General features: G+C 66.5%; 207 protein-coding genes, 5 tRNA genes, 1 other RNA gene, 3 pseudogenes and 1 riboswitch (1 of these 217 cut by a window edge). Of the genes and pseudogenes, 72 read left to right on the top strand and 144 right to left on the bottom strand.

The window, feature by feature from the left end; translation table 11 throughout:
* From BN1263_RS06960 to BN1263_RS06975, 4 genes are all read right to left on the bottom strand, one after another.
* Positions 1 to 1,018, bottom strand: partial view of an SPOR domain-containing protein gene (locus BN1263_RS06960; RefSeq protein WP_058980337.1) — the 5' portion only. It extends 26 nt beyond the left edge of the window; the window shows 1,018 of its 1,044 coding nt (coding positions 1-1,018); it begins with the start codon at positions 1,016 to 1,018; its stop codon lies off the left edge, out of view.
* An 80-nt stretch (positions 1,019 to 1,098) separates the two neighbouring features.
* Positions 1,099 to 2,370, bottom strand: coding sequence for a bifunctional tetrahydrofolate synthase/dihydrofolate synthase (gene folC, locus BN1263_RS06965; RefSeq protein ID WP_058980338.1), 1,272 nt, complete (start codon positions 2,368 to 2,370; stop codon positions 1,099 to 1,101).
* A gap of 35 nt (positions 2,371 to 2,405) precedes the next feature.
* On the bottom strand, positions 2,406 to 3,050 hold the full coding sequence (locus BN1263_RS06970; protein ID WP_005408242.1) for a histidine phosphatase family protein: 645 nt from the start codon (positions 3,048 to 3,050) through the stop codon (positions 2,406 to 2,408).
* A gap of 200 nt (positions 3,051 to 3,250) precedes the next feature.
* Positions 3,251 to 5,413 (bottom strand): S46 family peptidase, encoded by a 2,163-nt coding sequence (locus BN1263_RS06975; RefSeq protein WP_058980339.1) that lies wholly within the window; start codon positions 5,411 to 5,413, stop codon positions 3,251 to 3,253.
* A gap of 477 nt (positions 5,414 to 5,890) precedes the next feature.
* Here BN1263_RS06975 and tdh point away from each other — a divergent pair, with 477 nt between their 5' ends.
* Positions 5,891 to 6,913, top strand: coding sequence for an L-threonine 3-dehydrogenase, zinc-binding type (gene tdh / locus BN1263_RS06980; protein ID WP_005415442.1), 1,023 nt, complete (start codon positions 5,891 to 5,893; stop codon positions 6,911 to 6,913).
* Positions 6,914 to 7,045: 132 nt separating this feature from the next.
* Here tdh and BN1263_RS06985 read toward each other — a convergent pair whose 3' ends face one another.
* A complete protein-coding gene (locus BN1263_RS06985; protein WP_021202258.1) occupies positions 7,046 to 7,741 on the bottom strand; it encodes a TorF family putative porin in 696 nt (231 codons plus the stop codon).
* Between the two features lie 199 nt (positions 7,742 to 7,940).
* Here BN1263_RS06985 and kbl point away from each other — a divergent pair, with 199 nt between their 5' ends.
* Positions 7,941 to 9,149 carry a glycine C-acetyltransferase gene (kbl, locus tag BN1263_RS06990; protein ID WP_021202257.1) on the top strand — a complete coding sequence of 403 codons (1,209 nt, stop codon included), beginning with the start codon at positions 7,941 to 7,943 and terminating at the stop codon, positions 9,147 to 9,149.
* Positions 9,150 to 9,267: 118 nt separating this feature from the next.
* On the opposite strand, the gene BN1263_RS06995 is transcribed toward kbl, so the two are convergent.
* The 4 genes from BN1263_RS06995 to BN1263_RS07010 all read right to left on the bottom strand — a co-directional run bounded on the left by BN1263_RS06995 (position 9,268) and on the right by BN1263_RS07010 (position 12,336).
* Positions 9,268 to 9,603 carry a hypothetical protein gene (locus tag BN1263_RS06995; RefSeq protein WP_019659556.1) on the bottom strand — a complete coding sequence of 112 codons (336 nt, stop codon included), beginning with the start codon at positions 9,601 to 9,603 and terminating at the stop codon, positions 9,268 to 9,270.
* Between the two features lie 84 nt (positions 9,604 to 9,687).
* Positions 9,688 to 10,497: a pseudouridine synthase gene (locus BN1263_RS07000; RefSeq protein ID WP_019659557.1), complete on the bottom strand. Its 810-nt coding sequence runs from the start codon at positions 10,495 to 10,497 to the stop codon at positions 9,688 to 9,690.
* Between the two features lie 20 nt (positions 10,498 to 10,517).
* Positions 10,518 to 11,024 carry a hypothetical protein gene (locus BN1263_RS07005; RefSeq protein WP_014646073.1) on the bottom strand — a complete coding sequence of 169 codons (507 nt, stop codon included), beginning with the start codon at positions 11,022 to 11,024 and terminating at the stop codon, positions 10,518 to 10,520.
* 220 nt (positions 11,025 to 11,244) lie between these two features.
* Entirely contained in the window at positions 11,245 to 12,336 is a 1,092-nt protein-coding gene (locus BN1263_RS07010) for an OmpA family protein (RefSeq protein ID WP_019659558.1), read from the bottom strand.
* Positions 12,337 to 12,693: 357 nt separating this feature from the next.
* On the opposite strand from BN1263_RS07010, the gene BN1263_RS07015 reads away from it, so the two are divergent.
* From BN1263_RS07015 to BN1263_RS07035, 5 genes are all read left to right on the top strand, one after another.
* The gene (locus tag BN1263_RS07015; protein ID WP_058980340.1) at positions 12,694 to 13,713 is read left to right on the top strand and encodes a zinc-binding alcohol dehydrogenase family protein; all 1,020 of its coding nucleotides are present in this window, start codon (positions 12,694 to 12,696) and stop codon (positions 13,711 to 13,713) included.
* Between the two features lie 173 nt (positions 13,714 to 13,886).
* On the top strand, positions 13,887 to 14,516 hold the full coding sequence (gene yczE / locus BN1263_RS07020; protein WP_021202254.1) for a membrane protein YczE: 630 nt from the start codon (positions 13,887 to 13,889) through the stop codon (positions 14,514 to 14,516).
* A 140-nt stretch (positions 14,517 to 14,656) separates the two neighbouring features.
* The gene (locus tag BN1263_RS07025) at positions 14,657 to 16,687 is read left to right on the top strand and encodes an NADPH-dependent 2,4-dienoyl-CoA reductase (RefSeq protein WP_058980341.1); all 2,031 of its coding nucleotides are present in this window, start codon (positions 14,657 to 14,659) and stop codon (positions 16,685 to 16,687) included.
* Positions 16,688 to 16,986: 299 nt separating this feature from the next.
* Positions 16,987 to 17,445, top strand: a complete 459-nt coding sequence (locus tag BN1263_RS07030; protein WP_004154513.1) for a cell wall hydrolase — start codon at positions 16,987 to 16,989, stop codon at positions 17,443 to 17,445.
* Positions 17,446 to 17,529: 84 nt separating this feature from the next.
* Positions 17,530 to 18,141, top strand: a complete 612-nt coding sequence (locus BN1263_RS07035) for a glutathione S-transferase N-terminal domain-containing protein (RefSeq protein WP_019659563.1) — start codon at positions 17,530 to 17,532, stop codon at positions 18,139 to 18,141.
* A 67-nt stretch (positions 18,142 to 18,208) separates the two neighbouring features.
* On the opposite strand, the pseudogene BN1263_RS07040 reads toward BN1263_RS07035, so the two are convergent.
* The 6 genes and pseudogenes from BN1263_RS07040 to BN1263_RS07065 form a co-directional block, all read right to left on the bottom strand.
* Positions 18,209 to 19,263 (bottom strand): annotated as a pseudogene (locus BN1263_RS07040) (suppressor of fused domain protein).
* Positions 19,264 to 19,309: 46 nt separating this feature from the next.
* Positions 19,310 to 19,813: a hypothetical protein gene (locus tag BN1263_RS07045; protein ID WP_058980342.1), complete on the bottom strand. Its 504-nt coding sequence runs from the start codon at positions 19,811 to 19,813 to the stop codon at positions 19,310 to 19,312.
* Between the two features lie 215 nt (positions 19,814 to 20,028).
* Entirely contained in the window at positions 20,029 to 21,909 is a 1,881-nt protein-coding gene (gene prpE, locus BN1263_RS07050) for a propionate--CoA ligase (RefSeq protein ID WP_058980343.1), read from the bottom strand.
* 820 nt (positions 21,910 to 22,729) lie between these two features.
* Positions 22,730 to 23,344, bottom strand: a complete 615-nt coding sequence (locus BN1263_RS07055; protein WP_058980344.1) for an RluA family pseudouridine synthase — start codon at positions 23,342 to 23,344, stop codon at positions 22,730 to 22,732.
* A gap of 122 nt (positions 23,345 to 23,466) precedes the next feature.
* The gene (locus BN1263_RS07060) at positions 23,467 to 24,453 is read right to left on the bottom strand and encodes a malate dehydrogenase (RefSeq protein ID WP_005415428.1); all 987 of its coding nucleotides are present in this window, start codon (positions 24,451 to 24,453) and stop codon (positions 23,467 to 23,469) included.
* A 118-nt stretch (positions 24,454 to 24,571) separates the two neighbouring features.
* On the bottom strand, positions 24,572 to 25,063 hold the full coding sequence (locus BN1263_RS07065) for a peptidylprolyl isomerase (protein ID WP_005408225.1): 492 nt from the start codon (positions 25,061 to 25,063) through the stop codon (positions 24,572 to 24,574).
* A 268-nt stretch (positions 25,064 to 25,331) separates the two neighbouring features.
* Here BN1263_RS07065 and typA point away from each other — a divergent pair, with 268 nt between their 5' ends.
* The 3 genes from typA to BN1263_RS07080 are packed head-to-tail and all read left to right on the top strand — an operon-like array spanning position 25,332 to position 29,322.
* The gene (gene typA / locus BN1263_RS07070) at positions 25,332 to 27,179 is read left to right on the top strand and encodes a translational GTPase TypA (protein WP_026346967.1); all 1,848 of its coding nucleotides are present in this window, start codon (positions 25,332 to 25,334) and stop codon (positions 27,177 to 27,179) included.
* Between the two features lie 11 nt (positions 27,180 to 27,190).
* Positions 27,191 to 27,658, top strand: a complete 468-nt coding sequence (locus BN1263_RS07075; protein ID WP_019659569.1) for a DUF2127 domain-containing protein — start codon at positions 27,191 to 27,193, stop codon at positions 27,656 to 27,658.
* Between the two features lie 41 nt (positions 27,659 to 27,699).
* Positions 27,700 to 29,322, top strand: coding sequence for an amidase (locus BN1263_RS07080; protein WP_058980345.1), 1,623 nt, complete (start codon positions 27,700 to 27,702; stop codon positions 29,320 to 29,322).
* 71 nt (positions 29,323 to 29,393) lie between these two features.
* On the opposite strand, the gene BN1263_RS07085 is transcribed toward BN1263_RS07080, so the two are convergent.
* Both BN1263_RS07085 and BN1263_RS07090 read right to left on the bottom strand, forming a co-directional pair.
* Entirely contained in the window at positions 29,394 to 30,581 is a 1,188-nt protein-coding gene (locus tag BN1263_RS07085) for a mechanosensitive ion channel family protein (RefSeq protein WP_448226379.1), read from the bottom strand.
* A 588-nt stretch (positions 30,582 to 31,169) separates the two neighbouring features.
* The gene (locus BN1263_RS07090; RefSeq protein WP_019659572.1) at positions 31,170 to 32,561 is read right to left on the bottom strand and encodes a class II 3-deoxy-7-phosphoheptulonate synthase; all 1,392 of its coding nucleotides are present in this window, start codon (positions 32,559 to 32,561) and stop codon (positions 31,170 to 31,172) included.
* A gap of 217 nt (positions 32,562 to 32,778) precedes the next feature.
* On the opposite strand from BN1263_RS07090, the gene BN1263_RS07095 reads away from it, so the two are divergent.
* Positions 32,779 to 34,902: a TonB-dependent receptor gene (locus BN1263_RS07095; RefSeq protein ID WP_058980347.1), complete on the top strand. Its 2,124-nt coding sequence runs from the start codon at positions 32,779 to 32,781 to the stop codon at positions 34,900 to 34,902.
* A 65-nt stretch (positions 34,903 to 34,967) separates the two neighbouring features.
* On the opposite strand, the gene BN1263_RS07100 is transcribed toward BN1263_RS07095, so the two are convergent.
* The 47 genes from BN1263_RS07100 to BN1263_RS07330 all read right to left on the bottom strand — a co-directional run bounded on the left by BN1263_RS07100 (position 34,968) and on the right by BN1263_RS07330 (position 71,548).
* Entirely contained in the window at positions 34,968 to 35,474 is a 507-nt protein-coding gene (locus BN1263_RS07100) for a disulfide bond formation protein B (protein WP_058980348.1), read from the bottom strand.
* A gap of 166 nt (positions 35,475 to 35,640) precedes the next feature.
* Positions 35,641 to 36,024 (bottom strand): 50S ribosomal protein L17, encoded by a 384-nt coding sequence (gene rplQ / locus BN1263_RS07105; RefSeq protein ID WP_005408217.1) that lies wholly within the window; start codon positions 36,022 to 36,024, stop codon positions 35,641 to 35,643.
* A gap of 190 nt (positions 36,025 to 36,214) precedes the next feature.
* Positions 36,215 to 37,213, bottom strand: coding sequence for a DNA-directed RNA polymerase subunit alpha (locus tag BN1263_RS07110; protein WP_005408216.1), 999 nt, complete (start codon positions 37,211 to 37,213; stop codon positions 36,215 to 36,217).
* A gap of 55 nt (positions 37,214 to 37,268) precedes the next feature.
* On the bottom strand, positions 37,269 to 37,898 hold the full coding sequence (gene rpsD / locus BN1263_RS07115) for a 30S ribosomal protein S4 (protein ID WP_004145446.1): 630 nt from the start codon (positions 37,896 to 37,898) through the stop codon (positions 37,269 to 37,271).
* 15 nt (positions 37,899 to 37,913) lie between these two features.
* Complete coding sequence (gene rpsK / locus BN1263_RS07120) at positions 37,914 to 38,303, bottom strand: 30S ribosomal protein S11 (protein ID WP_004145443.1); 390 nt, start codon at positions 38,301 to 38,303, stop codon at positions 37,914 to 37,916.
* A gap of 11 nt (positions 38,304 to 38,314) precedes the next feature.
* Positions 38,315 to 38,671: a 30S ribosomal protein S13 gene (gene rpsM / locus BN1263_RS07125; RefSeq protein WP_004154500.1), complete on the bottom strand. Its 357-nt coding sequence runs from the start codon at positions 38,669 to 38,671 to the stop codon at positions 38,315 to 38,317.
* 346 nt (positions 38,672 to 39,017) lie between these two features.
* The gene (secY, locus tag BN1263_RS07130; RefSeq protein WP_005408215.1) at positions 39,018 to 40,385 is read right to left on the bottom strand and encodes a preprotein translocase subunit SecY; all 1,368 of its coding nucleotides are present in this window, start codon (positions 40,383 to 40,385) and stop codon (positions 39,018 to 39,020) included.
* 7 nt (positions 40,386 to 40,392) lie between these two features.
* Complete coding sequence (gene rplO / locus BN1263_RS07135; protein WP_004154498.1) at positions 40,393 to 40,836, bottom strand: 50S ribosomal protein L15; 444 nt, start codon at positions 40,834 to 40,836, stop codon at positions 40,393 to 40,395.
* A 6-nt stretch (positions 40,837 to 40,842) separates the two neighbouring features.
* Positions 40,843 to 41,034 carry a 50S ribosomal protein L30 gene (gene rpmD, locus BN1263_RS07140; RefSeq protein WP_005408214.1) on the bottom strand — a complete coding sequence of 64 codons (192 nt, stop codon included), beginning with the start codon at positions 41,032 to 41,034 and terminating at the stop codon, positions 40,843 to 40,845.
* A complete protein-coding gene (gene rpsE / locus BN1263_RS07145) occupies positions 41,027 to 41,569 on the bottom strand; it encodes a 30S ribosomal protein S5 (RefSeq protein WP_004154496.1) in 543 nt (180 codons plus the stop codon). Before rpsE ends, rpmD begins: the two co-directional genes overlap by 8 nt.
* 161 nt (positions 41,570 to 41,730) lie before the next feature.
* The gene (rplR, locus tag BN1263_RS07150) at positions 41,731 to 42,090 is read right to left on the bottom strand and encodes a 50S ribosomal protein L18 (RefSeq protein ID WP_026346969.1); all 360 of its coding nucleotides are present in this window, start codon (positions 42,088 to 42,090) and stop codon (positions 41,731 to 41,733) included.
* A gap of 80 nt (positions 42,091 to 42,170) precedes the next feature.
* Positions 42,171 to 42,695, bottom strand: a complete 525-nt coding sequence (rplF, locus tag BN1263_RS07155) for a 50S ribosomal protein L6 (protein WP_019659576.1) — start codon at positions 42,693 to 42,695, stop codon at positions 42,171 to 42,173.
* Between the two features lie 18 nt (positions 42,696 to 42,713).
* The gene (gene rpsH, locus BN1263_RS07160; RefSeq protein WP_021204581.1) at positions 42,714 to 43,112 is read right to left on the bottom strand and encodes a 30S ribosomal protein S8; all 399 of its coding nucleotides are present in this window, start codon (positions 43,110 to 43,112) and stop codon (positions 42,714 to 42,716) included.
* A 258-nt stretch (positions 43,113 to 43,370) separates the two neighbouring features.
* The gene (gene rpsN / locus BN1263_RS07165) at positions 43,371 to 43,676 is read right to left on the bottom strand and encodes a 30S ribosomal protein S14 (RefSeq protein ID WP_019659577.1); all 306 of its coding nucleotides are present in this window, start codon (positions 43,674 to 43,676) and stop codon (positions 43,371 to 43,373) included.
* An 18-nt stretch (positions 43,677 to 43,694) separates the two neighbouring features.
* The gene (gene rplE / locus BN1263_RS07170) at positions 43,695 to 44,237 is read right to left on the bottom strand and encodes a 50S ribosomal protein L5 (protein WP_005415416.1); all 543 of its coding nucleotides are present in this window, start codon (positions 44,235 to 44,237) and stop codon (positions 43,695 to 43,697) included.
* A gap of 11 nt (positions 44,238 to 44,248) precedes the next feature.
* Positions 44,249 to 44,566, bottom strand: coding sequence for a 50S ribosomal protein L24 (rplX, locus tag BN1263_RS07175; RefSeq protein WP_004154490.1), 318 nt, complete (start codon positions 44,564 to 44,566; stop codon positions 44,249 to 44,251).
* Positions 44,567 to 44,582: 16 nt separating this feature from the next.
* Positions 44,583 to 44,951 carry a 50S ribosomal protein L14 gene (gene rplN, locus BN1263_RS07180; protein ID WP_010483978.1) on the bottom strand — a complete coding sequence of 123 codons (369 nt, stop codon included), beginning with the start codon at positions 44,949 to 44,951 and terminating at the stop codon, positions 44,583 to 44,585.
* 12 nt (positions 44,952 to 44,963) lie between these two features.
* Positions 44,964 to 45,233, bottom strand: a complete 270-nt coding sequence (gene rpsQ, locus BN1263_RS07185) for a 30S ribosomal protein S17 (RefSeq protein ID WP_004154489.1) — start codon at positions 45,231 to 45,233, stop codon at positions 44,964 to 44,966.
* 11 nt (positions 45,234 to 45,244) lie between these two features.
* Positions 45,245 to 45,430, bottom strand: coding sequence for a 50S ribosomal protein L29 (rpmC, locus tag BN1263_RS07190; protein WP_004154487.1), 186 nt, complete (start codon positions 45,428 to 45,430; stop codon positions 45,245 to 45,247).
* The gene (rplP, locus tag BN1263_RS07195; protein WP_004154486.1) at positions 45,430 to 45,843 is read right to left on the bottom strand and encodes a 50S ribosomal protein L16; all 414 of its coding nucleotides are present in this window, start codon (positions 45,841 to 45,843) and stop codon (positions 45,430 to 45,432) included. Before rplP ends, rpmC begins: the two co-directional genes overlap by 1 nt.
* Before the next feature lie 5 nt (positions 45,844 to 45,848).
* Positions 45,849 to 46,583, bottom strand: a complete 735-nt coding sequence (gene rpsC / locus BN1263_RS07200) for a 30S ribosomal protein S3 (protein ID WP_005415414.1) — start codon at positions 46,581 to 46,583, stop codon at positions 45,849 to 45,851.
* 18 nt (positions 46,584 to 46,601) lie between these two features.
* Complete coding sequence (rplV, locus tag BN1263_RS07205; RefSeq protein ID WP_004145348.1) at positions 46,602 to 46,937, bottom strand: 50S ribosomal protein L22; 336 nt, start codon at positions 46,935 to 46,937, stop codon at positions 46,602 to 46,604.
* A 12-nt stretch (positions 46,938 to 46,949) separates the two neighbouring features.
* Positions 46,950 to 47,219: a 30S ribosomal protein S19 gene (rpsS, locus tag BN1263_RS07210; protein WP_005415413.1), complete on the bottom strand. Its 270-nt coding sequence runs from the start codon at positions 47,217 to 47,219 to the stop codon at positions 46,950 to 46,952.
* A gap of 6 nt (positions 47,220 to 47,225) precedes the next feature.
* On the bottom strand, positions 47,226 to 48,053 hold the full coding sequence (rplB, locus tag BN1263_RS07215; RefSeq protein WP_004145339.1) for a 50S ribosomal protein L2: 828 nt from the start codon (positions 48,051 to 48,053) through the stop codon (positions 47,226 to 47,228).
* A gap of 10 nt (positions 48,054 to 48,063) precedes the next feature.
* Positions 48,064 to 48,363: a 50S ribosomal protein L23 gene (gene rplW, locus BN1263_RS07220; protein WP_004145338.1), complete on the bottom strand. Its 300-nt coding sequence runs from the start codon at positions 48,361 to 48,363 to the stop codon at positions 48,064 to 48,066.
* A complete protein-coding gene (rplD, locus tag BN1263_RS07225; RefSeq protein ID WP_019659578.1) occupies positions 48,360 to 48,965 on the bottom strand; it encodes a 50S ribosomal protein L4 in 606 nt (201 codons plus the stop codon). The genes rplW and rplD overlap by 4 nt, the downstream gene beginning before the upstream one ends.
* 12 nt (positions 48,966 to 48,977) lie before the next feature.
* A complete protein-coding gene (gene rplC / locus BN1263_RS07230) occupies positions 48,978 to 49,628 on the bottom strand; it encodes a 50S ribosomal protein L3 (protein WP_004145336.1) in 651 nt (216 codons plus the stop codon).
* An 11-nt stretch (positions 49,629 to 49,639) separates the two neighbouring features.
* A complete protein-coding gene (gene rpsJ, locus BN1263_RS07235; protein ID WP_005408208.1) occupies positions 49,640 to 49,951 on the bottom strand; it encodes a 30S ribosomal protein S10 in 312 nt (103 codons plus the stop codon).
* Positions 49,952 to 50,283: 332 nt separating this feature from the next.
* A complete protein-coding gene (tuf, locus tag BN1263_RS07240; RefSeq protein WP_033835886.1) occupies positions 50,284 to 51,474 on the bottom strand; it encodes an elongation factor Tu in 1,191 nt (396 codons plus the stop codon).
* Between the two features lie 52 nt (positions 51,475 to 51,526).
* The gene (gene fusA / locus BN1263_RS07245) at positions 51,527 to 53,668 is read right to left on the bottom strand and encodes an elongation factor G (protein WP_019662237.1); all 2,142 of its coding nucleotides are present in this window, start codon (positions 53,666 to 53,668) and stop codon (positions 51,527 to 51,529) included.
* A gap of 141 nt (positions 53,669 to 53,809) precedes the next feature.
* Positions 53,810 to 54,283, bottom strand: a complete 474-nt coding sequence (rpsG, locus tag BN1263_RS07250; protein WP_004145321.1) for a 30S ribosomal protein S7 — start codon at positions 54,281 to 54,283, stop codon at positions 53,810 to 53,812.
* Positions 54,284 to 54,295: 12 nt separating this feature from the next.
* The gene (gene rpsL / locus BN1263_RS07255) at positions 54,296 to 54,670 is read right to left on the bottom strand and encodes a 30S ribosomal protein S12 (protein ID WP_004145320.1); all 375 of its coding nucleotides are present in this window, start codon (positions 54,668 to 54,670) and stop codon (positions 54,296 to 54,298) included.
* A 269-nt stretch (positions 54,671 to 54,939) separates the two neighbouring features.
* Positions 54,940 to 59,163, bottom strand: a complete 4,224-nt coding sequence (gene rpoC, locus BN1263_RS07260) for a DNA-directed RNA polymerase subunit beta' (protein ID WP_019662236.1) — start codon at positions 59,161 to 59,163, stop codon at positions 54,940 to 54,942.
* Positions 59,164 to 59,252: 89 nt separating this feature from the next.
* Complete coding sequence (rpoB, locus tag BN1263_RS07265) at positions 59,253 to 63,407, bottom strand: DNA-directed RNA polymerase subunit beta (RefSeq protein ID WP_019662235.1); 4,155 nt, start codon at positions 63,405 to 63,407, stop codon at positions 59,253 to 59,255.
* A gap of 364 nt (positions 63,408 to 63,771) precedes the next feature.
* Positions 63,772 to 64,140 (bottom strand): 50S ribosomal protein L7/L12, encoded by a 369-nt coding sequence (rplL, locus tag BN1263_RS07270; RefSeq protein WP_005408204.1) that lies wholly within the window; start codon positions 64,138 to 64,140, stop codon positions 63,772 to 63,774.
* Positions 64,141 to 64,203: 63 nt separating this feature from the next.
* Entirely contained in the window at positions 64,204 to 64,740 is a 537-nt protein-coding gene (rplJ, locus tag BN1263_RS07275) for a 50S ribosomal protein L10 (protein WP_010480377.1), read from the bottom strand.
* Positions 64,741 to 65,127: 387 nt separating this feature from the next.
* Positions 65,128 to 65,826: a 50S ribosomal protein L1 gene (gene rplA, locus BN1263_RS07280; RefSeq protein WP_014646045.1), complete on the bottom strand. Its 699-nt coding sequence runs from the start codon at positions 65,824 to 65,826 to the stop codon at positions 65,128 to 65,130.
* Positions 65,827 to 65,830: 4 nt separating this feature from the next.
* A complete protein-coding gene (gene rplK, locus BN1263_RS07285; RefSeq protein WP_004145248.1) occupies positions 65,831 to 66,259 on the bottom strand; it encodes a 50S ribosomal protein L11 in 429 nt (142 codons plus the stop codon).
* A gap of 257 nt (positions 66,260 to 66,516) precedes the next feature.
* Entirely contained in the window at positions 66,517 to 67,077 is a 561-nt protein-coding gene (gene nusG / locus BN1263_RS07290) for a transcription termination/antitermination protein NusG (RefSeq protein WP_004154362.1), read from the bottom strand.
* 10 nt (positions 67,078 to 67,087) lie between these two features.
* A complete protein-coding gene (gene secE, locus BN1263_RS07295; protein ID WP_005408202.1) occupies positions 67,088 to 67,501 on the bottom strand; it encodes a preprotein translocase subunit SecE in 414 nt (137 codons plus the stop codon).
* Between the two features lie 49 nt (positions 67,502 to 67,550).
* Positions 67,551 to 67,626: transfer RNA gene (locus BN1263_RS07300), tRNA-Trp, on the bottom strand.
* A 103-nt stretch (positions 67,627 to 67,729) separates the two neighbouring features.
* The gene (gene tuf / locus BN1263_RS07305; protein ID WP_033835886.1) at positions 67,730 to 68,920 is read right to left on the bottom strand and encodes an elongation factor Tu; all 1,191 of its coding nucleotides are present in this window, start codon (positions 68,918 to 68,920) and stop codon (positions 67,730 to 67,732) included.
* 41 nt (positions 68,921 to 68,961) lie between these two features.
* A tRNA-Thr gene (locus BN1263_RS07310) sits at positions 68,962 to 69,037 on the bottom strand.
* A gap of 49 nt (positions 69,038 to 69,086) precedes the next feature.
* Positions 69,087 to 69,160: transfer RNA gene (locus BN1263_RS07315), tRNA-Gly, on the bottom strand.
* A 24-nt stretch (positions 69,161 to 69,184) separates the two neighbouring features.
* Positions 69,185 to 69,270: transfer RNA gene (locus BN1263_RS07320), tRNA-Tyr, on the bottom strand.
* Positions 69,271 to 69,407: 137 nt separating this feature from the next.
* The gene (locus BN1263_RS07325) at positions 69,408 to 70,424 is read right to left on the bottom strand and encodes an isoaspartyl peptidase/L-asparaginase family protein (protein ID WP_058980349.1); all 1,017 of its coding nucleotides are present in this window, start codon (positions 70,422 to 70,424) and stop codon (positions 69,408 to 69,410) included.
* A gap of 104 nt (positions 70,425 to 70,528) precedes the next feature.
* Complete coding sequence (locus BN1263_RS07330; RefSeq protein WP_058980478.1) at positions 70,529 to 71,548, bottom strand: cyanophycinase; 1,020 nt, start codon at positions 71,546 to 71,548, stop codon at positions 70,529 to 70,531.
* Positions 71,549 to 71,718: 170 nt separating this feature from the next.
* Between BN1263_RS07330 and BN1263_RS07335 the strand changes: the two genes are divergently transcribed.
* Positions 71,719 to 74,469, top strand: a complete 2,751-nt coding sequence (locus tag BN1263_RS07335; RefSeq protein ID WP_058980350.1) for a TonB-dependent receptor plug domain-containing protein — start codon at positions 71,719 to 71,721, stop codon at positions 74,467 to 74,469.
* A gap of 614 nt (positions 74,470 to 75,083) precedes the next feature.
* Here BN1263_RS07335 and ychF read toward each other — a convergent pair.
* The 8 genes from ychF to BN1263_RS07375 form a co-directional block, all read right to left on the bottom strand.
* Entirely contained in the window at positions 75,084 to 76,175 is a 1,092-nt protein-coding gene (gene ychF, locus BN1263_RS07340) for a redox-regulated ATPase YchF (protein WP_057502606.1), read from the bottom strand.
* 141 nt (positions 76,176 to 76,316) lie between these two features.
* Complete coding sequence (gene pth, locus BN1263_RS07345) at positions 76,317 to 76,895, bottom strand: aminoacyl-tRNA hydrolase (protein WP_058980351.1); 579 nt, start codon at positions 76,893 to 76,895, stop codon at positions 76,317 to 76,319.
* A 48-nt stretch (positions 76,896 to 76,943) separates the two neighbouring features.
* Positions 76,944 to 77,561: a 50S ribosomal protein L25/general stress protein Ctc gene (locus BN1263_RS07350; protein ID WP_005415401.1), complete on the bottom strand. Its 618-nt coding sequence runs from the start codon at positions 77,559 to 77,561 to the stop codon at positions 76,944 to 76,946.
* A 110-nt stretch (positions 77,562 to 77,671) separates the two neighbouring features.
* Entirely contained in the window at positions 77,672 to 78,631 is a 960-nt protein-coding gene (locus BN1263_RS07355; protein ID WP_005415400.1) for a ribose-phosphate diphosphokinase, read from the bottom strand.
* 140 nt (positions 78,632 to 78,771) lie between these two features.
* Positions 78,772 to 78,848 (bottom strand) — tRNA-Gln (locus tag BN1263_RS07360).
* A gap of 11 nt (positions 78,849 to 78,859) precedes the next feature.
* Positions 78,860 to 79,729: a 4-(cytidine 5'-diphospho)-2-C-methyl-D-erythritol kinase gene (gene ispE / locus BN1263_RS07365; RefSeq protein WP_058980352.1), complete on the bottom strand. Its 870-nt coding sequence runs from the start codon at positions 79,727 to 79,729 to the stop codon at positions 78,860 to 78,862.
* Entirely contained in the window at positions 79,726 to 80,385 is a 660-nt protein-coding gene (gene lolB, locus BN1263_RS07370) for a lipoprotein insertase outer membrane protein LolB (RefSeq protein ID WP_058980353.1), read from the bottom strand. The genes ispE and lolB overlap by 4 nt, the downstream gene beginning before the upstream one ends.
* Entirely contained in the window at positions 80,382 to 82,067 is a 1,686-nt protein-coding gene (locus tag BN1263_RS07375) for a tetratricopeptide repeat protein (RefSeq protein ID WP_186008953.1), read from the bottom strand. Before BN1263_RS07375 ends, lolB begins: the two co-directional genes overlap by 4 nt.
* Before the next feature lie 63 nt (positions 82,068 to 82,130).
* Between BN1263_RS07375 and hemA the strand changes: the two genes are divergently transcribed.
* The 4 genes from hemA (at position 82,131) to ppk2 (ending at position 87,041) form a co-directional block, all read left to right on the top strand.
* Entirely contained in the window at positions 82,131 to 83,414 is a 1,284-nt protein-coding gene (gene hemA / locus BN1263_RS07380; protein WP_058980355.1) for a glutamyl-tRNA reductase, read from the top strand.
* Positions 83,392 to 84,474: a peptide chain release factor 1 gene (gene prfA, locus BN1263_RS07385; protein WP_058980356.1), complete on the top strand. Its 1,083-nt coding sequence runs from the start codon at positions 83,392 to 83,394 to the stop codon at positions 84,472 to 84,474. The genes hemA and prfA overlap by 23 nt, the downstream gene beginning before the upstream one ends.
* A 5-nt stretch (positions 84,475 to 84,479) precedes the next feature.
* The gene (locus BN1263_RS07390) at positions 84,480 to 86,183 is read left to right on the top strand and encodes an O-linked N-acetylglucosamine transferase, SPINDLY family protein (protein WP_058980357.1); all 1,704 of its coding nucleotides are present in this window, start codon (positions 84,480 to 84,482) and stop codon (positions 86,181 to 86,183) included.
* A gap of 75 nt (positions 86,184 to 86,258) precedes the next feature.
* Positions 86,259 to 87,041 carry a polyphosphate kinase 2 gene (gene ppk2, locus BN1263_RS07395; protein ID WP_019661160.1) on the top strand — a complete coding sequence of 261 codons (783 nt, stop codon included), beginning with the start codon at positions 86,259 to 86,261 and terminating at the stop codon, positions 87,039 to 87,041.
* 558 nt (positions 87,042 to 87,599) lie between these two features.
* On the opposite strand, the gene BN1263_RS07400 is transcribed toward ppk2, so the two are convergent.
* Both BN1263_RS07400 and BN1263_RS07405 read right to left on the bottom strand, forming a co-directional pair.
* Positions 87,600 to 88,169, bottom strand: a complete 570-nt coding sequence (locus BN1263_RS07400; protein ID WP_019661158.1) for a TlpA family protein disulfide reductase — start codon at positions 88,167 to 88,169, stop codon at positions 87,600 to 87,602.
* Positions 88,166 to 89,440 carry a YihY family inner membrane protein gene (locus tag BN1263_RS07405; RefSeq protein WP_019661157.1) on the bottom strand — a complete coding sequence of 425 codons (1,275 nt, stop codon included), beginning with the start codon at positions 89,438 to 89,440 and terminating at the stop codon, positions 88,166 to 88,168. The genes BN1263_RS07400 and BN1263_RS07405 overlap by 4 nt, the downstream gene beginning before the upstream one ends.
* 77 nt (positions 89,441 to 89,517) lie before the next feature.
* On the opposite strand from BN1263_RS07405, the gene wrbA reads away from it, so the two are divergent.
* From wrbA to BN1263_RS07420, 3 genes are all read left to right on the top strand, one after another.
* Positions 89,518 to 90,111 (top strand): NAD(P)H:quinone oxidoreductase, encoded by a 594-nt coding sequence (gene wrbA / locus BN1263_RS07410; protein ID WP_058980358.1) that lies wholly within the window; start codon positions 89,518 to 89,520, stop codon positions 90,109 to 90,111.
* A complete protein-coding gene (locus BN1263_RS07415) occupies positions 90,108 to 90,443 on the top strand; it encodes a DUF2069 domain-containing protein (protein WP_019661155.1) in 336 nt (111 codons plus the stop codon). Before wrbA ends, BN1263_RS07415 begins: the two co-directional genes overlap by 4 nt.
* A gap of 79 nt (positions 90,444 to 90,522) precedes the next feature.
* Entirely contained in the window at positions 90,523 to 91,008 is a 486-nt protein-coding gene (locus BN1263_RS07420; RefSeq protein WP_010481766.1) for an asparaginase domain-containing protein, read from the top strand.
* 119 nt (positions 91,009 to 91,127) lie between these two features.
* Here the strand turns inward: BN1263_RS07420 and expR are convergent, their stop codons facing one another.
* The 6 genes from expR to sufT form a co-directional block, all read right to left on the bottom strand.
* The gene (expR, locus tag BN1263_RS07425; RefSeq protein WP_019661154.1) at positions 91,128 to 92,870 is read right to left on the bottom strand and encodes a serine protease ExpR; all 1,743 of its coding nucleotides are present in this window, start codon (positions 92,868 to 92,870) and stop codon (positions 91,128 to 91,130) included.
* A gap of 376 nt (positions 92,871 to 93,246) precedes the next feature.
* On the bottom strand, positions 93,247 to 94,269 hold the full coding sequence (locus tag BN1263_RS07430; protein WP_058980359.1) for a M23 family metallopeptidase: 1,023 nt from the start codon (positions 94,267 to 94,269) through the stop codon (positions 93,247 to 93,249).
* A gap of 1 nt (position 94,270) precedes the next feature.
* The gene (locus tag BN1263_RS07435; RefSeq protein ID WP_058980360.1) at positions 94,271 to 94,606 is read right to left on the bottom strand and encodes a transcriptional regulator; all 336 of its coding nucleotides are present in this window, start codon (positions 94,604 to 94,606) and stop codon (positions 94,271 to 94,273) included.
* A complete protein-coding gene (locus BN1263_RS07440) occupies positions 94,603 to 95,259 on the bottom strand; it encodes a hypothetical protein (protein ID WP_058980361.1) in 657 nt (218 codons plus the stop codon). The genes BN1263_RS07435 and BN1263_RS07440 overlap by 4 nt, the downstream gene beginning before the upstream one ends.
* A 174-nt stretch (positions 95,260 to 95,433) precedes the next feature.
* On the bottom strand, positions 95,434 to 96,528 hold the full coding sequence (locus BN1263_RS07445; RefSeq protein ID WP_058980362.1) for a branched-chain amino acid aminotransferase: 1,095 nt from the start codon (positions 96,526 to 96,528) through the stop codon (positions 95,434 to 95,436).
* Positions 96,529 to 96,587: 59 nt separating this feature from the next.
* Positions 96,588 to 97,139 (bottom strand): putative Fe-S cluster assembly protein SufT, encoded by a 552-nt coding sequence (gene sufT / locus BN1263_RS07450; RefSeq protein ID WP_005415385.1) that lies wholly within the window; start codon positions 97,137 to 97,139, stop codon positions 96,588 to 96,590.
* Positions 97,140 to 97,261: 122 nt separating this feature from the next.
* Here sufT and BN1263_RS07455 point away from each other — a divergent pair, with 122 nt between their 5' ends.
* Positions 97,262 to 97,681 carry a hypothetical protein gene (locus BN1263_RS07455; RefSeq protein WP_019661152.1) on the top strand — a complete coding sequence of 140 codons (420 nt, stop codon included), beginning with the start codon at positions 97,262 to 97,264 and terminating at the stop codon, positions 97,679 to 97,681.
* 131 nt (positions 97,682 to 97,812) lie between these two features.
* On the opposite strand, the gene BN1263_RS07460 is transcribed toward BN1263_RS07455, so the two are convergent.
* Both BN1263_RS07460 and BN1263_RS07465 read right to left on the bottom strand, forming a co-directional pair.
* Positions 97,813 to 99,273: an NAD(P)(+) transhydrogenase (Re/Si-specific) subunit beta gene (locus BN1263_RS07460; protein WP_058980363.1), complete on the bottom strand. Its 1,461-nt coding sequence runs from the start codon at positions 99,271 to 99,273 to the stop codon at positions 97,813 to 97,815.
* Complete coding sequence (locus tag BN1263_RS07465) at positions 99,270 to 99,590, bottom strand: NAD(P) transhydrogenase subunit alpha part 2 (RefSeq protein ID WP_005408173.1); 321 nt, start codon at positions 99,588 to 99,590, stop codon at positions 99,270 to 99,272. Before BN1263_RS07465 ends, BN1263_RS07460 begins: the two co-directional genes overlap by 4 nt.
* 98 nt (positions 99,591 to 99,688) lie before the next feature.
* Between BN1263_RS07465 and BN1263_RS07470 the strand changes: the two genes are divergently transcribed.
* Genes BN1263_RS07470 through BN1263_RS07480 form a run of 3 tightly spaced genes read left to right on the top strand, consistent with a single transcriptional unit; the run spans position 99,689 to position 101,061 of the window.
* A complete protein-coding gene (locus tag BN1263_RS07470; protein WP_019661149.1) occupies positions 99,689 to 100,273 on the top strand; it encodes an RNA polymerase sigma factor in 585 nt (194 codons plus the stop codon).
* Complete coding sequence (locus BN1263_RS07475; protein ID WP_058980364.1) at positions 100,270 to 100,596, top strand: hypothetical protein; 327 nt, start codon at positions 100,270 to 100,272, stop codon at positions 100,594 to 100,596. Before BN1263_RS07470 ends, BN1263_RS07475 begins: the two co-directional genes overlap by 4 nt.
* Before the next feature lie 3 nt (positions 100,597 to 100,599).
* On the top strand, positions 100,600 to 101,061 hold the full coding sequence (locus BN1263_RS07480) for a DUF3106 domain-containing protein (RefSeq protein WP_058980365.1): 462 nt from the start codon (positions 100,600 to 100,602) through the stop codon (positions 101,059 to 101,061).
* Positions 101,062 to 101,154: 93 nt separating this feature from the next.
* Here the strand turns inward: BN1263_RS07480 and BN1263_RS07485 are convergent, their stop codons facing one another.
* Together BN1263_RS07485 and pacR are read right to left on the bottom strand one after the other, a co-directional pair.
* Positions 101,155 to 102,234 (bottom strand): NAD(P) transhydrogenase subunit alpha, encoded by a 1,080-nt coding sequence (locus BN1263_RS07485; protein ID WP_058980366.1) that lies wholly within the window; start codon positions 102,232 to 102,234, stop codon positions 101,155 to 101,157.
* A 52-nt stretch (positions 102,235 to 102,286) separates the two neighbouring features.
* On the bottom strand, positions 102,287 to 104,608 hold the full coding sequence (pacR, locus tag BN1263_RS07490) for a PacR family protein (protein ID WP_058980367.1): 2,322 nt from the start codon (positions 104,606 to 104,608) through the stop codon (positions 102,287 to 102,289).
* Between the two features lie 331 nt (positions 104,609 to 104,939).
* Between pacR and BN1263_RS07495 the strand changes: the two genes are divergently transcribed.
* The 4 genes from BN1263_RS07495 to BN1263_RS07510 are packed head-to-tail and all read left to right on the top strand — an operon-like array spanning position 104,940 to position 107,800.
* Positions 104,940 to 105,527 carry a nitroreductase family protein gene (locus BN1263_RS07495; RefSeq protein ID WP_058980479.1) on the top strand — a complete coding sequence of 196 codons (588 nt, stop codon included), beginning with the start codon at positions 104,940 to 104,942 and terminating at the stop codon, positions 105,525 to 105,527.
* Positions 105,524 to 106,459, top strand: coding sequence for a 5'-3' exonuclease (locus BN1263_RS07500; RefSeq protein ID WP_058980368.1), 936 nt, complete (start codon positions 105,524 to 105,526; stop codon positions 106,457 to 106,459). The genes BN1263_RS07495 and BN1263_RS07500 overlap by 4 nt, the downstream gene beginning before the upstream one ends.
* Complete coding sequence (locus tag BN1263_RS07505) at positions 106,456 to 107,010, top strand: NUDIX hydrolase (protein ID WP_019661142.1); 555 nt, start codon at positions 106,456 to 106,458, stop codon at positions 107,008 to 107,010. Before BN1263_RS07500 ends, BN1263_RS07505 begins: the two co-directional genes overlap by 4 nt.
* Positions 107,003 to 107,800: an N-formylglutamate amidohydrolase gene (locus BN1263_RS07510; protein WP_058980369.1), complete on the top strand. Its 798-nt coding sequence runs from the start codon at positions 107,003 to 107,005 to the stop codon at positions 107,798 to 107,800. Before BN1263_RS07505 ends, BN1263_RS07510 begins: the two co-directional genes overlap by 8 nt.
* Before the next feature lie 136 nt (positions 107,801 to 107,936).
* Here BN1263_RS07510 and BN1263_RS07515 read toward each other — a convergent pair whose 3' ends face one another.
* Positions 107,937 to 109,349, bottom strand: a complete 1,413-nt coding sequence (locus tag BN1263_RS07515) for an MFS transporter (protein WP_058980370.1) — start codon at positions 109,347 to 109,349, stop codon at positions 107,937 to 107,939.
* Between the two features lie 105 nt (positions 109,350 to 109,454).
* Here BN1263_RS07515 and BN1263_RS07520 point away from each other — a divergent pair, with 105 nt between their 5' ends.
* A complete protein-coding gene (locus tag BN1263_RS07520; RefSeq protein WP_058980371.1) occupies positions 109,455 to 110,339 on the top strand; it encodes a LysR family transcriptional regulator in 885 nt (294 codons plus the stop codon).
* Positions 110,340 to 110,518: 179 nt separating this feature from the next.
* Here the strand turns inward: BN1263_RS07520 and pip are convergent, their stop codons facing one another.
* Both pip and prmC read right to left on the bottom strand, forming a co-directional pair.
* A complete protein-coding gene (gene pip, locus BN1263_RS07525) occupies positions 110,519 to 111,460 on the bottom strand; it encodes a prolyl aminopeptidase (protein ID WP_053462225.1) in 942 nt (313 codons plus the stop codon).
* 48 nt (positions 111,461 to 111,508) lie between these two features.
* Complete coding sequence (prmC, locus tag BN1263_RS07530) at positions 111,509 to 112,366, bottom strand: peptide chain release factor N(5)-glutamine methyltransferase (protein ID WP_058980372.1); 858 nt, start codon at positions 112,364 to 112,366, stop codon at positions 111,509 to 111,511.
* 322 nt (positions 112,367 to 112,688) lie between these two features.
* Here prmC and ahpC point away from each other — a divergent pair, with 322 nt between their 5' ends.
* The 5 genes from ahpC to BN1263_RS07555 all read left to right on the top strand — a co-directional run bounded on the left by ahpC (position 112,689) and on the right by BN1263_RS07555 (position 117,653).
* Positions 112,689 to 113,252, top strand: coding sequence for an alkyl hydroperoxide reductase subunit C (gene ahpC, locus BN1263_RS07535; RefSeq protein WP_005408159.1), 564 nt, complete (start codon positions 112,689 to 112,691; stop codon positions 113,250 to 113,252).
* Between the two features lie 225 nt (positions 113,253 to 113,477).
* Positions 113,478 to 115,070, top strand: coding sequence for an alkyl hydroperoxide reductase subunit F (gene ahpF, locus BN1263_RS07540; protein ID WP_058980373.1), 1,593 nt, complete (start codon positions 113,478 to 113,480; stop codon positions 115,068 to 115,070).
* 85 nt (positions 115,071 to 115,155) lie between these two features.
* On the top strand, positions 115,156 to 116,118 hold the full coding sequence (locus tag BN1263_RS07545) for a LysR substrate-binding domain-containing protein (RefSeq protein ID WP_058980374.1): 963 nt from the start codon (positions 115,156 to 115,158) through the stop codon (positions 116,116 to 116,118).
* Between the two features lie 123 nt (positions 116,119 to 116,241).
* The gene (gene rnk / locus BN1263_RS07550; RefSeq protein ID WP_019661134.1) at positions 116,242 to 116,646 is read left to right on the top strand and encodes a nucleoside diphosphate kinase regulator; all 405 of its coding nucleotides are present in this window, start codon (positions 116,242 to 116,244) and stop codon (positions 116,644 to 116,646) included.
* 50 nt (positions 116,647 to 116,696) lie between these two features.
* The gene (locus tag BN1263_RS07555) at positions 116,697 to 117,653 is read left to right on the top strand and encodes a transaldolase (RefSeq protein WP_058980375.1); all 957 of its coding nucleotides are present in this window, start codon (positions 116,697 to 116,699) and stop codon (positions 117,651 to 117,653) included.
* Positions 117,654 to 118,317: 664 nt separating this feature from the next.
* Here the strand turns inward: BN1263_RS07555 and msrA are convergent.
* Together msrA and BN1263_RS07565 are read right to left on the bottom strand one after the other, a co-directional pair.
* On the bottom strand, positions 118,318 to 118,983 hold the full coding sequence (gene msrA / locus BN1263_RS07560) for a peptide-methionine (S)-S-oxide reductase MsrA (protein WP_031270096.1): 666 nt from the start codon (positions 118,981 to 118,983) through the stop codon (positions 118,318 to 118,320).
* A 30-nt stretch (positions 118,984 to 119,013) separates the two neighbouring features.
* On the bottom strand, positions 119,014 to 119,277 hold the full coding sequence (locus BN1263_RS07565) for a putative signal transducing protein (protein WP_010481810.1): 264 nt from the start codon (positions 119,275 to 119,277) through the stop codon (positions 119,014 to 119,016).
* A gap of 183 nt (positions 119,278 to 119,460) precedes the next feature.
* Between BN1263_RS07565 and BN1263_RS07570 the strand changes: the two genes are divergently transcribed.
* From BN1263_RS07570 to BN1263_RS07595, 6 genes are all read left to right on the top strand, one after another.
* Positions 119,461 to 121,209, top strand: coding sequence for a glutamine--tRNA ligase/YqeY domain fusion protein (locus BN1263_RS07570; RefSeq protein WP_058980376.1), 1,749 nt, complete (start codon positions 119,461 to 119,463; stop codon positions 121,207 to 121,209).
* A 43-nt stretch (positions 121,210 to 121,252) separates the two neighbouring features.
* On the top strand, positions 121,253 to 121,906 hold the full coding sequence (locus tag BN1263_RS07575) for a hypothetical protein (protein ID WP_058980377.1): 654 nt from the start codon (positions 121,253 to 121,255) through the stop codon (positions 121,904 to 121,906).
* Positions 121,907 to 121,957: 51 nt separating this feature from the next.
* Complete coding sequence (locus BN1263_RS07580; RefSeq protein WP_058980378.1) at positions 121,958 to 122,680, top strand: DUF6348 family protein; 723 nt, start codon at positions 121,958 to 121,960, stop codon at positions 122,678 to 122,680.
* A 97-nt stretch (positions 122,681 to 122,777) separates the two neighbouring features.
* A complete protein-coding gene (locus BN1263_RS07585; RefSeq protein ID WP_005415358.1) occupies positions 122,778 to 123,338 on the top strand; it encodes a nucleoside deaminase in 561 nt (186 codons plus the stop codon).
* Positions 123,322 to 124,389: a 23S rRNA (cytidine(2498)-2'-O)-methyltransferase RlmM gene (rlmM, locus tag BN1263_RS07590; RefSeq protein ID WP_058980379.1), complete on the top strand. Its 1,068-nt coding sequence runs from the start codon at positions 123,322 to 123,324 to the stop codon at positions 124,387 to 124,389. Before BN1263_RS07585 ends, rlmM begins: the two co-directional genes overlap by 17 nt.
* A gap of 48 nt (positions 124,390 to 124,437) precedes the next feature.
* Positions 124,438 to 124,833, top strand: coding sequence for an EF-hand domain-containing protein (locus BN1263_RS07595; protein WP_058980380.1), 396 nt, complete (start codon positions 124,438 to 124,440; stop codon positions 124,831 to 124,833).
* A gap of 76 nt (positions 124,834 to 124,909) precedes the next feature.
* Here BN1263_RS07595 and BN1263_RS07600 read toward each other — a convergent pair whose 3' ends face one another.
* Together BN1263_RS07600 and ubiH are read right to left on the bottom strand one after the other, a co-directional pair.
* The gene (locus tag BN1263_RS07600; RefSeq protein ID WP_058980381.1) at positions 124,910 to 126,091 is read right to left on the bottom strand and encodes a UbiH/UbiF family hydroxylase; all 1,182 of its coding nucleotides are present in this window, start codon (positions 126,089 to 126,091) and stop codon (positions 124,910 to 124,912) included.
* Entirely contained in the window at positions 126,088 to 127,296 is a 1,209-nt protein-coding gene (gene ubiH / locus BN1263_RS07605) for a 2-octaprenyl-6-methoxyphenyl hydroxylase (protein ID WP_058980382.1), read from the bottom strand. Before ubiH ends, BN1263_RS07600 begins: the two co-directional genes overlap by 4 nt.
* A gap of 107 nt (positions 127,297 to 127,403) precedes the next feature.
* Between ubiH and BN1263_RS07610 the strand changes: the two genes are divergently transcribed.
* The 9 genes from BN1263_RS07610 to BN1263_RS07650 all read left to right on the top strand — a co-directional run bounded on the left by BN1263_RS07610 (position 127,404) and on the right by BN1263_RS07650 (position 136,654).
* Positions 127,404 to 127,988: a hypothetical protein gene (locus BN1263_RS07610; RefSeq protein ID WP_058980383.1), complete on the top strand. Its 585-nt coding sequence runs from the start codon at positions 127,404 to 127,406 to the stop codon at positions 127,986 to 127,988.
* 10 nt (positions 127,989 to 127,998) lie between these two features.
* A complete protein-coding gene (locus tag BN1263_RS07615) occupies positions 127,999 to 128,553 on the top strand; it encodes a cob(I)yrinic acid a,c-diamide adenosyltransferase (RefSeq protein WP_019661123.1) in 555 nt (184 codons plus the stop codon).
* Positions 128,554 to 128,562: 9 nt separating this feature from the next.
* Positions 128,563 to 129,501, top strand: a complete 939-nt coding sequence (locus BN1263_RS07620; protein WP_019661122.1) for a histone deacetylase family protein — start codon at positions 128,563 to 128,565, stop codon at positions 129,499 to 129,501.
* Positions 129,502 to 129,590: 89 nt separating this feature from the next.
* Positions 129,591 to 132,092, top strand: a complete 2,502-nt coding sequence (gene lptD, locus BN1263_RS07625) for an LPS-assembly protein LptD (protein WP_080398791.1) — start codon at positions 129,591 to 129,593, stop codon at positions 132,090 to 132,092.
* Complete coding sequence (locus tag BN1263_RS07630) at positions 132,089 to 133,435, top strand: peptidylprolyl isomerase (RefSeq protein WP_019338102.1); 1,347 nt, start codon at positions 132,089 to 132,091, stop codon at positions 133,433 to 133,435. Before lptD ends, BN1263_RS07630 begins: the two co-directional genes overlap by 4 nt.
* A gap of 3 nt (positions 133,436 to 133,438) precedes the next feature.
* Positions 133,439 to 134,419 carry a 4-hydroxythreonine-4-phosphate dehydrogenase PdxA gene (gene pdxA / locus BN1263_RS07635; RefSeq protein WP_019661120.1) on the top strand — a complete coding sequence of 327 codons (981 nt, stop codon included), beginning with the start codon at positions 133,439 to 133,441 and terminating at the stop codon, positions 134,417 to 134,419.
* A complete protein-coding gene (rsmA, locus tag BN1263_RS07640; protein ID WP_058980385.1) occupies positions 134,416 to 135,219 on the top strand; it encodes a 16S rRNA (adenine(1518)-N(6)/adenine(1519)-N(6))-dimethyltransferase RsmA in 804 nt (267 codons plus the stop codon). Before pdxA ends, rsmA begins: the two co-directional genes overlap by 4 nt.
* 13 nt (positions 135,220 to 135,232) lie before the next feature.
* Positions 135,233 to 135,616: a Co2+/Mg2+ efflux facilitator ApaG/CorD gene (gene apaG / locus BN1263_RS07645; protein WP_005412297.1), complete on the top strand. Its 384-nt coding sequence runs from the start codon at positions 135,233 to 135,235 to the stop codon at positions 135,614 to 135,616.
* A gap of 15 nt (positions 135,617 to 135,631) precedes the next feature.
* Positions 135,632 to 136,654: a symmetrical bis(5'-nucleosyl)-tetraphosphatase gene (locus BN1263_RS07650; protein ID WP_058980386.1), complete on the top strand. Its 1,023-nt coding sequence runs from the start codon at positions 135,632 to 135,634 to the stop codon at positions 136,652 to 136,654.
* Positions 136,655 to 136,989: 335 nt separating this feature from the next.
* Here the strand turns inward: BN1263_RS07650 and BN1263_RS07655 are convergent, their stop codons facing one another.
* The 9 genes from BN1263_RS07655 to BN1263_RS07695 all read right to left on the bottom strand — a co-directional run bounded on the left by BN1263_RS07655 (position 136,990) and on the right by BN1263_RS07695 (position 144,349).
* On the bottom strand, positions 136,990 to 137,481 hold the full coding sequence (locus tag BN1263_RS07655; RefSeq protein ID WP_058980387.1) for a dihydrofolate reductase: 492 nt from the start codon (positions 137,479 to 137,481) through the stop codon (positions 136,990 to 136,992).
* A gap of 5 nt (positions 137,482 to 137,486) precedes the next feature.
* Positions 137,487 to 138,281, bottom strand: a complete 795-nt coding sequence (locus BN1263_RS07660; protein WP_058980388.1) for a thymidylate synthase — start codon at positions 138,279 to 138,281, stop codon at positions 137,487 to 137,489.
* Positions 138,278 to 139,165 carry a prolipoprotein diacylglyceryl transferase gene (gene lgt / locus BN1263_RS07665; RefSeq protein ID WP_058980389.1) on the bottom strand — a complete coding sequence of 296 codons (888 nt, stop codon included), beginning with the start codon at positions 139,163 to 139,165 and terminating at the stop codon, positions 138,278 to 138,280. Before lgt ends, BN1263_RS07660 begins: the two co-directional genes overlap by 4 nt.
* Positions 139,166 to 139,216: 51 nt before the next feature.
* Positions 139,217 to 139,711: a TPM domain-containing protein gene (locus BN1263_RS07670; RefSeq protein WP_058980390.1), complete on the bottom strand. Its 495-nt coding sequence runs from the start codon at positions 139,709 to 139,711 to the stop codon at positions 139,217 to 139,219.
* Positions 139,711 to 140,598: a TPM domain-containing protein gene (locus tag BN1263_RS07675; RefSeq protein WP_058980391.1), complete on the bottom strand. Its 888-nt coding sequence runs from the start codon at positions 140,596 to 140,598 to the stop codon at positions 139,711 to 139,713. Before BN1263_RS07675 ends, BN1263_RS07670 begins: the two co-directional genes overlap by 1 nt.
* Before the next feature lie 3 nt (positions 140,599 to 140,601).
* Positions 140,602 to 141,222, bottom strand: a complete 621-nt coding sequence (locus tag BN1263_RS07680) for a LemA family protein (RefSeq protein WP_012479189.1) — start codon at positions 141,220 to 141,222, stop codon at positions 140,602 to 140,604.
* A 561-nt stretch (positions 141,223 to 141,783) separates the two neighbouring features.
* The gene (locus BN1263_RS07685; RefSeq protein WP_058980392.1) at positions 141,784 to 142,944 is read right to left on the bottom strand and encodes an MFS transporter; all 1,161 of its coding nucleotides are present in this window, start codon (positions 142,942 to 142,944) and stop codon (positions 141,784 to 141,786) included.
* Positions 142,945 to 143,170: 226 nt separating this feature from the next.
* The gene (locus tag BN1263_RS07690) at positions 143,171 to 143,920 is read right to left on the bottom strand and encodes a TerC family protein (RefSeq protein WP_019661110.1); all 750 of its coding nucleotides are present in this window, start codon (positions 143,918 to 143,920) and stop codon (positions 143,171 to 143,173) included.
* A gap of 33 nt (positions 143,921 to 143,953) precedes the next feature.
* Positions 143,954 to 144,349 carry a diacylglycerol kinase gene (locus BN1263_RS07695; protein ID WP_058980393.1) on the bottom strand — a complete coding sequence of 132 codons (396 nt, stop codon included), beginning with the start codon at positions 144,347 to 144,349 and terminating at the stop codon, positions 143,954 to 143,956.
* A 212-nt stretch (positions 144,350 to 144,561) separates the two neighbouring features.
* Between BN1263_RS07695 and BN1263_RS07700 the strand changes: the two genes are divergently transcribed.
* Complete coding sequence (locus BN1263_RS07700; RefSeq protein WP_058980394.1) at positions 144,562 to 145,263, top strand: SGNH/GDSL hydrolase family protein; 702 nt, start codon at positions 144,562 to 144,564, stop codon at positions 145,261 to 145,263.
* 132 nt (positions 145,264 to 145,395) lie between these two features.
* On the opposite strand, the gene BN1263_RS07705 is transcribed toward BN1263_RS07700, so the two are convergent.
* From BN1263_RS07705 to BN1263_RS07715, 3 genes are all read right to left on the bottom strand, one after another.
* Complete coding sequence (locus tag BN1263_RS07705; protein ID WP_058980395.1) at positions 145,396 to 146,667, bottom strand: sensor histidine kinase; 1,272 nt, start codon at positions 146,665 to 146,667, stop codon at positions 145,396 to 145,398.
* Between the two features lie 153 nt (positions 146,668 to 146,820).
* A complete protein-coding gene (locus tag BN1263_RS07710; RefSeq protein WP_002811889.1) occupies positions 146,821 to 147,534 on the bottom strand; it encodes a response regulator transcription factor in 714 nt (237 codons plus the stop codon).
* Positions 147,535 to 147,621: 87 nt separating this feature from the next.
* Positions 147,622 to 148,266 (bottom strand): arylesterase, encoded by a 645-nt coding sequence (locus BN1263_RS07715; protein WP_058980396.1) that lies wholly within the window; start codon positions 148,264 to 148,266, stop codon positions 147,622 to 147,624.
* Positions 148,267 to 148,341: 75 nt separating this feature from the next.
* On the opposite strand from BN1263_RS07715, the gene BN1263_RS07720 reads away from it, so the two are divergent.
* Positions 148,342 to 148,989: an ABC transporter ATP-binding protein gene (locus BN1263_RS07720; protein WP_014036021.1), complete on the top strand. Its 648-nt coding sequence runs from the start codon at positions 148,342 to 148,344 to the stop codon at positions 148,987 to 148,989.
* Positions 148,986 to 151,496: an ABC transporter permease gene (locus BN1263_RS07725; RefSeq protein WP_058980397.1), complete on the top strand. Its 2,511-nt coding sequence runs from the start codon at positions 148,986 to 148,988 to the stop codon at positions 151,494 to 151,496. Before BN1263_RS07720 ends, BN1263_RS07725 begins: the two co-directional genes overlap by 4 nt.
* Positions 151,497 to 151,603: 107 nt before the next feature.
* Here BN1263_RS07725 and BN1263_RS07730 read toward each other — a convergent pair whose 3' ends face one another.
* The 5 genes from BN1263_RS07730 to BN1263_RS07750 form a co-directional block, all read right to left on the bottom strand.
* Positions 151,604 to 152,530, bottom strand: coding sequence for a DUF6607 family protein (locus BN1263_RS07730; protein WP_058980398.1), 927 nt, complete (start codon positions 152,528 to 152,530; stop codon positions 151,604 to 151,606).
* Between the two features lie 73 nt (positions 152,531 to 152,603).
* Entirely contained in the window at positions 152,604 to 153,203 is a 600-nt protein-coding gene (locus tag BN1263_RS07735) for a ChuX/HutX family heme-like substrate-binding protein (RefSeq protein ID WP_019661101.1), read from the bottom strand.
* A 4-nt stretch (positions 153,204 to 153,207) separates the two neighbouring features.
* Positions 153,208 to 155,451, bottom strand: a complete 2,244-nt coding sequence (locus tag BN1263_RS07740) for a TonB-dependent hemoglobin/transferrin/lactoferrin family receptor (RefSeq protein ID WP_448226380.1) — start codon at positions 155,449 to 155,451, stop codon at positions 153,208 to 153,210.
* A 153-nt stretch (positions 155,452 to 155,604) separates the two neighbouring features.
* A complete protein-coding gene (hemP, locus tag BN1263_RS07745; RefSeq protein WP_005412278.1) occupies positions 155,605 to 155,799 on the bottom strand; it encodes a hemin uptake protein HemP in 195 nt (64 codons plus the stop codon).
* 251 nt (positions 155,800 to 156,050) lie between these two features.
* Positions 156,051 to 157,022, bottom strand: a complete 972-nt coding sequence (locus tag BN1263_RS07750) for an aldo/keto reductase (RefSeq protein ID WP_058980480.1) — start codon at positions 157,020 to 157,022, stop codon at positions 156,051 to 156,053.
* Between the two features lie 193 nt (positions 157,023 to 157,215).
* On the opposite strand from BN1263_RS07750, the gene BN1263_RS07755 reads away from it, so the two are divergent.
* The 5 genes from BN1263_RS07755 (at position 157,216) to BN1263_RS07775 (ending at position 162,120) form a co-directional block, all read left to right on the top strand.
* Positions 157,216 to 158,514 (top strand): NupC/NupG family nucleoside CNT transporter, encoded by a 1,299-nt coding sequence (locus BN1263_RS07755; protein ID WP_019661098.1) that lies wholly within the window; start codon positions 157,216 to 157,218, stop codon positions 158,512 to 158,514.
* A gap of 25 nt (positions 158,515 to 158,539) precedes the next feature.
* Positions 158,540 to 159,505, top strand: coding sequence for a ribokinase (locus BN1263_RS07760; protein WP_058980400.1), 966 nt, complete (start codon positions 158,540 to 158,542; stop codon positions 159,503 to 159,505).
* A gap of 149 nt (positions 159,506 to 159,654) precedes the next feature.
* Positions 159,655 to 160,086 (top strand): hypothetical protein, encoded by a 432-nt coding sequence (locus BN1263_RS07765; RefSeq protein ID WP_058980401.1) that lies wholly within the window; start codon positions 159,655 to 159,657, stop codon positions 160,084 to 160,086.
* Positions 160,087 to 160,233: 147 nt separating this feature from the next.
* Positions 160,234 to 161,229, top strand: coding sequence for a tRNA dihydrouridine synthase DusB (dusB, locus tag BN1263_RS07770; RefSeq protein WP_031270248.1), 996 nt, complete (start codon positions 160,234 to 160,236; stop codon positions 161,227 to 161,229).
* Between the two features lie 63 nt (positions 161,230 to 161,292).
* A complete protein-coding gene (locus BN1263_RS07775) occupies positions 161,293 to 162,120 on the top strand; it encodes a class I SAM-dependent methyltransferase (protein ID WP_046428854.1) in 828 nt (275 codons plus the stop codon).
* A 245-nt stretch (positions 162,121 to 162,365) separates the two neighbouring features.
* Here BN1263_RS07775 and BN1263_RS07780 read toward each other — a convergent pair whose 3' ends face one another.
* The 3 genes from BN1263_RS07780 to olsF form a co-directional block, all read right to left on the bottom strand.
* A complete protein-coding gene (locus BN1263_RS07780; protein ID WP_058980402.1) occupies positions 162,366 to 163,412 on the bottom strand; it encodes a metal-dependent hydrolase in 1,047 nt (348 codons plus the stop codon).
* Positions 163,413 to 163,531: 119 nt separating this feature from the next.
* Positions 163,532 to 164,332, bottom strand: coding sequence for a UDP-2,3-diacylglucosamine diphosphatase (locus BN1263_RS07785; protein WP_058980403.1), 801 nt, complete (start codon positions 164,330 to 164,332; stop codon positions 163,532 to 163,534).
* Entirely contained in the window at positions 164,329 to 166,044 is a 1,716-nt protein-coding gene (olsF, locus tag BN1263_RS07790; protein WP_058980404.1) for a bifunctional ornithine lipid synthase OlsF, read from the bottom strand. The genes BN1263_RS07785 and olsF overlap by 4 nt, the downstream gene beginning before the upstream one ends.
* 327 nt (positions 166,045 to 166,371) lie before the next feature.
* Between olsF and metK the strand changes: the two genes are divergently transcribed.
* Positions 166,372 to 167,583: a methionine adenosyltransferase gene (gene metK, locus BN1263_RS07795; RefSeq protein ID WP_005408103.1), complete on the top strand. Its 1,212-nt coding sequence runs from the start codon at positions 166,372 to 166,374 to the stop codon at positions 167,581 to 167,583.
* A gap of 187 nt (positions 167,584 to 167,770) precedes the next feature.
* Positions 167,771 to 168,277 (top strand): acyl-CoA thioesterase, encoded by a 507-nt coding sequence (locus BN1263_RS07800; protein WP_058980405.1) that lies wholly within the window; start codon positions 167,771 to 167,773, stop codon positions 168,275 to 168,277.
* A gap of 41 nt (positions 168,278 to 168,318) precedes the next feature.
* On the opposite strand, the gene ppc is transcribed toward BN1263_RS07800, so the two are convergent.
* Together ppc and BN1263_RS07810 are read right to left on the bottom strand one after the other, a co-directional pair.
* The gene (gene ppc / locus BN1263_RS07805; protein ID WP_058980406.1) at positions 168,319 to 171,030 is read right to left on the bottom strand and encodes a phosphoenolpyruvate carboxylase; all 2,712 of its coding nucleotides are present in this window, start codon (positions 171,028 to 171,030) and stop codon (positions 168,319 to 168,321) included.
* 172 nt (positions 171,031 to 171,202) lie between these two features.
* Positions 171,203 to 173,719: a S9 family peptidase gene (locus BN1263_RS07810; RefSeq protein ID WP_058980407.1), complete on the bottom strand. Its 2,517-nt coding sequence runs from the start codon at positions 173,717 to 173,719 to the stop codon at positions 171,203 to 171,205.
* A gap of 120 nt (positions 173,720 to 173,839) precedes the next feature.
* Positions 173,840 to 173,923, top strand: a riboswitch (S-adenosyl-L-homocysteine riboswitch).
* Positions 173,924 to 173,959: 36 nt separating this feature from the next.
* Here BN1263_RS07810 and ahcY point away from each other — a divergent pair.
* The 3 genes from ahcY to BN1263_RS07825 all read left to right on the top strand — a co-directional run bounded on the left by ahcY (position 173,960) and on the right by BN1263_RS07825 (position 176,565).
* Positions 173,960 to 175,405, top strand: coding sequence for an adenosylhomocysteinase (gene ahcY / locus BN1263_RS07815; protein ID WP_033834449.1), 1,446 nt, complete (start codon positions 173,960 to 173,962; stop codon positions 175,403 to 175,405).
* A 201-nt stretch (positions 175,406 to 175,606) separates the two neighbouring features.
* Entirely contained in the window at positions 175,607 to 176,080 is a 474-nt protein-coding gene (gene ybaK, locus BN1263_RS07820; RefSeq protein WP_058980481.1) for a Cys-tRNA(Pro) deacylase, read from the top strand.
* On the top strand, positions 176,080 to 176,565 hold the full coding sequence (locus BN1263_RS07825; RefSeq protein ID WP_058980408.1) for a hypothetical protein: 486 nt from the start codon (positions 176,080 to 176,082) through the stop codon (positions 176,563 to 176,565). The genes ybaK and BN1263_RS07825 overlap by 1 nt, the downstream gene beginning before the upstream one ends.
* A 75-nt stretch (positions 176,566 to 176,640) precedes the next feature.
* Here the strand turns inward: BN1263_RS07825 and BN1263_RS07830 are convergent, their stop codons facing one another.
* Genes BN1263_RS07830 through BN1263_RS07845 form a run of 4 tightly spaced genes read right to left on the bottom strand, consistent with a single transcriptional unit; the run spans position 176,641 to position 179,978 of the window.
* Positions 176,641 to 177,198 (bottom strand): DUF3228 family protein, encoded by a 558-nt coding sequence (locus BN1263_RS07830; RefSeq protein WP_058980409.1) that lies wholly within the window; start codon positions 177,196 to 177,198, stop codon positions 176,641 to 176,643.
* Positions 177,199 to 177,249: 51 nt separating this feature from the next.
* Entirely contained in the window at positions 177,250 to 177,981 is a 732-nt protein-coding gene (locus BN1263_RS07835; protein ID WP_058980410.1) for a LytR/AlgR family response regulator transcription factor, read from the bottom strand.
* Positions 177,978 to 179,027 carry a sensor histidine kinase gene (locus BN1263_RS07840; protein ID WP_058980411.1) on the bottom strand — a complete coding sequence of 350 codons (1,050 nt, stop codon included), beginning with the start codon at positions 179,025 to 179,027 and terminating at the stop codon, positions 177,978 to 177,980. The genes BN1263_RS07835 and BN1263_RS07840 overlap by 4 nt, the downstream gene beginning before the upstream one ends.
* A gap of 24 nt (positions 179,028 to 179,051) precedes the next feature.
* Positions 179,052 to 179,978: an alpha/beta fold hydrolase gene (locus tag BN1263_RS07845; RefSeq protein ID WP_058980412.1), complete on the bottom strand. Its 927-nt coding sequence runs from the start codon at positions 179,976 to 179,978 to the stop codon at positions 179,052 to 179,054.
* 203 nt (positions 179,979 to 180,181) lie between these two features.
* On the opposite strand from BN1263_RS07845, the gene metF reads away from it, so the two are divergent.
* Both metF and BN1263_RS07855 read left to right on the top strand, forming a co-directional pair.
* Positions 180,182 to 181,009: a methylenetetrahydrofolate reductase [NAD(P)H] gene (gene metF, locus BN1263_RS07850; RefSeq protein ID WP_058980413.1), complete on the top strand. Its 828-nt coding sequence runs from the start codon at positions 180,182 to 180,184 to the stop codon at positions 181,007 to 181,009.
* 40 nt (positions 181,010 to 181,049) lie between these two features.
* On the top strand, positions 181,050 to 181,634 hold the full coding sequence (locus tag BN1263_RS07855; protein ID WP_058980414.1) for a DUF4124 domain-containing protein: 585 nt from the start codon (positions 181,050 to 181,052) through the stop codon (positions 181,632 to 181,634).
* Between the two features lie 87 nt (positions 181,635 to 181,721).
* On the opposite strand, the gene BN1263_RS07860 is transcribed toward BN1263_RS07855, so the two are convergent.
* From BN1263_RS07860 to BN1263_RS07870, 3 genes are all read right to left on the bottom strand, one after another.
* Positions 181,722 to 182,678: a Nudix family hydrolase gene (locus BN1263_RS07860; protein ID WP_058980415.1), complete on the bottom strand. Its 957-nt coding sequence runs from the start codon at positions 182,676 to 182,678 to the stop codon at positions 181,722 to 181,724.
* 102 nt (positions 182,679 to 182,780) lie between these two features.
* Complete coding sequence (gene secA, locus BN1263_RS07865) at positions 182,781 to 185,513, bottom strand: preprotein translocase subunit SecA (protein WP_058980416.1); 2,733 nt, start codon at positions 185,511 to 185,513, stop codon at positions 182,781 to 182,783.
* A gap of 277 nt (positions 185,514 to 185,790) precedes the next feature.
* Positions 185,791 to 186,747, bottom strand: coding sequence for a M23 family metallopeptidase (locus BN1263_RS07870; RefSeq protein WP_019661077.1), 957 nt, complete (start codon positions 186,745 to 186,747; stop codon positions 185,791 to 185,793).
* 12 nt (positions 186,748 to 186,759) lie between these two features.
* Between BN1263_RS07870 and BN1263_RS07875 the strand changes: the two genes are divergently transcribed.
* Positions 186,760 to 187,209 (top strand): DciA family protein, encoded by a 450-nt coding sequence (locus BN1263_RS07875; protein WP_058980417.1) that lies wholly within the window; start codon positions 186,760 to 186,762, stop codon positions 187,207 to 187,209.
* A 282-nt stretch (positions 187,210 to 187,491) separates the two neighbouring features.
* Here BN1263_RS07875 and lpxC read toward each other — a convergent pair whose 3' ends face one another.
* From lpxC to mraZ, 15 genes and pseudogenes are all read right to left on the bottom strand, one after another.
* Positions 187,492 to 188,403, bottom strand: a complete 912-nt coding sequence (lpxC, locus tag BN1263_RS07880; protein ID WP_019661076.1) for a UDP-3-O-acyl-N-acetylglucosamine deacetylase — start codon at positions 188,401 to 188,403, stop codon at positions 187,492 to 187,494.
* A gap of 171 nt (positions 188,404 to 188,574) precedes the next feature.
* Positions 188,575 to 189,810: a cell division protein FtsZ gene (gene ftsZ, locus BN1263_RS07885; protein ID WP_058980418.1), complete on the bottom strand. Its 1,236-nt coding sequence runs from the start codon at positions 189,808 to 189,810 to the stop codon at positions 188,575 to 188,577.
* Positions 189,811 to 189,987: 177 nt separating this feature from the next.
* Positions 189,988 to 191,223 carry a cell division protein FtsA gene (gene ftsA / locus BN1263_RS07890; protein ID WP_005408083.1) on the bottom strand — a complete coding sequence of 412 codons (1,236 nt, stop codon included), beginning with the start codon at positions 191,221 to 191,223 and terminating at the stop codon, positions 189,988 to 189,990.
* Between the two features lie 68 nt (positions 191,224 to 191,291).
* Positions 191,292 to 191,969: pseudogene (locus BN1263_RS07895) on the bottom strand (cell division protein FtsQ/DivIB); the annotation flags it as partial.
* The gene (locus tag BN1263_RS07900) at positions 191,966 to 192,928 is read right to left on the bottom strand and encodes a D-alanine--D-alanine ligase (RefSeq protein ID WP_058980420.1); all 963 of its coding nucleotides are present in this window, start codon (positions 192,926 to 192,928) and stop codon (positions 191,966 to 191,968) included. The gene BN1263_RS07900 and the pseudogene BN1263_RS07895, both read right to left, overlap by 4 nt.
* A complete protein-coding gene (gene murC / locus BN1263_RS07905; RefSeq protein ID WP_058980421.1) occupies positions 192,925 to 194,361 on the bottom strand; it encodes a UDP-N-acetylmuramate--L-alanine ligase in 1,437 nt (478 codons plus the stop codon). The genes BN1263_RS07900 and murC overlap by 4 nt, the downstream gene beginning before the upstream one ends.
* Before the next feature lie 40 nt (positions 194,362 to 194,401).
* Entirely contained in the window at positions 194,402 to 195,490 is a 1,089-nt protein-coding gene (murG, locus tag BN1263_RS07910; RefSeq protein ID WP_058980422.1) for an undecaprenyldiphospho-muramoylpentapeptide beta-N-acetylglucosaminyltransferase, read from the bottom strand.
* A complete protein-coding gene (gene ftsW / locus BN1263_RS07915; protein WP_058980423.1) occupies positions 195,487 to 196,812 on the bottom strand; it encodes a putative lipid II flippase FtsW in 1,326 nt (441 codons plus the stop codon). The genes murG and ftsW overlap by 4 nt, the downstream gene beginning before the upstream one ends.
* 1 nt (position 196,813) lies before the next feature.
* Positions 196,814 to 197,899, bottom strand: coding sequence for a phospho-N-acetylmuramoyl-pentapeptide-transferase (gene mraY, locus BN1263_RS07920; RefSeq protein ID WP_019661070.1), 1,086 nt, complete (start codon positions 197,897 to 197,899; stop codon positions 196,814 to 196,816).
* Positions 197,889 to 199,283: a UDP-N-acetylmuramoyl-tripeptide--D-alanyl-D-alanine ligase gene (locus BN1263_RS07925; RefSeq protein WP_058980424.1), complete on the bottom strand. Its 1,395-nt coding sequence runs from the start codon at positions 199,281 to 199,283 to the stop codon at positions 197,889 to 197,891. The genes mraY and BN1263_RS07925 overlap by 11 nt, the downstream gene beginning before the upstream one ends.
* Positions 199,280 to 200,788, bottom strand: coding sequence for a UDP-N-acetylmuramoyl-L-alanyl-D-glutamate--2,6-diaminopimelate ligase (locus BN1263_RS07930; RefSeq protein WP_058980425.1), 1,509 nt, complete (start codon positions 200,786 to 200,788; stop codon positions 199,280 to 199,282). Before BN1263_RS07930 ends, BN1263_RS07925 begins: the two co-directional genes overlap by 4 nt.
* The gene (locus BN1263_RS07935) at positions 200,785 to 202,629 is read right to left on the bottom strand and encodes a peptidoglycan D,D-transpeptidase FtsI family protein (protein WP_019661067.1); all 1,845 of its coding nucleotides are present in this window, start codon (positions 202,627 to 202,629) and stop codon (positions 200,785 to 200,787) included. The genes BN1263_RS07930 and BN1263_RS07935 overlap by 4 nt, the downstream gene beginning before the upstream one ends.
* A complete protein-coding gene (ftsL, locus tag BN1263_RS07940) occupies positions 202,626 to 202,889 on the bottom strand; it encodes a cell division protein FtsL (protein ID WP_005412242.1) in 264 nt (87 codons plus the stop codon). Before ftsL ends, BN1263_RS07935 begins: the two co-directional genes overlap by 4 nt.
* Positions 202,886 to 203,854 (bottom strand): 16S rRNA (cytosine(1402)-N(4))-methyltransferase RsmH, encoded by a 969-nt coding sequence (rsmH, locus tag BN1263_RS07945; RefSeq protein WP_058980426.1) that lies wholly within the window; start codon positions 203,852 to 203,854, stop codon positions 202,886 to 202,888. Before rsmH ends, ftsL begins: the two co-directional genes overlap by 4 nt.
* 14 nt (positions 203,855 to 203,868) lie before the next feature.
* Positions 203,869 to 204,315: a division/cell wall cluster transcriptional repressor MraZ gene (gene mraZ, locus BN1263_RS07950; RefSeq protein ID WP_004143635.1), complete on the bottom strand. Its 447-nt coding sequence runs from the start codon at positions 204,313 to 204,315 to the stop codon at positions 203,869 to 203,871.
* Positions 204,316 to 204,638: 323 nt separating this feature from the next.
* On the opposite strand from mraZ, the gene BN1263_RS07955 reads away from it, so the two are divergent.
* Complete coding sequence (locus BN1263_RS07955; RefSeq protein WP_058980427.1) at positions 204,639 to 205,427, top strand: NRDE family protein; 789 nt, start codon at positions 204,639 to 204,641, stop codon at positions 205,425 to 205,427.
* Positions 205,428 to 205,612: 185 nt separating this feature from the next.
* Positions 205,613 to 206,092 carry a DM13 domain-containing protein gene (locus BN1263_RS07960; RefSeq protein ID WP_058980428.1) on the top strand — a complete coding sequence of 160 codons (480 nt, stop codon included), beginning with the start codon at positions 205,613 to 205,615 and terminating at the stop codon, positions 206,090 to 206,092.
* Positions 206,093 to 206,141: 49 nt separating this feature from the next.
* Here BN1263_RS07960 and rnpB read toward each other — a convergent pair.
* Both rnpB and rsmI read right to left on the bottom strand, forming a co-directional pair.
* Positions 206,142 to 206,493, bottom strand: an RNA gene (gene rnpB, locus BN1263_RS08350) — RNase P RNA component class A.
* 155 nt (positions 206,494 to 206,648) lie between these two features.
* On the bottom strand, positions 206,649 to 207,467 hold the full coding sequence (gene rsmI / locus BN1263_RS07965; protein ID WP_058980429.1) for a 16S rRNA (cytidine(1402)-2'-O)-methyltransferase: 819 nt from the start codon (positions 207,465 to 207,467) through the stop codon (positions 206,649 to 206,651).
* Between the two features lie 81 nt (positions 207,468 to 207,548).
* Here rsmI and BN1263_RS07970 point away from each other — a divergent pair, with 81 nt between their 5' ends.
* The 4 genes from BN1263_RS07970 to BN1263_RS07985 all read left to right on the top strand — a co-directional run bounded on the left by BN1263_RS07970 (position 207,549) and on the right by BN1263_RS07985 (position 211,702).
* Positions 207,549 to 209,270, top strand: coding sequence for a penicillin-binding protein activator (locus BN1263_RS07970; RefSeq protein ID WP_058980482.1), 1,722 nt, complete (start codon positions 207,549 to 207,551; stop codon positions 209,268 to 209,270).
* The gene (locus tag BN1263_RS07975) at positions 209,260 to 209,628 is read left to right on the top strand and encodes a YraN family protein (protein WP_186008954.1); all 369 of its coding nucleotides are present in this window, start codon (positions 209,260 to 209,262) and stop codon (positions 209,626 to 209,628) included. The genes BN1263_RS07970 and BN1263_RS07975 overlap by 11 nt, the downstream gene beginning before the upstream one ends.
* A 110-nt stretch (positions 209,629 to 209,738) precedes the next feature.
* Positions 209,739 to 210,320, top strand: a complete 582-nt coding sequence (locus tag BN1263_RS07980) for a metal-dependent hydrolase (RefSeq protein WP_058980431.1) — start codon at positions 209,739 to 209,741, stop codon at positions 210,318 to 210,320.
* The gene (locus BN1263_RS07985) at positions 210,317 to 211,702 is read left to right on the top strand and encodes an FAD-binding oxidoreductase (RefSeq protein WP_058980432.1); all 1,386 of its coding nucleotides are present in this window, start codon (positions 210,317 to 210,319) and stop codon (positions 211,700 to 211,702) included. Before BN1263_RS07980 ends, BN1263_RS07985 begins: the two co-directional genes overlap by 4 nt.
* A 100-nt stretch (positions 211,703 to 211,802) precedes the next feature.
* Here the strand turns inward: BN1263_RS07985 and BN1263_RS07990 are convergent, their stop codons facing one another.
* The 7 genes and pseudogenes from BN1263_RS07990 to BN1263_RS08020 form a co-directional block, all read right to left on the bottom strand.
* A complete protein-coding gene (locus BN1263_RS07990; protein WP_058980433.1) occupies positions 211,803 to 213,824 on the bottom strand; it encodes an acyltransferase family protein in 2,022 nt (673 codons plus the stop codon).
* A gap of 194 nt (positions 213,825 to 214,018) precedes the next feature.
* Positions 214,019 to 216,944, bottom strand: a pseudogene (locus BN1263_RS07995) (autotransporter family protein).
* Positions 216,945 to 217,232: 288 nt separating this feature from the next.
* The gene (locus BN1263_RS08000; protein WP_058980434.1) at positions 217,233 to 217,823 is read right to left on the bottom strand and encodes a hypothetical protein; all 591 of its coding nucleotides are present in this window, start codon (positions 217,821 to 217,823) and stop codon (positions 217,233 to 217,235) included.
* Positions 217,824 to 217,908: 85 nt separating this feature from the next.
* Positions 217,909 to 218,820, bottom strand: a complete 912-nt coding sequence (locus tag BN1263_RS20850; RefSeq protein ID WP_260832922.1) for a fimbrial protein — start codon at positions 218,818 to 218,820, stop codon at positions 217,909 to 217,911.
* A gap of 193 nt (positions 218,821 to 219,013) precedes the next feature.
* Positions 219,014 to 219,994 (bottom strand): fimbrial protein, encoded by a 981-nt coding sequence (locus BN1263_RS20855; protein WP_260832923.1) that lies wholly within the window; start codon positions 219,992 to 219,994, stop codon positions 219,014 to 219,016.
* Positions 219,995 to 220,025: 31 nt separating this feature from the next.
* Positions 220,026 to 220,535 carry a fimbrial protein gene (locus tag BN1263_RS08015; RefSeq protein WP_058980435.1) on the bottom strand — a complete coding sequence of 170 codons (510 nt, stop codon included), beginning with the start codon at positions 220,533 to 220,535 and terminating at the stop codon, positions 220,026 to 220,028.
* Positions 220,536 to 220,573: 38 nt separating this feature from the next.
* The gene (locus BN1263_RS08020; RefSeq protein WP_448226381.1) at positions 220,574 to 223,108 is read right to left on the bottom strand and encodes a fimbria/pilus outer membrane usher protein; all 2,535 of its coding nucleotides are present in this window, start codon (positions 223,106 to 223,108) and stop codon (positions 220,574 to 220,576) included.
* A 418-nt stretch (positions 223,109 to 223,526) separates the two neighbouring features.
* On the opposite strand from BN1263_RS08020, the gene BN1263_RS08025 reads away from it, so the two are divergent.
* Positions 223,527 to 224,042: a fimbrial protein gene (locus BN1263_RS08025; protein WP_058980437.1), complete on the top strand. Its 516-nt coding sequence runs from the start codon at positions 223,527 to 223,529 to the stop codon at positions 224,040 to 224,042.
* A gap of 54 nt (positions 224,043 to 224,096) precedes the next feature.
* On the top strand, positions 224,097 to 224,819 hold the full coding sequence (locus BN1263_RS08030) for a fimbrial biogenesis chaperone (protein ID WP_058980438.1): 723 nt from the start codon (positions 224,097 to 224,099) through the stop codon (positions 224,817 to 224,819).
* The last annotated feature ends 157 nt before the right edge of the window (positions 224,820 to 224,976 follow it).

Consider the following 224,976-nt stretch of genomic DNA (forward strand, 5'->3'; position numbering starts at 1 on the left):
CGACGCCGACCTTGGCGGCGACCTGCGCCTTCAGCTGCTCGGCATCGCCACGGTTGGCCACCGGCCCGACGCGGACGCGATGCAGGGTGCCCTTTTCGGTGCGCACCTGCTCGACAAAAGCACTGAAGCCGGCGGCGCGGACCTTGTCGCGCAGGGCGTTGGCATCGTTGGCCTGGCCGAACGCGCCCAGCTGCACGGCAAAGCCGACGCCGCTGGCGGCCGGTGCTGCCGGCGTGGCCGGGGCCGTTGCCGGCTTGCTCGCGGTGGCCTCCGGCTTCGGCTCGGGCTTCGGGGTTTCGGGCTTCGGCGCCGGCTTCGGCGGCTCGGGCTTGGCCGCCGGAGTGGTCGTTGCAGTCGGCGTACTCGGCGGCAGGCTTTCACTGCGCACCGGGTTGCTGCTGGCCGACGGCGCGGTGGCGGCGGATGGGGTACTGGCGCTCGGCGTAGCCGGTGCCGGGGTGGCTGCCACCGGGGCGCTGCTGTCCGCTGCGGCATCCAGGGTGATCACTTCGGCCTTCACATCGGCACGGATCTTCACCGCCTGCAGGCGGGCGGCCTCGGCCTGTGCACGGTCGGCGTACGGCCCCACGCGCACACGCCATGCCTGACGGCCGTTGATGATGGTCGCTTCTGCGAAGCCCGGCAGCTGCGAGCGCTGCAGGTAGGCAATCACGGCATCGGCGTCGGCCTTGCTGCCGTAGGCGCCGAAGGTGACGGCGTAGTTGCCGGCAGCAACCGCCGGGGAGGTGTCCACGGTCGGCGGCGTGGCCGGCGTGGCGGCGTCCTGCAGCGGCTTGGCCTGCCCGGTCTGCAGGCCGGTGGCACCACCGGCCGGAGCCACCAGCGGTAGTTCACGGGTTTCGAACTGGCCATCGGCCGGCGCGTCCGGCGCGGCGATCGGCACCGAGGCCACACCGCTGTCCGGTGCAGGTCCCTTGACCAGCATCGGCAGGAAAATCACGGCCAGTGCGACCAGCACGATGGCACCAATCAGACGCTGTTTCAGAGGCGTATCCACGTGAGGCGGCAACTGTCCGGAGGTTGCGGTCGATTATACGGGTGCCGGACCGGACGGCGTCGGGATTGGCTGAACGTGGCTCAGGCGTTGCGCTGCAGCCACTGCAACGCGGCGGCGGCGGTATGGAAGGAGCCAAACACCAGTACGCGGTCACCGCGCTCGGCCCGGTCCAGTACCTGCGCCAGCGCCTGCTCGACCGAAGCGGCCAGCTGCGCGCTGCCAGCATCGGTCTCGGCCAGGCGCGCCTGCAACTGGGCGGCACTCTGGCCGCGCGGGCCGTCCAGGCCGGCAAGGGTCCACTCGCCAACCACGCCCTGCAATGCCCGCACCACACCCACCGCGTCCTTGTCCTGCAATGCGGCATACACCGCCAAGGTGCGCCCGGCCGACGCTTCGGCCTTCAGCGCGCGGGCCAGCTGGCCCGCCGCCTGCGGGTTGTGCCCGACGTCGACGCGGATCTGCACGCCATCTCGCTCGAACGCCTGCAGCCGACCCGGGATACGCGCCGCCGCGATACCAGCGGCCCACGCCGCGCGCGGCACCGGCTTGTCCAGCGCGCGCAGCGCAGCAATGGCGGCACCCGCATTGGCCAGCTGGATCGGCCCGGCCAGCGCCGGGGTTGGCAGTTCCATGCGCAGGCCAACGTCCCGCCAGCGCCAGCGCTGGGCATCGATCGGCTCGTAGAAATAGTCGCTGCCGCCGCGGATCGCGTTGGCACCCACCAGGTAGGCCCGTGCGAGCACGCTCGACGGCGGGTCGGTCTCACCCAGGATCACCGGCTTCCAGCCACGGATGATGCCGGCCTTCTCGGTGCCGATTGCTTCGCGGTCTTCGCCCAGCCATTCGGCATGGTCGATGTCCACAGTGGTGATCACGGCCACATCGGCGTCGACGATGTTGACCGCATCCAGGCGACCGCCCAGACCCACTTCCAGAACCGCCAGGTCCAGCCCGGCGTCGGCGAACAGCTGCAGCGCGGCCAGCGTGCCGTACTCGAAATAGGTCAGCGTGGTCTCGCCGCGTGCGGCCTCGACGGCGTTGAACGCAGCAACCAGCGCCGCATCGTCCACGTCCTGGCCGTCGATGCGCACGCGCTCGTTGTAGCGCAGCAGATGCGGCGAGGTGTACGCGCCAACCTTCCAGCCGGCGGCACGTGCAATGGCTTCGATGAAGGTGACGGTCGAGCCCTTGCCGTTGGTGCCACCAACCACGATGGTGCGCTTGCCCGGCGCCCCCAGGCCCATCGCGGTGGCCACGGCGCGCACGCGCTCCAGGCCCATGTCGATGGTCGCCGGGTGCTGGCGTTCAATGTAGTCCAGCCAGTCGGCCAGGGTGGTCGGGGTGTTCGTCACGGCAGGGGTTCCAGCAGAAGCAGGTGGTTCGGGAATCAGAGGGCGCGGTGCTTGGCTTCGCCGAAGAACGGCGTGTGGTGGGCGCAGTCGTTCAGGCGCACCACTTCCAGGCTGTCCAGGTCGGCGCCTTCGAGCAGGTTGAGCGTGGTCGGTGCCTGGCGGAAGGTCCACAGCCGGGAAAGCGGCAGGCCCAGCACCTTGCACAGGATCACGCGGTTGACCGCATCGTGCGCAACCACCAGCAGGGTGTCGTGCTCGCCGAGGCCTTCGGTGGCGCGGGCCAGGCCACGCCAGCTGCGCTCCAGCACCAGGCGCAGCGATTCGCCGCCGGGCATCAACACCGTATCCGGCTCCTCGCGCCAGGCCTGCAGGCGCGACGGATCCTTCTCGTGGATCTCGCTGGCCAGCAACCCTTCCCATTCACCGTGGGCGATTTCCTGCAGCTCCGGCTCGGTCAGCAGCATGTCGGCGCGGGCGGCGCCAAGCGCCAGCTGCGCGGTCCGCTGCGCGCGCGACAGCGGCGAGGCGACGGCACGGGTGATGTCCACCGAGGCCAGGCGGGCACCCAGGGCCTGGGCCTGGGCTTCGCCGATCGGCGAAAGCGGGATGTCGATCTGGCCCTGGTAGCGGCCTTCGGCGTTCCACGGCGTTTCGCCGTGGCGGGCAAGCAGGATGCGCATGCGTGCAAGGGGTCCTGGGGGGAGGAGGTTTCCGCGTTTCGTTCACATCCTGTGAAGCACGCGGAACAGGGATGATACCTGTTCGGCGCACCGGGCCGGGCCGGGCATGAAAAAACCCCGCGACGTGGGTCGCGGGGTTTCGGGGTTTCCGGCCATCGGGTCGAGGTTGCCGGCCAGCGGCCGGCACTACCGCAACCGGTTTATTTCGCCAGGTTCAGTTCCTTCAGCAGCTGCGGCGCCGGCGCCACTTCCTGCATGATCCACTGCATGTAGCGGCTGTCGACGGCGATCATGCGGGTCATCACCGGGTCGAACACCCAGTTGGAGCTGACCGATTCCCAGTTGCCATCGAAGGCCAGGCCGACCAGCTTGCCGTTGGCGTCCAGCACCGGCGAACCCGAGTTGCCGCCGGTGATGTCCAGGTTGGACAGGAAGTTCACCGGCACCGAACCGATGCGCTTGTCTTCCAGGCCGCCGTAACGCTTGGCCTTGACCGCATCGAGCAGCGCCTTCGGCGAATCGAACGGATCTTCACCGGTCTCCTTCGCCGCCACGCCTTCCAGGGTGGTGAACGGGGTGTACGTCACGCCGTCCTTGCCATAGCCCATGACGTTGCCGAAGGTGATGCGCAGCGACAGGTTGGCGTCCGGGTAGACAAACTCACCCTGGCTCTTCTTGTAGTCGGCCACGGCCTGCAGGTACAGCGGGCGCGCGGTCAGCGATTCGCCTTCGCGGATCTTCTTCTGCTCTTCCTGCTTCAGCAGTGCCGGCATGACAGCCACGGCGTACTGGATGGCCGGATCGCTGCTGGCTTCAAACGCGGCACGGTCGGCCTTGAACCACTTCAGGCGTGCATCCAGGCTGCCCAGCTCGGTGCCCGACAGCTTGGCCACCACCGACTTCACCGCAGCGGCATCGCTGCCGGCCAGCCACTTGTTCAGCACGTCATTGTCGCGCTGCGCGGCCGGCAGGGCCACGTACTGCTCCAGCCAGTAGGCCTGCAGCTGCTGGTCCATCTTCGCCACGTAGCGACGATCCATCTGCTTCAGGCCACCTTCGATGGTGGTCAGGTCGCGTTCCTGGTAACCGGCTTCGCGTTCGGCATCCGGCTTGCTGCGCTCGATCGACAGGCGGTACAGGGTGATCGCCGCGCCAACGGCCGAGGTGTTGTTGAACTGGCCGACGAACAGGTCGCGTTCGCGGGTGGCCTTGCTGGTATCCAGATGCTTGAGCAGCTGCGCGTGTGCGGCCAGGGCCGGCTTGCCGGCAGCGCCCTGCTTCTTCAGCCACGCCAGCACGGCGGCTTCTTCAGCCTGCTTCTGGCCAGCGGCGTCGATGCGCTTGAAGCCTTCCAGCTGGCCCAGGTAGTTCTTGGCCACGTTGTTCATGCTGGCGGCGGTGGCGGCGTACTTCACCTTGACGTCGGCGTCGGCCTTGCCGGCGTCGGCGATCAGCTTCAGCACCGCGTTGTAGTGCTTGGCGATGGTCGGGTAGGTGAAGCTGGCGGTTTCGTTGAACTCACCGGCCAGCGCGTAGCGGTTGGTGCGGCCCGGGTAGCCGGCCACCATCACGAAGTCGTCGGCGCCCAGCGGCTGGTCGGCGAACTTCAGGAAGTGCTTGGGCTGGTACGGCACGTTGTCGGCGGCGAAGGCGGCCGGCTTGCCGTCCTTGCCGACGTAGGCGCGGTAGAACGAGAAATCGCCGGTGTGGCGTGGCCACATCCAGTTGTCGACGTCGCCGCCGAACTTGCCGACGCTGCCCGGGGGCGCGTAGACCAGGCGCACGTCCTTGATTTCCATGTTGCGGAACAGGCGGTAGGTGTTGCCGCCGGAGAAACTGTACAGGCGGCAGCGGAAACCGGCATCGGCCTCACAGGCGGCAACCTGGGCCTTGTCGAAGGCGTCCAGCGCGCGGCTGCGGGCCAACGGGTCGTTGCCGGCGGCGGCGATGGCGGCCTTGGCCTGGGCGGTGACGTCGGTGATCTGGTCGAGCACGAACACGCGGGCGTTCGGGCCGGCGCTCAGTTCGTCCTTCAGGGTCGGCGCGTTGAAGCCGTCCTTGATCAGGTTCTTCTGCGCGGTCGAATTCAGCTGGATGGCGCCATACGCGCAATGGTGGTTGGTGACCACCAGACCCTGCGGCGAGACGAAGCTGGCGGTGCAGCCGCCGAGGGCGACGACCGCGCCCATCGGGTCGCCGGTCAGGTTGGACAGCTGCTGCGGGGACAGCTTCAGGCCGGCCTTCTGCAGCGGGCCGGCGATTTCCGGCAGTTGCTGCGGCACCCACATGCCTTCAGCGGCATGGGCGATCTGGGCCAGGCCGAGGCTGGCGACGATGGAAAATGCAAGCAGGTTCGAGCGCATGGAGCAGCCCCTGGTAGTGGAACCCTCGATTGTAGCCCGCCGCCCTGCCCCGGCCGAACCCCGGAAGTCATGGGCCTGCTTCTTGCTCTGCCACGCGCACGTCGGCCGCGCACACGGAAATCGTCCAGAGGGGGCGTGGTCACCCTGGACGGGACCGTTGGCGCCATGGGCCGGGCGCATGCGACTGGCGGGTTGGGCAGGACGCCCAACCCCGGTCTTGCCGTGTGCGCAGGATAGCGCGCACGAGCAAGGCGCCATCGAGCACCATGGATGGGCTTTTGCGTGTCCCGGCCAGGGTGACCACGCCCCCTTTCCCGGATCAGGGAGGCGCCGCTGTTCGCAGTACGTTCGAAACGCCCACCGGCGCACGCCTTTCGTTCCACCACTGCACCCGCAGCGCAACATGGGAAATCCGCGCGGCACCCTATAATCCGCGCTTTCCCCCTGATGAGTTCCACCCCGATGGCGCAGCAAACGATGAAGGCCCTGGTCAAGCGCGAAGCAGCCAAGGGCATCTGGATGGAAGAGGTTCCGGTGCCGACTCCGGGCCCCAACCAGGTGTTGATCAAGCTCGAGAAGACCGCGATCTGCGGTACCGACCTGCACATCTACCTGTGGGACGAGTGGAGCCAGCGCACGATCAAGCCGGGCCTGACCATCGGCCATGAGTTCGTCGGCCGCATTGCCGAAATCGGCCCGGGCGTGACCGGCTACGAGATCGGCCAGCGCGTCTCGGCCGAAGGCCACATCGTCTGCGGTCATTGCCGCAACTGCCGGGGCGGCCGCCCGCACCTGTGTCCGAACACCGTCGGCATCGGCGTCAACGTCAACGGCGCGTTCGCCGAATACATGGTGATGCCGGCCAGCAACCTGTGGCCGATCCCGGACCAGATTCCGTCGGAGCTGGCCGCGTTCTTCGATCCTTACGGCAACGCCGCGCACTGTGCGCTCGAATTCGATGTGATCGGGGAGGACGTGCTGATCACCGGTGCCGGCCCGATCGGCATCATCGCCGCCGGCATCTGCAAGCACATCGGCGCGCGTAACGTAGTGGTGACCGACGTCAACGACTTCCGCCTGAAGCTGGCCGCCGACATGGGCGCTACCCGCGTGGTCAACGTGGCCAACCAGTCGCTGAAGGACGTGATGAAGGAACTGCACATGGAAGGCTTCGACGTGGGCCTGGAAATGAGCGGCAACCCGCGCGCTTTCAATGACATGCTCGACTGCATGTACCACGGCGGCAAGATCGCCATGCTCGGCATCATGCCCAAGGGCGCCGGCTGCGACTGGGACAAGATCATCTTCAAGGGCCTGACCGTGCAGGGCATCTACGGCCGCAAGATGTACGAGACCTGGTACAAGATGACCCAGCTGGTGCTGTCCGGTTTCCCGCTCGGCAAGGTGATGACCCACCAGCTGCCGATTGACGATTTCCAGAAGGGCTTCGACCTGATGGAAGAAGGCAAGGCCGGCAAGGTTGTTTTGAGCTGGAATTGACCCTTCGCCGTGCGCGATGGGTGGGTGCCGAGCTTGCTCGGCACACCTTGAAATTGAAAAAGGCGCCCGATGGGCGCCTTTTTCTTTGGTGTTGCCGGCCAGCGGCCGGCACTACCCGTAACGCCTTCGGCGTTACTTGCCGACGGCGACGCTCAGCATCACCCGGCTGTGGGCCAGCTTGCCGGAGTTGTCACGGCCGTTGCCGTCGGTGCCGTAGTAGCCCAGGCCGACGTTGAACAGGCCGAACTGGCGCGCGACGCCGACGTTCCAGTCGGTGTAGTCCTTGGCGATGCCGTCCTCGAAGGTGCTGCGACCGACGTTGGCATTCAGGGTGAAGTCTTTCGGCAGGCCCCAGCTGCCGCCCAGGCCGAAGTACCAGCCATCGGTGCTGCTGTTCCAGACATCGTTGGTGTAGGCGACCGTCAGCTTGTAGGTCTCATCCAGCGTGGTGGTGGTGATCAGCTCGTTGTAGTTCAGCTCGCTGGCACCGAGGTAGGTGTAGCGGTTCAGCAGGGCGTCGAAATTGACGCGGGGCGTGACGTCAACGCCATAGCCAATCTGGTAGTCGACCTCGGTGCTCGGGTCGCCCGGACCGAAGTCGACGCCCGAACCCCAGACACCGGCATACAGGCCGACCGGCGAGGTGTAGGTGAACCCCGCCTGCAGGGTCGGCTTTTCGTCGGTCTGTGAGACACCACGGAACAGGTAATCGGAAACGGCGGTGACGTTCCAGCTGTACGGCGATTCGTCTTCCTGGGCACTGGCGGTGAACGGGGCGGCCATGGACAGGGCAGCGGCAATGGCGAGGCAGGCACGGGCGTGCTTCATGAGCGTCTCCGGTGGGGGCGGTGGCGTGGCGCGGAAGGCGGGGCGGCCGGAGCGGGACAGCGCCGGTTCACGAATTTGAACCCGTTTGCTATTGCGATGCAACATGTGCCCGCTGTGGTGACGCCGCAACTGCGCCGGTTGGCAAGCGGCGATGCCCGGTAGAATCAGCGGTTTCCCCGCTCAGAACCGTGCCCACGCCATGACCGACCCCTCCTCCGCCCTGACCCGCCACTACGCCGAGGAACTGGACGCCATCCGCGCCCAGGGCCTGTTCAAGTCCGAGCGGATCATCACCAGCCCGCAGTCGGCCGAGATCACCCTCGACGACGGCCGCACGGTGCTGAATTTCTGTGCCAACAACTATCTGGGCCTGGCCGACCACCCGGACCTGATCCAGGCCGCCAAGGACGCGCTGGACAGCCACGGCTTCGGCATGGCGTCGGTGCGCTTCATCTGTGGCACCCAGGACCTGCACAAGCAGCTGGAGAAGCAGATCGCCGATTTCTTCGGCAAGCAGGACACCATCCTGTACGCGGCCTGCTTCGATGCCAATGGCGGCCTGTTCGAGCCACTGCTTGGCGAGAATGACGCGATCATTTCCGACGCACTGAACCATGCGTCGATCATCGACGGCGTGCGCCTGTGCAAGGCCAAGCGTTTCCGCTACGCCAACTGCGACATGGCCGACCTGGAAGCCCAGCTGCAGGCCGCCGATGCCGCCGGCTGCAAGACCAAGCTGATCACCACCGACGGCGTGTTCTCGATGGACGGCTTCATCGCGCCGCTGGACGAGATCACTGCGCTGGCGAAGAAGTACAACGCGCTGGTGCACATCGACGAATGCCACGCCACCGGTTTCCTTGGCGCCACCGGCCGCGGTTCGGCCGAGGTCAAGGGCGTGCTGGAGAAGATCGACATCATCACCGGCACCCTGGGCAAGGCCATGGGTGGCGCACTTGGCGGCTTCACCTGCGCCAGCGCCGAAGTGATCGAACTGCTGCGCCAGCGCTCGCGCCCGTACCTGTTCTCCAACTCGCTGCCGCCGCACGTGGTGGCCGCAGGCATCAAGGCATTCGAAATGCTGGCCGCCGCCGACGACCTGCGCAGCACGCTGGCCGAGAACACCGCCTACTTCCGCGAAAAAATGACCGCGGCCGGTTTCGACGTGAAGCCGGGCGTACATCCGATCAGCCCGGTGATGCTGTACGACGCGCCGCTGGCACAGAAGTTCGCCGAGCGCCTGCTCGAAGAAGGCATCTATGCGATCGGTTTCTTCTTCCCGGTGGTACCCAAGGGCCAGGCGCGCATCCGCACCCAGATCAGCGCCGCGCACAGCCGCGAGCATCTGGACCGCGCGATCGATGCATTCACGCGCATCGGCGTCGAACTGGGCGTGGTCAAGGGCTGACCGCACCGGGGTCGGATCCCCAGGGGTAGCGCCGGGCCATGCCCGGCGATTTCCCGAAAGCCGCGCCATGCGCTCGCCGGGCACGGCCCGGCGCTACCGAAATGACGCGCGACGCGCGTCACTTCTTTTTCTTCTTGCCCTTCGGCTCGTCCTTGCTGGCCACCACCACCGGCTTGGCGGCGGCATCCTGGCCATTGCCCTTGGCTACGCGGATACCGTTGGCCTTCATCCAGGCATCGAACTCATCGGCGGTCATCTTCTTGTCGCCGTTGCTCATCAGGAAGCGGTAACTGCCGCGACCATCCAGCTCCGGGGTCTTCACTTCCACCACCGGGGTCTCGGCCGGCGTTTCCGCCTTGGCCACCTTCTTGTGGCCACCACAGGCGCTCAGCAGCACCATCGGCAGAAGCAGGCCTGCGCAGCGCAGGGTTTGATTGAGGGTCAGGTGGTACATGGCAGGCTCCGTTCGGGATATTCGACAGCCAGGCGCCCCCTACGCCTGGAACGGCGGCCGGCAAACGCCGGCCACGGGCGATGATCAGCCCGGTGCAGCGGCCCCCAGCCGCTGCTGGTCGCTGACCTGCAGGACCCGCCACTGGCCCTTGCCGAGATCGCCGAGCTGCAGCCCGCCGATCGCGACCCGGACCAGGCGCAGCACCTGCAGGTCGAAGGCCGCCAACAGGCGGCGGATATGGCGATTGCGGCCCTCGTCGAGGACCACCTCCAGCCATGCGGTCTTGTCGCCACTGCGCAGTACGCGCACGGCACGGGCGGCGAGGAACTCGCCCTCGTCCTCCACGCCGGCCCGCAGTGCCGCCAGCGTGGCGTCATCGGGCAGGCCATCAACCTGCACGTGGTAGGTCTTGTCCGGCCCGGTCTGCGGGTCGGTCAGGCGCGCCGCCCACTGCGGATCGTTGCTGAACAGCAACAGCCCTTCACTGGCCTTGTCCAGGCGCCCGACCGGCGCGATCCACGGCAGCCCCGCGCCATCGAAACAGCGGTAGACGGTGTCGCGGCCGCGCTCGTCCTGCGCGGTGGTCACTACCCCGCGCGGTTTGTTGAGCATCAGGTACAGGCGCTGTGGCGCGCCCATGGGCTGGCCATCGACCTCGATCGGCGGCACCGGCTGGCCAATCGGAAATTCCGGGTCGCGCACGATCCGGCCGGACACGCGTACGCGGCCTTCGGCAATCCAGCGCGCGGCCTCGCTGCGCGAGCACACGCCGGCCTTGGACAGTACGCGCGCCAGGCCATGGCGGACACCGGCGGAAGCGGCAGCGGAAGTCGCACGCCCACGCGGTGCGTGGGAGCGGGCAGCGGGGGCAGCAGGTGGGCGGCGCGTGCGCAAGCCTCTGCTCCCCGCGGTGCTTATTTCTTGTCGACCGGCTTGGTCTCAGCCGGTGCTTCAGCCGCCGCCGGCGTGGCGGCCGGGGCCGGACGCGCCTTGACCACGCGCACACCGCGCGCCTTCATCCAGGCGTCGAACTCTTCGGCGGTCATGCGCTTGCCGTTCTGGCTCATGTCGAAGCGCCAGGGCGTGTTGTCGAATTCGGTCTGCGGCTTGTAGGCCGCCGGATCGTTCGGCTTCACCGCCGGTGCGCTAGGGATGGCCTTGGCGATGTTCTGGCAGCCGTCGATGCGCAGGCGCTGCAGCACCTGGTCCAGCGACTGCGACGGATCGTAGTTGCTGCTCAGCACACCGGCCGGCATGCCCAGCTGGTTGCCACGGATGTACAGCTCGTCGGCAACCGGCGCGATGGTCGTGGCCGGCAACGGCAGCGGCGAGGCGCTGGTGTTGACCGAGCAATCGACCGCAGCGTGGGCGGCGGGAACCAGGGCCAGCGCCAGGAAGGCGGCCGATGCAGAGCGCAGCATGAGGGGCATCCAGGAAAGGAAGGGACGCGGCGAGTTTAGCAATGCCGCGACAGCTTTCAAGCGCCACTTTCAATGAATACGGCAACTCATTGGTTTTAAGGATAAAAACCCGACGAACGGTTACTTGCAGACCACCAGATGCCTGGATTGAGTGCCGCAGAAACAACAAGACCCGGCCGAAGCCGGGTCCTGCTGTGTCCTACTGGCAGAGCGTCAGAACTTAGTTCTGGACGTTCAGCTCGGTACGACGGTTCTTGGCGCGACCTTCCGGGTTGTCCGAACCATCCGGGTTGGTGTTCGGAGCAATCGGACGGCTCTCGCCGTAGCCGATCGGGCCGACCAGGCGACCGGCGTCAACGCCGTTCTTGGTCAGGTAGTTGTACACGGCGGTGGCGCGACGCTCCGACAGCTTCTGGTTGTAAGCGTCGGTACCCTTCGAGTCGGTGTGACCGGCAACTTCAACGCGCAGATCCGGGTAACGCTTCAGGATCTCGGTGGCTTCGCTCAGGATCGCCACGGCGTCCGGACGCAGGTTCGACTTGTCGAAGTCGAAGTTGACGCCCTTCAGGTCGATGGAGACCGGCACCGGGCAACCGTCCGGACCGATGGTCTGACCCGGCTGCGAGTTCGGGCACTTGTCGTCGCAGTTGTTGACGCCGTCACCGTCGTCGTCCAGATCGGCGCAGCTCGGGGCAACCGGAGCCGGAGCCGGAGCAGCAGCGACCGGAGCCGGGCCCAGCGGGATCACGACGCCGACCGAAGCCAGCACGTCACCGAACCAGTCTTCGTTCGGAGCGGCAACGCTCTGGTCGTCGAAGTCAGCGCGGTAAGCCACTTCGGCGCGGACAGCAACGCGCTTTTCGAAGGTGGTCTGCAGGCCGACGCCCAGCTTGGCGGCAACGTTGCCGTCCTTACGCTGGCGCGGACCGTTGGCATTCAGCGCCGGGTACTCTTCTTCCGACTTCTGGTAGCCCAGGCCACCGACGATGTACGGGTTCCAGCCGCGGCCTTCCTTGATGAAGTGGCGACGCAGGTCCAGCGAGACGCCGTACTGCGACCAGTTCAGGTCCTTGTTCGAATCGAAGTTCGGGTTCTGATAGTTCAGCTCACCGTCCAGCGACCAGTTCGGGCTGATGAACTTGCCCAGGCCCAGGGTCACGAACGGAGCATCATTGGTCAGACGGTCGCTGTCCTGGAAGTTGAAGCCGGCCGAACCGGTCAGGTACCAGCGGTCATCGAACTCCTGCGCCGAAGCTGCCTGGGCGAAAGCCAGGCCGCCCAGCAGCGCGGCAGTAAGGATCTTCTTGTTCATTGAGTACAGCTCCTATTTCGGGGGTATGAAACCGGTAGAGGCATGGGCCAGCACAAGTGCGTCGATGTACGACAGCCGATTCAGCACGCCACCGCCGCGAACATTATGCTCAGGCGGGTGAAGGCCATGTTAACAGTCCCGTAACATGTGAAGTGTTGCGCCCGACCGTCCATCGGTCCGACGTTGAAACCCTATACAGGATGATGAAAATCCGCAAGACCCTCACGCTGCAAGGGTTTGACGGGGTTTAGGCGTTGGAAACGACACATTGCGCAGCGCGCTGCGATGAGCAGTTCAGCGTCTCTGCGAAAAGGTGAGGAACCTTATGATGGAACCACGAACCCAGCCGGAGCCGTGATGAAAGCCGTCGCCCTGAGTCGTGAGTCCGCCCCCGCGTTGTGCGATATCCGCCTTCCTCCGCCGCTGCCTCCACGGGGGCGCGACCTGCTGGTGCGGGTCGAGGCGATTTCGGTCAACCCGGTCGACGGCAAGCAGCGTGCCAGCACGGATCCAGCCACGCTCCAGGCACCTCGCATCCTTGGCTGGGACGCGGCCGGCGTAGTGGAGGCGATCGGCGACGAGGCCAGCCTGTTCGCGTCCGGTGATGAGGTCTATTACGCCGGTGATGTCACCCGCCCGGGGTGCAACGCGCAGTACCAATGGGTGGACGAACGGCTGGTCGCGCGCAAACCCACCACGCTGGATTTCGCCGAGGCCGCGGCACTGCCGCTGACCACGCTCACTGCCTGGGAACTGCTGTTCGAGCGCATGCCCCTGCGGCTGGATGATTGCCGCCACGCCGGCCAGAACCTGCTGGTGATCGGCGGTGCGGGCGGCGTCGGCTCGATGGCGATCCAGCTGGCCCGCCATGCGGGTTTCGAGGTGATCGCCACTGCGTCGCGCGAAGCCTCGGCCGACTGGTGCCGGCAGATGGGTGCCCGGCACGTGATCGATCACCGGCAGCCGCTCCAGGCCCAGCTGCATGCGCTCGGCATCGACGCGGTGCAGGTCGCACTCAACCTGGCCGACACCGACCAGTACTGGGATGAGCTGGGCCAGCTGCTGGCGCCGCAGGGACATGTCGGGCTGATCGTCGAGCCACGTGGCCCGCTGCACATCGGCGATCCCTACAAGGCCAAGTGCATCGGCATCCACTGGGAATTCATGTTCGCGCGCTCGCGCTTTGCCACCGCCGACCGCATCGAACAGCACCGCATCCTCAGCCGCGCCGCCAGCATGATCGATGCTGGCCAGCTGCGCGGCACGCTCAGTGAGTCACTGGGCACGATCAATGCGGCAAATCTGGACATTGCGCATCAGCGCCTGGCCAGCGGACGCACGGTGGGCAAGCTGGCACTGGTCGGCTGGGACGACTGAAGCGTCATGTAGAGCCGAGCCCATGCTCGGCTGGTGGTGCCAGGCAAAGCAGCCGAGCATGGGCTCGGCTCTACAGATTCCGCCTGTAGCGGCGGATTGGTCGGCATCTGTATCTATTGAAGTGACTGAATCGGGATTACGGTGGAAACAGATTCCTCTCCCCCGAGCCCACCGTGCCCACCGCCCTGCCCCTGCGCCTGCTGCAACTGATCACCGGCCTGTTCCTGTACGGCTTTGGTGCTTCGCTGATGATCCGTGCCGCCATCGGCGTGGCGCCGTGGGATGTGCTGTCACAGGGCATCGCCGCGCAGACCCCGCTCTCGTTTGGCCTGGCCACCAATGTGATTGGCGCACTGGTGCTGCTGCTGTGGTGGCCGCTGCGGCAGAAGCCGGGCGTCGGCACCGTGCTCAACGTGATGCTGATCGGTCCCTCCGCGCAGTTCGGGCTGTGGCTGCTGCCGCCGGCCGTCGGCCTTGGCTGGCAACTGACGATGTTCTGCGCGGGCATGCTGCTGGTGGCATTGGCCACCGGCCTGTACATCGGCGCCCGCCTCGGCCCGGGTCCACGCGATGGCCTCATGACCGGCCTGCATGCGCGCACCGGCTGGGCGATCTGGAAGGTGCGCAGCCTCATCGAAGGCAGCGTGCTGCTGCTGGGCTGGTGGCTGGGCGGCAACGTCGGCCTCGGCACCCTCGCCTTCGCCCTGCTGATCGGCCCGCTGTGCGGCGTCACCCTGGGCTGGTTCGGGATCGGCCGCCGCCCGGTCGTGCCGACCGCAGGCCGACAACCACAATCGCCCTGAGTTGACCCGAATGCCGGCCAGCGGCCGGCACTACCCCCCCCCCGAGTTCGGGGGCAGCGCTGCAGGCGCGATCCAGCGGCCCTTGCCCCGGCCGCCATTTCGCGGCACGCTTCGCGCTTCCGTACGCAAGCGTATCGACCATGTCGCCAGCCAACGAAAGCGCCTATCCCCATCTGTTCGCCCCGCTGGATCTGGGCTTCACCCAGGTGCGCAACCGCGTCCTGATGGGCTCGATGCACACCGGACTGGAAGATCGCGCCCGCGACTTCCCAAGGTTGGCGGCCTACTTCGCCGAACGCGCCGAGGGCGGCGTAGGCCTGATCGTCACCGGCGGCTTCGCACCGAACGTGGTGGGCTGGCTGAAGCCCTTTGGCGGCAAGTTGTCCTGGCCCTGGGAGGTACGCCCGCACCGGCAGCTCACCGCCGCCGCGCACCAGCACGGCGCGAAGATCTGCCTGCAGCTGCTGCACGCCGGCCGCTATGCCTATCACCCGCTGTCGGTGGCACCGTCGAAGCTGAAGGCGCCGATCAACCCGTTCACCCCGCGCGCGCTGTCGGCCAGTGGCGTCGAGCGGCATATCGCCGACTACGCGCGCAGCGCGAAGCTGGCCCGCGAGGCCGGCTACGACGGGGTGGAGGTGATGGGCTCGGAGGGCTACCTCATCAACGAGTTCATTGCCCCGCGCACCAACAAGCGCTCCGACCGCTGGGGTGGCGACGCCAACCAACGCATGCGCTTTGCAGTGGAGATCGTGCGCCGCATCCGCGAGGCCTGCGGCCCGGACTTCATCATCATCTACCGCCTGTCGCTGGTCGACCTGGTGGACGACGGCAGCAACTGGGACGAGATCGTGCAGCAGGCGCAGGCCATCGAGGCGGCTGGCGCGACGATCATCAATTCCGGCATCGGCTGGCACGAGGCGCGCATTCCGACCATCGCCACCTCGGTGCCGCGTGCGGCCTTCGCCGGTGTCACCGCCAAACTGAAACCGCATGTGACGCTGCCGCTGGTGGCGACCAACCGCATCAACATGCCCGACGTCGCCGAACGCATCCTCGCCGGCGGCGGCGCCGACATGGTGTCGCTGGCACGTCCGCTGCTGGCCGACCCGCAATGGCCCAACAAGGCCCGTGCAGGCCGCGCGGAAGCGATCAATACCTGCATCGCCTGCAACCAGGCCTGCCTGGACCACGTGTTCGAGAACAAGCTGGCCAGCTGCCTGGTCAATCCGCGCGCCGCGCACGAGACCGAACTGGTCTATCGCCCCACCCTCGCGCCGAAGAAGGTTGCCGTGGTCGGTGCCGGCCCGGCCGGCCTGGCCTGTGCCACTGTCGCGGCCCAGCGTGGCCACCAGGTCACCCTGTTCGATGCCCACGATGAGATCGGCGGCCAGTTCAACGTGGCCAAGCGCATCCCCGGCAAGGAAGAGTTCCACGAAACCCTGCGCTATTTCCGCCACAAGCTGGCCGAAACCGGCGTGCAGCTGCGCCTGAACACCCGCGCCGACGCGTCCAGCCTGGCCGGCTTCGACGAGGTGGTGCTGGCCACCGGCATCACCCCGCGCAAGGTCAGCTTCCCCGGCGCCGACCACGCCAAGGTGGTCAGTTATCTGGACGTACTGCTGGGCCGCGTCGAAGTGGGCGCCACTGCCGCGATCATCGGCGCCGGCGGCATCGGCTTCGACGTCGGCGAATTCCTCAGCCACGCTGGCGAGTCGCCATCGCTGGACCCGCAGCGCTGGATGGCCGAATGGGGCGTGGACGCCAGCTTCGAGGCACGCGGCTCGCTGGGCCGGCCCGAGGTCGAGCCGTCACCGCGGCGCTTGTGGCTGCTGCAGCGCAGCCCGGGCAAGCCGGGCGCGCGGCTGGGCAAGACCACCGGCTGGATCCATCGCGCCACGCTGAAGGCCAAGGGCGTGCGCATGCTCGGTGGCGTCGAGTATCTGGGGGTGGACGACGAGGGCCTGCGCATCCGCGTGGAAGGCAGCGAACAGTTGCTGCCGGTAGACCATGTGGTGATCTGCGCCGGGCAGGAACCGAACCGCGCATTGCAGGCCGAACTGCAGGCCGCCGGCATCAACGCGCAGCTGATCGGCGGTGCCGATGTAGCGGCCGAACTGGACGCCAAGCGGGCCATCGACCAGGGCAGCCGGGTGGCCGCCACGCTCTGATGAGCGCCTGAATGGGGGACGGAATGTGATTTCCGTCACCTCCGTGGAACCTGAATGTCAAGCCGGGCGGTTCACGATGGGTTCGGCTATGCCCCCCTACCTTGCGCCATCTTTCCGCTCACCAGCCAGTTTCCGGTGAGCTGGCGTGGCCCCACCGATCAGTACTGATCGATTCTTTTTGGGGCTGCCCACGGGGCGGCCCCGATGGCCGCCTCCCCATGACGCCAAGTCGTACCCCGCCTCCTGTCGCCCCCGCGGCCGGAACCGGAAGGTGCGGCCCATACGGAGCAAGGAGTTATATGAAACTGGCCTGGATTCTCTGGCTGTCGCAGTTGTTGCCGCAGCCGGCCGCTGATTCACTGTGTCTGAGCACCACCGTTTACCTGGAAGCCCGCGACCAGACCCTGCGCGGCCAGCAGGCCGTCGCCGAGGTCGCCCTGCGTCGCCTTGACAGCGGCCTGTGGGGCGACTCGATGTGCCAGGTCGTCACCGCGCGCAAGCAGTTCGCACCGACCATCGTCTCCCCCGGCACCCAGCTGGGCAATGACGCGGCGTGGAGCGAGGCGATGAACGTCGCTTTCGACGCCGAGCGCAACTGGGCGCTGCCGGCCGGCGAGCGCCGCGAGATCGTGCCCGGTGCCAGCCATTTCGCCGCGCTGTCCATCGCCAGCCCGAACTGGCGCAACGCCTACCAGGTGGCCACCATCGGCGATCACACCTTCTATAAGGTGCAGAACCTCAAGCCGCGGCAGTCGTAACGATCCGTGCCGGCGGCAGCGTTGCCGCCTGCCGGCAGGCTCTGGGATAGTGGGCGTTTCCCGCCCGCATCACCTGGAGTTCCCATGAAGCTGTACAGCAAGCCCGGTGCCTGTTCCACCGCCGACCACATCGCCCTGCAGTGGACCGGCCAGCCGTTCGAGGTTGAACTGCTGAACAAGGACACCCTGAAGGGTCCGGAATTCCTCAAGATCAATCCGGCCGGCGCGGTGCCCGCGCTGGTCGACGGCGACTTCGTGCTGCTGCAGAACGCCGCGATCATGGGCTATATCGCCGATCGCTTCCCGCAGGCCGGCCTCGGCGGTGACGGCAGCCCGCGCCAGCGCGCCGAAGCCACCCGCTGGCTGGCCTTCGTCAATTCCGACGTGCATCCGGCCTTCTCGCCGCTGTTCGCGCCGGGCAAGTTCATCGCCGACGAGAGCCAGTTCGATGCGATCCGCGCCGCCGCGCACAAGCGCCTGCGTGGCCTGTTCGAGACCGCCGACAGGCAGCTGGCCGACAAGCCGTGGCTGGCCGGCTTCCGCAGCTTCGCCGACCCGTACTTCTACATCACCCTGCGCTGGGCCGCCGGTACCAAGGTCGACCTGTCGGGCCTGGACAACCTGGCCGCCTACAAGGCGCGCATGGACGCCGATGCCGGCGTGCAGGCCGCACTGAAGGCCGAAGGGCTGGCCTGACCTTGGTCAGGGGTCGGATCCGCCTGCGCCGCAGGCGGCTCCGACCCCCTCGATTTCATTCGCGCGATCAGCCGATCTGGCGGATCACTTCCCCCTTGGCATCGCGCAGGTAGGTCGGCACCACTTCGATGCGCAGCGCCCCCGCCAGCGGGTAAACCCCGCGCTCGGCGCGCACCCCTGCCAGGGCCTGCAGGCCCGCCTCGTCCAGTGACCAGCGCGCGCTGTCGGCGGATACGTCCGCCGCTTCACCGCCCCCGTTCGCGACGAACTCCCACTGCCGCTCGCGGCTGACCAGTTCCAGCGATCTGCCGTGGCGCAGGCGCAAGGGCAGCAGCTCGCACACGCTGGCCACCTGGCCGGCGCCGAGCACCAGCGTGGTGACGCCCGCCTCCTGCCGCCAGTCCAACGTCTCGATGAACAGCATGCCGGTGCTGGAGCCCTCGCGCTCGCTGCCTTCCCGCACCTGCGCGGCAAGCGCCTGGTCCTCCAGCAGGTTGCCGCGGTGCAGGTCGCTGATCCACAGTGGCATTGCCGGCTGCAGTACCTGCAGCACGCCGCGCGTGGACCAGCGCTTGACCGCTTCCATCTCCTCATCGGTCAGCCCGACCAGCTGCAGGAACTGCAGGTGGCCATTGGCGGTGTCGCGTGCCGGCAACTGCGGGTCGGCAATGAACGCCAGATGGCACAGCCGCGTGTCGGTCTCCAGCGCGATCGGGCCGTTGGCATTCAGATGGTGGCCATCCTCGAACACGTTGCCGCTGGCGAACACATAACGCGCCAGGTTCTGCAGCAGGTTCATCGGCCACACCGGCGGCGTGCTGTCGGCGTTCTCAGCGGCTTCGGCGGCGAGACGGACGTCAGCTCGAAACCATAGCCGCTGGTGGCGGCATCACTGCTCTCCTTGGCATACAGCTCGGAGAAGCCGTAAGTCACGTAGTGCCAGTGGGGTACCGGCGCATCCGCCCAGTACACGCTGATGCCATCGAGCGGATCCTGGCCACCGAGCGTGTACGGAAGCGCGGTGCCGAAGTGACGTGGCTCCTGCCCGGCATACAGCGGCGCCAGCGCCGCATTGATCGCGTCCCAGCCGGGGGTATCGGTGTCGTCGTGGTCGTCCTGCACGCGGGACTCCTTGTGGGGAAGTGAACCGATCACTTTACGCGGTGGCTCAGGCCTGCACGACCTCACCACCACCCTTGACCACGGCGGCCTGAGTTTCCTGCCACCAGCGCTGTGCCAGCGCCGGGCTGCGCGCCTTGCCCACCGCTGCCAGCAGTTCCGGGCACAGGCGTTCCAGCGCCAGCGCATCGGTACAGCGTTCGATCTTCAACTGCATGAAGTAGCCCTTCAGGCCCAGATGGCGCCGCACCGCATCGCTCATCGCGTCGTACAGCTGCTGGTACAGCGCCGGGTCCTGTTCGCGACCGGTGCTGATGCCACGCGCCGGCACGACCTCTGCACTTCCGCCGATCACTTCGATCAGTCCCTGCGCGGCCAGCTGCTCCAGCGCATCGGCAGGCGCGCGCAGGCCTTCCAACAGGCCGCGCAGTTCAGTGTCGTCGCGTCGGCCATCGACCATCAGCAGGATCGAGCGCAGTGCCGCCGGCAGGCGCCGGCCACGGTCTTCGATTTCCTGACGGCCAGCAGCCGTCTTGGCGTGCAGCAGTGCCATTGCCTCCCCCTCCCTCGATGCGCAATACCGGCGGGCCCTCGCGGGCGCGCTCCCCTGTGTGCCATCCCCGGACGGCACGCGCCTTCCCCGGCGCGCGCCGCGTATTGCAGGTCGATGACAGGCCGAGCTTAGCGCAAGTGCCGCGGGTAGTGCCGGCCGCTGGCCGGCAACCTCGGGATTGATGGGGGTGCCGGCCAGCGGCCGGCACTACCGGATCAACGGCCCAGCGCCCGGCGGATCTCCTCCAGCGCGCCGGGGTCGTCCAGCGTCGACAGATCGCCCGGGTCGCGCTGCTCGGCCAACGCCTGCAACGAGCGCCGCAGCAGCTTGCCCGAACGGGTCTTGGGCAGCGCGTTGACCACGTGCACGTGCGCCGGGCGCGCCACCGCGCCGAGCGAGGTGGTCACCGTGGCCATCATCTCGGCCACCACTTCCGCCGGATCCTCGCCATCCAGGCCCTGCTTGAGGGTGACGAACACCAGCGGCACCTGCCCCTTCAATTCGTCCTTGACCCCGATCACGGCAGCCTCGGCCACGCGCGGGTGGCTCGAAATGGCCTCTTCGATCTCGCGCGTGCCCAGCCGGTGCCCGGCCACGTTGATCACATCATCGGTACGGCCGAGGATGAAGGTGTAGCCATCGTCGTCGCGGATCGCCCAGTCCAGCGAGCTGTACAGCAGTTCCTTGAAATGGCTGAAGTAGCTCTGCAGGAAACGGTTGTCGTCGTTCCACACGGTGCTCATGCAGCCAGGCGGCAACGGCGGCGACACCACCAGCACCCCCTTCTGCCCCGGTGCGACTTCCTCGCCGGTGTTCTCGTCGATCACCTTCATCCGGTAGCCAAGATTGGGGAAGCCCGGCGAACCGAAGCGCACCGGCTTCATCTCCAGGCCCGGCAGCAGGGTCAGAGCCGGCCAGCCGGTCTCGGTCTGCCAGTAGTTGTCGATGATCGGCTTGCCCAGCGCTTCGCTGATCCAGTGCGCGGTCGGTTCGTCCAGCGGCTCGCCGGCCAGGAACAGGTACTTCAGGGCGCGCAGGTCGTGGCGATGGATGAAGTCCGCATCGTGCTTCTTCAGTACGCGGATGGCGGTGGGCGACGAGAACATGGTGCGCACGTTGTACTGCTCGCACAGCGCCCACCAGATGCCCGGATCCGGATTCGTCGGCAGCCCTTCGTACAGCAGCGAGGTGCAGCCACCGATCAGCGGGCCGTACACGTTGTAGGAATGGCCCACCGCCCAGCCGACATCGGAGGTGGAGAACATTACCTGCCCCGGCTTGCAGTCGAATACGGTTTCCATCGACTGCGCCATCGCCACCGCGTAGCCGCCCACATCGCGCTGCACGCCCTTCGGCTTGCCGGTGGTGCCGGAGGTGTACAGCAGGTAGCTCGGCTCACTCGCTTCCAGCCACTGCACCGGCACATCCACTTCCCCGATCTGTGCACGCAGCGTGGCGTACTCCACATCACGGCCCGGCACGCGTGGTTCGGCGGCATCCAGCCCGCGCGACACGATCAGCACATGCGGTGGCGGCGAAGCCGCTTCGGCGCAGGCCGCGTCAACCATCGGCTTGTACGGAATCAGCTTGCCACCGCGCATGCCGGCATCGGCGGCGATGAGCAGCTTCGGCTTCGCATCGTCGATGCGCAGCGCCAGGTTGTGCGCGGCGAAGCCACCAAACACCACCGAGTGCACCGCACCGATGCGCGCACAGGCCAGCATCGCGAACACGGCTTCGGCCATGTTCGGCATGTAGATCACCACGCGGTCACCATGGCCGACGCCGAGGTGCCTGAGCACGGCGGCGAAGTCGTTCACTTCGCGATACAGCTGGCGATAGGTGATTTCGCGGGTGCTGTTGGTTTCGGTGGAGATGGCGACCAGTGCGAGCTGGTCGGCGCGCTCGGCCAGGTGGCGGTCGACGGCGTTGTAGCAGAGATTGGTTTCGCCGCCGACGAACCAGCGCCGGAACGGCGGATTGCTGTAGTCGAGCACCTGCTGCGGCGGTTTGTGCCAATGGATGCGCTTGGCTTCCTCGCCCCAGAAGGCCTCCGGCTCGTCGATCGAGCGACGGTAGGTTTCCTCGTAGTTCATGACGCAGCCCTCCCAGACGAAGTCATGGGTTCGAGGATAGTCCGGCGCTGGCGCGCGGGCCGCCCTACCTTGGTAGGGGGGTGGGGTTTGTTATGCAGGGCTTGCAGCCCTGCACCCGTGGTAGTGCCGGCCGCTGGCCGGCAACCTCAGAAGCAACAGCCGAAGCAACAGCGGGTTTCCCGTGGGATGGCGGGGTGGGTCCGGTTGCGGGGGACGCCGTGAATCCGTCCATGGAGGCTCGGTCGCCGCTTGCTCGTGTGCGCAGTCCTGCGCACACGGCAAGACCGGGGTTGGGCGTCCTGCCCAACCCGCCCGAGGCATGCCTCGGGCCCATGCGGCTCACGCCCCCGCAACCGGACCCACCCCGCCTTCGACAGTTTCCTGCCATCTGTCGGAACGGCGTATTGCTCTGGTGGGTGTCGACCTTGGTCGACACGGTAGATCCACGCCATGCGTGGATCCTTTTCGATCAATTGTCGAAATATTCGATTCCGATGGATTTGATCCACGCAAAGCGTGGATAGACCATCCGTCACCGGAGATCTGTCGAAGGCGGGGCGGTGTGGGTTGGCAGGACCGTTGGCGCCATGGATGGCGCCATCGAGCCCCCATGGGTAAGGGCGCTTTGCTTGCGAAGCACTGCTACGCAAGCGCCCGAACGCCCAGCCGCCAGCGGCTGGGCCGGACCGCGGAGCGGGGTTTACGGCGTGTCCTGCCAACCCACACCGCCCCGCCCAACAAGTAGAAAGCCAGAGCCGCCTTGGCCTTTCGCGTTGCTCCGGTTCGTAGCAGGTGCAGGGCTGCAAGCCCTGCCGAACCCCTAGAACGGAGCCGCAGACTCGAACGCGAGCACCTCGCCCGTCACCGGGTGGGTGAACTGCAGGCTGCACGCATGCAGATGCACGCGCTGCGCCGGTGCCGCGTCATACAGCACGTCGCCAACAATCGGATGGCCAATACTGGCCATGTGCAACCGCAGCTGATGGCTGCGGCCGGTGATCGGTTCCAACGCCACGCGCGTGCGCCGCGCTTCAACATCGCGCACCAGCACGCGCCAACGCGTCAGCGCCGGCTTGCCGCGCTCATGGTCGACCATCTGCTTCGGCCGGTTCGGCCAGTCCACGATCAGCGGCAGGTCCACTTCGCCGGTGTCGCGTTCGAGCAGCCCCTGCACCACCGCTTCATACCGCTTGCCAACCTGGCGCTGCTCGAACTGCATCGACAACGCCGCCTGCATGTCCTTGCCGCGCGCATGCAGCAGCAGGCCGGAAGTCACCTGGTCCAGGCGGTGCACGGTCAACGCATCCGGATACAGCGCCTGCAGGCACGCGACCACGCAGTCCTGGTTCTCGGCGCTGCGGCCGGGTACGGACAACAGGCCAGCCGGCTTCTCGGCCACCAGCAGTGCGTCATCGATGTAGTGCAGGTGGATCATGCGGTTCCAGGAATTCCAAATGAAAACGGGGAAGCCGAAGCCTCCCCGCTTTCTGCGTACCAACCAGCGGTCGGTACCTACCTTGATGGAAGACGTACCGTCCGGAGCCGGTACCGCCTGCATCAGCCCAGCAGGTGGGCGACGCCGGCGCGCTCTTCTTCCAGCTCGGCCAGGGTCTTGTCGATGTACTTCTGGCTGAAGTCGTCGATCGGCAGATCCTTGACCAGGGTGTACTTGCCGTTCTCGGTGGTCACGGCAAAACCGAAGATCACGCCTTCCGGAATGCCGTAGGAACCGTCGGACGGCACGCCCATGGTGACCCACTTGCCGTTGCTGCCCAGCACCCAGTCACGCACGTGGTCGATGGCGGCGTTGGCGGCCGAAGCAGCCGAGGACGAGCCGCGGGCTTCGATGATCGCCGCGCCGCGCTTGCCGACGGTCGGGATGAAGGTGTTGGCGTTCCACTCCTGGTCGTTGATCGCATCGGCGATCGACGCACCATCGGCGGTGGCGAAACGGTAGTCCGGGTACATGGTCGGGCTGTGGTTGCCCCACACCACCAGCTTCTCCATGCCACCGACCGGCTTGCCGAGCTTGGCCGACAGCTGGCTCAGCGCGCGGTTGTGGTCCAGGCGCAGCATGGCGGTGAAGTTTTCCGGCTTCAGGTCCGGGGCCGACTTCATGGCGATGTAGGCGTTGGTGTTGGCCGGGTTGCCGACCACCAGCACCTTCACGTCACGGCTGGCGACCTTGTTCAGCGCCGCGCCCTGGGCGGTGAAGATCTTGGCGTTTTCCAGCAGCAGGTCCTTGCGCTCCATGCCCGGGCCGCGCGGACGCGCGCCGACCAGCAGGGCGATGTCGGCGTCCTTGAACGCGACTTCGGCGTCATCGGTGCCGACCATGCCGGCCAGCAGCGGGAAGGCGCAGTCTTCCAGCTCCATCATCACGCCCTTCAGGGCGGCCTGGGCCTTGTCGACCGGCAGTTCCAGCAGCTGCAGGATGACCGGCTGGTCCTTGCCCAGCATTTCGCCGGAGGCGATGCGGAACAGCAGGGCATAACCGATCTGGCCGGCGGCGCCGGTCACGGCAACACGAACGGGTGCTTTCATGGGGGTTTCCTCTTGCTTGCAAGCGTTTGATGGGACGCCGCGGGCGGAGCCACGCAGGCCTGGCGGGCGGCGGGGAACAGGGAAACGGCCACCCGTGGGTGGCCGTTTCGAAGGGGGATCAGGCGGCGAGGTGCTTGTTCCACTCGGCGACGCGGTCGGCCTGGGCGGCCAGCACGGCGTCGACGTCGCCTTCCAGGGTGATCGAATGGATCACGTCGCCCTGCTTGACCGAATCGACGATGGCCTGGCCTTCCAGGACCTTGCCGAAGACGGTGTGGCGGCCGTCCAGCCAATCGGTCTTGATGTGGGTGATGAAGAACTGGCTGCCGTTGGTGTTCGGGCCGGCGTTGGCCATCGACAGCGAGCCGACCTCGTGCTTCACGCCATTCTTTTCGTCTTCGAACTTGTAGCCCGGGCCGCCGGTGCCACGGCCCTGCGGGCAGCCGCCCTGGATCATGAAGTCGGCGATCACGCGATGGAAGATCAGGCCGTCATAGAAGCCGTGCTTGACCAGGTTCACGAAGTTGGCCACGGTCAGCGGCGCCTTGTCGGCGAACAGCTCGACCTTGATCGGGCCCTGGGTGGTGTCGAAAGTGGCGATGAGGGACATGAAGATCCTTGATGCAGAGGGGAACGCGTCTAGCCACCTAGTTTACACCTGCCTTGCGGCGGCGGCGGCTTCGACCATGGGCGCAGACCCGGGCTTCAGCCGCCGGCGGGGCAGCCCGCGCGACGGTCCTGGCGGCCTCGGCCGTGTGGCGGCCCAGCTGAATGGGCCCCGTGACGGGCGTGAAATCCACCTTTTCGCGAATCGTCAAGTTCGACGTATAATGTTGGACTTCTTTTTCCAAATCCGGCGCCGACTGGCCCCCTTTCGTATGTCCATCGAAAATCTTCGCAACATCGCCATCGTCGCCCACGTCGACCATGGCAAGACCACCCTGGTCGACCAGCTGCTGAAGCAGTCCGGCACCCTGTCCGAGCGTACCGTCCTCGCCGAGCGCGTGATGGACAGCAACGACCAGGAAAAGGAACGCGGCATCACCATCCTGGCCAAGAACACCGCCATCACCTGGGAAGACAAGAAGACCGGCATCAAGAACCGGATCAACATCGTCGACACCCCCGGCCACGCCGACTTCGGCGGTGAGGTCGAGCGCGTGCTGTCGATGGTCGACACCGTGCTGATCCTGGTCGATGCGATGGACGGCCCGATGCCGCAGACCCGCTTCGTTACCCAGAAGGCCTTCGCGATGGGCTTCAAGCCGATCGTCGTGGTCAACAAGGTCGACCGTCCGGGCGCCCGTCCGGAGTGGGTGATCGACCAGGTCTTCGACCTGTTCGACAAGCTCGGTGCCACCAACGAGCAGCTGGACTTCCCGATCGTCTACGCCTCGGGCCTCAACGGCTACGCGGGCCTGGAAGACACCGTGCGCGACGGCGACATGACCCCGCTGTACGAAGCGATCATGAAGCACGCGCCGAAGCCGGAAGTGGACCCGGAAGGCCCGTTCCAGATGCGCATCAGCCAGCTGGACTACAACAACTTCGTGGGCGTGATCGGCATCGGCCGCATCCAGCGCGGCACCCTGAAGAAGAACATGCAGGTCGCGGTCATCGACCGTGAAGGCAAGAAGCGCAACGGCAAGGTGCTGCAGGTGCTGGGCTTCATGGGCCTGGAGCGCATCGAGCAGGATTCGGCCGAGGCCGGCGACATCGTGGCCATCTCCGGCATCCAGGAGCTGACCATCTCCGACACCATCTGCGCACCGGACTTCCCGGAAGCCCTGCCGGCGCTGACCGTCGACGAGCCGACCATCTCGATGACCTTCCAGGTGAACAACTCGCCGTTCGCCGGCAACAAGGACCTGTCCGGTGGCAAGTTCCTGACCAGCCGCCAGATCAAGGACCGCCTGGACCGTGAAAAGGTCCACAACGTGGCCCTGAAGGTCGAGCAGCTGGAAGACGCCGACAAGTTCCTGGTCTCCGGCCGTGGCGAACTGCACCTGTCGGTGCTGATCGAGAACATGCGCCGCGAAGGCTACGAGCTGGCCGTGTCGCGCCCGGAAGTGATCATCAAGGAAATCGACGGCCAGCTGATGGAGCCGATCGAGCAGCTGGTGGTGGACATCGAAGAAGTCCACCAGGGCGGCGTGATGGAAAAGCTGGGCACCCGCAAGGGCCAGTTGAAGAACATGGAATCGGACGGCAAGGGCCGCGTGCGCCTGGAATACCAGATCCCGGCCCGTGGCCTGATTGGTTTCCAGAACGAGTTCAAGACCCTGACCCAGGGTTCGGGCCTGCTGTTCCATGTGTTCGACCACTACGGCCCGAAGGAACAGGGCGCGATCGCCAAGCGCATCAACGGCGTGATGATCGCCAATGCGCCGGGCGTCACCCCGGCCTACTCGCTGGGCCCACTGCAGGAACGCGGCAAGCTCTTCGCCGCCGAAGGTGACAACGTGTATGAAGGCCAGCTGGTCGGCATCCACTCCAAGGACAACGACCTGACCGTCAACGCGATCAAGACCAAGCCGCTGACCAACATGCGCGCTTCGGGCAAGGATGATGCGATCCAGCTGACCCCGGCGATCAAGTACTCGCTGGAACAGGCCCTGGACTTCATCGAAGACGACGAGCTGGTCGAGATCACCCCGAAGGAGATCCGCCTGCGCAAGAAGTTCCTGACCGAGAGCGACCGCAAGAAGGCTTCGCGCGGCGGCTGAGCCAGCACCCCGTGAGCCAGAGCGGCTACAACCCGGATCCACACCGGCATCCGGGCCTGCACGTCATCGCCCTGCTCGAAGCGAGCAAGGCGATGCTGGCACTGTTGGCTGCCACCGGGCTGGAAGTGCTCGGACCGCAGCCGCTGCGGCACGGCATCATGGCCCTGATCCGGCGTTTCAGCCTGGATCCGGACCACGGCACCCTGCCCTCGCTGCTGCACATGATCAGCCCCGACGCGGTCCACCTGGCCGCGGCGGGGATGATCGGTTACGGACTGCTGCACCTGGTCGAAGCCTGGGGCCTGTGGCGGGCCAAGGCCTGGGCCTCCTGGCTGGGTTGCCTGACCGCTGCCCTGTACCTGCCCTTCGACATCTTCGCGATCATCCGCCATCCCGGCTGGCCGTCGTGGACGATCCTGGCGATTAACCTGATCGTGGTCTACGTACTCGCCCGCGACCTGCGCAAGCGCCACCGCTGAGCACTCGCTACACTGGGGATTGGAGCCGACCAAGCCGCCCCATGCGCCTGTCCTTGCCGCCTCTGCTGACCTGCCTGCTCGCCGCGCTGCCGGCGCTGCTTTCGGCTGGCTGCAGCCCGGCCACGCCCAGCGCGCATGCGGCCGAACCTGCGAGCCGCAACGTGCCGTTCCCGTACGCCGAAACCGATATTGCCGACCTGCAGGCGCGGATGACCGCCGGTGAACTGGACAGCACCACCCTGACCCAGGCCTACCTGCAGCGCATCGCCGCCCTCGACCGCGCCGGGCCGCGCCTGCGCGCGGTGATCGAGCTCAACTCCGATGCCCTGAAGGAAGCCGCCGCGCGCGACCGCGAGCGCCGTAGCGGCCACCTGCGCGGCCCGCTGCACGGCATCCCGCTGCTGTTGAAGGACAACATCAACGCCGCGCCGATGGCCACCAGTGCCGGCTCTCTGGCCCTGCAGAGCTTCCGTCCGGACGATGCCTACCTGGTGCGCCGGCTGCGCGATGCCGGCGCCATCGTGCTGGGCAAGACCAACCTCAGCGAATGGGCCAATTTCCGCGGCAATGATTCGATCTCCGGCTGGAGCGCGCGCGGCGGCCAGACCCGCAATCCCTACCGGCTGAGCCATTCGCCCTGTGGTTCCAGCAGCGGCAGCGCGGTAGCCGTGGCCGCCAACCTCGCCAGCGCAGCAATTGGTACCGAAACCGACGGCAGCATCGTCTGCCCGGCGGCGATCAATGGCATCGTCGGCCTCAAGCCGACCGTAGGCCTGGTCAGCCGCGACGGCATCATCCCGATTTCCTTCAGCCAGGACACCGCCGGTCCGATGGCGCGCAGTGTCGCCGACGCTGCCGCCGTGCTGACCGCGATCGCCGGCCGCGATGATGCCGACCCGGCCACCGCGACCATGCCCGGCCGCGCGGTCTACGACTACACCGCGCGACTGGACCCCCAGGGCCTGCGCGGCAAGCGCATCGGACTGCTGCAGACACCCTTGCTGAAGTACCGGGGCATGCCGCCACTGATCGAACAGGCGGCGACCGAGCTGCGTCGCGCCGGCGCCGTGGTGGTGCCGGTGGAGCTGCCCAACCGGGGCGCTTGGGCCGAGGCCGAGCGCACGCTGCTGCTGTACGAATTCAAGGCCGGGCTGGAGCGCTACTTCAGCGCCCATCGCGCCCCGCTGCGCAGCCTGGCCGAACTGATCGCCTTCAACCAGGCGCACAGCAAGCAGGAGCTGGGCCTGTTCGGCCAGGAACTGCTGGTGGCGGCCGACGCCACCGCCGGCCTGGCCGACCCGGCCTATATCCGCGCGCGCAGCGATGCACGCCGGTTGGCGGGCCCGGAAGGCATTGATGCTGCCCTCGCCGCCCACCAGCTTGATGCGCTGGTGGCCCCCACCACCGGCGTGGCGTGGCCAATCCGCAGCGAAGGCGACGATTTCCCCGGCGAGAGCTACAGCGCTGCCGCTGTGGCTGGCTATCCCAGCCTGACTGTGCCGATGGGCCAGATCAACGGCCTTCCCGTCGGCCTGCTGTTCATGGGCACCGCCTGGAGCGAGCCGAAGCTGATCGAGATGGCCTACGCCTACGAGCAGCGCACGCGCGCACGGCGCCCGCCGCACTTCGATACCGACGCGCTGATCGACGCTGGCGAGCCGTGATCGTGTTTCTGTAGAGCCGAGCCCAGCTCGGCTTCAACGGAAAATCGAAAGCAGCCGAGCATGGCTCGGCTCTACAGCGGCTGGTCGGTCTCCGCTGGCACGATCGCCGCCTCACCATCTTCAGCACCCGGCGAACGCACATCCGCAGTGCGCGCCCTCGGGCCACGCGGCATGTCCAGCTCGTCTGCATGCTGCAGCCGCGCACGCACCTGCGGCAGCGACTGCGGATGCTCACGCGCGAGGAAATCGAGCATGCGCTCGCGTACCAGGCAACGCAGGTCGAACGCGTCGCCGGAGCTGCGCGCACTGACCAGCAGGCGGACCTGGATTGCACGCTCACTGGTTTCAGTCACCTGGGTCACGCAGACTCGGCCATCCCACAACGCTTCGCCCCGGCAGATGCGCTCCAGTTCAGCACGGATCGCCGCAATCGGGGCACGATAATCCAGCCACAGGAAGGCTGTGCCGAGCAGGTCGGCACTACGCCGCGTCCAGTTCTGGAACGGGTTCTCGATGAACCAGGTCAACGGCACCACCATCCGCCGCTCATCCCAGATACGCACCACCACGTAACTGCTTCCGATCTCCTCGATGCGTCCCCACTCGCCTTCCACGATCACCACGTCATCCAGGCGGATCGGCTGCGTCAACGCGATCTGCAGGCCGGCGATCAGATTGCCGAACACCGGCTTGGCCGCGATACCGGCCACCAGGCCGATCAGGCCGGCCGAGGCCAGCAGCGCGGTACCGATCTTCTGCACCATCGGAAACGTCAGCAGCACCAGCGATGCGCCCAGCACGATGATGCCGCCCATCAGCACCCGGCTGAGCACGCGCGTCTGGGTCTGGATGCGGCGCGCCTCCAGATTGTCGGAGACATCAATGGGATGGCTGCGCAGGATTGCGCGCTCGCCCGCCGCCACCGCACGTACCAGCAACCAGATGAAGCAGGCAGTCAACGCGATGTGCAGCACATGCTGCAGATGGCCCAGCAACGGATCCTGCAGCGGCGTGGCCTGCAGGGCGGGAATCAACAGCAGCAGCGGCCATGCGGTGGCCATTGGCAGCCCGAGCACACGCCCGATGCGCGCGCGCCGCCGATCACGCCCTTTCAGCCGATGATAGATCCACAGGATCAGCCACGCGCCGATACCGCCCACCACCACGGCCAATCCCAACGGCCATGCGTAGGCCTGTGCGCTCTGCCAGTGCACCCTTGTCACCTCCAGTCGAACCGCCAAGTGGACAGCCTCGCGCATGGCGCATGAGCGTCACGTCAGTCGTTCGTAAGGAGGGTGTTGATCGGCAGGGCTTGCAGCCCTGCACCTGCTGCGAGCCGAAGCAACAGCAACAGCCGAAGCAGAAGCAGAAGCGGATTTCCTGTGGGATGGCGGGGTGGGTCCGGTTGCGGGAGACGCAGTAAACCCTTCCATGGGGCTTGGCCGCGGCATCCATGCCGCGGACACTCCCGCAACCGCCCCCCCCCGCCTTCGACAGTTTTCTGCGATCTGTCGGCATTTTTTGTAGCGCCGAGCCATGCTCGACTCAGATCGTTCCGATATCGAAATATTCGATGTCGATCGAGATTCATCCACGCATGGCGTGGATCTGTAGTGTCGACCAAGGTCGACACCTACCAACAGCCGCGAAGATCTGTCAGAGGTGGGGCGGTGTGGGCAGGCAGGACCGTTGGCGCCATGGATGGCGCCATCGAGCCCCCATGGATGGGTTCACGGCGTGTCCTGCCTGCCCACACCGCCCCGCCATCCCACGGAATGCCCGCTTCTGCCGTTGCAGTTGCTTCGGCTTCTGGCAGGTGCAGGGCTGCAAGCCCTGCCGAAAAACCCTTACCGCACTTGCTCCTGCTTGCGTACGATCGCCATCGCGATTTCCAGCGACTGCTCGTAGTTCAACCGCGGGTCCACCGTTGAACGATACGCGCGCTCCAGGTCGCGCTCGGTCAGTTCGCGCGCGCCGCCGATGCACTCGGTCACGTCCTCGCCGGTCAGTTCCAGATGCACACCGCCCAGGCGCGTACCGGCGGCCGCATGCAGGTCGAACGACATCTCCACCTCGCCACGCACGTTGTCGAAGCGACGTGTCTTGAAACCGTTGGCGGTGCTTTCGGTATTGCCATGCATCGCATCGCACACCCACAGCACGCGGCGACCATCACGCTTGACCGCGTCCAGCAGCGGCGGCAGTTTCTCGGCGATCTGCGCGGCACCCATGCGGTGGATGAAGCTCAGGCGGCCCGGCTCGTCATGCGGGTTGAGCACATCGATCAGGCGCAGCAGCTGGTCCGGCGTCACCGACGGGCCCACCTTGATCGCAATCGGATTGCGCACGCCACGCAGGTATTCCACGTGCGCGCCATCCAGCGCAGCCGTGCGCATGCCGATCCACGGGTAATGCGTGCTCAGGTTCAACCAGCCCTGCTGGCGGGGCACCTGGCGGGTCAGTGCCTGCTCGTACGGCAACAGCAGCGCTTCATGCGAGGTGTAGAAGTCGATGCGGTTGAGGTTGTGCACGCGGGCCCCGGCCAACGTCTCCATGAAATGCACGGCATCGCCGATCGAGGCCACCATCTTCTGGTACTCGGCGGCCAGCGGCGAATGGCTCACCCATTCCAGGTTCCAGTACTCGGGGTGGTGCAGGTCGGCGAAACCACCATCGATCAGCGCCCGTACGAAGTTCATCGTCATCGCCGAATGCGCGTGCGCCTGCAGCATCCGCTTCGGGTCCGGCAGGCGCGCTGCTTCAGTGAAGGCCGGCGCATTGATGACATCGCCGCGGTAGCTCGGCAGGGTCACACCGTCGCGCGTCTCGGTATCGGCCGAACGCGGCTTGGCGTACTGGCCGGCGAAACGACCCACGCGGATCACCGGCTGGCGCAGCCCATGCACCAGCACCAGGCTCATCTGCAGCAGCACCTTCAGGCGGTTGGAGATGGTGCCCGATTCGCAGTCGCTGAAGTTCTCGGCGCAGTCGCCGCCCTGCAGCAGGAAGCGCTTGCCCTCCTGGGCCTCCGCCAACTGCTGCTTCAGGGCCAGGATCTCCCACGAGGTGACCAGCGGCGGCAGCCGCTTCAGCTCGTGCAGGGCAGCGTCCAGCGCCACCGGGTCCGGGTAGGTCGGCATCTGCAGCGCGGTCTTGCCACGCCAGCTCTCCGGCGACCAGGCAGCGCCGGTGGCGGCTGCGACGGGATCGGGGACAGGCGAAACGGCGGACAGGCTCATTGCAGGCTTCCGGAGGTGGGGGACGTTCATGGTCGCAGAGCCGACCGCTGTCGCAAAGGGCCGAACGGCGTCTGCACATGACTGAACGCCGGGGAAAGGGCATCGCCATTGGCCAAAAGCGGCATGCCCACGGCCAGCCGGTCAGGCGCATGATTCGCCACGCACTGTTACGAAGTAACACTCAATCCCCAATGGCCCCTTCCACAGCCTATCCGCCATGAAGCCCTCCCTGCTTGCTACCGGCATCACCTTCGCCCTGACCCTGGCCAGCCTGCCTTCCCTCGCCGTGGCCGCCGATGCCGCCGCTCCCGTGAAGGACCTCGACGCGGTCACCGTCCACGCCCAGCTCGACCAGGCCCGCAACACGCTGTCGCCGGACATCGGCAGCAGCCAGTACCAGATCACCGCCGAGGACATCCAGAAGCAGCCGCTGGGCGCCTCCGCGCCGCTCAGCCAGGTGCTGCTGCAGGCGCCCGGCGTGGTCCAGGATTCCTACGGCGGCGTGCACGTGCGCGGCGACCACGCCAATCTGCAGTACCGCATCAACGGCGTGCTGCTGCCCGAATCGATCTCGGGCTTCGGCCAGACGCTGGATGCACGCACCATCAAGAGCATCCGCCTGATGGATGGCGCGCTGCCGGCGCAGTTCGGCGAGCGCACCGCTGCAGTGGTCGACATCACCACCCGCAGCGGCGCCGAGCTCGGCAACGGCGGCAGCGCCGGGCTGGCCGCAGGCTCGTTCGGCAAGATCAATCCCAACGCCTCGTGGTGGGGCAACCAGGGGCGCTGGAGCTGGTTCCTGACTGGCAACTACGACCAGAACGAGGTTGGCCTGGAGAACCCGGCCCGCTCGCGCAAGCCGCTGCACGACGACACCCACCAGGGCAAAGCGTTCGCTGACCTTACCTACCTCGTCAACGAGAACACCCGCCTGAGCGTGTTCGCCGGCTTTGCGAACAATCGCTTCCAGATCCCGGTCAACCCCGGGCAGACGCCGCAGTTCGGTTACCTCGATACCACCACCTTCGACTCCAGCCAGCTGGATGAAACCCAGCGCGAGGCCACCCGCTTCGGCATGCTGGTGCTGCAGGGCACGTTGGGCAGCACCGCATATCAGCTCTCGGCCGGGCAGCGCTACAGCGATGTGGCATTCCATCCGGATGTCGTCGGCGACCTGGTGTTCAGTGGCGTCGCCTCGCAGGTGCAACGCAGCAACCGCGCCAACACGCTGCAGGCCGATTTCTCCACCCCACTGGGCAACGATCACACGCTGCGCTATGGCCTGTACGGCAACTACGAGAATGCGCGGGCCAGCAACAGCAGCTGGGTGTTTCCGGTCGATGACGCCGGCCAGCAGTCCAGCACCACACCGCTGCTGATACCTGACCGCAGTGCCTTCCATGCCAGCACGCTGGCGCTGTACGTGCAGGATGAATGGAAGATCGGCGACGACTGGACCGTCAACTACGGCCTGCGCGGCGACCGCTACAAGGCCTTTGGCCACACCGAGGGCCAGCTCAGCCCCCGCATGGGAGTGGTCTGGAATGCCAGCGACAGCACCACCGTGCATGCCGGCTATTCGCGTTACTTCACGCCACCGGCCAGTGAGCTGATCGCCAGCAGCGATATCGCCCTATACGACGGCACCACCAACCAGCAGCCCAGCGGCGGCAACAACACGCCACTGGCCGAACGCAGCGACTACTACGACATCGGCGTGTCGCAGCAGGTGGGCGACCACCTCACCCTGGGCTTGGACGCCTACGATCGCCGCGTTGCGCGCCTGCAGGACGAAGGCCAGTTCGGCGCGGCCTACATCTACTCGACGTTCAACTATCGCCGTGGCCACATCCGTGGGCTGGAGTTCAGTGCCGACTACAGCAACGGCCCGTTCAGCGCCTACTTCAACGCGGCGTACAACAAGGCCATCGGCACCCAGGTGATCACCAGCCAGTACAACCTCGATCCGGACGCGCTGGCCTATGTGGCCGACCACTGGATCCACCTCGACCACGACCAGAAACTGACCTCATCGGGTGGCTTCAGCTACGCCTTTGCCGGACACAACCGGATCGGTGCCAACTACGTGTTCGGCAGCGGCCTGCGTTCGGACATCGAGGGCGTACCCAACGGCGGCGAGCTGCCGTCGTACCTGCAGGTGAACCTCAGCGCCGGGCACGACTTCAATGCCGACAGCGGCCATCCGTTGCACGTCCAACTGGCCGTGATCAACGCACTGGATCGCAGCTACCAGCTGCGCGACGGTGGCGGTGTCGGCGTCTTCGCCCCGCAGTGGGGACCGCGCCGAGGTGCTTACCTGAGCCTGCAGCAGGATTTCTGAGGTAGCGCCGGCCGCTGGCCGGTATTCCCACGGTGTGCCGGCCAGCGGCCGGCACTACCCTGCGTTCAGCGCTTGACCCTGCGCAGCGACACCACCAGCGCCCACAGCGCCAGCAGCACGAACCACACGCCCGACCACATCGGCATGGTCAGGCCCAAGAAGGTCCAGTCGATGTTGCCGCAGTTGCCGGTACCGGTGAGCACCGTGCGGAACACTTCCAGCGGCCCCATGGTCTCGCGCAGGAAGCTCAGCGGCGGGCCGCAGGTCGCGCCCATCTCCGGCGGCAGCATCTGCACGTAGACGTGGCGCGCGGCAATGCCGACGCCTACCGCGGCGGCAATGAAGGCGAGAATCCCGTAGGTCGCGCGTCCCGGGCGGTTGGACGGCCCGTGCAGCGCACCGATCAGGAACAGCAGGCCCAGCGCGGCGAAGGCCAGCCGCTGGAAGATGCACAGCGGACACGGCTCCAGGCCCATCTTCAGCTGCAGGAAGATCGCGTAGCCGAGCAGGCCCGCGCAGATCAGGAAGCCCAGGAAGAACTGGGCGCGGAAGGGCCAGCGCAGTGGATTCATCGTCAACGCTCGAATGGATCAGGGCGCCAAGCGTAACCGAGAGCGCGCGCCATTCGAACCGCCACAGGTGACGCCTGTCGGAACGGTGCGGGTCGGATCCGGCAGGCAGAAACGCAAAAGCCCGGCAGAGGCCGGGCTTTCGCTGTGTCGCGTTGGAGCGGTCCGATTACTCGGCCACTTCCTCGGCCACGACCGGACGGTCGACCAGCTCGACGTAGGCCATCGGCGCGTTGTCGCCGGCGCGGAAACCGCACTTCAGCAGGCGCAGGTAGCCGCCCGGACGGTTCGCGTAGCGCGGGCCCAGGATGGTGAACAGGTTGCCCACCGCTTCGTTGTCGCGCAGGCGGGCGAAGGCCAGACGGCGGTTGGCGACGGAGTCGACCTTGGCCAGGGTGATCAGCGGCTCGGCAACGCGGCGCAGTTCCTTGGCCTTCGGCAGGGTGGTCTTGATCAGCTCGTGCTTGAACAGCGAGGCGGCCATGTTCTTGAACATCGCTTCGCGGTGGGCGCTGGTGCGGCTGAACTTACGGCCAGACTTCTGGTGACGCATGGTGATATTCCTTGGTTAATGATGAGGCTGTGCGGATCGTTGTCGCCATCCTGGCGTTGCTGCGCGGACTGCGGTTGGTCCTGGCCCTCCGTCCTGGACGGCCTGCCCGCGAACCTGCGGTTCGTCGTGGCGTGTTGTGTTGCGTTGAAGGCTCCACCGCGAACGGTGGAGCCTTCAGGCATTACCGATATCAGCCCAGCATGCCGTGGCTGGCGACGCCGGCCGGCGGCCAGTTCTCCAGCTTCATGCCGAGCGACAGGCCGCGCTGAGCCAGCACTTCCTTGATCTCGGTGAGCGACTTCTTGCCCAGGTTCGGGGTCTTCAGCAGCTCCACTTCGGTCTTCTGGATCAGATCGCCGATGTAGTAGATGCTTTCAGCCTTCAGGCAGTTGGCCGAACGCACGGTCAGCTCCAGATCGTCGATCGGGCGCAGCAGCACCGGATCCACGCCGTTGTTGGCCGGCTTGGCCGCACCGCGGTCGCGGTGGGTGAAGTCACCGAACACCGACAGCTGGTCGCTGAGGATGTCGGCGGCGGTGCGCACGGCTTCCTCGGCATCGATGGTGCCGTTGGTCTCGATATCGATGACCAGCTTGTCCAGGTCGGTACGCTGTTCGACGCGGGCCGCTTCCACGGCATAGGCGACGCGGCGGACCGGCGAGAACGAGGCATCCAGGACCAGGCGGCCGATGGCACGGGTTTCTTCGTCCGGACGACGACGCGCGGCAGCCGGCTGGTAGCCGAAACCACGTTCGATCTTCAGACGCATGTTGATCGCCGTGTCCTTGGTCAGGTGGCAGATCACATGGTCGCCGTTCAGGATCTCCACATTGTGGTCGACCTTGATGTCGGCAGCGGTGACAACGCCCGGGCCCTGCTTGGACAGGGACAGGGTGGCGCTGTCGCCGGAGTGCATACGGATGGCCACGTCCTTCAGGTTCAGCAGGACTTCGAGCACGTCCTCCTGCAGACCTTCGACCGTGGTGTACTCATGCAACACGCCGTCGATTTCGACTTCCGTGATGGCGAAGCCCGGGATGGACGACAGCAGCACGCGACGCAGGGCGTTGCCCAGCGTATGCCCGTAACCCCGCTCCAAAGGTTCGATAACGACCTTTGCACGGGTGTCGGTAAGGCGTTCGATCTGCGGACCGCGAGGACGCAGAACCTGGTTGGCGGTAACCGTCATGTTGCGGGTTCTCCTAGTGAACCCCCGGCCGTCGCCGGGGGCTCTCCAATGTGAATTACTTCGAATACAGCTCGACGATCAGCGCTTCGTTGATGTCCGCAGGCAGATCCGAACGATCCGGAACGGCCTTGAAGATGCCGGTGAACTTGCCGGAATCCACTTCAACCCACGACGGGCTCAGGTCATGCTGGGCGGCGACGGTCAGGGCTTCCTGGACGCGCAGCTGCTTGGCAGCCTTTTCAGACAGGGCGATGGCGTCGCCAGCCTTGACCTGGTACGAAGCCAGGTTGACCGACTTGCCATTCACGGTGACGCCGCGGTGCGACACCAGCTGACGAGCAGCCGGACGGGTCACGGCGAAGCCCATGCGGTAGACGACGTTGTCCAGGCGGGTTTCCAGCAGCTGCAGCAGGTTCTCGCCGGTGTTGCCCTTCTTGGTCGAGGCCTTCTTGTAGTAGTTGCGGAACTGACGCTCCAGCAGGCCGTAGATACGCTTGACCTTCTGCTTTTCACGCAGCTGGGTGGCGTAGTCGGACAGCTTGCCCTTGCGGGCAGTGGCGCCGTGCTGGCCGGGCTTCTGCTCCAGCTTGCACTTGGAGTCCAGCGCACGCGCCGGGCTCTTCAGGGACAGGTCGGCGCCTTCGCGACGGGCGAGCTTACAGGTAGGACCGATATAACGAGCCATTTCTTATCGCTCCCTTTAGACGCGACGCTTCTTCGGCGGACGGCACCCGTTGTGCGGGATGGGCGTCACGTCGATGATGTTGGTGATCTTGTAGCCGACGTTGTTCAGCGAACGCACGGCCGACTCACGGCCCGGACCCGGGCCCTTGATGCGGACTTCCAGCGACTTCACGCCGTAGTCCAGCGCAGCACGACCGGCCTTTTCAGCAGCCACCTGGGCAGCGAACGGGGTCGACTTGCGCGAACCGCGGAAGCCAGCGCCACCGGAGGTCGCCCACGACAGAGCATTGCCCTGACGATCGGTGATGGTGACGATGGTGTTGTTGAACGAAGCGTGGACGTGGGCAACGCCGTCGGTGACGACGCGCTTGATCTTCTTCTTGGTCTTAGCAGCGGGCTTAGCCATTTCTCAGTCCCTTACTTCTTGATCGCCTTGCGCGGACCCTTGCGGGTGCGGGCGTTGGTACGGGTGCGCTGGCCACGCAGCGGGAGGCCACGACGGTGACGCAGGCCGCGGTAGCAGCCCAGGTCCATCAGGCGCTTGATCGCGATGCCGATCTCACGGCGCAGATCGCCTTCCACGATGTACTTGCCGACTTCGGCGCGCAGGCGCTCGATTTCCGGCTCCGACAGATCGCGGATCTTGGTGGTCGAAGCAACGCCTGCGACTTCGCAGACCTTCTTCGAACGGGTACGGCCGATGCCGTAAATGCTTTGCAACCCGACCCAGACGTGCTTCTGGGCTGGCAGGTTGACGCCTGCAATACGCGCCATGACGCGGTTCTCCAGCTGAGTGATGGCCGACAGCGCGCCTCGGGCACGCCAATCCGGCAGGATGGATCAAAAAAGTGAACTAGCGATACTAACAAGGTTCCGGTTTACATGGAAGCCCGTGAAACCACTGGTTTCATGAACCCGGCCTGGGGAGTGTGCCCAGGCTCCGGCGCCGGATGGGGTTGGACCCGGGGTATCCCCGGGGCCGCCCGCGCTACTCCAGCGCGGGACCACCTCATCACACCCCCACCCGGAACCGCTGCGGGGGCCGCCCTTCGTTTGTGTGGCCGGAGTCCGCGAAGCGGAGGGACCATCACGTCAGGAAGACGAAAGTATAACAGGCCAATCAGCCGCGGGCAAAACCGCCGCGGTTGCCGCCCTTCAGGTTGGCCTTTTTCAGCAGGCTCTCGTACTGGTGGGACATCAGGTGCGCCTGCACCTGGGCAATGAAGTCCATCACCACGACCACCACGATCAGCAGCGAAGTACCGCCGAAGTAGAACGAGGCGTTCAGCTGCGTGCGCATCAGTTCCGGCAGCAGGCAGACGATCACCAGATAGGCCGAGCCGGCTGCGGTCAGGCGGGTCAGTACACCGTCGATGTAATCGGCGGTGGCCTTGCCCGGACGGATGCCCGGAATCAGCGCGCCCGACTTCTTCAGGTTGTCAGCGGTTTCCTGGGAGTTGAACACCAGCGCGGTATAGAAGAACGCGAAACCGGTGATCAGCGCAGCGAACACGATCATGTGCAGCGGCTCGCCCGGGCCCAGGGCATTGGCGACCTTCTGCAGGACCTGGCCGAAGCTGCTCTGGTTGGCCGCCTGGCCGGACCACATGGCCAGGGTGGCCGGGAAGGCCAGCAGGCTCGAGGCGAAGATTGCCGGAATGACGCCGGCCATGTTGAGCTTCAGGGGCAGGAACGAGGTCTGGTTCATGTACGCGTTGCGACCGCCCTGGCGGCGTGCGTAGTTGACCGTGATCCGGCGCTGGCCACGCTCGACGAACACCACGAAGAAGGTGAACGCGAGCACGACAATGGCGATCAGCAGCAGCTGGATGAACTGGATGTTGCCGTCGCGGTAGGCGTCGAAGGTGTGGATGATCGCACCCGGCAGGCCAGCGACGATACCGGCGAAGATGATCAGCGACACGCCGTTGCCGATGCCGCGCTCGGTGACCTGCTCACCGACCCACATCAGGAACATGGTGCCGGCGGTCAGCGCGACCACGGCGGTGAGCACGAAGCCCATGCCCGGCGCATACACGACCGGAGCGCCCGACGGCGAGACCTGGCCCTGCAGGGCCAGTGCGATCGAACCGCCCTGCACCACTGCCAGCAGCACGGCGCCGATGCGCGAATACTGGGTGATCTTGCGGCGGCCGGACTCACCTTCCTTCTGCATCGCCTTCAGGGCGGGGAAGATGTGCACGGCCAGCTGCATCACGATCGATGCCGAGATGTACGGCATCACGTTCAGCGCGAAGATGCTGAAACGGTGCAGGGCGCCGCCCGAGAACATGTTGAACATGTCCACGATGCCGCCGCCCTGCTGTTGCATCATGGCAAGCATGGCATCGGGATTGACGCCCGGCACCGGCACGTAGCAGCCGATGCGATAGACGATCAAAGCCCCGACGACGAACAGCAAACGTTGGCGAAGTTCAGTGAACTTGCCCATTCCGCCCGCGAGGTTACCGATGCCAGCTTGCGCCATGATTTTCTTACTCCGTTACGCTGCCGCCGGCAGCTTCGATCGCGGCCTTGGCACCCGCCGTGGCAGCAATACCCTTCAGGGTGAACGCCTTGGTCACTTCGCCCTTGACGACGACCTTGGCCTTCTTGGCAGTGCTCGGAACCAGCTTGGCAGCACGCAGGGCGGCGAAGTCGATCTCACCGGCCGGCAGCTTGTCCAGTGCGTACAGCAGCACTTCAGCGGTGTCCTTGGCGATCGGCGAACGGAAGCCGATCTTCGGCAGACGACGCTGCATGGGGGTCTGGCCGCCTTCGAAGCCAGCCTTGATCTTGCCGCCACCCTTGCGGGCGAACGAACCCTTGTGGCCGCGGCCGGCAGTCTTGCCCAGGCCCGAGCCGATACCGCGACCGACGCGGGTACGCTCGGTGCGGGCGCCCGGTGCCGGGCTCAGTTCATTGAGACGCAGAGTCATGGTCGATTACTCCTCAACCTGGACGAGGTACTGAACCTTGTTGATCAGGCCGCGCACCTGCGGGCTGTCCTTCAGTTCACGCACGTCGTTGAGCTTGTTCAGGCCCAGCGCACGCACCGACAGGCGGTGACGCGACTGGGTGCCACGCAGGCCACGCACCAGGCGGACCTTGACAGTCTTGTTGGACTCATTAGCCATGGTTGAGTTCCTCCACCTTCTTGCCGCGCTTGGCCGCGATGCGAGCCGGCGACTGTGCAGCAGCCAGGCCCTTCACGGTGGCACGCACCAGGTTGATCGGGTTGCGCGAACCGGTGGCCTTGGCCAGCACGTTCTTCACGCCAACGGCTTCCAGTACGGCGCGCATGGCACCGCCGGCGATCACGCCGGTACCTTCCGAAGCCGGCTGCATGAACACGCGGGCTGCGCCGTGACCATCCTTGATGGTGTGCCACAGGGTGCCGTTGTTCAGGTCAACACTGACCAGGTTCTTGCGGGCCTGTTCCATCGACTTCTGGATGGCAACCGGCACTTCGCGGGCCTTGCCATAGCCGAAACCGACCTTGCCTTCGCCGTCGCCGACGACGGTCAGGGCGGTGAAGGTGAACTGGCGGCCACCCTTGACGGTCTTGCTGACGCGGTTGACCGCGACCAGCTTTTCGATCATGCCGTCGTCGATCTTCTCTTCGCGGTTACGGTCGCGATCGCGACCCCGCTGCTGACGCTCTTCTGCCATGTTGATTCCTTGGTTGTTTGGGTATGTACGGCTCGAAGCCGCTTATGGTTGTGGCGTGACGCGTTGTTCCGGTGGGCCGCTGCAGAAGAGCGGCGCCGTCCAGCCTCACTCAGGCTGGCGAGCAGGTGGGCAGGAGGCCAATGGCCCCCTGCCCTTGTCCCTTAGAACTGCAGGCCGGCTTCGCGGGCGGCTTCTGCCAGGGCCTTGATGCGGCCGTGGTAGCGGTAGCCCGAACGATCGAAGGCAACCTTCTCGATGCCGGCGGCCTTGGCGCGCTCGGCAACGATGCGGCCAACCTTGGCAGCAGCATCGGCGTTCTTGCCGTTCTTCAGGCCTTCGATGACGTCGGCCTGGGTGGTGTTGGCAGCAGCCAGCACCTTGGAGCCGTCGGCGGTGAAGACCTGGGCGTACAGGTGCTGGCCGGTGCGCAGCACCGACAGGCGGGCGACGCCGAGCTCACGGATGTGGGCACGGGTCGACTTGGCGCGACGCAGGCGGGCGATGTTCTTGTTCATTTTGATTATTCCTTGAAAGCTGAAGGAAGAGCTTTTCCCTGAGAAGTCCGCACAGGGATGTGCGGGCTCTTGCGAGGGACTCGCGCTTATGCCTTCTTGGCTTCCTTACGGATGATGACTTCGTCGGAGTACTTCACGCCCTTGCCCTTGTACGGTTCCGGCTTGCGGAACGCACGGATCTTGGCGGCAACTTCACCGACGACCTGCTTGTCAGCGCCCTGGACCAGGATCTCGGTCTGGGTCGGGGTCGACAGCGTGATGCCTTCCGGCGCCACGAACACGACCGGGTGCGAGAAGCCCAGCGACAGGTTCAGGTCCTTGCCCTGCATGGCAGCGCGGTAACCCACGCCCACCAGCTCCAGCTTGCGCTCGAAGCCTTCGGACACGCCCTTGACCATGTTGGACAGGATCGCACGCACGGTACCGGTCAGTGCGACCAGGTCGGCGCTTTCGGTGCTCAGGGTGGCAACGCCGTTGTCGACGTTGATGGCAATACCGGCCGGCTTGGCCAGCGACAGGGTGCCCTTCGGGCCCTTGGCGGTGACGCTGTCCGACTGGACGTTCAGTTCAACCTTACCCAGGGTAATCGGCTTCTTGGCTACGCGGGACATAGTTCTACTCCTTTCGCCTTAGGCCACGAAGCACAGGACTTCGCCGCCGACGCCCAGCTGGCGCGCCTGCGCATCAGTCATGATGCCCTTGGAGGTGGAAATGATGGAGATACCCAGGCCGTTCATGACCTTCGGCAGCTCGCTCTTGCCGCGGTACTGGCGCAGGCCCGAACGCGAGAAGCGCTTCAGGGTCGCGATGACCGGCTTGCCTTCGAAATACTTCAGCACGATTTCCAGCTCGGACTTGTTGTTTTCCAGCTGGGTCACGCGCAGGTCGGCGATGTAACCCTCGTCCTTCAGGACCTGGGCGATCGCAACCTTGATCTTGGACGACGGGGCTTTCACCGTCTGCTTGCCCACCGCGGCCGCATTCTTGATGCGGACCAGCAGGTCGGCGATGGGATCAGTCATGCTCATATGAGTACCTTTGAGTGCACCGATATCCGCTTTCGCGAAAATCTGTTGTCTCCTGGAAACGGGCCAGGTCCCTTGATGCAGCGGGCCGGAAGCCCACTCCTACGACCCCGTTTGCGCAGGGCAAGACGCGGGAGTATACGCCAAAAGAGCCCGGCTTGCGCCGGGCTCCTCGGTTTTTTTGCGTCGGGAAAGCTGAATGCCTCCCCTGCCCGGTTCAGGAACCCCCGAAGGGGCTCCTGATCGCAGGGCCGGCTGGGGTTACCAGCTGGCCTTGCGCAGACCCGGCACGTCGCCACGCATGGTGGCTTCACGCAGCTTGTTACGGCCCAGGCCGAACTTGCTGTAGACGCCACGCGGACGACCCGACAGCTCGCAACGATTACGCTGGCGGCTCGGCGACGAATCGCGCGGCAGCTTGGCCAGCTTGGTTGCGGCCTCGATCTTCTCTTCGTAGGTCGCGTCCACGGAGGACACGATCTTCTTCAGAGCCGCACGCTTTTCAGCGTACTTCTTGGCCAGCTTTTCCCGCTTGATGTCGCGGTTGACCATGGAGGTCTTTGCCATTTCGGTTTCCTCGACAGATCAGTTACGGAACGGGAACTTGAACGCTGCCAGCAGCGCCTTCGCTTCCGCATCGGTCTTCGCAGTGGTGGTGATGGCGATATCCATGCCGCGGATCGCGTCGACGGCGTCGAAGTCGATTTCCGGGAAGATGATCTGTTCCTTCACACCCATGTTGAAGTTGCCGCGGCCGTCGAAGGAACGGCCGGAAACACCACGGAAGTCGCGCACGCGCGGCAGCGAGATGTTGATCAGGCGGTCCAGGAACTCGTACATCTTGTGGCGACGCAGCGTGGTCTTGCAGCCGATCGGCCAACCATCACGGATCTTGAACGACGCGACCGAGATACGCGACTTGGTGACAACCGGCTTCTGGCCGGAAATCTTGGTCATGTCCGCGACGGCGTTTTCCAGGATCTTCTTGTTGGTGGCAGCCTCGCCGACACCCATGTTCAGGGTGACCTTGACGAGCTTCGGTACTTCCATCGGATTGGTGTAGCCGAACTGCTTCATCAGCGCCGGCACCACTTCTTCCTTGTAGATCTTTTCGAGACGGGAAGTCATCTTCACATTCCTCAGGCGTCGAGCGCCTCACCGCTGGAGCGGAACACACGCAGTTTGCGTCCATCCTCCAGCACCTTGAAGCCAACGCGTTCGCCCTTGCCCGAAGCCGGGTTCAGCACGTTCACGTTGGAGATATGGATCGAAGCTTCGCGCTCGACCACGCCGCCGGCAACACCTGCCTGCGGGTTCGGCTTGGTGTGGCGCTTGACGATGTTCACGTTGGCGACGACCACACGGTCGCCGTCGACGCGGACGACTTCGCCCTGCTTGCCCTTGTCCTTGCCAGCGTTGACGACAACCTGGTCGCCCTTCTTGATACGGTTAGCCATGATTATCTCCTGTCGCTCACAGCACTTCGGGAGCGAGCGAGACGATCTTCATGAACTTCTCCGAACGAAGTTCACGGGTCACCGGCCCGAAGATACGGGTACCGATCGGCTCCTGCTTGTTGTTCAGCAGGACGGCCGCGTTGCCGTCGAAGCGGATCAGCGAACCGTCGGCGCGACGCACACCCTTGCGGGTACGCACCACGACGGCGTCATACACTTCACCCTTCTTGACCTTGCCGCGCGGAATCGCATCCTTCACGGTGACCTTGATGATGTCGCCGATGCCGGCGTAACGGCGCTTGGAACCACCCAGCACCTTGAAGCACATCACCTGCTTGGCACCCGAATTGTCCGCGACGTCAAGGTAGCTCTGCATCTGGATCATGATTCAGACTCCTTATTCAGCCGCACGCGTGATGACTTCCACCACGCGCCAGTTCTTGGTCTTGGACATCGGAGCAATCTCGGTCACGCGGACGACATCGCCTTCCTTGCAGGCGTTGTCGGCATCGTGGGCGTGCAGCTTGGTCGAGCGCTTGATGTACTTGCCGTACAGCGCGTGCTTGACCTGACGCTCAACCAGGACGGTAACCGTCTTGTCCATCTTGTTGCTGACGACACGGCCTTCGACCGTGCGCAGCGTCTTCTTTTCAGTATTGTCGCTCATAGCGGCCATCCTTACTTCGTGCTGCCGAGCAGGGTCTTGACGCGAGCAATCTCGCGACGGACCCGGCGAATGTCGTGGGTCTTCGGCAGCTGGCCGGTGACCTGCTGCATACGGACAGAGAACTGTTCCTTACGCAGGTCGATCAGGTGGGCCTTGAGTTCGTCAGCCGACTTTTCACGGAGAGTTTTGATATCCATCAGCGCACCGTACGGGTCACGAAAGTGGTGGTGACCGAGAGCTTGGCGGCGGCCAGGCGGAACGCCTCGCGAGCCACTTCCTCGGAAACACCCTCGATTTCATAGATCATGCGGCCGGGCTGGATCTGGGCCACCCAGTATTCCACGTTACCCTTACCCGAACCCATTCGGACTTCGATGGGCTTCTTGGTGATGGGCTTGTCGGGGAACACGCGGATCCACATCTTGCCGCCGCGCTTGACGTAGCGGCTGATCGAGCGGCGGGCCGCTTCGATCTGGCGCGCGGTCAGCTGACCGTGTGCGGTTGCCTTCAGGCCGTATTCGCCGAAGCTGACAGCGTTGGCGCTCCAGCTCAGGCCATCGTTACGGCCCTTGTGTACCTTGCGGTACTTGGTTCGCTTGGGTTGCAACATTGTCGTTACCTCGCTTCACGGGCCGGGCGCTGACGGTCACCACGGTCGCCGCGATCGTGACGATCGTTGCGCGACGGGGTGTCGTCCTGCTTTTCCTGGCCAACCTGGGAGAAATCGAAGACCTCGCCCTTGTAGATCCAGACCTTGATGCCGATGATGCCGTAGGTCGTCTTGGCTTCAGCGAAGCCATAGTCGATGTCGGCACGCAGGGTGTGCAGCGGCACGCGGCCTTCGCGGTACCACTCCGAACGGGCGATTTCTGCACCGTTGAGGCGGCCACCGACGTTGACCTTGATGCCCAGGGCACCCAGGCGCATCGCGTTGCCGACCGAGCGCTTCATTGCACGGCGGAACATGATGCGACGCTCCAGCTGCTGGGCGATCGACTCGGCAACGAGCTGCGCGTCCAGTTCCGGCTTGCGCACTTCGGTGACGTTGATGTGCGCCGGGACGCCCATCATCTCGCTCACTTCCTTGCGCAGCTTCTCGATGTCCTCACCGCGCTTGCCGATCACCACGCCCGGACGGGCGGTGTGGATCGTCACGCGAGCGGTCTTGGCCGGACGCTCGATCAGGATCTTGCTGATGCCGGCCTGGGCCAGCTTCTTGCGCAGCATGTCGCGCACTTTCAGGTCGGCTGCCAGGTAACCGGCGAACTCGGCCTTGTTGGCGTACCACTTGGAGTTCCAGTCCTTGGAAATGCCGAGGCGGATACCAATCGGATGAACTTTATGACCCATGGTCTTTTCCTTATCCGCTTACTTGGCGGCGCCCACAACCACAGTGATGTGGCTGGTGCGCTTGAGGATGCGGGTACCGCGGCCTTTCGCCCGCGCCATGAAACGCTTCAGGGTCGGACCTTCATCAACCATGATGGTCTGAACCTTCAGCTCGTCGACGTCGGCGCCCTGGTTGTTCTCGGCATTGGCAATAGCCGACTCCACCACCTTCTTGATCAGGTGGGCAGCCTTCTTGTCCGAGAACTTCAGCAGGTTGACCGCACGTTCGGCCGGCAGACCGCGCACCTGGTCAGCGACCAGACGAGCCTTCTGCGGGGAGATGCGCGCAGTGCGCAGGATGGCTTTCGCTTCCATTGTCATCTCTCCTTACTTGCCCGACTTCTTGTCACCACCGTGACCCTTGAAGGTCCGGGTGATGGCAAATTCGCCGAGCTTGTGGCCGACCATGTTCTCGTTGACGAGAACCGGGATGTGGTTCTTGCCGTTATGCACGGCAATGGTGATGCCTACCATGTCAGGCAGGATCATCGAACGGCGCGACCAGGTCTTGATCGGCTTCTTGCTGCCCGCAGCGGCCTCCACCTTCTTGACGAGGTGGTGATCGACGAACGGGCCCTTCTTGAGTGAACGTGCCATGGTCGATTAGCCCCTACGATCGCGGACGATGAACTGCTGAGTGCGCTTGTTATGGCGCGTCTTGTAACCCTTGGTCGGGACACCCCACGGGGTGACCGGATGCGGGTTACCCTGGCCGGCCTTGGCCTCACCACCACCGTGCGGGTGGTCAACCGGGTTCATGGCAGCACCACGAACGGTCGGGCGGACGCCGCGCCAACGCTTGGCACCGGCCTTGCCCAGCTTTTCCAGGCTGTGCTCGTCGTTGCCGACTTCGCCGATGGTGGCGCAGCACTCGACCGGCACCTTGCGCATTTCACCCGAGCGCAGGCGCAGGGTGGCGTAGATGCCTTCGCGGGCCACCAGCTGCACGGCCGCACCGGCGGCGCGGGCGATCTGAGCGCCCTTGCCGGGCTTCAGTTCGATGCAGTGGATGGTGGTACCGACCGGGATGTTGCGCAGCGGCAGGGTGTTGCCAGCCTTGATCGGGGCATCCGAACCAGCGATCACCTGATCACCGGCCTTCAGACCCTTCGGGGCGATGATGTAGCGGCGCTCACCGTCGACGTAGCACAGCAGGGCGATGTGGGCGGTGCGGTTCGGATCGTATTCGATGCGTTCCACGCGCGCCGGGATGCCCAGCTTGTTGCGCTTGAAGTCGATGATGCGGTAGTGCTGCTTGGCACCACCACCGACGTGACGCACGGTGATGCGGCCATGGTGGTTACGACCACCCGAGCGGCTCTGCGACTCGACCAGGGCAGCGTGCGGAGCACCCTTGTGCAGGTCGGGAGTGACCACGCGCACGGCCGAACGGCGGCCGGGGGAAGTGGGCTTGAATTTCATCAATGGCATGGGATGTACCTCAGGCCTTGGCCGTTACATCGATCGACTGGCCATCGGCCAGGCGAACGTACGCCTTGCGCCAATCGCCGCGGCGGCCAGCACGGTTACGGAAGGACTTGTTCTTGCCCTTGACGTTGACCACGTTGACAGCTTCGACCTTGACGTCGAACAGCTGCTCAACCGCGGCCTTTACATCGGCCTTGGTGGCTTCGTTCGAAACTTCGAAGACATACTGGTTGGAGAGTTCCTGCAGGCGCGCGGTCTTTTCGGAGACACGCGGGGCACGCAGCACGCTGAAGATTTTTTCGTTGCTGTTCATGCCAGCCACTCCTCGACCTTCTTGACCGCGTCAGCGGTGATGACGACCGTGTCGGCACCCACCAGCGAGACCGGATCCAGGCCCTGGACGTCACGCACCTGCACGTACGGCAGATTGCGGGCGGACAGGTACAGGTGCTCGGACGCTTCTTCGGTGACGATCAGCGGGCGCTTGCCCACTTCCAGGCCGGCCAGCTTGGCGACCAGACCCTTCGTGTTGGTCACTTCGACGTCGAAGGACTCCACGATGGTCAGACGGCCCTGACGGTTCAGCTCGGACAGGATCGCGCACATGGCGGCACGGTACTGCTTACGATTGACCTTCTGCTCGAAGCTGCGCGGCTTGGCCGCGAAGGTGACACCGCCGCCGACGAAGATCGGAGCCGTCAGTGCGCCATGACGCGCGCCGCCGCCCTTCTGCTTCTTCGACTTCTTGGTGGTACCAGCCACTTCGGAGCGAGTCTTCTGTGCCTTGGTGCCGGCGCGACCGGCGTTGCGGTAAGCAACGACGACCTGGTGGACCAGATCTTCGCTGAAATCGCGACCGAACACGGCTTCGGAGACCGAGACCTTGTTGTTGCTACCCGTGATAACGAGTTCCATCGTCATCTCTCCTTATGCCTTGCTCGCCGGACGGACGATCACATCGCCACCGGCCGCGCCCGGAACGGCGCCGCGAACGGCGATCAGACCGCGCTCGACGTCGACCTTGACCACTTCCAGGTTCTGGGTGCTCTGCTGCACCGCGCCCATGTGGCCCGACATCTTCTTGCCCGGGAAAACGCGACCCGGGGTCTGGCGCTGACCCAGCGAACCCGGCGCGCGATGCGACAGCGAGTTACCGTGGGTTGCATCGCCCATACGGAAGTTGTGGCGCTTGATGGTGCCCTGGAAGCCCTTACCCTTGGTGACACCCTGGACGTCGACGATCTGGCCGACTTCGAAGATGTCCGCCTTGACTTCGCCGCCAACGGCGAAATCGCCGAGCTGCGCGTCTTCAACGCGGAATTCCCACAGGCCACGACCCGCTTCCACCTTCGCCTTGGCGAAGTGGCCGGCTTCCGGCTTGTTGACCAGGGCAGCGCGACGCGCGCCGACGGTCACCTGCACGGCGCTGTAGCCGTCGGTTTCGACGGTCTTGATCTGCGCGATGCGGTTCGGGGTTGCTTCGATCAGGGTCACCGGGATGGAGCGGCCATCTTCAGTGAACACGCGGCTCATGCCGGCCTTGCGGCCCACGAAGCCCAACGAATACTTCTTCGTCATGGTCGTAGTCCTCAGGTCAGCTTGATCTGAACGTCGACGCCGGCAGCCAGTTCGAGCTTCATCAGCGCGTCCACGGTCTTGTCATTCGGGTCAACGATATCGAGCACGCGCTTGTGCGTGCGGGTCTCGTACTGGTCACGCGCGTCCTTGTCGACGTGCGGGGAGACGAGAACGGTGTAGCGCTCGATCTTGGTCGGCAGCGGGATCGGGCCACGCACTTGCGCGCCGGTCCGCTTTGCCGTTTCAACGATCTCGCTGGCCGAACGGTCGATCAGACGATGATCGAACGCTTTCAGCCGGATCCGGATCTTTTGGTCCGCCATGGCGGTAGGTTCCTTCGTTAAAAGAGCGACAGACAAAGCCTCTGGGTTGCTTTGCCCCATGAAATTCCTGAATACGGACGGCCCACACTCCTGCAGGCCGACAAGGTCACTCCATAGACCTCAAAAACGTAGGCAGACCAGTTTCCCGGCCTGCCCAGACGTAGAAGCATAATGGCACACAAGGCAGCTGTCAACAGTCGCCTGTTGACGCCGCCTGAATGGCATTGACCCTTCCTGGTCCGGGGAACACAAGGCACATCCTGTGCCTGCTTTCCCATTTGATACGCCCCGATGCCCTACCCAGGCAACATCGGGGCGCAGATACTACCAGATTACTCGATGATCTTCGAGACCACGCCGGCGCCGACGGTGCGGCCGCCTTCGCGGATGGCGAAGCGCAGGCCTTCGTCCATCGCCACCGGGTTGATCAGGGTGACGACCATCTTGACGTTGTCACCCGGCATCACCATTTCGACGCCTTCCGGCAGTGCAGCTGCGCCGGTGATGTCGGTGGTGCGGAAGTAGAACTGCGGACGGTAGCCGTTGAAGAACGGGGTGTGACGGCCGCCTTCGTCCTTCGACAGGACGTAGACTTCACCCTCGAACTTGGTGTGCGGCTTGATCGTGCCCGGCTTGGCCAGCACCTGGCCACGCTCGACGTCGTCACGCTTGGTGCCGCGCAGCAGCAGGCCAGCGTTGTCGCCTGCCTGACCCTGGTCCAGCAGCTTGCGGAACATTTCAACGCCGGTCACGGTGGTCTTCTGCACCGGACGGATGCCGACGATTTCGATTTCGTCGCCGACCTTGATCACGCCGCGCTCGATACGGCCGGTCACCACGGTGCCGCGGCCCGAGATCGAGAACACGTCTTCCACCGGCATCAGGAACGGCTTGTCGATCGCACGCTCCGGCTCCGGAATCCAGCTGTCCAGGGCATCGACCAGCTTCAGGATGGCGGGCACGCCGATGTCGCTCTGGTCACCTTCCAGCGCCAGGCGGGCCGAACCAGCGATGATCGGGGTGTCATCACCCGGGAAGTCGTACTTGCTCAGCAGCTCACGCACTTCCATCTCGACCAGCTCGAGCAGCTCGGCGTCGTCAACCATGTCGGCCTTGTTCAGGAACACGACGATGTACGGCACGCCGACCTGACGCGACAGCAGGATGTGCTCGCGGGTCTGCGGCATCGGGCCGTCAGCGGCCGAGCACACCAGGATCGCGCCGTCCATCTGGGCGGCACCGGTGATCATGTTCTTGACGTAGTCAGCGTGGCCCGGGCAGTCAACGTGGGCGTAGTGACGGATCGGGGATTCGTATTCGACGTGCGCGGTCGAGATCGTGATGCCACGTGCCTTTTCTTCCGGAGCGGCGTCGATCGAGGAGTAATCCTTGAACTCGCCACCGAAGCGCTCGGCACCGATCTTGGTCAGTGCAGCGGTCAGCGTGGTCTTGCCGTGGTCGACGTGACCGATGGTGCCGACGTTGACGTGCGGCTTGGTGCGCTCGAACTTACCCTTTGCCATTGTTCTATACCTTGATTGTTCGTAAATGGTTTCAAGAGAGGCTGAGCGAGGCTCAGCCCTTCTTCATGACGGCTTCGGCGATGTTGGTCGGAGCCGGCTCGTAGTGATCGAATTCCATGGTGAAGGTGGCGCGGCCCTGGGTCTGCGAACGCAGCGCAGTGGCGTAGCCGAACATTTCACCCAGCGGGATCATCGCGTTGATGATGCTGGCCGAACCGTCACCGGTGGTGTCGGAACCCTGCAGCACGCCGCGACGACGGCTGACGTCGCCCATCACGTCACCCTGGTAATCCTCCGGGGTCACGATCTCGACCTTCATGATCGGCTCCAGCAGCACCGGCTTGGCCTTGGCGAAGCCCTGCTTGAAGGCCATCGACGAAGCCAGCTTGAACGCCATTTCCGAGGAGTCGACGTCGTGGTACGAACCGAACACCAGCTTCACCTTGACGTCCACGACCGGGAAGCCAGCCAGCGGGCCGCTGGTGATGGTTTCGCGCAGGCCCTTTTCAACCGACGGAATGAATTCCTTCGGGATCACGCCGCCGGTGATGTCGTTGATGAACAGGAAATCGTCCTTGATCATCGGAGCGATCTTCGGATCGGCACGATCTTCAGCGGTGATCGGCGACAGCTCGATCACGACGTGACCGTACTGACCCTTACCACCGGACTGCTTGGCGTGCTTGTAGTCCGACTTGACGTCAGCCAGGGTGATGGTTTCGCGGTAGGCCACCTGCGGCGCGCCGACGTTGGCTTCAACGTTGAACTCGCGCTTCAGGCGGTCGACGATGATGTCCAGGTGCAGCTCGCCCATGCCCGAGATGATGGTCTGGCCGGATTCTTCGTCGGTCTTGACGCGGAACGACGGATCTTCCTGCGCCAGGCGACCCAGCGCCAGACCCATTTTTTCCTGGTCCGACTTGGTCTTCGGCTCGACGGCCATCGAGATCACCGGCTCCGGGAACGTCATGCGCTCCAAGATGATCGGCGCATCCACGGCGCACAGGGTGTCACCGGTGGTGGTGTCCTTCAGGCCCACGGCAGCAGCGATGTCACCAGCCAGAACTTCCTTGATTTCCTCGCGGTTGTTCGAGTGCATCTGCAGGATGCGGCCGATGCGCTCCTTCTTGCCCTTCACCGAGTTCAGCACGGTGTCGCCACCGTTCAGGGTGCCCGAGTAGACACGGAAGAAGGTCAGCGCGCCGACGAACGGGTCGGTGATGATCTTGAAGGCCAGCGACGAGAACGGCGCCTTGTCGTCCGACTTGCGGGTCATTTCGACGGTGTCGTCGTCAACGTCCACGCCCTTCACGTCCGGCACGTCGACCGGCGACGGCAGCAGCTGGATCACGCCGTCCAGCATGGCCTGCACGCCCTTGTTCTTGAAGGCCGAGCCGCAGTACATCGGCACGATCTCGGTGGCCAGGGTACGGGTACGCAGCGCGTTGATGATTTCGGCCTCGGCCAGCTCTTCGCCGCCCAGGTACTTTTCCATCAGCTCTTCGCTGGCTTCGGCAGCGGTCTCGACCATGAACTGGCGAGCTTCTTCCGCAGCCGCCTGCAGATCGGCCGGGATGTCGCTGTACTCGAACTTCATGCCCTGCGAGGCCTCATCCCAGTGGATGGCCTTCATCTTCAGCAGGTCGACAACGCCCTTGAAGTTGTCTTCAGCGCCGATCGGCAGCTGCATCGGCACGGCAACCGCGCCCAGCTTGGCCTTCAGCTGGCCGACGACCTTCTGGAAGTTGGCACCGGTGCGGTCCATCTTGTTGACGAACGCGATGCGCGGCACGTGGTACTTGTTGGCTTGGCGCCACACGGTTTCCGACTGCGGCTGCACGCCACCGACGGCGCACAGGACGAAGACGGCACCGTCGAGCACGCGCAGCGAGCGCTCAACTTCGATGGTGAAGTCGACGTGCCCCGGGGTGTCGATGATGTTGAAGCGGTGCTCCGGCAGGGACTTGTCCATGCCCTTCCAGAACGCGGTGGTGGCAGCGGACTGGATCGTGATGCCACGCTCCTGCTCCTGCTCCATCCAGTCCATGGTGGCGGCGCCGTCGTGCACTTCACCGATCTTGTGGCTCTTGCCGGTGTAGAACAGGATGCGCTCGGACGTGGTGGTCTTGCCGGCATCGATGTGAGCCATGATGCCGAAGTTACGGTAACGCTCGATGGGAGTGGAACGGGCCACGGGAGCCTCTCAGATTTCTTGGATTTCGGATGGCCGAACGCCGCCTTTCGGCGGCCTTCGGATTGGCGCAGTCTTTCTGGGACCGCGAGGCAGCACGCACCGAAGTGGTGCTGCCCTGCCTGTTTTACAAGGCCGTCAAACTCACCAGCGGTAGTGGGCGAATGCCTTGTTGGCTTCGGCCATGCGGTGGGTTTCTTCGCGCTTCTTGATGGCGCCGCCACGGTTTTCCGAGGCGTCGATCAGTTCAGCAGCCAGCTTCTTCGGCATGGTGTTCTCGCCGCGCTTGCGCGCGGAGTCGATCAGCCAGCGCATGGCCAGGGCCATCTTGCGCGACGAACGCACTTCGACCGGCACCTGGTAGGTGGCACCACCGACGCGGCGCGACTTGACTTCGACCGCCGGAGCGACGTTGTCCAGAGCCTTCTGCACCAGTTCAATGGCGTTGGCGCTGCTGTTCTTCTCGGTGATCACGTCCATGGCGCCGTACACGATCTTCTCGGCGACGGACTTCTTGCCGCTCTGCATGACCATGTTGATGAAACGGGCGATGGTTTCGCTTCCGTGCTTCGGATCGGGCAGGACGGAACGCTGCGGAGTATTACCCTTACGCGACATTGTGCTCTCTCCTTATGCCTTCGGACGCTTGGCGCCGTACTTGGAACGGGCCTGGCGACGCTTGGCAACGCCGGCGGCGTCGAGCGAGCCACGAACGGTGTGGTAACGCACACCCGGCAGGTCCTTGACGCGACCGCCGCGGATCAGGACCACGGAGTGCTCCTGCAGGTTGTGGCCTTCACCACCGATGTAGGAAATCACTTCTTCCTGGTTGGTCAGGCGGACCTTGGCAACCTTGCGCAGAGCCGAGTTCGGCTTCTTCGGAGTGGTGGTGTAGACACGGGTGCAGACGCCACGGCGCTGCGGGCACTTGTCGAGCGCCGGCGAGGCACTCTTGTAGGTGGTCGCTTGCCGCGGCTTGCGGACCAGCTGGTTGATCGTCGCCATCAGTAGGTTCTTCTGATTGGTGGCCGGAAAATCCGGCCAGAGATGCGGAAATGTTAAAGCAGGCCAAAATTCTGGCCTGCTGAGACAGACGATTGTAGCAACCTGCCAGGAAAGCAGTCAAACGCCTCCTGTCAAGCCCGCTCCTGATCCCGGAACGTTACTGGGGGGCCTCCATGTACCCCGTTCAGGTTGGCGGGGTGAACCGCGAGGTCCACCCTGCCCTGCGCCGGTAGCCCGGGTGGTCCGGCCTTGCGGCCGGACCGGATGCATCATTCTTCGCCCGAGGCCTGTTCAGCTTCGGCTTCAACCACCGCAGCCTCGACCGCAGCCGGAGTGCCGGCCAGGGTCTGCATTTCCGACTCGGTAAGGCCGGAGGCGCCGCGGCGGCGGTTGCTGTGGTACGCCAGGCCAGTACCGGCCGGAATCAGGCGACCCACGATGACGTTTTCCTTCAGGCCGCGCAGGTTGTCCGAGGTGCCGCGGACGGCCGCTTCGGTCAACACACGGGTGGTTTCCTGGAACGACGCGGCCGAGATGAACGATTCGGTCGCCAGCGAGGCCTTGGTGATACCCAGCAGCACCGGATCGAAACGAGCCGGCAGCTCGTTGCGGGCCGCGAGGCGCGCATTCTCCTCGATAACGCGCTGGCGCTCCACCTGTTCGCCGTTCAGGAACTTGCTGCTGCCCTGGTCGGTGATCTCGACCTTGCGCAGCATCTGGCGGGTGATCACCTCGATGTGCTTGTCGTTGATCTTCACGCCCTGCAGGCGATACACGTCCTGGATTTCCTTCACCAGGTAGGCAGCCAGCGGTTCAACACCCAGCAGGCGCAGGATGTCCTGCGGGCTCGGCTCGCCGTCCACGATGGTTTCACCCTTGGTGACATGCTCGCCTTCGAACACGATGACCTGGCGGTACTTCGGGATCAGCTCTTCGTGCTCCGAACCATCGGTGTCCTTGATGATCAGGCGCTGCTTGCCCTTGGTGTCCTTGCCGAAGCTGATGATGCCCGAACGCTCGGCCAGCACCGCCGGATCCTTCGGCTTGCGGGCTTCGAACAGATCGGCCACGCGCGGCAGACCACCGGTGATGTCGCGGGTCTTCGACGCTTCCTGCGGAATCTTGGCGACCACGTCACCCACGCCGACGGCAGCGCCGTCCTGCAGGTTGACGATCGAGCGCGGCGGCAGCAGGTACTGCGCCGGCAGGTCGGTGCCCGGGATCGACAGGTCATTGCCCTTGGCGTCGACGATGCGCACGATCGGGCGCAGGTCCTTGGCCTGGGTACCACGACGCTTCGGATCGGTGATTTCGCGCGAGGCAAGGCCGGTCAGCTCGTCGGTCTTCTCGATGACGGTGATGCCGTCGACGAAGTCGATGAAGCGGATGAAGCCGGCCACTTCCGACACGATCGGGTGGTTATGCGGATCCCAGTTGGCCACGGTCTGGCCAGCCTTGATCGCATCACCGTCCTTGGACGTGATGGTCGCACCGTACGGCAGCTTGTAACGCTCACGCTCACGACCGTGGGCATCGAGCACCGAGATTTCGCCCGAGCGCGACACCGCCACCAGCGAGCCGTTGGCGTGCTCGACCGACTTGAGGTTGCTGAACTTGACCGAGCCGGTGGTCTTGACGGTGATGTTGTCGACCGCAGCAGCTCGCGACGCCGCACCACCGATGTGGAACGTACGCATGGTCAGCTGGGTACCCGGCTCACCGATGGACTGGGCGGCGATGACGCCGACCGCTTCACCGATGTTGACCAGGTGGCCGCGGGCCAGATCGCGGCCGTAGCAGCGCGAGCAGACACCGAAGGCCGATTCGCAGGAGATGGTCGAGCGGACCTTGATGGTCTGCACGCCGGCATCTTCCAGCTTGGCCACCCAGGCTTCGTCCAGCAGGGTGTTGCGGGTGACGATCGGATCTTCATCGTTGCCCGGCAGGAACACGTCCTCGGCCACCACGCGACCCAGCACGCGGTCCTTCAGCGGCTCGACCACGTCGCCGCCTTCCACGATCGGGGTCATGATCAGGCCTTCGGTGGTACCGCAATCCACCTCGGTGATCACCACGTCCTGCGCGACGTCGACCAGACGACGGGTCAGGTAACCCGAGTTCGCGGTCTTCAGCGCGGTATCGGCCAGACCCTTACGGGCACCGTGGGTGGAGTTGAAGTACTCCTGCACGTTCAGGCCTTCGCGGAAGTTCGCCTTGATGGGCGTCTCGATGATCGAGCCGTCCGGGCGGGCCATCAGGCCGCGCATGCCGGCCAGCTGACGGATCTGCGCCTGCGAACCACGCGCACCGGAGTCGGCCATGATGTACAGCGAGTTCATCGACTTCTGGTCGATGGTCTCACCCTTGGCATTGACCACCTTCTCGGTACCGATGGTGTCCATCATCGCCTTGGCGATGCGCTCGTTGGTGCGCGACCAGATGTCGACCACCTTGTTGTAGCGCTCGCCGGCGGTGACCAGGCCCGACTGGTACTGCTCCTGGATTTCCAGCACTTCGGCTTCGGCCTCGGTGAGGATGCCCTTCTTCTCGTCCGGGATCAGCATGTCGTCGATGCCGATCGAGACGCCGGCACGGGTCGCGTAGGCGAAGCCGGTGTACATCAGCTTGTCAGCAAACACGACCGTGTCCTTCAGGCCCAGCTGGCGGTAGCTGGAGTTGATCAGGCGGCTGATGTTCTTCTTGGTCAGTTCGACATTGGCCAGCGCGAACGGCAGGCCTTCCGGCAGGATTTCAGCCAGCAGGGCGCGACCGATCGTGGTGTCCACGATCGAGGTCTTGTTCTGCTTGTTGCCATCTTCGTCGGTCACCACCTCGGTGATGCGGACCTTGACCTTGGCGTGCAGTTCCACCACGCGGTTGTCGTAGGCGCGCTTGACTTCGGCGATGTTGGCGAAGGCCATGCCCTCGCCCTTCTTGTTCTCCAGCGAGCGGGTCATGTAGTACAGACCCAGCACGACGTCCTGCGACGGCACGATGATCGGCTCGCCGTTGGCCGGCGACAGGATGTTGTTGGTCGACATCATCAGCGCACGCGCTTCCAGCTGGGCTTCCAGCGAGAGCGGCACGTGGACGGCCATCTGGTCACCGTCGAAGTCGGCGTTGAACGCGGTGCAGACCAGCGGGTGCAGCTGGATGGCCTTGCCTTCGATCAGCACCGGCTCGAACGCCTGGATACCCAGACGGTGCAGGGTCGGCGCACGGTTCAGCATCACCGGATGCTCGCGGATGACCTCTTCCAGGATGTCCCAGACTTCGGCTTCTTCGCGCTCGACCAGCTTCTTGGCGGCCTTGATGGTGGTGGCCAGGCCACGACGCTGCAGCTTGGCGAAGACGAACGGCTTGAACAGCTCGAGCGCCATCTTCTTCGGCAGGCCGCACTGGTGCAGGCGCAGGTACGGGCCGACCACGATGACCGAACGGCCCGAGTAGTCGACGCGCTTGCCGAGCAGGTTCTGGCGGAAGCGCCCCTGCTTGCCCTTGATCATGTCGGCCAGCGACTTCAGCGGGCGCTTGTTGGTGCCGGTGATGGCACGGCCACGACGGCCGTTGTCCAGCAGCGCATCGACCGACTCCTGCAGCATGCGCTTTTCATTGCGCACGATGATGTCGGGCGCGCTCAGTTCGAGCAGGCGGCGCAGGCGGTTGTTGCGGTTGATGACGCGGCGGTACAGGTCGTTCAGGTCGGAGGTCGCGAAGCGGCCGCCATCCAGCGGGACCAGCGGACGCAGGTCCGGCGGCAACACCGGCAGCACGGTCATGACCATCCATTCCGGACGGTTGCCCGATTCCAGGAAGGCTTCGATCAGCTTGATGCGCTTGGTGAGGCGCTTGAGCTTGGTTTCCGAACCGGTAGCGGCGATTTCCTCGCGCAGGCGGGTCATTTCCGACTGCAGGTCGATCGTGCGCAGCAGTTCGTACACGGCCTCGGCGCCCATGGCGGCGTCGAAGTCGTCACCGTGCTCCTGGCGGGCCTGCAGGTACTGTTCTTCGGTCAGCAGCTGGCGGCGTTCCAGGGCGGTCAGGCCCGGCTCGGTCACCACGTAGGCTTCGAAGTACAGCACGCGCTCGATGTCGCGCAGGGTCATGTCCAGCATCAGGCCGATGCGCGACGGCAGCGACTTGAGGAACCAGATGTGGGCGACCGGCGACGCCAGGTCGATATGGCCCATGCGCTCGCGGCGCACCTTGGCCAGGGTCACTTCGGTGCCGCACTTTTCGCAGACCACGCCGCGGTGCTTCATGCGCTTGTACTTGCCGCACAGGCACTCGTAGTCCTTCACCGGTCCGAAGATGGCGGCGCAGAACAGGCCGTCGCGTTCCGGCTTGAAGGTGCGGTAGTTGATAGTTTCCGGCTTCTTCACTTCGCCGAAGGACCACGAACGGATCAGGTCCGGCGAGGCCAGCGCGATCTTGATCGCGTCGAAGTCCAGCGTCTGGCGCTGCTGGTTGAAGAGGTTGAGCAGGTCTTTCATGGTGTTCTCCAGAAGGAGGAATGCTGTGTCGATGGGCTTTCAGTTCACTGCCAGCGGCGCGGCGGTGGAGGCCGCCGCGCCGGCATGGATCAGTTGTCTTCCAGTTCCATGTTGATGGCCAGCGAGCGGATTTCCTTCACGAGCACGTTGAAGGATTCCGGCATGCCCGCGACCATCTCGTGCTCACCGTCGACGATGTTCTTGTACATCTGGTTGCGGCCCTGCACGTCGTCGGACTTCACCGTCAGCATTTCCTGCAGGGTGTAGGCCGCGCCGTAGGCTTCCAGCGCCCAGACTTCCATTTCACCGAAGCGCTGGCCGCCGAACTGCGCCTTGCCGCCCAGCGGCTGCTGGGTGACGAGCGAGTACGGGCCGGTCGAACGGGCGTGCATCTTGTCGTCGACCAGGTGGTTCAGCTTCAGGTAGTGCATGTAGCCAACCGTGGTGTGGCGATCGAATGCTTCACCGGTGCGGCCGTCGTACAGCTGGGTCTGGCCACTGCTCGGCAGATCGGCCAGTTCCAGCATGCGCTTGATTTCCGCTTCGGTGGCGCCGTCGAACACCGGAGTGGCCATCGGCACGCCGTCGGTCAGGTTGCGGGCCAGGCGCAGCAGTTCCTCGTCGCTGAACTGCGACAGGTCGACACGGTTGGCCACGTTGGTATCGTCGTGGTTGTAGATGTCGTCCAGGAACTTGCGCAGGTCGGCCACCGCCGCCTGGGCTTCCAGCATCGCCTGGATCTTGCGACCCAGGCCCTTGGCGGCCCAGCCCAGGTGCACTTCCAGGATCTGGCCGATGTTCATGCGCGACGGCACGCCCAGCGGGTTCAGCACGATATCCACGGTTTCGCCCGAGGCCATGTACGGCATGTCCTCGACCGGCACCACGTTGGAGACCACACCCTTGTTGCCGTGGCGGCCGGCCATCTTGTCGCCCGGCTGGATGCGGCGCTTCACGGCCAGGAACACCTTGACCATCTTCAGCACGCCCGGGGCGAGGTCGTCACCGGCGGTGATCTTGCCGCGCTTGTCGGCGAAGCGACGCTCGAATTCCTTCTCGTGCGCCTGGATCTGCTTCTGTGCGCGCTCGATGGCTTCCGAAGCGTCTTCGTCCTTCATGCGCAGGGCGAACCAGTCAGCCTTCTTCAGGCCATCCAGGAACGCGTCGGTGATCACATCACCCTTCTTCAGGCCAGCGCCACCGTTGACCACCTTGCCCACGATCTGCGAACGCAGACGCATGTAGATGGCGGCCTCCAGGATGCGGAACTGGTCGTCGAAGTCCTTCTTGACGCGCTTGATTTCAGACTCTTCGATCTGGCGGGCGCGCTTGTCCTTCTCAATGCCGTCGCGGGTGAAGACCTGCACGTCGATGACGGTGCCGTCCATGCCCGGCGGAACGCGCAGCGAGCTGTCCTTCACGTCCGAAGCCTTCTCGCCGAAGATCGCGCGCAGCAGCTTCTCTTCCGGAGTCAGCTGGCTTTCGCCCTTCGGGGTGACCTTGCCGACCAGGATGTCGCCGGCACGGACTTCCGCACCGATGTACACCACGCCGCTCTCGTCCAGGCGGTTCAGCGCCTGCTCGGAGACGTTCGGGATGTCCGCGGAGATTTCCTCCGGCCCCAGCTTGGTGTCACGCGCGACGCAGGTCAGCTCTTCGATGTGGATCGTGGTGTAACGATCTTCTTCCACCACGCGCTCGGAGAGCAGGATGGAGTCTTCGAAGTTGTAGCCGTTCCACGGCATGAACGCGATCAGCATGTTCTGGCCCAGGGCCAGTTCGCCGATGTCGGTGGACGGACCGTCGGCCAGCACGTCACCGCGGGCGATGACGTCACCCACCTGGACCAGCGGACGCTGGTTGATGCAGGTGTTCTGGTTCGAACGGGTGTACTTGACCAGGTTGTAGATGTCCACGCCCGCGTCGGTGGCGCCAACGATCTCTTCCTCGTTGACCTTGACCACGATGCGGGCTGCGTCGATCTGCACGATCTCGCCACCACGGCGGGCGTTCACGGTCACGCCGGAGTCACGCGCCACGGCGCGCTCGATGCCGGTACCCACCAGCGGCTTCTGCGCACGCAGGGTCGGCACGGCCTGACGCTGCATGTTGGCGCCCATCAGTGCGCGGTTGGCGTCATCGTGCTCCAGGAACGGAACCAGCGCGGCCGCGATCGACACGGTCTGCATCGGCGAGACGTCCATGAAGTGCACTTCCGCCGGCGGCTTCAGCAGCGATTCGCCCTGGAAGCGGCACGGCACGAACTGCTCGGTCAGGGTGCCCTTGGCGTCGGTCAGCGCGTTGGCCTGCGCAATGACGTACTCGTTTTCTTCGATCGCCGACAGGAACTCGACTTCGTCATAGACCTTGCCGTCCACGACCTTTCGGTACGGGGTCTCGAGGAAACCGTACTGGTTGGTGCGGGCGTACACGGCCAGCGAGTTGATCAGGCCAATGTTCGGGCCTTCCGGGGTTTCGATGGTGCAGACGCGGCCGTAATGGGTCGGGTGCACGTCGCGCACTTCGAAGCCGGCGCGCTCGCGGGTCAGGCCGCCCGGGCCCAGGGCCGACACGCGACGCTTGTGCGTCACTTCCGACAGCGGGTTGTTCTGGTCCATGAACTGCGACAGCTGCGAGGAGCCGAAGAACTCCTTGATGGCAGCGGCGACCGGCTTGGCGTTGATCAGCTCCTGAGGGGTCAGGCCTTCCGACTCGGCCATCGACAGGCGCTCCTTGACCGCGCGCTCGACGCGGACCAGGCCCACGCGGAACACGTTCTCGGCCATTTCACCGACCGAACGCACGCGACGGTTGCCCAGGTGATCGATGTCGTCGACCACGCCGCGACCGTTGCGGATCTCGGTAAGGACCTTGATCACGTCGAGGATGTCGGAGCTGTCGCCGTGGGCGGCGACCAGGCGCTTGGACTCTTCGTCGTTGCGCTCACCGAAGTACTTGCTGTCGTACAGCACGGCTTCGCCGGTGGTTTCCTTGCGGCCCACGCGACGGTTGAACTTCATGCGGCCGACCGCGGACAGGTCATAGCGCTCGAAGGTGAAGAACAGGTTGTGGAACAGGTTCTGCGCGGCATCCTTGGTCGGCGGCTCGCCCGGACGCATCATGCGGTAGATCTCGACCAGCGCTTCCAGCTGGGTCTTGGTCGGGTCGATGCGCAGGGTGTTGGACAGGTACGGACCGCGATCCAGGTCGTTCACCCACAGGGTGCCGACCGCGTCCACGCCGGCCTTGCGGAAGGCCTGCAGCTGTTCGTCGGTGATCTCGTCGTTGGCCTGGGCCAGCAGTTCGCCGGTCGAGGCATCGACCACGTCGTGCGACAGGATGCGGCCGACGATGTAGTCGTCCGGCACGGCCAGGGCGGCGATGCCCGAGGCTTCCAGCTGCTTGATGTGGCGCGCGGTGATGCGCTTGCCGGCTTCCACGATGACCTTGTCGCCGTCGGCGAGGTCGAAGCCCAGGGTTTCGCCACGCAGGCGCTCGGGCACCAGCTCCAGCTGGACGCCTTCATCCGGGTTGATGTGGAAGGTGTTGATCTCGAAGAACTCGGCCAGCATCTCTTCGTTGCTGTAACCAAGCGCGCGCAGCAGGATCGACACCGGCAGCTTGCGGCGGCGGTCGATACGGGTGAACAGCGCATCCTTCGGGTCGAACTCGAAGTCCAGCCAGGAACCGCGGTAAGGAATGATGCGGGCGCTGTACAGCAGCTTGCCCGAGCTGTGGGTCTTGCCGCGGTCGTGGTCGAAGAACACGCCCGGCGAGCGGTGCAGCTGCGAGACGATGACGCGCTCGGTACCGTTGACGATGAAGGTGCCGTTCTCGGTCATCAGCGGGATTTCGCCCAGATAGACCTCCTGCTCCTTCACATACTTGATGGCCTTGGTCGACGACTCACGGTCGTAGATCACCAGGCGCACGGTCACGCGCAGCGGGGCGCCGTAGCTCATGCCACGCTGGCGGCACTCACGCTCGTCGAAGACCGGTTCGCCCAGCTTGTAGCCGACGTATTCCAGGGCAGCGTTGCCGCTGTAGCTGGCGATCGGGAAGACCGACTTCAGCGCAGCATGCAGGCCGTGGTCCGTGCGCTTGGCCGGATCGACGTTCTCCTGCAGGAATTCACGATAGGAATCCACCTGGATGGCGAGCAGGAACGGCACTTCGAGAATCGAGCGCTGCTTGCCGAAATCCTTGCGGATACGCTTTTTTTCGGTGAACGAATAGGACGTCATGAGGTCTTCCACCTTGTTGTGCGGATCGTGCGCCCACGATCCGAAGGGAACTTGAAATTGTCAGTTGGAAGTCGCTGGTATTGCCGGCACCAGCACGCCTTCTCCCGCTACTTCCAACTGCCAACTCGTCTGCTTCCACTCCCCCGCTGCCGCGCCATGCGCCGGCCTGCCGGGGTTTGACTGCAGCCCGTGTTGGGCTTTTTTCCTGCATTTGAAAAGGTAGAGTCGACTGTCAGTCGACTTCCTTCACAGCAGTCGACTAACAGTCGACTCTACACCACCGCAACAACGACCAAAGGCCGGGGGCTTACGCCCCCAGCCTTGGCTGCATCGCCGCGAATCGATGACGATGCAAGGTAACTGCTTACTTGACTTCGACAGTCGCGCCAGCAGCTTCCAGGTCCTTCTTCATCTTCTCGGCGTCTTCCTTCGAAGCGCCTTCCTTCAGGACGCCACCGGCTTCGGCCAGGTCCTTCGCTTCCTTCAGGCCCAGGCCGGTGATGGCGCGGACGGCCTTGATGACTTCGACCTTCTTGTCGCCGGCCGACTTCAGGGTGACGGTGAACTCGGTCTGCTCTTCAACAGCAGCGGCCGGGCCAGCGGCGGCAGCCACGGCAACCGGAGCAGCGGCGGAGACGCCGAACTTCTCTTCGATGGCCTTGACCAGCTCCATCACTTCCATCAGGGACTTCTCGGCGATGGCGTCGACGATCTGTTCGTTGGTAAGGGACATGATTAATACCTTTGGATGATTTTCTGGGTTGAGGTTCCGTCAGGAACCACGATAAGTCGAAACTCAGGCGGTCTCGGCGGCCGGCTCGGCAGCGTCGGCAGCGACGTCGCCACCACCCTGCTTCTCGCCAACGGCCTTGATGGCGCGGGCAAACATCGTGACCGGCTCGGTCAGGACGCGGGCCAGCATGGCCAGGGCCTGGTCGCGGGTCGGCAGCGAGGCCAGCACTTCGACGTGGCTTGCCGGGAACACTTCGCCACCGATGGCGACGACCTTAGCCTTCAGCTTGTCGTTGCCCTTGGCGGCTTCCTTGATCAGGCGACCGGCAGCGCCGGGCTCCTCGAGCGAGAACGCGTACAGCAGCGGACCAACCATCTGGTCCTGGGCGACTGCGAACTCGGTGCCTTCAACGGCGCGCGAAGCCAGGGTGTTCTTGACAACCTTCAAGAAAACACCGGTTTCACGAGCCTGCTTGCGCATCGCGGTCATCTGGGCGACCGTGGTGCCAGCGTATTCGGCTGCGATCAAGGAGTGGGCCTTGGCGGCGACGTCTGCCAGCTCGGCGACTACTTCTTGCTTCTGGGACAGATTGAGAGCCATTGCACTCCTCCTATTGAACTCCGCTTACGGCTCCTGCCGTGTGCGGTCCTGTGCGGCATCCGTCCTGGACGCCGGGAACATCGGGATGATGTTCCGGGGGTGGGCCGTTCTAGACCTGGAGTGGGCCAACCTGGGGAAACCCAGACGTGCGTGAACCAGAAAAACTCCAGAAGGGCACCATCTACGCAGGGTGATTCCGGGGAATCGATTAAGCGTTCATGACTGCTCCGGCGGCGACTCCTTGCCAGGTCGAGCTTCCGTGCCCGTCGCCGGTATTGCCACGACCGCGCCTGCGGTCTTTGACGGCTACCGCGGGCGATGCACTGCCAGCGATGCCTTCAAATGTCACGGTCACGGCACCGAAGGTACCGTGACCGCTTGAAACAATTACTTCAGGGTCAGCGACGACTGGTCGACGGTGACGCCCGGGCCCATCGTCGAGCTGACCGAAACCTTCTGCAGGTAGGTGCCCTTGGAGGTGGCCGGCTTGGCCTTGATCAGGTCCAGCAGCAGCGCGGTCAGGTTCGACTTCAGCGCGTCTTCGGCGAAGTCGGCCTTGCCGATGGTGCAGTGGATGATGCCGGCCTTGTCGGTACGGTAACGGACCTGGCCCGACTTGGCGTTCTTCACGGCTTCACCCGGGTTCGGGGAAACGGTGCCGACCTTCGGGTTCGGCATCAGGCCACGCGGGCCCAGCACCGTGCCCAGCTTGCCGACGACGCGCATGGCGTCCGGGGTCGCGATGACGACGTCGTAGTTCAGATCGCCGGCCTGCATCTTCTCGGCCAGATCATCCATGCCGACGGCTTCGGCGCCAGCGGCCAGGGCTTCGTCAGCCTTGGCACCGGCCGGAGCGAACACGGCGACGCGGACCGACTTGCCGGTACCGGCCGGCAGCACGGTGGAGCCACGGACCTGCTGGTCGGACTTCTTCGCATCGACGCCCAGGCGCACAGCGACGTCGATCGACTCGACGAACTTGGCCTTGGTGGCGGTCTTCAGGATGTTGATCGCGTCCTCGAAGGCGTATGCCTTGCCCGGGACGACGGCGGCCTTGATGGCCTTCTCACGCTTGGTCTGTGCCATCTTATTAACCCTCCACCACGAGGCCCATGGAACGGGCAGAGCCAGCGATGGTACGCACGGCGGCGTCCAGATCGGCGGCAGTCAGATCCGGTTCCTTCGCCTTGGCGATCTCTTCCAGCTGCTTACGGGTGACCTTGCCGACCTTCTCGGTGTTCGGGCGCTTGGAGCCCGACGAGATGCCAGCAGCCTTCTTCAGCAGGGTGGTGGCCGGGGTGCTCTTGGTGATGAAGGTGAACGTACGGTCCGAGTAGGCCGTGATGATCACCGGAACCGGCAGGCCCGGCTCGAGCTTCTGCGTGGCAGCGTTGAACGCCTTGCAGAATTCCATGATGTTCAGACCGCGCTGACCCAGCGCAGGGCCGACCGGCGGCGAGGGGTTGGCCTGACCGGCCTTCACCTGCAGCTTGATGTAACCGACAACTTTCTTTGCCATGTGAGTACTCTCCGGGTGCTAGCGCCTTTCGACAACAGGCTCCCCATCGGACCGGGAATCACGCGTCCCGGCATCGCGTTTTGAAATCATGCTGAAGGCCGCCTTGCGGCGGCCTCATCCTGCTGGCTTCCCAGCGGGGAGCCGCGCACTATATCAGGTTTTTTCTTCACATGCCTGAAGTGGCACATAAACGAGAGAAACCGGGCCAGGCCCGGTTTCTGTTCACGAGCCGAGCATGGCTCGACTCTGCAGCTGGATCAGACCGCTTTTTCGACCTGGCCGAACTCGAGTTCGACCGGAGTAGCGCGACCGAAGATCAGCACGGAAACGCGCAGACGGCTCTTCTCGTAGTTGACTTCTTCGACGACGCCATTGAAATCGTTGAACGGGCCATCGGTGACGCGGACCATCTGGCCCGGCTCGAACAGCACCTTCGGACGCGGCTTCTCGACACCTTCCTGAACGCGGTTCAGGATGGCCTCGGCCTCGGAATCGGCGATCGGCAGCGGACGGTCGGCGGTGCCGCCGATGAAGCCCATGACGCGCGGGGTTTCCTTGACCAGATGCCAGCTTTCGTTGTCGATGCGCGGAATACCGGCTTCTTCGTGGGTCTCGATCTGGACCAGCACATAACCCGGGAAGAACTTGCGCTCGGAGCGGCGCTTCTGGCCAGCGCGCATCTCGACCACTTCTTCGGTCGGGACCAGGACATCGCCGAAGCGCTCTTCCATGCCATCACGGACGATGCGATCGCGCAGGGCCTGCGCCACCGACTTCTCGAAGCCCGAATAGGCGTGAACGACGTACCAACGCTTCATGCAATTCTCCTTAGCGGCTCAGGAACAACTGAACCAGCCACTGAATGACGTAATCGAACCCACCCAGCAACAGACTGAGAATGGTTACCACCACCATCACGACCCAGGTCATGCGGATGGCTTCCTGGCGCGTCGGCCAGACCACCTTGCGCAGTTCGAAGCGCGACTCGGAGAGGAATTCGCGGGTGTCGCGCCCCTTGCCGGTCAGCATGAACACGCCGATACCGCCAACCAGACCGACCACAACCGCCAACGCACGCAGCTGACCCGCCCACGCACCCAGCTGGGTGGCGCGACCGGAATCGGCGGAGAACCAGAACCAGACGAACAGACCGGCCAGCACCAGCAGCGATGCGGCGACGTACTTGACGATATCCCCGCCATTGGCGGAGTTGTCCTTGGAGTGTTCGATCTTGCTATTCATCCGGCTGTGTCTGCTTTAGCGGCCCAGGCCGCTGGATAAGGTGGGCAGATGGCACGCCAGGAGGGACTCGAACCCCCAACCTGCGGTTTTGGAGACCGCTGCTCTGCCAATTGAGCTACTGGCGTACGTCTTGAAACTTGCCTTCCCTTAGACGGCGAAGGCGGACCGAGGTTCCCGGCCCGCCATTCGCGTAACCGGCGGCGCTATGCAACCACCGGTACTGCAGGCTTACTCGATGATCTTCGAGACCACGCCGGCGCCGACGGTGCGGCCGCCTTCGCGGATGGCGAAGCGCAGGCCTTCGTCCATCGCCACCGGGTTGATCAGGGTGACGACCATCTTGACGTTGTCACCCGGCATCACCATTTCGACGCCTTCCGGCAGTGCAGCTGCGCCGGTGATGTCGGTGGTGCGGAAGTAGAACTGCGGACGGTAGCCGTTGAAGAACGGGGTGTGACGGCCGCCTTCGTCCTTCGACAGGACGTAGACTTCACCCTCGAACTTGGTGTGCGGCTTGATGGTGCCCGGCTTGGCCAGCACCTGGCCACGCTCGACGTCGTCACGCTTGGTGCCGCGCAGCAGCAGGCCAGCATTGTCGCCTGCCTGACCCTGGTCCAGCAGCTTGCGGAACATTTCAACGCCGGTCACGGTGGTCTTCTGCACCGGACGGATGCCGACGATTTCGATTTCGTCGCCGACCTTGATCACGCCGCGCTCGATACGGCCGGTCACCACGGTGCCGCGGCCCGAGATCGAGAACACGTCTTCCACCGGCATCAGGAACGGCTTGTCGATCGCACGCTCCGGCTCCGGAATCCAGCTGTCCAGGGCATCGACCAGCTTCAGGATGGCCGGCACGCCGATGTCGCTCTGGTCGCCTTCCAGCGCCAGGCGGGCCGAACCGGCGATGATCGGGGTGTCGTCGCCCGGGAAGTCGTACTTGCTCAGCAGCTCACGCACTTCCATCTCGACCAGCTCGAGCAGCTCGGCGTCGTCCACCATGTCGGCCTTGTTCAAGAACACGACGATGTACGGCACGCCGACCTGACGCGACAGCAGGATGTGCTCACGGGTCTGCGGCATCGGGCCGTCAGCGGCCGAGCACACCAGGATCGCGCCGTCCATCTGGGCGGCACCGGTGATCATGTTCTTGACGTAGTCAGCGTGGCCCGGGCAGTCAACGTGGGCGTAGTGACGGATCGGGGATTCGTATTCGACGTGCGCGGTCGAGATCGTGATGCCACGTGCCTTTTCTTCCGGAGCGGCGTCGATCGAGGAGTAGTCCTTGAACTCGCCACCGAAGCGCTCGGCACCGATCTTGGTCAGTGCGGCGGTCAGCGTGGTCTTGCCGTGGTCGACGTGACCGATGGTGCCGACATTGACGTGCGGCTTGGTGCGCTCGAACTTACCCTTGGCCATGGCTGCTTATCTCGAATTCGTCTGAGAGGTGATGCTTGAGATGGTGCTCACGAAAGGAATCGAACCTTCGACCTCTTCCTTACCAAGGAAGTGCTCTACCGACTGAGCTACGTGAGCCGAGTTTTGCATTATGACATGAACTCGATAATATTCAAAGTTCATTCAATGGAGCGGGAGACGGGAATCGAACCCGCACCATCAGCTTGGAAGGCTGAGGTTCTACCATTGAACTACTCCCGCGCCGGGAATGTCACAACGTGAAACTGGTGGAGGGAGGTGGATTCGAACCACCGAAGGCGTAAGCCAGCAGATTTACAGTCTGCCCCCGTTGGCCGCTTGGGTATCCCTCCTTACCACCCCAACCCGTTGCCGCCGAAGCGTTGCGGTGTGTGGTGGTGAGCCGCTTATTCTGCTGATGGGACGGGGGGCTGTCAACGCTTTTTTCCATTTTTTTCACACGCTGTCGCAAACCCATTGATACGCAAGGTTATTGCCCGGGAACCGGCAGGGTCTCGTTGGCGAAAATTGCGACATGAGGGACGCCGTCGCCGCCGATCCAGCCCCGATACATGCCCTGGGTGTTGAACGGCGTGGCCATTTTTCCGTCTGCGCCGAGCACGATCGCACCGCCGTCGCCGCCCATCTGCGGAATCGTCTCGTTGATCACGCCCTTGCCGGCCTGCTCCGGGCTCTGCCCCTGGTAGTGCATGCGCGCACAGATCTCGTGCGCGGCCGCAGTGCGGATGTAGTACTCGCCCCACCCGGTGCCGGACACCGCGCAGCGTGCGTCGGCCCAGGTGCCGGCACCGATGATCGGCGAGTCACCGACCCGGCCGTAGCGCTTGTTGGTCATGCCCCCGGTGGAGGTGCCGGCGGCCAGATGCCCCTGCGCGTCCAATGCGACCGCACCAACGGTACCGAAGTGCTTTGCAGTCTCCAGGTCGGCATGTGCCTGACCACTGGCCTCTTCCTTGAGGGCGCGCTGCAGCTGTTGCCAACGCTTCTCTGTACGGAAGTAGGAGGGATCGACCAGAGGAATGCCCTGCTCGGCCGCGAAGGCTTCGGCGCCCTGCCCGACCATCATCACGTGGCGGGACTTCTGCATCACGGTCTGCGCCAGCAGGATCGGGTTGCGCACCCGCTGCACGCCCGCCACTGCGCCCGCCGCCTGGTTCGCGCCATCCATGACCGCCGCATCCAGCTCGTTGCGGCCGTCGTGGGTGAACACTGCGCCCTTGCCGGCGTTGAAGGTGGGATCGTCCTCCAGCACGGTGATCGCGGCGGTGACTGCGGCCAGCGCGGGGCGCCCCGCCGCCAGTTCCGCATGACCCTTCAGCAGCGCTGCCCGCAGCGCGTCACGTGCGGCCTTTTCCTCGGCCGGCGACAGGTCCTTGCGCTCGACGCCGGCACCGCCGTGGATGACCAGCAGCGGCGAGGCTGCCGGCGCGGCCTGGGCAAGCATGGGCAGGGACAGCAGCATAGACAGCGCCAGGCGCAGTTTCATCGGGTACGTCTCCAGCAGTAACGGGGTTGGATTGCAGGGTGGTGCCGGCCTCTCGCCGGCGGGGGGCGTATCAGGGAAGGTGGGTTGCCGGCGAGCGGCCGGCACTACCGAAGCGTGAACTCAAGCTCGCCATCGCTGACGTCGGCCACGGCCTGATAGTCGGCCTCGGCCTGGATGTCATCCAGGCGCATGCGGCTGCCGCTGGCGATCACGGCCACCGGGACGGCTTGGAAGCGCAACGGCTCACCCTCCACAAGGCGGTCGGCATCGCGACCGGGGCTGACCACCCAGACCTTGCCCTCGCCGTCAGCACTGTAGACCTGTGCCTGGCCATCGGGCTCCACGCACAGGGCGGTGTCCTCGTCGACGCCGATGCCGACGATGTCGGGGTCGCCACTGTCCTGGGCAGCGCGCGCCACGAACACGATCAGGCGACCGAGCCGGTCGCGCTTGTCGAAGTGGGTGTCGGTGACCACGCGCTGCAGGTAGGGCATCTGCAGGAAGCCGCTGTCCATGGTCACCGCGCTGCCCATCGGGTCCGCCAGGGCGCCGGCAGAGGTGATGCTGCCGCCGTCCATCGCGCCGTAGGCATAGCCACCGAGGATGGCGAGCCCCGCACTGGTACCGGCAATCGGCTTGCCAGCGCGCACATGGGCGTTCAGCGCGCGGTTGAGCGCAGTGCCCTTCCAGAAGCGGATGTAGCGCGACTGGTCACCACCGGCAATGAAGATGGCATCAGCTGCGGCAACCACGCGCAGCACGGCCGGATCGTCGGCGCCGCGGCGGCTGTCGAAGACCAGCGTCTGCACTGCGGTGGTACCGCCGATCTCGCGGTACAGGCGGTCCTGCAGCTCATCACTGCCAGAAGCGCGCAGGATCAGCACGCGGCCATTGCCAGCCTGCTTCAGCCACCAGTGGAAGGCCTCCGGCACCCATTCGCCACCGCCCATCAGCATCATGGCCGGTGCGCGCGGACCGGGCCGGGGCGCGTCGAGATCGCCGGCTTCGTAGTAGGCAAAGCCCGGGCCCTGCAGGTCCTGCGCAAGGGCGACCAACGGCACGGCCAAGACCAGCAGCGCCAGCCAGGCGAAGGGGGCAGGCAGGGTCCGATGGAGGCGTCGCATCTTGATCTCCCTGAACAAAATCGACTTGCAAGCGTTTCCACTCTTTGCCAGATAGGGACCCAGTAGTCAAGGACATGAAAAAGGCGTTAAATGCGCGCGCCCGTTCCGGAAATCTGAATGGGGGACAGGGCCCCTCCTCTGCGGGCCGGCTTCATTTCCGAGAATTCCTCATGCGTAGAAAGGCGATGGCGTGGTCGATCCAGCTGGCGTTGATGGGCGTGGCTGCTTCCGCGGCGGCCCAGGCACCGGCTTCCTCCTCGGTTCAACAACTGGATGCGGTGCAGGTCACCGGTTCGCGCATTCCGCGCGCCCAGGTGGAAGGCCCCGCCCCGATCACGGTGATCAACGCCGAACAGATCCGCTCCAGCGGCTTCACCAGCGTGCCGGACGTGCTGCGTGCAATGACCCAGAACGGCGGTGAGACGCAGAGCCAGCAGTCTTCCAGCGGCGCCGACTTCTCGCCGGGCGCCCAGCAGGTGGACCTGCGCGGCCTGGGCCCGAACCACACGCTGGTGCTGGTCAATGGCCGCCGCATCGCCGACTTCCCGATGCCGTTCAAGGGCCGCAGCAACTTCACCGATGTCTCCAACATCCCGCTGGGGATGATCGAGCGCATCGAAGTGCTGACCGGCAGCGCCTCGGCCATCTACGGCTCGGACGCGATCGCCGGCGTGGTCAACTTCATCCTGAAGAAGAAGGCCGACGGCACCACGATCGACATGCGCATGGGCACCACCAGCGAAGGCGGTGGCGAGTCGTTCGACATGAGCCTGGCCAGCGGCTTCAGCCGCGGCAACTTCAACGCCGTGTACAGCGTCGAGCTGCAGTCGCAGACTCCGCTGTGGGCCTATGAGCGCGACATCCAGGATTCGACCCAGGATGCGCCGACTGAGCGTGCGCGTGCCGCTCGTCGCGCCTATCTGCGTACGGACGGTGACGACGCCTACCTGGATCCGGGAACGACCACCTGTGAAGCGCTGGCCGGGCAGAACCAGGGCAGCACCTATCACGCCTACCGTCCACGCTCAGGCTGGTACTGCGGCAGTGACACGTCGATCGGCTACGGCACCATCCTCAGCAAGCGCCGTGGCGCCAACGGGTACGCTTCGCTCAGCTACGACTTCGACAACGGCCAGCAGTGGTTTGCCGATGTGCAGCTGGGCTATCACACGATGTCGCTGATGCGCGACGTCACCAACTGGGGCCACATGGGCGCCGACGGCAATGAGGCGGGCTACTTCAGGAACATGGCCATCGGAGACCCCGATCAACAGATCGAATCCTGGAGCCGCCAGTTTTCGCCCGAGGAGATGGGCGGCCTGCGCAACGGCATGGTACGCAGCACGCAGAAGACCTCCAGCGTGACCACCGGCTTCAAGGGCAATCTGGCCGGCAACTGGGACTACGAAGCGGCGCTGAGCCATTCGCAGTACCAGTCGCGGATCAGCTGGGCGCAGATCATCGCCGCCAAGGCCAATGACCTGTTCCTGGGCCCGCAGCAGGGCGTGGACGACGACGGTTACCCGATCTACAACGCGGACCCGTCGCGGCTGTACCGGCCGCTGACCCGCGCCGAGTACGATTCGATTGCCGCACGCACTACCTATTCGCCCAAGTCGCGCACCGAGACGGCTGCATTCACGCTGACCAATTCCGCACTGTTCGGCCTGCCGGGCGGTGATGCCGGGTTCGCCGCGACCGTGGAAGTGGGCCAGCAGGCCTATGCGCTGAATCCCGATCCGCTGGCCACCCAGTACTACTACTACAGCTGGAAGGATTCGGACGGCCAGGGCTCGCGCAACCGCTGGGCGACCGCCGCCGAGCTGCGCATGCCGCTGCACGAGACGGTCAACCTGAGCGTGGCCGGCCGCTACGACCAGTACCGCTATTCCGGCCACACCATCGGCAAGGCGACCTGGAGCGGCGGTCTGGAATGGCGCCCGATCGACACGCTGCTGGTACGCGGTTCGTATGGCACCGCGTTCCGCGCGCCGGACCTGCACTACGTGTTCGCCGGACCGGGCAACGACGAGACCACCGCCGAAGACCTGTACAGCTGCCGCGCCGATGGCGCTAGCGACTGTTCCGACTACGAGCGCAACCTGATCCGCAGCCGCACCGGCAACCGCCAGCTCGACCCGGAAACCAGCACCTCGTGGAGTGCAGGCTTGGTCTGGTCGCCGGCGATCGGCCTAGACCTGTCGGTGGACTGGTTCGACATCGACATGCGCAAGCAGGTGCAGGACATGGATGTGCGCACCCTCCTGGCCAACGAGGCGAACTGCCGCCGGGGTACTGCCGACATCAATTCGCCGACCTGCGTGGACGCGCTCGACCGCATCACCCGTACCAGCGACGGCCGCCTGTACGGCGTGCGCGTGGCGCCGATCAACGTCGCCCGCGAGTCGACCTCCGGCATCGACGTCGGCCTGCGCTACCGCCTGCAGACCGGTATCGGCGACTTCATCCTCAATGGCACCCACACCTGGGTGAAGAAGCACGATTTCCAGCGCTACCCCGGCGATCCGACCCTGGACCAGTTCGCGGTCAACAGCGGATTCGACATCCCGCGCACCAAGACCAGCCTGAGCGTGACCTGGGAGAAGGACGCGTGGTCGGCCACGATCTACGGTTCGCGCCTGGGCAAGCTGCCGACCTCGGACAACTACGACCAGTCGTTCGACTGGGAAAGCGGTGACAGCCCCTACGTGAAGGCGACCTACCGCTACAACGCCTCGGTGCAGTATCGCTTCGACGACCATTCGCGCCTGTCGCTGTCGGTGGTCAACGTGTTCAACAAGATGCCGCCGAAGGATGCCACCTACACCGCGTATCCGTACTACGACGTGTCCTGGTTCGACAGCGTCGGCCGCACCATCAACCTGCAGTACACCCACAAGTTTGGTGGCAGCGCGTTGTAAGGCACGCCGCACTGCAGAGCGTGGACGACAAGGCCCGCCATTGGCGGGCCTTGCCATTTGCGCTCTGGTAGATGCCCACCTTGGTGGGCACTGTCTCGCCGCGCACCCACCAAGGTGGGCGGCTATCAGAGTGGGCCACCGGGGTTTTCCACACAATGCGTGGAGCGTGATGGGAACTTGATGTGGACAAGTGGGTTCGAGCGTTGCGATGCAGGCATTTCCGGGCGTGGTTATTTTTTATCCACGCCTCCCGTTGTTTTCCACACCACGCGTGGAAAGCGATGGGAACTTGGTGTGGACAAGTGGGTGCGAGCATTGCAGCGCAGGCGTTTCGAAGCGTGGTGAAAATTTATCCAGGTCGCGCGGGCGAGCCCCTTGTAGAGCCGAGCCCACGCTCGGCTCCGGCTGGCATCAGCCGAGCATGGGCTCGGCTCTACATCAGATTCGTCGGTTTTCCACACCTGGCGTGGAAAGCGATGGGAGTTTGCTGTGGACAAGTGCCGGCGAACATCACGCCGCAAGCGATTCGCAGCGTGGTGATTTTTTATCCATATTCAGAAACGCGAACGCCCCGCACGAGGCGGGGCGTCCGGGGCCGATCCGATGCCGCTGGATCAGACGTTGAAGCGGAAGTGCAGGATGTCGCCTTCCTGCACGCGGTATTCCTTGCCTTCCAGGCGCAGGCGACCGGCTTCCTTGGCGCCGGCTTCGCCCTTGTACTTGATGAAGTCGTCATACGCGATGGTTTCGGCGCGGATGAAGCCCTTCTCGAAGTCGGTGTGGATGACGGCGGCGGCCTGCGGAGCGGTAGCGCCCTTGCGCACCGTCCACGCGCGGACTTCCTTCACGCCTGCGGTGAAGTAGGTCTGCAGGCCCAGCAGGCTGTAGGCCGCGTTGATCACGCGGTTCAGGCCCGGCTCGCTCAGGCCCAGGTCGGCCAGGAAGGTATCGCGGTCTTCGTCGTCGAGCTGGGACAGCTCTTCCTCGATCGCGGCCGACACCGGCACCACCTGCGCGCCTTCTGCGGCGGCATGCGCGCGCACAGCTTCCAGGTGCGGGTTGTTCTCGAAACCGTCTTCCAGCACGTTGGCGATGTACATCACCGGCTTCAGGGTCAGCAGGAACAGGTCGCGTACCAGCGCCTTTTCTTCATCATCCAGGCCGACCGAACGACCGGCCTTGCCGTCGGACAGTGCCGCCTGCAGCTTGGCCAGCACCGGCTTGCGCGCCGCTGCGTCCTTGTCGCCGCCCTTGGCTGCACGCTCGGCACGGTTCAGCGCCTTCTCGACGCTGTCCAGGTCGGCCAGCGCCAGCTCGGTATCGATGGTTTCGATGTCCGAGATCGGGTCGACCTTGCCGGCGACGTGCACGATGTCACCGTGCTCGAAGCAGCGCACCACGTGGGTGATGGCATCGACTTCGCGGATGTGCGCCAGGAACTTGTTGCCCAGGCCTTCACCGCTGGCGGCACCGGCGACCAGGCCGGCGATGTCGACGAACTCGACTGCGGTCGGGATGACCTTCTGCGGGTTGATGATGCCCGCCAGCTCGTTCAGGCGCGGGTCCGGCACCGGCACGATGCCGACGTTCGGCTCGATGGTGCAGAACGGGAAGTTCGCCGCGGCGATGCCCGCCTTGGTCAGCGCATTGAACAGGGTCGACTTGCCGACGTTGGGCAGGCCGACGATGCCGCATTTGATACCCATGGGTGACAGCTCTCTGGGGTGAAAGTGATTGGGGAAACAGCGACGTGGGCGCTGCTTTTCCAATCATTCTCCGTACCGACCAACGGTCGGTACCTACCGGCCTGGTTGACTCCGTACCGACCAACGGTCGGTGCCTACCGGTTATTTCGGGGTGTGCAGGCGCTTCATCGCTTCGTTGAAATCGCCCTGCACCGCCAGCGGCAGCACGTCGATCGCATCGTCGATGGCGCGCGCGATCAGCACGTCATCGTCCTTCGACGGGCGGCCGAGCACCCAACCCACCACGCGGTCCTTGTGGCCGGGGTGGCCAATGCCCACGCGCAGGCGATGGAACCTGCCATGGCCGAGCAGGCGGATGGTGTCGCGCAGGCCGTTCTGACCGCCGTGGCCACCGTCGAACTTCAGCCGTGCCGCGCCGGGCGGCAGGTCCAGTTCGTCATGGGCCAGCAGGGTTTCCTCCGGCTCGATCTTCCAGAACCGCTGCGCGGCGGTGACCGACTTGCCGCTGAGGTTCATGAAGGTGGCGGGCTTGAGGAGCCACACCGTCTGCCCGGCGATCTCGACCTTGGCGGTCTCACCGAACAGCTTGCTGTCAACATTCCATCGCGCACCGGCTTTCTCCGCCAGGGCCTCAACGAAATGAAACCCGGCATTGTGCCGGGTCCGGGCGTGTTCCGATCCGGGGTTGCCCAGACCGACGATCAGTCGCAGTCCTGCCATGGTTCCTTCCAGTACGGTGCCTGCCCGCAGGCAGGCACCGTAGCGGTATTACTCGGCGGCGGCCGCTTCTTCGTCGGCCGCGTCGGCCTTGCCGGCCTTGGCGGTGACGATGGCGTCGTCGTGGTCCTTGCCCAGCGCCAGGGCCGGGATTTCCACGCCCTTCGGCAGCTTGATGTCGGACAGGTACACCACGTCACCGGCCTTCAGCTCGCCCAGGTCGACTTCGATCGACTCCGGCAGGTCCTTCGGCAGGCAGGTGATGGTCACTTCCTTCAGTTCGTGGGTGACCACGACGTCGGCAGCCTTGCCGGCCGGCGAGGTGTCTTCGTTGACGAAGTGCAGCGGGACCGAAGCGGTCAGGGCTTCGTTCTCGTTCACGCGCTGGAAGTCCAGGTGCATGATCAGCTGCTTGTACGGGTGGCGCTGCATGTCACGCAGCAGGACCTTCTGCACCTGGCCATCCAGGTTCAGGTCCAGGATCGAGGCATAGAACCACTCGTTCTGCTGGGCCAGCCAGATTTCGTTGTGGTCCAGGCTGATGGCGACCGGCTCGGCGTTGCCGCCGTACACGATGGCCGGGATCACACCGGCGTGACGCAGGCGGCGGCTCGCACCCTTACGCTGCAGTTCACGCTTGGTGACCTTGATTTCATGGGTCTTCGACATTTTCGACTACTCAGGTTGTTGCCGCGCCCTGCGGCGTGGCGGTTGAAGATGCTTCCGCGACCAGAAGCACCCGGGGTATGCCCCCGCCGTCGCCGGCAGGGACGAAAAACTCAGTCGACGTACAGCGAGCTGACCGACTCGCCGAAGGCGATGCGGCGCATCGTTTCGGCCAGCATTTCCGCCACGCTCAGCTGGCGGATCTTGCTGCACACCCGCGCGGCGTCCTTCAGCGGGATGGTGTCGGTCACCACCAGCTCGTCGAGCTGGGAATTGGTGATGTTGTCCACCGCCGGGCCCGACAGCACCGCGTGGGTGCAGTAGGCGGCGACCTTGAGCGCACCGCGCGCCTTCAGGGCAGCGGCAGCGGCGCACAGGGTGCCGGCGGTATCGACGATGTCATCGACCATCACGCAGGTCTTGCCTTCGACGTCACCGATGATGTTCATCACGGTGGAGACGTTGGCACGCGGGCGGCGCTTGTCGATGATCGCCAGGTCGGCGTCATCCAGGCGCTTGGCCACCGCACGGGCGCGGACCACGCCGCCCACGTCCGGCGACACAACGATCAGGTTCTCGGTGCCGTAGGCGCGCCAGATGTCGGCCAGCAGCAGCGGGGACGCATACACGTTGTCCACCGGAATATCGAAGAAACCCTGGATCTGGTCGGCGTGCAGGTCGACGGTCAGCACGCGATCAGCGCCAGCGGTGCTGAACATCTTCGCCGCCAGCTTGGCGGTGATCGGCACGCGCGAGGAACGCATGCGGCGATCCTGGCGCGAGTAGCCGAAGTACGGCACCACGGCGGTCACGCTGGCCACCGATGCGCGCTTGAGCGCGTCGATCAGCACCAGCAGTTCCATCAGGTTTTCCGCGCTCGGCGCACAGGTCGGCTGGATCACGAACACGTCCTGCTTGCGGACGTTCTCTTCGATCTCCACCTGCACTTCACCATCGGAGAAGTGCGAGACCAGCGCCTTGCCCGGGCGAACCCCCAGTTCCTTGCAGATGTTCTGCGCCAGACGTTTGTTGGCGTTGCCGGAAAAGACCAGCAGGTTCGGGGACTCTTGCATCATGATTGTCTCGGGCGGGGACGAGTGGCGGGGATCCGGAGTCGGCAAGGACCCCGATGGACCCTTGCTGCTGACAACACCGCGGTTGTTTCCACGTCCCGCGCGGGCGATGCGCTGGAAGGCGCGGACACAGCCGCTATTGGCAGGGGCGGTAGGATTCGAACCTACGAATGCCAGGATCAAAACCTGGTGCCTTGGGCCTCTTGGCGACGCCCCTGCAGTGATAAATCAGTGTTGCTCGAGTGCATCCAGCAGTGGCGAACGCGCTACGCCCGCTGCCACCCTTGCCCGCAACTCCTTCGGCAACTTCGACCGTCCCTGCTCTGCGGCAGACTGCGATGCGAACTCGACGAAACAACCACTTCCCGAACCGGTCAGCCGCGCCGTGCCGATGTCGCTCAACGCGGCGAACGCTGCCTCGACGGCAGGCTCACGGCGGCGCAGCACCGGTTCGAACGCGTTCCCGACCAGGGTCCCGGAAGCGAAGTCCTCTATTTTCGCCACTGGGCTGTCGCGCGTCAAATCCGGGTCTGCAAACAGTGCTGGCGTAGGAACATGAACGCCCGGTTCGACCACCACGTACCAGGCCGGGGCCAGGGTGATCGGCTGCAGGCGCTCGCCCACGCCTTCGGCCCAGGCGTTGCGCCCGCGCACGAATACCGGCACATCTGCGCCCAGGCGCAGGCCCAGCGCCGCCAAAGCCTCTTCATCCAGACCCGCCCGCCACAGCCGGTTCAGCACCACCAGCGCCGTGGCCGCGTCGGACGACCCCCCGCCAAACCCACCCCCGGCGGGAACGTGCTTTTCGACGATGATGTCTGCACCTTGCTCGACCTTTGCCGCTTCCTGGAGCAGGCGCGCGGCACGCACCGCCAGGTCATCAGCCTCGGCCACGCCGGCCAAGCCCTCGCCCTCACGGCGCACCTGGCCGTCTTCACGCAGGCGCAGGCCAATGCGATCGCCCCAGTCCAGCAGGCGGAACACGGTCTGCAGCTCGTGGTAGCCGTCGGCGCGGCGGCCGGTGATGTGCAGGAACAGGTTCAGCTTGGCCGGGGCCGGCCACCAGGACCAGCCCGCGTCATCGTGCCCGGCACTCATGGGGCGCCCTGCCCCCACTGGTCCACCAGCAGGCGCACCTTGGCGTCGCCATTGCTGGCCTCGATCCGGCGCGGCAGCGCCGGGCGTCCGGCCTCGGCCGGGTACCAGTCCAGATACTGCACCTGCCAGCCCATCTGCTGCATGCGACGCGGCCGGCCGTCAGCGTCGCGCTCGACCTTCTCCGGACCGGCAGCATCGCCGGCCACCAGGCCACGGATCCACTGCGGCAGCTGGTTGACCGGTATGTCCCAGCCGGTCGCTTCCAGCAGCAGCTGCTGGGCGTCCTCGCCGTCACGCGGCCCGCCGGCCAGTCCTTCCAGGCGGCCGGCTTCGGAATGGGTATCGCCGGCCAGCTTCCAGCTCTGCCGGGTCACCGGCGCGCTCAGCTCGACCACATAGCGGCGTCCTTCCTGCTTCCAGTCGATGCGTCCGCTGCCGCCATCCTTGCCCTTGCTGACCGCGACCCGGCCCTGGAAAGCCCAGTCCGGCTGTGCCTGCAGCGCGGCCACGCGCGCCGCCTCGGCCTGCGCCGCTTCGGCCGAAACAACCTCGACCACCGCCGGCGCCGGGGTCTTCTGCGTGCCCACGCTGGTACAGGCGGTCAGCGCCAGGGCCGCAGTTGCCAACAGCAGCGGCCGGATCAGGGAAACACTCATGGATTGAATTTCTCGCGGGCGCGCAGCAGCGCGCGGTTTTCAGGATCGAGCTTGGCCGCTTCTTCGAAGAAGCGGCGGGCCTCGTCATGCTTGCCCAGCACCCAGAGCACTTCGCCAACGTGGGAAGCGATCTCCGGGTCCTTGGCCAGGGTCCAGGCACGGCGCAGCTGCACCAGTGCTTCTTCCTTGCGGCCCAGGCGGTACAGCACCCAGCCATAGCTGTCGACAATGGCAGCGTTGTCCGGTTCGGCCACGCGGGCGCGGTCGATCAGCTCCAGCGCTTCCTGCAGGCGGCCGGTACGGTCGGCCAGGGTGTAGCCCAAGGCATTCAGGGCCGGCACGTTTTCCGGGTCGGTCACCAGGATCTTGCGCAGGTCGGCCTCGGCGCGCGGGATATCGTCGCGGCGCTCCCAGGCGAGTGCACGGGCGTACAGCAGGCCGTTGTCATCCGGGTAGGCGGCCAGGCCGCGGGCCAATGCATCCAGTTCGCCGGCACTGTCATCGCCGCGCTGGCGCAGTTCAGCCTCCAGCAGATAGGCGTCGCGACGCACATCGTCATCGACCACCGCATCGGACTGGATCGCGTGCACTTCATCCAGGGCCTGCGGCAGGCGCCCGGCCAGGGCCTGGGCATTGGCCGCGCGCAGGCGCGCTTCGTTCAGCTCATCGCCGCCGGGCACGCTGTGGTACCACTGCACCGCCTCCGGATAGCGCTTCAGGTACTCGGCGATCTTGCCCAGCAGCAGGCGCTGCGCCGGGTCCGGCTTGGCCGCCTGCCGCGACAGTTCGTTGTAGAGATTGGACAGCGCTGCCTTGTCGCCCTGCTTGGCCAGCAGCGAGGCGCGCATGCCCCAGGTCTGCACGTCCTGCGGGCCGAACGCCAGCACGCGCTCGGCCGCAGCAGGCTGCCCCAGGCTGTCGTAGGCGATGGCCACCGCATTGCGCAGTTCCGGGTCCTGGCGCGTCTTAGGCTCCACGTCGTGCAGCAGCGACAGCGCCTTGTCGGTCTCGCCCGCTTGTTGCAACTGGCTGGCGCGCAGCAGTGCCACACGCGGCTCTTCCGGGAAGCGCTTGACCACCTCATCGATCATCCGCCGCGCCAGCTCGGGCTTTTCCATGCGCAGCGCGAGACGGCCAAACTCCTGCCAGGCCTCGATCTTCGGTGGAATGGCGTTGGCGTCGACCAGCTCACCCAGCACCTGCGCCGGCACCGCCGGGTCGCGCCCACCGCCGATCAGGGCGGCCAGGGCGAACTTCCAGCCGCGCTCGTCGGGGTCGGCCAGCAGCGCCTGCAGTTCAGCGCGGGCGGCCTTCACATCGCCCTGGCGCATGGCCAGCGCACCGGCGGCGCTGCGCAGGGTCAACGAGCTTGGCGCGCGCTGCTGCCACAGGGCCAGGCCCTTGGCGGCGCTGGCATCATCGTTGGCGAGCATGGAAATGCGGGTCGCACGCTCGGCCAGGCCGGCATCGCCGTCGGTCTGCTGTGCCGCCTGCAGGTACCAGCGCGCGGCCTCAGCCAGCTTGCCGGCCTGCAGCGCGAACTCACCGGCCATCACCGGTTCCAGCGCCAGTTCCTCAGTGGCCGGGGCCCTTACAGGGGCCTTGGCCGGCACCGCCGCCAGGGCCTGGCTGCAGGCCAGGGACAGCAGCAGAACACTGGGGATGCGAATCAATGCGGGCATCGTCGGCATCGGGGCCTTAAAATGTCGTCCAATGGCCAGCAGCTTATCGCAAGCAACTGAACAATGACCCTGTGGGTGCTCGGACTGAATCACCAGACCGCACCGGTGGAGCTGCGCGAGCGCGCGGCCTTCGCCGGTGAGGCGTTGCCGCGCGCGCTCGGTTCGCTGCGCGATACCCCGCAGATTGCAGAGGCGGTGCTGCTGTCCACCTGCAACCGCACCGAACTGTACGCCGTGGCCGAGTCGGCACAGGCGCTGGACCAGTGGCTGCGCAGCCAGGCCGGTGACCTGCAGGGCTATCTGTACCAGCATGCCGATGCCGAAGCTGTGCGCCACCTGTTCCGGGTTGCCACCGGGCTGGACTCGATGGTGCTGGGCGAACCGCAGATCCTCGGCCAGGTGAAGGACGCCTGGTCGACCGCGCGCGACCATGGCCTGCTCGGCCAGCGCCTGGACCGCCTGTTCCAGCAGACCTTCTCGGTGGCCAAGCGTGCGCGGACCGATACCCAGATCGGCACCAACCCGGTGTCGGTGGCCTCGGCGGCCGTGCGCCTGGCACAGAACGCGTTCGCCCGTCTGGACGATTCCACCGTGCTGCTGGTCGGTGCCGGCGAGACCATCGAACTGGCTGCACGGCACCTGAGTGAAGGCAAGGTGCGGCGGCTGCTGATCGCCAACCGCACCCTGGCCCACGCGCAGGAACTGGCCAGCCGCCATGGTGGCGTGGCCCTGCCGCTGACCGAACTGGACCGTCACCTGGGCGAGGCCGACATTGTGTTCTCGGCCACCGCTGCGCGCGAACCGGTGATCCATCGCGAGATGGTGGCCAAGGCCCTGCGCGCGCGCCGGCACAAGCCGATGCTGCTGTTCGACCTGGCCGTGCCGCGCGACATCGAAGCCGAGGTCGGCACGCTCAACGACGCCTTCCTCTACACCGTCGATGACCTGGAACGCGCGGTGGAAGACAACCGTCGTGGCCGCCGCGAGGCCGCTGCCGAGGCCGAGGCGATCATCGACCTGCAGGTATCGCGCTTCATCGAGACCCAGCAGGCCAGCGCCCACCAGGCACCACTGCGGCAGCTGCGCGCGTTCGGCGAAGCCACCCGTGCCGAGCTGCTGGAGCGCGCGCGCCAGCAGCTGGCCAACGGCAAGCCCGCCGACGAAGTGCTGGAACTGCTGGCCCACGGCCTGACCAACCGCCTGCTGCACCCGCCGACCGCCGCACTGCGCGCCGCCGCGCTGAGTGGCGATGCCGACCTGACCCGCGCCGCCGAGCGCCTGTTCCCGGCCACGCCGGGTTACCGCCACCCACCCGTGAGACCCGATGACGCCGACCCTGCGCCGTAAGCTGGAAGCGCTGGCCGAGCGCCGCGAAGAACTGGAACGCCTGCTCGCCGAACCCGATGTGGTCGCCGACAACACCCGTTTCCGCGATCTTTCGCGCGAATTCGCCCAACTTGAACCGGTTGCCACTGCACTGGCCGATGAAGCCCGTGCCAAGGCCGACCTGGCCGCCGCCGAAGGCATGCGCGCCGATCCCGATCTGCGCGAGCTGGCCGACGAGGAGATCGCCGCCGCGCAGGCGCGCCTGCAGGCGCTGGAGCAGGAGCTCGCATTGCTGCTGGTGCCACGCGACCCGCGCGACGAAGGCAACCTGTTCCTGGAAGTGCGCGCCGGCACTGGCGGCGACGAAGCCGCGATCTTCGCTGGCGACCTGTTCCGCATGTACGCCCGCTATGCCGAGCGCCAGGGCTGGAAGGTCGAGATCGAATCGGACAGCCCGGGCGAGCACGGCGGCTACAAGGAGGTGGTGGCACGCGTGGTCGGCCGGGGAGCGTTCTCGCGCCTGAAGTTCGAATCGGGCACGCACCGCGTGCAGCGCGTGCCGGCCACCGAATCGCAGGGCCGCATCCACACCTCGGCGGCCACCGTGGCAATCATTCCGGAGGCCGACGAAGTCGATGACATCGTCATCAACCCCGCCGACCTGAAGGTGGATACGTTCCGCTCGTCCGGCGCCGGTGGCCAGCACGTCAACAAGACCGAATCGGCCATCCGCATCACCCACGTGCCGACCGGCGTGGTGGTGGAATGCCAGACCGAGCGCAGCCAGCACGCCAACCGCGACAAGGCGATGAAACGCCTGAAAGCACAACTACTGGACGCCGAGCGCCAGCGCCAGGACGCGGCGCAGGCCGAATCGCGGCGCCTGCAGGTCGGCAGCGGCGACCGCAGCCAGCGCATCCGCACCTACAACTTCCCGCAGGGCCGGATCACCGACCACCGCGTGGAAGGCCTGACCCTGTACGACCTGCCCAACATCCTGGCCGGCGACCTCGACCCGCTGCTGCAGCGACTCAGCCACGAACACCAGGTCGACGCCCTGGCGCAGTTGTCGGCGGACTGATCACGATGACGGCCTGGCAGCAGCGACAGCACCTGCAGCAGGCGATCGCGCGCCAGCCCGGCGACTTCGTGGCCTGGGTGATGCTGGCCGACCTGGAACTGGAAGCCGGCGACATCGCTGCCGGCGAGCAGGCCGCACGACGCGCACTGCAACTGCGCCCCAACCACCCCGAAGCGCTGGCGCGGCTGGGCCGCGTGGCCTGGATGGCCGGCGCACATGGCGATGCAGCGAAGCTGCTGGGCCAGGCTTCGGCACAGGCCCCGCAGCACCCGGGCATCGCGTTGTGGCTGGGCCATGCGCTGGAAGATGCCGATGATGCCGAAGGGGCGGCGACGGCCTATCGCCGCGCGCATGCGCTGATGCCGGGCGAACCCTATATCGCCGCCCAGCGCCTGGCCTGGCAGCGCCGCCTGTGCGACTGGCAGGGCGTGGACGCACTGGCCACACAAGTGCGTGGCGCACTGGCCAGCGGCCAAGGTGTGGTCGAACCGTTCGCGTTCCTCAGCGAGGATGCCACCGCAGCCGAACAGCTGGCCTGCGCGCGCGCGCGCGCCGCGGTGATTGCTTCGGGAGTGCGTCCTCTTCCCGCCACGAAGGTGCGCGGGCGCGGCCCCTTGCGGGTCGGCTTCCTATCCAATGGCTTTGGCGCCCATCCCACCGGGCTGCTGACCGTGGCCCTGTTCGAGCAGTTGCGTCATGACCCGGCAGTGCAACTGCATCTGTTCGCGTTGAATCGTGATGACGGCAGCCGCATCCGCCAGCGGCTGCAGGCAGCGGCACAGCTGCATGATGTGGCTGGCCTGCGACATGCCGATACCGCCGCACGCATCCGCGCACAGGGCATCGACCTGCTGTTCGACCTGCGCGGATGGGGCGGCGGCGGCACGCCGGAGGTACTGGCGATGCGCCCTGCCCCGCTGCAGTTGAACTGGCTGGCTTACCCCGGCACCTCCGGGGCGCCGTGGATGGATGCCGTGATCGGCGACAGCTTCGTTTTGCCAGTTTCACTGGAGCCGCACTACAGCGAACGGGTGCTGCGCCTGCCGCGTGCCTTCCAGCCCTCAGACAACACCCGCATGCTGGAGCCGGCTCCGTCCCGCGCCGAGTGCGGGTTGCCCGGACACGGCGTCGTGTTCTGCTGCTTCAACAACAGCTACAAGCTCAACCCGCGCAGCATGGGCCGCGCCTTCGCAGTGCTGCAGGCGGTGCCCGGCAGCGTGCTGTGGCTGCTGTCCGGCCCCGGCCATGCCGCCGCCCGCCTGCGCAGCGCCGCACAGGCCGCTGGCCTGGACCCAACGCGGCTGGTGTTCATGGCCAAACTGCCGCATCCGCAGTATCTGGCCCGCTATCAGCTGGCCGACCTGTTCCTCGACACGCATCCGTACAACGCCCACACCACCGCGTCCGACGCGCTGTGGGCCGGCTGCCCGGTGCTGACCTGCCCCGGCGACACGTTCGCCGCGCGCGTGGCCGGCAGCCTCAACCACCATCTGGGGCTGGCGCGGATGAATGTCGCCGACGATGCGGCGTTCATCACCACCGCCAGCGCGCTGGGCAATGACCCGGCGGCGCTGGCCGCGTTGCGCGCTGAACTGGCACAGGCGCGCGAGCGCAGCGGGCTGTTCGACATGGGCGGGTTTGCCCGCGATCTGTCAGCGTTGGTGCAGCAACTGGCACGTGAGAACGGCTGGACGGGCGCAGCAGGGTAAGCGCGACCAGGTAGCGTCGACATCGCCTGGGCAGCCCCTGCGCTACGCTCGGGCTTCCTCCCCGCGGGTGTGACGATGGCCAAGCTCAAGCGCAAGGACTACGACGAACTGCTGCTGCCTTTGCAGCTGGAACTGACCGCCATGGCGCGCTGGGTGCAGCACAGCGGACAGCGCCTGCTGGTGCTGTTCGAAGGCCGTGATACCGCAGGTAAAGGCGGCGCGATCCAGGCCATCAGCCAGCATCTCAATCCACGCCAATGCCGGGTGGTAGCACTGCCCAAGCCTACCGACCGCGAAGCCACGCAGTGGTATTTCCAGCGCTATGCCTCGCATCTTCCCGCCGCCGGCGAGATCGTGCTGATGGACCGCAGCTGGTACAACCGCGCAGGCGTCGAGCGGGTGATGGGCTATTGCAGCGAGACCGAGTACCAGCAGTTCCTGCGCCAGGCGCCGGTGTTCGAACAGCTGCTGGTGGACGACGGCATCCTGCTGTTCAAGTACTGGCTGTGCGTGGACCAGGAGCAGCAGGAGAAGCGCTTCGCCGAGCGCCACCTCGATCCGCTGAAGGGCTGGAAGCTGTCCCCGGTGGACCTGAAATCGCGCAGCAAGTACAGCGCCTATACCGAAGCCCGCGAGGCGATGCTGCGCGCGACGCATCGCGAGGCGGCGCCGTGGACGCTGGTGGATTTCAACGACCAGCGGCTGGGCCGGCTGACGCTGGTACGCAACCTGCTGGACCGGTTGCCCGATACGCGGGTGGATGCACCGTTGCCCGAGCTGCCGAAGCTGAAGGGCAAGCTGCATCGCGAGCACTACGATGTGCTGAAGCCGATCGAGGACTTCCCGGTCGAGGAATAGGGTGGGTTGGCAGGGCCTGCGGCCCTGCACCTGCTCAAGCAACGGCAACAGCCAGAGCGGGATTTCCGTGGAATGGCGGGGCGGTGTCGGAGTGCGGGGACGCCGCAAGTACGTCCTTGTAGGCTTGGCAGCCGCATCCATGCGGCTGACACCCCGCACTCCGACACCGCCCCACCTCTGACAGATTCCGGCGATCTGGTAGATCCACGCCATGCGTGGATGAATCTCCATTGAAATCGAATATTTCGACAATTGAACGAAGAGCATCCACGCATGGCGTGGATCTACGTGTCGACCAAGGTCGACACCCACCAAGAGCAGGCCATGCATTCCGACAGCTCGCGGAGAACTGTCGAAGGCGGGGTGGGTCCGGTGGCGGGGGCGTGAGCCGCATGGATGCGGCGACCGAGCTTACATGGACGTACTTGCAGCGCCCCCCCGCCACCGGACCCACCCCGCCTACCCACAGGAAACCCCGCTTGGGCTGTTGCTGTTGCTGCCGGTCAGCGGCCGGCACTACCGCGGGTGCAGGGCCGCAGGCCCTGCCGCCCAACCCCATTACCTGGCAGCCGCGATCTGCTTTTCGATGTCGGCGGCGGTCACCGGGCCAAGGAACGTGTGCGCCAGCTTGCCCTGCGGATCCAGCAGGTGCGTCAACGGCAAGCCGCGTGGCGTGGCGAAGTCCGCCGGCGGATCGAACGGGTCCACGATCACGATCGGATAGGTCACCGGATGCTTGGTCAGGAACGACTGCATCTCCGGCACCTCGATGTCTTCATAGGCCAGGCCGACCACTTCGATGTTGCTGCGCATCGCATGCAGCGCCGACAACTCCGGCATCTCCTTGCGGCACGGGGCACACCAAGTCGCCCAGAAGTTCACCACCACCCACTTGCCGCGGTGCGCGGCGAGGTCGTAGTCGCTGCCATCCACCGCCTTCATCTTCAGCGTCGGGAACTCGGCGGTGGTACGTTCGGCCGGGGTCTCCTCCACCGCTGCGGGGGTGGCCGGGGTCGGTGCCTGTGCCGGTGGCTGGCTGCTGGCGGGGGTGGGCTCCTGGGCCGGCTTGCAGGCCGACAGCGCCAGCAACAGTGCCAGCGGCAGCAGCAACGGGGTCTTGCGGGTCATGGCATGTCTCCGGAATCGGTGTAGATATCGCTGACCTTGCGCTTCAGGCGTTCACGCAGGGGCAGTCGCAGATCGTCCAGCGCCGCCAATGCGGCACGTCCCAGGCTGTCATCACGATACGGCAGGTGCTGCTCGGCCACCGGGATGCGCAGCTGGGTGCATTCGTAAAGATCGGCCAGGCTGACCTGGTCCAGGTCGCGCGACAGCAGCCACTCGCCGCGCTCATCGCGGCGCAGCAGGTCGATGTCCTGCAGATTGCAGATCAGGTCCTGCAGCAGTGAATCGGTCAGCATCGGCTCCAGCCGCAGGATCTCGTCATCGGCCAGGCCCTTGCCCTTCGCCCGTGCATGCTGGAAGCGGCCGAGCAGGCGAAGCAGTCCATAGAACTCATACCCCTGCGGCAGGCGCAGTTCCACCGGCTGGTAGCGGAAGGCCGCCATCGACGAAGATAATGATGCGCCCAGCAGCACCGCCACCCAGCACAGGTAGATCCACAGCAGCAGGATCGGCACGAAGGCCACCGTGCCATACAGCTTCTGGTAGGACTGGAAGCTGCCCAGATAGGCCCCGATGCCCCACTTCACCAGCTCCAGGATCACCGCCGCCAGAATCGCGCCGGGTATCGCGTGCCGCCACTTCACGGTGTGGTGCGGCACCACCCGGAACATCAGCGTGATGCAGACGAACTCGATCAGGATCGGCGCCAGCCGCAGGGCCAGTTCGGCCAGCCAACGGCCCTCCTGGGTACCGAACAACGGCAACGCGAACACCCGCGCCGACACCGCCAGCGACGCAGCGGCGAGCATCGCGCCCAGGGTCAGCACGGTCCAGTAGACCAGGAAGCGGGTCAGCTTGGGCCGGGTGGAGCCAACCCGCCAGATCTGGTTGAAGGTCTCTTCCACGCTGTTGAGGGTGATCAGCAGCGATACCACCAGCGCGATGAAGCCGGCGGCGGTGAGCTGGCCGGCGCTGGCCGAGAACTGCCGCAGGTAGCCCTCGGCCGCGCGCGCGGCGTTGGGCACGAAGTTGGAGAAGACGTAGTCGCTGAGCTGGTCGCTCCAGCGGTCGAAAACGGGGAAGGCCGAGAGCACGCCGAACACCACGATGGCCAGCGGCACCAGCGCGAACACCGTGGTATAGGCCAGCGCCGCCGCTGCCTGGAACAGGCGGTCGTCGAGGAAGCGATGCCACAGGAAGCGGCCGAAACTGATGGCCCGTGCGCGATCCCGCGCGCGCTCCATCCACAGGTTGAGCGTATCCAAAGGTTCCATCGGCGAAAGGGTACCCGATGCGGAATGCTGGCAGGATAGCCATACTGGTGGCCACACGACGAGGAGAAGCGGGCACGATGGGCGAGATTCTGGTGCTGTACTACAGCCGGGGCGGTTCGGTGGCACGGCTGGCGCGCCAGATCGCGCGGGGCGTCGGCGAAGTGCCTGGCATGAGCGCGCGCCTGCGCACGGTGCCGCCGGTGGCTGCGGTGACCCAGACCGCACAGCCGCCGGTGCCCGACGATGGCGCCCCCTACGTGAGCGCGCAGGACCTGGCCGAATGCCAGGGCCTGCTGCTCGGCAGCCCGACCCGCTTCGGCAACATGGCCGCGCCGGTGAAGCATTTCCTCGACGGGCTCGGCGCCGAATGGGTCAACGGCACCCTGTCGGGCAAGCCGGCCGGGGTGTTCACCTCGACTGCTTCGATGCATGGCGGCCAGGAATCGACCCTGCTGTCGATGCAGGTACCACTGCTGCACCATGGCTGCGTGATCGTCGGCATCCCGTTCACCGAGCCGGCGCTGAGCCACACCACCAGTGGCGGCACGCCGTATGGCGCCAGCCACGTGGCCGGTGCCGCCGACGACCCGCAGCCGACCGACGATGAAGCCGTGCTTGCGCGCGCGCTTGGCCGCCGGGTGGCCGACATCGCGCAGCGGTTGGCCCGATGAGCACCGGGCAGCGCACGGTCCTGCTGCTGGCCCTGATGGGGCTGGCTGCGCTGTTCGCCGGCTGGTTCATCAATGACAAGCACTGGCTGGCCACCCAGCTGGTGTTTACCGCGCCACCGCTCGCGCTGGCCATTGCGCTGCGCCTGGGATGGCGCAGGACGGGTTTCTGGGCCTCGGTACTGGCCCTGGGCTGGTTCAGCCACGGCGTGATGAGCGCCTGGAGCCACCCGCAGACGCGCTGGCTGGCGCTGATCGAAATCACACTGGCCCTGCTGGTGATCTTCAGCGCCAGCCTGCCAGGGCTGCGCGCCCGCTTCGGCAAGCGACGCTGACGCTGCGCCCGCCGGGCCGTATCATCTGTGCTCCCGGCCCCGCGCCGCTGCACCTGTCCTGGTTTCGCGCATGCACATGATGGAAGAGCTCCTGGTCGTCACCACCGGTGGCACGATCGACAAGATCTACTTCGACGACAAGTCGGACTACCAGATCGGCGATCCGCAGATCGGCATGATCCTGCGCGAGCTGGGCGTGACGTTCCGCTTCAACGTGATTCCGATCCTGCGCAAGGATTCGCTGCACATCAACGATGAGGACCGCGAGCTGATCCGCGCCACCATCGCCGCGCAGCCGACCCGGCACGTGCTGGTGACCCACGGCACCGACTCGATGGTCCAGACCGGCAAGGTGCTGGCGACGATTCCGGACAAGACCATCGTGATGACCGGTGCACTGAGCCCGGCACGCTTCCGCGGCTCGGATGCGGAGTTCAACATCGGCTGTGCGATCGGTGCGGTGCAGTCGCTGCCGAGCGGCGTGTACATCGCGATGAACGGGCGGATCTTCGACCCGCAGCACGTGCGCAAGAACGTGGCCGCGAACCGCTTCGAATCGGTCTGAGGAACAGCGTGCCGACCAAGGTCGGCACCCACCATGGCGCGGCGGCACGTACCACCGCCGGCCCCATGCAAGAACGCCCCGGCCTAGGCCGGGGCGTGCCCATGGAGAGGGACTTGGGCTCAGTACTGGGCGTTGAGGGTCACGCCCGAGAAAGTGCTGTACGCCTTCACCCGCACATACCAGGTACCGGCGGCCGGACTGTTCACCGTGCAGGTCTCGCTGTTGCCGCTCAGGTACGGACGGCAGGTGTACACCGTGTCGGTCGGCGCGCTGCCCTGGCGGATGTAGAGGTCGGCGTCACCGGTGCCGCCGCTGATCGCCACGCGCAGCTGGCTGCTGCCGGCCGGGACATTGACGGTGTAGCTGAGCGATGAACCACTGCTGGCCGACAGGCCGGTGACCGGCACATTGTTCTGCAGGACGTTGCCGCCCGGATTCGGAGTGCCGCCCCCGTTGATGGCCGCGGACACCGCAGCGTTGGCGTCGATGATGCCGGCACCGCAGCCACCCGAGCATGACCCCGGCAGCGGGCGTGCGGTGCTCTTGATGATGCTCTCGACCTGCGCCGGGCTAAGCGGGCTTGGCGCGACCGATTGCATCAGCGCAACCACGCCGGCCACATGCGGCGCCGCCATCGAGGTGCCGTTGTACGACGCGTAGCTGGCGCTGCCCGGCGTGGTGGTGCCGGTGTTGAGCGTGGACAGGATGCTCTGGCCCGGTGCCGAGATGTCGATGCCGGTGCCGTAGTTGGAGAAGCTGGCACGCGCACCGGCCGAGGTTGTGGCCGCCACGGCAATCACGTTCGGGCAGTTGGCCGGCACCGACGAGGACACGTTGGTGTTGCTGTTGCCGGCGGCGACCACCACGGTGGTGCCACGGCCGACAGCGCCATTGATCGCATTCTGGTAGGTGGTGGAGCAACTGCCGCCACCACCCAGCGAGAGGTTGATGACTTCAGCCGGGTTGGCATTGGCCGGCACGCCACTGACGGTGCCGCCGGAGGCCCATACGATCGCGTCGGCGATGTCGGAGGTGTAACCGCCGCACTTGCCGAGCACGCGCACCGGCACAACCTTGGCGTTGAACGCGGTACCGGCCACGCCGGTGCTGTTGTTGGTCACTGCCGCCACGGTGCCGGCGACGTGGGTACCGTGCCAGCTGGAGTTGGAGGCCGGGATGCCCGAGCCGCACTCGTTGGCGCCGTACCAGTCGCCTTCATCGTTCGGGTTGTTGTCGCGACCGCCACCATCGCGCGCCATCGCGGCGTCGCTGATGAAGTCGTAGCCGGGCAGGATGTTGGCGTTGAGATCGGGGTGGTTGGTGATGCCGGTGTCGATCACCGCCACGACCACGCCGGTGCCGGTCGACTTGTCCCAGGCCGGCTGCACGTTGATCGACGCATTGGAGGTACCGAAGCCCCACTGTTCGCTGAAGCGGGTGTCGTTCGGGGTCAGCGTCGCGCGCATGATCTGGTCGACTTCGACGTACTCCACGTTCGGATCGGCGGCCAGCTTGCGCATCAGCAGCTCGGATTCAGCCTGGTCGAGCGGGCGATCGGTCCTGACCAGGGTCGGGCCGACGGCCAGCTTGCGGACCTGCTGCAGGCCCAGTGCGCGGCCCTGGCTGCTGGCCAGGCCGGCGGCGGCATTCTTCAGTGAAGAGGCCAGTGCGGTGGTGTTGGCCACCGGCGCGCTGCCGTCGCGGTACTTCACGATGAAACGCTGGTGGGTCGGCGCGGACTGCAGGCCGCTGAGCTGGACATCGCCGGCCAGCGCAGGCGTGGCCAGCAGCAGCGATGACAGAACGGACGCACCAAGGACCACCCACACTCGACGCACACGCGGTTGCGTTACCTGGGACATCGTATTTCCCTTTCTTGTGGTGTGAATGCCGGAATCGGCAGAAGCACCGGCCCGAACCCTGGGCTGGCTTGCATTGGCGAGGTTCGAAGTCCGGCGGGCCAGCGGATCCCCCTATCGATCCGCCGTGCACATGACGCTAATGACCAAAAGCGGACACCACAAGATTTTCAGCGTCTTTTCAGCAAGATGAAATGTCTGATATGAGACTTTTCGGGTCGAGGGTTTGTGAAGGTGAAGGACTTTCTCACGCCCTGCACGCACCTGACTGGGCGTTGTCCTGTCCGCCGATGACTTTGCCGACATCGGCGTGCACTTCCACGCCGATGGCCGCGCAGCATCGGCGCGGCCCTCGTGCTGCCCCGTTCGAGTGCAGGGACTATTCGATGTGTGCAGCGCCGCCAGGCCGGATGTGCTGCCCCTTGACCGGTTCGCCGCGCGCGACCGGCTTGCCGTCGGCCACATAGCCGGAGAACTGGGCCGGCAGCGCCGCGCTGACCCCGAACGCAGGCCCGGCCTGCAGCTGGTAGTGCAGGTGCGGTTCGGAGGAATTGCCGCTGTTCCCACAGTCACCGAGGTGCGTGCCGCTGCGGACGACCTGCCCCTGTGCAACGCGCACGCTGCCCTGGCGCAGGTGCGCCAGCACCGAGTACTCGTCATTGCCGTGATCGAGGATGACGCGGTTGCCGGTGAGCTGGGCAGCGTTCATCTGGCCTGGCACGTTGTCGGCGACGCCCTCGACCACCTCCACCACCGTGCCGTCGGCCGGCGCGAGGATTGGCCGGCCAAAGCAGAAATAGTCCTCGTTGCGCTGACCCTCTCCACCATGGGAACGGCCATCGCGGACCACCAGCAGGTCCATCGCGAAGCGCTGGCCGGCGTGGGCCGCATGGTAGTTCTGTTCGACACTGCGGCCGCCCCAGAACACGAAGAATTCATCTTTGAACGGCAGTTGCAGCCGTGTGCGGGTCTGGTAGTCAAGGAACCCGCTCGCCGCGGCCTGCGGAGGCGTGGTCTGTAGCGGGCGGATGTAGAAGCCGCCGATCCGCCCGTCAGCGTCGATGGCCCACAGCACCTGGATGATGGCCTGGCTCTTGGCGAAGCGCGCCTGCCGCAGATAGGTGTCGTATCCCTCAGCCTTCTCGACCTTCTCGCTGACCAGCTCGGTTTCTGCGCCCCAGCCTGCCAGCACCTGCTCGCGCAGCGCCACCAGGTTCTGCGGGGACTGCAGCCCCGCCCGCATCTGTGGTGTCATCCGTTCCCACAGGGCGTCGATGTGGCCCTCATAGAACTGCGTGGTCAGCGTGGCTCCCTGCTGGCGCGGATCTGTGGCCGCGGCGGCACCGGTGAGGGCAGAGAAGGAAACAACCAGAACTGCAAACAGGCGCGGGAGCAATGTCATGTCAAGCGTCCTTTCGATCCGGATCGGGAATGCCGGCGACGATCGCCGCCAGCTGCGTGCGGTACTCGGCCAGGGCGGTGCGCCCCAGTGGCGTCAACTGCAGGGTGGTCAGCGGGCGCTTGCCGCGGAACGACTTTTCGATGGCGACCAGGCCGGCTGCCTCCAGCTTGCTCAGATGGCTGGACAGGTTGCCCTTGCTCAGCCCGCTGAGATGTTCGACAAAGCCGAACTCGGCAGACTGGGCGCCGGCCAGGATCGACAGGATCAGCAGGCGCGCCGGTTCGTGGATCAGGCGGTCGAGCTGGAGCAGCGCGCGCGAATCAGGCAAGCGGGTCATTCGACGAACGTCCGTCCGGCCATGAACGCGCGCATTTCCGCCTGCAGGCGGTGGAACCGCTGGTGGTCACGCCAGCCGACCACGATCAGCGCAATGGACGCCAGTGGGAACACCGCAGTGCTCAGCCCGAAATCGTAGGTCTGCCCGGTGAAGGCCAGCGCGGCCTGGCACAGCAGGAACACACCCACGATGAACTCCAGCGGTGTACGCAGCCAGCGCCACACTACCCAGGGCAGCAGCGCCACCACGGCCAGGTAGCCGATGGCGCGCAGATCCCAGGGCAACTCGCCCATCGGCGCCAGCCTGGGCAGCACGCTGCCGATCACCAGCACGCTCACCAAGGCGGTGAAGGCGATGAAGAAGCGCTGGAAGTTGCGCTCGGCCGGCGTCACCTGCTCCTCGACCTGGCCCAGCCGCTGGTAGTAGCGGCGCGCCAGCCATTGCTTGCCGACGATCCACAGCACAGGGACGGCGATCAGTGCGACGCGCAGTGCCAGCGTGGTCGGCAACAGCGCGCCCGCAATGAAGGAGGCCAGACAGGCGACACCACCCGCGATCGCCGACAGGCCACCGGCACTGCGCGAGTAACGCGAGTATTCACGGGTCAACGCCTGCAGGCGCGAGGAAGGATCAATGACGGACGGCTGCTGCATGACACGCTCCATCGGGGCCACTTGAATATAGTTTGCACCGCAAACCTATTTGCGTCAAGCAGTCCTCTGCAGCGATCTGGAGGCCCCACAACGCAGAAAGCCCGTCACAGGGACGGGCTTTCCAGGAACAGCGCCGCCAAGCGTAGGCTCGGCTCTCCAGTTGAGCGTGGGCGATCAGCCCAGCTTGACCAGCCAGTTGTGGCGGTCCGGCAGGCGGCCGTACTGGATGTCGGTCAGTTCCTTGCGCAGCGACATGGTCACTTCGCCGGCCGGGGCGTTGATGTCGCCCACCGAGAAGCCCTCGCCCTTCAGCTGGCCGATCGGGGTGACCACCGCGGCGGTGCCACAGGCAAACACTTCGCTGATCGCACCGGAGGCGACGCCGTCCTTCCACTCGTCGATGCTGACCTTGCGTTCTTCGACCTTCATGCCGCGGTCGCGGGCCAGCTGCAGGATGCTCTCGCGGGTAATGCCCTCCAGGATGCTGCCGGACAGTTCCGGAGTGACCAGCGTGCCGTCCTTGTAGACCAGGAACACGTTCATGCCGCCCAGTTCTTCCAGGTACTTGCCCTCGACCGGGTCGAGGAACAGCACCTGCGAGCAACCCTGCGCCTGCGCCTTCTGCTGCGGCAACAGCGAGGCGGCGTAGTTGCCACCGCACTTGGCAGCACCGGTGCCGCCCTTGGCCGCACGCGCGTATTCGGTGGACAGCCAGATCGACACCGGGGCAACGCCCTTGGCGAAGTACGGGCCGGCCGGGCTGGCGATGACGTAGTAGCCGGCCTTGTGCGCACCGCGCACGCCGAGGAAGGCTTCATCGCCGATCATGAACGGGCGGAAGTACAGGCTCGACTCGTCGGCCGACGGCACCCAGTCGCTGTCGACGGCGATCAGCTGCTTCAGCGATTCGACAAAGATCTCCACCGGCAGTTCCGGCAGCGCCAGGCGCTGCGCCGAACGCTGCAGGCGACGGCCGTTGGCATCCGGGCGGAAGGTCCAGATCGAGCCGTCAGCATGGCGGTAGGCCTTGATGCCTTCGAAGATCTCCTGGCCGTAGTGCAGCACGGCCGCGGCCGGGTCCAGCTGCAGCGGACCGTAGGCACGCACGTTGGCGTTGTGCCAGCCGGTGTCCTTGTCCCAGCGTACTTCCACCATGTGGTCGGTGAAGTGCAGGCCGAAGCCCGGCTTCTCCAGGATCTTGGCGCGCTCTTCAGCGCTGCGCGGGTGGTCCGAACGGGTGACGGCGAAGCTGGGAATGGACTGGGACACCGGAGATTTCCTGTTCTGGTTGCGGGTATTGCCGGGCCCGCGTCACTGCGGGCCGTGGGTCAAAGCATGCCGGTCTCGAGCCGGGCCGCCTCGGACATCATGTGCTGGTTCCACGGCGGGTCGAACACCAGGTCGACGTCGGCCTCGGCCACCGTCGGGATCATTTCGAGCTTGCTGCGCACGTCGTCGACCAGGATCTCGCCCATGCCGCAACCCGGTGCGGTCAGGGTCATCTTCACATCGATCTCGCGCTTGCCTTCGTCCAGGTGCTTGATCTCGACCTCGTAGACCAAGCCCAGTTCGACGATGTTCACCGGAATTTCGGGGTCGAAGCAGGTGCGCAGCTGCTGCCATACCAGCTGTTCCACCTGTTCATCGGTGGCGTCGGCCGGCAGTTCCAGCGGTGCCGGCGCTTCCTTGCCGATGGCGTCGCCGTCCTTGCCGGCGATGCGGAACAGGTTGCCCTCGACGAACACCGAATAACTGCCGCCCAGCGCCTGGGTGATGTACCCATAGCTGCCGGCGGGCAGGGTCACGGTGTCGCCCTGCGGGACCATCACGGCCTCGCAATCACGTTCGAAGTGGACAGGTTCGCTGCTACGGGAATACATGGGGACCGATATGGGGCCGTGGCCGGGGCCACGCAAGACGGCATTCTAGCCCAGCCGCCCTGCCGCCGCCGGTGCACTGCGGCAAACCACAGTATCCTGTGGGTGATCTTCAGGGAGCTTCGATGTCCTCCAATGCCGCGCGTGCCAGGACCGTGACCTGGCTCTGGCCCATCATGCTGTTGCTGGGCCTGCTTGTTGCTCCCCTCGCCTGGATGGTGCTGGCGCTGATGACCGGCCGGCAGGTCGGCTGGATGGCGGTCGTGACCGCCCTGGAACTGGTGTTCATGCTGCGCATGGGTACGCTGGGCCCTGGCCGGTTGCGAATTGCACTGGTCGTGCTGGGCACCCTGCTGGTGACCGCCGTCGCCAACTGGACCATCGCCAGCGCCTGGATGGGCGGCTCGATCGGGCTGGACCTGTGGGACGCGACCCTGCGGATGGGCCCGCACCTGGCCTGGACCCTGATCGCCCTCGCCAATGGCGCGGTGGAATGGCTGTGGCTGGCGCTGGGCGTGGCCGTGGGCGCCTGGCTGGCGCGCTGAGCACGCCGGTTGCCACGTCCGCCGGGGATATGCAGGTAGATCCACGCCATGCGTGGATGGGATGGTAGTGCCGGCCGCTGGCCGGCAGAAGCGTGCGGACCAAGGTCCGCACCCACGGATGCAGCCGGGCCTCAATGCCCGCCGTCGAGCGCCTTCAACTCGCTGACCAGCGAGGCTGCCGCTTCGGCACCATCGCCGTACAGCATGCGGGCGTTGTCGGCGTAGAACAGCGCATTCTCGATGCCCGCAAAACCGGTGCCCTTGCCGCGCTTGATCACCACCACGTTGCGCGCATTGACCACGTCCAGCACCGGCATGCCGTAGATCGGGCTGGCCGGGTCGGTGCGTGCCACCGGATTGACCACGTCGTTGGCACCGATCACCAGCACCACGTCGATGTTGGCGAACTCCGGGTTGATGTCGTCCATGTCGGCGATCAGGTCGTAGGGCACACCCGCTTCGGCCAGCAGCACGTTCATGTGCCCGGGCATGCGCCCGGCCACCGGATGGATGGCGAACTTCACCTTCACCCCGCGCTGGCCCAGCCGCTGCGCCAGTTCCCAGATCTTGTGCTGGGCCTGCGCCACGGCCATGCCGTAACCAGGCACGATCACCACGCGTTCTGCGTAGGCCATCATCGCCGCGACATCCGACGCTTCAATCGGCTTCTGCGCACCGCTGATCGCCTGCGCTTCCCCGCCGGCGCCACCACCGAAGTTGGAGAACAACACATTGCGGATCGGCCGGTTCATCGCCTTCGCCATCAGCCGGGTCAGCAGGATGCCGGCGGCGCCGACCATCATGCCCGCGATGATCAATGCCTCGTTGCCCAGCACGTAGCCTTCGAACGACACCGCCAGGCCGGTGAACGCGTTGTACAGCGAGATCACCACCGGCATGTCGGCGCCACCGATCGGCAACGTCATCAGCACGCCCAGTGCCAGCGCCAGCACGAAGAAGGCGACGATCGCCCAGGTGCTGAGCGTACTGGCAGCGATGATCGCCAGCACCACCACCGCCAGGGCCACCAGCAGGTTCATCACCTGCTGGCCCGGCCAGGTCACGCGCTTGTCCAGGCGTCCATCCAGCTTGGCCCAGGCGATCACCGAACCGGACAACGACACCGCACCGATCGCCGCGCCGACCACCGCCAGCAGCAGCATCGTGCCCGACGGCTGGCGCGCGGCCAGGTCGGCCAGCGCCTGCGCGCTCCAGTGGCTGGTATCGCGGTGGGCCAGGAAGGCATAGCGCAGCAGTTCCACCGCACCGATCGCCGCCGCCGAGCCACCACCCATGCCGTTGTACAGCGCCACCATCTGCGGCATGTCGGTGATGGCAACCTTGCCGGCCGACCACCAGGCCAGGCCCGCGCCCAGCAGCAGTGCCACCAGGATCAACGGCACGTTATGCAGTTCGGGCAGGAAGAACGTGGCTGCGGTGGCCAGCAGCATGCCCAGCCCGGCCCAGCGGATGCCGCTGCGCGCGCTCAGCGGCGAGGCCATGCGCTGCAGGCCCAGAAGGAACAGCGTGGCGGCAGCGAGGTAGCTGGCCTTGACCAGCCAATCGAGCAGTTCGACGGTGCTGATGTTCAAGCCTGCGGCTCCTTCGGTTCGTCCTTGCCGCCCTTGGGCGCGCTCGGCTTGAACATTTCCAGCATGCGCGCGGTGACCACGTAGCCACCGGCGGCGTTGCCGGCACCGAGCACCACGGCGAGGAAGCCCAGGGCTTTCTCCAGCGGCGTCTGCGCATGCCCCAGCACCACCATCGCGCCGATCAGCACGATGCCGTGGATGAAGTTGGAGCCCGACATCAGCGGGGTATGCAGGATCACCGGCACCCGCGAAATGATCACGTGGCCGGCGATGGCCGCCAGCATGAAGATGTACAGCGCCACGAACCCGTCACTCACTGGCAACGCTCCTGCTCTGTCTTCGTCGTCCCATCATAACCATGGGCTGAACCCCGCGTGCACCCGGCGTCAACCGAAGCGGCGCTCACGCGTTGTCGATGGTGACCCCGAGCGAGGAACCGTACCCTGTGCTGGTGAGCAGCCCCGTCCCCCCGAGCGCCGAGACCGATGCGCCGCCGGCATCGCTGGAGGCGTTCCTGGCCAGCGTCGGCCCGCGTGCGTTCCGCTTCGCCGAGGCCGGCCTGCGCCAGCGCGAAGACGCCATGGATGCGGTGCAGGACGCGCTGATGCGCATGCTGGACTACGCCGACAAGCCGGCGGCCGAATGGGCGCCGCTGTTCTGGAGCATCCTGCGCCGGCGCGTGATCGACGTGCAGCGCCGGCGCCGCTTCCGCCTGCCGTTCTGGCGCGACAACCAGGACGCGGAAGGCGGCGGGATCGACTGGGCCGATCCCGGCCCCGACCCGGCACAGGCGCATGAACAGCGCCAGCAGTACCAGCAGCTGGTGGACGCGTTGCGCCGCCTGCCCGCCCGCCAGCGCGAGGCCTTCACCCTGCGCGTGCTGCAGGACCTGGACGGGGCCACCACTGCCCGCGCCATGGGCTGCAGCGAAGGCGCGGTAAAAACCCATCTGGCACGCGCCCGGCAGGCGCTGCAGGATTATCTGGAGATCCACCCGTGAAACGCTCCCTGCCTTCCGACGACACCCTGCGCAGCCTGCATGCGCAGTCGCTGCAGGCGCTGTCGCCCGCAACGTTGGCCCGGCTGCGCCAGGCGCGCCACGGCGCCACGGCCATCCACCGCGGGCGCGGGCGCTGGTGGCTGGCCAGCGCCTGTTCGCTGGTGGTGGCGCTGGCTGTCGGCGTGCAGTTCAGCGGCCTGGGCCTGCATTCCGGGCCCGCGACCGTAGCGCCGACGGCGGCGGTGGAAGACAACAGCGCGCTGTACGACGAGAATCCCGATCTGTACCTGTGGCTGGGCGATACCGACCTGGCGATGGAGTGAATCATGTCCCGAGTGCCTACCCTGCCGCTGCTGTTGACCCTGTCGCTGCTGCCGGCCGTCCCGGCGCTGGCGCAGAGCGCAGCGCCCGCGCCTGCTGCACGCCCTGCGCCGGGCGCCACGCTGCCTGCGTGGGAGCAGCTGAGCGAATCCCAGCGTGAGTCCCTGCTGGCGCCGCTGCGCGACCGCTGGAACAGTGCCGATGCGGGCCAGCGCCAGCGCATGCTCTCGCATGGGCAGCGCTGGCAATCGATGAGCCCGGAGGAACGCGACAAGGCCCGCCGCGGCCTGCGCCGCTTCGAGCACATGAGCCCGGAACAGCGCGAGCAGGCACGCGCCCTGTTCGGGCAGATGCGCGACATGCCGCCGGCACAGCGCGACGCGCTGCGCGAGCGCTGGTCGCAGATGACGCCGGAGCAGCGCAAGGACTGGGTGCGCGACAACCCGCCGCCGGCGAAGCCGCGGTAAGGCCCCGGGGACGGGGTCAGAGCCCTTTGCTGATGCAACGGGATCCGACCCCGGGATGACCCGCCGCACGTTCGGGGTCAGATCCCTTGTCATTCACGCCTGCCAGCGGGTCTTCGCCAGCAGCTCGTCGTCCCAGTCGAACCCGAGCTGGCCTTCGCGCACGAACAGCGCAACGAAGTTGAGCAGGTTGCGCGCATACATCTCGCTGGCCTGCGTCGCACCGCGACTGGCCAGGCCCAGCGGGCCATCGATGGTCACGCCCTGGTGCTCGATGCACTGCCCCGGCCGGGTCAGTGCACAGTTGCCGCCGCTCTCGGCGGCCAGATCGACAATCACGCTGCCGGTGGCCATGCCTTCCACCATCGCGGCAGTCACGATCGTCGGCGCCGGGCGACCCGGTACGGCGGCCGTGCAGATCACCACGTCCACGCCACGCAGGTGGTCGGACAGCCGACGCTGCTGCTCGGCGCGCTCGTCATCGGTCAGCGCCCGCGCGTACCCGCCCTCGCCGGCCGCACTCACGCCAAGATCGAGGAAGCGTGCACCCAGTGACTGGATCTGCTCGCGGGTTTCAGGGCGCACGTCGAAGCCTTCCACCTGTGCACCGAGACGGCGTGCGGTGGCGATGGCCTGCAGGCCCGCCACGCCGGCGCCGATGACCAGCACCTTGGCCGGGCGCACGGTACCGGCGGCAGTGGTCAACATCGGGAAGAAGCGCGGCGCGCGCTCGGCGGCGATCAGCGCCGCCTTGTAGCCGGCCATGCCGGCCTGCGAGCTGAGTACATCCATCGCCTGCGCACGGGTGGTGCGCGGCAGCTGCTGCAGCGGGAACAGGTACAGGCGGTCGCTGTCCGCCAGCGCCGCCAGCGCCGGATCACTGGCCGGGGTCAACAGGCCGACCACGCTGGCCCCGGGCTTGAGCTGCTCCAGCACTGCCGCCGCAGGTGCCTGCACGCACAGCAGGATATCGATCTCGGCCCAGCACCCTGCATCAAAGACGCGTGCGCCGGCATCGTCATAGGCCGCATCGGTGAAGCCGGCGGCCAGGCCGGCGCCCGCCTCATACCAGACGGCAATGCCCATGGCCCCGAGCTTGCGCGCGGTTTCCGGCGTCAGCGCCACGCGCCGTTCGCCCGGCGCGGTCTCCTTGATCCCCAGCAACGCCACGGCCATGCAGGTCCCCGCTGATCGGTGAGTTTTCCCGATCCTAGCAGGCGGCCACGGCTCAGTGCAGCGTTGCGCTGCCCGGGTCCAGCCGATCGATCACACCCTGCATCGCGCTGTCGAAGGCGCCATCGTCAACGTGGGCACGCAGGCGGCCCAGCCGCACCATCACCGCCAGTTCTTCCGGCGAGGCCACGCAGAAGCGCACGCCACGACGGTTGACGAACAACAGACGCGAGGAAATCGGGCTGACCCAGGACAGCTTGCCGGCCTGGACCTTGCCGTCCTTGTCGACGAAATCCAGCCAGTTGCCGATTTCCATGCGGCGGAAGCGGTCGGCATCGGCGTTGTCGAAATCGTCGGCGTCGATCTGCCCGCCGAGCTCGACCGCTGGCGATTCAGCCACCGGCGGTACCGGCAACGCGACCTGCGGCAGCTCCGGCAGCGCGCGCTGCAGCTCCGGCCGCGATTCGGCAATGCCCTGCAAGGTGTCATGCAGGGCATCAATGGCGCCGGTGGCGGCATCACCGTGCACGCCAACGCTGCCGAACACCTTGGCCAGCGCCGGCTGCCAGGCCTGCAGCCATGGCTTGCCGACGATCTGGCGGCGCGCCTCGGCCACTTCCTCCAGCAAGCCGTCGCCCAGGCTCAATGCCTCGGCCACCGAGGCGCCTTCTTCGCCCTCGCGCAGCAGCGCCAGGGTCAGGTGGTGCTGCCACGGCTGGCGCAGGAATTCGGCAATGGCCGGCGGCAGGCTGGCATCGCCGATACGGCGGTCCAGCTCGGCGCCGGCGCGGGTGCGGGCCATTTCCAGTTTTTCCTGGCCGCGCTGCGTTTCGGCGGCACGGCGCTCGGCGATTTCCACGCGGCGGCGATGCTGCACCAGGAACTCGCGGAATTCCTCTTCCAAGGTCAGGAAGATCGCCAGGTTCTCGTTGAACTCGGCCACCAGCCGTTCGATGATCTCCTCGACCTTGGCCATCAGCATGCGCTCGGCCTGGCTCTCGCCGGTGTTGCCCTCGCAGGCCTCCGCCAGCGAGTTGAGCAGCTTGCGCGCCGGATGGGTCTTCTGCACGAACATCCGGCGGTCGAGCATCGCCACCTTGACGAAGGGCACCACCAGGCGGCCGATCAGCTCGCGCGAGCGGCCTTCCAGTTCGCGCTCGTCCAGCATCACGTCGAACAGCATGCCCACCAGGTCGATCGCATCCTCGTCCTGCGGGTCCAGCCGGGTCTGGCCCGGATCGACGCCCAGCCGGGTCGCGCTGGACAGTACTTCACTCTTCAACCGCTGCGCCAGGGATTCGCCGTCCTCGCCGATGGCCGCGCGCAGGGTGGCGCTGGGCGTGGCCTGCAGCAGTGACAGCACCGACATCATCTCGCGCTGGCTCAACGGGCGATGCTGGCCGACCGCGACCTGCGCGGCCGAGGTGGCATCCTCGCGAACGTGACGGGTCTGCTGCAGCAGCTCATGCAGGGCCTCCAGCAGCATGCCCTGCTGGCCGGCATACGCCTCGCCGTTGCCGGCATCGTCGCCCCCGAGATGCTGCTGCATGTGGCCACGGCGCTCGGACCAGCGCGCGGCGAAGCGCTGCGCCCAGGCCGGCGCGGCCTGCTCATCATCGCTGAACTCGGATTCCAAGCCCGCCGCGTGGCGCGGCTCGACCAGATCATCCGCCCCCGCCGCCATGCGCGGGTCGGGCGCGGCCGACAATGGACGCCGCGGGGCCCCCACCTGCGACATCACGCCAGCGGCGGCCAGCTGCTCGTCCAGCTTCTCGTAGATGCGGCCCACCGGCGCGCGCAGGTCGCGCTCGCACAGCTTGATCAGCACCAGGTGCACTTCCGGCGCCAGCTCGCAGCCGGCAAAGGCCTCGTGGATGGCCACGCCCAGGTGTTCGGGGCTGACCGGGTTGTGGTCGGCATCCAGCTCGGCGCCGCCGATCAGGCGGCCCAGGCGCCGGTCCAGCCGCGCCAGCACCGGCTTGAAGTCGCGCAGCAGCACGGTGGCGAAATTGCGCACCGCCAGCCGCGATTCCAGTACATGTTCGGCCAGCAGGCTCAGGCCATCTTCGGCAGGACCGGACAGGGTCGCCTCGGCCGACAGCGGCTCGCCGCTGGCGAGCGCGTCCCAAGCCCGCTGCAGATGGCCGGCGAAGGCACCGGCGATGTCCTCGCGGCGGCGGCGCAGTTCACGCATCGCATCCAGGAACAGCAGCTGCGACGAACCGGCATTGCCGGCGCGGTCGAACAGTGCGTCGTCGAAACGCGCCAGTGCGGCCCCGAAAACCTGGCACAGCGCGGGCAGGACCATGTCCCGGGCACGCTGCAACTGGACCGGGTCACGACCCGGCGATCCCATCGGTGTGGGCGCGCTCATCATTCGGGAAGGCTCCCCACCTTCTCTGGTACGACAGTCAGCATGGACATCGCGGCGGCCGGCACACCCCATGTACCGGTACGTCGATGGTAGGCCGGCCAGCCCGTCACGGACAGTGAAACAGTCCTCACTTCAAACCTCATGACCGGCGGCCCGGCAAGATGGATATCGTAAGCCGTGCAAGGCCCACGAGGCGAGAGCAGGCGGCCGTCCCTTTCCCGCCAGTGGCATGATGTTCATCACAGTTTGGTATTCAGGGGCTGGACGCGACCCAGACGGCGTCTTCGACCACCCCGACTATAATCAAATGCCCGTGATGACCGGTTCAGACTCCATGCCCGACCCCACTGCCCTGCTTGCCCTGGATGCCCGCCGCTCGGTGCCCTCGCGGCAATTGGGCGAGCCCGGCCCGGACCCGGCAACCCTGCAGCGCATGCTGGCCTCGGCCGTACGCGTGCCCGACCACGGCAAGCGGGTACCGTTCCGCTTCCTGAAGATCGCCGGCGATGCACGTCACACTCTGGGCAACTTCCTGGCCGAGCGCAGCCGCCAGCGCGACCCGCATGCCGGCGAGGCGGTATTCGAGAAGGACCGCCAGCGTTTCAGTCATGCCCCGCTGGTGATCGTGGTGGTGGCCAGCCCGCGCCCGGACCCGAAGGTCCCCGAACAGGAGCAGCTGATGACCGCCGGCTGCGTCTGCTTCGCCCTGCTGCAGGCCGCACAGGCGCTGGGCTTCGGCGCGCAGTGGCTGACCGCCTGGATGGCCTTCGACCCCGCCGTGCACGCCTACCTGGGCCTGGCCGAGGGCGAGAGCGAGAGCGTCGCCGGTTTCATCCATATCGGTACGCCGAAGGCCGCCGTACCCGAGCGCGAGCGTCCGGACCCGGCCGCGCTGCTGCGCGACTGGACGCCGCCGGCATGAGCCTGCCGGCAGCGCCGCCTTCGCTGTACCTGGTCGATGCCAGCATCTACGTGTTCCGCGCCTGGCACTCGCTGCCGGACCAGTTCCAGGACGCGCAGGGCTGGCCGACCAATGCCGTGCACGGTTTCGCCCGCTTCCTGCTGGACCTGCTCGAGCGCGAGCGCCCGCAGCACATCGCCATCGCCTTCGATGAAGCGCTGGACAGCGGCTTCCGCCACCGCCTGTACCCGGCCTACAAGGCCAACCGTGATCCGGCACCGGAAGCACTCAAGCGGCAGTTCGTGCACTGCAAGGCGTTATGCGCGGCGTTGGGCCTGGCGGTGCTGGCGCACCACGAATACGAGGCCGACGACCTGATCGGCAGCGCCCTGCACGTTCACCGCAGCAGCCATCGCGGCGTGATCATCTCCGCCGACAAGGACCTGTCGCAGCTGCTGGCCGACCATGACGAGCAGTGGGACTATGCGCGCAACCAGCGCTGGAACGTGGCCGGGGTGAAGGCGCGGCACGGCGTGCACGCGCACCAGATTGCCGACTACCTGGCGCTGTGCGGCGATGCGGTGGACAACATTCCCGGTATCAGTGGCGTGGGCAGCAAGTCCGCCGCCGTGCTGCTGGCCCATTTCGGCAGCATGGATGCACTGTACGAACGCCTGGACGAAGTGCCGTTCCTGCGCCTGCGCGGCGCCGCCCAGATGGCGGTGCGCCTGCGCGAGCAGCGCGAGCACGCCCGGCTCTGGCGCCAGCTGACCACCATCGCGCTGGACGCGCCGCTGGAAGGCAGCCAACCCGGCCTGCTGCGCCAGGCGGCCGACCCGGAACTGCTCGGTGGCCTGTGCCAGACCCTTCGATTCGGCCCGATGACCCGCCGCCGGCTGTTCGATGCCGCTGGCGTGGCCGACCCTCTTCCCACCCACAGCGAGCCCGCATGAGCCAGCGCAATACCGAAGCCCCGCGTGTCGTCTATGAAGGCAAGTACCAGCGCATGGTCGTGCGCGGTACCTGGGAATACAGCGAACGCACCCACGCCGGCGGCCTGGCGGCGATCATCATCGCCGTCACCCCGGAGGACAAGGTGCTGTTCGTCGAACAGTTCCGTGTACCGCTGCAGGCCCCCACCATCGAGATGCCGGCCGGCCTGGTCGGCGACATCCACGCCGGCGAATCGATTGAAGTCTCGGCCGTGCGCGAGCTCGAGGAAGAAACCGGCTGGACCGCCGATCACGCCGAAGTGCTGCTGATCGGCCCGACCTCTTCCGGCGCCAGCAGCGAGAAGATCGCCTTCGTGCGCGCCACCGGCCTGCGCCGGATCGGCGAAGGGGGTGGCGACGACAGCGAGGACATCATCGTCCACGAGATTCCGCGCAGTGAGGCAGCGGCCTGGCTGGTGCAGAAGATGGGCGAAGGCTACGAGCTGGACGCCAAGCTCTGGGCCGGGCTGTGGATGATCGAGCATCACCTGGACGGACGCCCGCGTGGCTGACGCCGACCTGCATGCGCTGCCGGCGCTGCTCGGCGCCGACGACCCGGCGATCTACACCCTCCACCGGCCGCAGGGTGCGTCGCCGTACCTGCTGCTGGCCGACCACGCCGGCCAGCAGGTGCCGCGTGCCCTCGCAGGCCTGGGCTTGCCGCAGGCCGAACTGGACCGCCATATCGGCTGGGACATCGGCATTGCCGGCACCACTCGTGCACTGGCCGAACGGCTGGATGCCTGGGCGATCGAACAGACCTACTCGCGGCTGCTGATCGACTGCAACCGACCGCTGGCCTCGCCGACGCTGATTCCGGAAGTGAGTGACCACACCGTGGTGCCGGGCAATGCCGGGCTGTCGGCGGCACAGCGGCAGCAGCGCATCGATGCGATCCACGCACCGTACCACGCCCGCATCGATGCGGAACTGGACGCGCGGCGCGCCGCCGGCCGCCCCACCCTGCTGGTGATGATGCACAGCTTCACCCCTGTGATGAACGGCGCGCAGCGACCGTGGCACGCCGGCGTGCTGTACCACCAGGACACGCGCTGTGCGCATGCCCTGCTGCAGGCACTGCGCGATGAAGGCGACCTGGTGGTGGGTGACAACGAACCGTATTCGGTCAGCAGTACCAGCGACTACGCGGTACCGGTGCATGGCGAAGGCCGTGGGCTGGTGCACGTGGAACTGGAGATCCGCCAGGACCTGATCGCCGATGCCGCCGGGCAGCAGGCGTGGGCAGAGCGGCTGGCGCGGATCTTCAGCGCGTTGCAGCCGCAGTTGCTGGCGCTGGGTTGAATGCGCGTGGATCCATTCCGGATCGGTAGTGCCGGCCGCTGGCCGGAAACCTCAGGGTAGTTGGATCAATGTGTTTGCCGGCCAGCGGCCGGCACTGCCACAGGCGCGGCACATCCACCCACGGCAGCGCCTTCAATCATGCCTCGTTGGCCTGGCAGACGGTGGCGGCCGATTCGGCCGGCGCCGGGCGCAGGCCCAGCGCGATCACCACGCCGAACAGTGAAAACAAGGCGGCACCGTATTCGGCGCGCACCAGCCCGGCCAGTGCACTCGGCGAACCGGCTGCACCCGCATGCGCATTGGCCACCATCACCAGCACCGCCAGGCCCAGCGCACCACCGATCTGCTGCGCGGTCGCCGCCATGCCAGATGCAACACCCTGCTGTGCGGACGGCACGCCCTGCCCGGCCACGATCCACATCGAGGTCCAGGTCATGCCCTGGCCGATGCTCAGCACTACCACGCCGGGCAGCAGCGGCCAGAAGTTCGAGGCGTGCGGGAGTGTTGCTGCGACCCAGGCGATGCCAACGGCACCGGCCAGCTGGCCGAGCACCAGCACCTTGCGTGCACTCCAGCGCTTCAGCGCCCACTCCGCCAGCTGGATGCCGACCGTGCACACCGCCGTCGCCGGCAGGAATGCCAGGCCGGCCTGCAGCGGGCCCCAGCCGTAGCCGTCCTGGAAGTACAGCGCCATGAAGTAGTACTGCACCCCATAGCTGCTCATGAAGGCGAAGGTCAGGCCCAGTGCCGCGCGCAGTCCGGGCAGCCGCAGCAACGCGAACTGCATCAGCGGATCGCGGCTGCGCTGTTCGATCTGCACGAACGCCACCAGCAGCAGCACCGACAGCAGCAGGCAGCCCAGCGTGGCCGGCGCAGTCCAGCCCCACTCCGGCCCTTGCACGAGGGTAGTGACCAGCAGACTGCCGCCGGCAGTGACGGTGAGGCAACCGGCCAGATCGAAGGAACGGCCCTGCAGACGCGGGCCATCGGCCGGCAACCACGCGCCCGCAGCGACCGCGCAGGTGGTGGCCAGTGGCACGATCACTGCCAGCACCGCCGGCCAGCCGAACGCCTGGGTCAGCACGCCACCGAGCAGCGTGCCCAGCGCCAGGCCCACCGCGCTGGCCATGCTCCAGATCGCAAGTGCGCGGTTGCGCACCGGACCTTCCGCATACAACGTGTTGATCAGCGCCAGCGTGGCCGGGAACAGCAGTGCCGCGCCGATGCCCTGCGCCGCACGCGCGATGATCAGCAGGGTGGCGTTCGGCGCCAGCGCGCCGAGCAGCGACGCCAGTGCGAACAGCAGCATGCCCAGCCGGTAGAAGCGGCGACGGCCGATCAGGTCGGCGGCACGGCCACCCAGCAGCAGGCTGCCGCCGAAGGCCACGGTGTAGGCACTGACGACCCATTGCAGCTGCTGTGCGTTGATCTGCAGCGCGCGCCCCATGTCGTGCAGGGCGACGAAGATGATGGTGGCATCCAGGGCGATGATCAGCTGGGCGGTGGCCAGCAGGGCCAGCGCCCAGCGCGGGTACTTGAGGGGAGGCATCGACGGTCCGGTGCTGTGGGGGAGCGCAGTCTCATTGATGCGACCGAATCAATAAACCCCCTACCAGCCATATCTGTCATGATTTTCAGCATGAATGGAACCTCGATGGACCTCAATGCCGTGCGCATGCTGGTGCAGGTGGCCGAAGCACGCAGTTTCACCGTCGCCGCCGGGCAGCTGGGCCTGAGCCAGTCAGGCCTGTCGCGCGCGATCAGTCGGCTGGAGGCCACGCTGGGGGTGAAGCTGCTGCAGCGAAACACCCGCAACGTGGCACTGACCCCGGATGGTCGTCAGTTCGTCGATCAGGTCGCTCCGCTGCTGTGCGGTCTCGAGGACGCCGAACGCCAGTTGGCCGACCGTCCGTGCACACCCTCGGGCACTCTGAAGATCAGTGCGCCCTCGATGTTCGGGCGCAAGGTGCTGGTACCGCTGCTGGGGCCGATGCTGCAGCAGCACCCGCATCTGCAGGTGGAAGCCGTGCTCAACGACCGCCTGGTCGATCTGGTCGAGGAAGGCTTCGATGCCGCGCTGCGCACCGGCGTCATCGCCGACCAGCGCATCGTCGCGCGGCCACTGCGGCCGCTGCGCTGGGTGACGGTGGCCAGCCCCGGCTACCTGGCCCGCTGTGGCGCACCGGACGATGTGGCGGCGTTGCAGGGCCACGCGTGCCTGGCCGTGCGCAACCTGCGCAGTGGCCGGCTGGTGGACTGGCAGTTCCTGCAGGACGGGCAACTGCGCGAGTTCACGCCGCCGACGCGAATGGTGTTCGACAGCGGCGATCCGCTGGTGGAAGCGGCCATCGCCGGCATCGGCATCGTGCAGGTGATGGATTTCGCGGTGGCCGATGCGTTGGCCGACGGCCGCCTGCAGCGCGTGCTGCAGCCGTTCGAGGGACGCAGCCGCGCGCTGTCACTGATCTACCCGCCGTCGCGCCAGCATTCGCCGAAGCTGCAGGCGCTGGCCGACGCGTTGCTGGCCGGGGACTGGTAAATCCACGCCATGCGTGGATGAGGGTTTCACGAAGGAGCAGCCAGGCATGGCCTGGCTCTACTGGTCGGTAGCGCCGCAACGCACAGTAGATCCACGCCATGCGTGGATGAGGCCGGTAGCGCCGGGCGATGCCCGGCACTGATGGTGAAGCATTGCCGGCCAGCGGCCGGCACTACCGATCAGGCGAAGCTATCGGTCGCGCGCACCAGCGCGTCCACGTTCTCGGCCTCGAACGCCGAATGGCCCGACGCCGGGGTGATTTCCAGCTTTGCCTTCGGCCATACCTTGGTCAGGTCCCAGGCGTTGGCCAGCGGGCAGACCACGTCATAGCGGCCGTGCACGATCACGCCCGGGATGTCGGCGATGCGGTGCGCGTCGCGCAGCAACTGGTCTTCCACCTCGAAGAAGCCGCCGTTGACGAAGTAGTGGTTCTCGATGCGGGCAAACGCCAGCGCAAAATGCGGGTCTTCGTGGCTGTTGATGAAGTCATCATCGACATGCAGGAAGCTGGTCGCACCTTCCCACACTGCCCACGCCTTGGCCGCTTCCAGGCGGGTGGCTTCGTCTTCGCTGGTCAGGCGGCGGTGGAAGGCCGAGATCAGGTCATGGCGTTCCACCGACGGGATCGGCTTGAGGTAATGCTCCCACGCATCCGGGAACAGGCGGTTGGCACCTTCCTGGTAGAACCACTCCAGCTCCCAGCGACGCAGCATGAAGATGCCGCGCAGGACCAGTTCGGTCACGCGCTGCGGATGGGTTTCGGCATAGGCCAGGGCCAGGGTCGAACCCCAGCTGCCGCCGAACACCTGCCAGCGATCGACCTTCAGGTGCTCGCGCAGCTTCTCGATATCGGCAACGAGGTCCCAGGTGGTGTTGTCCACCAGATCCGCGTGCGGGGTGGAGCGACCAGCGCCGCGCTGGTCGAACAGGATGATGCGGTACTTCGACGGGTCGTGGAACTGGCGCATCTTGTCGCTGCAGCCGCCACCCGGGCCACCATGCAGCATCACCACCGGCTTGCCGTCCGGGTTGCCGCACTGCTCGAAGTACAGCGTGTGGCGGTCGTCGACCTTCAGGGTGCCGACGTCGTAGGGGGTGATGGCGGGGTACAGCGTACGCATGCTTGCAGCTCCAGGGTGATGCCCTGCCGGGGCAGGAGAACCTCCATTCTAGGCCGGACGCCGGCCCAGGGTGATGCGGTCGCGCTGCTCCAGGTCCTGTGCGGTCTGCACCTCGACAAATCCCGCCGCGTCGAACAGCGCACGGATCGCCGCGCCCTGGTCCCAACCGTGCTCGATCAACAGCCAGCCCTCGGTCCGCAGGTGGGCCTGGCCACCGTCGACGATACGGCGGATGTCATCCAGGCCATCCGGACCCGAGGCCAGTGCGGTGGCCGGCTCGAAGCGCAGGTCACCCTGCTCCAGATGCGGATCGTCGCTGGCGATGTACGGCGGGTTACTGGCAATCAGATCAAAACGCGCGCCCTGCAGCGGCGCATACCAGTCGTGCCCGCCTTCGGCGAAGTGGACGTTGCGCAGATCATGGCGGGCGGCATTGCGCGCGGCCACGGCCAGCGCGCCCGGGCTGGCGTCGGTGGCCAGCACCTGCGCCTGCGGCCGTTCGCTGGCCAGTGCCAGTGCAATCGCACCACTGCCGGTGCCCAGGTCGGCCAGCTGCAGCGACTGGTCTGGCGGCAGGCGCTCCAGCGCCAGCTCGACCAGCAGCTCGGTTTCTGGACGCGGGATCAGCGTGGCCGGGTCGACCTCCAGGTCCAGCGTCCAGAATCCGCGACGGCCGGTCAGGTAGGCCACCGGCTCACCGGCCACGCGGCGGGCCAGCAACGCCTCGAAGGCGGCCTGGTCATTGGCGGCCAGCGGATCGGTGGCGTGCGCGAACAGCCAGCTGCGCGGGCGGTCCAGTACATGCAGCAGCAGCAGTTCCGCCTCGTGGCGGGCGTCGATGCTGCCCAAGCGAGCACTGGCGTCGGCTACGACCTGACGCAGGGTGGGTTGGGCTTGAAAGGACATGCTGCAATTGTAGAGCCGAGCCTGTGCTCGGCTGCTTCTGGAGCAGCCGAGCACAGGCTCGGCTCTACAAAACCGGAATCCGTTCAGGTTCCGCCGGGCGGGATAAGGAGGGACTATCGGCCCCAAGCAGCGGCCTGGCGAGATTTCCCTTGTCACACAGGCAATTGCAGGATGGCGATGGCCAGGTTCAGTGCCTGCTAAGGGTTCTTCGATAGACTCCATCTATCGAATAGATGCAATCAATGGATTGTTCTTATCGCGAGCGAATGGGTAACCTAGCTCCTGTCGATTCACCCACTCCCCTTCACCAAGAGGAAAAATGATGTCCCTCATCAATACCCAGATCCAGCCGTTCGAAGCCAACGCCTACCACAACGGCGAGTTCATCAAGGTTTCCGACGCCAGCCTGAAGGGCCAGTGGTCCGTCCTGATCTTCATGCCGGCCGCCTTCACCTTCAACTGCCCGACCGAGATCGAAGACGCAGCTGACCATTACGCCGAGTTCAAGAAGGCCGGTGCCGAGGTTTACATCGTCACCACCGATACCCACTTCTCGCACAAGGTGTGGCATGAGACCTCGCCGGCCGTCGGCAAGGCCCAGTTCCCGCTGGTCGGCGACCCGACCCACCAGCTGACCAACGCCTTCGGCGTGCACATTCCGGAAGAAGGCCTGGCCCTGCGCGGCACCTTCATCATCAATCCGGAAGGCGTGATCAAGACCCTGGAGATCCACTCCAACGAGATCGCCCGTGACGTTTCCGAAACCCTGCGCAAGCTGAAGGCTGCCCAGTTCACCGCCGCCAACCCGAACCAGGTGTGCCCGGCCAAGTGGAAGGAAGGCGAGAAGACCCTGACCCCGTCGCTGGACTTGGTCGGCAAGATCTAAGGCAGTACCGGCCTGCCGTGGCCCCACGCCGCGGCGCGCCCTTCATCCCCGTGCCGGTCACCCCGCCGGCGTGGGGGTGAACCCAAGACAGCCAACGCTCGCCCGCCTTGGCCAGCCAGCCCCTTCCACGGTCGCTGTCTTGGGTTCACCCCTACCCCCAGCTGGTCCGCTACCTTCTATAGCGGTGCCACGCCCCCTGTTTGCCTGAAGCCAGGAGATGACCCGATGTTGGACGCCAACCTGCAGTCGCAGCTGAAGACCTATCTGGAACGCGTGACCCGCCCGATCCAGATCACCGCGCACGCCGACGATGGCGCCAAGTCGCAGGAAATGCTGGACCTGCTGCAGACCCTGGAGAGCCTGTCGGACAAGATCTCGCTGCAGGTGCTGCGCGATGGGCAGGGCCGCGTGCCGTCCTTCGACCTGGGCACCCCGGGCCAGGACATCCACCTGACCTTCGCCGGCCTGCCGATGGGCCACGAGTTCACCTCGCTGGTGCTCGCCCTGCTGCAGGTCGGCGGCCACCCGTCCAAGGCCACCGCCGAGCTGATCGAGCAGGTGCAGAACCTGGAAGGCGAGTACAGGTTCGAAACCTACTTCTCGCTGTCCTGCCAGAACTGCCCGGACGTGGTGCAGGCGCTGAACCTGGCCGCGGTGCTCAACCCGCGCATCCAGCACGTGGCCATCGATGGCGCCCTGTTCCAGGACGAAGTCGAGAAGCGCGAGATCATGTCGGTGCCGACCGTGTACCTCAACGGTGAAGTGTTCGACCAGGGCCGCATGACCCTGGAGCAGATCGTGGCCAAGCTGGACACCAACGCCAGCAAGCGCGATGCCGAGAAGATCGCCGCCAAGGATGCTTTCGACGTACTGGTGGTCGGTGGTGGCCCGGCTGGCGCCGCAGCGGCGATCTACGCCGCACGCAAGGGCATCCGCACCGGCATCGCCGCCGAGCGTTTCGGTGGCCAGGTGCTGGACACCATGGCCATCGAGAACTTCATTTCGGTGAAGGAGACTGAAGGCCCGAAGCTGGCCACGGCGCTGGAACAGCACGTGCGCGAGTACGAGGTGGACATCATGAACCTGCAGCGCGCAAGTGCGCTGGTGCCGGCCGGCGAAGACGGCCTGGTGCAGGTGCAGCTGGAGAACGGTGCGGTGCTGAAGTCGCGTTCGGTGATCCTGTCCACCGGCGCACGCTGGCGGCAGATGAACGTGCCGGGCGAAGACCAGTACCGCAACAAGGGCGTGGCCTACTGCCCGCACTGCGATGGCCCACTGTTCAAGGGCAAGCGCGTGGCGGTGATCGGCGGCGGCAATTCCGGCGTGGAAGCGGCCATCGATCTGGCCGGCATCGTGTCGCATGTAACCCTTCTGGAGTTCGATTCCAGCCTGCGTGCCGACGAAGTGCTGCAGAAGAAGCTGCGCAGCCTGGCCAACGTGACGGTGCTGACCAGCGCACAGACCACCGAAGTGCTGGGCGACGGCAGCAAGGTCACCGGCCTGGTGTACAAGGACCGCATCGGCGGCGATGCCCACCGCGTCGAGCTGGAAGGCATCTTCGTGCAGATCGGCCTGCTGCCCAACACCGAGTGGCTGAAGGATGTGGTGGCGCTTTCGCCGCGTGGCGAGATCGTCATCGATGACCGCGGCCAGACCAACCTGCCGGGCGTGTTCGCTGCTGGCGATTGCACGACGGTGCCCTACAAGCAGATCATCATCGCCATGGGCGCCGGTTCCACCGCCGCACTGAGCGCGTTCGACCACCTGATCCGCTCGTCGGTGAGCAACAGCAGCGGTGCCGTTGCTGAAGCGGCCTGATCCACCGTTCCCAGATCACCGGGAACATTGTCTGCCTGTCGGGTAACCACGCCGTCAGCCGGTCCGTTACCCCTGGGGTGTAAGGATGAACCTACGTGATCTGAAGTACCTGGTAGCCCTGGCCGACCACAAGCATTTCGGCCGGGCTGCCGCGTCCTGCTTTGTCAGCCAGCCGACGTTGTCCACGCAGATCCGCAAGCTGGAGGAAGAGCTCGGCCTGCCCCTGGTGGAACGCGCACCGCGCAAGGTGATGCTGACCCCGGCGGGCCAGGAAGCAGCAGCACGGGCGCGGGTGATCGTGTCCGAAGTGGAACAGCTGAAGGAAGCCGCGCGACGCAGCCGCGATCCGGAAGCCGGCACGGTGCGCCTGGGCATCTTCCCGACCCTCGGCCCGTACCTGCTGCCGCATGTGATCCCGCGCATCCGCGAGCGCTTCCCGGAGCTGGAACTGCTGCTGGTCGAGGAAAAGAGCGACGTGCTGCTGGACCGCCTGCGCGAAGGCAAGCTGGATGCTGCGTTGCTGGCGCTGCCGGTGGTGGACGACCAGCTGCATGCCGAGTTCCTGTTCGAGGAGCCGTTCCTGCTGGCCGTCTCCGGGCGCCACCCGTTGGCCCGTCGTGAACATCTGGACGTGCAGGAACTGGCGACGCAGAAGCTGCTGCTGCTGGAAGACGGGCATTGCCTGCGCGACCAGGCGCTGGAAGTGTGCCGCCTGTTCGGCGCCAATGAGAAGTCCGAATTCCGCGCCACCAGCCTGGAAACCCTGCGGCAGATGGTCGCCGCCGACGTCGGCATCACCCTGCTGCCAAGTCTGTCGGTGCAGCCGCCGGTGCCGCGCTCGAACAACATCCGCCTGCTCGATTTCACCGGCGAGGGCCGTCCCAGCCGCCGCATCGCCATGATCTGGCGTCGCAGCTCGGCCATGAACGACTTCCTGATGGAGCTGGCCGACCAGTTCAAGCGCCTGCCGCAGGCGCTGTTCACCTTGGATGCGCTGAACGCCACGTCCGATGCGGCATCCCTGCCCGGCCCGGCGCTGAACGGCTGAACCCCTGCAGCATCGGCCCGGAATCGGCAGGAGTCGATTCCGGCCGCATTTGTCCCCACAATACAGACAGGCGGCGCCAGCAGGTGCCGCCTTTTGCATGGCTTTCAACCAAGGAGCTTCACCATGAGTACCGCCAGCGGCCTGCCGCCGTCGATCACCGTTTCTACTTTCGACATGGACCGCCTGGACGCCATGCTCGAATCCCCCGCGCTGAGCCAGACGCCTGCCGCGCTCGCGCTTGCTGAAGAACTCAACCGGGCCACCGTGATGGCACCGGACCAGATTCCCGAAGGCATCGTCATGATGCATTCGCGCGTGGAATGCGAAGATGAAGTGTCGGGCGAAAAGCACGTCCTGACCCTGGTCTTCCCCCGCGAAGCCAACGTCGATGAAGGCAAGGTCTCCGTGCTGGCCCCGGTCGGCAGTGCCCTGCTCGGCCTTTCGATCGGCCAGAGCATCGACTGGAACGCGCCCGGTGGCCGGAAGCTGCGCCTGCGCGTGACCGCGGTCCATAACGACCGCCCCTGATTACCGCTGCGCACCGCGCGCGATTCGATTCCCTTGCACCAGGAGCCGCAATGAGTACCCCGTCCAAACTGTCCCAGCTGCGTGAACTGTCCGTGGTCGTCGCCGATACCGGTGACTACGAGGCCATCAAGCGCCTGCAGCCGGTGGACTGCACCACCAACCCGACCCTGGTGAAGAAGGCTCTGGACCTGCCGGTCTACGCCGAGCTGATCGAACGCGAACTGGCCTGGGGCCGCCAGCAGGGTGGCGACCGCGAAGCCGTGGTGCACGCGGTGGCCGACCGCCTGACCATCGGCGTCGGCGCGCTGCTGAGCACGCTGGTGCCGGGCCGGGTATCCACCGAGGTGGATGCCGACCTGGCTCACGACACCGCGGCCACCGTGGCCAAGGCCCGCCAGTTCATCCAGATGTACGCCGACGCCGGCGTGCCGCGCGAGAAAATCCTGATCAAGATCGCCGCGACCTGGGAAGGCGTGGAAGCCGCGCGCATCCTGCAGGCCGAAGGCATCGACTGCAACCTGACGCTGATCTTCAACCCGACCCAGGCGCTGGCCTGCAGCGAAGCCGGCGCGTTCCTGATCTCGCCGTTCGTCGGCCGCATCCTCGACTGGTACGTGGCCAACGGCCAGACCCCGGCCACCATCGACGAAGACCCGGGCGTGAAGTTCGTGCGCGGCGTGTACGCCGAATTCAAGCGTCGCGGTTCGCCGACGGTGGTGATGGGCGCCTCGTTCCGTTCGACCGCGCAGATCGAAGCACTGGCCGGCTGCGACCGCTTGACGATCTCGCCGGACCTGCTGGAGAAGCTGGACGCCGACCACGGCGAGCTGCCGCGCAAGCTGGTGGCCGGTGCGGCCGATGGCACGGCGGTGACGCCGATCGATGCGGCGAAGTTCACGGCGGATCTGGCGGCCGATCCGATGGCCACCGAGAAGCTGGCGACCGGCATCGAGGCGTTTGCCAAGGATCTGGAAGCACTGCGCGAGCGGATCCGCGCGGCACTGTGATTCCGGCCAACGGCTGAGCCCCTCGTGGCGGGGGGCTTGGTCGCGAAGAGCGGGTCATGTGGTTGGCAGGGTGGGTAGGCCGTGCAGGGGACGCTGCAAGTACGTCCCTGTAAGCTCGGTCGCCGCTTGCTCGTGTGCGCTGTCCTGCGCACACGGCAAGACCGGGGTTGGGCGTCCTGCCCAACCCGCCCGAGGCATGCCTCGGGCCCATGCGGCTCACGCCCCTGCACGGCCTACCCACCCTGCCTTCGACAGTTTCCTGCGGCCGCCCGCCACGGAAGAAAGAAAGAAGAGCAACAGCGGGTCGCGCGCTTCGCTTGCTCGGAGCCGAGCATGGCTCGGCTCTACAAGGGCAATGCAGAACCAAACAAAAAGGACGCGGCGAACGCCGCGTCCTTTTTGTTTTCCATCAGTTCGTCAGTAACCCAATGCTCTTTCTTACCGTCACCGGGAAACTGTCGGGGGTGGGGCGGTGTGGGTTGGCAGGACCGTTGGCGCCATGGATGGCGCCATCGAGCCCCCAGGGACGGGTTCACGGCGTGTCCTGCCAACCCACACCGCCCCACCCAACAAGCAGCAACCCAGAGCCGCTTTGGCTTTGGCTTTGGCTTTGGCTTTGGCTTTCAGCTGTTGACGTTGCCCGCCGCAGGCGGACCACCGCGCGTCAGCGCGGCGCCTCCACATCCAATCCGATCGGGCAGCTCACGCCGGTGCCGCCGATGCCGCAATAGCCGTTCGGATTCTTCGCCAGGTACTGCTGGTGGTAGTCCTCGGCGTAGTAGTACGCCGGTGCCGGGTACACGATCTCGGTGGTGATCGGGCCGTAGCCGGCCGCATCCAGCTGCGCCTGGTAGGCCTCGCGACTGGCCAGCGCGGCCTTGTACTGGCCCTCGTCGGTGGCATGGATCGCCGAACGGTACTGGGTGCCGGTGTCGTTTCCCTGGCGCATGCCCTGCGTCGGGTCATGGCTTTCCCAGAACAGCTGCAGCAGCCGTTCCAGGCTCACCACCGCCGGGTCGAACACCACCTGCACCACTTCGGTGTGGCCGGTCAGGCCCGAGCAGACCTCTTCATAGGTCGGGTTCGGCGTGATGCCACCTGCATAGCCGACCGACGTGCTGTACACGCCCGGCTCGGTCCAGAACTTGCGCTCGGCGCCCCAGAAACAGCCCAGCGCGAAGCGGATCTGCTGCAGGCCGGCGAAACGGTCCTTCAGCGGATGGCTGTTCACGAAGTGCTGGTTGCTGTGCAGCGGCAACGGCTGCTCGCGTCCCGGTAGCGCCTCTTCCGGGCGCGGCAGGCGCTGCTTGAAGGCCCCGATGCCGAGGATGCCCTGGCCAATTCCCAACATGATGCGCTCCTACGCCGGAAGGCCGGCTATGTCGTCTGCATCTGAAATGGGGGCGTCCGGCGCGTGGCCCAAGTCCAGCGCGGCCACGATGTCCTCGGCCTGCGGGCGTGCCGCATCGGGTATACCGACCCGCAGCACACCAAACAGCGGCAGCTCGCCCATGCCGCCCAGCAATGACTCGCCAAATACAAAAGCGGGAATGCCGGCGTCTTCCAGCGCGTGCTTGACCAGGTGGGCGTCGAACAGGTTGTCGGCCTTGTACACGATGTGCATGCGGCGGCTCCGTGGGACAGGGTTCCAGCATACGCCCGCCCCGTCCCGGTAGCGCCGGGCAATGCCCGGCGGGTTGCCGCCGCGCTCGCCGGGCGTGGCCCGGCGCTACCGATCCGGACCGGGCAACCCCGCCCGGTACGCGCTAGACTGTTGGTCTTTCTGCCCTTTTTTCGCCCCAGACTCATGTCCGAGCACACCCCCGCCAGCCCCGAGACCCCCGCCGACAGCCACGAAAAGCGCGATTTCATCCGCCAGATCGTGCGCGAGGACCTGGCCAGCGGAAAGCACCAGGCGATCAAGACCCGCTTCCCGCCGGAGCCGAACGGCTACCTGCACATCGGCCATGCCAAGTCGATCTGCCTGAACTTCGGCATCGCCGGCGAGTTCAGCGGCGTCTGCAACCTGCGCTTCGACGACACCAACCCGGCCAAGGAAGATCCGGAGTACGTGGCGGCGATCCAGGACGACGTGCGCTGGCTGGGCTTTGAGTGGAACGAGCTGCGCCATGCTTCAGACTACTTCCAGGCCTATTACCTGGCCGCCGAGAAGCTGATCGAACAGGGCAAGGCCTATGTCTGCGACCTGTCGGCCGAGGAAGTGCGCGCCTACCGCGGCACCCTGACCGAGCCGGGCCGTCCGTCGCCGTGGCGCGACCGCAGCGTCGAAGAGAACCTCGACCTGTTCCGCCGCATGCGCGCCGGTGAATTCCCGGATGGCGCGCGCACCCTGCGCGCGAAGATCGACATGGCCAGCGGCAACATCAACCTGCGCGATCCGGCGCTGTACCGCATCAAGCACGTCGAGCACCAGAACACCGGCAGCGCGTGGCCGATCTACCCGATGTACGACTTCGCCCACGCGCTGGGTGATTCGATCGAGGGCATCACCCACTCGCTGTGCACGCTGGAGTTCGAAGACCACCGCCCGCTGTACGACTGGTGCGTGGACAACGTCGACTTTGCCCATGACGATGCGCTGACCCAGCCGCTGGTCGATGCCGGCCTGCCGCGCGAAGCGGCCAAGCCGCGCCAGATCGAGTTCTCGCGCCTGAACATCAACTACACGGTGATGAGCAAGCGCAAGCTGATGGCGCTGGTCACCGAACAGCTGGTGGACGGCTGGGACGACCCGCGCATGCCGACCTTGCAGGGCCTGCGCCGCCGTGGTTATACCCCGTCTGCGATGCGCCTGTTTGCCGAGCGCGTGGGCATCAGCAAGCAGAATTCGCTGATCGACTTCAGCGTGCTGGAAGGCGCACTGCGCGAGGACCTCGACAGCGCCGCCCCGCGCCGCATGGCGGTGGTCGATCCGGTCAAGCTGGTGCTGACCAACCTGCCGGAAGGCCACGAAGAACTGCTGACCTTCAGCAACCACCCGAAGGACGAGAGCTTCGGCAGCCGTGAAGTTCCGTTCGCCCGCGAAGTGTGGATCGACCGCGAGGACTTCGCCGAAGTGCCGCCGAAGGGCTGGAAGCGCCTGGTGCCGGGCGGCGAAGTGCGATTGCGCGGCGCCGGCATCATCCGCTGCGATGAAGTGATCAAGGATGCCGACGGCACCATCACCGAACTGCGCGGCTGGCTGGATCCGGAATCGCGCCCGGGCATGGAAGGCGCCAACCGCAAGGTCAAGGGCACCATCCACTGGGTCAGCGCCGTGCATGGCGTGCCGGCCGAGATCCGCCTGTACGACCGCCTGTTCTCGGTGCCGAACCCGGATGATGAATCGGAAGGCAAGACCTACCGCGATTACCTCAATCCGGAATCGCGCCGCACCGTCACCGGCTATGTCGAGCCGGCCGCGGCCAGCGCCGCGCCGGAGCAGTCGTTCCAGTTCGAACGTACCGGCTACTTCGTCGCCGACCGCCGCGACCACACCGAAGCCAAGCCGGTGTTCAACCGCAGCGTGCCCCTGCGCGATACCTGGTCGGCCTGAGGACCTGCGCGGGCGCCAGCATGGCGCCCGCACGCCATCGACAATGATCACCGCCCTCTCCGTCCTGTTCTGGTTCATCTCGCAGCATCCGCTGCTGACGTTCTTTGCAGCGATGGTGCTGGCCGGGCTGGTCTCGTGGTGGCGGCGCTTTCCGGGCTACGCCATCGTGGTGTTCCCGCTGGCGATGCTCAACATGTTCCTCGGCCACTTCCTCAACGCCACCTTCCTCAACATGGTGGGCGAGCGCGGTGAAGCGGTGATCGTCAAGGCCGAGCGAACCAGCTCCACGCTCAACGAACAGTACATCTGGCGCTACGAAGGGGTGCTGCGTACCGCCGAGGGCCGCGACGTGGACGTGGTGTTCCACACCAACACCGCTTCGCTGTGGCCGCTGGAAAACGCCATCCGTATCCCGGCGCGCGACCAGCCGTTCGTGGTCAAGTACACGCCGGGCTTCCCACGCAACTTCGTCATCCTCACCAATGAATCCCCGCACGGCGTCGCCCAGGCCCGGGCCAGCGCGCGCGAGCGGGTGGAGGTGGCGGCACGCAAGCTGCATTTCAGCCCGGGCAATGCCGAGTTCCGCGCGGACTATCGCCGCGAGCTGGAAACCTGGCTGCGCGATCACGGCAACGATCCGCAGCAGCAATCCGACGCGCAGCGATATCGCGCCGAGCTCGACGCGCTCGACCATTAGATTTTCCAGGCCCTGCCTGGATGTTCCACCCCATCCACCGCCAGGCCTGACATGACCACGACCTCCGCTGCCCTCCTCCCGCTGCTGCAGCAGGTCCTTCAGGACGCCGGCACCGCCAGCCGCGTCGACGGCAACGCGCTGCTGCTGGACAGCGGCCTGCGCCTGACCCCGCATGCAATGGCCGCACACGCGCGCGACAACGGTGGTTGGCAGACCTCCACCGTCATTGAAAGCCAGCATCCGCAGTTGTTCGCCGATGGCCTGTTCGAGTACCAGCACGCAAATGGTGCCGATGAGCAGGCATCGCTGCTGTCCGGCTTCCAGGCCTGGGCCCGGGTGGACCTGGTGACCCTGCAGACCGCGATCGGCGCCCGAGACGCACAGGGCCTGCCGATGATGGGCCTGACCTATCCGGCCGGTGATAATGGCGAGGAACACGAGCGCACCGTGGTGCTGGGGCCGTTGGCGCACTACCGTGCACAGGAAGTGGATGCCTCCACCTGCAGCGAAGACGATCATGGCTCCTGCCCCTGCTGCCTGTTCACGCGCAGCATCGATGCATTCGATGCGCTGCTGAAGACGCGTTCTTTCCTGGCCATCCGCCTGTTCGCCTCGCGCGATGCCGATGGCCTGTGCGAGGCCGATTGCCGGGTCAACGGCCACGACTTCGCCGCCGCCCTGCCCCTGCTGCGCGCCTACGCGGCCAGCTGGCCGCAGGCAGGGCTGGAATTCCGCAAGCAGTACGTGGTGGTCCGCACCGGCTCGCCAGGCTGACCCACGCCCACACCCGATACAGGCCGGTGCGGCTACACTGCGCGCCGGTTCCCCAAGCAACCGCACTTTTTTCCATCCCACACGAGGCACCCCCGCGATGCTGTACGCGCAAGTCCACCTGACCCTTCCCGCCTGGATCCACGACCAGATCGACCTGGATCGTCGATATCCGGGCGACGAGGCCAAGGTCGCGCTGGCGATCGAGCTGTCGCGGCTGAACGTCGAGCACGCCAGTGGCGGCCCGTTCGGTGCGGTGGTGTTCGGCCCGGACGACAAGGTCATCGCCGCTGGCGTGAACCGGGTGATGCCGCACGCGACTTCGCTGGCGCACGCCGAGAACATGGCCTACATGCTGGCCCAGCAGCGCCTGCAGACCCCGCGCCTGAACGCGGTGCTGTCGCCGGTCACCCTGGCCACCAGCTCGCAGCCCTGCTGCCAGTGCTACGGCGCCACCGTCTGGGCCGGCATCGACCGGCTGCTGATCGGTGCCAGTGCGGCCGACGTCGAGGAACTGACGCCGTTCGACGAAGGCCCGCTGCCGGCCGACTGGGTGGGCGAACTCAACAAGCGTGGCATCGAAGTGGTACAGGGCCTGAACCGCGACGCCGCGCGCAGCGTGCTGCGCGCCTATGGGGAAAGCGATGGCGCCCGTTACTGAGACCGGCATCGGCCTGCTGTGCCTGTGCCGGCAGGGCTTCGAGCCCGAGCTGGCCGGCGAGCTGCAGTTCCGCGCCGGTGAAGCCGGTTTCGCAGGTTATGCGCGTACCCAGCGCAATGACGGCTACGTGCTTTTCATGTGCGACGAAGCCGCCGCGCTGGCGCCGCGCCTGCGCTGGCGCGAGCTGATCTTCGCGCGGCAGAAGCTGGTCGTGCTGGCCGAGCTGCCGCAGCTGGACCCGAGCGATCGCATCACCCCGATGCTGGAGGTGCTGGCCGATGCGCCGCGCTTCGGCGACCTATGGGTGGAGCACCCCGATTCGGACGCTGGCAAGCCGCTGTCCGGGCTGGCGCGAGCCTTTGGCAACGCGCTGCGCCCGGCGCTGCGCAAGGCCGGCAAGCTGACTGACAAGCCGAACAACCGCCTGCCGCGCCTGCACGTGGTGTTCGTCGACGGCACCCATGCCTTCGTCTGCGTGGCCGACCCGGCCGACAGCGCGCCGTGGGCACTGGGCATCCCGCGCCTGAAGCTGCTGCCCGAAGCGCCTTCGCGTTCGGCGCTGAAGCTGGACGAAGCCCTGCTGACCCTACTGATGCCGGAGGAGCGTGAAGCGCTGGCCAAACCCGGCATGCGTGCGGCCGACCTGGGCGCCGCCCCCGGCGGCTGGACCTGGGTGCTGACACGCCAGCACATGCACGTTCTGAGCATCGACAACGGCCCGTTGCGCCAGCATGTGCTGGACACCGGCCTGGTCGAGCACCTGCGCGCCGATGGTTTCCACTGGCACCCCGAACAGCCGCTGGACTGGATGGTCTGCGACATGGTCGAGCAGCCGCGCCGCGTGGCCGAACGCATGGCCACCTGGTTCCGCGAAGGGTGGTGCAGGCACGCCATCTTCAATCTGAAGCTGCCGATGAAGAAGCGCTGGGACGAAACCCGCCTGTGCCTGGACCTGTTCCAGGACCAGGCCGGCACGCCGCTGGTGGTACGCGCCAAGCAGCTCTATCACGACCGTGAGGAGATCACGGTATTGGCCTCGCCGCTGCGCTGAGGAACATGCCCGCCGGGCATGGGCCCGGCGCTACCGAGGAAGGGAACCATGCGATACCACTCGCTCGCCATGTTGATCACCCTGCTGGCAGCCGCACCTGCCATTGCCCAGCAGCTGCCGCACACCCCTGCGCAGAGCCAGCCGCTGGGCCCCACCGGCGGCGCGATCCGCCAGCAACCGCTGGATGCGGGCCGGGTCAGCGGCAGCGTCGAGATTCCGCAGCAGGCCGGCGAGGCACAGGTGACCGTGCGCTCGCTGGAACCAAGCAGCGTGGTTGGCCAGTACCGCATCCACTTCGCTGCGCTGGATGTGAACGGCGATGGTTTCATCAGCCGCGAGGAAGCGCAGGCGAATCCGGCGCTGGCCGATGAGTTCAATGCGTTGGATGTGAAGCGTCGCGGCAAGCTGGATCGTGCAGACCTGGCCGGCTGGCTGGTGGATTGAATCCACCCGCGATCTTCATCCACGCATGGCGTGGATCTACTGACGTGGGGCACCCACCAGAGCGGTTTGCATTCTGCTACACCCCGGCGGCGCGCTTCCAGAATGCCTGCACCAGCGGCGGCCATTTGCCGACGCAGCCCAGCGCGCGGCCGCGGGCCAGGGTCAGGTGCATTTCGTCGTTGGAAAACAGGCGGTTGATCGCATCGAAGCTGTAGGCGGCGATGTGGTTGTCGCTGCGCCGTTCGCGTGCCCAGCGCTGCAGGCGCTGCGGCGACAGCCGCGGCTGGCCGCGGCGCTCGGCCGACGGCGCCAGCCACTGCTGCAGGGCAGCGACATCGCGCAACCCCAGGTTCACGCCCTGCCCGGCCAGCGGGTGCACCACATGCGCGGCATCGCCCAGCGCCAGCACGCGGCCGGCGACGTAGTGACGGGCCAGCTGGCGGCGCAGCGGGAATGCTGCACGCGGTGATGCCAGTCGCAGCTCACCCAGGCGCGCCGCGAAGGCGCGGGTCAGTTCGCGGTTGAAGCTGTCCTCGTCCAACGCCAGCACGCGAGCCGCCTCGTCCTCGGGCAGGGTCCAGACGATCGAGCTGCGGCGCTCGGCCACCGGCAGCAGCGCCAGCGGTCCGCTCGGCAGGAAACGCTGCGAGGCGGTGGCCTGGTTGGGAAGATCGCTGTCCACGTAGGCCACCACGCCACGCTGGTGGTAGTCATGCTTTTCAACCTCGATCCCGGCCAGTTGGCGCAGGGTCGATTCGGCGCCGTCGGCGGCTACCGCCAACGCCGCTTCCAGGCGACGACCGTCATCCAGGCGCAGGCGCACGCCGTCCTCGTCCTGCTCCAGCGCGTCCACCCGTGCCGGGCAATGCAGCTGCACGCCCGCCGCCGGCAACGCCGCCCACAGGCGGTCCTGCAGCAGGCCGTTCTCGACGATGTAGCCCAGTTCACGACGGCCGAAGCGATCGGCATCGAACAGCAGATCTTCGCCACCGGCCGCATCCCACACCTGCATGCGCCGGTAGGGCCAGGCACGGGCTTGGGCGATCGCCGGCCACACGCCGAGGCGGTTCAACAGCTGCACGTTGTCGGCGGCAAAGGCGAACACGCGCAGGTCCGGCTGCGCAACCTGCCACGGCGCGGGCTCACGACCTTCCACCAACGCCACCGACAGGCCGGCATCGGCCAGCGCCAGCGCGCACGCGGCACCGACCACGCCACCGCCGACGATGGCCACATCCAGGCGCGCGCGGCGGCTCATGCGGTTTCTCCACGGCACAGCCGCGGTACTTCGCCACGGAAGCCCATCGCACCACCGACCAGCATCGACTGCACCGAGGCGCGTTGTGCGGCCACCAGACCGAGGCTGCGCAGCGGCCGCATCAGTGGCGCCGGGTTGCTGGTCAGCCGTGCCAGGCCGCCGGAGAACGCCACCGTCTGCCGGCGGTCTTCCTCGCGGCGTGCAACATAGGCCTGCAGCAATGCATCACTGCCGGCATCCTCATGCGCATTCTCCAGCAGTTCGGCCAGGGTCAGCGCATCGCGCAGGCCCAGGTTGAAGCCCTGCGCACCCAGCGGATGGATGGTCTGCGCGGCATTGCCAAGCAGCACCGCGCGCTCTCCGGCCAGCGCGCGCGCCAGCACCTGGATGAGCGGATAAGCACTGCGCGGGCCGGATTCGAGCAGCCGGCCTGCGCGCCAGCCGATCGCGTCCTGCAGGCGTTGCAGCCAGGCCGCATCGTCCAGCGCCATCACCGCATCGGCCTGGTCGCGCGCAACGCCGTGCACGGTGCCGAAGTGACGATCGCCACGCGGCAGCAGCGCAGTCGGGCCGGTATCGGTGAACCGCTCCCAGGCGGTGCCATCCGGTGCGCGCTGGCTGCGCACCCGGGCGACGAACAGGGTCTGCTGGAAATCGTGGCGATCGACCTCGATGCCCAGCGCGTCGCGCACTCCACTGGTGGTGCCATCGGCACCGATCACCAGTTGTGCCAACAATACGCGCTCGCCAGCGTCGTCGGCCACCCGCACCTGGCGGTAGCCGCCGACCACCTCGCCCAGGCCCAGGAACCGCGTCGGCCGGTAACGCCGCAGCCGCGGCAGTTCCTGCAGGCGCGCTTCCAGCGCCTGGCCGAAATCGCGCGCGACCACCACCTGGCCGAACCAGGGCCGGTCGTAATCGGCCGCTTCGAGCTGCACGCGGCCGAAATCGCCGGCACGGCTGACATGGATGCGGCGTATCGGGCCCGGGGCCATCGCCAGCTTCTGCATCACCCCCAGCGCGGTCAGGGCGTTGACGGTGGCAGCGGCGAAACTGAGATTGCGCTGGTCGAACACCGCAGGCAGCCCGCCGGCCGGGCTGGCCTCGAGCAGGCCCACGTCGCGGCCCAGCCGGTCCAGGGCGATGGCCAGGCTGGCACCCACCAGGCCACCACCGACAATCAGCACGTCATGTCGTTCACTCATGTGTTCATGATACGCGCTCGTCCCGACTGTACGCCGAACGGGCGGCGCCTGCGCCAACCGGCGCGGCGGGCTAGAATGAAACCTGAATCCGCTCCGGGCCCGCTGCCATGTCCGCCACCGCCAACCGCGCCTTCGTACTGTCCGTCCTCGTGCTGTTGCTGGCGGCGACCCGGGTCAACCACTTCGCGGCGATCCCCGATGCCTCCTGGGCGGTGTTCTTCATCGGTGGCTTCTATCTGGCCATGTGGACACGCTGGGCGTTTCCGCTGCTGATGGTATTCGCGGTGCTGGTGGACTGGATCGTGATCCGCAGCAGCGGACTGGATTTCTGGCAGCACTACTGCGTGTCGCCGGGTTACTGGCTGCTGCTGCCGGCCTACTTCTCGTTGTGGGCCGGCGGCATGCTGCTGGGCCGCAATTACCAGGGCGCACGCTGGCCGGTGCTGGCCAAGGGTGCGTTGCTGCTGGTGGCCTCGGTGGCGGTCTGCCACCTGCTGGCGCAGGGCGGTTTCTACTGGACCAGCCGTAACGTGGCCGAGCCGACCCTGGCCGGCTGGGCACAGAACTACGCGCAGTGGTTCGGGCCCTACCTGCGCACTACGGCGATCTATGTGGCGCTGGCCGCTGCCCTGCAGCTGGCCGTGGAGCAGGTGTTGAAGCTCCAGCAGGCCCGCCGCGACATCCGCCACTGAGCCGCGCGCCATGGGTCATCGCCTCTCGCGCATTTACACCCGCACCGGCGACGACGGCAGTACCGGCCTTGGCGACGGCCAACGCGTGGCCAAGGATGACGCCCGCGTGGCGTCCTTCGGTACCGTCGACGAGGCCAACGCCGCGCTCGGCCTGCTGCTGGCCGCGCCCCTGCCCGAGGATGTACGCGCGCTGGTGGTGCATCTGCAGCACCAGCTGTTCGATCTGGGCGCCGAGCTGTGCATTCCCGGCCACGCCGCGATCCATGCCGCCGACGTCTCGGCCCTGGAGCAGCAGCTGGACCATTACAACGCCAACCTCCCGATGCTGAAGGAATTCATCCTGCCGGCCGGCGGCGAAGCTGCCGCGCGCTGCCATCTGGCCCGCACCATCGTCCGCCGCGCCGAGCGCGAGACGGTCACCCTGGCCCGCCACGAGGCCGTCCGCAGCGAGGCGCTGCAATACCTCAACCGGCTGTCGGACCTGCTGTTCGTGCTGGCCCGGGTGCTGGCCCGCGCCGACGGCCATGGCGAAGCGCTGTGGCAGCCACAGCAGCGCCAGCGCTGAGTAGGCACGATGCTGGTCTATTCCCACCCGTCCTGCCTGCTGCATGACCCCGGTCCCGGCCATCCCGAATGCCCGCAACGGCTGCAGCAGGTGCTGGACGCGCTGCACACCGCCTTCCCCGGCCAGCTGGACTGGCGCGAGGCACCGCCGGCAAAGTTCGGCGAACTGACCCGGGTCCACGACAGCGCCCTGCTCGACTTCGTGCTGCAGCCGCAGACCGCACCGCTGCGCCAGCTGGACATGGACACCTGGACCTCGCCGGGCTCGGCCAGCGCCGCCGTGCACGCCGCCGGTGCCGGCGTCGCCGCAGTCGATGCGGTGATGCTGGGCGAGGACCCTCTGGCCTTCTGCGCGGTACGCCCACCGGGCCACCACGCCACCAGCAGCACCGCCATGGGCTTCTGCCTGCTGAACAACATCGCCATCGCCGCCGCCCATGCCCGCGACCGCCATGGCCTGGAACGGATCGCGGTGGTCGATTTCGACGTGCACCACGGCAATGGCACCCAGGACATCTTCCAGCATGACGCCCGGGTTTCGTACTACAGCACCCACCAGGCCGGGCTGTTCCCCAATTCCGGCCTGCGCCGCGACCGCGGTGCCGGCAACCTGATGAACATCCTGCTGCCGCCGGGAAGCGGCGGCTTCCGCTTTCGCAACGTCTGGGCCGACGAAATGCTGCCTGCCATCGACGACTTCCGCCCGCAGCTGCTGCTGATCTCGGCCGGCTTCGATGCCCACCTGCGTGATCCACAGGCGGATCTGATGCTGGAGACCGACGATTTCGCCTGGATCACCGGTGAGCTGCACGCGCTGGCACGCCGCCACGCGGCTGGCCGGGTGGTGTCGATGCTGGAGGGCGGCTATGACCTACAGGCCCTGGCCGAGTGCAGCGTGGCCCATGTCCAGGCCCTGCTTACGCCATCCGCCGGCACCTCCGCCGGATGAACCCGAACCGGCAGGCTCCGGCGTCCTTCATTGCCCCTATGCAAGGGATGGGGCAAGCTACCGTCCGTTTTCGCCCGAATCCGAACCGCGTGCGCCGAGCCCTCCGCCTGCTTCCCCTGCCTCTGAGCATCGCCATCAGCCTTCCGGCAATGGCTGATGATAAGCCGCTCAACTGGGGCCTGTGCCCGGCCACCGACGTCATTCCCGCGTTCACCGACGCCCCCACGCCGGTCCCGGGCCAGGACAAGGCTGCCGCTGCGGCCGCCCGCGAGAACCAGCCGACCGACATCGAAGGCGACCAGCTGCTGGGTACCACCACCGTGCCGCAGTACGAGGGCAACGTGGCGCTGCGCCGGGGCGACCAGTTCGTCGGTACCGACAAGCTCAGTTTCGACACCGAGACCGGCAACTACATCGCCGACGGCAATGTCCGCTACCAGGACGGATCGATCCGGATGGTCGCCAAGCGCGCCGAAGGCAACCAGGAAAGCGACACCCACAAGATCACCGACATCAAGTACCAGCTGGTGTCGCGCCGCGGCAACGGCGATGCCGAGTCGGTCGACCTGCAGGGCGCGGTCGGCCAGATGCACCGCTCCACCTACACCACCTGCGACCCGTCACAGCCGGTGTGGAAGCTGTCGGCGCCGCAGATCGAAGTGGACAACGACGAGGGCTTCGGCACCGCCCGCAACGCCGTGCTGCGGATCGGCAAGGTGCCGGTGCTGTGGGCGCCGTACTTCAAGTTCCCGATCGATGACCGCCGCAAGACCGGCCTGCTGTTCCCGCAGCTGGGCATGTCCGGCCGCAACGGTTTCGACTACGCGCAGCCGATCTACTTCAATCTGGCGCCGAACTACGACGACACGTTGACCCCGCGCTACATGAGCCGGCGCGGCCTGCTGCTCGACAACGAGTTCCGCTACCTCTACAACGGCGGCCGTGGCGAGGTGCTGACCAGCTACATGCCCAGCGACAGGCTGCGTGACCGCGACCGCGGCCGGGTGATGTTCGACGGCTACCACAACGTGACCAGCCACTGGCAGGCCCGCGCCAACCTGGCCTGGGTGAGCGACGAGCGCTATGTCGAGGACTTCGCCAACCGCCTGGTGGGCGTGACCGCCTCCAACCTGCAGAGCACCATTGGCCTGTACGGCACCGGCCAGAACTGGACGGCCGGGATCATGGCCGACCGCTGGCAACTGACCGACTACACCCTCAACGAGAGCGCGCTGCCCTACAACCGCCAGCCGCGCCTGTACTTCAACTGGGACAAGCCGGTCCTGCCGTGGCTGGAAACCGGCATCTACGCCGAGGCCGTGCGCTTCACCCACGACGACGTCAACTTCAAGTACGACGCCAGCGCCGGCGAGGATCTGCAGTACACGCGCAACGGGTACCGATGGACCGACGGCGTCGGTGTCAGTGGCGGTTCGCGGCTGGATGTGAAGCCCTACGTATCGTTCCCGATCAGTGGTGCGGCCTGGTATGTGACCCCGACCCTGGCCTACCGCTACACCGCCTATCAGCTGGACCGTGGCCTGGTGGATGGTGTGAGAGGCATCCAGGCCCAGATCCTGCGCTCGCAGGGCATCGACCCGACCACGGCCACGCCGGAACAGCTGCGGGGCAACACGTCGCCCAGCCGCAGCCTGCCGATCGGCAGCATCGACGCCGGCCTGTTCTTCGACCGCGAGACCAGCATCCGCGGCAAGTCCTTCCTGCAGACACTGGAACCGCGCCTGTTCTACCTGCGCACGCCGTACCGCAACCAGGACGAACTGCCGATCTTCGACACCCGTGACTTCACCTTCAGCTGGGGCCAGCTGTTCCGCGATTCGCGCTACACCGGCGCCGACCGCCAGAACGATGCCAACCAGCTGACCTTGGCACTGAGTACCCGTTTCATCGACCAGACCACCGGCAAGGAGCGGTTCTCGGCCTCGATCGGCCAGATCCAGTACTTCGACGAGTCGCGGGTGACCGTCACGCCGGGCGGCGCGCCGGTAGAGAAGGGCAAGTCGGCGTGGATCGCCGACGGCAACTACATGATCAACGACCGCTGGACCCTGGGCGCCACCTACCAGTGGGACCCGAAGTACAAGCGCGAGGATCTGGCCAGCGTCCGCGCCCGCTACCTGATGCCCAACGATGGCGTGATCAACCTGAGCTACCGCTACCGCATCAACGCCGGCGCCCCGGCGACGGCCAACAAGCATGACCGCACCCTGCTGGAGCAGGCTGACCTGTCGTTCCTGTACCCGCTGAATGCGCGCTGGAGCCTGGTCGGTCGCTATTACTACTCGCTGCAGGACAAGGAGCCGCTGGAAATCATCGGCGGCGTGCAGTGGGACAGCTGCTGCCTGGCCGTGCGCGTGGTCGGCCGCCGCTACGTCCGCAATCGCGAGGGCGAGATGAACAATTCCATCCAGGTGGAGTTCGTCCTGAAGGGCCTGAGCTCCATCGGCCAGGACACGGACCGCACCCTGCGCCGTGCTATCCTCGGCTACAACCGCGACGACCTCTATCTCGTGCCGCCCAGCAACACCGGGGTGACCCGCGATGACTACGATCCGAATCAGATCCCATGACCAAGCGCTTCCCCGTTCTTCTCGCCTCCCTGCTGGCGGTGTCCAGCGTGTCCGCCCCTCTGCAGGTGCTCGCGCAGGAGGCGCAGCCGTTGGACCGCATCGCCGCCGTCGTCGACGAGGACGTGATCCTGCAGAGCGAGCTCCAGCGTGCGATCGCCAACATCAAGGCGCAGTACGCGGGCCGTGAAAACCAGCTGCCGCCGGAAGACGTGCTCAGCCGCCAGGTGCTCGAGCGACTGGTGCTGGTCAAGCTGCAGGTCGCCCGCGCCCAAGGCAGCGGCATCCGCGTCAGCGACCAGGAGCTGAACCAGGCGATGAATGCCATCGCCCAGCAGAACGGCTCGGACCTGGATGCACTGCGCCAGCGCCTGGCCCACGACGGCATCGATTTCAACGATTTCCGTGCTTCAGTGCGCGATGAAATCACTGTGCAGCGCCTGCGCCAGAGCTTCGCGCAGAGCCGCATCAGCGTCAGCGAGGGTGAAGTGGACGCCGCGCTGAAGCAGCAGGCCACGGTGGGCAACCAGTACCACCTGGCACACATCCTGATCGCCCTGCCCGACGGCTCCAACGCCGACCAGATCGCCACCGGCCAGAAGAAGGCCGAGGGCGTGAAGGCCCTGCTGGACAAGGGTGAGCTGGACTTCAACGCTGCCGCCGTGCGTTATTCGGACAGCCCGAACGCGCTGGAAGGCGGCGATCTGGGCTGGCGCAGCCTGGATGAAATCCCGCAGGCCTTTGCCCAGCTGATGGAAAAGATGAAGCCGGGCGAAGTGGTCGGCCCGATCCGCGGCCCCAGCGGCTTCCAGTTGCTGAAGCTGGTGGAAGTGCGTGATGCCAGCGCCGCCAGCGGTGGCGCGCACACGGTCACCGAATACCACGGCCGCCACATCCTGGTGCGCGTGGACGATCACCAGACCGACGCTGCCGCCAAGGCCAAGATCGATACCCTGCGCGCCCGCATCGCCGGCGGCGCGGATTTCGAAACCGTGGCCAAGGAATCCTCCGAGGACAACAACAGCAAGGGCCAGGGCGGCGATCTGGGCTGGTTCCCGGTCGACGCGTTCGGTCCGGCGTTCGGCCAGCAGGTGGCCGGCATCCAGGACGGCGGCGTCAGCCAGCCGTTCCGCACCGATGCCGGTTGGCACATCGTGCAGCGCGTGGCCACCCGCCAGACCGACGTAACCAACGACAACCAGCGCGCCCAGATCCGCGAGACCATCGGCCGCCGCAAGCTGGAAGACGAGTACAACCGCTTCCTGCAGGAACTGCGTGGCGAAGCCTATGTCAGCTTCCGCAGCGGGGACCGCGCGGAAAATACCGCCACGCCGCCGCAGTCCTGACCGATGCGCCCCGAGCTCGCTCTGGTACCGGGCGAGCCCGCCGGGATCGGCCCGGAGCTGTGTGTCCGCCTCGTCCAGCAGCCGCGTGAAGATTGCCGGCTGCTGGCCTTCGCCGACCCGGATACCCTGCGCGCGGCCGCCGTCGCGCTGAACCTGCCCCTGCAGCTGCTGCCCGAGGACGCCGAAGCCCGCGCCCCGGGCGACCTGCGTGTGCGCGCGGTGGCCAATGCCATGCCCAGCCACTTCGGCCAGGCCGACCCGGCCAATGCCGGGGCCGTCATCGGCGCCCTGCTCGCTGCCGGCCAGGCCTGCCTGTCCGGCGAACTGCACGGCGTGGTCACCGGCCCGGTGCACAAGGCGGTCATCAACGAAGGCGGCATCGCCTACAGTGGCACCACCGAACTGCTGGCCGACCAGGCCGGGGTGAAGGTGGTGATGATGCTGGCCAACCCCATCGTGCGCGTGGCCCTGGCCACCACCCACCTGCCGCTGCGCGAGGTGGCCGATGCGATCACCGCGCCCAGCCTGGAACACACCCTTCGCACCGTGCACGCCGCGCTGTGCCGCGAGTTCGGCCTGCCCGCGCCACGCATCGCCGTGCTCGGCCTGAACCCGCACGCCGGCGAAGACGGCCATCTGGGCCGCGAGGAACTGGACCTGGTCATCCCGCTGCTGCAGCGCCTGCGCGCGGAGGGCATGGACCTGGTCGGGCCGCTGCCGGCCGATACCGCGTTCCTGCCGGCCAAGCTGGCCGGTTTCGACACCGTGCTGGCGATGTACCACGACCAGGGGCTGCCGGTGCTGAAGTACTCCGGTTTCGAGCAGGCGGTGAACCTGACCCTGGGCCTGCCCTACCCGCGCGTGGCGGTAGACCATGGCACCGCGCTGGACCTGGCCGGCCGCGGCATTGCCGATCCTTCCAGCCTGCAGGCGGCAACGACGCTGTGTGCGCAGCTTGCGCGGCAACGTACACTGAGCGCATGAATTCCCCGCATTCCCCCTCCGGCCCGGTGTTCACCGCACCGGCCAAGAAGCAGCTTGGCCAGCATTTCCTGGCCGATCGCCACTACATCGACAAGATCGTGATGGCGGTCAATCCGAAAGAAGGCGATCGCCTGGTCGAGATCGGTCCCGGCCAGGGTGCGATCACCCTGCCGCTGCTGCGCGTGCATCCGAAACTGACGGTGATCGAGTTCGACCGCGACCTGATCGCGCCGCTGACCGCCGCCGCCGAGCCGCTGGGCGAGCTGACCATCGTCCACCGCGACGTGCTGCGCGTGGACTTCACCGAGCTGGCTGCCGGCCAGCCGATCCGCCTGGTCGGCAACCTGCCCTACAACATCTCCTCGCCGATCCTGTTCCATGCACTGGAACATGCCGCGGTGATCCGCGACATGCACTTCATGCTGCAGAAGGAAGTGGTCGACCGCATGGCCGCCGGACCCGGCAGCAAGGTGTACGGCCGGCTCAGCGTGATGCTGCAGGCCTATTGCCAGGTGACCTCGCTGTTCGTGGTGCCGCCGGGCGCGTTCCGGCCGCCGCCGAAGGTCGATTCGGCCGTGGTACGGCTGGTGCCGCGTGACCCGGCCGCGATCAACATCAACGACCACGCCCGTTTCGCCGAGGTGGTCAAGGCCGCCTTCGGGCAGCGCCGCAAGACCCTGCGCAATGCGCTCAACAACGTCGTGACGGCCGAGCAGTTCGTCGTCGCCGGCGTGCGCCCCGATGCCCGCGCCGAACAGCTGGATGTGGCTGAATTCATCGCTTTGGCCAATGCCTCCTGATTACACTGCCGGTATGGAAGACGCTGACGTTTACGCCATTTCCGTCGAAGTCGCACCGCGCTTCCTCGACGATCAATCCGCGCCGGAAGACGGACGCTATGCGTTCGCCTACACGATCCGCATCCACAACCAAGGGCGTGTTGCCGCGCGCCTGGTCGCACGCCACTGGCGCATCACCGATGCCAACGGCCGCGTCGAGCATGTCGATGGCGACGGGGTGATCGGCGAGCAGCCACGCCTGCGTCCCGGTGAAGACTTCCATTACACGTCCGGTGTCATGCTGGGGACCGATCACGGGACCATGCAGGGCCACTACGACATGGTCGCCGACGACGGCACCGAATTTGCCGCGCCGGTCGCACCTTTCGTGCTGGCCATCCCGCGTACCCTGCACTGACACGGAGGCCGGACGATGAGTGTGTGGGCGATCGGCGACCTGCAGGGCTGCTATGACGTCACCCAGCGGCTGCTGGAGAAGATCCGCTTCGACCCGGCGCAGGACACCCTGTGGTTCTGCGGCGACCTGGTCAACCGCGGTGGCCAGTCGCTGGAAACGCTGCGGCTGGTGCATTCGCTGCGCGGGCACAGCGTGGTGGTGCTGGGCAACCATGACCTTTCGCTGCTGGCCGTCGGTGCACGCACCGAAGAGGAACAGCGCAAGGTCAACCCGGACCTGCTGCGCATCGTGCAGGCCGAGGACCGCGACGAACTGCTGGACTGGCTGCGCCTGCAGAAGCTGGTGCACGTGGACCGCGAGCTGGGCTGGATGATGGTGCACGCCGGCCTGGCGCCGAAGTGGACCACGCAGATGGCCGAAAAGCATGCCGCCGAGGTCGAGGCGCAACTGCACGGTGCCGGCTACCGCAAGCTGTTCCGCAACATGTACGGCGACAAGCCGAGCTGGGCGCCGAACCTGTCCGGCTACGACCGTTCACGGGCGATCATCAATGTGCTCACCCGTATGCGCTACTGCACCCCGCGCGGGCGCATCGGCATCGAGGACAAGGGCACGCCGGGCACGCAGGAACAGGGACTGTACCCTTGGTTCGAAGTGCCAGGCCGGGTCGAGCGCGACCTGAAGATCGTCTGCGGCCACTGGTCGGCGCTGGGCCTGACCATCACCCAGGGCGTGCATGCCATCGACACCGGCGCAGTCTGGGGCGGCAAGCTGACCGCGATCCAGCTCGATACCGACGAACTGCGCGTGGTGCAGGTGCCGGGCCGCGATGTCCCCGCACCCGTGCCCAACGCACGCACGCCAGCGCGACCAGCACGCGAGCGCCCGGCTGCATCGGCGCAGGGCAGAGACGCGGGCGGGGCCAACGCCGCGGCCGCCAACCCGGGCAACCGTGGCCCGCGCCGTCGTCGTCGCCGTGGCGGCGGTGGGGGCGGCTCCGCAGGCCCTGGCAACAACGGGGCCCCGCCGCAGGCGTGACCTGATCGTTCCCGGCACCATGGACGGGTGCCGCTGCCCACTCCGGGCCCGGCCACCACCGGCGGTGGAAGCACCGCCCACGGTCCATCGCAGCCGTTGCGCGTCTTCGCCGCTGGGCGCAGCACGCGCGAAGAGGACCCGCGGTTTCAGCACGCCATCATCGGGCATTACCGGATGCCGTAGCGACAGCCCAGGTAGAGTCGACTGTCAGTGGACTATCGCGCGCAGCGCGGGTTTTTCGGGTGACCGCCGAGAGCAGTCGACTAACAGTCGACTCTACCCCGTCGATATCCCCGTCGATATCCCCGTCGGTGTTTTCGTTGGTATTTGCGCGATCAGCGGCGCACGTAATGCACGAAGCGGAACGCGTAGACGTGGCGTTCGTCGGCCGGGTGCGGCTCGCTGCTGACTTCCCGCCAGTCCTGCATGTCGACTTCGGGGAAATGGGTATCGGCACGCACTTCGGCATCGACCCAGGTCAGGTACAGGTCGCTGGCTTGGTCCAGCAGCTGGTGGAAGATCTCGCCGCCGCCGATGATGCACAGCTCGCTGGCGCCCTCGCCTTCGGCAATCGCCTTGGCCTCGTCCAGCGACGCCACCGCATGCATGCCCTCGAACGGCACCTGGCCGCTGCGGGTCAGCACCAGGTTGGTCCGTCCCGGCAGCACGCGGCCGATCGACTCGGCCGTCTTGCGCCCCATCAGGATCGGCTTGCCCAGGGTGAGCGCCTTGAAGTGCTTGAAATCATCCGGCAGGTGCCAGGGCATGGCATTGCCCTGGCCGATGCCACGGTTGCGGTCCAGCGCCACGATCATCGACAGCTTCATGGCACTCACACCGCCACCGGCGCCTTGATGGCCGGGTGCGGATCGTAACCGTCGATGCGGATGTCGTCGAACTGGAAGCCGAACAGGTCGGTCACCTCCGGGTTCAACCACAGCTTGGGCAGCGCGCGCGGTTCGCGCGCCAGCTGCTCGCGGGCCTGCTCGAAGTGGTTCGAGTACAGGTGCGCGTCACCCAGCGTGTGCACGAAGTCGCCCACTCCCAGGCCGGTGGCCTGCGCCACCATGTGGGTCAGCAGCGCATAGCTGGCGATGTTGAACGGCACGCCGAGGAAGATGTCGCCGCTGCGCTGGTAGAGCTGGCAGCTGAGCTTGCCGTCCACCACGTAGAACTGGAACAGGTTGTGGCACGGCATCAGCGCCATCTGCGAAAGCTCGCCCACGTTCCAGGCGCTGACCACCAGCCGGCGCGAATCGGGGTTGCGCTTGATCTCGTCCACCAGCCACTGCATCTGGTCGATCTCGCGGCCATCGGCGGTGGCCCAGCTGCGCCACTGCTTGCCGTAGACCGGGCCGAGGTCGCCGTTCTCATCGGCCCACTCGTCCCAGATACGTACCTGGTTGTCCTTCAGGTAGCCGATGTTGGTATCACCCTTCAGGAACCACAGCAGCTCGTGGATGATCGAGCGCAGGTGCAGCTTCTTGGTGGTGACCAGCGGGAAGCCTTTGTTGAGGTCGAAGCGCATCTGCCAGCCGAACACGCTGCGGGTGCCTGTGCCGGTACGATCACTCTTCTCCGCGCCATGTTCCAGCACATGCGCAAGCAGATCCAGGTAGGCCTTCATGCCTTGCCCTCCGCAGCCATCACCGGTTGCGGCTGCAGCACCGGTGCGCGGCGCGACATCACCAGCAGCACCAGGCCGAAGGCGATCAGCGGCAGGCTGAGGATCTGGCCACGGGTCAGCCAGTCGAAGGCCACGTAGACGCCGTTGTCGGGCATGCGCACGAACTCCACCGCGAAGCGGAACAGGCCGTACATCAGCGCGAACAGGCCGCCCACCAGGTAACGGTGGCGCGGCTTGGCCGACACGGCCCACAGCACCACGAACATCACCAGGCCTTCCAGGAAGGCTTCATACAACTGCGACGGATGGCGCGCGAACTGGTTCAGCGCGCCGGTGGCGAACTGCGCCTGCAGGGTCGCGTGGTCCAGCTGGTTCAGCGGCGCCGGCAGGCCCGACGGGAACACCACGCCCCACGTGCCGTCGGTGTACTTGCCCCACAGCTCGGCGCCGATGAAGTTGCCGATGCGACCAAAACCCAGGCCCAGCGGCACCAGCGGCGCCATGAAATCCATGGTGTCGAAGAAGTGCAGGCGGTGCTTGCGCGACCACCACCAGCAGGCGCCCAGCACGCCCAGCAGGCCGCCGTGGAAGCTCATGCCGCCATCCCATACCTTGAACAGCAGCAGCGGGTTGTGCAGGAAATCGCCCAGCGCGTAGAACAGCATGTAGCCGATGCGCCCGCCCAGCACCACGCCGAGCATGGCGTAGAACAGCAGGTCGGAGAAGCCGTTGGCGTCGACGCCCGGCAGGCGACCGGCGGCGATGCGCGTGCGTCCCAGCAGCCAGGCAGCGGTGAAGCCCAGCAGGTACATGATGCCGTACCAATGCACCTTGATCGGCCCCAGCGAGAGGGCGATGGGGTCGATGTCGTGGAAATAGATCATGGAAGGTGCCTTGCGGTTGAACGCCTATTCTCGGGCCAGTGCCGCCCCGGCTCAACCAAGAAGCTGGGGCGAGTTCGGCAACGCGTCATCGTTCGACCGCGTCGAGGCCGGGAAGTGCCCTTCGATCAGGCTGGAAACCTCGTCGATGGCATCCTGCAGCGCTTCCACCGGATGGGAACCACGCAGGCCCTCGCGCAGATGGGTGCAGACCCGCTGCCACTGCGCCGGGCTGACCCGGCCGTGCAGGCCGCGGTCGGCGACGATCTCGATGGCATGGTCGGCCAGCAGCAGGTAGATCAGCACGCCGTTGTTGTGGGCGGTATCCCAGGTGCGCAGGCGTGCGAAGGCATGCTCGGCGGCCTGCCTCGGGGTGACCTTGTGCCACAACGCGGACAGAGGCAGATCGGCCTCCACAGCGAACATCACCTGACCGCCGTGGCGCTGCTCACCGGCGGCGATGGCCTCGGTGATCGCCTGCAGCGTGGCTGGCGGGAACGCGCGACGTACCGACGGCGAACATACATGGCGGAACAGACGTTGGATCATCACCAGCCTCCCGAAGCACCACCGCCACCGGAACGGCCACCGCCGCCGCCCCAGCCGCCTCCGCCGCCGAATCCACCGCCTCCGCCAAAACCGCCCCCGCCGCCCCAGCTGCCACCGCCCCAGCCTCCGCCACCGGCGAAGCGCCCCGGATGCCCGGAGAGCATCGCCACGATCAGGCCGACCACGCCTGCCAGGCCACTGGCCAGCAGGGTGGAGGTGAACAGGAACGCCGCCACGGCTGCGCCGGCACCGCCGAGCAGGCCACGCAGCGGGCGTGGCACGCGCGAAAACACGCCGCGCAGGATGCTGCCGGCGAATACACCGATGAACAGCGCTAGAAACCAGGTATCGCCGCCGCCACCCGGCTCGCGCCCACGATGGCCACTGACCGGTGCGGGCAGCGTTTCGCCATCGATCAGCTTGACCAGCACCGCGGTGGCATCGGTGATGCCCCCGGCGTAGTCGCCACTGCGGAAGCGTGGCACCAGGTACTCCTGGATGACCCGGTTGGCGATGGCATCGGGAATCGCGCCTTCCAGGCCGTAGCCCGGCTCGATGCGCACGCGCCGGTCGTCCTTGGCCACCACCAGCAGCACCCCGTCATCCACGCCCTTGCGGCCGATCTGCCACTGGTCGAAGACCCGCGTGGTGTACTGGGCGATGTCTTCCGGCTGGGTGGTGGGTACCACCAGCACCTGCAGCTGGCTGCCCTTGCGCTGCTGAAGGTCAAGCGCCTGCTGTACCAGCACCTGCTTCTGCGCGGCATCCAGCGTGCCGGTGGTGTCGACCACCGGCGAATCCAGCGCCGGAACCGGCGCCAGCTGCTGGGCGTGCGATGCCAGCGGCAGCCATAGCAGCAGGGCCAGCAGCGCAGTGGCCAGGCGCATGGGTCAGTGGCCCGGCTGCGGTGCCGGCTGCTGCTGCGGCGCGCTGCCGAAATCGACCGCCGGCGCGTTGGAGATCTGCGCTTCGTTTTCCACGGTGAAGTTCGGCTTGGTCTTGTAGCCGAAGATCTTGGCGGTGATCACCTGCGGGAACGAGCGGATATAGGTGTTGTAGTCCTGCACCTGCTGGATGTAGCGGCCACGGGCGACGGTGATGCGGTTTTCAGTGCCTTCGAGCTGGGCCTGCAGGTCGCGGAAGTTCTGGTCCGACTTCAGCACCGGGTAGTTCTCGGTGACCACCAGCAGCCGCGACAGCGCGCTACCCAGTTCGCCCTGGGCCTGCTGGAACTGCTTGAGCGAGGCTTCGTCATCGGCGTTGACGTTGATCTGGCCGACACGCGAGCGGGCGTTGGTGACTTCGGTCAGCACGCGCTCTTCCTGGCTGGCAAAGCCCTTCACCGTCTGCACCAGGTTGGGCACCAGGTCGGCGCGCCGCTTGTACTGGTTGAGCACTTCGGACCAGCTGGCCTTGACCGCCTCATCCTTCTGCTGGATGGCGTTGTAGCCGCAGCCGGACAGCAGGGAGGCCAGCAGCATCAGGGGCAGGACACGGGTGAACAGGCGCATGGCGGAGGTTCCGGGTGGACTGGGCACCGAGCATGCCACGGATGGGGTGAAAGATCGGCCATCGGGCGCCGCCCCCTCCGCGGTGTGGTCCAGCCAGCTCGGGGTGGGCCGGGAGGGTGGGTCGGCTGGGGGCCGCTGCAAGTACGTCCATGTAAGCTCGGTCGCCGCATCCATGCGGCTCACGCCCCCAGCCGACCCACCCTCCCGGCCACGGACAATTTCCTGCGCACCGCGGGAAGATCAAAAGAAAAATCAAAAGCAAAAGCCGGTTCTTCAGGCATTCGTGTCGACCAAGGTCGACACCTACCAGAGCGGGACGCCGTTCCGGCCGATCGCGGCAATCTGTCGGAGGTGGGGCGGTGTGGGTTGGCAGGACCGTTGGCGCCATGGATGGCGCCATCGAGCCCCCATGGATGGGTTCACGGCGTGTCCTGCCAAACCACACCGCCCCGCCCAACCCTCAGAAAACCAGCGCCGGCTGTTGCGGTTGATGTTGCTTCGGCGGTTGCCTTGGCCTTCAGCGGGTGCAGGGCTGCAAGCCCTGCCGGAATCCAACACTCCTCAGCAAGCCTCAGCCACCGCAGTGCGCGGACGCCCCAGCCATGCCAGCAGCAGGCCCGACGCGGCCAGCAGGCCACCGGCCACCGGAATCGCGGCGTAGCCCAGTCCCGAGCTGATCACCGCACCACCCAGCGCAGCACCTACCGCATTGCCCAGGTTGAATGCACCCACGTTGATCGACGACGCCAGGCCCGGCGCCTCGCTGGCCACCTGCATCACCCGGATCTGCAGTGGCGGCACAAGGGCGAAGGTCGCCGCGCCGAACAGCAGTACACCCAGCGCCGCGGTAGCGTGGCTCATGAAAGCCAGCGGCAGCACGAACATCAGCACCGCCAGGGCAGCCAGCAGGATACGGGTGGCGCCATCGAGCGACCAGTCGGCCATGCGCCCACCGATGCCGTTGCCGAAGGTGAAGCCGATGCCGATCAGCGCCAGCGAGATCGCGATGAAGGTATTGGAGGCGCCGGTCAATTCGGTCAGCACCGGTGCGACGTAGGTATAGAGGGTGAACATGGCACCGGCGCCGAGCACGGTGGTGGCCATCGCCAGCAGCACCGGCGGCTGCAGGATCGCCTTCAGTTCGCGGCGCACGTCCGGGCGCGGCCCCGGTGCAGATGCCGGCAGCGCGAAGCCCAACGTAGTGATCGCGACCAGGCCCAGCGCCGCAGTACCGGCGAAGGACAGGCGCCAGCCCAGCTGCTGGCCGACCCAGGTCGCCAGCGGCACGCCGCCGATGTTGGCGATGGTCAGGCCCATGAACATGGTGGCCACGGCCGCAGCCTGCTTTTCCTTCGGCACCAGGCTCGCAGCGACCACCGCACCGATGCCGAAGAAGGCACCGTGGTTGAGGCTGGTGACCAAGCGCGACAGCAGCAGCATCCCGTAGTTCGGCGCCAGCGCAGACAACAGATTGCCGGCGACGAAGATCGACATCAGCAGCATCAGCGCGGTGCGCTTGCCGAAACGCCCCATCAGCAGGGTCATCACCGGCGCGCCCAGCATCACGCCCACGGCATAGGCGGTGATCAGCATGCCCGCAGTGGGGATGCCAACGCCGACGCCGTCGGCGATGACCGGCAACAGGCCCATCGGGGCAAACTCGGTGGTTCCGATGGCGAAGGCGCCAACGGCAAGCGCCAGCAAGGCGGCTCTGGAATTCATGGGGGAGTCCTGGGGGGCGGGAATCGAGAGTGCGTAGCCTGCGCGCTTTGCTGCGCCGGATTAAGCCTCGCCCCGGGAAAACACTGTTGATCCTGATTCACAAGTGGAGGCCGGAACGCAGCCAAAAGTGCAAAAACCGCAGTGCCGTTGCAGAGCCAACCTCCCCCACAACGCAGAACCCCCGGCATGCCGGGGGTTCTGAGGGACTCACACGCCTGTGGCGCGCTTACCAGTTGCCGGCACCCGGCACGTTGTGCTCGCGGGCGCGGCGGCGCATCAGCAGATTCAGCCACTCCACCAGCACCGAGAAGCCCATCGCGGCGTAGATGTAGGGCTTGGGCACGTGCACGTCCAGGCCGTCCAGGATCAGCACCGCACCGATCATCAGGATGAAGGCCAGGGCCAGCATCTTCACGGTCGGGTTGGCATCGATGAAGCGGCCCAGCGGGTTGGCGGCCAGCAGCATCACCATCACCGACAGCAGGATCGCGGCGACCATCACCGGGATGTGGTCGGCGATGCCGACGGCGGTGATCACCGAGTCCAGCGAGAACACGATGTCGATCACCGCGATCTGCGCGATCACGTAGCCGAACACGGCCGAGGCCTTGGTGGTGCTGGGATCTTCATCCTCGCCGCCGCTGATCAGCTCCTTGATCTCCATGCAGCCCTTGATGATCAGGAACAGGCCACCAACGATCAGCACCAGGTCGCGGATGGAGATGCCCATGCCGGCCACGGTGAACAGGTTGGCCGCCATGTGCGCCAGGTAGGCCAGCGACACCAGCAGCGCGATGCGGGTGATGCAGGCCACCGCGATGCCGAGCTTGCGGGCGAACGGGCGACGCTCTTCCGGCAGCTTGCTGACCGCGATGGAAATGAACACCAGGTTGTCGATGCCGAGCACGATTTCCAGCGCGCTGAGCGTGAACAGGGTTACCCAGGCATTGGGGTCGGCGAGGAACTCAAAGGACATGGAAACTCTTCAAGGCAGTGGGGGAATGGGGTTTCAGCCGTAGCTGCCGGCCAGCGCGTGCGGAACCACGACCAGCGCCCAGCACAGCAGCACGTTCATCATCAGCACGAAGACCGCCGCCGAGCCCATGTCCTTGGCGCGGCCGGCCAGTTCATGGATCTCGCTGCCGTAACGTTCGATCACCGCTTCGATGGCCGAGTTGGCCAGCTCCATCGCAAGCACCAGCAGCATCGAGCCGATCAGCAGCGCGCGTTCGACCGGCGTCTGGCCCAGCCAGATCGCGAGCGGCGTCAGCAGGATCAGCAGGTAGACCTCCAGCCGGAACGACGACTCGTGCAGCCAGGCAGCGCGCAGGCCCTGCCAGGACCAGCGGGCGGCCTGGAAGATGCGGCGCGGGCCGCGCGGCAGATGGCCGAACTGATCAGCCACGGGGCGAACATCCAGCAACAGGGACGCGGCGCAGCGACCGCTCAGACGCACGGCAGGGGATCATGGGCGCACAGGAATAGGCAGATGGCCGCCATTTTGCCACAAGGCCGCCCGCCGCCGCCCGGCACCGGCCCGGTGAACGGACTGCCAGGGGCAAGCTTCGACCTGCCCCAGCTTCTATCATGGTCGTCCCTACCCTGCCGGAGCGCCTGATGTCCCATCGCCGTACCTGCCTGCTGATGCTGGGCCTGCTGACCGCCGCCCCCCTTGCCCAGGCCCTGGGCCCGGCCAAGTCACCGCGGGTACCCGAACAGGTCTCCAACGTGGCCTGGGCCAGCGACATGGCCCACTTCGCCAGCGCCGACCAGGCCAGTCCGCCGCCGCGTGGCGGTATCGAGTTCATCGGCAGCTCCTCGATCCGCATGTGGGAGAGCCTGGCCACCGACTTCCCCGGCCAGCCGGTGTTCAACCGCGGCTTCGGGGGTTCGGAAGTGCGTGACAGCACCTGGTATGCCGATCGCATCGTGGTGCCGTATGCACCGTGCAAGGTGTTCTTCTACGCGGGCGACAACGACCTCAACAGCGGCCGCAGCGCCGTGCAGGTGCGCGACGATGTGGTTGCCTTCGTGCAGCGCGTGCATCGCGACCTGCCGAAGACCCGGGTCGAGTACCTGTCGATCAAGCCGAGCCCGTCGCGTGCGCATCTGCTGCCGGCGATCAACGAGGCCAATACGCTGATCAAGGCCGCCCTGGCCACGCTGCCCAACACCGGCTTCACCGACATCTACACGCCGATGCTGGGCGCCGATGGCCAGCCGGATGCAACGCTGTTCCGCGAGGACATGCTGCACATGACCCCGGCCGGCTATGCGATCTGGACCAAGGCGCTGGCGCCGAAGGTCAACTGCAACTGAAGCCGACGTGCGCCGGAGGGCGCCAGCGCACGCCCTCCGGTAGATACCAACCTTGGTTGGCATGGGGCACCGGCGTGAATCCTGCTGAAAGCGCCGACCAAGGTCGGCAACTACCGGGCGGCAGGCGCCGCGTCAGCGGAAGATGACCGTGGCCTCCGTGCCCTCCCCTGGCTCGCTGGCCAGCCTGACCTTCCAGCCGAAGCGGTCGCACAGCCGGCGCACGATCGACAGGCCCAGGCCGGTGCCCTGCGGGCGGCTCGGCTCGGCGCGGTAGAACGGTTCGAAGGCCCGCGACAGGGCGTCGGCAGACATGCCGATACCGGTATCGCGCACTACCACCCGGTCGTTGTGCACATGCACGTCGATGCGCCCCTCGTCGGTGTAGCTGCAGGCATTGCGCACCAGGTTGCTGATCACCACCTGCAGCACCCGCGGCGGCGCATGCAACTGCACCGGGCCGTCGCTGTGCAGGTGCACCGACACCGGGCGAGACCCCAGCAGTTCGTTGGCATTGTCCACCTCGTAGCGGACGATGTCGTTGACGTCGAACAGCTCGATCTGCGGTTCGACATCGGCCTCGCGGGCCAGGATCAGGAACGCATCGATCACCGCCTCCATGTCGCGGCCAGCCCGCTGGATGCGCTGCAGGCTGCGGCGCAGGCGCGGCTGCAGGGTTTCATCGCCAAGGGCCATGTCGCTGGCGACGCGGATGACGGTCAGCGGTGTGCGCAGTTCATGGCTGGCGTCGCGGGTGAAATTGCGCTCGCGCGCCACATGCGCGCTGACCCGGTTGGCCAGCGAATGCAGTGCGGCCGCCAGCTGGCGGGTCTCGCCCTGCATGTCCGCCGGCAGCTTGTTCGGCTCCAGATCGGCCGCTTCGGGGTGGCCCGGGTCCCAGCGCGAGACGCGCCGTGCCAGCCAGTTCACCGGCGACACCAGGCGCTTGGAAGCCCGATAGGTCACCCAGCTGGCGCCATACACCGCCAACAGGGTCAGCAGCACCGGCACGATGCCGAACCAGAACGCCAGCATCTCCGCACGCGAACGCAGGAACACCAGGTACAGGCGACCGGCGGGGCGCACATCGACCAGCACCAGCTGGTCATCCTGAGGCAGTTCGTGGAAGCCGGGCTCCAGATTGCGCAGGTTGGCCGGCAATGACAGCGCCGACTGCCCGCTTTCCAGCAGGTAGCCGCGGATGTTCTGGGTGTTGGGCGGCGGCTGCACCGGCGACGCCTCGTGCAGCGTCCAGTAATAGGCCGCTTCCTCGCGCAGGGCGGCGCCGACCAGGCTGTGCTTGATGACCAGCGACACCAGCCAGGCACCGAGCAGGATGCCCAGGCTGGCGAGGACTGCCTGCAGGATGAAGGCGATACGGATCTTGCGCGGCAGGCCGTGCGGCATTGCGGGGTCCCGGTCAGAGCGCTGCGATTATAGGCAGCGCGCTGCGCCGTAGTCGTGCACGGACGCTGACCGGCGGCAGCGCCGGCCGGTCATCCGTGCCCGATGCGGGGTCGTTGCCCGGCCGGGCCTGATGCTGCACCGGCCCGGCCCCGATCAGGCCATCGGCTGTGCGATATCGGCAATGCGGTAGCCGGCGCTCTGCACGGTATGCAGCAGCGGACGGTCGAACGGCTTGTCGATGATCTTGCGCAGGTTGTACAGATGGCTGCGCAGCGTGTCCGAGTCCGGCAGGCCATTGCCCCAGATCTCGCGTTCGATCTCCTGGCGGGTGACCACGCGCGGCGATTCGCGCATCAGGATGGTCAGCAGGCGCAGGCCGATCGGCGACAGCTGCAGCTCGGTACCGGCACGGGTGGCCCGCATGCTGACCGGATCGAGCACCAGGTCGGCGACCTTCAGCACCTCCGAACCCACCTGGCGACGTTCGCGGCGGATCAGCGCGCGCAGGCGGGCTTCCAGCTCCTGGATCGCGAACGGCTTGGTCAGGTAGTCATCGGCGCCGAACCCGAGGCCGGTGAGCTTGTCGTCCAGCGTGTCGCGTGCCGTGAGCATCAGCACCGGGGTGGACTTGCGCGCATCGTTGCGCAGGCGGCGGCACACTTCGATGCCATCCAGGCGCGGCAGCATCAAGTCGAGCACCACGACGTCATAGCTGTTCTCCGCCGCAAGGCGGTAGCCATCCAGGCCGTCCTGTGCATAGTCGACTTCGAAGCCGCGACCTTCCAGGTATTCGCCGATCATCTCGGAGATGTTGCGGTTGTCTTCGACCACCAGCACCAAGCCGGAGGTCTCCTTCGTCTGACGCATGTGATTCCCTCTAACTTCAGCTTTGTGAAACATGCCGGATCGACGGTGGACGCGATGTGAAGTTCCGTCAAGAGGTACACAAACGGTTCAGAGGAGCGGCCTGAGCAGCGGCCAGACGTTGTCCAGCAGCTTCGGCTGCGCCTCTGCGGTCGGGTGCAGGCCGTCGGCCTGCATCATGCCCGGCTGCAGGGCCACGCCTTCCAGCAGGAAGGGCAGCAGCGGCACCTCGTACTGCGTGGCCAGCGCCTTGTAGGCCGCAGCCAGGCGCTGGCGATAGGCCGGCCCGTAGTTGGGCGGTACGTCGATGCCCAGCAGCAATACCTTCGCGCCGGCCTTCTGGCTGGCCTGCACCATCTTTTCCAGGTTGCCCTGCACCTGCGCCGGGGTCAGCCCACGCAATGCGTCATTGCCGCCCAGCGCGATCACCACCACCGTCGGCTTTTCCTTCGCCAGCAGGCCCGGCAGGCGGGTCAGCGCGCCGGCGGTGGTCTCCCCGCTCATGCTGGCGTTGACGATGCGCGCCGGGGTTTTCGACTGCTGCCTGACCCGCTGTTGCAGCAGGCTGACCCAGCCGGCGTCGGCAGGGATATTGTGGGCGGCACTGAGGCTGTCGCCGAGCACCAGCACGGTGCGGGCCGGACCTTTGGCACAGGCCAGCCCCGGCAACAGCAGGAACCCTAGCAGCAGCACCACCATCGCGCCGGCTCGCCGGCTCCATCCCGTCTTGCGCATTGGAGTCTCCTCATCGACAGCCTGTCCCCCCGCAGCGCGCCCGTCGCCATCGCCGTCGACCAGGTCGGCAAATCCGTGCAGGGCCCGGAGGGTGAAGTCCACATACTGGACAACATCACCCTGACCGTCCATGAAGGCACCAGCGCGGCCATCGTCGGCGCCTCCGGTTCGGGCAAGACCACCCTGCTCGGCCTGCTGGCCGGGCTGGACCTGCCCAGCCGCGGCCGCATTGCGCTGTCGGGCCAGGACCTGGGCGACCTCGATGAAGAAGCGCGGGCCCAGCTGCGCGCGCGTGAGGTTGGCTTCGTGTTCCAGAGCTTCCACCTGCTACCGGCGCTGACCGCCGCCGAAAACGTCGCGTTGCCACTGGAACTGGCCGGGCGCGAAGACCGTGCGCGGGTCGATGAAGTGCTGGCCCAGGTCGGGCTGGCCCATCGGGCCCGCCACTATCCGCGCCAGTTGTCGGGCGGCGAGCAGCAGCGCGTGGCATTGGCGCGTGCGTTCGTCACCCGCCCGCGCATCCTGTTCGCCGACGAACCGACCGGCTCGCTCGACCATGCCACCGGCCAGCACATCAGCGACCTGCTGTTCGAACTCAACGCCGGCAGTGGCACCACCCTCGTCCTGGTCACCCACGACCTGCGCCTGGCCCAGCGGTGCCAGTACATCCACCGCATCGATGATGGCCGCCTGCTGCCGGTCGAGCGCGGGGCGCAGGCATGAACCTGCTGCGGCATGCGTGGCGCGCGCTGCGCCGCGAGGCGCTGGCCGGCGACCTGCTGACCGTGTTCGCCGCACTGGTGCTGGGCGTGGCGGTGATGACCGCGGTGGGCACGCTGGTGAACCGGGTCAACCTGGCGCTGACCGGCAGCGCGGCGGAAATGCTCGGCGGCGACCTTGGCATCGCCGGGCGCGATGACCCGCCGCAGGCATTCGCCGACGAGGCGCAACGGCGTGGACTGGCCTACACCCGCATCGCCAGCTTCGGCAGCGTGCTGTTCAACGGCGATGCCAGCCAGATGGCCAGCATCAAGGCGGTGCAGGCGGGCTATCCGCTGCGCGGCTCGCTGCGGGTTCGGGCCACGCCCGGCGGGGCGCTGATCGCAGACGCCGGCATGCCGCCCAAGGGCCAGGCTTATGCCGACCCACGCCTGCTGCAGGGGTTGGGGCTGAAGGCGGGCGATGATCTCGAGTTCGGCGCTGGCACGCTGCGCATCGCCGGCATCATCGAGGCCGAGCCGGATACCGGTGGCGACCTGCTGACGCTCTCCCCCACCCTGCTGGTCAACCGCGCCGATGTGGAGGGCACCGGACTGCTCGGCCCTGGCAGCCGCATCAACTACCGGCTGATGTTTGCAGGACCGGCAGGACAGGTCGCGTCCCTGCGCGAGTGGCTGCTGCCGCAGGTGAAAGGCCTGCGCCTGCTGAGCGTGGACGACACCCAGCGCGGCGTGCGCCAGGCATTCGATCTGGCCGGGCGCTTCCTCGGCCTGAGCGCGCTGCTGGCGGTGCTGCTGGCCGGTGTGGCCACCGCGCTGGCGGCCAACCGCTTCGCGCTGCGCCGCATCGACCAGGTCGCGATCCTGCGCTGCCTGGGCGCGCGCCAGCGCGACATCCTGCTGGGCCTGGCGCTGCAGCTGCTGATGCTGGCGGTGCCGGCCTGCGCGCTCGGCATCGGCCTGGGCATGGCCGCGCAGGAAGGCCTGGTGCAGGTGCTGGGCAGCCTGGTGCCGCAGCGCCTTCCGCTGCCGGAAGCGATGCCGGCACTGACCGGCGCGGGCATTGGCCTGCTGCTGCTGTTCGGCTTCGGCCTGCCGCCGCTGCTGCGCCTGCGCGGGGTACCGCCGATGCGCGTGCTCAACCGTTCCTTCGCCGCCCTGCCGCCGGCGTCGTTGCTGGCCTATGTGGCGGCGCTGGTGGCCAGCCTGCTGCTGGCGGTGCAGGTCACCGGCGACCTGAAACTGGCGCTGTGGGTGCTCGGCGGCCTGGCCGCGCTGGCGCTGGCGGCCGGTGCGGTCGGCTTCGTGCTGCTGCAGCTGCTGCGCGGCCTGCAGCCCCGCCTGCATGGCCACTGGCGGCTCGGCCTGGCCGCGCTGACCCGGCGCCGGATGCTGGCAGTGATGCAGCTGGTCGGGCTGTCGCTGTCGTTGTGCGCGCTGTTGCTGCTGGCGGTGACCGGCCCCGGCCTGCTGCAGCAGTGGCGCGAACGCCTGCCCGCGGATACGCCGAACTACTTCCTGATCAACATCCAGCCCGAGCAACGCGACAGTGTGCTAGCCGCATTGCGTGGACTGGGCGCCGGCGACGCCAGCATCGAGCCGATGGCGACCGGCCGCCTGATCGCGATCAACGGCAAGCCGCCGCTGCGCGTGGACCCGGCCGCCGCCGAAGGGAACGGCACGAGCAACGGCCCCCGCGAGGACGACGACGAGAACCGGCCGTTGAACTTCAGCTGGCGCAGCACCTTCCCGCCCGCCAATGCGCTGCTGGAAGGCCGCTTCTGGCAGGCCGGCAGCACCGCGGCGGAAGCCTCGGTGGAAACCGGCTGGGCGCGGCGCTACGGCGCGCACCTGGGCGATCGCATTACGATTTCCGTAGGCGAGCAGGAGCGCGAGTTCACCGTCACCAGTGTGCGCAAGGCCGACTGGAACACCTTCCGGCCGAACTTCTTCGTGCTGCTGAATCCGAATGCGGTGGGCGATACCCCGCACAACCTGCTGTCGGCGTTCCATCTGCCGGCCGGCAAGGCGGCCGGGCTGGGCGAGCTGGTGCGCGCGCAGCCCAACCTGTCGCTGCTGGACGTGGACGCGGTGATCTCGCAGGTGCGCGATGTGATGGAGCGGGTCGCGCAGGCGGTGCAGCTGGTGATGGTGTTCAGCCTGCTGGCCGGCGTGCTGGTGCTGCTGGCCGCACTGCAGGCCACGGCGGGCGAGCGCCGCTACGACAGCGCGGTGCTGCGCACGCTGGGCGCGACCCGGCGCCAGCTGCGTGGCGCGGTGCTCGTGGAGTTCGGCGCATTGGGCACGCTGGCCGCGTTGCTCGCGGTGGGCGCGGCGGCCGTCATCGGCGTGGCAGTCTCGCAGAAGGTGTTCGAGCTGCCGTTGCTGCCGCCGTGGCCGGGCCTGCTGATCGGCGGCGTGGTCGGCATCGGGCTGAGCCTGCTGGCAGGCTGGTGGGGTACGCGGGCGATCCTGCATACGCCACCGGCATTGGCGCTGCGTGAGGCCTGAGGCGGCGCCGGACCGGGGCGCGTGCCGAGCAAGCTCGGCACCTACCAAGTGCACATGACGGCGTTGCCAGTGTTCAAGGAACAAGCACATCCACGCATGGCGTGGCTCTACTGGGCCTTTTCCACGTACTTGGCGAACACGTCGTCGATCTGCTTGTCCTTCACCTTCTTGCCAGACTGGATGTCTTCGGCCTGGGTGAACAGCGGAATGATCATCGCCATCCCGTCGATCTTGGTGTTCAGGTGCACGCCCGGGGCCTGGCCGAGGAAACCGTCCCAACGCTGGCGCACCTTGGCCCAGTAACCGGCAGTGGCCTTCCAGTAGTCACGCGCCGGGGTGAAGTCGACCTCGGTGGTCTTCACGTAGTCGTTGAAGCCGAACTCGCGGGCGATCTCCACCTGGCTGCCGTCGGCGTTGCGCTGCACCTTGGTGTTGAACTGCTCGTGGGTCCAGCCATTGGGCGTGAGCGTGTGGCGGTTGACCACAGCCAGCGCGTTGTAGTCGCTGCGCTTGGTGTACTCGCGGCGCGGCAACGGGCGCCAGCTCAGGTCGCTGGTCCAGCTCGGCACGTTGTTGGTGTAGGTCCATTTGCCGGTGCCGCAGTAGCGCGGTGCGTCGCTCACTTCGTACACGCACTGGGTCCAGGCACCCTGGTTCACCGCTGCGGGAATGCGGCGCACCTGCCAGGTCTGGTCGGCGCTGAACTCGAAACGGTTCGGCGCTTCGTAGACCCAGTCCTGGCGCCAGTGCTTGGTGATGTGGCCGCTCTTCTCATCCAGCAGCAGGTGCTGCAGCACGATGCGCTTCGGCGTGTCCTCGACCACGATCACCAGCTCGTTGCCGCCGCTGCGCATCGCCGGTGCACGCTCGTAGCCCGGCTTCAGCAGCACGGTCTCGTCGAACGCGAAGTCCACGGTGTACTCACCCTGCATGGCAAGGATGCTGTCGTGGTCGCGGGCGATATCGGAGGGCTGCGCGCTGGCCACGCCGCTGGCGGCGAGCAGCAGCATGGCGCTGGCTGTCTGGAGCTTCATCGGGATCTTCCTTCGGGGTTGCAGATTCATTGAGGGGCCATCCGTGGCCAACGGGCGTTCCATCAGGAGAGGGTCACAGGCGGATCAGCGGCAGGTCGCCGGGGATCTGGGGCGCCGGACGCCGGGCGGCGTCGGCACAGCAACAGTCGTCGATCACCAGCTCGCCTTCAGCACCTTCCAGGCGTGCGATGCGGCGCGCGGTGGCCGCGCCCAGCGAGGACAGGGTCGACAGACTGGCGGCCAGCGTGCGTCCGTCGTCGGCGGCATGCAGGCGCAGCGCGCACAGGCGCCAGCGCTGGCCGCCAAGATGGCCGGCCAGGCGCCGCCACAGGCGTTCGCCAACGCTCGCCTCGCTGTCGTGTTCCGGTCCCGGCGGCAGCGGCGCGACCAGACGGTCCCAGGCCAGGAAATCGCTGTCGGGCAGCAGGTACAGGCGCCACACGCAGCGGCCGCGGCCATCAAGGAAGCACAGGCTTTCGCGCAGGCCCTCGCTGTCCACGCCCTGGCAGGCGTGTACGCGTACGGCCTGGCGCCAGCCGCCCAGCTCGTTGCCGTCGGCGTGGTACAGGCACAACACAGTGCCGAGCGTGGCCAGCTGTGCCGGGGTCGGCCAGGCCGCGCTGTTCGGCGCGGCGATGGAGTCATTCCTGCGTGCGGACAAGGCTCGGCTCATGAGATCACCAGGAAACGGCAAGGCTGGCGGAGAAGGTGCGGCCCGGGCTGCTGAACCGATCGCTCAGTGCGCGATCGGTGATCAGGCTCGGGGTGATCGACGACCATTCGATGTAGCGCTTGTCGGCCAGGTTGAACACGCCGACATTGAAGGTGGCACCCGGCGCGAAGTTCCAGTGCGCCATCAGGTCCAGCACGCCGTAGCCGGCCGGCTGGTAGACGAACGGCGCCGGTGCGTTCGGATTGGTCTGCGCCGCAGGCGGCGGCAGGCGCTTCTTGCGCTGCACGAAGGTACCGGCCAGTTCGACGCCCCAGGTATCGGCGTCGTACATCAGGCCCAGCGTGCCACGCAGCGGATCGACCGAGGCCAGCGGTTCGTCATCGGTCCGGTTGTCACCACGCGACCATGCCAACGCACTGCGCAGCGCCCAGCCCCTCAGCGCCGGGCTGAGTTCGCCGAACTCGATGCCGGCCTTCATTTCCGCGCCATAGATGCGCGCGTCGGCGATGTTCTGCGACTGGAACACGGTCAAACCCTGTGCGTTGCGACCGGTATCGACGTTGGACTGGATGAAATCCTTGTAGTCGTTGTAGTAGCCGCTGACGCTGACGTACGCCGCCGGCGCGATGAAGCGCAGGCCCAGTTCGTAGCCGTCGCTGGTTTCGGGCTTCAGGTCCGGATTGGCGATGGCGGTATAGCGGAAGGCGACATTGGTCAGGCCGATGTTGACGTCGTTGTACGGCGGCGAACGGAAGCCACGCGCATAACCGGCGAACAGCGACCATTCGTCGGTAAAGCGCCAGACCATGCCCAGCTTCGGCGACACGCTGGTCTTCTTCAGCTGCGCCACGGCCGTGGTCGGGTTGTCTTCGGCGAAGATGCTGTCCACTTCCGGCTTCAGCTCGTAGCGGTCCACGCGCACGCCCGGCACCAGCGACAGCCTGCCATCGGCAAAGCGCATCTCATCCTGTGCATACAGGCCCAGCTCGGTAGTCTTGCTGATCGGGAAGTCACGCACCGGGAAGGTGTCCGGCAGCACCGTGTTGCTGACCACGCCAGCCTTGCTGACCTGATAGCCGTCGCGCTTCTGGCGGATCTCGGTACGGGTGCCTTCGAAACCGTAGGTCAATGCGTGCTCGACGCTGCCGGTGGCGAACGCCTTGTTGAACTGCGCCTGCAGGCCATAGGCATGCTGGTCGAAGGAGAACACGCGGTGGCGACGGGTGCCGTCGGTGCGGGTCTCGTCGGTCTGCTGCCGGGTTTCGCTGTTCTGCGCGTACACCTGCCAATGCAGGCTGTCGGCGAACGGCTGGTCCAGCGCATCCATCTCGTGGGCGAAGGAGACGCGGTTGCGCTTCTGGGTGTCGTGGGACTTCATGCCAGTGGCCGCAGCCATCGCGCCGGGGCGCGGTGCAACGCTGGCGATCGCCGACAGCACATTGGTATCGGTGGTGTCTTCGTTGCCTTCCACGGTCAGGCGGAAGCGCTGGTCCTCGCTGGGTGCATAGACCAGTTTGCTGAGCAGGCTGCGGCCGTCGCGATCCTGCGGATTGGACGCGGTGCGGGTGTCGTTGTCGCTGCGAACCGTGCCCTTGTTGTCCGTTTCCTGGCCCTGGTGGTGGTTGACGTTGACCAGGCCGCTCCAGTGGTCGCCACCGAAGGCGGCCGTGACACCGCCGAGCAGGCCCTTCCACTCACCGTCGTAGCCGAACTTCAGGCCGAAGTAGCTGTTCTTGCCGTCCTTGAGATAGTCGGCCGGGTCTTTGGTCACGAACGCGACCACGCCACCGAGTGCATCGGAGCCGTACAGCGAGCTGGCCGGTCCACGCACGATCTCGGCGCGCTTGAGCGTATCGAGGTCGGTGAAGTTGCGGTTGGAACTGGCGAACGAACCGATGTCGAACCGGGTCGGCATGACGATGCCGTCGGTCTGGATGCGCACGCGGTTGCCGTCCAGGCCACGGATGCGGAAACCATCCAGGCCGAAGCGGGTCGCGCTGCGGGTGACCGACAGGCCCGGCTCGTAGCGCACCAGATCCTTGATGTCCTGCACCAGGTGCCGGTCCATCTGCTCACGGTCGATGACATCCACGGTGGCCGCCACGTCGCTCAGCGCCCGCTCGGTGCGGGTGGCGGTGACCTGCACCCGATCGAATTCGCGCGCATCGGGGGCAGCAGTGGCAGCAGCGTGGGCGGACAGCGGCAGCGCCATCCAGACAGCAAGGCAAAGGGCGGTATGGCGGGTCATCGGGTTCGTTCGGTCAGGCAGGGGAACCCCCGGTTACTGGCGCACCCGGAAGGTGCACGCGGTAGACCGAGGGGGAGAGAGCGGGAGCGGACGGGTCGCCCACCCTGTCGGCGCTGCCGGCAGGAGGGAGGGAGGCGGGCGACCAGACCGCGATTACTTGGTCAGGATCAGCTTGTCGTTGCTGGTGTGCCGCAGGCGATAGAAACGGTCGCCGTGCTGGATCAGGATTTCACGACGGCCCTTGAGCAGGGCTTCGCTGTCGATGACCTCTTCCGGCGGAACGACACGGACCGGACGATCGCGGAGGGTCAGCGTTTCGGGGCGCAGCAGTACAGGTTGAGCATTCATGAGCATCTGGACTCGTGCGAGGGACGAGTTAAATGATAATGATTCTCAGTTGACAATCAACAACCATTCTCAACTTGATTGATTGGATTAATGATCGAATTTTCAGATTCGATAGATCGCATCAATCAAATGGCGACGCGTCGACTGTTGGTCGACTGCTTCGAGCAACAGCAGTCGACCAACAGTCAACTCTACCGAGGCACGGGCCCGAGCCGGCCCGACCGAGGCCCAGGCCCGGTCGACCCCGGCGTTCAGGCAAAGACGGCGTCGACCTGCGCCCAGCCGGTGGCGTCGACCTGTTCCAGCGCTTCCAGTGCCTGCAGGTTCTGCAGCAGCTGGCTGACCCGGCTGGCGCCGAGAATCACGCTGGAGACGTTCGGGTTGCGCAGGCACCAGGCGATGGCCAGCGTGGCCGGGGCCTGGCCCAGCGCGCGTGCCACCTCGCTGAAGCGGCGCACCTGGGCCAGGCGGGCTTCGGCGTCGGCACCCAGCACCAGGTCCTGCAACCACTGCATGCCTTCCCGGCCCAGCCGCGCATCGGCCGGAACGCCCTGGTCGTACTTGCCGGTGAGCAGGCCCGAGGCCAGCGGCGAGAAGATGGTGGTGCCCAGTCCGGCGCCGGCATACAGCGGCGCGTACTCGACCTCGACCCGTTCGCGGTGCAGCAGGTTGTACTGCGGCTGCTCCATCGACGGGCCCTGCAGGTTGCGCGCCTGCGCGATGTCCAGCGCCTGCTGGATCTGCACGGCCGACCACTCCGAGGTCCCCCAGTAGAGGATCTTGCCCTGCCGCACCAGGGTGTCCATGGCATGCACGGTCTCGGCGACCGGCGCGTCCGGATCCGGGCGATGGCAGTAATAAAGGTCCAGGTAGTCCACCCGCAGGCGCTTGAGCGCCGCATGGCAGGCGTCGGTCACATGCTTGCGCGACAGGCCGCGCTGGGTCGGCCGTGGGTCCTTGGCGCTGCCGAAGAATACCTTGCTGGAGACGCAGAAACCGTCGCGCGGCAGGCGCAGGTCGGCGATCACATCGCCCATCACCTGTTCGGCGCGGCCGTTGGCATAGCCCTCGGCATTGTCGAAGAAGTTGACGCCATGATCCCAGGCGGCCGCCACCAGGTTGCGGGCCTCGTCGCGCGGGATCTGGTCACCGAAGGTCACCCAGGCGCCGAAGGACAGGGCGGAAATCGGCAGGCCGGTGGAGCCCAAGCGACGGTATTGCATGCGAATCTCCTGCTGCGGGCCCGCATCCGGGCCGGGATCGAACTCCATTCTACCTGCCGCCGCCGGCCGCAAGCCCTTGCCGTTGCTGGCCCGATCGGTACCGTTGGGTGCGCGCACGCTGCTTTTTCTTGCCCCGGCCCCTGCCCTGCACTAGGCTTCCCGTTTTTCGCGACGCCCCAGGGGAGTCACTCACATGGTCGAAGGTTTGGGCAGGATCGGCTTCGGCCTGTTCGGGTTGGCGGTGCTGATCGGCATCACCTGGTTGTTTTCCAACAACAAGCGTGCAGTTGACTGGAAGCTGGTTGCCACCGGTATCACCCTGCAGATCGCCTTTGCGGCGCTGGTGATCCTGGTGCCGGGCGGGCGCGACGTGTTCGATGCGCTGGGCAAGGGCTTCGTCAAGATCCTCAGCTTCGTCAACGAGGGCTCGGGCTTCATCTTCGGCTCGTTGATGGACACCAAGAACTACGGTTTCATCTTCGCCTTCCAGGTGCTGCCGACCATCATCTTCTTCTCGGCGCTGATGGGGGTGATGTACCACCTCAACGTCATGCAGGCGATCGTGCGCGTGATGGCCTGGTCGATCACCAAGGTGATGCGCGTGTCGGGTGCGGAAACCACCAGCGTCTGCGCCAGCGTCTTCATCGGCCAGACCGAGGCGCCGCTGACCGTTCGCCCGTACATCGCCAGGATGACCCAGTCCGAACTGCTGACCATGATGATCGGCGGCATGGCGCATATCGCCGGCGGCGTGCTGGCGGCCTACGTGGGCATGCTGGGCGGCGGCGATCCGGCGCAGCAGGCTTTCTACGCCAAGCACCTGCTGGCGGCCAGCATCATGGCGGCCCCGGCCACCCTGGTCGTGGCCAAGCTGCTGATTCCGGAAACCGGCACCCCGCTGACCCGCGGCACGGTGAAGATGGAAGTCGAAAAGACCTCCAGCAACATCATCGATGCCGCCGCTGCCGGCGCCGGTGACGGCCTGAAGCTGGCACTGAACATCGGCGCGATGCTGCTGGCCTTCATCGCCCTTATCGCGCTGCTGAACGCGCCGCTGACCTGGGTGGGCGAAGTGACCGGCCTGGCCGCTGCCATCGGCAAGCCGACCAACCTGTCGACCATCTTCGGCTATCTGCTGGCCCCGATCGCCTGGGTGATCGGCACGCCGTGGGCCGACGCCACCACCGTCGGCTCGCTGATCGGCCAGAAGGTCGTGATCAACGAGTTCGTCGCCTACACCGAACTGTCGCAGATCGTGAACGGCCAGATCCCGGGCGTGAGCCTGTCCGCCGAAGGCCGCCTGATTGCCACTTACGCGCTGTGCGGCTTCGCCAACTTCAGCTCGATCGCGATCCAGATCGGCGGTATCGGTGGCCTGGCGCCGGAGCGCCGCCACGACCTGGCCAAGTTCGGCCTGCGCGCGGTGCTGGGCGGTACCATTGCCACCTTCATGACGGCGACCATCGCCGGCGTGCTGACGCACTTCAGTTGAACCCCTGGTTGAGAAAAGATTTCCTATGAGCAGCAGTGTCGTTGTCGTCGGTTCCTTCAATGTCGATCACGTGTGGCGGTGCGAAACGCTGCCGGCACCGGGTGCGACCATTGCCGGCCGCTACAGCACCGGCCCCGGTGGCAAGGGCTTCAACCAGGCCGTGGCGGCCTGCCGCGCTGGTGCGGACACCCACTTCGTGTGTGCGTTGGGCGATGACGCCGGTGGCGCCACTGCGCGCGAACTGGCTGCGCACGATGGCTTCGAGCTGATCGCCGAGGCCAGCAGCGAGCCGACCGGCACCGCCGGCATCTACGTCGATGCCCGTGGCCGCAACACGATCGTGATCGGCCCCGGCGCCAATGCCGCGCTGGGCACCGATTTCCTGCAACAGCAGCAGGCCCTGCTGGCCGGTGCCAAGGTGGTGCTGGTGCAGCTGGAATCGCCGGTGCAGACCATCGAAGCGGCGCTGGCCACGGCCCGCGAGGCCGGTGTCACCACCGTGCTCAACACCGCGCCGGCCGACGCGCCCTCGACCATCGGCCTGCTCAAGCTGGCCGATGTGATCACCCCGAACGAGACCGAGTTCGCCGCCCTGCTCGGCCGCCATGTCGGTGAGCGCGTGGACGCCAACGACGTCGCCGCGCTGGATGGCGCCAGCCTGCACGCGCTGTGCCGCAAGCTGGTCGGCAACGGTACCGTGGTGGTGACGCTGGGTTCGGTGGGCGTGTTCGTCTCGCACGCCGACGAGAACCTGCGCGGCGACACCCAGCCGTACTACCGCGTCGGTGCCGAACAGGTGCAGGCCATCGACACCACCGGTGCCGGTGATGCCTTCAACGGTGCGCTGGCTGCGTCGCTGGCACAGGTGGCCGATGCACCGTTCGCCCGCCACGTGCGCTTTGCCAACCAGTTCGCCGGTCGCTCGACCGAGAAGGAAGGCGCTGCAGCGGCGATGCCGCGCTTCACCCCGGCCGACGCCGAAGCCAAGTAATTCCACGCCACGCGTGGATGACAAGGCCCGGGTGCACAGGCACCTGGGCCTTTCTTTTGCCCATTTCCCGGCCCCTGCGACCGCCTGTCGCATTGCCCACATCCTGCCCCTCGCCCACCATCCGCGCAGCTTCCTTGCACGGGCAGGACATGGACGGATTCCCCTGGTTGCTGGTCGCGGCCGCCGGCTGTGCCGCTGCGGCGCTGCTGCATATCGGCTGCATCGCCTTCGGCGCCGCGTGGTACAGGTACTTCGGTGCCGGCCAGCGCGTGGTCCGGCTGGCACAGGCCGGGCATTGGTGGCCACCGCTGATGACCGCCGGCATCACGGCCGTGCTGGTGGCCTGGACGCTGTACGCACTGGCCGCTGCGGGCTGGCATTCGCCACTGCCGGCCAGTCGTCTGGTCCTGTCGGGCATCGCCCTGCTGTTGCTGCTGCGCGCCGCGATGGGCTTCGGGCTGGCGCTGCTGCGGCCCGGCTACAACGGCCGGCGCTTCTGGATGGTCAGTTCACTGGTCTGCCTCAGCCTGGGGCTGGCCTTCGCACTGGGTACCCGCCAGGCCTGGCAGCGCCTGGGGTAGCCGCCCACCTTCGCCCGCCCTTGGGGGCGGCGGAAGCAACCGTCAAGCATCTGCTGATGCCGGTACGGCATGAGGTCGGTGCCGATCGGCCTGAACCGGGGCGCAGCCGATACGGCCGCGTCGCTGTCGGCGCCCTACAATGGGCGCATGCAGATCGGCCCGTACACCATTGCTCCGAACGTCGTGCTGGCGCCCATGGCCGGCGTCACCGACAAACCCTTCCGCCTGCTGTGCAAACGGCTGGGCGCGGGCCTGGCCGCCTCGGAAATGACCATCAGCGACCCGCGCTTCTGGACCACGCGCAAGTCGATCCACCGCATGGACCATGACGGCGAACCGGCACCGATCAGCGTGCAGATCGCCGGGACCGAGCCGCAGCAGCTGGCCGAGGCCGCGCGCTACAACGTCGACCACGGCGCGCAGATCATCGACATCAACATGGGCTGCCCGGCCAAGAAGGTGTGCAACGCCTGGGCCGGCTCGGCGCTGATGCGCGACGAGCAGTTGGTGGCGCGGATCCTCGAAGCCGTGGTCAACGCGGTGGACGTGCCGGTCACGCTGAAGATCCGCACCGGTTGGGACTGTGACCACCGCAATGGCCCGCTGATCGCGCGCATCGCCGAGGACAGCGGTATCGCTGCACTGGCCGTGCACGGCCGCACCCGCGACCAGCACTACACCGGCCAGGCCGAGTACGCCACCATCGGCGAGATCAAGGCCGCACTGCGCATTCCGGTGATCGCCAACGGCGATATCGATTCGCCGCAGAAGGCGGCCTACGTGCTGAAGGAAACCGGCGTGGACGCGGTGATGATCGGCCGCTCCGCACAGGGCCGGCCATGGATCTTCCGCGAGGTGGCGCACTACCTGGCCACCGGCGACGAACTGCCACCGCCGTCGTTGGCGGAAGTGCGCGACATCCTGCTCGGCCACCTGCATGCGCTGCATGCGTTCTATGGCGAGCCGCAGGGCGTGCGCATCGCGCGCAAGCACCTGGGCTGGTATGCCAAGGACCGGCCGGAGAACGCCGCCTTCCGCGCCGTGGTCAACCGTGCCGAAGACCCACAGAGCCAGATCGCGCTGACCACCGAGTACTTCGACCGCCTGATCGCCGGGGAACCGGCGCTGCCTTCGGCCGCCTGACCGCCCTGCCGCGTCGCAACGTCGAGCCTGCTCGACCGAATTGAACTCCGAGAGCCCGCCTCCATGACCCCGCCGATCTCCTCTCCCACCTACCTCCACGGGTTTTCCGGCACCGAACAGCAGCGCCTGATGACCCAGGCCCGGCTGCTGGAATCGAGCATCTTCGGCCAGATCGACTACGGCGGCGCGCGGCGCCTGCTGGAAGTCGGCAGTGGCGTTGGTGCACAGACCGAGATTCTGCTGCGCCGCTTCCCCGAGCTGCACGTGACCGGCGTGGACCTGAGCGAAACGCAGCTGGCCACCGCGCGCGAGAACCTGGCGCGCACGCCGTGGTGCAGCGACCGCTACACCCTGCAGCAGGCCGACGCCGGCGAGCTGCCGTTCGAGGCCCGCAGCTTCGACTCCGCGTTCCTGTGCTGGGTGCTGGAACACGTGCCGTCACCGGCGCGCGTACTCAGCGAAGTGCGCCGCGTGCTGGCACCGGGTTCGCCGGTGTACATCACCGAGGTGATGAACGCCTCTTTCCTGCTCGATCCGTATTCGCCGCACATCTGGCGCTACTGGATGGCGTTCAACGATTTCCAGTACGACCATGGTGGCGACCCGTTCGTCGGCGCCAAGCTGGGCAACCTGCTGCTGGCCGGCGGCTTCCGCGACGTGCACACCGAGATCAAGACCATCCACCTGGACAACCGTGAACCGGCGCGCCGCAAGACGATGATCGCGTTCTGGGAGCAGCTGCTGCTGTCGGCGGCCGACCAGCTGCTGCAGGCCGGCTCGGTGGACGAGGAAACCGTGGAAGGCATGCGCCGCGAGTTCCGCCTGGTGCAGAACGACCCGAACGCCGTGTTCTTCTACTCGTTCGTGCAGGGCCGCGCGACGGTGTATTGAGCCAACGCAGCACCGCCGCTGGTCCCGACATCCACGCATGGCGTGGACCTACGGGTGCGCGGCTGCGGGCGCTGGCTGACGCAGTAGAGCCACGCCATGCGTGGCTGCCACCGCCGATGACCCGCCATCCGCGCATGGCGTGGATCTACTCAACGGCACCGGCTGCGGGCGCTGATCAAAGCAGTAGAGCCACGCCATGCGTGGCTGCCACCGTCGATGTCCCTTCATCCACGCATGGCGTGGATCTACTCGACAGCGCCGACTACGGGCGCATGCCAGATCCGCTGCCACACGGCCGCCAGCCGGCGACCTGCGTCGGCGCGCGCGGCGGGACTGCGGTAATCCGCTCGCACCTGCTCGGGGGTTATCGGCCGCCACTGCCCGTCGGCCTGCTCGGCCACGACGAAATTGAAGGTGTAGTCCGGCTCCAGCCCCATGCGCAGGTCGCTCAGCACCAGCCGGCCGTCCACGACCTGCGCACGCATGAAGCCACGGTTGAACCACTGCAGGCGCTGCACTGCCGGAATGCCCCCCGCTTCGCGCAAGGCCTGCACGTTGGACGCATGGCCTTCGAACCGCATCGGCCCGTGGTCGGCCACCAGCGAGCGGTCACCCACCACGTAGCCATTGGGCGTCATCGCCACCACCCGCCACAGCAGGGTGTTGAACGGCATCGGTACCGAGAAGCGCGGCGCATCGCCCAGGCCCATCGCGGCCAGGCTCTGCTGTGCGGCACGGTCGACCTGTGACTTGGCGATCAGGCCCCAACCCAGGTAGCCACTGCTGAGCAGCAGGGCCACGCCCAGCACCTTGCCCGCCCAAGGCCGGGCGCGGCCGAACCAGGCCAGCACGCAGCCCAGCAGAAGCCACACCGTATACCCCGGGTCGATGATGAAGACACTGGATCCCATGGTCGGATGCGGGCGCAGCGGCCACCACAACTGGGTGCCATACACGGTGAACGCATCCAGCACCGGATGGGTGACCAGCGCCAGTTGGATCGCCCAGAACCAGCGCAGCGGTGACTGCGCGACGCGGCCATTGCCGAAGCGCTTGAACAGCCACCAGATCAATGCGGCCACCCAGGGCAGCACCAGCAGCGAATGACTGAAACTGCGGTGCTCGATCATGTTCGCCACCGGATCGGCTGCGGTGAAACCGAGCCACAGGGCGTCGAGGTCCGGCAGGGTGCCAAGCGCGGCACCGGCCAGCAGGGCCGCGCGGCGATGTCCGGGCGGGGCGATGGCAGCAGCGACGGCGCCACCGAGCACGATCTGGGTCAGGGAGTCCATGGGCCGATGCTAGCGGCTTGCGGGCGGGGCATGTAGAGCCGAGCCCATGCTCGGCTGCTCTTCATTGCGTGTAACGGCAGCCGAGCATGGGCTCGGCTCTACAAGGGTACAGACGCGGGTTACGCCGCCTGCGACATGCGTGCGCCCGGCAGCTCCACCAGCGTCTGGCCGTTGTGGTCCAGCAGACGCAGCGCGCCATCATGGTCTTCGGCCAGCGCGGTCAGGCTTTCCACCCAGTCGCCGTCGTTCGCGTAGACCAGGCCATCGCGTTCAATCAACGCAGCTCGGTGGATGTGGCCACAGACGATGCCATCCAGTCCGCGACGGCGGACATCGTCCAGCCCGGCCTGCACGAAGCGCTCGATGTAGCGTTCGGCGGCGCCGCTGCGCTTCTTCAGGAATTCAGACAATGACCAGTAGCGCATGCCCAGCAGCCGCCGCACCGCGTTCAGCGCCTGGTTGCCGGTCAGGATGCGGTAGTACAGCCAATCGCCGAATTTCTCCTGCAGGCCACCGAAGTGGGTCACGCCGTCGTACTCGTCCCCATGCGCGACCAGCAGCCGGCGGCCATCGGCGGTCACGTGGATGGCGCGGCGGCGCACCTGCATCGCCGGCAGCATCAGCCCACAGACCTGGCGCAGCGAGGCATCGTGGTTGCCGGGGATGTAGATGATCTCGGTACCCGCACGGCGCAATGCGTGCAGGGCCTGGATGACTTCGCTGTGTGACTGCCGCCAATTGGCCCGGCGATGCGCCATCCACCACAGGTCGATGATGTCGCCGACCAGGTACAACCGTTCGCAACGCAGCTGCAAGAGGAACCGTGCCAGCTCGGTGGCATGGCAATGACGTGAACCCAGATGCACATCGGAGACGAACACTGCGCGCCGGTGCGGCGACAGGTTCGCCAGCGCGCTCATGCCGGCGTCCCCGCGTCGCGCAGGTAGCGTTTGCGCTTGTTCGGCCGGATCGCACACAGGTCCACTTCGATCAGGCCGTCGATCGAATCGCTGAAGTCCGGGTCGACACCGAAGGCGAGGAAGCGGGCACCACCGGGTTCACACAGATCGGTGTACTGGCGGTACAGCGTGGGTACGCCGGTACCGAGCGCAGCCAGGTTGGCCTTGAGCACCTCGAACGCGGCGCCTGCATCCAGCTCACCGAAACTGGGCGGTGCGGCGAAGTACTGGAACGGGCGGTTCGATTCGGCCAGGCCAGCGGTACCGCTGTAATAGCGCTGGTAGTACGCCACCAGCTGCTCGCGCGCTTCACGTGGTAGCGCCGCGCTGATCGACACGGCGCCGAACAGGTAGCGGATGCCCGGCCGGCACTGCAGGTAGGCGCCGATGCCCTGCCACAGATAGTCCAGGCTGCGGCTGCCCCAGTAGTCGGGCACCACGAAGCTGCGGCCCAGTTCCAGACCCTCGGCGATGTGGGTGATGGCATCGTCGGAATAGCGGAACAGCGACGCGCTGTAGAGCCCGGACAGGCCGTGCCGGGCCAGTGCGTGGGCGCCGCGCATGATCCGGTACGCGCCGGCGATGCGCTGCGCGGCGGCGTCCCAGATCACGATGTGCTCGTACTGCGGGTCGTAGTTGTCGAGGTCACGGCTGCGCCCGGTGCCCTCGCCCACCTGGCGGAAGGTCAGTTCGCGCAGGCGGCCCAGCTCCAGCAGCAGCGGCGAATCGGCAGTACAGGTGGCCAGCAGAATCTGCTTGCCATCGGCGGTCTGGCCCAGCTGGGTCGCTGCGGCAATTCCTGCGGCAACCTGCGAAGGGGGCACCGGGGCGGCCAGCGGCTCAGGGCCTGCGCAGGCAGCGGCATTGCCGGCCGCGCCATTGCGGCCCAGCGCATACAGCGCGCGGCGTACCGCCAGCAGCTGTGCGCCCGGGTCACCGCCATCGCCCAGCCGCATCGGCTCCCCGATGCTCAGCCGCAGCGGGCGGCCACGACGGGTGAACATCTCGCGTGCCAGCAGGGCGGTGCCGGCCGGCTTGAACAGGGTTGATGCGCCGTAGAACAGCGCCGAGTTGCGCGCTTCCACCCGCACTGGCAGCACCGGCGCCCCGGCGGCGCGGGCAAAGCGCACGAACCCGCGCTGCCAGCGACCATCGCGGATGCCTCGCAGCGAGAGGCGCGAGACCTCGCCGGCCGGGAACACGATCACGCACTGCTCGGCGGCCAGCGCCTCCTCCACCGCGTGCAGACTGCCGCGCTGGGCCTTGCCGCCAAGGATGCGCACCGGCAACAGCAGATCCTGCAGTGGCGCGATAGCCCCCAACAGATCGTTCGCCACGATTCGCACGTCACGGCGGATGCGGCCGACCGCGTCCAGCAGCGCCAGCGCGTCCAGCGCCCCGGACGGATGATTGGCAACAATCAGCAGGCGGCCGGTGGCCGGGATCTTCGCCAGCGCGGCCGGATCCACCTGGTACTGGCCATCGACGAATTCCAGGGCGGCGGCGACGAAGCCGAATCCGCGCAACTCTGCACTGCGCTTCAGGAAGGCCTCGATCTGGTCCAACCGCGACCAGCGACCGACGCTGCGCAGCAGCGGCCGTGCCAGCTGGCCACGACGGCCATGGAACCAGTCGGGGAAGCGTTGCTGGAGACGCTGTTCGAGTTCCTGCATGGCGGATCCACTCATGCCCGGCGGCCGGATTGGCCGACAGCCTGCGCCCGGCAGGCGGCAGCCAGATGGCGGTTTCGGGGCAGAACGATGACGGCCGGCCCGGCAGGGTCGCGGCCTGCGCGGTCCGGGGTTGGACAGCCCCGTCCGTCGTCACGCTGGTGGAACACTGGGCCTCGAGGCCGGGCCCCAATCCCGTCACGACGGCCCTTGCCAGGCCTACGCGGGCTTAACCACCGGCAACCGGTACCGGTTCACAATGCACAGGCGGCGCACCCCGTGTATCATGCGCGCCCATCTTTCCATCCGAATCAAGGGATATTACGCCTGATGTCCAGCTATCTCTTCACCTCCGAGTCGGTCTCTGAAGGCCATCCGGACAAGGTTGCCGACCAGATCTCCGATGCGGTGCTGGACGCGATCCTGACCCAGGACCAGCGTGCCCGCGTGGCCTGCGAGACCATGGTCAAGACCGGCGTTGCCATCGTGGCCGGTGAAATCACCACCAGCGCCTGGATCGACCTGGAAGCGCTGACCCGCAAGGTCATCACGGACATCGGCTACGACAGCTCCGACGTCGGCTTCGACGGCGCCACCTGCGGCGTGCTGAACCTGATCGGCAAGCAGTCGCCGCACATCGCCCAGGGCGTGGACCGCAAGAAGCCGGAAGAAATGGGCGCTGGCGACCAGGGCCTGATGTTCGGCTATGCCACCAACGAGACCGACAGCTACATGCCGGCCGCGATCCACCTTTCGCACCGCCTGGTCGAGCAGCAGGCCAAGATCCGCAAGAAGAAGAACTCGCCGCTGTCGTGGCTGCGCCCGGACGCCAAGAGCCAGGTCACCCTGCGCTATGAAAACGGCGTGGTCTCGGCCATCGACGCCGTGGTCCTGTCGACCCAGCACGCCCCGGGCATCAAGCAGAAGGACCTCATCGAGGCTGTCCGCGAAGAAATCATCAAGCCGGTGCTGCCGGCCAAGTGGCTGCACAAGGGCACCAAGTTCCACATCAACCCGACCGGCAAGTTCGAGATCGGTGGCCCGGTGGGCGACTGTGGCCTGACCGGCCGCAAGATCATCGTCGACACCTACGGCGGCTGGGCCCGTCACGGTGGTGGCGCGTTCTCCGGCAAGGACCCGTCCAAGGTCGACCGTTCGGCGGCCTACGCGGCCCGCTACGTCGCCAAGAACGTGGTTGCTGCCGGCCTGGCCGACCGCTGCGAAGTGCAGGTCTCCTACGCCATCGGCGTGGCCGAGCCGACCTCGATCTCGGTCACCACCTTCGGCACCGGCAAGATCAGCGATGACAAGATCGAGAAGCTGATCCGCAAGCACTTCGACCTGCGCCCGTACGGCATCATCAAGATGCTGGACCTGATCCACCCGATGTACCAGCAGACTGCGGCCTACGGCCACTTCGGCCGCAAGCCGAAGGAGTTCAGCTACCTCAACGGCGAAGGCGAGACCGTCAACGCCACGGCCTTCTCCTGGGAGAAGACCGACCGCGCCGCCGCCCTGCGCGCCGATGCGAAGCTGAAGTAACGCCTGCGGGTAGAGCCGACCGGTAGAGCCGACTGTTCGTCGGCTCACCTTTCAGAAGGGCCGCGCAAGCGGCCCTTCTGCTTTCTGCTAGAGCCGGCCGCTGGCCGGCTTTTTCATGGCCTCTGGAAACAACCGCGCGGTTGCCGGCCAGGGGCCGGCACTACCCGGTTGCCGATACAATCGGCCCATGTCGACCGAACTGAAAACCCACCAGCTGTCCATGACCGTGCTGATGTTGCCGGACATGGCCAATTTCTCCGGCAAGGTCCACGGTGGCGCCATCCTGCGCCTGCTTGATCAGGTGGCCTACGCCTGCGCCAGCCGCTATGCCGGCAGCTATGTGGTCACCCTGTCGGTGGACCAGGTGATGTTCCGCCAGCCCATCGCGGTGGGCGAGCTGGTCACCTTCCTGGCCTCGGTGAACCATACCGGCACCTCGTCGATGGAGATCGGCATCAAGGTGGTGGCCGAAGACATCCTCAAGCGCAGCGTGCGCCACGCCAACAGCTGTTTCTTCACGATGGTGGCCGTGGATGAGGAAGGCCGGCCGACGCCGGTGCCAACATTGCAGCCGGTCACCTCGGACGAGAAGCGCCGCCAGGCCGCAGCGCTGATCCGCCGCCAACTGCGCCAGGAAATGGAACAGCGCCACCTGGAACTGCTGGCATCGAATCCTCCGTCGCCGGAAGAATGAGGTAGTTGCGAATTCGCCGGGCATGGCCCGGCGGATGCATTTCAACCCGTGTTCTGCACCCCCTGCGAAACGCCGTTCACGCACGCCACCAGCGCGCGCAGCAGCTCGTCATCCTCGCGCCCGCTGCCCCGCCAGCGCTGCAGCAGATCCACCTGCAGCACGCTGATCGGATCGACGTAGGGATTGCGCAGGCGGATCGACAGCGCCAGCCGCGCATCATGGTCCAGCAGCGTCTTCTGGTCCATCAGCGCCAGCAGCCAGTGCCGGGTAAGTTCCAGTTCGCGCTGTACCTGCGGGAAGAAGCGCCCGTGCAGGTCGCCAGACAACAGCGAGAACTGCTCGGCGATGGTGATATCGCCCTTGGACAGCACCATCGCGATGTCGTCCAGGAAGGTGCGGAAGAACGGCCAGTCACGCGCCATTTCGCGCAGGGTCTCTTCATGGCCAGCGTCCACCGCCGCCTGCAGGCCGCTGCCCACGCCGTACCAGCCGGGAATGACGGCACGCGCTTGGCTCCAGGCAAACACCCAGGGAATCGCACGCAGGTTGCCCAGTGCCGCATCCTGGCCGAGCCGGCGCGAAGGACGCGAGCCCAGCGTCATCCGCTCGATCACGTCGATGGGTGTGGCGGTACGGAAGTAGTCCATGAAGCCGGCCTGGCCAACGAAGGCGCGATACACCTCGCTGCTGGCCGATGACACCGCGTCCATCACCGGCCGCCACGCATCCTCGCGCGGCTCGGCGGCACGCGGGCGCAGGCTGGCGCGCAGCACTGCACCGGTGGCCTGTTCCAGCGAGCGCAGGGCCAGCGCGCGGATGCCGTACTTGCGATGGATCACCTCGCCCTGCTCGGTCACCCGCAGGCGGCCATCGATGCTGCCGCGTGGCGACGCATCCACGGCGTGGGTGGTCTTGCCACCACCACGGCTGATCGAGCCGCCCCGGCCATGGAAGAAGGTCAGGCGGATGCCGGCCTCGGCCGCCACCTCCAGCAGTTCCACCTGCGCGCGCTGCAGGCCCCAACGCGAAGCAGCAATGCCACCATCCTTGCTGCTGTCCGAATAGCCCAGCATCACCATCTGAACATCATCGCGTGCACGCAGGTGCGCGCGGTACACCGGGTCGGCCAGCAGGTCTTGCAGGGTCGCCGTACCGCGCTTGAGGTCATCCACCGTCTCGAACAGCGGCGCGATATCCAGCGGTACTGACCCGTTCTCTTCCACCAGGCCGCCACGGCGTGCCAGCGCCAGCACCGCCAGCACGTCGCTGCGGTCGTGTGCCATCGAGATGATGTAGCTGCCCAGTGCATCCCCGCCATGCCGCGCACGGGCATCGGCCAATGCAGCGAACACGGCGTCGAGCCGCCGGTTGCCTTCGTCGTCGCCTTCCGGCAACGGCACCTCACCGCTGGCATGCGGTGCCAGCAGGCGCGCGCGGCCCAATGCATCCAGGCCCTCCCACGCCGGGTCGCCGCCCAGCACCGCCGCCAGCGCGCGCGCATGCACGCTCGATTCCTGGCGCACGTCCAACCGCGCCAGATGGAAGCCGAACGTCTTCACCCGCCACAGCAGGCGTTGTACGGCGAAGCCACCGGCATGCTCGCCGCGGTTCGCGCGCAGGCTGTCGAGGATCAGCTGCAGGTCGTCGATCAGTTCATCCGGGCCGGCGTAAGCGCCCTCGCCGTCTTCCAGCGTGGCCTGCAGGCGCGCGCGCATGCGATCGTTGAGCAGGCGGTAGGGCATGTCGGCATGGCGCGGGCGCGACTGCACCTGCGGCAGCAGCTGCTGGTAGTGCGCCACGCGCGCCTGCAGCGCATCGCTCACGCCCACCCGCTCGGTGGACTGGCTGAGCAGGCTGGCCAGCTGCAGCAGTTCCTTCTGGTAGCGCGCCAGTACCGCCTGCCGCTGCGCATCCAGCGTACTGCGGATGGTGTGGGCATCCACGTTCGGGTTGCCGTCCATGTCCCCGCCCACCCACGTACCGAAGCGCAGCAGGCGCGGCAGTGGCAGCTCTTCACCATAGGTATCGCGCAGCGCCTGCTGCAGAGATTCGTACAGCACCGGAATCACGCGGTACAGCACCTGCACCAGATAGAAGCCGACGTGCTCGCGCTCGTCATCGACAGTGGGCCGCACCGGCGAAGAGTCAGTGGTCTGCCACGACGCGGTCAGCGCCATGCGGAAGCGCGCAGCATCGGCGGCCGCTTCCCCCGGCGTGCGCTGGCCGTCGAGGTTGTCGACCAGGCTGGCCACCATCAGCTGCTCTTTCTCCAGCAGCGCGCGGCGCACCGCTTCGGTCGGGTGCGCGGTAAACACCGGTTCGATATCGATGCGCGGCAGCCATTGCGCCAGCTCGTCCAGCGTCACGCCCTGCGCCTTCAGCTGCTGCAGCGCATCCTGCAGGCCGTCAGGCTGCGCCCCTGCGGTACCGGCACGCTGGTAGTCACGGCGGCGGCGGATGCGATGTACGCGCTCGGCAATATTGACCACCTGGAAGTAGGTGCTGAAGGCCCGCACCATGGTCTCGGCCTGCTGCGGCGTGCGCCCGGCCAGCCCTTCGACCAGCTCCGACAGTGGTGCCTGGTTCTCGCGGCGGGCGATGGCGCGGGTGCGCACGTCCTCGACCTCGTCGAGGAAAGCCGCTGATACCTGCTCGACCAGCAGGTCACCGACCAGTGCGCCGAGCCGGCGCACGTCATCGCGAAGCGGAAGATCGGGAGAAGCAAACTCGATGCTGCTGCGGTACTCGTTCATCGGCGACGCACAGGCCTCGGTCAACGGATCCAGACCCCAAGCCTAAACCAGAACGGGCAGCGTGCTGCGACGCAAAAATGGTTTCATCTGGTAGTGCCGGCCGCTGGCCGGCAACCTCAGCTTGCGTGAGTCCATGAGGTTGCCGGCCAGCGGCCGGCACTACCGGGTCCGGTCAGCGCTTCTTCTTCGCCTTGCCCTGCTCGGCCGGGCCAATGGTCTGCTCCAGCCAGCGCTCGCTCTCGGCCAGCATGGTCATGATCGATTCGCGTGCGCGGTAGGCATGCGATTCGTTGGGCAGCATCACCAGCCGCGCGGTGCCGCCCAGGCCCTTCACCGCGGCGAACATGCGCTCGCTCTGGATCGGGAAGGTGCCGGAGTTGTTGTCGTCCACGCCGTGGATGAACAGGATCGGATCCTTGATCCTGTCGGCGTAATTGAACGGCGCCATCTTCTGGTAGACGTCCTGCGCCTGCCAGTAGTTGCGCTCCTCGGCCTGGAAACCGAACGGAGTAAGCGTGCGGTTGTAGGCACCGCTGCGCGCGATGCCGGCCTTGAACAGGCGGGTGTGTGCCAGCAGGTTGGCGGTCATGAACGCACCGTAGGAATGGCCGCCGATGGCGATGTGATCGCGATCGGTCACGCCACGACGCACCACCTCATCCACCGCTGCCTGCGCGTTGGCCACCAGCTGTTCGATGTAGGTGTCGTTCGGCTCCTTGTCGCCCTCACCGATGATCGGCATCGACGGGCTGGCCAGCACCACATAGCCCTTGGCCAGGAACGCCTGCGGGCCCCAGTAGCTGACCGCATTGAAGCGGTACGGCGAATCGGTCACCTGGCTGGCCGCCGCCGCGCTCTTGAACTCACCCGGGTAGGCCCACATCAGCAGCGGGCGCGGGCCGTCGCGCTTGGGGTCGTAGCCCGGCGGCAGCAGCAGGGTCGCGGTCAGGTCGACCCCATCCTTGCGCTTGTAGCGGATCTGCTCCTTCTGCACGCCCTTCAACTGCGGCAGCGGGTGCGCGAAATGGGTCAGCGCGCGCGGTGCAGTACCGGCATCGGCCAGCGACTGCACGTAGAAGTTGGCCGGCTCATCCGGGCTCTCGCGGCTCAGCAGCAGCGAGCTGGCCTGGTCGTCCAGCAACGCCACCGGCAGCGAATAGCTCGGCGCCTGCGAGTGGAACAGGCGCGTTGCCTTGCCCGTGGCGATGTCGAAGCGGTCCACGAACGGACGGTCGCCTTCCGGCGAAGCACCGGCACCGGCCAGGTACAGGCTGCTGCCATCGGGGCTGGTCTGCAGCAGCGAACGACCCCGCTCGTCACTGGTCAGCAGCGGCCGGCCCGGATCGGCATAGCGGTCCTGCGCGTCACGATCCCACAGCAGGCGCGGCTCGGCACCGGCGTTGTCCGGGGCGATCAGCCAGGTCTTGGTCCTGCGGGTCTTCCACCACGATTCGGTCAGCAGGGCCAGGTCACCGCGGCCCCAGCTGATGCCGGCCAGGCGGCTGCCAAGCTGGGCCAGGGTGACCGGCGGTTTGTCGAACGGCGCGGCCTGCATCAGCACCGCATCGCGCACCTTGGCGTCCCTGTTCGGGTCGCCGCCGTCCTGCACTTCGGCCCAGACCAGGGTGGCGTCGGCATCACCGCGCCAGCTGATGTCGCGCACGCCGGTCACTTCGGCATCGTTGCCGGTCGGCAGGCCTTCCACCAGCGGGCGCACGGCCACGGTGTGCACCAGCTTGCCGCTGGCACGGTCGATCACTTCAATGCGGCGCGGGAAACTGCTCACCGGCACCACGTAGGAGTACGGGCGCTGCACCGGCTGGCGCAGCACGAAGCGGCCATCCGGCGACACCGAGAAGCCCATGAAGATGCCGGCCGCGCCGATCGCGCGGGTGCTGCCATCCAGGCCGACTTCCATTGGCTGGGTAGTGGCGTAGTAGTCGAACTGGCGTGCGTCGGCCTCGTTCTTCAGCAGGTCCTGGTAGGTACGGATCGACACCACGCCGCCGCCCTGGCTGGTCTGCTGCACGGCCGGGCCGGTCGGAATGCCATCGGCGGGCGGGGCCGCACCGAGGTTGGCCGGGCGGGTGAACACCACCAGACCGCGGCTGTCCGGCAGCCACTGGTAGCCGCTGCCGATCACCGTGTTCAGGCCGGCAACCAGGCGGCGGGCGCTGCCGCCGGCCACGTCCACCAGCCACAGTTCATTGGCGCCACTGGCAGCATCGACCTGGTTGAAGGCCAGCCATTTCTGGTCCGGCGACCACATCACACTGGCGATCGACAGCTTGGCCGGCAGGCCGCTGATCTGCCGCTCCCTGCCGTCGGCCACGTTCATCAGCCACAGCTTCTCGCCGAAGCTGAAGCGGCTGTCGGAGAACGTGCGCGGGTTGATGCGCAGGCCAGCCAGCTTCAGCTCCGGCTGCGCCACCACCTGGATCGAAGGCAGCGACGGCATCTGCATCATCGCGGCCACGTCGCGGCGCGGCGACAGGAACAGCGACGGCGCGCGCGGGGCGTCGACCACTGCCTGCAGTGCGGCCGATGGCAGTTCGTAGCCATTGACGCCCTGCGCCTGCGCCGGAGCTGGCTGCGAGGCGGCCGCCCAGGCCAGCGGGGCCACCGCCAGCAGCCCCATCGACAGGACCAGGCCGGTCCAGCGCCGTGTGCGGCGCGCGTGCATGCTCATCGTTCCACCTGTGTGATGCGTGAAAACACCGACCTTAACAGGCCGTGCACGCGGCCCCATCTGCCGATGGTTGGGTCATGCCGATGTCATGCCGGGGCCGCGATATAATGGGGGTTCTCCCCTGCCGAGGGGCGCTGCGACCGGATCCCACGAGGCCCGGCCAGGCTCGGTAAGGTGGCTTTGTAACAACGGCGCCCGGCTAGATGCGAGCACCCGCTCGTCCACAACCGGAGCACACGAATGAACGCTGTTGCCAAGACCTTCTCCACCGAAGGTGACTACAAGATCCGCGATATCACGCTGGCCGACTGGGGCCGCAAGGAACTGGACATCGCCGAGCACGAAATGCCGGGCCTGATGTCGATCCGCCGCAAGTACCAGGCCGAGCTGCCGCTGAAGGGCGTGCGCGTGACCGGCTCGCTGCACATGACCATCCAGACCGCCGTGCTGATCGAGACCCTGAAGGACATCGGCGCCGACGTGCGCTGGGCCTCGTGCAACATCTTCTCGACCCAGGACCACGCTGCCGCGGCGATCGCCGCCACCGGCACCCCGGTGTTCGCCTGGAAGGGCGAGACCCTGGAAGAGTACTGGGACTGCACCCTGGACGCGCTGACCTTCACCCTGGCCGATGGCACCCTGACCGGCCCGGAGCTGGTGGTGGACGACGGCGGTGACGTGACCCTGCTGATCCACAAGGGCTACGAGCTGGAAAACGGCAGCGACTGGGTCAACACCGCCTCCGCCTCGCACGAAGAACAGGTCATCAAGAACCTGCTCAAGCGCGTGGCCAAGGAGCGCCCCGGTTACTGGGGCCGCGTGGTCAAGGACTGGAAGGGTGTCTCCGAGGAGACCACCACCGGCGTGCACCGCCTGTACCAGCTGGCCCAGGCCGGCACCCTGCTGATCCCGGCGATCAACGTCAACGACTCGGTCACCAAGAGCAAGTTCGACAACCTGTACGGCTGCCGCGAGTCGCTGGCCGACGGCCTGAAGCGCGCGATGGACGTGATGCTGGCCGGCAAGGTGGCCGTGGTCTGCGGCTACGGCGACGTCGGCAAGGGCTGCGCTGCCTCGCTGCGTGCCTACGGTGCGCGCGTGATCGTCACCGAGATCGACCCGATCTGCGCCCTGCAGGCGGCGATGGAAGGCTATGAAGTCAACACCATCGAATCGACCCTGGGCCGTGCCGACCTGTACGTCACCACCACCGGCAACCGCGACATCATCCGCATCGAGCACCTGAGCGCGATGAAGGACCAGGCCATCGTCTGCAACATCGGCCACTTCGACAACGAGATCCAGGTCGACGCACTGGTGTCCTACCCGGGTATCAAGCACGTCAACATCAAGCCGCAGGTGGACAAGTACATCTTCCCGAACGGCAACGCGATCTTCCTGCTGGCCGAAGGCCGCCTGGTGAACCTGGGCTGCGCCACCGGCCACCCGAGCTTCGTGATGTCCAACAGCTTCGCCAACCAGACCCTGGCGCAGATCGACCTGTGGGCGAACAAGGACAGCTACGAGAAGAAGGTGTACCTGCTGCCGAAGAAGCTGGACGAGGAAGTGGCGCGCCTGCACCTGGAAAAGATCGGCGTGAAGCTGACCACCCTGAGCCAGGAACAGGCCGACTACATCGGCGTGCCGGTGGAAGGCCCGTTCAAGCCGGACCACTACCGCTACTGATGCCTGCGGGGTGCCGGCCAGCGGCCGGCACTACCGGTGCATGCGACACACGGAACGGGCGCCTTCGGGCGCCCGTTCTGCATTTGCGTGTGGCCGTACACCCCGCATCCAGTCCCCACGGTAGATCCACGCCATGCATGGATGCTCTCCGGCAGTAGCCTCGGTCAAGGCAACGCGACCAGCGCGCGCTACGATGCCTACATGACCCCGGCCATCAACCTGCTCAAGCGCGAGAAGATCGCCCACACCGTGCGCAGCTACGTGCACGACGCCCACGCCGAATCGTACGGCGGCGAAGCCGTCGACAAGCTTGGCCTCGATCCGGCCCAGGTGTTCAAGACCCTGCTGGCCAGCACCGAGACACACGAACTGCTGGTGGCGATCGTACCGGTGGCCGGCCAGCTGAACCTGAAGGCTCTGGCCGAAGCGGCCGGCTGCAAGAAATGCGAGATGGCCGCCGCCGACGCCGCACAGCGCACGACTGGTTACCTGGTCGGTGGCATCAGCCCGCTCGGGCAGAAGAAGCGCCTGCGCACCTTCCTGGATGCCAGCGCTCAGGCATTGCCCGCGCTGCATGTCAGCGCCGGTCGCCGCGGCCTGGAAGTGGAACTGGCGCCGGCTGACCTGCTGCGCCTCACCGCCGGCCACTACGCTGCCATCGGCAAGTCTCGCTGATGCGCTGGCCCTGGTCTGCAGCGCGGATACCCCGTCTCGACGATATACAGGCCGATGGGCTGTTGCAGGACCTGCTGTCGCGCGACGCAACGCGCATCACCGATGCCGCACGTAGCGTCGCACGGCTGTTCAGTGCCTCATCGTTGGACGCGTTGGCCACGCATGTCGACCTGATCGAACGCAGCTGCGAGGGCATCGCCCTGGGCGGCATGCTGATCAGCAACCAGGCACACCTCAAGGCGGGCCTGCAACGGCTACGCTACTGGCAGGCGCGTAAGGGATGCCTGTGTGCGCTCAACCCCGGCTACCCGTTCTTCGATCCGCGTCGCCTGATCGAACAAGGGCAGATGCAGTTGCTCTCGTTGCAGGAGGCCGAGGATGGTTGGGGCGATTGCCACACCGTTGCCTGCACGCAATGCGGCCAGCATTGGCAGGCCATCGACCGCGAGTACCATTACCCGTGGTGGGAATGGAAAGCTGCCTGAAGGCCAAGCAGCCACGCATGGCGTGGCTCTACTGCGGTCCGCACATTCACGCGATGCGTGGATGGCAAATATTGCTCACGGCCGCCAGTTCGCGTTGTTCTCCCAGAACTCGACAGAACGCCGGTACGCCTCACGGTCCAGCGGCACGCCGGAGCCGCCCTCCTCCACGCCCAGCGCATTGCGCATCATCGTGATCGGCGCCATTGGCACCTCTTCCGGTTCGGCGGTGTAGATGCAGCCGACGATGCCCCAGTCGGCCTCGATCGGCGAACCTTCCCTGGCCAGCTGCTCGGCGCTGTACAGGATCACCACCAGGTAGTTCGCACGCGGCGATTCCACGCCCTCGAACCAACGCACCAGCACCGGCAATTCCTCGCGGTTGCGCGCTTCGTAACCACTGCGCAGCAGGTGGCGGTTGGCCTCGGTGACCGGCACCGCCAGGCAGCGCGTGCTGGTCCAGTTCTCGTAGACGAACAGCTTGCAGAACGGGGCGTAGCCGTCGAGCACCTTCAGCGGCGCCTGCGCATTGAGATGTGCCTCGAACTGCTCGGCAGTGCAGTCCTGGATGGTGTTGCCGCGCGGCACGCGCGGGAACAGGCGGGGACGGGCGAAATCGGTGAGGACGATGGACATGGCGCAGGTGTGATCGGGAGTTCTGCTGCACAGGGTAACCGCTGGCAGCCCCTACAACGCCATCCGCTCACGCAGTTCACGCGCCTGCCGCCGCGATACCTCCACCTCGCTGCCGTCGTCCAGCGTCAGGTCGTAGCCATCTGCAATGCTGGGCGTCACGCCACGAATACGGCGCAGGTTGACCAGGGTGTTGCGGTTGGCGCGAAAGAACAGATCCTGCGGCAGGCGTGCTTCCAGCGCGCTCAGGCTGCGGGTCAGCAGGGCGTTCTGGTCGCGGAACCATAGCCGTGTGTAGTTGCCATCCACCACCAGCCGACGGATCTCCGAGACCGCGACGAACCAGCAGCGTTCGCCCTCGCGCACGAACACCTGGTCCTGCGCGCCCAGCGTGCTGCGCGGCTCCGGCGTCTCGCCCGCCACCACCTCGCGCTGGCGCGCCCGCTGCAACGCTTCCAGCAAGCGCGGCGCCTCGACCGGCTTCACCAGATAGTCCAGCGCGTTGGCCTGGAACGCGCGCACCGCGTAGGTGTCGTAGGCGGTAACGAAGACCACCGCCGGCACCGTCTCCAGCCCATCCAGCACATCGAAGCCGCTGCCGGAGGGCATCTGCACATCCAGCAGCACCAGGTCTGGCGCCAGTGTGGCGATCGCCTCGCGTGCAGCGGGCACATCGTCGGCCTCGCCCACGCACTGCACCCATGGCAGCGCCGACAACAGCGTGCGCAGCTCCTGCCGCGCCAGCCGTGCATCATCAACGATCAACACACGCAGCACGCCACTCATTGCGGAATCTCCAGCAGGGCCTGCATGCGGTCGCCGACCGGCTGCAGCATGAAACTCCCCTGCGTGCCGAGCTGCGCACGCAGGTAGGCAAGGCCAACCCCATGGCCATGGGTGGGCTCGTTGGCGCTGCCCAGCGGATTGTCCACCTGCAGGCGCAGCACGTCATTGTCCAGCGTGGCACGGATCTGCACCTCACCGCCGCCCGGGCGGCTGGCGATGCCATGCTTGATCGCATTCTCCACCAGCAGCTGCAGCGCCATCGCCGGCAGCTGTGCCTGCATGGCATCGGCATCAATGTGCTGGCTTACCTGCAGGCGCTGTTCGAAGTGGACTGCCTCGATGGCCAGGTAGTCGTCCACTACCACCAGTTCCTCGGCCAGGGTGACCTGCTCGCTACGGTTGTGTGCCAGCGCCTGGCGCAGCGTGCGCGACAGGCGGGTGACCATGTCGCGCGCACGCTCCGGGTCTTCCAGGATCAGCGCACGCAGGTTGTTCAGCGCATTGAACATGAAATGCGGGTTGAGCCGTGCACGCAGTGCATCGCGCTCCAGCGCGCTGCGCTCGGCTTCGGCTCGCAGCCGGGCCAGTTCACTGTGGCGCGCCCGGCGCAGACCGTGCAGGCCGGCCCATAGGCCGGTCCACATCAGCAGGAACAGCGCGGTGTTCATCCAGTACACCAGCAGCGAAGACCATCGGTAATCCGCGTGGCCACCGGGCAGCTGCACCCAGCCCAGTGCCAGCGCCGGCAGCAGCAACGCCGCCGTCATCGCCTGTGCGCCGCTGGCACCGGCCACCACACCGGCGGCCAATTTCAACACCAGGCTGCCCAGGCTCCCCTCCCACCAGCGCTGGCGCAGCGCCACCGCGCGCAGCATGCCGCTGCACAGCCACAGGCAGGCGGCCACGCTGACGGTGATCAACACGATGCCGCTGAACACCACGCCGCCGCCGATCCGCATCCCCGCCCACAGCCCGTACATCGCATAACCCGCCCATGCCAATGCATTGAGCGTCCAGAAACGGCGGGATGAGGTGGTGGCGTCCATGCGGGCTCTCGGCGAGGACAAGGGTCAGGGGTGCGCGGCGAGGAAACGCTGCACCTGCTCCTGCAGCCAGCGCGGATCATCCCACATCAGGAAGTGGAAACCCTGCGCGCTCATCGCGATCTGCACGCCCTGCAGTTTCGCGTACTGCGCCTGGAACACCGCGCGCGTGCTGTCCTCGGTGCCGCCCATCGGCTGGTAGCCGGCCCAGCTGCCCAGCACCAGTGTCGGTGCGGTGATCGAGGCGATGCTGTCGCGCAGGTCAGTGGTCATCACCGCATGCATGGCATCGGCGGTGGTTTGGCGGTCACTGCTTTCGCCCCAGCGGCCCAGTTCGGCCTGCCGCTGCGGATCGCGGGTCATGCCTGGCAGGCCCGCCTTCAACTGCGCCTGCCATTGCGCGGCATCAGCGGCCAGCATGCCCTTGCGCAGCTGGTCGGCCATCGGCCGCACGCTGCCTGCGGTGGCGTTCGGGTCACGCGCGGCCGGCAGGAACGGCAATGCATCGACCACCACCAGTGCGCTGACCGCCTTCGGCTCGGCCTGCGCCACCTGCAGCCCCAGCAGGCCGCCAAGACTGTGGCCGATCACCACCACCGGGCCCAGCTGTTGGTCGTGCAGGTAGGCCAGCAGCTGCCCGCGCATCGCCGTCAGGAATTCGGCCGGGCGCGGGTCGGCAGGCGCGGCGTCGGCAAAGCCCGGCAGCTGCACCAGGTGGCACTGCACGTCCTTCAGCGCCAGGCAGGTCTCGCGCCAGACCTCGGCGCTGCTGTTCAGGCCGGGGATCATCAGCAGCGGACGGCCCTTGCCGACCACCTCGATCTGCACCTTGCCGGTGCCGGTGGCGGCCGCCGCATGCGCCGAGCCGGAACCGAGCACGGCCATCGCCATGCCGATCATCGCCAGCCGGGCCAGGGCCTTCATTGCGTACCAGAGTGCCAGGAAGATCTTCATCGTCTGCTCCTTCATTGGGTGGGTGGTGCCGGGATGGGAGCAGCGTGGGCCTGGCGGAGGCACCCCGGTTGCGATTTCGGAGCAGCGGCCGCACGGCGGGGCGAACGGTCGCGGGCCGGGGACGGCGGGCTCTCACGCAATCTTCAAGAATCCATCTTGATGAAGAGATATACTGCTTCGCACCGACCACCGCCATCCGCGCCATGACCGCCATCAGCTTCGAGTTCTATCCGCCCAAGACCGACGAACAGCGCAGCCAGCTGGACCGTGCTGCGACCAAGCTGAAGGACTACGGCCCCGAGTACGTGTCCTGCACCTTCGGCGCCGGTGGCTCGACCCTGAGCTACACCTCCGAGACCGTGCGCCATCTCAACCAGCACCATGGCTTCGATGCCGCGCCGCACCTGTCATGCGTGGGCGGCACCCGCCAGGAGATCCGCGAGCTGCTCAAGCTGTACCGCGCCATCGGCTGCCGCCGCCTGGTCGCACTGCGTGGCGACCTGCCCTCGGGCATGGGCTTTCCCGGCGACATGCGCTATGCCGCCGAACTGATCGCCTTCATCCGCGCCGAACACGGCGATGCGTTCCACATCGAAGTGGGCGCGTATCCGGAGACGCATCCGCAGGCCTCCGATTCACTGGCTGACCTGAAGCACTTCAAGGCCAAGATCGATGCCGGTGCCGATGCCGCCATCACCCAGTATTTCTTCAATCCGGACGCGTACTTCCATTTCGTCGATGAAGTGCGGCGGCTGGGCGTGCAGGTGCCGATCACGCCGGGCATCATGCCGATCGCCAACTTCAGCCAGCTGCGCCGCTTCTCCGAACAGTGTGGTGCGGAGATTCCGCGCTGGATCAGTCGCAAGATGCAGGCCTATGGCGATGATGCGGAGTCGGTGCGTGCCTTCGGCACGGAAGTGGTGGCCCGGCTGTGCCAGCGCCTGATCGAAGGCGGCGCGCCCGGCCTGCACTTCTACACGCTGAACCTGGCCAAGCCGACCACCTCGGTGCTGAGGCTGCTGCAGGGCTGAAAGCACGCCGCGCGAGCATGATCGGCGTTACCCTGCGGGCATGATCCGGCTTTCCTTCCTGCTGTTGCTGCTGCCGCTGTGCGTGCTGTCGAGCGTCGCCCACGCACAGTCCACGCGCCTGAACCGCTGCACCGATGCGCAGGGCCAAAGCGTGTATACCGACCGACCCTGCGACAGTGTGGGTGCGCGGTCGCGGGTGCCACCGCCTGCGCCCAGCGGCAACATCCTGCAGCGCGATACCCTGGGGGCACGCTGCCCGCGGCGGCTGAGTGAACTGGTGGACGCATTGCGCAATGGCATCGTCAGCAATGATGTGAACCGGCTGTCCTCGCTGTACCTGTGGGGCGCGGTCTCCGATGCGGGCGCGCAGCGAATCCTCGGTCAACTGGAATCGCTGGTGCGGCGGCCGCTGGTGGACGTCGTGCCGGTGTATCCAGGACAGGGCCAGGACGCAGTGACTGACGAGGGCCAGGGCCCTGCTGCGCAGGGATCCGCCCCTGAGCCGACGGCTGTTCGCCATCCGGTCGGCCTGCGCCTGGAGCAGACCCTGCCAGGCAGCGTGGCGCGTGCCTCGACGGTGGTGGGATTACGGCGGCAGTACGGGTGTTTCTGGATCACGTTGTGATCGCGGGCATCCATCCACGCATGGCGTGGATCTACTGCTTCCATTCCACAGGGTAGCGCCGGGCGATGCCCGGCGACCGACGCGGCTTTACGCCAGCCACAGCCCGCGAATGGCGGCGATGCCCTGGCCGCCATGGCGGCGCGCTTCGGCAATGTGACTGCGGCCCATGCCGCCCAGCGCATAGATGGGCAGTGACACCTGCGCGCGCACCGCGGCGAAGGCATCCCAACCCAGCGGCACGGCATCTGGATGGCTGGGCGTGGCCTGCACCGGGCCCAGCACGGCGAAGTCGCAGCCCAACTGCTGTGCCGCCTGCAGTTGCTGCAGGTCGTGGCAGGATGCAGCCACCAGCTGGCCTTGGGCTAGCGGGCGCTGCGACAGCTGCAGCAGCTGTTCGCTGCCCAGGTGCACGCCCACGCCCAACGCACGCGCCAGTTCGATATCGCGGTTGAGCAACCATTGCACGCCGCTGCGGCGATGCGCACGCACGACCTGCTCGACCATCGCCTGCCGCTGCGGATGGGCCGTCGGCAACCGCAGTTGGATGCGCTGCTGGCCCGCAGCCACCACGCGCTGCAGCTGTTCATGCCACTGCTGCACGCCGCCCTCATCATCGGCCGGCGCCGGGGTGATCAGGTAGCTGTCGGGCTGGCGCAGGGCGGCCACCACCGGCAGGTCTGCCGGCGGCATTGAATAGCGGCCCAGCTTGTCCGGCGCCACCCAGGTGATCGCCTGGCCCTCCCGCCCACGCGGTGTCCCTTTCCAGCTGCGCACGTGGCGCACCTCCAGGGTCAGGTGCTTGTCCGGATAGCGCTGCGGCACATCCATCAGCCACTCGCCGACATCGGCCTCGATGCCCAGTTCCTCGCGCAGCTCGCGCACCAGCGCCTGTTCGGAGGTCTCGCCGGATTCGCGTTTGCCGCCGGGAAACTCCCACAGGCCGGCCATGTCGCGGTTCTCGGTACGGCGGTTGAGCAGCACGCGGCCACGGGCGTCGGTGATGACGGCGGCCACGACATGGATCGATCGGGTGGGGGAAGGCATGGGGGGAAGCATGCCCAGAACAGGGCGGCCGGCGCAATCACGGATCCGCTGCAACTCCCCTGCCACAAACGAAAAGCCCCGCTTTCGCGGGGCTCTTCGGCATCAGCTCAGCTGGCCGTGGCAGTGCTTGTACTTCTTGCCACTGCCGCACGGGCACGGATCGTTGCGGCCGATCTTCGGCTCGTCGCGCTGCATCTGCGCCACGCCCTGCTGGGCAGCCTGCACCTGCGCGGCTTCCTCGTCGGCGCTGTAGCCGCCCACGTCCTGGTGCTGGAACTGCGACTGGCTCAGGCGGGCTTCGGCCTGCTGGCGCTCGGCCGCTTCCAGCGCCTGCACTTCCTCGTCGCTGCGGATGCGCACGCGCGACAGCAGGGTCACCACTTCGCGCTTGACGTTTTCCAGCATGTCCGAGAACAGCTCGAAGGCTTCCTTCTTGTATTCCTGCTTGGGCTGCTTCTGCGCGTAACCACGCAGGTAGATGCCCTGGCGCAGGTAATCCATGCGCGCCAAGTGCTCCTTCCAGCTCTGGTCCAGCACGGTCAGCATCACGTGCTTCTCCAGCGCGCGCATGGTTTCTTCGCCCACGCCGGCTTCCTTCTCGGCAAAGTGCTGATTCACTCGTTCCTGCACCTTGGTGGCAATCGCTTCGGCGTCCAGCTCCTCGTGTTCCTTGACCAGGTCGGTCAGCGACATCTGCAGGCCGAAGTCCGACTCGAGGGTCGCTTCCAGGCCTCGCAGGTCCCACTGCTCGTCGATCGAGTTCGGCGGCACGAAGCGGGCCACCACGTCGAAGATCACGTCGTCGCGGATGCCGTCGACGTTGTCCTTCACCGATTCGGCGTCCAGCAGCTCGTCGCGCTGGGCGTAGATCACCTTGCGCTGGTCGTTGTTGACATCGTCGAAGTCCAGCAGGTTCTTGCGGATGTCGAAGTTGTGGGCCTCGACCTTGCGCTGCGCCTTCTCGATCTGGCGGCTGACCAGGCGGTCTTCGATGACGTCGTCTTCCTTCATGCCCATCATGCGCATGGCCTTCTGCACCCAGTCGGAGGCGAAGATACGCATCAGGTTGTCTTCCAGCGACAGGTAGAAGCGGGACGAACCCGGGTCACCCTGGCGGCCCGAACGGCCACGCAACTGGTTGTCGATACGGCGCGACTCATGGCGCTCGGTGCCGACGATGTGCAGGCCGCCCGCCGCCTTCACTGCCTCGTGGCGCTTCTGCCAGTCGGCCTTGACTGCGGCTTTCTGCTCGTCGGTCGCGTCCTCGCCCAGCGCGTGGAGCTCTGCTTCCAACGAACCGCCCAGCACGATGTCGGTACCACGGCCGGCCATGTTGGTGGCGATGGTCACCGCGCCCGGACGGCCGGCGTTGGCGACGATGGTCGCTTCGCGGTCGTGCTGCTTGGCATTGAGCACTTCGTGCTTCACGCCGGCCTTGCTCAGGTGCTCGGACAGCATTTCGGAAGTTTCAATCGAGGTGGTACCGACCAGCACCGGCTGGCCGCGCTTGGCGCATTCTTCGATGTCGGCCAGCACCGCATTGAACTTGCCCTTGCGGTTGAGGAACACCTGGTCCGGGCTGTCCTTGCGGATGGTCGGGCGGTTGGTCGGGATCACCACCACTTCCAGGCCGTAGATGCTCTGGAACTCGAAGGCTTCGGTATCGGCCGTGCCGGTCATGCCGGACAGCTTCTTGTACATGCGGAACAGGTTCTGGAAGGTGATGCTCGCCAGCGTCTGGTTCTCGCGCTGGACCGGCACGCCTTCCTTCGCTTCCACCGCCTGGTGCAGGCCATCGGACCAGCGGCGGCCGGCCAGGGTACGACCGGTGAACTCGTCGACGATGACCACTTCGCCGTCGCGCACGATGTAGTCCACGTCACGCTGGTAGATCGCGTGCGCGCGCAGGGCGGCGTTGAGATGGTGGACCACGGTCAGGTTCTGCGCCGCGTACAGGCCTTCGGTTTCGCCGTTGAGGATGCCGGCTTCCACCAACAGCTGCTCGGCGTGCTCCATGCCCGCTTCGGACAGGTGCACCTGCTTGCCCTTCTCATCGACCCAGAAATCACCTTCGCCGTCCTCGCTCTCCTGCTTGACCAGGTGCGGCACGACGCGGTTGACACGGATATACAGCTCCGGGGAATCGTCGGCCGGGCCCGAGATGATCAGCGGGGTACGCGCTTCGTCGATCAGGATGGAGTCGACTTCGTCGACGATGGCGTAGTGCAGGCCGCGCTGGTAGCGGTCGGCCTTGGACAGCGCCATGTTGTCGCGCAGGTAGTCGAAACCGAATTCGTTGTTGGTGCCGTAGGTGATATCCGCAGCGTAGGCTTCGCGCTTGTCGCTGTGCGGCATGCCCGGATACACCACGCCCACGCTCAGGCCCAGCCAGTTGTACAGCTTGCCCATCTGCGCGGCGTCGCGGCGGGCCAGGTAGTCGTTCACGGTGACCACGTGCACGCCCTTGCCTTCCAGCGCGTTGAGGTACACCGGCAGGGTCGCCACCAGGGTCTTGCCTTCACCGGTACGCATTTCTGCGATCTTGCCCAGGTGAAGCACCATGCCGCCGATCAGCTGCACATCGTAATGGCGCATGCCCAGCACGCGGCGGCCGGCTTCGCGGCACACCGCGAAGGCTTCCGGCAGCACCTTGTCCAGGGCTTCACCATCGGCGATGCGCTGCTTGAACTCCGGCGTCTTGGCCTGAAGCTGCTCGTCGGAAAGCTTCTCGATCTCCGGCTCCAGCGCATTGATCTTGGCGACGATGCGGTTGAGCTGGCGCAGCTGTCGTTCGTTACGACTGCCAAATACGCGGGTAAGCAGGCTGTTGATCATTGAAGGAACCGGGTTGGATGGACACGACGCCCGGCCTCCCCCTTGGGATCCGTCCGCCGCAAACGAAACAGGGCGCCTGGCGCCCTGTCGATGGCAACACCCATTGTAGCTTGGGACGGGCGGCTGAGGTTTCAACCCCGAGGGGTAGTGCCGGCTGCTGGCCGGCAACCTCATGATCTTCGGCAGCGTCGCGGATTGCCGGCCAGCGGCCGGCACTACCAGATCAACCGCATCGGGTCAGAGCCCTCCCGCGGCGCGGAAGGGATACGACCCGGGATCAGCCGCGGCTGACGCGGCCGACCGGCGTGTTGCCGCCGTCGCCGAGGAACTTGCGCGGGTTGACCACGTTGCCGTTCTCCCACACCTCGAAGTGCACGTGGGCGCCGGTCGAACGACCGGTGGAACCGGCCTTGGCCACTTCCTGACCGGCACGGACCAGGTCACCGGCCTTCACCACCAGGCGCGAATTGTGCGCGTAGCGGGTGACGTAGCCATTACCGTGGTCGACATCGACCACGTTGCCGTAGCCGCCCTTCACGCCGGCGAAGCTGACCACGCCTTCGGCCACGGCCATCACCGGGTCACCGACCTTGGCGTGGAAGTCCATGCCCTTGTGGGTGGCGGCACCGCGGCCGAACGGGTCGGCACGGGTGCCGAAGCCGGAGGTCACGTAGCTGTTGCGGATCGGCATGCGCGACGGCACGGCGTTCTGCTGCAGCTGGTGGTCGAACATCAGCGATTCCATCACCGACAACTGGCGGCCTGAAGCAGCGAAACGCTGCTCCAGCACCTGTAAGTCGGCGTTGACGTCCTTGACCGGGATGTCGCTGGTCGGGCCGCCGGCATCGCCGTCACCGAGGCCAGGCGTCTCGTTGAAGTCGAACTCGCCGTCTTCCAGCTTGCCCATCTGGGTCAGCCGTTCGCCAAGGGCGTTCAGGCGGGTAGCCTGCGCCTGCAGCTCGCCGAGGCGTGCCGCCAGCGCGTTGACCTGGGTCTGCGCATCGCGCTTGACCTTGGCCAGCTCCGCATCCTGGCGCTCGACCTTGGCCTGCAGCCGGGAATCATTCAGCGCGCTGACGCCAATGCCGCCAGCAAGGCCGATAATGCAGCCTACCCCGAGCACGCTGCCCAGCAGGGCGCGGGGGCGGTCCTCGAAATAGAACCGCAAACGCGTGATCGGCGACGATTTGGCCTGTCCTTCACGCGTTTTGATTACGATCTTTTTGAATGCCATCAGTGAGTTTTCATGTCTGAGCCGAAATCCAGCGTTCGCCCCGCGTCGGCACCGAAACCGGCGCTGGATGCGGTAATGGCGGACAAAAGCGGGAACCCGCTGCGGCGTGCCCTGTGGCTCGACGCGCTGGACCGACAGTTGCGCCCCCAGTTGCCGCCCCCTCTGCGCAGCCGCTGCCGGCTGGCCAATGTGGACGGGGAACACCTCGTTTTTCTCGTCGAATCCCCGGTCTGGCATGCCAAGTTGCGGCTTGCCGAAGCCCAGTTGCTCGACGCGGCCCGTTCCATCGGGCTGAAGGCCACCAAGGTGACCATCAAGACTGCGTCTCCCACTCCCACGCGCTCCCCAGCGCTCGACAACCGGAATGGACCCCACGCAGTTTCAGCCGCCACGCACAAAGGGCTACGCGACGCCTTGGCTTGCCTGCAGGACGTTCCTTCCAAACCGAAGAAACGAACATGATGGCAACGGAGCATCCGGCTCCGCTCCCCGTCGCGCGTGTCACCACGGCGTGAAACATTTCGGGGGCCGGGTCGCATCCTAGCGGCCATCCAAGGGCCTGTCGTTAGATTGTTGTTAAAACAGCGTTAAATTCAGGCTCCGGATCCAACAGGTTCACAAAACCGTGACCTCGAACCGGCCTTGATGCCTTTTCAAGCGCACTGAATGCGTCGTCTTCGCCGGAAACAACAACGCCGCCTTGGGTGGCGGCGTTTTTATCTTTAAATTCAACGGCCTACGGAATCAGGCATAGGCCGGAGTGGCGTATTCGACCGGACCCGGGGTGGCAGGCGAGTCAAAGCTGACCCATTCCCAGGCAGTGGCGTCGGCCATCAGCGCCCGCACCAGCTTGTTGTTGAGCGCGTGGCCGGATTTGAAGCCCTCGTAAGCGCCCAGCACCTGGCCACCGGCCAGGTAGAGGTCGCCGATCGCATCGAGGATCTTGTGGCGCACGAATTCGTCGGCGTAGCGCAGGCCGTCTTCGTTGAGCACGCGGAACTCGTCCAGCACGATGGCGTTGTCCATCGAACCGCCCAGGCCCAGGTTGCGCTCGCGCATGTATTCCAGGTCGCGCATGAAACCGAAGGTGCGCGCGCGGGAGATTTCCTTGGTGTAGGCCAGCGTCGAGAACTCGATTTCCTGGCGCGACTGCTTGGCCGGGATCATCGGGTGGTCGAACTGGATGGTGAAGCCCAGCTTGTAACCCTCGTACGGGGTGAAGCGGGCCACCTTGTCGCCCTCGGTCACTTCCACGGTCTTCAGCACGCGGATGAAGCGCTTGGGCGCATCCTGTTCCACGATGCCTGCCGACTGCAGCAGGAACACGAACGGGCCGGCCGAACCGTCCATGATCGGCAGCTCGGCCGAGGACAGTTCGACGATGATGTTGTCCACGCCCAGGCCAGCCAGCGCCGACATCAGGTGTTCGACGGTCTGGATCTTGGCGTCGTTGCAGGTCAGGCCGGTGCACAGGGTCACTTCGGTGACCAGCTCGGCCTTGGCCGGCACTTCCACCACCGGGTCCAGGTCCACGCGGCGGAACACGATGCCATGGTTGACCGGTGCCGGGCGCAGGGTCATGTAGACCTTGTCGCCGCTGTGCAGGCCAACGCCGGTGGCGCGGATCGTGTTCTTGAGGGTGCGTTGCTGGATCATGGGGGATGGACCGGAAGTGACACATTAGATTAACACGCACGCTCCCCTACCCCGGCTGAAACGCCGGCAGGACGCGCGTGAAGCAGGGCGGCCGGGCCCATCCTGGCCCGGCGCCCGCGTTTTCAGGACATGGTGGCGCTACCCGGGGAGGACAACCCCGGGCCGCCCCGCTCAGTCCGCCTGGCGGCGCAGGAACGCCGGGATGTCCAGGTAGTCGTTCGGCAGTTCCGCCGCAGCCGGGGCCGAGGAGGACGGCGCCGACGGGGCCGAAGCGGCCGCGGTATCGCTGCTGGCGCGACGCAGGCCCAGGCCCATGCCGCCGACGGCCTTGGACACGGCGTCGCCACCGTTGTCGAAGTCGCCGAACTCCGGCTGGCCGGTCGTGGCATTGCGGACCAGCTTGATCGGCGCACGCTCGCCCGGACGCTGGGTCTTGCTGGCCGAAACACGGTTCAGGCCGGTAGCGACCACGGTCACGCGCACTTCGTCCTGCATGTCCGGATCCAGCACGGTACCGACCACCACGGTGGCGTCTTCGGAAGCGAAGCCATCGATGGTGCGGCCGATCTCGTCGAACTCGGCCATGGTGAAGTCGGCGCCGGCGGTGATGTTGACCAGGATGCCGTTGGCACCGGCCAGGTTCACATCGTCCAGCAGCGGGTTCTGGATGGCGGCTTCGGCGGCGGCCTGGGCGCGGTCATCGCCACGGGCGGTGCCGGTGCCCATCATCGCCAGGCCCATTTCGGACATGACGGTACGCACGTCGGCGAAGTCGACGTTGATCAGGCCCGGACGCACGATCAGGTCGGCGATGCCCTGCACGGCGCCCTGCAGCACGTCGTTGGCGGCGCGGAAGGCCTGGATCATGGTCGCGTTGCGACCCAGCACGGTGATCAGCTTCTCGTTCGGGATGGTGATCAGCGAGTCGCAGTGCTGGCTCAGTTCCTCGATGCCCTTCAGCGCCACCTGCATGCGGCGACGGCCTTCGAACGGGAACGGCTTGGTGACCACGGCCACGGTCAGGATGCCCATTTCCTTGGCCAGCTGTGCCACCACCGGCGCAGCGCCGGTGCCGGTGCCGCCGCCCATGCCGGCGGTGATGAACACCATGTCCGCGCCCTGCAGCGCGTCCATGATGCGCTCACGGTCTTCCAGCGCGGCCTGGCGGCCGACTTCCGGGTTCGCGCCTGCGCCCAGGCCCTTGGTCACGTTGGTACCCAGCTGCAGCTGCAGCTTGGCACCACAATTCTTGATGGCCTGCGAGTCGGTGTTGGCGGTGATGAATTCCACGCCGTCCACCGCCGAGTTGACCATGTGCGCCACGGCATTGCCGCCGCCGCCGCCCACGCCAACCACCTTGATCACCGCATTGGGTGCCATCTTTTCGATCAGTTCAAAATGCGCCATGTCCGTGTCCTCGTTGTATCCGCTTGTCGGTGGCATGGACGGTCGGGCCTCCTGCCTTCGCGTGTCATGTTGCCGTTGCGGCTGTGTGGGTTGTGTATTGCGTTGTTGCGTTGTTGCGTTGTGATGCGGGTACTGCGGGTGTTGCGCCGGGCCGGGCCCGGAGTTGCGGGTTCCGCGTCAGAACTCGCCGCGGAACCAGGTCTTGAGTTTCTTGAACATGCTTCCAGCGCGCCCGGTCGGCAGCGATGGCCGGCGCGGGTGCTCGATCTGGCTGCCCATCAGCAGCAGGCCCACGCCGGTGGCGTGCACCGGGTTGCCCACCACTTCGCCCAGGCCGGTGACGTGCTGCGGGATGCCCACGCGCACCGGCATCTGCAGCATTTCCTCGGCCAGTTCGACCACGCCCTCCATCTTCGAGGCGCCACCGGTCAGCACCATGCCGGCGCGCACCAGTTCCTCGAAGCCGGAGCGGCGCAGTTCGGCCTGCACCATCTCGAAGATCTCCTCGTAGCGGCCCTGCACCGCCTGCGCCAGCGAATGGCGCGGCATGCGGCGCGGTGGACGGTCGCCCACCGACGGCACCTGGATGCTTTCCTCGGCGGTGGCCAGCTGGGCCAGGGCGCAGGCGTAGCGCACCTTGATCTGCTCGGCTTCCGGGGTGGGCGTGCGCAGCATGTGCGCGATATCGTTGGTGACGTGGTCGCCGGCGATCGGCAGCGAGGCCGTGTGGCAGATCGCACCCTGCACGAACACCGCGATGTCGGTGGTGCCGGCGCCCATGTCGACCAGCACCACGCCCAGCTCGCGTTCGTCAGCGGTCAGCACCGCCACGCTGGAGGCCAGCGAGGACAGCACCAGGTCGTCTACCTGCAGGCCACAGCGCTGTACGCACTTGCTGATGTTGGCTGCGGCCGACTGCGCGCACACCACCAGGTGCGCATGCACCTCCAGGCGCACGCCGGTCATGCCGACCGGGTTGCGGATGCCTTCCTGCGAATCGTCCAGCACGTACTCGCGCGGGATCGCGTGCAGGATCTTCTGGTCGGCCGGAATCGCCACCGCCTTGGCCGCATCGAGCACGCGATCCAGGTCGCCCCAGGTCACTTCCCCGTCGCGGATCGGCACGATGCCGGGCGAGTTCTTGCACTGCACGTGGTTGCCGGAGATCGAGGCGTACACCGAGCGGATCTCGCAGCCGGCCATCAGCTCGGCTTCTTCCACCGCGCGCTGGATCGACTGCACGGTCGATTCGATGTCCACCACCACGCCGCGCTTCAACCCGCGCGATTCGTGCGAGCCGATGCCGATCACTTCGATCGGGTTGCCCGGCGAATACTCGCCCACCAGCGCCACCACCTTGGAGGTGCCGATGTCCAGGCCAACGATCAGCGATTTGTCACCCTTGCGATTCATGTCCTTTCCTGCGTCCTGCTGGCTGGGGTCGCCGGCGTTTTCGCCGGCGTGGCCGGGGTACCCCAGCTCAGCGTGAAACCATTGGTGTAGCGGAGGTCGGCGCGCTCGATCGGCGCGTCCTGGCGGTTGAGCTGTGGCAGTACCTTGACGAAGCGCTGCAGGCGCGAGCGCGCATCGTCACGGCCGACCACCACTTCGATGCCGTTGCTCAGCACCAGCGACCAGCTGCCGCGTGCATCCATCGTTACCCGGCGCACATCGACGCCGGCCGGTGCGAACAATGCACGCGAGTCGCTGTACAGCTTCATCACTTCTTCGGTCTGGCTGTCCGGGCCGTCCAGTTCGGGCAACGCCAGGTCGGCCAGCTTCTTCGGCGTGGGGAACAACTTGCCCTGCTCGGAAACCAGGCGGTCGTTGCCCCAGCGCGCGAACGGCTTGTGCTCGACCAGGGTCACTTCCAGCACGTCCGGCCACTGCTTGCGCACCCGCGCGCTTTCCACCCACGGCAGTTTTTCCAGTGCGTCCTGCGCGTCCTGCAGCTTGACCGCGAAGAAGCCGGCGCGCGCATACGGCAGCAGCACCTGCTGCAGCTGCTCGGCCGGTACCCGCTTGAACTCGCCATGCACGCGCAGCTTCGCCAGCGGCCAGCGCTCGGCGCCGACCCAGCCATTGACCACGGCCACCACCGGCAGTGCAACCACCGACAGCGCCAACAGCCAGACGAAGATGCGCAGCACCGCGTTCATGCGTGCGAAGCCTCCAGGGTCTGTTCCAGCACGCGCCACACCAGTTCCTCGAAACCGATGCCGGCCTGGCGGGCCGCCTTGGGTACCAGCGAATGGCTGGTCATGCCCGGCGCGGTGTTCACCTCCAGCAGGAAGAAACGGCCGCTGCTCCGGTCGCGCATCACGTCCACGCGGCCCCAGCCACGGCAGCCGGCCGCGCGGAACGCGGCCAGCGCGATGCGCCGGATTTCCGCTTCGTCGTCACCCTCCAGGCCCGGGCAGAGGTACTGGGTGTCCTCGGCGATGTACTTGGCGTTGTAGTCGTACCACTGGCCCTTGGGCACGATGCGGATCGACGGCAGGGCAACGTCGCCGAGGATGGCCACGGTCAGCTCATCGCCCACCACCATCTGCTCCATCAGCAGCTGGCCGTCGTAGCGCGCGGCCAGGGTCACGGCCTCGTCCAGGCCAGCCTCGTCGGTGACCCGGCTGATGCCCACGCTGGAGCCTTCGTTGGCCGGCTTGACCACCACCGGCAGGCCCAGCTCGGCCGCCAGTGCATGCACCGTGGACGCGTCGACCTTGCGGTACTGCGGCGTCGGCAGGCCCAGCGACAGCCACACCTGCTTGGTGCGGATCTTGTCCATGCTCAGCGCCGAACCCAGCACGTCCGAGCCGGTGTACGGCACGCCGAAGGCGTCCATCAGGCCCTGCACGATGCCGTCCTCACCGCCACCGTTGTGGCCATGGAGGATGTTGAACACGCGATCGATGCCACCGGCGGCCAGCGCCTTGGCCAACGCCGGGATGCCATCGACGGCGAACGCATTGACGCCGCGTGACTGCAGGGCTTCGAGCACGTTGCGGCCCGAGTCCAGCGACACCTCGCGTTCGCTGGAACTGCCACCGAGCAGCACGGCGACGCGGCCGAACTCGGCTGGGTCGGTCACGCGCAGCGGCGGGAAGGTCAGCGTGCTCACGCCTCGCCCTCCCCCTTGAAGCCTTCCACCGCGATGTGGGTGGCCACGGCGCCAATATCGCCCGCCCCCATCATCAGCAGCAGGTCACCGTCCTGCAGCACGTCCGGCAGCACGCTGGCCAGTTCGGCAGCCTTGCCCACCACCACCGGCTCGCTGCGACCGCGGGCGCGGATGGCGCGGGCCAGCGCATGCGAGTCGGCACCGGCAATCGGTTCCTCACCGGCCGGGTAGACCTCGCTCAGTACCAGTGCGTCGACGCTGGACAGCACCGCAGCGAACTTGTCGAACTGGTCACGGGTGCGGCTGTAGCGGTGCGGCTGGAAGGCCACCACCAGGCGCTTGTCAGCCCAGCCACCGCGGGCCGCGGCGAACACGGCCTCCAGCTCGCTCGGGTGATGGCCGTAGTCATCGATGATACGGACCTTGGCACCACTGGCGGTGGTCACTTCGCCCAGATCGTTGAAGCGACGGCCGATACCGGCGAAGCTTTCCAACGCACGCGCGATGGCATCCGGCGCCACGCCCAGCTGCCAGCCCACTGCGGCGGCGGCCAGCGCGTTGAGCACGTTGTGCCTGCCCGGCAGCGCCAGCACCACTTCCTGGCTGGTGCCCTGCGGCAAACGCAGGGTGAAGCGCATGCGCGGCCCTTCCTGCACCACGTTCTCGGCGCGCACGTCGGCCTGCGGGCTCATGCCGTAGCTCATCACGTGACGCGGGGTTTTGGCGGCCAGCGCGGCCACTTCCGGGTCATCGATGCACAGCACGGCCAGGCCATAGAACGGCAGGCGCTGCAGGAATTCGGCGAACGCCGCCTGCACGCGGGCAAAGTCGTTGCCGTAGTTTTCCAGATGGTCGGCATCGATGTTGGTGATGATCGACATCAGCGGGTTCAGGCGCAGGAAGCTGCCATCGCTTTCGTCGGCCTCGGCCACCAGCCACTGGCCTCCGCCCAGCTTGGCGTTGGCACCGGCCGCCAGCAGCTGGCCACCGATCACGAACGTAGGGTCCAGGCCACCTTCGCTCAGCACCGCAGCAGTCAGGCTGGTGGTGGTGGTCTTGCCATGGGTACCGGCCACGGCGATGCCGCGGCGGAAGCGCATCAGCTCGGCCAGCATCGCCGCACGCGGCATGATCGGAATGCGCTGGCTGCGCGCTTCCATCAGTTCCGGGTTGTCTTCGCGGATGGCGCTGGAGACCACCACGCAATCGGTGCCCAGCACGTTGGCCGCCGAGTGGCCGCGCATGATGCGCGCGCCCAGGCTGGCCAGCCGACGGGTTGCCACGTTGTCGGCGTTGTCCGAGCCGGACACCTCATAGCCCAGCGTCAGCATCACTTCGGCGATACCGCTCATGCCGGTGCCGCCGATGCCGACGAAATGCACGCGCGGGAACGCGCGCACCAGGTCGTTGGTGTCGTGCAGGCGACGGATCATGCGCGGCCTCGCGCAGGGCAGGCGCGGTGGCATGCCTTCTTCATACAGCTTCCTCAAGAATGATATCGGCGATGCGCTCGGCGGCATCGACCTTGGCCAGGGCACGCGCGGCTTGCGCCATCTGCATGCGGCGGGCGGGATTTTCGGACAGATCGCGCAGCAGTGCGGCAATGCCGTCGGCCAGCGTTCCGTCCTGCTTCAGCAAAACCGCAGCACCGCGCTCGACCAGATACTCCGCATTGCGGGTCTGGTGATCGTCGACGGCAGCGGGGAATGGCACCAGCACACTGCCGACACCGACCGCGCACAGCTCGGCCAGCGTCGAAGCGCCCGCGCGGCACACCACCAGGTCGGCCCAGGCGAAGGCCTCGGCCATGTCGGCGATGAACGGCGTGATGTCGGCCAGCACGCCGGCCTTTGCATACGCCTCCACCGCTTCGGCGTGCATTTTCTCGCCACTCTGGTGGCGCACCTGTACCGGAATGCCGGGGCGGAGTGCGGCGATCGCCTGCGGCACGCCGGTGTTCAGTGCACGCGCGCCCTGACTGCCGCCAACCACCAGCACGCGCAGCGGTCCGTGGCGGTCGGCGAAGCGCTGTTCCGGCGGTGCGGTGGCGGCGATCTCTGCGCGCACCGGATTGCCGACGAACTCCTCACGCTCGGCGAAGGTACCCGGGAAGCCGGTGAGGAGGCGGCGCGCATAGCGCGACAGGATGCGGTTGGTCATGCCGGGCGCGCGATTCTGTTCGTGCACCAGCAGCGGGAGGCCGTGCAGGCGGGTGGCCATGCCACCGGGGCCAGAGGCAAAGCCACCGAAGGCGACCACCGCACGCGGCTGGCGCTTGCGGATGATCATGCCGGCAGCGCGCAGCGCGCGCATCAGCCGCCACGGCGCGCCCAGCAGGGCCAGCTTGCCCTTGCCGCGCAGGCCGGTGATGGCCAGCGTGTCGATTGGAATGCCGTGCTGCGGCACCAGTCGCGTTTCCATCGCGCCGTCGGCGCCCATCCAGGTCACCGGCACGCCGCGCTCGCGCAGCACGCGGGCCACAGCCAGGCCGGGAAAGATGTGACCGCCGGTGCCACCGGCCAGGATCATCACCGGGCGCACGCTATCGGTGGCCGCGCTCATGACAGCCTCCCGAAGGTCGGTTCGATACGCGACTGAAGGCGGCTGGTGCCGCGCGCGGCGTTTGCTGGAGCTGGAGCTGCGGCCGTCGCCCCGGCGCTGATCGGCGCGCTGGCGGCCACCTGCACGGCTGGCTCGCCCACCGGCTCAGCAGCTGCGTCTTCGGCACCACCGATGCGCACGGCCTGGCGGCGCTCGGCACGCTTGAGTTCATAGGACACGCGCAGCAACAGGCCCATCGCAACGCAGGTCATCAGCACCGACGAACCGCCAGAGGAAATCAGCGGCAGAGTCAGTCCCTTGGTCGGCAGGATGCCCAGGTTCACGCCGATCGAGACGAAGGTCTGCATGCTGATCCACAGGCCGATGCCGAAGGCGATGTAGCCAGAGAAGTGGCGCTTCATTTCCACGCAGCGCATGCCCAGCCAGAAGGTCCGGCCGACCAGCAGCGCGTACAGGGCCACGATCACGCAGGTGCCCAGGAAGCCGAATTCCTCGGCGGTGACCGAGAAGATGAAGTCGGTATGCGCTTCGGGCAGGTAGTACAGCTTCTGCACCGAGTTGCCCAGGCCGACGCCGGTCCACTCGCCACGGCCCACCGCCATCAGCGCGTTGGACAGCTGGTAGCCGTCGCCCTGCTGGTCGGCCCAGGGGTCCAGGAAGGAGGTGATGCGGCGCATGCGGTACGGCTCGATGATCGCCAGGGCGCTCATGCCGACCAGGCCGATGATCACCGGCATCGACATGCGCGGCATGTTCACCCCGCCCAGTACCAGCATGCCGGCGGTGATCGCCAGCAGCAGGGTGGACGAGCCGAAGTCCGGCTGCAGCAGCAACAGCACCACCAGCGCACCGGCCACGCCCAGCGGCTTGAGCATCGCCGGCCAGGTCGCGTTGACCTCGTCGCGGAAGCGCACCAGGTAGCTGGACAGCCAGACGATGTAGAGCACTTTCACCGCCTCGACCGTCTGGAACTTGGAGATGCCCAGGTTGATCCAGCGGCGCGCACCGTTGACCGTGCTGCCCAGGCCGGGTGCGAACACCGCCAGCAGCAGCACGAAGCAGCCCAGCAGCAGCATCTGGTTGTACTGCTCGATGGACTTCAGCTCGGTACGGGCGGCAACCACCGCCAGCACGATACCCACCGCCAGGAAGATCAGGTGGCGGTTGAGGTAGTAGAACGGGCTGCTCATCAGCGCGATCGAGCTGGACGCCACCATCACCACGCCAATGCCGGTGAGCGCGATGATCGCGCCCAGCAGCCACTTGTCGTAGCTGCCTTCGATGGCTTCAAGGCGTGTTGCCTGGCGGGACAGGTCGTTCATCTCAGCGCACCTTCAACGTGGCCAGGCCGATCAGCACAAGCACGACGGAGATGATCCAGAAGCGCACGATCACGCGCGGCTCCGGCCAGCCCTTCAGTTCGAAATGGTGGTGGATCGGCGCCATGCGGAACACGCGCTTGCCGGTCAGCTTGAACGAGGCCACCTGGATCATCACCGACAGCGTCTCGATGACGAACACGCCGCCCATGATCACCAGCACCAGCTCCTGGCGGGTGATCACCGCGATGGTGCCCAGCACCGCCCCCAGCGCCAGCGCGCCGATGTCGCCCATGAACACCATGGCCGGATAGGTGTTGAACCACAGGAAGCCCAGGCCCGCGCCGGCGATGGCCGCGCAGATGATGACCAGTTCGCCGGCCCCCGGGATCTGCGGGATCTGCAGGTAGTTGGCGAACACTACGTTGCCCGAGGCGTAGGCGAACACGCCCAGCGCGCAGGCCACCAGCACGGTCGGCATGATCGCCAGCCCATCCAGGCCGTCGGTCAGGTTCACCGCATTGGAGAAGCCGACGATCCAGAAGTAGGCGATCGCCACGAAGCCGATGCCGGCCAGCGGCAGCGCCACCGACTTGAACATCGGGATGTAGAAGGTCAGCGCTGCCGGCACGTCGGCTGTATGGAACAGGAACAGGCCAGCAGCCAGGCCGAAGATCGACTGCAACAGGTATTTCCAGCGCGACTTCAGCCCGTTCGGGTCGCGGCGGACGATCTTGATCCAGTCGTCATACCAGCCGATGGCACCGAAGCACAGCATCACTGCCAGCACCAGCCACACGTAGCGGTTGCGCAGGTCGGCCCACATCAGCACCGACAGGGTGACGGTCAGCAGGATCAGCGAGCCACCCATGGTCGGCGTACCGGCCTTGGAGAAATGGGTCTGCGGACCGTCCTTGCGGATCGGCTGGCCGCCCTTGAACTGGGCAAGCTTGCGGATCATCGCCGGGCCGAGCCACAGCGACAGGAACAGGGCCGTCAGCGCGGCAAGGATGGCGCGGAACGTCTGGTAGTTGAACAGCCCGAACAGGCTCTCCAACTGCTGCAACCATCGAGCCAGTTCATACAACATGCGGGGATTCCTCTCCTTGCGCCAGCAGCGCTTTGACAATCGTGTCCATGGCGCTGCCACGGGAACCCTTGACCAGGCAGCGCACGCCGGCGTGCAGCTCGTCCTTCAGCGCCTTCGACAGCGCGTCATGGGTGGCGAAATGACGGCCGCCTTCGCCGAAAGCGGTAGCGGCAGCGGCGCTGAGCGGGCCCAGCGCATACAGGCGCTTGAGGCCGGCCGATCGCGCGCGCAGCCCGGCCTGCGCGTGCAGCGCTCCGGCGTCCGGACCCAGCTCACGCATGTCGCCCAGCACCAGCCAGCCCTCTTCCGGCGCGGCGGCCAGGGCGTCGATGGCCGCGGCCAGCGAACCGGGATTGGCGTTGTAGCTGTCGTCCACCAGCACCGCGCCATTGCGCAGCAGATGGGCAATCTGGCGGCCCGGTACCGGCTGCGCCTCGGCCAGGCCAGCCGCGATCAGCGACAGATCGACACCGGCGGACAGCGCCAGGCTGGCGGCAGCCAGCGCATTGCTGACGTTGTGGCGACCCGGCAGGCCGAGCACCACGCGAGCCTCGCCGGCCGGCGAGACCAGGGTGAACTGGCTGCCCTGCGCACCTGCGCGGATGTCGCGCGCGGTCACATCAGCAGTATGTTCCAGGCCGTAGCGCAGCACGCGGCAGCGTGCCGGGGTACCGACGAAATGCTGTTCGAACCAGCGGCCGTAGGCATCGTCGGCGTTGATCACCGCCACGCCATCGGCAGGCAGTGCGGCATAGATTGCGCCCTTGGTCACGGCCACGCCAAGCAGGCTGCCCATGCGTTCCAGGTGTGCCGGGGCGATGTTGTTGACCAGGGCATAGCGCGGGCGGGCGATTTCGGTCAGGTAGGCGATATCACCCGGCTTGCCGGCGCCCATCTCGTAGACGGCGTAGTCGGCATCTTCCGGCGCATCGATCACCGCCAGCGGCAGGCCGATCTCGTTGTTGCGGTTGCCCGGGTTGGCGTAGACCACCTTGTGGGCGTGCTGGGCCACCTGCTGAAGGATCGACAGCAGCAGGCTCTTCACGCTGGTCTTGCCGTTGCTGCCGGTGATCGCGAACACCTCGGTGCCCCGGTCACGCTGCATGCCGGTGGCGATCTTCGCCAGTGCAAGCTCGCTGTCGGCCACCAGCACCTGCGGCAGCTCGACCGGCAGCAGGCGCTCGACCAGCAGCGCGCTGGCACCGCGCACCTGTGCGTCGGCGGCAAAGTCATGGCCGTCGAAGCGCTCGCCGCGCAGCGCCACATACAGGCTGCCCGGACCGAGGCTGCGGGTGTCATTGCTGACCGCGTCGATGGCCACGTCGTCGCCGTGGATCTCACCGCCGGCCCAGTGGGCGATCAGCGAAAGCAGAGTGCGCTTCACGCGGCACCCTCCCCGGCCTGCGCCTCTAGTACACCGGCCTTGGCCGCCAGTGCAGCGGCAGCCACCTCGGTGTCGTCGAAGTCATGGCGCACACCGTTCACTTCCTGGTACGGCTCGTGGCCCTTGCCAGCAATCAGGATGATGTCGCCGGCACCGGCACGCTTCACCGCCAGGCCGATCGCACGCGCGCGACTGCGCTGCACGGTCACGGCATCGGCATTCTGGAAGCCGGCCAGGATGTCGGCGACGATCACGTCACCGTCTTCGCCACGCGGATTGTCGTCGGTGACGATGACCTGGTTGGCCAGGCGCTCGGCGATCGCGGCCATCTGCGGACGCTTGCCGGTGTCACGCTCGCCGCCGCAGCCGAACACGCAGAACAGCGTACCCTGCAGGTGACCATGCAGGCTGCCAAGCGCTTGTTCCAGCGCGTCCGGGGTATGTGCATAGTCGACCACCACGGTCGGCAGGCCATTCTCGCCGCCGAGGCGGTTCATGCGGCCGCGGATCGGCTGCAGCGCCGACAGCACTTCAGCGATGCGCGGCAGCGGCTGGCCCTGTGCATGCAGGGTACCGGCCACGGCCAGCAGGTTGTCCACGTTGAAGCGGCCCAGCAGCGGCGACTGCACCGCGGCACGTTGGCCGTCGATGACCAGTTCAAACGCAATGCCACGACCATCCAGCTGCAACGCTTCGGCGCGCACGCTGGCATCGCTGGCACCACGCGAACTCAGGCCGATCGGCTGCACGCCCACCGGCAGGCCGGCGAACAGCTGGCGACCGAAGGCGTCGTCCAGATTGATCACCGCTGCCTTCAGGCCCGGGCGATGGAACAGCCGCGCCTTGGCCGCGCCGTAGCTGGCCATGTCGCCGTGGTAATCCAGGTGATCGCGGGTGAGGTTGGTGAACACCGCCACGTCGTAGTGCACGGCATCGACGCGACCCTGGTCCAGCGCGTGCGAGCTGACCTCCATCGCCACCGCGCGCGCACCGGCGTCGCGCAGCTGTGCCAGCAGCGCATGCATCTGCAGCACCAGCGGCGTGGTGAAACCGGTCGGCTCGACCGCACCATAAAGTCCGGCGCCCAACGTGCCGATACTGCCACTGGGCGTTCCGAGCAGGTGCCAGGCCTGGGCCAGCAGCTGCACGGTGGAAGTCTTGCCGTTGGTGCCGGTCACGCCCACCATCGCCATCGCCCGCGACGGCGCGCCATGGAACTGGTCGGCCATCGCACCCATGCGTGCGCGCAGGCCCGGCACGGCGATCGCATCGGCTGGCGCCGGCAGTTCGGCCGGTGCCGGGGGCTCGAACAGGATGGCGCTGGCACCGGCCGCGCGGGCCTGCTCGACAAAGTTCAGGCCATGCGCGCCGAAACCGGCGATGGCGACGAAGGCATTGCCGGGACGCACGGCGCGGCTGTCCAGCGCCAGCCCGGTCAGAACGGGATCATGGCCCGCCAGGGCCACGTCCGGAAGCAACTGCGAAAGCAACATCGAAGGACTCATTGCGTGCCTCCCGTAACGGGAGGCGTCTGGGCGTGCGCGCTCGGCAGCGCAGCATCGAATTCAGCGGCGGCATCCACCGGCAGCGCGGTCTCGGCCGGCGGTGCGGGCAGGATCGAGGCCGAGTGGCCGACCTTGCCGGACTGCTGTGCGGCCAGCCACGACTGCAGGTCATCCAGCGGCACGTCCATCAGGCGCAGTGTGCCCTCCATCACGTTGTGATAGACCGGCGCCGACACCAGGCCGCCGTAGAACTTGCCGGCCTGCGGATCGTTGATGACGATGACGGTGGCGAAGCGCGGGTTGGTGGCCGGCACCACACCGGCAAACAGCGCGTTGTAATGGCCACGCTCGTAACCACCCGGGCCGGTCTTGCGCGCGGTACCGGTCTTGCCGGCTACGCGGTAACCCAGCACTGCTGCCTGCTTGGCGCCGCCCTGGGTGACCACCGTTTCCATCATCGCCACCACCTGCCTGGCGACGCTCTCGTCGATGATCTGATGCGCTTCGTTGCGCTGGCCCTTGACGAAGGTCGGCGCGATCAACTTGCCGCCATTGGCCAGCGCCGAGTAGGCGGTGGCGATCTGCAGCGGCGTCACGTTCAGGCCGTAGCCGTAGGACATGGTGGTCTTGGTGGCACCGTCCCAGTTGGCCGGGCGCCGCACCACGCCACCGGATTCACCCGGGAACCCGCTGTGCGGCACCGAGCCGTAGCCGAAACGGCGCACGCCGTCATAGAACACCTGGTCCGGCATCTTTGCCGCGACCTTGGCCGCGCCGATGTTGGAACTGCGGGTGATCACGCCGGTCACGTTCAGCACGCCGTTGTTGCGCGGCACGTCGCGGATGGTGAAGCGGGCCACCTGCATGTAACCCGGGTTGGTATCGATGATGGTGTCCTTGGTCACCGCACCGGCCTGCAGCGCCGTGGCAATCGTCAACGGCTTCATCGTCGAACCCGGCTCGACCAGGTCGGTCACCGCACGGTTGCGGCGCGCATCGGGCAGCGCGCCGGTCAGCGAATTCGGGTTGTAGGTGGGCAGGTTGACCATGGCCAGGATCTCGCCGGTGTTCACGTCCATGATCACCATCGAACCGCCGGCCGCCTTGTTGGCCACCAGCGCGTTGCGCAGTTCCTTGAACGCCAGGTACTGGATGCGGCGGTCGATGCTGAGCGTCAGGTCCTTGCCCGGTTCGGCGGCGCGCAGCAGATCGCTTTCGACGGTCTCGCCCTTGCGGTTGCGGATCACCCGCTTGGCACCGGCCTTGCCGCGCAGCCATTCGTCGAACGCCAGCTCCAGGCCTTCCTGGCCGCGGTCGTCGATGTTGGTGAAGCCCAGCACGTGCGCCATCGCCTCACCCTGCGGGTAGAAGCGGCGGAACTCGCGCTGCGCCGCCACGCCCGGAATCTTCAGCGCGACCACCTTCTCTGCCTCGTCCGGATTGATCCGGCGGCGCAGGTACATGAATTCCTTGTCCGACTTCTGCGACAGGCGGCTGCTCAGCTCATCCACCGACATGCCGACCGCCTGGGCCAGCTCGGGGATGCGCTCGGGCGAACGCAGCAGGTCCTGCGGGTTGACCCAGATCGAGGCGACCGGGGTGGACACCGCCAGCGGCTCGCCGTTGCGGTCGGTGATCATGCCGCGCGAGGTCTTGATCGGCAGCTCGCGCAGGTAGCGGGCCTCGCCCTGGCGCTGGTAGAAGTCGCTGTTGATGATCTGCACGTACGCCGCGCGACCGACCAGCGACACCGAGCACAGGCCGAGCGCCAGCGCGACCCAGCGCAGGCGCTGGCGCAGGTTGAAGGCGTTGCGCGGGCGGTTGCGGCCGGTCTTGCTCATGGCCGCACCACCACGATGTCAGCGGCCTCGGGGAACTTCATGCCCAGCTTCTCGCGGGCGATGCGATCAACACGGTTGGCTTCGGCCAGGGTGGCCTGTTCCAGCTGCAGGCGGCCGAACTCCAGGTTGATGTCATCGCGCTTGCGCTCGGCGCGCGACAGTTCGATGAACGTTTGCCGGTGACGATGACGCACGAACACGACGCCGATCGCCGAGGCCACGGTGGAAGCCAGCAGGATGATCAGCAGCAACCGGCTCATGCGTCGGCCTCCCGCTTCTGGGCCACGCGCAGCACGGCGCTGCGGGCACGCGGGTTGGCGGCCAGCTCTTCGTCGGTGGCCTTGATGGCACCGCCGATCAGGTCCAGCGTCGGCACGAACGCGACCGCCTCGGGCAGGCGGCGGTTGGCCGGCGGCGCTTTGGCCAGGCCGTTCATGTACTGCTTGACGATGCGGTCTTCCAGCGAATGAAAGCTGATCACCGCCAAGCGACCGCCGGGCTTGAGCCGTTCCACCGCCGCATCGAGCCCGGCTTCGAGATCGGCCAGCTCGCGGTTGGTGTGAATGCGGATGGCCTGGAAGCTGCGCGTGGCCGGGTGGATCTTGTCTTTCCCACGCGGCATCACCGAGGCGATCAGCTCGGCCAGTTCGGCGGTGCGGGAGAAGGGCTGCTTCTCACGGCGGGCCACGATGGCACGGGCGATGCGGCGGCTCTGGCGCTCTTCGCCGTAGGTCCACAGCACATCGGCGATCTCGCGCTCTTCCACGCGGTTGATCCACTGCGCGGCGCTTTCACCGCTGTCCGGATCCATGCGCATGTCCAGCGGGCCGTCCTTGCCGAAGCTGAAGCCACGTTCGGCCACGTCCAGCTGCGGCGACGACACGCCGAGGTCGAACAGCACGCCGTCCAGGCCTTCGGCCGTCGCATCCCACTGCAGCAGCTGGGCGAAGCTGCCACGGAAGATGGACACGCGCGGGTCCGGCGCGAAATCGCGCTCGGCAACGGCGATGGCTTCCGGATCCTTGTCCATGACCAGCAGGCGCCCCTCGGGACCGAGCTGGGTGAGCACGCCACGTGCATGACCGCCACGACCGAACGTGCCATCCAGATAACGTCCGTTTTCGATCACCCTCAGGCCTTCAAGGACCTGGGTGTACAGGACCGGCAGGTGCACCGCCGGCGACTGCGACACCGGAAGGTGACCGGTCTGCGCTTCTGGGCGCATCCGGGCACCCCGGCTCACAACTTCAGGTCGAGCAACCCATCACCCAGATCCTCGTCAGACAACGTCTGCTGGATCAGGGCCCGATGCGCCTGCTCGCTCCACAATTCGAACTTGTCGCCCATACCGAGCAATACCGCCTTCTTTTCAATGCCCACCGCACCGCGGTGGCTGGCGGGGATGCTGATGCGACCGTTGCCGTCCAGTTCCAGATGGGCGGCCGAGCCGACCAGCTTCTGCTGCAACAGGCGCACGACGCGCTGGGTGTTGGGCTTGGACATGACGTCGTCGCGGACCCGCTCCCATTCCGACTCTGCATACAGCCACAGGCAGCCGGCTTCGAACGGGTTGTAGGTCAGCACGAGACGGTTGTTGCTGGCGCGCGCGACGAGGTCGCGGTAAGCGGTGGGAACCGCCATGCGCCCTTTATCGTCAACTGTGATGGCCGTCTCGCCCTGGAACACGACGCGTGCACCTATCCTTCGCCCGGTGAAACATTGAACCACGAAAACCCACAAAACACCCGGATTTCCCTCTGATGCCCACCTTAGCAGCGGCCGAAGGGTTGTCAACAACTTTTCAGCGGGGAAATCGCCAGCCGCATCAATGGCTTGCAACAACCTTTAGAGAATTGTTCAAGGCTTATCCACAAGTTGCTGATCCGTCTCAATTTTTGAGATTGAACGGAAGTTCAGGGCTGTGGACAGCGCGTGAAACACCTGCTGCGCATTCATCCGCAAGCGCCCGGAAACGCCGCCGGACTGCGCAAACCATGCACAATGAACCCATGTGCCTGCTCGCTCTTGGCTGGATGCACCACCCGCGCTGGCGGCTGGTGATGACCGGCAACCGTGATGAGTTCCACGCCCGCCCCACCGCGGCGCTGGCCCCCTGGCAGGATGAGACCTCCGTCATCGGGGGACGCGACCTGCGCTCCGGCGGTGGCTGGGCCGGCGTCGGCGCCTCGGGCCGGATGGCGGTGGTCACCAACGTCCGCGACCCGCTGGCGGCCCAGAGCGGTCCGTCGCGCGGGACACTGGTGGCCGACTTCCTGCGCGGCCGCGACCCGGCGGCCGTGCATATTGATCGCCTGGCGACCGTGGCTGGCGCCTACGCCCCGTTCAATCTGTTGCTGGCCGATAGCAACAGCCTGGAGTACCTGGGCAACCATCCCGCCGAACGGCAGACGCTTGGCCCGGGCGTGCATGGCATGTCCAACGGCGCGCTGGACGCACCCTGGCCGAAGACCCGGCGGCTGATGGCCGCGCTGTCGGCATGGCTGGAAGCGGACGGGGTCAGATCCCTTTGGCAACGCGATAGGGATCTGACCCCAGACCTGACCCCGCTCTGGGATGCCCTGGCCGATGAACACCGCCCCGCCGACAGCGACCTGCCCGACACCGGCATCGGCCTGGAACGCGAGCGCTGGCTGAGCCCGGCCTTCATCCGCGGCGACGACTACGGCACCCGCGCCAGCACCGTGCTGCTGATTGATGCCGACGGCCACGGCGAAATCCACGAGCGCCGCTTCGGCCCGCAGGGAGTCCCCAGCGGACAGAGCCACGTCATTTTCTGACCGAGTAATGCCGGCCGCTGGCCGGCATCTCTTTCCAGCAGGGTAGTGCCGGCCGCTGGCCGGCAGCTCTGCGATGTCTGGACAGATTTTGCGTCTCGCACTGTGTCTATAAATGCCGCCCGCAACCTCCCTAGGTGGTCATGCCCGGCACCATGCCGCGCGATCCACATCCACATGGAGGACCCATGCGCCGCATCCTCATCCTGCTCGCCACCCACCTGCTCACCCTAGGCCTGGGCTTCGGCCTGGGCGTGTACTTCCTGCCGATCCTGATCGCCCCCGATGACCCGCCGGCCGCCCAGGTACAGGCCGCGATGAAGGACGCCACCTACCGCACCACCTTCCGCCGCGACCTGAAGGGCAGCGACGCAGTGCACTGGGCCGAAGGCAAGGTCAGTGTCAGCGCCACCCAGGTCGCCTTCGACGGGAAGATGGGACCGGGCCCGGATTACAAGGTGTACCTGGTCCGTGACTTCGTCGACAACAAGGCCGACTTCCTGAAGATCAAGGCGCAGGCTCAGCGCATCGGCGAAGTGAAGACCTTCAACCGCTTCCTGGTCGAGGTGCCCGCGAACGTGGATGTGGACGACTACACCACCGTCGTGGTGTGGTGCGAGCGCTTCTCGCAGTTCATTTCCGCCGGGCAGTACCGCACGCCGGGCTGAGGACCGCGCGACGTCGAGGTGGTGCGCGGTTCATGCCTATGGAAGAAAGAGGCGGAGCCGGCCGATAAGCCGGGTTCTGTCGTGGACAGTCATTCCTCTAGGCGTTACGTCACCGCAACGCTCAAGCAACCTACCCGGATCCAACGCGGGCCGCGCCAAAGGATCCCTATTTGGTCTTGCTCCAGGTGGGGTTTGCCGTGCCGGTCTGTTGCCAGACTCGCGGTGCGCTCTTACCGCACCATTTCACCCTTACCGGCCTTCCGAAGAAGACGTAGGCGGTATCTTTCTGTTGCACTTTCCGTCGGCTTGCGCCGCCCAGGCGTTACCTGGCACCTTGCCCTATGGAGCCCGGACTTTCCTCGGCACCCCCGAAGGGATGACGCGACTGTCTGGCCGGCTCCGCCAGCGCACATTCTAGCCTACGCACGCCCATCCTGCCGTGCTGATCGCGGCAGCCGGTTCATCCATCCACGCGTGGCGTGGATCTACCGATGCCGCTGCCTTGGTGGGTGCGGATTCCGATCCGGTGGGTGCGGACCTTGGTCCGCACGATCCATCAACTCCCGTACAGCGCCTTGCGCGGCGCGCCGGTCAACTCAGCAGCCAGCCTGGCGGCGGTCGACGGCGGCAGATGCTCGCTCAGCTTGGCGTAGACACGTCGGCCATGCGCCAGCTGCGCTTCCTCGTCGTCACCGGCACCCTGCACCATCACCACGAACTCGCCCTTGCGCTGGTTGTCGTCGGCCTCGACTTGGGCCAGCAGGCCCGCCAGGTCGCCATCAAGCACGGTCTCGAACAGCTTGGTCAGCTCGCGGGCCAGCACCGCCGGGCGCTCGCCGCCGAAGATCGCCGCCATGTCGGCCAGCGACTCGGCGATGCGGTGCGAGGATTCGTAGAACACCATCGTGCGCACTTCACCGGCCAGCGCCTGCAGCCGGTCGCGGCGGCCGCTGGCCTTGGCCGGCAGGAAACCCTCGAAGCTGAAGCGGTCGCTGGGCAGGCCGGCCACGCTCAGCGCGGCGATGGCGGCACAGGCCCCCGGGATCGGGCTGACCTTGATGCCGGCCGCGCGCGCGGCACGCACCAGGCGGAACCCCGGATCGCTGACCAGCGGGGTGCCGGCATCGCTGACCAGCGCCAGCGACTCACCGGCCTGCAGGCGCGACACCAGGCGCTGGGCCAGGGCCTCTTCATTGTGTTCGTGCAGGGCCACCAATGGCTGCTGGATGCCGAAATGGGACAGCAGCTGGCCACTGCGGCGGGTGTCTTCGGCACAGATGGCCGCCACCGAGCGCAGCACCTCCTGCGCGCGCGGGCTCAGATCGGCCAGGTTGCCGATCGGGGTGGCGACGACGTACAGGGTTGGCACACTCATTTCAGCGGTACTCACGGGGCAAGGGTAGAATCGTAGCGTGTACCCGGCCAAGGCCGCTGCCCTCATCGCATGGACCCGATCATGAACAAGCCCGCCGCACGGATCTCCGCCCTGTCGCTGTCGTTGATGCTGCTGGCCGGCTGTGCCACCACCAGCCTGACCAGCGCGCCCGAATCGCCGGCCCAGAGCCAGGCGCTGGCGCTGATCGAACAAGGCAAACCGCGCGACGCCGCCCTGCAGCTGGAAGCGCTGGCCGCAACCCTGAAAGGTGGCGCCCGCAGCAACGCCCTGGCCGATGCCGCCTGGGCCTGGCACCTGGCCGGCGACAGTGCCCGCGCGCGCAGCCTGCTTGGCCAGCTCACCGCCCGCCAGCTGTCCGGCGCCAGCCTGCAGCGCTACCAGCTGACCGGCGCCGAGCTGGCACTGGCCGACAAGCAGCCGGCGCAGGCCCTGGCCCTGCTGAAGGAACAGGGCGACAACGTCTTCCCCGCGCTGCGCACGCGCTGGCACGTAGCCCGCGCCAACGCGCTGCAGGGCACCGGCGATGCCTTCGGCGCCGCCACCGAACGTGCCCGCGCCCATGCCAGCCTGACCGGCAGCGCGCGCAGCGAGAACCAGGCGGCCATCGCCGGCCTGCTCGGCACCCTCGACGATGCCACCCTGCGCAACCGGGCTGCCGCACTGCCGGCCAACGACCCGCTATACAACTTCGCCGGCCGCGCACTGATCGCGCGCGGCCTGCCGCTGCCGCGCCCGTTCGACCGCGATGGCGCCGCCCAGTTCGACACCAGCAAGCGCCCGCCGGCGATGAGCGACGGTTACCGCCCGCCCGCCAAGCTGGCCGTGCTGCTGCCGCTCAGCGGCCGCCTGGCCACTGCCGCACAGCCGGTGCGCGATGGCCTGTTGAGCGCCTACTACGGTGAAAGCCGCCGCCGCCCGGACATCAACTTCTTCGACACCGCCGGCACCCCGGCCGGCGCCCTGGCCGCCTATGACAAGGCCGTCGCCTCCGGTGCCGACTTCGTAGTCGGTCCGCTGGGCCGCGACGAAGTGGACGCCGTGTACGGCCGCCAGCAGCTGCAGGTGCCGGTGCTGGCGCTGAACCGCGGCAAGGACGCACCGCCGGCCGGCAGCGCCGGCTTCTCGCTGGCACCGGAAGACGACGGTATCGTCGCCGCCGAATACCTGCGTGGCCGCGAGCGCGGCAAGGCGCTGGTGATCAACAGCGCCGACGATACCGGCCGCCGTGCCGCCGCGGCCTTCGCCCAGCGCTTTGCCCAGCGTGGCGGCCAGGTGGTGGCCACCGTCGGCGTCAGCGACGCGGTTGGCGATGTCGGCGGGCAGGTGCGCAATGCCGGCCAGGTCGATGCCGTGTTCCTCGCCGTGCGCGCCCCGCAGGCCCGCCTGCTGGCGCCGCAGCTGGCGCTGGCCGGTGCCGGCGGCGCCACCCGCGTTGGCACCTCGCAGCTGACCGTCGGCAGCGGCAAGGTGGAAGAAGACGTGGCGCTGGACGGCATCGTCTACCCGAACGAAGCCTGGAACGTGCGCAGCGTGTCCGGCCTGCCCTCGGCCAGCCAGGTCGCCAGCACTCTGCCCAGCGCACGTGGTGCCGCCGGCCGCCTGTTCGCCTTCGGCGCCGATGCCTGGAAGATCACCGCCTACCTGGACAAGCTGTCCAACGAAGGCGGCCTGGACGGTGCCACCGGCACCCTGTTCCTGGACAGCAATGGCAACATCCTGCGCCAGCCGGCCTGGTCGACCTTCAATGGCGGCCGGCCGATGCCGATCGTCGGTGGTCGCTGAGCGCAGCCAACGGGGCTCGGCGGTGGAAGCGGCCGCCGAGCAGCACCTGCAACAGGCCGGACTGCAGCCGCGTGCGCGCAACGTGCGCTATCGCGGCGGTGAACTGGACCTGGTGATGGACGATGCCGGCACCGTGGTGTTCGTGGAAGTGCGCTACCGTGCGCGATCGGATTTCGGCGGTGGCGCCGCTTCGGTGGATGTGCGCAAGTGTCGACGCGTGGCGCATGCCGCGTTGCTGTACCTGCAGGACCATCCCGCGCTGGCCGATGCACCCTGCCGTTTTGATGTGGTCGACGCCACGGGTGAACCGCCGCAGTTGAACTGGCTGCGTGATGCGTTCCGGTTGGATGATTGCTGATGTGTACCGTCCGCTCTGGCAGAGGCCGACCTTGGTCGGCGCTTCTGTGCCAACCAAGGTTGGCACCTACCAGCGCGCAGCCTGGCCGGCACTACCACGGTGCGTGACTGATGCCTTCGATCATCACCCATGCCGCTGTGCCGTTGGCGCTGTGGTGCGCCGCGGATCGTGGCCGCATTCCGGCATGGCTGCTGGCTGCCGGTGTGGTCGCCGCGATGCTGCCCGATGCCGATGTACTGGCCTTTGCCCTGCACATTCCCTATGCCGATGCGTTCGGCCATCGCGGTGCCAGCCATTCGTTGTTGTTTGCCGGGGTGTTGGCGGTGCTGGCCGCGGTGTGGGCGTTCTTTGGTAGTCGCCGGCCTTGGTCGGCGGATGTGTGCCAACCAAGGTTGGCATCTACCGTACAAGCCGCTGTATTCGTCTTCGTCTGCGCCGCCAGCCATCCGCTGCTGGATGCGATGACCTCCGGCGGCCTCGGCGTCGCGCTGGCCTGGCCGTGGAGTGAACACCGCTTCTTCGCGCCGTGGCGCCCCATCCGCGTGTCACCGTTCGCGCCCCGGTTCTTCAGCGCGCGCGGCATCGCCACCCTGCTCTCCGAACTGCGCTGGGTGTGGCTGCCGCTGGCCGGCGCCGTTGTTGCCTGGAAACTGATCCAACCTGCCCCTGCTGTCCCGCGAGATCCCTCATGAGTACTGCCCTGCCCGCTGCCTTGGTTGCCGAACTGTCTACCCTGCTGGGCGCGGAGGGGTGGCGCATGGATGACAACGCGCTGGAGGCGAACGCGCAGGACAACTCGTGGCGCCACCAGCGCCCTGCCGCCGTCGCGCTGCCTGCCAATGTTGAACAGGTACAGGCCCTGGTGCGCGCCTGCCGTGCACATCACGTGGCGCTGGTCGCGCGCGGCGCGGGCACCGGCACCACCGGCGCTGCCGTGCCGTTGCCGGGCAGCATCGCGCTGTCGTTCACCCGCATGGACCGCATCGTCGAGATCCGTGCCGGTGATCGCTGCGCCGTGGTGCAGCCGGGCGTGCTCAATGGCGCCCTGCAGCAGGCGCTGGCACCGCACGGCCTGTTCTGGGCACCGGACCCGTCCAGCGCGGAGATCTGCAGTGTGGGCGGCAACCTGGCCTGCAACGCCGGTGGCCCACGCGCGGTGAAGTACGGCACCAGCCGCGACAACGTACTCGGCCTGGTGGCGGTGACCGGCACCGGTGAGGTGATCCGCTGCGGTGGTGCCTACACCAAGGATTCCACCGGCTACGACCTCACCCACCTGCTGGTCGGCAGCGAAGGCACGCTGGCACTGATCGTGGAAGCCACCTTGAAGCTAACCCCGTTGCCGGTCAGCCAGGCCGGCCTGCGTGTGCTGTACCGCGATGCCGATGCGGCCGCCGCCGCAGTGTCACGCCTGATGTCGCAGCCGGTGGTACCCACGCGCCTGGAATTCATGGATGCCCGCAGCCTTGAGCTGCTGCGCCTCAACGGTGCGGAAGTACCCGACGCTGGCGCGATGCTGCTGGTGGAAGCCGACGGTGACCACGACACCCTGCCCTATCTGCTGCAGGCGCTGGCCAGCGCCGCTGAAGGTGACGGCATGATCGAACTGGACGTGGCGATGGAAGGGCGCGCACGCGACCAGCTGTGGGCCGCACGCAAGGCCTTGTCGCCCGCACTGCGCAGCGTCGCGCCGGGCAAGATCAATGAAGACGTAGTAGTGCCGGTGTCGCGCATTCCGGAACTGGTGGCCGGCGTACAGGCGTTGGCGCGCGAATACACGCTGACCATCGTCACCTTCGGTCATGCCGGCAACGGCAACCTGCACGTCAATATCCTGTATCACCCTGAGGATGCCGACGAGAACGCGCGCGCGCATGCCGCGCTGCCGAAGATCTTCGAGCTGACACTGGCACTGGGCGGCACGTTGTCGGGCGAACACGGCATCGGCCTGGCCAAGCGCGATTTCATGGCGCAGGCCTTCACCCCGGAAACGCTGGCGGCGATGCGTGCGATCAAGGCCGCGCTGGACCCGGATGGCATCCTCAACCCGGGCAAGGTGCTGCCGCCGGCATAGATCGCGCGCACTCCTGTAGAGCCGAGCCATGCTCGGCTCACCGCGCGCAGCGCGGACTTCCCGCCTGCGGAACGAAGAGCAGCCGAGCGTGGGCTCGGCTCTACAAAGGCTTGTCGTTCGCGATATCGCTCAGGGTCTGCCGGAAGCTGGGCAGCAGCACGCGGTTGCCATGCCCGCTCAGGTGATCGTTGTCGAAGAACAGCGGCTCCCCGTCTTCCACCGCCGAACAGGTCGTTGGCCCGCACAGCAGCGGCAGCGGATCCCACACGGTCATTGACGGGTAACGTGCCGCCAGGTCATCCAGCAGTGCCATCTGCGGCACGCGCAGCATTTCCAGATCCGCACGCGGCATGCTCAGACCCCCGGCACAAGCCGGGTTGCGACGGTTGAACCAGTCCGAACAGCGGTACGCACCGGCCTTGAACAACGGCAGCGGCGCATCCACAACCACGTGCACACCCAGCTTCTGCAAACGCCCCAGCACGCGATCGGCCTCATCGCGTGCAGCTTGTGCATGCGCGGGCGTGCGCTCGGCCAGCACCTGTTGATAGATCTGCTGTGCATCCTGCCGCTGCCAGTCGAACCCACGCAGTTCCGGCATGCGCAAGGCCGCCAGCAGCACGATGTCACCCGGGCGCGCCTCGCGTTCGATGGTCGACAGCGTGTCTTCAATGAAGTCCTGGCAGTCGGCCGGGCTGGCCCGCAGCAGGTTGACGAAGCTGCAGCCGCCGCGATCCTGCTGGCGCACTTCCATGCCGGTCTGCCGCGCGACCATGCTGGTCATGGTGCGATACGCCGCCGCATGCGAGTCGCCGGCCACGAACAGGCGCCGCCCTTCAAGCGCCGGCGCACTCACCGGTTCCAGCGGGCGCCACGCCGGGTAGCGACGCGCCTGCCATGCGTAGCCGTCGCGGGTGACGCTGAGCGAGACCTGCTCGTGGTACTCCACCGTGGCCCAGGCGCCGACACCGCACAGCGCCACCAGCGGAAACGCCATCGCCAGCACCTTGGCCGGTGCCAGCCGCAGCAGCGGCGCCGCACTGCGCAGCGGGCGCTCGATGAAGTGGTAGGACGCGGCAGACACCGCCAGCAGCAGCACCGGATACAGCCACAGCGCGACGCCATGCAGGCCATACGTCCAGCGCAGCAGTACCAGCAGCGGCCAATGCCACAGGTACAGCGAATAGGACAGCCGACCCAGGTAGGCCAGGGGTGTGCAGCCCAGCGCACGGGCGATGCGCGATCTACCCGCTGTCGACACGCCCGCCAACAGCAGCAGGGTACCTGCCACGGTCGCCAGCACGCCCGGCACCGGCATCGCCAACTGCGGGGCGATCAGCATACCCGCGGCCAGCAGCGCCAGGCCCGCCACGGCAGCCGCGTCGCTGCCCTGGCGTGGCGTACGTTTATGCATCCACTGGTAGAGCAGCGCACCCGCGGCCAGCTCCCAGAACCGCGCCGGCAGCAGATAGAACGCCGACGCCGGCGCCGATTGCGCCTGCCAGCCCGCCCACGCCAGCGACAGCACGGTGAGCACCGGCAACAGCCAACGTGACCCCGGCCAGCGCTCACGCCCACGCAACCACACGAAGAACAACAGCGGGAAGACCAGGTAGAACTGCTCTTCCACACCCAGCGACCAGGTATGCAGGAACGGGTTGAGTTCAGCGCCGGGTGAGAAGTAATCGTCCTGCTGGCCGGCCAGCACGATGTTGCTGAAACCGACCAGCGCGGCCCAGCCGGTCTGGTCGAACTGCTCATTGCGCCACGCGCGGGGAATGAACAGTGCCGACAGCACGAAGGTGGCCATCAGCATCACCAGCAGCGCCGGCAACAGGCGCAGCACGCGACGCCGGTAGAAATCGAGCAGCATCGCACCCAGCGATGCCTGGGTGCGCGAGGCCAGCGACTGGCTGATCACGAAGCCGGACACCACGAAGAACAGGTCCACACCGGTGAAGCCGCCGGGCAGCCACGTCGCGTTGCTGTGGAAAAGGACGACGGCCAGCACCGCCAGTGCACGCAGGCCATCGATGGCGGCGTTGTGGGAACGTTCGGGAGAGGACACGCGGGCAACCGGCAGAAGACAGGGCGGCAGCATCGCCACCGTTTGCGCAGTCATTCAATGGACAATCGCGACAGACATGGACATCGTTCAGGACCCGCCCCTGCTCGACGCAGTTGTAGAGCCGAGCCATGCTCGGCTGCTCTTCGTTCAGATCGCGATGAGCCGAGCGTAGGCTCGGCTCTACGGCAGCAGCCAGGGGGCAGAGCCCATTGCCATGGCAATGGGATCCGACCCCGCTGCACGCCCGCTTACCAGGCCATGCGCAGGCCCAGCTGGCCGCCCACATTGCGGTAGCCGTAATCACCGCGCTGCACGCTCATGCCACCCCACGCGCCCCAGCGCTGGCCCAGCTTCAACTCTGCACCGGCCTGCACTTCGTAGCGGTTGCGCGGCACGTCCGCGCCCAGCGCGTCACCGTTGAACTGCAACGTGCTGGTGCCGCTGCCACGCAGCCAGTTCACGCCCAGGTACGGCTGCACCGTGTTGCCGGCGGCAGTGCCATGGCCAAACACACGCACGCCCAGACGCCCGCTCAGGCCACCGGCATCGGCGTGGTCGATCACCGTGCCGTTGCTCTCCACGTGGCGATCGGCGTGGAAATCGACATGGCTCAGCTGCAGCTGCGGCTGCACGTACAGCGCGCTGGCGGCACCCTGCCACACGTTGAAGGTGTAGCCGGCCTCCAGCGACGCACTGGCCATGCGCGAATCGTAGTGCTCCGGCTCCAGGCCAATGCCCTGCACCCGGTTATCGAAACGGCCGTACTGCAGGTTCGCATCGATGTATGCACCCTGGGTGCCTTCAGCCGACTGCAACCAGGTGCCGTACACACCCACGGCACTGCCACGCACCCGACCCTTGGCGCTGTAGCCGGTCAGATCGGACACTGCGCTGCTGTCGGCACGACCCGTGCCCATCATCACGCCGAACGCTGCATTGCCCCGGCGAACCAGGTCAGTGCCAATCTGCAGCACCGAGGTGTTGCCATCAATCGACAGCTGACCACCGACCGCGCTGAAGTCCGCCTGCTGCCGGCCAACGCGCGCCCACGAGGCACGACCTTCATCCAGCGAAACGGCACCGATGCGGTCGTTCAGACGATGGGAAAACATGTTGATGGCTGCCGATTGGTTGGCCAGGTACGCCCCGGCTTCGGGACGCAGCACCGGCACCGGGTCCACGGGATCCACGGGGTCCACCGGATCAATGGGATCGATGGGGTCAACCGGATCAACCGGGTCCACCACACAGCCCGGCGCGGCCGGATTGTCCTTGCAGACATCAAACCATTGCGAACGCAGATACCAGTTGCCATCGGTGGGATCAGTCACGCCCCCCTTGAACAGGAAGTACTCATAGGAGCCGCCCACGGCGCGGCCGGCAAGCGCATAGGTCGCCAACGATGCACCGTCCACTTCGATCAGCTGGATGCCATCGCTGGTCTGAGCGCCAACGCCGCCAATGTTCTTCACCGCAATGCCTGCATCGCCCGAAGTATCGCCACGCACATGCAGGCGATCAAAGGCGCTGTCGTCACCGCCCAGGGCGCCTTGGAACAGGAACGTCGCGCCCTCGCTGTGCAGATCACCGTCCACGGTGAGCGTGTTGAATCGGCCACTGCCGTCGGACAGCGCCACACCACTGTTCAGTACGCTCAGTTCGCCCACCGTGGCATCACCGGTCAGTGTCCACTGGCTTCCGCTTTCAATCGCCATCGTCTGCACCAGGTTGGACGTGCCCTGCCACAGCGACCCGTCTGCCAGGCGCACGTGCACATCGGACTGCGGCACCAGACCGGCATCCTCGTCCTCGGGCGTGATGACGATGTCGCCGACCATCTGCGAATGCCCCTGCAACACCACGTCGAAACGCCCCGCCACCGCCGCATCCAGTGCGATGGCAATGCCATTGCCACCCGATACGTAGGTGTTGTTGGACAGCGTCAAACCGGAGTCACGGCTGCTACGCACCCACACACCACCATGCTGGACGCTTTCCAACGCACTGCGGTCGATGCCCAGCCTGCCGTTGTCATTGATCACCGCAGCCCAGGCGCCCTTGCCCTCGGTGCGAATGTGCGAACCGGTCAACGTCATCCCGCCGCTACCCCCCGGTCAGCACACCATGGGCCTGCTGGCCTTCGGTACGGATGATGCTGTCGTCCAGATGGATGCTGCCGCCCTGGCGCGCAACCGCACCAATGGCACCCGCGCCCGTGGTGTGAATCTGGGCCGCACGTGCAGTGATGATCGGGCCGGCGCCGATGCCTGTGAAATCGGCATACAGGCCGTGGCTGCTCTCACCGGACGTGGTCACATTCACGCGGTCCAGATCCACCGTACCGGTCCGTGCATCGATGCCCACCGCACGATCACCCTCGCTGATGACGGAACTGCGGGCCATTACCAGCGTCGATTCGGAGAACATCTTGACCGTTCCGGTCCCGTTGCCGGTGCTGTGGAAGTTGGAGTCCGCCACCGTGACTGCATTGCTGCGACCATTGATGTCCAACGCGATGCCGCTGGCCTTCACCGTGCTTCCTGAGAGGTTGAGCTGGTTGTTATCGGCCAGCCAGATGCCCGACTCGCCTTCAATCGCAACGCCGGTCAGGGTCATGTTCGCCCCGGTGGCCGACACAGCGCGGCTACCCAGCCCCATCGCCGAGATCGAGCCACCGGTCATGGTGATGTCACCGCCGCCGGCGAGGCCGACCGACGACACCCCTTCCATGCGGATGTTCACATCCTGCAGCGTGGCCTGGCTGCCGGTATGCGCCACAACGCCCATGCCGGTGCCCTTGTTGATGACGTCGGTCGCCGTCAGATGCAGTTCACCGCCCGTCGTTGCCAGCGCGGTGGTGGCACCGAAACCGGTGGTGACCAAGGTCGAACCACTCAATTCGATACGACTGCCGGCACCCTCGGCACGGGCCGCGGATGCGCCATCGCCATCGGCACTCACGATGACCGCACCCAGCGGAACGATGCTGCCGCCGTTGAGCGCATGGAAGGCGTGGTTGCCCACACCGGTTGCGCTGTAATCCCCCGCTGCCGGGGTCTGTGCGTCACCGTCTGCAATGACCTGCTGTGCGTGCGCACTGACGGGGATGCCAACGGCTAGCGCCGCCGTCAGTGCGAGGGCCAGCGCCGAGTAGCGGATCTGATGGGATTGCATGTCGGGATCTCCTTTTGTCGAGACCGGCATAGTGGATGTCGCGTTGAACACCCACCATGCAATTAGTTGCAATGTCAGATGCGACATTGCGATACACATGCGACATCAAGTTTCGTGAGGCGACCTCTAGGAGGTGAATGCAACTACAGGTATCACGCAGACTGACGTGATTGACCCGTCTCGCCCGCGCCACATTCATTCAGGCGAGATGACGGATATGTGAAGATGTTGCGAAAAAGAATTATTCGTCAATTCGCCTATGGCGACGGCCTCCTCCCTGCGCCATCCTCATGGCTTCAACACGGGCGCCAAGTAGTAATCGCCACTGCTGTCAAGGCCGGGATATTCCGGTGACCGCAGCGAGATGAGTCCGGTACGGACGGGGGAGCTGCGCATCAGGCCGCCACGCGAAAACACCAGCGCGGTATAGCTGATGACGTACTGCAGCCCATCACCGGCGGTGGTATAAAACTCCATCTCCAGTTCCTCACCAAGGCGGAGCGGCTTTCGATCCAGCAGATTCCAGTAGACATCGAAGGCCAACAGCACCGAATCGGGAGAGCTGGCATAGGACGCGTACGTCCTTCCCTGGTATTGCAGGTCACCTGCGTACGTCAGCCCTGGCACATCCAAGCGCACGAAGACACTGATGGGCCCGCCCGGAAACGCGCACTTCCTCAAGGATGAGCGCCCTCTTTCCTGATCCATGAAGACGCGTGGTTGTACTGGAGCAGCTGCATAGACCGTATCAAGCACAACGTCCGGATAGGCTGTGTAGTGTTCGCATGCCATTGCCGGCCCGGATACCAGTGACAAGCCGGCAAGAACGGATCCAAGCAGTGAGCGAAGACGCGTGTAATGGACGATGGCCAGACGCATTGAATATCCTCATCGAAAATCAGCTCATCGTGCCCCCCCTCGTCAACGCAGCCCATCAAATCAGGTGCAGATGTCCGACGTGGTCCTACCAGTAGTCCACGTTGAGCACTGCCTCCCCCTTGATCATGCCTGGAACAAGAGCATCCGCGGTGCGGTAATAGCGGGCGATGAAAGCATGGTCATGCACTCCCCCCGTGCCGGGATTGAAGTGCCAGGCCCGCCCAAACTGCACCTCGCTGCCGCCACGTAGAAGCTGTACACGGACCCCCTTGGCGCCGGAATCCGCTGTAGGGGTCAACAGGCTTCCGGTGTTTCCCCCATCCCCCGCATCCTTCAACATCAGTTCCGCGCGCGGCACGTTGGCTCCGCACTCCATGCGAACCACCACGATCTTGTCTTTCGCCGTATCCCCCGGCGCGATCAACTCCGCGACGCTGACATCCTGTAGCACTTCCGCAACGTCCCGCACAGGGCAGGTTGTCGGAGGAAACTGCATGTCAATACTGATGGGCAGGCTTGCATTGATCGTCGAATGGTCAACGGAGGAAAACTCCAGATCCAGCGTGGTCTGGAAGTCGCGCATTCTCTCGCCGCGGCTGTACACGTATGCGATCACAATGAAGTTCGTGTTGCCAGGAACACCTGGAAAACGGTTGGGACCAAGTCGCAACGGCCAGTACGAACTGTCTCCATCGCTTGCAACAAACCCCAGCAGCGCCGAGTCAGGACCAACCTCGTACAGCGGCAACCGACCTTGGATGGGGTACGCGGTGAAATCCACATCCGAGGCCCAGCGCAGCGCCGGGCCCACCAGGGTCATATCCAGAGAGTGCTTACTGGAAACGGGACAGCCGCTGGAACTGATATTGGTTCCGTCGTCCCATATCATGCGGACCGTGTCAGGATGGCCGGGCCTGCTCTTGTTGATGACGATGGGCGCTTGTACGGTGAACGTGCAGCTGCTTGCATGGCCCGCCAGGGCGAGCAGCGAGGACACGGCCAGGGCCAGGGCGGGCCGACGGAACCGTCGGTGCGTGTCGGTAGCTGTGCGCAATTGATGAATCTCCTGCCAGTAATCCGGCTATTGGCGTTTATAGAGAGAACTGAGGAACGCGGTGATGCGCCCACCGCACCTGGCCTGTCCAGGACTATCGATAGGGCTTGATTGGCCTCTGGCAACTGCGATGCGCTCACCAATAGTCCACATCGAGCACGGCCTCGCCTTTGATCAGGCCGGGCACCAGCGGCTCGTCGGTGCGGATGTAGCGCGCGGTGAACTGATGATCATGCACACCACCGACGCCTGGCTCGAAATCCCACGTCTGACCAAACTGCACTTCGCTGCCGTTGCGCAGCAACTGCACGCGCACGCCCTCTGCGTCTGAATCGGCCGTGGGGGTCAGCTGGCTGCCGGTGTTGCTGGCATCGCCGGCGTCGCTCAGCGTCATCCGGGCGCGCGGCGGATCGACACCGCAGTTCATGCGGATCGCCACCAGCTTTTCCTTGGCGGTCCCGCCTGGAACGGAAAGTTCAGCAGTCTGCACGTCGGCCAGGGTCTCTGCGCTGTCCTGTAACGGACACGTCGCCACAGGAAAGCGCAGGGTGTAAGAGCCGCTATAGCTACCGTCAATGGCCGGCTGCTGGGGGGAGGTCCACGTCAAGGTCGCGGCAAACGTATAGGTGCGCATCCGCCCCCCTCTGGAGAAGAATTCTGGTCTGAAATCGACATTCGCATCAGATGGCGACTTCAACTCAATGGGGTACGTCAGTTCGCGCCCCACGCCAACCGGAACGCGGTCCCAGCCAAACACCTGTTCAAAGGTGAAGATCACCAAAGGGGACTCCGGCCCGAACTCATATGCCGGAAAGGTCATGCCCAGATAGTCGAGCGTGCCGACATAGGTCAGTTCAGGTGCGTCGAGGCGTAGATTCAGATCGAAGCTGGCGGTGCAACTGTGGAATCTCGTAGCACCGTTGGTCCCTCTGATCCACCGACCGCGCTCCTCCGGGTAGGTGTCATGAGTGAAATCCCGATCCCTCGGAACGTTGAAATAATGCGTGCACGCTTGGACAACCGCGGATACCGTCAACAGTGCAACGCCGACCAGCAACGCCGCCGCACGCGCTCGTGCGCACTTCGCCAATGGCTCTGGCTTGAATGCAATTTTCATTGTCATGCTCCTTGGTAGCTCGCGGGCCGCGTCACTCGTAGTCAGCAGTGACCACGATCTCGGTAGAAATCTCACCTGCGCTCGGCGCTTCCCCGGTGGGCAGGAAGTAGGCGGCACGCAGGTCGTAACGCGCGGTGGCGCCAGTCACCGGCACATCGATGCCGGTGTCACCATCCTTCAGATAGTTGCTGCCGGTGGTGCCGGACAGCAGTGAGATCGACACGCCTTCGGCCGCATCGCTTGCAGCGGTGTTCTTCCAGCGCGTGGCGTCGCCATCGGCGGCGGTACCGGCGAAGGACAACACCGCCTTGCTCACGCCAACGCAGCCCGCGAACTGCAGCGCCCCCGCCTTGATCTGCGCATCGGCGCCGGGCGTCAGGTCGCTGGCCTTCACCGGGTCCAGGGTGATCGGCGCTGCGGTAAGCGTGCAGGTGCCGGGCAGCACCTTGCCGCTGATGGTGAGGGTGGCAGTGTCAGCCAGGGCCAGCGGCGCGGCGGCCAGCAGTGCGGTGCACACAGTGATGCGGTTGAACAGGTTCATGAAAGAACTCCTTGGGTTGAAAGAATGGAATCAGGACATCAGAACGAGGTGGCTTCGACCGCATTCAAGACGGCCTGCAGCCCAGTGCTCGGGGTCGGCAGCGGCGTGCACACCGCCTGGCTCCACGAAAGACCATAGGCATCAGGGGCATCCGGGGTGGTGTACTGCAGTCGGCAGCGATGCGGGCCATCCGGGTCGACGATCAGCTGGCCGTGTTCGGGTGCGCCACGCAGCTGGATCACACCGCCCTGGCCCACTGCGCCATAGCTGCGGCCGGTCTCATCTTCGATACGCGCGGCAAATGGCAGCGGCTGCCCCAGCGCATCGGTGGCGTCGATGAACAATGTGCGCTCGCGCTTGGCATTGAACGCAACCCGCACGATGCTGCCCGCTGTCGGCGCAATCCGCTGCGAGGTCTGCAGCAGTTCCACATCCATCGGCAGGCCCGACGGGTCCAGTTCAATCTGGTTCCAGCGGTAGGGGCTCACGTGCGGCAGCAGCGCATAGCCGTTGCGACCGATGCGCACGTCGCTGCCGTAGCCGATGCGGGCGCCTTGCGCGCCATCGGCCTGTACCAGCGCGAAGCCATCGCCCACCGGCGCACCGAAGTTGATGCCATCGCGGTGCACCACCACACTGCCGGCCGCGCTGGCGTTGAAGGCGTTGTAATCACCCGACCGGCTGTAGCCGGCGGTGACCGTGCCATGCCCACCCCGGTAGGACGCGTAGGCATTGACGCTGCCCGCCCCGTCACTGGAATCGCTGGCAGACAGGCTGTAACTCAGCTGCTGATCAGTGCCCAGCGTTCCGTTCAGACCCAGCTGGCCCTGCTCACCACGGCCCGAGTGGGCCAACTGCGTGCTCAAGCGCGGTGCGCGCGGGGCCGAGCCCAACGGAATGCTGAAGGTTGCCGCATAGCGGGTGTCCTGACGGCCATCGCCCATCTGCAGACGCATGGCAGACAAGCTCAGATTGGCGCGGCCAATGCTGGTCTGGAAGCGCAGCTGCAGATCGTTGTGCTGCTGCGCGCTGTCCCAATAGCGCACCTGTCCGCCATTGAGCGAGAGCGTGCTGCGCTCGCCAATACGCTGCGAGAAGTTCACCTGGAAGCGCTGGCGCGCACGGCCACTGACTCCCCAATCGTCGTTGTACGCCTGGGCGAAATCATTCAGGGAGAGATAGCCGCGCGTGCTGTAACGCAGCGCTGCCAAGCCGAAGTTGGTACCCGTTGCGGTGATGTAGCGCTGGTAGTTCAGCCGGAAGCTGTTGCCGGTAACCTGTTCGCCATTGGCCAGGCGTGCGCGCGAATGGGTAACGTCGGCACCGAACGCACCGAGCGGTGTATTGATTGCACCGCCGAACAGTGCGGACTGGAAGTCTTCGGCAATCTGCACCCCGCCCAGCGCGGTGAAATGGTTGCTGATGCCACGTGCGTATGTACCTTCGGCAAAGCGCAGTGCTTCACGCACACCGCGTGCATCGCGAAGTTCACCGGCGGTGACGCTGAAGCGGCTGGCACCCGGCCGCAGCGCCTGCGGCACTGCAGAGAAGTTCACAGTGAACTGCTGCTGGCGGCCGTCGGCTTCGGTGACGGTGACGTCCAGGTCGCCACCGAAGTTGGTCGGGTACAGATCTTCGATGGAGAACGGCCCCGGCGCCACGCTTACTTCGTGGATGACGTGGCCATTCTGGCGGATGCTCACCACCGCGTTGGTTTCGGCAACGCCCTGCACCACCGGCGCGAAGCCGCGCAGCGAATCCGGCAACATGCGCTCGTCGCTGGCCACCCGCACACCGGTAAATGACAGCGACTCGAACAGTTCACCACCGGTCGTACCCTGCCCCAACAGCAGCTGGGCATTCCATGCCGGAAGATCGCGCTGCAGCGTGCTGCTGATCACATCGTGACGCGAGCCATGGCTGCCCTGGCTGAAGGACGAACGATGACGCAGCCGCCACGCGCCCAGGTTCACGCCCGTGTTCAGCCCCAGGTAGGTCGCCTGCTGGCCCTGGTTGCGGCTGTGGTTGATGTTGTAATCGAAGAAGGCTGCCGTGACGCCGTGGTCGCGCAGTGCAGGTGCCACGTAGCCGCGCGCATCGCGTGCCTGCGCAGCCTGTGGCACGTTCACCAGAAGCTGCAGATTGCTCTCATCGAACTCGACCGTGGCACCGTCGATCAGGCTGGGAAGCGCGACGCAGCCTTCATCATCCTGGTCCAGCTCGGCCAGGAACATCTCCTTCAGCGGCAACTGGCGTACCAGCCCGGCCGGCAGGCACGGGGTTGCACCCAGAGGTGCCGGCGCCGCCACGAAGGTGATATCGCGCGTGGCGTGGAACTGGCCATTGACCACCACGTCCAGGGGATACACGCCCGGCACCATGGGATTGCCCTGCGCATAGCGCTGCATGTCGATGGCCTGGCCACCAATCAGGAAGCCCTCGCTGAACTGCAGGGAATCATCACCGTTGGCACTGGCATGACCGGCAATCGCCATTGCCACGGCGGCGGCAATTGCCAGCCCCAGCGGACGGCTGGCAAAACGATGCGGCGTGCGGAGATGAAGGAGGCGCATGTGCATGGTTAGCGTCACTCGATGAGGCCGAAGGCGACATCGCTCGTAGTCGAAGTGGGCCGAAGCGTAGACAGCGTGCGGCCGGCTTCCCATGCAATTTGTTGCAAAGCGACAACGCGCCACGAAACCACGCGGTTTCTAGCCACACCTCTGTTTCGGCGCAATTCAGGCTTGTTTTCAACAAATGACCGCAGTCAATCGAATGCATTGCAGATGCACCTAACGCTGCATGCGACAGCTTGTCGCAGTCGGAAATGAGGCTTCTTAACCGGACGCTGTACCGCAAGCACGGACTCCACTGTCCTGCAAGCACCTTGCAACTAATTGCATATCCACGTGCCGCCCGGCTGGGAACACTGTGCGCATCCGCTGGTTCGTCCAATGCGGATTCCCCTGTTTCCCTACCAAGGACATTCCCATGTCGAACCGATTGAACCTGATTGCCGCCGGCGCGCTCGCGCTGGCCCTGTCTCCCGCCGCATTCGCCGAGAAGCTGGAAATCACCGGCGAGCTGATGACCAGCACCTGCTCGGTGGATGCCACCGGCGGCACCATCACCGTGCCGATGGGCAAGGTGGACGTCGCGTGGGTGAATGAAGCCGAGCGTGCCGGCATGAAGAACTTCAGCATCCTGCTGGACTGCTCCGGCTCCGGCGCCGCCCAGGAAGTGGGTGTACGCTTTGGCGGCACGCCCGACGGCAGCACCGGCAACCTGGCGCTGACAGCCGCCTCCACGGCCAGCAACGTGGGCGTGGCGCTGTACGACGCCTCGGGCAACCACCAGAAGCTGGGCGAAGACCCGCTGCAGTGGGTGAACATTCCGGCCGCCGGCAAGGGCCAGCTGGACTACAGCGCCTGGTATTCCTCGCCGGGCAAGAACGCCACTGCCGGCACGGCCAACGCCTCGGGCGATTTCGTCGTGCTTTACAAGTAACGCACACCCCTGCGCGCCACCCCGTGGTGGCGCGCCTTATTGGAGGACGACCTAATGAAGATCCGTGCAATGACGTGGATGACCGCGCTGCTGGCTGGCGCCCTGGCGCTGCCGGCATCGGCAGCGGTGACGCTGCAGGGCACGCGCATCGTGCATGACGCGTCCCAGGGCCGCGATGTAACCGTGAAGGCCACCAACGGTGGCGACAAGGCCGCGATGGTGCAGGTCTGGATTGACGATGGCGACAGCCATGCACGCCCCGAGAACGTGCGCACGCCCTTCCGTCTGACGCCGGCCGACCCGCGCCTGCTGCAGGCCCACCAGGGGCAGGCGTACCGCATTACTTACGCGCCGCGCCCGTCGGAGACACCGCTGCCGACGGATCGTGAATCGCTGTTCTACTTCAACCTGCTGGACATTCCGCCCAAACCCACCGATGCCGCCGGCAAGAACCTGCTGCAGTTCGCCGTGCGCACGCGGGTGAAGCTGTTCCACCGCCCGGCCGGCCTGCCCGGCAAGCCGCGTGATGCGGCCGGGCAACTGCAATGGCGTGCGCAGGCCGGTGCCCTGCTGGTGAGCAACCCCAGCGCCTACCACGTGACTGTAAGCACGCTGACCCTGCCCGACGGCCGCAAGGTGGAAGCAGAGATGATCGCACCGGGCGCGCAGGTACGTCTGCCGCTTCCGAGTGGCGCGGCGATGCCCGCGACGGTGACGTTCCAGTGGCTGGACGACTACGGCACGCCGCGCGATGCCGAGGCGAAGATCTCCCCTTGAGCGCAGCCTGACGCGCGAGCCATCTTCTATAGAGCCGAGCCCATGCTCGGCTGCTGTGCGGCCAGATCGGGCTGAACCCCGTGCATTGCGCTATGAGCCGAGCATGGGCTCGGCTCTACATGCTTTGTCGTAATTGACGCGCTCCCGTGCGCGCGGG

The organism is Stenotrophomonas thermophila (genome assembly GCF_001499715.1).
Classification (GTDB): domain Bacteria; phylum Pseudomonadota; class Gammaproteobacteria; order Xanthomonadales; family Xanthomonadaceae; genus Stenotrophomonas; species Stenotrophomonas hibiscicola.

Excerpts from the sequence above, each read along its gene's own strand:
- BN1263_RS06970 (WP_005408242.1), bottom strand. The coding sequence starts at position 3,050 with ATGCGCATCCTGCTTGCCCGCCACGGCGAAACGCCGTGGAACGCCGAA.
- BN1263_RS06975 (WP_058980339.1), bottom strand. The coding sequence starts at position 5,413 with ATGCGCTCGAACCTGCTTGCATTTTCCATCGTCGCCAGCCTCGGCCTG.
- tdh (WP_005415442.1), top strand. The coding sequence starts at position 5,891 with ATGAAGGCCCTGGTCAAGCGCGAAGCAGCCAAGGGCATCTGGATGGAA.
- BN1263_RS06985 (WP_021202258.1), bottom strand. The coding sequence starts at position 7,741 with ATGAAGCACGCCCGTGCCTGCCTCGCCATTGCCGCTGCCCTGTCCATG.
- kbl (WP_021202257.1), top strand. The coding sequence starts at position 7,941 with ATGACCGACCCCTCCTCCGCCCTGACCCGCCACTACGCCGAGGAACTG.
- BN1263_RS06995 (WP_019659556.1), bottom strand. The coding sequence starts at position 9,603 with ATGTACCACCTGACCCTCAATCAAACCCTGCGCTGCGCAGGCCTGCTT.
- BN1263_RS07005 (WP_014646073.1), bottom strand. The coding sequence starts at position 11,024 with ATGCTGCGCTCTGCATCGGCCGCCTTCCTGGCGCTGGCCCTGGTTCCC.
- BN1263_RS07010 (WP_019659558.1), bottom strand. The coding sequence starts at position 12,336 with ATGAACAAGAAGATCCTTACTGCCGCGCTGCTGGGCGGCCTGGCTTTC.
- BN1263_RS07015 (WP_058980340.1), top strand. The coding sequence starts at position 12,694 with ATGAAAGCCGTCGCCCTGAGTCGTGAGTCCGCCCCCGCGTTGTGCGAT.
- BN1263_RS07025 (WP_058980341.1), top strand. The coding sequence starts at position 14,657 with ATGTCGCCAGCCAACGAAAGCGCCTATCCCCATCTGTTCGCCCCGCTG.
- BN1263_RS07030 (WP_004154513.1), top strand. The coding sequence starts at position 16,987 with ATGAAACTGGCCTGGATTCTCTGGCTGTCGCAGTTGTTGCCGCAGCCG.
- BN1263_RS07035 (WP_019659563.1), top strand. The coding sequence starts at position 17,530 with ATGAAGCTGTACAGCAAGCCCGGTGCCTGTTCCACCGCCGACCACATC.
- BN1263_RS07045 (WP_058980342.1), bottom strand. The coding sequence starts at position 19,813 with ATGGCACTGCTGCACGCCAAGACGGCTGCTGGCCGTCAGGAAATCGAA.
- prpE (WP_058980343.1), bottom strand. The coding sequence starts at position 21,909 with ATGAACTACGAGGAAACCTACCGTCGCTCGATCGACGAGCCGGAGGCC.
- BN1263_RS07055 (WP_058980344.1), bottom strand. The coding sequence starts at position 23,344 with ATGATCCACCTGCACTACATCGATGACGCACTGCTGGTGGCCGAGAAG.
- BN1263_RS07060 (WP_005415428.1), bottom strand. The coding sequence starts at position 24,453 with ATGAAAGCACCCGTTCGTGTTGCCGTGACCGGCGCCGCCGGCCAGATC.
- BN1263_RS07065 (WP_005408225.1), bottom strand. The coding sequence starts at position 25,063 with ATGTCCCTCATCGCCACTTTCGACACCACCCAGGGCCCGATCAAGGTC.
- typA (WP_026346967.1), top strand. The coding sequence starts at position 25,332 with ATGTCCATCGAAAATCTTCGCAACATCGCCATCGTCGCCCACGTCGAC.
- BN1263_RS07080 (WP_058980345.1), top strand. The coding sequence starts at position 27,700 with ATGCGCCTGTCCTTGCCGCCTCTGCTGACCTGCCTGCTCGCCGCGCTG.
- BN1263_RS07085 (WP_448226379.1), bottom strand. The coding sequence starts at position 30,581 with ATGCGCGAGGCTGTCCACTTGGCGGTTCGACTGGAGGTGACAAGGGTG.
- BN1263_RS07090 (WP_019659572.1), bottom strand. The coding sequence starts at position 32,561 with ATGAGCCTGTCCGCCGTTTCGCCTGTCCCCGATCCCGTCGCAGCCGCC.
- BN1263_RS07095 (WP_058980347.1), top strand. The coding sequence starts at position 32,779 with ATGAAGCCCTCCCTGCTTGCTACCGGCATCACCTTCGCCCTGACCCTG.
- BN1263_RS07100 (WP_058980348.1), bottom strand. The coding sequence starts at position 35,474 with ATGAATCCACTGCGCTGGCCCTTCCGCGCCCAGTTCTTCCTGGGCTTC.
- rplQ (WP_005408217.1), bottom strand. The coding sequence starts at position 36,024 with ATGCGTCACCAGAAGTCTGGCCGTAAGTTCAGCCGCACCAGCGCCCAC.
- BN1263_RS07110 (WP_005408216.1), bottom strand. The coding sequence starts at position 37,213 with ATGACGGTTACCGCCAACCAGGTTCTGCGTCCTCGCGGTCCGCAGATC.
- rpsD (WP_004145446.1), bottom strand. The coding sequence starts at position 37,898 with ATGGCTCGTTATATCGGTCCTACCTGTAAGCTCGCCCGTCGCGAAGGC.
- rpsK (WP_004145443.1), bottom strand. The coding sequence starts at position 38,303 with ATGGCTAAGCCCGCTGCTAAGACCAAGAAGAAGATCAAGCGCGTCGTC.
- rpsM (WP_004154500.1), bottom strand. The coding sequence starts at position 38,671 with ATGGCGCGTATTGCAGGCGTCAACCTGCCAGCCCAGAAGCACGTCTGG.
- secY (WP_005408215.1), bottom strand. The coding sequence starts at position 40,385 with ATGGCGCAAGCTGGCATCGGTAACCTCGCGGGCGGAATGGGCAAGTTC.
- rplO (WP_004154498.1), bottom strand. The coding sequence starts at position 40,836 with ATGACTCTGCGTCTCAATGAACTGAGCCCGGCACCGGGCGCCCGCACC.
- rpmD (WP_005408214.1), bottom strand. The coding sequence starts at position 41,034 with ATGGCTAATGAGTCCAACAAGACTGTCAAGGTCCGCCTGGTGCGTGGC.
- rpsE (WP_004154496.1), bottom strand. The coding sequence starts at position 41,569 with ATGGCAGAAGAGCGTCAGCAGCGGGGTCGCGATCGCGACCGTAACCGC.
- rplF (WP_019659576.1), bottom strand. The coding sequence starts at position 42,695 with ATGTCCCGCGTAGCCAAGAAGCCGATTACCCTGGGTAAGGTTGAACTG.
- rpsH (WP_021204581.1), bottom strand. The coding sequence starts at position 43,112 with ATGAGCATGACTGATCCCATCGCCGACCTGCTGGTCCGCATCAAGAAT.
- rpsN (WP_019659577.1), bottom strand. The coding sequence starts at position 43,676 with ATGGCAAAGACCTCCATGGTCAACCGCGACATCAAGCGGGAAAAGCTG.
- rplE (WP_005415416.1), bottom strand. The coding sequence starts at position 44,237 with ATGACTTCCCGTCTCGAAAAGATCTACAAGGAAGAAGTGGTGCCGGCG.
- rplX (WP_004154490.1), bottom strand. The coding sequence starts at position 44,566 with ATGGCTAACCGTATCAAGAAGGGCGACCAGGTTGTCGTCAACGCTGGC.
- rplN (WP_010483978.1), bottom strand. The coding sequence starts at position 44,951 with ATGATCCAGATGCAGAGCTACCTTGACGTCGCGGACAATTCGGGTGCC.
- rpsQ (WP_004154489.1), bottom strand. The coding sequence starts at position 45,233 with ATGAGCGACAATACTGAAAAGAAGACGCTGCGCACGGTCGAAGGCCGT.
- rpmC (WP_004154487.1), bottom strand. The coding sequence starts at position 45,430 with ATGGATATCAAAACTCTCCGTGAAAAGTCGGCTGACGAACTCAAGGCC.
- rplP (WP_004154486.1), bottom strand. The coding sequence starts at position 45,843 with ATGTTGCAACCCAAGCGAACCAAGTACCGCAAGGTACACAAGGGCCGT.
- rpsC (WP_005415414.1), bottom strand. The coding sequence starts at position 46,583 with ATGGGTCATAAAGTTCATCCGATTGGTATCCGCCTCGGCATTTCCAAG.
- rplV (WP_004145348.1), bottom strand. The coding sequence starts at position 46,937 with ATGGAAGCGAAAGCCATCCTGCGCACTGCGCGCATCTCCCCGCAGAAG.
- rpsS (WP_005415413.1), bottom strand. The coding sequence starts at position 47,219 with ATGGCACGTTCACTCAAGAAGGGCCCGTTCGTCGATCACCACCTCGTC.
- rplB (WP_004145339.1), bottom strand. The coding sequence starts at position 48,053 with ATGCCATTGATGAAATTCAAGCCCACTTCCCCCGGCCGCCGTTCGGCC.
- rplW (WP_004145338.1), bottom strand. The coding sequence starts at position 48,363 with ATGAACAGCAACGAAAAAATCTTCAGCGTGCTGCGTGCCCCGCGTGTC.
- rplD (WP_019659578.1), bottom strand. The coding sequence starts at position 48,965 with ATGGAACTCGTTATCACGGGTAGCAACAACAAGGTCTCGGTCTCCGAA.
- rplC (WP_004145336.1), bottom strand. The coding sequence starts at position 49,628 with ATGACGAAGAAGTATTCGTTGGGCTTCGTGGGCCGCAAGGCCGGCATG.
- rpsJ (WP_005408208.1), bottom strand. The coding sequence starts at position 49,951 with ATGGCGGACCAAAAGATCCGGATCCGGCTGAAAGCGTTCGATCATCGT.
- tuf (WP_033835886.1), bottom strand. The coding sequence starts at position 51,474 with ATGGCAAAGGGTAAGTTCGAGCGCACCAAGCCGCACGTCAACGTCGGC.
- rpsG (WP_004145321.1), bottom strand. The coding sequence starts at position 54,283 with ATGTCGCGTAAGGGTAATACTCCGCAGCGTTCCGTCCTGCCCGATCCG.
- rpsL (WP_004145320.1), bottom strand. The coding sequence starts at position 54,670 with ATGGCGACGATCAACCAGCTGGTCCGCAAGCCGCGGCAAGCGACCACC.
- rpoC (WP_019662236.1), bottom strand. The coding sequence starts at position 59,163 with ATGAAAGACCTGCTCAACCTCTTCAACCAGCAGCGCCAGACGCTGGAC.
- rpoB (WP_019662235.1), bottom strand. The coding sequence starts at position 63,407 with ATGACGTCCTATTCGTTCACCGAAAAAAAGCGTATCCGCAAGGATTTC.
- rplL (WP_005408204.1), bottom strand. The coding sequence starts at position 64,140 with ATGTCCCTTACCAACGAACAGATCGTCGACGCCATCGCCGAGAAGTCC.
- rplJ (WP_010480377.1), bottom strand. The coding sequence starts at position 64,740 with ATGGCTCTCAATCTGTCCCAGAAGCAAGAAGTAGTCGCCGAGCTGGCA.
- rplA (WP_014646045.1), bottom strand. The coding sequence starts at position 65,826 with ATGGCACAGACCAAGCGTGAGAAGGCCATCAAGGCCGCCGTCGTCCCG.
- rplK (WP_004145248.1), bottom strand. The coding sequence starts at position 66,259 with ATGGCAAAGAAAGTTGTCGGTTACATCAAGCTGCAGGTGAAGGCCGGT.
- nusG (WP_004154362.1), bottom strand. The coding sequence starts at position 67,077 with ATGAAGCGTTGGTACGTCGTTCACGCCTATTCGGGCTTCGAGAAGTCG.
- secE (WP_005408202.1), bottom strand. The coding sequence starts at position 67,501 with ATGAATAGCAAGATCGAACACTCCAAGGACAACTCCGCCAATGGCGGG.
- tuf (WP_033835886.1), bottom strand. The coding sequence starts at position 68,920 with ATGGCCAAGGGTAAGTTCGAGCGCACCAAGCCGCACGTCAATGTCGGC.
- BN1263_RS07325 (WP_058980349.1), bottom strand. The coding sequence starts at position 70,424 with ATGAAACTGCGCCTGGCGCTGTCTATGCTGCTGTCCCTGCCCATGCTT.
- BN1263_RS07330 (WP_058980478.1), bottom strand. The coding sequence starts at position 71,548 with ATGCGACGCCTCCATCGGACCCTGCCTGCCCCCTTCGCCTGGCTGGCG.
- BN1263_RS07335 (WP_058980350.1), top strand. The coding sequence starts at position 71,719 with ATGCGTAGAAAGGCGATGGCGTGGTCGATCCAGCTGGCGTTGATGGGC.
- ychF (WP_057502606.1), bottom strand. The coding sequence starts at position 76,175 with ATGGGTATCAAATGCGGCATCGTCGGCCTGCCCAACGTCGGCAAGTCG.
- pth (WP_058980351.1), bottom strand. The coding sequence starts at position 76,895 with ATGGCAGGACTGCGACTGATCGTCGGTCTGGGCAACCCCGGATCGGAA.
- BN1263_RS07350 (WP_005415401.1), bottom strand. The coding sequence starts at position 77,561 with ATGTCGAAGACCCATGAAATCAAGGTCACCAAGCGTGAACTGCAGCGT.
- BN1263_RS07355 (WP_005415400.1), bottom strand. The coding sequence starts at position 78,631 with ATGCAAGAGTCCCCGAACCTGCTGGTCTTTTCCGGCAACGCCAACAAA.
- ispE (WP_058980352.1), bottom strand. The coding sequence starts at position 79,729 with ATGAGTGCCGGGCACGATGACGCGGGCTGGTCCTGGTGGCCGGCCCCG.
- lolB (WP_058980353.1), bottom strand. The coding sequence starts at position 80,385 with ATGAGTGTTTCCCTGATCCGGCCGCTGCTGTTGGCAACTGCGGCCCTG.
- BN1263_RS07375 (WP_186008953.1), bottom strand. The coding sequence starts at position 82,067 with ATGCCCGCATTGATTCGCATCCCCAGTGTTCTGCTGCTGTCCCTGGCC.
- hemA (WP_058980355.1), top strand. The coding sequence starts at position 82,131 with ATGACCCTGTGGGTGCTCGGACTGAATCACCAGACCGCACCGGTGGAG.
- prfA (WP_058980356.1), top strand. The coding sequence starts at position 83,392 with ATGACGCCGACCCTGCGCCGTAAGCTGGAAGCGCTGGCCGAGCGCCGC.
- BN1263_RS07390 (WP_058980357.1), top strand. The coding sequence starts at position 84,480 with ATGACGGCCTGGCAGCAGCGACAGCACCTGCAGCAGGCGATCGCGCGC.
- ppk2 (WP_019661160.1), top strand. The coding sequence starts at position 86,259 with ATGGCCAAGCTCAAGCGCAAGGACTACGACGAACTGCTGCTGCCTTTG.
- BN1263_RS07400 (WP_019661158.1), bottom strand. The coding sequence starts at position 88,169 with ATGACCCGCAAGACCCCGTTGCTGCTGCCGCTGGCACTGTTGCTGGCG.
- BN1263_RS07405 (WP_019661157.1), bottom strand. The coding sequence starts at position 89,440 with ATGGAACCTTTGGATACGCTCAACCTGTGGATGGAGCGCGCGCGGGAT.
- wrbA (WP_058980358.1), top strand. The coding sequence starts at position 89,518 with ATGGGCGAGATTCTGGTGCTGTACTACAGCCGGGGCGGTTCGGTGGCA.
- BN1263_RS07415 (WP_019661155.1), top strand. The coding sequence starts at position 90,108 with ATGAGCACCGGGCAGCGCACGGTCCTGCTGCTGGCCCTGATGGGGCTG.
- BN1263_RS07420 (WP_010481766.1), top strand. The coding sequence starts at position 90,523 with ATGGAAGAGCTCCTGGTCGTCACCACCGGTGGCACGATCGACAAGATC.
- expR (WP_019661154.1), bottom strand. The coding sequence starts at position 92,870 with ATGTCCCAGGTAACGCAACCGCGTGTGCGTCGAGTGTGGGTGGTCCTT.
- BN1263_RS07430 (WP_058980359.1), bottom strand. The coding sequence starts at position 94,269 with ATGACATTGCTCCCGCGCCTGTTTGCAGTTCTGGTTGTTTCCTTCTCT.
- BN1263_RS07435 (WP_058980360.1), bottom strand. The coding sequence starts at position 94,606 with ATGACCCGCTTGCCTGATTCGCGCGCGCTGCTCCAGCTCGACCGCCTG.
- BN1263_RS07440 (WP_058980361.1), bottom strand. The coding sequence starts at position 95,259 with ATGCAGCAGCCGTCCGTCATTGATCCTTCCTCGCGCCTGCAGGCGTTG.
- sufT (WP_005415385.1), bottom strand. The coding sequence starts at position 97,139 with ATGTATTCCCGTAGCAGCGAACCTGTCCACTTCGAACGTGATTGCGAG.
- BN1263_RS07455 (WP_019661152.1), top strand. The coding sequence starts at position 97,262 with ATGTCCTCCAATGCCGCGCGTGCCAGGACCGTGACCTGGCTCTGGCCC.
- BN1263_RS07470 (WP_019661149.1), top strand. The coding sequence starts at position 99,689 with ATGGTGACCCCGAGCGAGGAACCGTACCCTGTGCTGGTGAGCAGCCCC.
- BN1263_RS07480 (WP_058980365.1), top strand. The coding sequence starts at position 100,600 with ATGTCCCGAGTGCCTACCCTGCCGCTGCTGTTGACCCTGTCGCTGCTG.
- BN1263_RS07485 (WP_058980366.1), bottom strand. The coding sequence starts at position 102,234 with ATGGCCGTGGCGTTGCTGGGGATCAAGGAGACCGCGCCGGGCGAACGG.
- pacR (WP_058980367.1), bottom strand. The coding sequence starts at position 104,608 with ATGATGAGCGCGCCCACACCGATGGGATCGCCGGGTCGTGACCCGGTC.
- BN1263_RS07495 (WP_058980479.1), top strand. The coding sequence starts at position 104,940 with ATGCCCGACCCCACTGCCCTGCTTGCCCTGGATGCCCGCCGCTCGGTG.
- BN1263_RS07500 (WP_058980368.1), top strand. The coding sequence starts at position 105,524 with ATGAGCCTGCCGGCAGCGCCGCCTTCGCTGTACCTGGTCGATGCCAGC.
- BN1263_RS07505 (WP_019661142.1), top strand. The coding sequence starts at position 106,456 with ATGAGCCAGCGCAATACCGAAGCCCCGCGTGTCGTCTATGAAGGCAAG.
- BN1263_RS07515 (WP_058980370.1), bottom strand. The coding sequence starts at position 109,349 with ATGCCTCCCCTCAAGTACCCGCGCTGGGCGCTGGCCCTGCTGGCCACC.
- BN1263_RS07520 (WP_058980371.1), top strand. The coding sequence starts at position 109,455 with ATGGACCTCAATGCCGTGCGCATGCTGGTGCAGGTGGCCGAAGCACGC.
- pip (WP_053462225.1), bottom strand. The coding sequence starts at position 111,460 with ATGCGTACGCTGTACCCCGCCATCACCCCCTACGACGTCGGCACCCTG.
- prmC (WP_058980372.1), bottom strand. The coding sequence starts at position 112,366 with ATGTCCTTTCAAGCCCAACCCACCCTGCGTCAGGTCGTAGCCGACGCC.
- ahpC (WP_005408159.1), top strand. The coding sequence starts at position 112,689 with ATGTCCCTCATCAATACCCAGATCCAGCCGTTCGAAGCCAACGCCTAC.
- ahpF (WP_058980373.1), top strand. The coding sequence starts at position 113,478 with ATGTTGGACGCCAACCTGCAGTCGCAGCTGAAGACCTATCTGGAACGC.
- BN1263_RS07545 (WP_058980374.1), top strand. The coding sequence starts at position 115,156 with ATGAACCTACGTGATCTGAAGTACCTGGTAGCCCTGGCCGACCACAAG.
- rnk (WP_019661134.1), top strand. The coding sequence starts at position 116,242 with ATGAGTACCGCCAGCGGCCTGCCGCCGTCGATCACCGTTTCTACTTTC.
- BN1263_RS07555 (WP_058980375.1), top strand. The coding sequence starts at position 116,697 with ATGAGTACCCCGTCCAAACTGTCCCAGCTGCGTGAACTGTCCGTGGTC.
- BN1263_RS07565 (WP_010481810.1), bottom strand. The coding sequence starts at position 119,277 with ATGCACATCGTGTACAAGGCCGACAACCTGTTCGACGCCCACCTGGTC.
- BN1263_RS07570 (WP_058980376.1), top strand. The coding sequence starts at position 119,461 with ATGTCCGAGCACACCCCCGCCAGCCCCGAGACCCCCGCCGACAGCCAC.
- BN1263_RS07575 (WP_058980377.1), top strand. The coding sequence starts at position 121,253 with ATGATCACCGCCCTCTCCGTCCTGTTCTGGTTCATCTCGCAGCATCCG.
- BN1263_RS07580 (WP_058980378.1), top strand. The coding sequence starts at position 121,958 with ATGACCACGACCTCCGCTGCCCTCCTCCCGCTGCTGCAGCAGGTCCTT.
- BN1263_RS07585 (WP_005415358.1), top strand. The coding sequence starts at position 122,778 with ATGCTGTACGCGCAAGTCCACCTGACCCTTCCCGCCTGGATCCACGAC.
- rlmM (WP_058980379.1), top strand. The coding sequence starts at position 123,322 with ATGGCGCCCGTTACTGAGACCGGCATCGGCCTGCTGTGCCTGTGCCGG.
- BN1263_RS07595 (WP_058980380.1), top strand. The coding sequence starts at position 124,438 with ATGCGATACCACTCGCTCGCCATGTTGATCACCCTGCTGGCAGCCGCA.
- BN1263_RS07600 (WP_058980381.1), bottom strand. The coding sequence starts at position 126,091 with ATGAGCCGCCGCGCGCGCCTGGATGTGGCCATCGTCGGCGGTGGCGTG.
- ubiH (WP_058980382.1), bottom strand. The coding sequence starts at position 127,296 with ATGAGTGAACGACATGACGTGCTGATTGTCGGTGGTGGCCTGGTGGGT.
- BN1263_RS07610 (WP_058980383.1), top strand. The coding sequence starts at position 127,404 with ATGTCCGCCACCGCCAACCGCGCCTTCGTACTGTCCGTCCTCGTGCTG.
- BN1263_RS07615 (WP_019661123.1), top strand. The coding sequence starts at position 127,999 with ATGGGTCATCGCCTCTCGCGCATTTACACCCGCACCGGCGACGACGGC.
- BN1263_RS07620 (WP_019661122.1), top strand. The coding sequence starts at position 128,563 with ATGCTGGTCTATTCCCACCCGTCCTGCCTGCTGCATGACCCCGGTCCC.
- BN1263_RS07630 (WP_019338102.1), top strand. The coding sequence starts at position 132,089 with ATGACCAAGCGCTTCCCCGTTCTTCTCGCCTCCCTGCTGGCGGTGTCC.
- pdxA (WP_019661120.1), top strand. The coding sequence starts at position 133,439 with ATGCGCCCCGAGCTCGCTCTGGTACCGGGCGAGCCCGCCGGGATCGGC.
- rsmA (WP_058980385.1), top strand. The coding sequence starts at position 134,416 with ATGAATTCCCCGCATTCCCCCTCCGGCCCGGTGTTCACCGCACCGGCC.
- apaG (WP_005412297.1), top strand. The coding sequence starts at position 135,233 with ATGGAAGACGCTGACGTTTACGCCATTTCCGTCGAAGTCGCACCGCGC.
- BN1263_RS07650 (WP_058980386.1), top strand. The coding sequence starts at position 135,632 with ATGAGTGTGTGGGCGATCGGCGACCTGCAGGGCTGCTATGACGTCACC.
- BN1263_RS07655 (WP_058980387.1), bottom strand. The coding sequence starts at position 137,481 with ATGAAGCTGTCGATGATCGTGGCGCTGGACCGCAACCGTGGCATCGGC.
- BN1263_RS07660 (WP_058980388.1), bottom strand. The coding sequence starts at position 138,281 with ATGAAGGCCTACCTGGATCTGCTTGCGCATGTGCTGGAACATGGCGCG.
- lgt (WP_058980389.1), bottom strand. The coding sequence starts at position 139,165 with ATGATCTATTTCCACGACATCGACCCCATCGCCCTCTCGCTGGGGCCG.
- BN1263_RS07670 (WP_058980390.1), bottom strand. The coding sequence starts at position 139,711 with ATGATCCAACGTCTGTTCCGCCATGTATGTTCGCCGTCGGTACGTCGC.
- BN1263_RS07675 (WP_058980391.1), bottom strand. The coding sequence starts at position 140,598 with ATGCGCCTGGCCACTGCGCTGCTGGCCCTGCTGCTATGGCTGCCGCTG.
- BN1263_RS07680 (WP_012479189.1), bottom strand. The coding sequence starts at position 141,222 with ATGCGCCTGTTCACCCGTGTCCTGCCCCTGATGCTGCTGGCCTCCCTG.
- BN1263_RS07685 (WP_058980392.1), bottom strand. The coding sequence starts at position 142,944 with ATGAATTCCAGAGCCGCCTTGCTGGCGCTTGCCGTTGGCGCCTTCGCC.
- BN1263_RS07690 (WP_019661110.1), bottom strand. The coding sequence starts at position 143,920 with ATGTCCTTTGAGTTCCTCGCCGACCCCAATGCCTGGGTAACCCTGTTC.
- BN1263_RS07700 (WP_058980394.1), top strand. The coding sequence starts at position 144,562 with ATGTCCCATCGCCGTACCTGCCTGCTGATGCTGGGCCTGCTGACCGCC.
- BN1263_RS07705 (WP_058980395.1), bottom strand. The coding sequence starts at position 146,667 with ATGCCGCACGGCCTGCCGCGCAAGATCCGTATCGCCTTCATCCTGCAG.
- BN1263_RS07710 (WP_002811889.1), bottom strand. The coding sequence starts at position 147,534 with ATGCGTCAGACGAAGGAGACCTCCGGCTTGGTGCTGGTGGTCGAAGAC.
- BN1263_RS07715 (WP_058980396.1), bottom strand. The coding sequence starts at position 148,266 with ATGCGCAAGACGGGATGGAGCCGGCGAGCCGGCGCGATGGTGGTGCTG.
- BN1263_RS07725 (WP_058980397.1), top strand. The coding sequence starts at position 148,986 with ATGAACCTGCTGCGGCATGCGTGGCGCGCGCTGCGCCGCGAGGCGCTG.
- BN1263_RS07730 (WP_058980398.1), bottom strand. The coding sequence starts at position 152,530 with ATGAAGCTCCAGACAGCCAGCGCCATGCTGCTGCTCGCCGCCAGCGGC.
- BN1263_RS07735 (WP_019661101.1), bottom strand. The coding sequence starts at position 153,203 with ATGAGCCGAGCCTTGTCCGCACGCAGGAATGACTCCATCGCCGCGCCG.
- BN1263_RS07740 (WP_448226380.1), bottom strand. The coding sequence starts at position 155,451 with ATGACCCGCCATACCGCCCTTTGCCTTGCTGTCTGGATGGCGCTGCCG.
- hemP (WP_005412278.1), bottom strand. The coding sequence starts at position 155,799 with ATGAATGCTCAACCTGTACTGCTGCGCCCCGAAACGCTGACCCTCCGC.
- BN1263_RS07750 (WP_058980480.1), bottom strand. The coding sequence starts at position 157,022 with ATGCAATACCGTCGCTTGGGCTCCACCGGCCTGCCGATTTCCGCCCTG.
- BN1263_RS07755 (WP_019661098.1), top strand. The coding sequence starts at position 157,216 with ATGGTCGAAGGTTTGGGCAGGATCGGCTTCGGCCTGTTCGGGTTGGCG.
- BN1263_RS07760 (WP_058980400.1), top strand. The coding sequence starts at position 158,540 with ATGAGCAGCAGTGTCGTTGTCGTCGGTTCCTTCAATGTCGATCACGTG.
- BN1263_RS07765 (WP_058980401.1), top strand. The coding sequence starts at position 159,655 with ATGGACGGATTCCCCTGGTTGCTGGTCGCGGCCGCCGGCTGTGCCGCT.
- dusB (WP_031270248.1), top strand. The coding sequence starts at position 160,234 with ATGCAGATCGGCCCGTACACCATTGCTCCGAACGTCGTGCTGGCGCCC.
- BN1263_RS07775 (WP_046428854.1), top strand. The coding sequence starts at position 161,293 with ATGACCCCGCCGATCTCCTCTCCCACCTACCTCCACGGGTTTTCCGGC.
- BN1263_RS07780 (WP_058980402.1), bottom strand. The coding sequence starts at position 163,412 with ATGGACTCCCTGACCCAGATCGTGCTCGGTGGCGCCGTCGCTGCTGCC.
- BN1263_RS07785 (WP_058980403.1), bottom strand. The coding sequence starts at position 164,332 with ATGAGCGCGCTGGCGAACCTGTCGCCGCACCGGCGCGCAGTGTTCGTC.
- olsF (WP_058980404.1), bottom strand. The coding sequence starts at position 166,044 with ATGCAGGAACTCGAACAGCGTCTCCAGCAACGCTTCCCCGACTGGTTC.
- metK (WP_005408103.1), top strand. The coding sequence starts at position 166,372 with ATGTCCAGCTATCTCTTCACCTCCGAGTCGGTCTCTGAAGGCCATCCG.
- BN1263_RS07800 (WP_058980405.1), top strand. The coding sequence starts at position 167,771 with ATGTCGACCGAACTGAAAACCCACCAGCTGTCCATGACCGTGCTGATG.
- ppc (WP_058980406.1), bottom strand. The coding sequence starts at position 171,030 with ATGAACGAGTACCGCAGCAGCATCGAGTTTGCTTCTCCCGATCTTCCG.
- BN1263_RS07810 (WP_058980407.1), bottom strand. The coding sequence starts at position 173,719 with ATGAGCATGCACGCGCGCCGCACACGGCGCTGGACCGGCCTGGTCCTG.
- ahcY (WP_033834449.1), top strand. The coding sequence starts at position 173,960 with ATGAACGCTGTTGCCAAGACCTTCTCCACCGAAGGTGACTACAAGATC.
- ybaK (WP_058980481.1), top strand. The coding sequence starts at position 175,607 with ATGACCCCGGCCATCAACCTGCTCAAGCGCGAGAAGATCGCCCACACC.
- BN1263_RS07825 (WP_058980408.1), top strand. The coding sequence starts at position 176,080 with ATGCGCTGGCCCTGGTCTGCAGCGCGGATACCCCGTCTCGACGATATA.
- BN1263_RS07830 (WP_058980409.1), bottom strand. The coding sequence starts at position 177,198 with ATGTCCATCGTCCTCACCGATTTCGCCCGTCCCCGCCTGTTCCCGCGC.
- BN1263_RS07835 (WP_058980410.1), bottom strand. The coding sequence starts at position 177,981 with ATGAGTGGCGTGCTGCGTGTGTTGATCGTTGATGATGCACGGCTGGCG.
- BN1263_RS07840 (WP_058980411.1), bottom strand. The coding sequence starts at position 179,027 with ATGGACGCCACCACCTCATCCCGCCGTTTCTGGACGCTCAATGCATTG.
- BN1263_RS07845 (WP_058980412.1), bottom strand. The coding sequence starts at position 179,978 with ATGAAGATCTTCCTGGCACTCTGGTACGCAATGAAGGCCCTGGCCCGG.
- metF (WP_058980413.1), top strand. The coding sequence starts at position 180,182 with ATGACCGCCATCAGCTTCGAGTTCTATCCGCCCAAGACCGACGAACAG.
- BN1263_RS07855 (WP_058980414.1), top strand. The coding sequence starts at position 181,050 with ATGATCCGGCTTTCCTTCCTGCTGTTGCTGCTGCCGCTGTGCGTGCTG.
- BN1263_RS07860 (WP_058980415.1), bottom strand. The coding sequence starts at position 182,678 with ATGCCTTCCCCCACCCGATCGATCCATGTCGTGGCCGCCGTCATCACC.
- secA (WP_058980416.1), bottom strand. The coding sequence starts at position 185,513 with ATGATCAACAGCCTGCTTACCCGCGTATTTGGCAGTCGTAACGAACGA.
- BN1263_RS07870 (WP_019661077.1), bottom strand. The coding sequence starts at position 186,747 with ATGGCATTCAAAAAGATCGTAATCAAAACGCGTGAAGGACAGGCCAAA.
- BN1263_RS07875 (WP_058980417.1), top strand. The coding sequence starts at position 186,760 with ATGTCTGAGCCGAAATCCAGCGTTCGCCCCGCGTCGGCACCGAAACCG.
- lpxC (WP_019661076.1), bottom strand. The coding sequence starts at position 188,403 with ATGATCCAGCAACGCACCCTCAAGAACACGATCCGCGCCACCGGCGTT.
- ftsZ (WP_058980418.1), bottom strand. The coding sequence starts at position 189,810 with ATGGCGCATTTTGAACTGATCGAAAAGATGGCACCCAATGCGGTGATC.
- ftsA (WP_005408083.1), bottom strand. The coding sequence starts at position 191,223 with ATGAATCGCAAGGGTGACAAATCGCTGATCGTTGGCCTGGACATCGGC.
- murC (WP_058980421.1), bottom strand. The coding sequence starts at position 194,361 with ATGATCCGTCGCCTGCACGACACCAACGACCTGGTGCGCGCGTTCCCG.
- murG (WP_058980422.1), bottom strand. The coding sequence starts at position 195,490 with ATGAGCGCGGCCACCGATAGCGTGCGCCCGGTGATGATCCTGGCCGGT.
- ftsW (WP_058980423.1), bottom strand. The coding sequence starts at position 196,812 with ATGAACGACCTGTCCCGCCAGGCAACACGCCTTGAAGCCATCGAAGGC.
- mraY (WP_019661070.1), bottom strand. The coding sequence starts at position 197,899 with ATGTTGTATGAACTGGCTCGATGGTTGCAGCAGTTGGAGAGCCTGTTC.
- BN1263_RS07930 (WP_058980425.1), bottom strand. The coding sequence starts at position 200,788 with ATGAGTCCTTCGATGTTGCTTTCGCAGTTGCTTCCGGACGTGGCCCTG.
- BN1263_RS07935 (WP_019661067.1), bottom strand. The coding sequence starts at position 202,629 with ATGAGCAAGACCGGCCGCAACCGCCCGCGCAACGCCTTCAACCTGCGC.
- ftsL (WP_005412242.1), bottom strand. The coding sequence starts at position 202,889 with ATGAGCCGGTTGCTGCTGATCATCCTGCTGGCTTCCACCGTGGCCTCG.
- rsmH (WP_058980426.1), bottom strand. The coding sequence starts at position 203,854 with ATGCGCCCAGAAGCGCAGACCGGTCACCTTCCGGTGTCGCAGTCGCCG.
- BN1263_RS07955 (WP_058980427.1), top strand. The coding sequence starts at position 204,639 with ATGTGCCTGCTCGCTCTTGGCTGGATGCACCACCCGCGCTGGCGGCTG.
- BN1263_RS07960 (WP_058980428.1), top strand. The coding sequence starts at position 205,613 with ATGCGCCGCATCCTCATCCTGCTCGCCACCCACCTGCTCACCCTAGGC.
- rsmI (WP_058980429.1), bottom strand. The coding sequence starts at position 207,467 with ATGAGTGTGCCAACCCTGTACGTCGTCGCCACCCCGATCGGCAACCTG.
- BN1263_RS07970 (WP_058980482.1), top strand. The coding sequence starts at position 207,549 with ATGAACAAGCCCGCCGCACGGATCTCCGCCCTGTCGCTGTCGTTGATG.
- BN1263_RS07980 (WP_058980431.1), top strand. The coding sequence starts at position 209,739 with ATGCCTTCGATCATCACCCATGCCGCTGTGCCGTTGGCGCTGTGGTGC.
- BN1263_RS07985 (WP_058980432.1), top strand. The coding sequence starts at position 210,317 with ATGAGTACTGCCCTGCCCGCTGCCTTGGTTGCCGAACTGTCTACCCTG.
- BN1263_RS07990 (WP_058980433.1), bottom strand. The coding sequence starts at position 213,824 with ATGACTGCGCAAACGGTGGCGATGCTGCCGCCCTGTCTTCTGCCGGTT.
- BN1263_RS08000 (WP_058980434.1), bottom strand. The coding sequence starts at position 217,823 with ATGCGTCTGGCCATCGTCCATTACACGCGTCTTCGCTCACTGCTTGGA.
- BN1263_RS20855 (WP_260832923.1), bottom strand. The coding sequence starts at position 219,994 with ATGAAAATTGCATTCAAGCCAGAGCCATTGGCGAAGTGCGCACGAGCG.
- BN1263_RS08015 (WP_058980435.1), bottom strand. The coding sequence starts at position 220,535 with ATGAACCTGTTCAACCGCATCACTGTGTGCACCGCACTGCTGGCCGCC.
- BN1263_RS08020 (WP_448226381.1), bottom strand. The coding sequence starts at position 223,108 with ATGCGCCTCCTTCATCTCCGCACGCCGCATCGTTTTGCCAGCCGTCCG.
- BN1263_RS08025 (WP_058980437.1), top strand. The coding sequence starts at position 223,527 with ATGTCGAACCGATTGAACCTGATTGCCGCCGGCGCGCTCGCGCTGGCC.
- BN1263_RS08030 (WP_058980438.1), top strand. The coding sequence starts at position 224,097 with ATGAAGATCCGTGCAATGACGTGGATGACCGCGCTGCTGGCTGGCGCC.